The sequence below is a fragment of the Pseudomonas sp. HC1(2025) genome, assembly GCF_058742075.1.
Genome location: NZ_CP196017.1, coordinates 2,513,741 through 2,741,156, shown reverse-complemented (window position 1 = coordinate 2,741,156; position 227,416 = coordinate 2,513,741). Strand labels below are relative to the sequence as shown.

205 protein-coding genes, 1 pseudogene and 1 riboswitch (2 of these 207 cut by a window edge) are annotated in these 227,416 nt (G+C 62.4%); of the genes and pseudogenes, 116 read left to right on the top strand and 90 right to left on the bottom strand.

Annotated elements, in window-relative coordinates; all coding sequences use genetic code 11:
• Both ACSSVH_RS12470 and ACSSVH_RS12465 read left to right on the top strand, forming a co-directional pair.
• On the top strand, nt 1–587 hold the 3' portion of the coding sequence (locus tag ACSSVH_RS12470) for a FecR domain-containing protein (RefSeq protein WP_492634625.1). The gene continues 376 nt to the left of window position 1, outside the view; only the last 587 of its 963 coding nucleotides appear in the window; its start codon lies beyond the left edge, outside the window; its stop codon occupies nt 585–587.
• 97 nt (nt 588–684) lie between these two features.
• On the top strand, nt 685–3,150 hold the full coding sequence (locus ACSSVH_RS12465) for a TonB-dependent siderophore receptor (protein ID WP_492634624.1): 2,466 nt from the start codon (nt 685–687) through the stop codon (nt 3,148–3,150).
• A gap of 1,270 nt (nt 3,151–4,420) precedes the next feature.
• Here the strand turns inward: ACSSVH_RS12465 and ACSSVH_RS12460 are convergent.
• Genes ACSSVH_RS12460 through ACSSVH_RS12440 form a run of 5 tightly spaced genes read right to left on the bottom strand, consistent with a single transcriptional unit; the run spans nt 4,421 to nt 9,174 of the window.
• Nucleotides 4,421–6,448 (bottom strand): LTA synthase family protein, encoded by a 2,028-nt coding sequence (locus ACSSVH_RS12460; protein WP_492634623.1) that lies wholly within the window; start codon nt 6,446–6,448, stop codon nt 4,421–4,423.
• Nucleotides 6,448–7,026, bottom strand: coding sequence for a hypothetical protein (locus ACSSVH_RS12455; RefSeq protein ID WP_492634622.1), 579 nt, complete (start codon nt 7,024–7,026; stop codon nt 6,448–6,450). Before ACSSVH_RS12455 ends, ACSSVH_RS12460 begins: the two co-directional genes overlap by 1 nt.
• On the bottom strand, nt 7,026–8,312 hold the full coding sequence (locus ACSSVH_RS12450; protein ID WP_492634621.1) for a sialidase family protein: 1,287 nt from the start codon (nt 8,310–8,312) through the stop codon (nt 7,026–7,028). The genes ACSSVH_RS12455 and ACSSVH_RS12450 overlap by 1 nt, the downstream gene beginning before the upstream one ends.
• A 50-nt stretch (nt 8,313–8,362) precedes the next feature.
• A complete protein-coding gene (locus tag ACSSVH_RS12445; RefSeq protein WP_170057382.1) occupies nt 8,363–8,908 on the bottom strand; it encodes a cytochrome b/b6 domain-containing protein in 546 nt (181 codons plus the stop codon).
• Nucleotides 8,908–9,174, bottom strand: a complete 267-nt coding sequence (locus ACSSVH_RS12440; RefSeq protein WP_170057383.1) for a PepSY domain-containing protein — start codon at nt 9,172–9,174, stop codon at nt 8,908–8,910. The genes ACSSVH_RS12445 and ACSSVH_RS12440 overlap by 1 nt, the downstream gene beginning before the upstream one ends.
• Nucleotides 9,175–9,333: 159 nt before the next feature.
• Between ACSSVH_RS12440 and ACSSVH_RS12435 the strand changes: the two genes are divergently transcribed.
• The 10 genes from ACSSVH_RS12435 (at nt 9,334) to ACSSVH_RS12390 (ending at nt 20,714) form a co-directional block, all read left to right on the top strand.
• Nucleotides 9,334–9,996, top strand: a complete 663-nt coding sequence (locus ACSSVH_RS12435) for a response regulator (RefSeq protein WP_170057384.1) — start codon at nt 9,334–9,336, stop codon at nt 9,994–9,996.
• Nucleotides 9,993–11,378, top strand: a complete 1,386-nt coding sequence (locus ACSSVH_RS12430; RefSeq protein WP_432755702.1) for a sensor histidine kinase — start codon at nt 9,993–9,995, stop codon at nt 11,376–11,378. Before ACSSVH_RS12435 ends, ACSSVH_RS12430 begins: the two co-directional genes overlap by 4 nt.
• A 52-nt stretch (nt 11,379–11,430) precedes the next feature.
• Nucleotides 11,431–11,603, top strand: a riboswitch (yybP-ykoY riboswitch).
• A 4-nt stretch (nt 11,604–11,607) separates the two neighbouring features.
• Nucleotides 11,608–12,171, top strand: coding sequence for a manganese efflux pump MntP (gene mntP, locus ACSSVH_RS12425; RefSeq protein ID WP_170041471.1), 564 nt, complete (start codon nt 11,608–11,610; stop codon nt 12,169–12,171).
• Nucleotides 12,172–12,355: 184 nt separating this feature from the next.
• On the top strand, nt 12,356–12,763 hold the full coding sequence (locus tag ACSSVH_RS12420) for a GtrA family protein (RefSeq protein ID WP_172311201.1): 408 nt from the start codon (nt 12,356–12,358) through the stop codon (nt 12,761–12,763).
• Nucleotides 12,744–13,730 carry a glycosyltransferase family 2 protein gene (locus ACSSVH_RS12415; protein WP_262381004.1) on the top strand — a complete coding sequence of 329 codons (987 nt, stop codon included), beginning with the start codon at nt 12,744–12,746 and terminating at the stop codon, nt 13,728–13,730. Before ACSSVH_RS12420 ends, ACSSVH_RS12415 begins: the two co-directional genes overlap by 20 nt.
• Nucleotides 13,730–15,163, top strand: coding sequence for an ArnT family glycosyltransferase (locus ACSSVH_RS12410; RefSeq protein ID WP_492634620.1), 1,434 nt, complete (start codon nt 13,730–13,732; stop codon nt 15,161–15,163). The genes ACSSVH_RS12415 and ACSSVH_RS12410 overlap by 1 nt, the downstream gene beginning before the upstream one ends.
• A gap of 50 nt (nt 15,164–15,213) precedes the next feature.
• Entirely contained in the window at nt 15,214–17,619 is a 2,406-nt protein-coding gene (locus ACSSVH_RS12405) for a glucose/quinate/shikimate family membrane-bound PQQ-dependent dehydrogenase (RefSeq protein ID WP_492634619.1), read from the top strand.
• A gap of 92 nt (nt 17,620–17,711) precedes the next feature.
• Entirely contained in the window at nt 17,712–18,971 is a 1,260-nt protein-coding gene (locus ACSSVH_RS12400) for a carbohydrate porin (RefSeq protein WP_492634618.1), read from the top strand.
• Between the two features lie 95 nt (nt 18,972–19,066).
• A complete protein-coding gene (locus ACSSVH_RS12395; RefSeq protein WP_492634617.1) occupies nt 19,067–19,693 on the top strand; it encodes a LysE family translocator in 627 nt (208 codons plus the stop codon).
• Between the two features lie 58 nt (nt 19,694–19,751).
• On the top strand, nt 19,752–20,714 hold the full coding sequence (locus tag ACSSVH_RS12390; RefSeq protein WP_169951439.1) for an arsenic resistance protein: 963 nt from the start codon (nt 19,752–19,754) through the stop codon (nt 20,712–20,714).
• Here ACSSVH_RS12390 and yddG read toward each other — a convergent pair.
• Nucleotides 20,711–21,601: an aromatic amino acid DMT transporter YddG gene (gene yddG / locus ACSSVH_RS12385; RefSeq protein ID WP_169951437.1), complete on the bottom strand. Its 891-nt coding sequence runs from the start codon at nt 21,599–21,601 to the stop codon at nt 20,711–20,713. The two genes, ACSSVH_RS12390 and yddG, sit on opposite strands and share 4 nt — an antisense overlap.
• Nucleotides 21,602–22,333: 732 nt before the next feature.
• Here yddG and mexE point away from each other — a divergent pair.
• The 3 genes from mexE to ACSSVH_RS12370 are packed head-to-tail and all read left to right on the top strand — an operon-like array spanning nt 22,334 to nt 28,185.
• Nucleotides 22,334–23,578, top strand: a complete 1,245-nt coding sequence (gene mexE / locus ACSSVH_RS12380; protein WP_492634616.1) for a multidrug efflux RND transporter periplasmic adaptor subunit MexE — start codon at nt 22,334–22,336, stop codon at nt 23,576–23,578.
• A gap of 15 nt (nt 23,579–23,593) precedes the next feature.
• Nucleotides 23,594–26,773 carry an efflux RND transporter permease subunit gene (locus ACSSVH_RS12375; RefSeq protein WP_170041477.1) on the top strand — a complete coding sequence of 1,060 codons (3,180 nt, stop codon included), beginning with the start codon at nt 23,594–23,596 and terminating at the stop codon, nt 26,771–26,773.
• On the top strand, nt 26,770–28,185 hold the full coding sequence (locus ACSSVH_RS12370) for an efflux transporter outer membrane subunit (RefSeq protein WP_169951431.1): 1,416 nt from the start codon (nt 26,770–26,772) through the stop codon (nt 28,183–28,185). The genes ACSSVH_RS12375 and ACSSVH_RS12370 overlap by 4 nt, the downstream gene beginning before the upstream one ends.
• Before the next feature lie 257 nt (nt 28,186–28,442).
• Here the strand turns inward: ACSSVH_RS12370 and ACSSVH_RS12365 are convergent, their stop codons facing one another.
• Entirely contained in the window at nt 28,443–29,459 is a 1,017-nt protein-coding gene (locus ACSSVH_RS12365; RefSeq protein WP_170057390.1) for an AraC family transcriptional regulator, read from the bottom strand.
• Between the two features lie 190 nt (nt 29,460–29,649).
• Here ACSSVH_RS12365 and efeU point away from each other — a divergent pair, with 190 nt between their 5' ends.
• The 5 genes from efeU to ACSSVH_RS12340 all read left to right on the top strand — a co-directional run bounded on the left by efeU (nt 29,650) and on the right by ACSSVH_RS12340 (nt 35,325).
• Nucleotides 29,650–30,483, top strand: coding sequence for an iron uptake transporter permease EfeU (gene efeU / locus ACSSVH_RS12360; RefSeq protein ID WP_492634615.1), 834 nt, complete (start codon nt 29,650–29,652; stop codon nt 30,481–30,483).
• 9 nt (nt 30,484–30,492) lie between these two features.
• The gene (gene efeO / locus ACSSVH_RS12355) at nt 30,493–31,689 is read left to right on the top strand and encodes an iron uptake system protein EfeO (RefSeq protein ID WP_492634614.1); all 1,197 of its coding nucleotides are present in this window, start codon (nt 30,493–30,495) and stop codon (nt 31,687–31,689) included.
• Between the two features lie 14 nt (nt 31,690–31,703).
• Nucleotides 31,704–32,993 carry an iron uptake transporter deferrochelatase/peroxidase subunit gene (gene efeB, locus ACSSVH_RS12350; RefSeq protein ID WP_170041481.1) on the top strand — a complete coding sequence of 430 codons (1,290 nt, stop codon included), beginning with the start codon at nt 31,704–31,706 and terminating at the stop codon, nt 32,991–32,993.
• Between the two features lie 27 nt (nt 32,994–33,020).
• A complete protein-coding gene (efeO, locus tag ACSSVH_RS12345) occupies nt 33,021–33,833 on the top strand; it encodes an iron uptake system protein EfeO (RefSeq protein ID WP_169951419.1) in 813 nt (270 codons plus the stop codon).
• Nucleotides 33,834–34,122: 289 nt separating this feature from the next.
• A complete protein-coding gene (locus ACSSVH_RS12340) occupies nt 34,123–35,325 on the top strand; it encodes an MFS transporter (RefSeq protein ID WP_169957290.1) in 1,203 nt (400 codons plus the stop codon).
• Here the strand turns inward: ACSSVH_RS12340 and pssA are convergent.
• Entirely contained in the window at nt 35,322–36,665 is a 1,344-nt protein-coding gene (pssA, locus tag ACSSVH_RS12335; RefSeq protein ID WP_492634613.1) for a CDP-diacylglycerol--serine O-phosphatidyltransferase, read from the bottom strand. The genes ACSSVH_RS12340 and pssA overlap by 4 nt on opposite strands.
• A 124-nt stretch (nt 36,666–36,789) precedes the next feature.
• Between pssA and ACSSVH_RS12330 the strand changes: the two genes are divergently transcribed.
• Both ACSSVH_RS12330 and ACSSVH_RS12325 read left to right on the top strand, forming a co-directional pair.
• Entirely contained in the window at nt 36,790–37,353 is a 564-nt protein-coding gene (locus tag ACSSVH_RS12330; RefSeq protein ID WP_170041483.1) for a TetR/AcrR family transcriptional regulator, read from the top strand.
• Nucleotides 37,354–37,397: 44 nt separating this feature from the next.
• Nucleotides 37,398–37,877, top strand: coding sequence for a nuclear transport factor 2 family protein (locus ACSSVH_RS12325; protein ID WP_170041484.1), 480 nt, complete (start codon nt 37,398–37,400; stop codon nt 37,875–37,877).
• 7 nt (nt 37,878–37,884) lie between these two features.
• On the opposite strand, the gene ACSSVH_RS12320 is transcribed toward ACSSVH_RS12325, so the two are convergent.
• The 4 genes from ACSSVH_RS12320 to ACSSVH_RS12305 all read right to left on the bottom strand — a co-directional run bounded on the left by ACSSVH_RS12320 (nt 37,885) and on the right by ACSSVH_RS12305 (nt 42,111).
• Nucleotides 37,885–39,042 (bottom strand): PQQ-dependent sugar dehydrogenase, encoded by a 1,158-nt coding sequence (locus tag ACSSVH_RS12320; protein ID WP_492634612.1) that lies wholly within the window; start codon nt 39,040–39,042, stop codon nt 37,885–37,887.
• Between the two features lie 19 nt (nt 39,043–39,061).
• Complete coding sequence (locus ACSSVH_RS12315) at nt 39,062–39,379, bottom strand: hypothetical protein (protein WP_492634611.1); 318 nt, start codon at nt 39,377–39,379, stop codon at nt 39,062–39,064.
• A 210-nt stretch (nt 39,380–39,589) separates the two neighbouring features.
• Complete coding sequence (lpxO, locus tag ACSSVH_RS12310) at nt 39,590–40,489, bottom strand: lipid A hydroxylase LpxO (protein ID WP_169957305.1); 900 nt, start codon at nt 40,487–40,489, stop codon at nt 39,590–39,592.
• 278 nt (nt 40,490–40,767) lie between these two features.
• Entirely contained in the window at nt 40,768–42,111 is a 1,344-nt protein-coding gene (locus ACSSVH_RS12305; protein WP_492634610.1) for a Wzz/FepE/Etk N-terminal domain-containing protein, read from the bottom strand.
• A 390-nt stretch (nt 42,112–42,501) separates the two neighbouring features.
• Here ACSSVH_RS12305 and ACSSVH_RS12300 point away from each other — a divergent pair, with 390 nt between their 5' ends.
• On the top strand, nt 42,502–42,900 hold the full coding sequence (locus tag ACSSVH_RS12300; RefSeq protein ID WP_492634609.1) for a TIGR03067 domain-containing protein: 399 nt from the start codon (nt 42,502–42,504) through the stop codon (nt 42,898–42,900).
• A 117-nt stretch (nt 42,901–43,017) separates the two neighbouring features.
• Here the strand turns inward: ACSSVH_RS12300 and ACSSVH_RS12295 are convergent, their stop codons facing one another.
• Nucleotides 43,018–43,830, bottom strand: coding sequence for a class I SAM-dependent methyltransferase (locus ACSSVH_RS12295; RefSeq protein ID WP_169957310.1), 813 nt, complete (start codon nt 43,828–43,830; stop codon nt 43,018–43,020).
• A 467-nt stretch (nt 43,831–44,297) separates the two neighbouring features.
• Here ACSSVH_RS12295 and ACSSVH_RS12290 point away from each other — a divergent pair, with 467 nt between their 5' ends.
• Together ACSSVH_RS12290 and ACSSVH_RS12285 are read left to right on the top strand one after the other, a co-directional pair.
• The gene (locus ACSSVH_RS12290; RefSeq protein WP_082445592.1) at nt 44,298–45,884 is read left to right on the top strand and encodes an ABC-F family ATPase; all 1,587 of its coding nucleotides are present in this window, start codon (nt 44,298–44,300) and stop codon (nt 45,882–45,884) included.
• Between the two features lie 177 nt (nt 45,885–46,061).
• The gene (locus ACSSVH_RS12285) at nt 46,062–47,234 is read left to right on the top strand and encodes an MFS transporter (protein ID WP_170041489.1); all 1,173 of its coding nucleotides are present in this window, start codon (nt 46,062–46,064) and stop codon (nt 47,232–47,234) included.
• On the opposite strand, the gene ACSSVH_RS12280 is transcribed toward ACSSVH_RS12285, so the two are convergent.
• Together ACSSVH_RS12280 and ACSSVH_RS12275 are read right to left on the bottom strand one after the other, a co-directional pair.
• Nucleotides 47,228–48,265 carry an alpha/beta hydrolase family protein gene (locus ACSSVH_RS12280; protein ID WP_432755692.1) on the bottom strand — a complete coding sequence of 346 codons (1,038 nt, stop codon included), beginning with the start codon at nt 48,263–48,265 and terminating at the stop codon, nt 47,228–47,230. The two genes, ACSSVH_RS12285 and ACSSVH_RS12280, sit on opposite strands and share 7 nt — an antisense overlap.
• Before the next feature lie 181 nt (nt 48,266–48,446).
• Complete coding sequence (locus ACSSVH_RS12275) at nt 48,447–49,058, bottom strand: FMN-dependent NADH-azoreductase (protein WP_169952460.1); 612 nt, start codon at nt 49,056–49,058, stop codon at nt 48,447–48,449.
• A gap of 126 nt (nt 49,059–49,184) precedes the next feature.
• Here ACSSVH_RS12275 and ACSSVH_RS12270 point away from each other — a divergent pair, with 126 nt between their 5' ends.
• Both ACSSVH_RS12270 and ACSSVH_RS12265 read left to right on the top strand, forming a co-directional pair.
• Complete coding sequence (locus ACSSVH_RS12270) at nt 49,185–50,093, top strand: LysR substrate-binding domain-containing protein (protein WP_492634608.1); 909 nt, start codon at nt 49,185–49,187, stop codon at nt 50,091–50,093.
• A gap of 11 nt (nt 50,094–50,104) precedes the next feature.
• Entirely contained in the window at nt 50,105–50,455 is a 351-nt protein-coding gene (locus tag ACSSVH_RS12265) for an MmcQ/YjbR family DNA-binding protein (protein WP_057440098.1), read from the top strand.
• A gap of 90 nt (nt 50,456–50,545) precedes the next feature.
• Here ACSSVH_RS12265 and ACSSVH_RS12260 read toward each other — a convergent pair whose 3' ends face one another.
• Together ACSSVH_RS12260 and ACSSVH_RS12255 are read right to left on the bottom strand one after the other, a co-directional pair.
• Complete coding sequence (locus ACSSVH_RS12260; protein ID WP_169952859.1) at nt 50,546–50,929, bottom strand: DUF1294 domain-containing protein; 384 nt, start codon at nt 50,927–50,929, stop codon at nt 50,546–50,548.
• The gene (locus tag ACSSVH_RS12255; protein WP_169952464.1) at nt 50,929–51,759 is read right to left on the bottom strand and encodes an undecaprenyl-diphosphate phosphatase; all 831 of its coding nucleotides are present in this window, start codon (nt 51,757–51,759) and stop codon (nt 50,929–50,931) included. The genes ACSSVH_RS12260 and ACSSVH_RS12255 overlap by 1 nt, the downstream gene beginning before the upstream one ends.
• 250 nt (nt 51,760–52,009) lie before the next feature.
• Between ACSSVH_RS12255 and ACSSVH_RS12250 the strand changes: the two genes are divergently transcribed.
• The 3 genes from ACSSVH_RS12250 to ACSSVH_RS12240 all read left to right on the top strand — a co-directional run bounded on the left by ACSSVH_RS12250 (nt 52,010) and on the right by ACSSVH_RS12240 (nt 54,833).
• Nucleotides 52,010–53,644, top strand: coding sequence for a methyl-accepting chemotaxis protein (locus tag ACSSVH_RS12250; RefSeq protein ID WP_170041491.1), 1,635 nt, complete (start codon nt 52,010–52,012; stop codon nt 53,642–53,644).
• Between the two features lie 104 nt (nt 53,645–53,748).
• Nucleotides 53,749–54,312 (top strand): nicotinamide riboside transporter PnuC, encoded by a 564-nt coding sequence (gene pnuC, locus ACSSVH_RS12245; RefSeq protein WP_169952469.1) that lies wholly within the window; start codon nt 53,749–53,751, stop codon nt 54,310–54,312.
• Nucleotides 54,309–54,833 (top strand): AAA family ATPase, encoded by a 525-nt coding sequence (locus tag ACSSVH_RS12240; RefSeq protein WP_492634710.1) that lies wholly within the window; start codon nt 54,309–54,311, stop codon nt 54,831–54,833. Before pnuC ends, ACSSVH_RS12240 begins: the two co-directional genes overlap by 4 nt.
• A gap of 5 nt (nt 54,834–54,838) precedes the next feature.
• Here ACSSVH_RS12240 and pvdQ read toward each other — a convergent pair whose 3' ends face one another.
• Entirely contained in the window at nt 54,839–57,127 is a 2,289-nt protein-coding gene (gene pvdQ / locus ACSSVH_RS12235; protein WP_492634607.1) for a bifunctional acylase PvdQ, read from the bottom strand.
• A gap of 252 nt (nt 57,128–57,379) precedes the next feature.
• Here pvdQ and ACSSVH_RS12230 point away from each other — a divergent pair, with 252 nt between their 5' ends.
• Entirely contained in the window at nt 57,380–57,760 is a 381-nt protein-coding gene (locus ACSSVH_RS12230; protein ID WP_169952473.1) for a fe2+ zn2+ uptake regulation protein, read from the top strand.
• A gap of 1 nt (nt 57,761) precedes the next feature.
• On the opposite strand, the gene ACSSVH_RS12225 is transcribed toward ACSSVH_RS12230, so the two are convergent.
• Entirely contained in the window at nt 57,762–57,956 is a 195-nt protein-coding gene (locus ACSSVH_RS12225; protein ID WP_057440092.1) for a hypothetical protein, read from the bottom strand.
• Nucleotides 57,957–58,222: 266 nt separating this feature from the next.
• Between ACSSVH_RS12225 and ACSSVH_RS12220 the strand changes: the two genes are divergently transcribed.
• A complete protein-coding gene (locus ACSSVH_RS12220; protein WP_492634606.1) occupies nt 58,223–61,756 on the top strand; it encodes a membrane-targeted effector domain-containing toxin in 3,534 nt (1,177 codons plus the stop codon).
• Between the two features lie 66 nt (nt 61,757–61,822).
• Here the strand turns inward: ACSSVH_RS12220 and ACSSVH_RS12215 are convergent, their stop codons facing one another.
• Genes ACSSVH_RS12215 through ACSSVH_RS12195 form a run of 5 tightly spaced genes read right to left on the bottom strand, consistent with a single transcriptional unit; the run spans nt 61,823 to nt 67,395 of the window.
• Entirely contained in the window at nt 61,823–62,596 is a 774-nt protein-coding gene (locus ACSSVH_RS12215) for an enoyl-CoA hydratase (protein WP_169952477.1), read from the bottom strand.
• 14 nt (nt 62,597–62,610) lie between these two features.
• Nucleotides 62,611–63,738 (bottom strand): acyl-CoA dehydrogenase, encoded by a 1,128-nt coding sequence (locus ACSSVH_RS12210; protein WP_115128144.1) that lies wholly within the window; start codon nt 63,736–63,738, stop codon nt 62,611–62,613.
• 9 nt (nt 63,739–63,747) lie between these two features.
• The gene (locus tag ACSSVH_RS12205; RefSeq protein ID WP_492634605.1) at nt 63,748–64,941 is read right to left on the bottom strand and encodes an acetyl-CoA C-acyltransferase; all 1,194 of its coding nucleotides are present in this window, start codon (nt 64,939–64,941) and stop codon (nt 63,748–63,750) included.
• A gap of 12 nt (nt 64,942–64,953) precedes the next feature.
• Nucleotides 64,954–65,721, bottom strand: a complete 768-nt coding sequence (locus tag ACSSVH_RS12200) for an SDR family NAD(P)-dependent oxidoreductase (RefSeq protein WP_492634604.1) — start codon at nt 65,719–65,721, stop codon at nt 64,954–64,956.
• 21 nt (nt 65,722–65,742) lie between these two features.
• Nucleotides 65,743–67,395, bottom strand: a complete 1,653-nt coding sequence (locus tag ACSSVH_RS12195) for an AMP-binding protein (RefSeq protein WP_169952483.1) — start codon at nt 67,393–67,395, stop codon at nt 65,743–65,745.
• 255 nt (nt 67,396–67,650) lie between these two features.
• Between ACSSVH_RS12195 and ACSSVH_RS12190 the strand changes: the two genes are divergently transcribed.
• The 4 genes from ACSSVH_RS12190 (at nt 67,651) to ACSSVH_RS12175 (ending at nt 72,990) form a co-directional block, all read left to right on the top strand.
• Nucleotides 67,651–68,544 carry a bestrophin family protein gene (locus ACSSVH_RS12190; protein ID WP_170041497.1) on the top strand — a complete coding sequence of 298 codons (894 nt, stop codon included), beginning with the start codon at nt 67,651–67,653 and terminating at the stop codon, nt 68,542–68,544.
• 75 nt (nt 68,545–68,619) lie between these two features.
• Nucleotides 68,620–69,678 (top strand): tetratricopeptide repeat protein, encoded by a 1,059-nt coding sequence (locus tag ACSSVH_RS12185; RefSeq protein ID WP_169952487.1) that lies wholly within the window; start codon nt 68,620–68,622, stop codon nt 69,676–69,678.
• A gap of 142 nt (nt 69,679–69,820) precedes the next feature.
• Entirely contained in the window at nt 69,821–71,323 is a 1,503-nt protein-coding gene (locus ACSSVH_RS12180) for an ATPase domain-containing protein (RefSeq protein ID WP_169952490.1), read from the top strand.
• A complete protein-coding gene (locus tag ACSSVH_RS12175; protein WP_492634603.1) occupies nt 71,320–72,990 on the top strand; it encodes a response regulator in 1,671 nt (556 codons plus the stop codon). Before ACSSVH_RS12180 ends, ACSSVH_RS12175 begins: the two co-directional genes overlap by 4 nt.
• A gap of 73 nt (nt 72,991–73,063) precedes the next feature.
• Here ACSSVH_RS12175 and ACSSVH_RS12170 read toward each other — a convergent pair whose 3' ends face one another.
• From ACSSVH_RS12170 to ACSSVH_RS12150, 5 genes are all read right to left on the bottom strand, one after another.
• Nucleotides 73,064–73,441, bottom strand: coding sequence for a response regulator (locus ACSSVH_RS12170; protein WP_029290496.1), 378 nt, complete (start codon nt 73,439–73,441; stop codon nt 73,064–73,066).
• Between the two features lie 78 nt (nt 73,442–73,519).
• Nucleotides 73,520–74,713 (bottom strand): hybrid sensor histidine kinase/response regulator, encoded by a 1,194-nt coding sequence (locus tag ACSSVH_RS12165; RefSeq protein WP_169952496.1) that lies wholly within the window; start codon nt 74,711–74,713, stop codon nt 73,520–73,522.
• Nucleotides 74,707–75,312 carry a chemotaxis protein CheB gene (locus ACSSVH_RS12160; RefSeq protein ID WP_169952498.1) on the bottom strand — a complete coding sequence of 202 codons (606 nt, stop codon included), beginning with the start codon at nt 75,310–75,312 and terminating at the stop codon, nt 74,707–74,709. Before ACSSVH_RS12160 ends, ACSSVH_RS12165 begins: the two co-directional genes overlap by 7 nt.
• Nucleotides 75,309–76,124 (bottom strand): CheR family methyltransferase, encoded by an 816-nt coding sequence (locus ACSSVH_RS12155; RefSeq protein ID WP_169952500.1) that lies wholly within the window; start codon nt 76,122–76,124, stop codon nt 75,309–75,311. Before ACSSVH_RS12155 ends, ACSSVH_RS12160 begins: the two co-directional genes overlap by 4 nt.
• A gap of 15 nt (nt 76,125–76,139) precedes the next feature.
• Nucleotides 76,140–79,640 carry a response regulator gene (locus ACSSVH_RS12150; protein WP_492634602.1) on the bottom strand — a complete coding sequence of 1,167 codons (3,501 nt, stop codon included), beginning with the start codon at nt 79,638–79,640 and terminating at the stop codon, nt 76,140–76,142.
• A gap of 207 nt (nt 79,641–79,847) precedes the next feature.
• On the opposite strand from ACSSVH_RS12150, the gene ACSSVH_RS12145 reads away from it, so the two are divergent.
• From ACSSVH_RS12145 to ACSSVH_RS12070, 16 genes are all read left to right on the top strand, one after another.
• Complete coding sequence (locus tag ACSSVH_RS12145) at nt 79,848–80,204, top strand: response regulator (RefSeq protein ID WP_169952505.1); 357 nt, start codon at nt 79,848–79,850, stop codon at nt 80,202–80,204.
• 224 nt (nt 80,205–80,428) lie between these two features.
• Nucleotides 80,429–81,190: a hypothetical protein gene (locus ACSSVH_RS12140; protein ID WP_169952507.1), complete on the top strand. Its 762-nt coding sequence runs from the start codon at nt 80,429–80,431 to the stop codon at nt 81,188–81,190.
• Between the two features lie 9 nt (nt 81,191–81,199).
• On the top strand, nt 81,200–82,657 hold the full coding sequence (locus ACSSVH_RS12135) for a DUF1254 domain-containing protein (RefSeq protein WP_170041504.1): 1,458 nt from the start codon (nt 81,200–81,202) through the stop codon (nt 82,655–82,657).
• Between the two features lie 25 nt (nt 82,658–82,682).
• Nucleotides 82,683–84,083: a DUF1254 domain-containing protein gene (locus ACSSVH_RS12130; RefSeq protein ID WP_169952511.1), complete on the top strand. Its 1,401-nt coding sequence runs from the start codon at nt 82,683–82,685 to the stop codon at nt 84,081–84,083.
• A 45-nt stretch (nt 84,084–84,128) separates the two neighbouring features.
• Entirely contained in the window at nt 84,129–85,034 is a 906-nt protein-coding gene (locus tag ACSSVH_RS12125; protein WP_169952514.1) for a transporter, read from the top strand.
• A 20-nt stretch (nt 85,035–85,054) separates the two neighbouring features.
• Nucleotides 85,055–85,786 (top strand): DUF2092 domain-containing protein, encoded by a 732-nt coding sequence (locus ACSSVH_RS12120; protein ID WP_170057412.1) that lies wholly within the window; start codon nt 85,055–85,057, stop codon nt 85,784–85,786.
• The gene (locus ACSSVH_RS12115; RefSeq protein ID WP_492634601.1) at nt 85,783–86,322 is read left to right on the top strand and encodes a hypothetical protein; all 540 of its coding nucleotides are present in this window, start codon (nt 85,783–85,785) and stop codon (nt 86,320–86,322) included. Before ACSSVH_RS12120 ends, ACSSVH_RS12115 begins: the two co-directional genes overlap by 4 nt.
• Before the next feature lie 24 nt (nt 86,323–86,346).
• A complete protein-coding gene (locus tag ACSSVH_RS12110; protein ID WP_169952518.1) occupies nt 86,347–87,321 on the top strand; it encodes an AAA family ATPase in 975 nt (324 codons plus the stop codon).
• Complete coding sequence (locus ACSSVH_RS12105) at nt 87,318–88,241, top strand: DUF58 domain-containing protein (protein ID WP_170041507.1); 924 nt, start codon at nt 87,318–87,320, stop codon at nt 88,239–88,241. The genes ACSSVH_RS12110 and ACSSVH_RS12105 overlap by 4 nt, the downstream gene beginning before the upstream one ends.
• On the top strand, nt 88,238–88,708 hold the full coding sequence (locus tag ACSSVH_RS12100) for a DUF4381 domain-containing protein (RefSeq protein ID WP_169952520.1): 471 nt from the start codon (nt 88,238–88,240) through the stop codon (nt 88,706–88,708). Before ACSSVH_RS12105 ends, ACSSVH_RS12100 begins: the two co-directional genes overlap by 4 nt.
• Nucleotides 88,695–89,696 (top strand): vWA domain-containing protein, encoded by a 1,002-nt coding sequence (locus ACSSVH_RS12095; RefSeq protein ID WP_492634600.1) that lies wholly within the window; start codon nt 88,695–88,697, stop codon nt 89,694–89,696. The genes ACSSVH_RS12100 and ACSSVH_RS12095 overlap by 14 nt, the downstream gene beginning before the upstream one ends.
• Entirely contained in the window at nt 89,677–91,188 is a 1,512-nt protein-coding gene (locus tag ACSSVH_RS12090; protein WP_492634599.1) for a vWA domain-containing protein, read from the top strand. Before ACSSVH_RS12095 ends, ACSSVH_RS12090 begins: the two co-directional genes overlap by 20 nt.
• Nucleotides 91,181–92,236 (top strand): hypothetical protein, encoded by a 1,056-nt coding sequence (locus ACSSVH_RS12085; protein WP_492634598.1) that lies wholly within the window; start codon nt 91,181–91,183, stop codon nt 92,234–92,236. The genes ACSSVH_RS12090 and ACSSVH_RS12085 overlap by 8 nt, the downstream gene beginning before the upstream one ends.
• A complete protein-coding gene (locus ACSSVH_RS12080; protein WP_492634597.1) occupies nt 92,233–93,234 on the top strand; it encodes an HAD family hydrolase in 1,002 nt (333 codons plus the stop codon). Before ACSSVH_RS12085 ends, ACSSVH_RS12080 begins: the two co-directional genes overlap by 4 nt.
• A 75-nt stretch (nt 93,235–93,309) precedes the next feature.
• The gene (locus ACSSVH_RS12075; RefSeq protein WP_169952525.1) at nt 93,310–94,896 is read left to right on the top strand and encodes an arylsulfatase; all 1,587 of its coding nucleotides are present in this window, start codon (nt 93,310–93,312) and stop codon (nt 94,894–94,896) included.
• 180 nt (nt 94,897–95,076) lie between these two features.
• Complete coding sequence (locus ACSSVH_RS12070) at nt 95,077–97,566, top strand: spermidine synthase (protein WP_492634596.1); 2,490 nt, start codon at nt 95,077–95,079, stop codon at nt 97,564–97,566.
• Between the two features lie 205 nt (nt 97,567–97,771).
• Here ACSSVH_RS12070 and ACSSVH_RS12065 read toward each other — a convergent pair whose 3' ends face one another.
• On the bottom strand, nt 97,772–98,443 hold the full coding sequence (locus ACSSVH_RS12065) for a DUF3313 domain-containing protein (RefSeq protein ID WP_169952527.1): 672 nt from the start codon (nt 98,441–98,443) through the stop codon (nt 97,772–97,774).
• 193 nt (nt 98,444–98,636) lie between these two features.
• Between ACSSVH_RS12065 and ACSSVH_RS12060 the strand changes: the two genes are divergently transcribed.
• Nucleotides 98,637–100,937, top strand: a complete 2,301-nt coding sequence (locus ACSSVH_RS12060; protein ID WP_492634595.1) for a tetratricopeptide repeat protein — start codon at nt 98,637–98,639, stop codon at nt 100,935–100,937.
• On the opposite strand, the gene ACSSVH_RS12055 is transcribed toward ACSSVH_RS12060, so the two are convergent.
• Nucleotides 100,909–101,436 (bottom strand): DUF934 domain-containing protein, encoded by a 528-nt coding sequence (locus ACSSVH_RS12055; RefSeq protein ID WP_170057417.1) that lies wholly within the window; start codon nt 101,434–101,436, stop codon nt 100,909–100,911. The genes ACSSVH_RS12060 and ACSSVH_RS12055 overlap by 29 nt on opposite strands.
• On the bottom strand, nt 101,433–103,103 hold the full coding sequence (locus tag ACSSVH_RS12050; protein WP_170041512.1) for a nitrite/sulfite reductase: 1,671 nt from the start codon (nt 103,101–103,103) through the stop codon (nt 101,433–101,435). The genes ACSSVH_RS12055 and ACSSVH_RS12050 overlap by 4 nt, the downstream gene beginning before the upstream one ends.
• A 239-nt stretch (nt 103,104–103,342) precedes the next feature.
• Between ACSSVH_RS12050 and ccoN the strand changes: the two genes are divergently transcribed.
• Nucleotides 103,343–104,770 (top strand): cytochrome-c oxidase, cbb3-type subunit I, encoded by a 1,428-nt coding sequence (gene ccoN / locus ACSSVH_RS12045; protein ID WP_170041513.1) that lies wholly within the window; start codon nt 103,343–103,345, stop codon nt 104,768–104,770.
• Nucleotides 104,770–104,991, top strand: coding sequence for a cbb3-type cytochrome c oxidase subunit 3 (locus tag ACSSVH_RS12040; RefSeq protein WP_169952532.1), 222 nt, complete (start codon nt 104,770–104,772; stop codon nt 104,989–104,991). Before ccoN ends, ACSSVH_RS12040 begins: the two co-directional genes overlap by 1 nt.
• 763 nt (nt 104,992–105,754) lie before the next feature.
• Here ACSSVH_RS12040 and ACSSVH_RS12035 read toward each other — a convergent pair.
• Nucleotides 105,755–106,249: a hypothetical protein gene (locus ACSSVH_RS12035; protein WP_169955882.1), complete on the bottom strand. Its 495-nt coding sequence runs from the start codon at nt 106,247–106,249 to the stop codon at nt 105,755–105,757.
• Nucleotides 106,250–106,368: 119 nt separating this feature from the next.
• Here ACSSVH_RS12035 and ACSSVH_RS12030 point away from each other — a divergent pair, with 119 nt between their 5' ends.
• Nucleotides 106,369–107,070, top strand: coding sequence for an aspartate/glutamate racemase family protein (locus ACSSVH_RS12030; protein ID WP_169955880.1), 702 nt, complete (start codon nt 106,369–106,371; stop codon nt 107,068–107,070).
• Here ACSSVH_RS12030 and ACSSVH_RS12025 read toward each other — a convergent pair.
• The 3 genes from ACSSVH_RS12025 to ACSSVH_RS12015 all read right to left on the bottom strand — a co-directional run bounded on the left by ACSSVH_RS12025 (nt 107,058) and on the right by ACSSVH_RS12015 (nt 109,992).
• Nucleotides 107,058–107,570, bottom strand: coding sequence for a GNAT family N-acetyltransferase (locus tag ACSSVH_RS12025; protein WP_170041516.1), 513 nt, complete (start codon nt 107,568–107,570; stop codon nt 107,058–107,060). The two genes, ACSSVH_RS12030 and ACSSVH_RS12025, sit on opposite strands and share 13 nt — an antisense overlap.
• Before the next feature lie 60 nt (nt 107,571–107,630).
• Nucleotides 107,631–108,779, bottom strand: a complete 1,149-nt coding sequence (locus ACSSVH_RS12020) for a glycerate kinase (RefSeq protein WP_492634594.1) — start codon at nt 108,777–108,779, stop codon at nt 107,631–107,633.
• 112 nt (nt 108,780–108,891) lie between these two features.
• Nucleotides 108,892–109,992, bottom strand: a complete 1,101-nt coding sequence (locus ACSSVH_RS12015) for a sugar diacid recognition domain-containing protein (protein ID WP_169955874.1) — start codon at nt 109,990–109,992, stop codon at nt 108,892–108,894.
• 170 nt (nt 109,993–110,162) lie between these two features.
• Between ACSSVH_RS12015 and ACSSVH_RS12010 the strand changes: the two genes are divergently transcribed.
• Nucleotides 110,163–111,473: an MFS transporter gene (locus ACSSVH_RS12010; protein ID WP_032860575.1), complete on the top strand. Its 1,311-nt coding sequence runs from the start codon at nt 110,163–110,165 to the stop codon at nt 111,471–111,473.
• A 117-nt stretch (nt 111,474–111,590) separates the two neighbouring features.
• Here the strand turns inward: ACSSVH_RS12010 and ACSSVH_RS12005 are convergent, their stop codons facing one another.
• Nucleotides 111,591–112,295 (bottom strand): SDR family oxidoreductase, encoded by a 705-nt coding sequence (locus tag ACSSVH_RS12005; RefSeq protein ID WP_169955870.1) that lies wholly within the window; start codon nt 112,293–112,295, stop codon nt 111,591–111,593.
• Nucleotides 112,296–112,395: 100 nt separating this feature from the next.
• Between ACSSVH_RS12005 and ACSSVH_RS12000 the strand changes: the two genes are divergently transcribed.
• From ACSSVH_RS12000 to ACSSVH_RS11955, 10 genes are all read left to right on the top strand, one after another.
• Nucleotides 112,396–113,325 (top strand): LysR family transcriptional regulator, encoded by a 930-nt coding sequence (locus tag ACSSVH_RS12000; RefSeq protein WP_492634593.1) that lies wholly within the window; start codon nt 112,396–112,398, stop codon nt 113,323–113,325.
• Nucleotides 113,326–113,530: 205 nt separating this feature from the next.
• Nucleotides 113,531–115,660 carry a TonB-dependent receptor family protein gene (locus ACSSVH_RS11995; protein ID WP_262381006.1) on the top strand — a complete coding sequence of 710 codons (2,130 nt, stop codon included), beginning with the start codon at nt 113,531–113,533 and terminating at the stop codon, nt 115,658–115,660.
• 16 nt (nt 115,661–115,676) lie between these two features.
• A complete protein-coding gene (locus tag ACSSVH_RS11990; RefSeq protein ID WP_492634592.1) occupies nt 115,677–117,389 on the top strand; it encodes an ABC transporter substrate-binding protein in 1,713 nt (570 codons plus the stop codon).
• On the top strand, nt 117,386–118,309 hold the full coding sequence (locus tag ACSSVH_RS11985) for an ABC transporter permease (RefSeq protein WP_170060411.1): 924 nt from the start codon (nt 117,386–117,388) through the stop codon (nt 118,307–118,309). Before ACSSVH_RS11990 ends, ACSSVH_RS11985 begins: the two co-directional genes overlap by 4 nt.
• A 194-nt stretch (nt 118,310–118,503) precedes the next feature.
• Nucleotides 118,504–119,745, top strand: coding sequence for an acyl-CoA dehydrogenase family protein (locus tag ACSSVH_RS11980; RefSeq protein WP_170058072.1), 1,242 nt, complete (start codon nt 118,504–118,506; stop codon nt 119,743–119,745).
• 14 nt (nt 119,746–119,759) lie between these two features.
• The gene (locus ACSSVH_RS11975; RefSeq protein ID WP_492634591.1) at nt 119,760–121,088 is read left to right on the top strand and encodes an LLM class flavin-dependent oxidoreductase; all 1,329 of its coding nucleotides are present in this window, start codon (nt 119,760–119,762) and stop codon (nt 121,086–121,088) included.
• Complete coding sequence (locus ACSSVH_RS11970) at nt 121,085–121,936, top strand: ABC transporter permease (protein ID WP_492634590.1); 852 nt, start codon at nt 121,085–121,087, stop codon at nt 121,934–121,936. The genes ACSSVH_RS11975 and ACSSVH_RS11970 overlap by 4 nt, the downstream gene beginning before the upstream one ends.
• A complete protein-coding gene (locus tag ACSSVH_RS11965; protein WP_492634589.1) occupies nt 121,933–123,573 on the top strand; it encodes a dipeptide ABC transporter ATP-binding protein in 1,641 nt (546 codons plus the stop codon). Before ACSSVH_RS11970 ends, ACSSVH_RS11965 begins: the two co-directional genes overlap by 4 nt.
• A gap of 8 nt (nt 123,574–123,581) precedes the next feature.
• A complete protein-coding gene (locus ACSSVH_RS11960) occupies nt 123,582–124,754 on the top strand; it encodes an acyl-CoA dehydrogenase family protein (protein ID WP_492634588.1) in 1,173 nt (390 codons plus the stop codon).
• Between the two features lie 54 nt (nt 124,755–124,808).
• A complete protein-coding gene (locus ACSSVH_RS11955; RefSeq protein ID WP_170041526.1) occupies nt 124,809–125,819 on the top strand; it encodes an aldo/keto reductase in 1,011 nt (336 codons plus the stop codon).
• A gap of 33 nt (nt 125,820–125,852) precedes the next feature.
• On the opposite strand, the gene ACSSVH_RS11950 is transcribed toward ACSSVH_RS11955, so the two are convergent.
• Nucleotides 125,853–126,329, bottom strand: a complete 477-nt coding sequence (locus tag ACSSVH_RS11950) for an Lrp/AsnC family transcriptional regulator (protein ID WP_492634587.1) — start codon at nt 126,327–126,329, stop codon at nt 125,853–125,855.
• Nucleotides 126,330–126,462: 133 nt separating this feature from the next.
• Between ACSSVH_RS11950 and rarD the strand changes: the two genes are divergently transcribed.
• The gene (rarD, locus tag ACSSVH_RS11945) at nt 126,463–127,344 is read left to right on the top strand and encodes an EamA family transporter RarD (protein ID WP_169955848.1); all 882 of its coding nucleotides are present in this window, start codon (nt 126,463–126,465) and stop codon (nt 127,342–127,344) included.
• Between the two features lie 119 nt (nt 127,345–127,463).
• Here the strand turns inward: rarD and hppD are convergent, their stop codons facing one another.
• From hppD to ACSSVH_RS11915, 6 genes are all read right to left on the bottom strand, one after another.
• A complete protein-coding gene (gene hppD / locus ACSSVH_RS11940) occupies nt 127,464–128,540 on the bottom strand; it encodes a 4-hydroxyphenylpyruvate dioxygenase (RefSeq protein WP_057440066.1) in 1,077 nt (358 codons plus the stop codon).
• 295 nt (nt 128,541–128,835) lie between these two features.
• Nucleotides 128,836–129,555, bottom strand: a complete 720-nt coding sequence (locus ACSSVH_RS11935; RefSeq protein ID WP_492634586.1) for a fimbrial biogenesis chaperone — start codon at nt 129,553–129,555, stop codon at nt 128,836–128,838.
• On the bottom strand, nt 129,552–130,577 hold the full coding sequence (locus tag ACSSVH_RS11930; protein ID WP_492634585.1) for a fimbrial protein: 1,026 nt from the start codon (nt 130,575–130,577) through the stop codon (nt 129,552–129,554). Before ACSSVH_RS11930 ends, ACSSVH_RS11935 begins: the two co-directional genes overlap by 4 nt.
• Nucleotides 130,574–133,177: a fimbria/pilus outer membrane usher protein gene (locus ACSSVH_RS11925; RefSeq protein WP_492634584.1), complete on the bottom strand. Its 2,604-nt coding sequence runs from the start codon at nt 133,175–133,177 to the stop codon at nt 130,574–130,576. The genes ACSSVH_RS11930 and ACSSVH_RS11925 overlap by 4 nt, the downstream gene beginning before the upstream one ends.
• Nucleotides 133,178–133,195: 18 nt before the next feature.
• Nucleotides 133,196–133,945 (bottom strand): fimbrial biogenesis chaperone, encoded by a 750-nt coding sequence (locus ACSSVH_RS11920; protein ID WP_170041530.1) that lies wholly within the window; start codon nt 133,943–133,945, stop codon nt 133,196–133,198.
• 27 nt (nt 133,946–133,972) lie between these two features.
• Nucleotides 133,973–134,536, bottom strand: a complete 564-nt coding sequence (locus ACSSVH_RS11915) for a fimbrial protein (RefSeq protein ID WP_169955840.1) — start codon at nt 134,534–134,536, stop codon at nt 133,973–133,975.
• Between the two features lie 366 nt (nt 134,537–134,902).
• On the opposite strand from ACSSVH_RS11915, the gene ACSSVH_RS11910 reads away from it, so the two are divergent.
• Entirely contained in the window at nt 134,903–136,444 is a 1,542-nt protein-coding gene (locus ACSSVH_RS11910) for an EAL domain-containing protein (RefSeq protein ID WP_169955839.1), read from the top strand.
• Nucleotides 136,445–136,642: 198 nt separating this feature from the next.
• Nucleotides 136,643–137,008, top strand: coding sequence for a histone-like nucleoid-structuring protein, MvaT/MvaU family (locus tag ACSSVH_RS11905; protein WP_038441053.1), 366 nt, complete (start codon nt 136,643–136,645; stop codon nt 137,006–137,008).
• 202 nt (nt 137,009–137,210) lie between these two features.
• Here the strand turns inward: ACSSVH_RS11905 and ACSSVH_RS11900 are convergent, their stop codons facing one another.
• Nucleotides 137,211–137,747 carry a DUF4946 domain-containing protein gene (locus ACSSVH_RS11900; RefSeq protein ID WP_262376899.1) on the bottom strand — a complete coding sequence of 179 codons (537 nt, stop codon included), beginning with the start codon at nt 137,745–137,747 and terminating at the stop codon, nt 137,211–137,213.
• 199 nt (nt 137,748–137,946) lie between these two features.
• Here ACSSVH_RS11900 and gloA point away from each other — a divergent pair, with 199 nt between their 5' ends.
• Nucleotides 137,947–138,468, top strand: coding sequence for a lactoylglutathione lyase (gloA, locus tag ACSSVH_RS11895; protein WP_169955837.1), 522 nt, complete (start codon nt 137,947–137,949; stop codon nt 138,466–138,468).
• A gap of 127 nt (nt 138,469–138,595) precedes the next feature.
• Here gloA and ahpF read toward each other — a convergent pair whose 3' ends face one another.
• The 3 genes from ahpF to ACSSVH_RS11880 form a co-directional block, all read right to left on the bottom strand.
• Complete coding sequence (ahpF, locus tag ACSSVH_RS11890) at nt 138,596–140,149, bottom strand: alkyl hydroperoxide reductase subunit F (RefSeq protein WP_169955836.1); 1,554 nt, start codon at nt 140,147–140,149, stop codon at nt 138,596–138,598.
• A gap of 126 nt (nt 140,150–140,275) precedes the next feature.
• Nucleotides 140,276–140,839, bottom strand: coding sequence for an alkyl hydroperoxide reductase subunit C (gene ahpC / locus ACSSVH_RS11885; protein ID WP_010210361.1), 564 nt, complete (start codon nt 140,837–140,839; stop codon nt 140,276–140,278).
• Between the two features lie 132 nt (nt 140,840–140,971).
• A complete protein-coding gene (locus ACSSVH_RS11880) occupies nt 140,972–141,904 on the bottom strand; it encodes a site-specific integrase (RefSeq protein WP_492634583.1) in 933 nt (310 codons plus the stop codon).
• Nucleotides 141,905–142,100: 196 nt separating this feature from the next.
• On the opposite strand from ACSSVH_RS11880, the gene ACSSVH_RS11875 reads away from it, so the two are divergent.
• Nucleotides 142,101–143,108, top strand: a complete 1,008-nt coding sequence (locus ACSSVH_RS11875; protein ID WP_492634582.1) for a DNA-binding protein — start codon at nt 142,101–142,103, stop codon at nt 143,106–143,108.
• On the opposite strand, the gene gorA is transcribed toward ACSSVH_RS11875, so the two are convergent.
• Nucleotides 143,109–144,467, bottom strand: a complete 1,359-nt coding sequence (gorA, locus tag ACSSVH_RS11870; protein WP_169955833.1) for a glutathione-disulfide reductase — start codon at nt 144,465–144,467, stop codon at nt 143,109–143,111.
• Between the two features lie 100 nt (nt 144,468–144,567).
• The gene (gene galU / locus ACSSVH_RS11865) at nt 144,568–145,407 is read right to left on the bottom strand and encodes a UTP--glucose-1-phosphate uridylyltransferase GalU (protein WP_029294645.1); all 840 of its coding nucleotides are present in this window, start codon (nt 145,405–145,407) and stop codon (nt 144,568–144,570) included.
• A 311-nt stretch (nt 145,408–145,718) separates the two neighbouring features.
• Here galU and ACSSVH_RS11860 point away from each other — a divergent pair, with 311 nt between their 5' ends.
• Both ACSSVH_RS11860 and ACSSVH_RS11855 read left to right on the top strand, forming a co-directional pair.
• Nucleotides 145,719–145,904, top strand: coding sequence for a hypothetical protein (locus ACSSVH_RS11860; RefSeq protein ID WP_076960784.1), 186 nt, complete (start codon nt 145,719–145,721; stop codon nt 145,902–145,904).
• A gap of 144 nt (nt 145,905–146,048) precedes the next feature.
• On the top strand, nt 146,049–146,330 hold the full coding sequence (locus ACSSVH_RS11855) for a YgdI/YgdR family lipoprotein (RefSeq protein ID WP_169955832.1): 282 nt from the start codon (nt 146,049–146,051) through the stop codon (nt 146,328–146,330).
• A 9-nt stretch (nt 146,331–146,339) separates the two neighbouring features.
• On the opposite strand, the gene ACSSVH_RS11850 is transcribed toward ACSSVH_RS11855, so the two are convergent.
• From ACSSVH_RS11850 to ACSSVH_RS11835, 4 genes are all read right to left on the bottom strand, one after another.
• Entirely contained in the window at nt 146,340–146,570 is a 231-nt protein-coding gene (locus tag ACSSVH_RS11850; RefSeq protein ID WP_169955831.1) for a hypothetical protein, read from the bottom strand.
• A gap of 74 nt (nt 146,571–146,644) precedes the next feature.
• Nucleotides 146,645–147,568, bottom strand: a complete 924-nt coding sequence (locus tag ACSSVH_RS11845; protein ID WP_169955830.1) for a c-type cytochrome — start codon at nt 147,566–147,568, stop codon at nt 146,645–146,647.
• Nucleotides 147,565–148,215 carry a c-type cytochrome gene (locus ACSSVH_RS11840; RefSeq protein WP_172311133.1) on the bottom strand — a complete coding sequence of 217 codons (651 nt, stop codon included), beginning with the start codon at nt 148,213–148,215 and terminating at the stop codon, nt 147,565–147,567. Before ACSSVH_RS11840 ends, ACSSVH_RS11845 begins: the two co-directional genes overlap by 4 nt.
• Nucleotides 148,216–148,397: 182 nt before the next feature.
• Complete coding sequence (locus ACSSVH_RS11835; protein WP_029294633.1) at nt 148,398–148,748, bottom strand: hypothetical protein; 351 nt, start codon at nt 148,746–148,748, stop codon at nt 148,398–148,400.
• 214 nt (nt 148,749–148,962) lie between these two features.
• Between ACSSVH_RS11835 and ACSSVH_RS11830 the strand changes: the two genes are divergently transcribed.
• From ACSSVH_RS11830 to ACSSVH_RS11780, 11 genes are all read left to right on the top strand, one after another.
• On the top strand, nt 148,963–149,265 hold the full coding sequence (locus ACSSVH_RS11830) for a DUF1883 domain-containing protein (RefSeq protein WP_003173824.1): 303 nt from the start codon (nt 148,963–148,965) through the stop codon (nt 149,263–149,265).
• A gap of 26 nt (nt 149,266–149,291) precedes the next feature.
• Entirely contained in the window at nt 149,292–149,459 is a 168-nt protein-coding gene (locus tag ACSSVH_RS11825) for a hypothetical protein (RefSeq protein ID WP_169955827.1), read from the top strand.
• A 25-nt stretch (nt 149,460–149,484) separates the two neighbouring features.
• Nucleotides 149,485–150,153 carry a DNA oxidative demethylase AlkB gene (gene alkB, locus ACSSVH_RS11820; protein WP_432755662.1) on the top strand — a complete coding sequence of 223 codons (669 nt, stop codon included), beginning with the start codon at nt 149,485–149,487 and terminating at the stop codon, nt 150,151–150,153.
• An 87-nt stretch (nt 150,154–150,240) separates the two neighbouring features.
• Complete coding sequence (gene ada, locus ACSSVH_RS11815) at nt 150,241–151,317, top strand: bifunctional DNA-binding transcriptional regulator/O6-methylguanine-DNA methyltransferase Ada (RefSeq protein ID WP_170058060.1); 1,077 nt, start codon at nt 150,241–150,243, stop codon at nt 151,315–151,317.
• Nucleotides 151,318–151,400: 83 nt separating this feature from the next.
• On the top strand, nt 151,401–152,465 hold the full coding sequence (locus tag ACSSVH_RS11810; protein ID WP_432755661.1) for an NAD(P)H-dependent flavin oxidoreductase: 1,065 nt from the start codon (nt 151,401–151,403) through the stop codon (nt 152,463–152,465).
• A gap of 110 nt (nt 152,466–152,575) precedes the next feature.
• Nucleotides 152,576–153,343, top strand: coding sequence for a molybdate ABC transporter substrate-binding protein (gene modA, locus ACSSVH_RS11805; protein WP_432755660.1), 768 nt, complete (start codon nt 152,576–152,578; stop codon nt 153,341–153,343).
• Nucleotides 153,344–154,024, top strand: coding sequence for a molybdate ABC transporter permease subunit (modB, locus tag ACSSVH_RS11800; protein WP_169955822.1), 681 nt, complete (start codon nt 153,344–153,346; stop codon nt 154,022–154,024).
• Nucleotides 154,024–155,109: a molybdenum ABC transporter ATP-binding protein gene (modC, locus tag ACSSVH_RS11795; RefSeq protein ID WP_492634581.1), complete on the top strand. Its 1,086-nt coding sequence runs from the start codon at nt 154,024–154,026 to the stop codon at nt 155,107–155,109. Before modB ends, modC begins: the two co-directional genes overlap by 1 nt.
• A 64-nt stretch (nt 155,110–155,173) precedes the next feature.
• Nucleotides 155,174–156,190, top strand: a complete 1,017-nt coding sequence (locus ACSSVH_RS11790) for a DNA topoisomerase IB (RefSeq protein ID WP_169955820.1) — start codon at nt 155,174–155,176, stop codon at nt 156,188–156,190.
• 167 nt (nt 156,191–156,357) lie between these two features.
• Nucleotides 156,358–157,992 carry an ABC-F family ATP-binding cassette domain-containing protein gene (locus ACSSVH_RS11785; protein WP_432755658.1) on the top strand — a complete coding sequence of 545 codons (1,635 nt, stop codon included), beginning with the start codon at nt 156,358–156,360 and terminating at the stop codon, nt 157,990–157,992.
• An 80-nt stretch (nt 157,993–158,072) separates the two neighbouring features.
• Nucleotides 158,073–158,777, top strand: a complete 705-nt coding sequence (locus ACSSVH_RS11780) for a YoaK family protein (RefSeq protein ID WP_492634580.1) — start codon at nt 158,073–158,075, stop codon at nt 158,775–158,777.
• Nucleotides 158,778–158,914: 137 nt separating this feature from the next.
• Here ACSSVH_RS11780 and ACSSVH_RS11775 read toward each other — a convergent pair whose 3' ends face one another.
• From ACSSVH_RS11775 to ACSSVH_RS11755, 5 genes are all read right to left on the bottom strand, one after another.
• Entirely contained in the window at nt 158,915–159,268 is a 354-nt protein-coding gene (locus ACSSVH_RS11775) for a hypothetical protein (RefSeq protein ID WP_169955817.1), read from the bottom strand.
• A gap of 39 nt (nt 159,269–159,307) precedes the next feature.
• Nucleotides 159,308–159,619 carry an AzlD domain-containing protein gene (locus ACSSVH_RS11770; RefSeq protein WP_169955816.1) on the bottom strand — a complete coding sequence of 104 codons (312 nt, stop codon included), beginning with the start codon at nt 159,617–159,619 and terminating at the stop codon, nt 159,308–159,310.
• Complete coding sequence (locus tag ACSSVH_RS11765) at nt 159,616–160,311, bottom strand: AzlC family ABC transporter permease (protein ID WP_057440118.1); 696 nt, start codon at nt 160,309–160,311, stop codon at nt 159,616–159,618. Before ACSSVH_RS11765 ends, ACSSVH_RS11770 begins: the two co-directional genes overlap by 4 nt.
• Nucleotides 160,312–160,425: 114 nt before the next feature.
• Nucleotides 160,426–161,121: an alpha/beta hydrolase gene (locus tag ACSSVH_RS11760; RefSeq protein ID WP_169955815.1), complete on the bottom strand. Its 696-nt coding sequence runs from the start codon at nt 161,119–161,121 to the stop codon at nt 160,426–160,428.
• Nucleotides 161,122–161,237: 116 nt separating this feature from the next.
• Nucleotides 161,238–161,453, bottom strand: coding sequence for a hypothetical protein (locus ACSSVH_RS11755; protein WP_003212603.1), 216 nt, complete (start codon nt 161,451–161,453; stop codon nt 161,238–161,240).
• 139 nt (nt 161,454–161,592) lie between these two features.
• Between ACSSVH_RS11755 and ACSSVH_RS11750 the strand changes: the two genes are divergently transcribed.
• The 6 genes from ACSSVH_RS11750 (at nt 161,593) to ACSSVH_RS11725 (ending at nt 168,655) form a co-directional block, all read left to right on the top strand.
• Complete coding sequence (locus ACSSVH_RS11750) at nt 161,593–162,876, top strand: arsenic transporter (protein WP_432755656.1); 1,284 nt, start codon at nt 161,593–161,595, stop codon at nt 162,874–162,876.
• A 42-nt stretch (nt 162,877–162,918) separates the two neighbouring features.
• Nucleotides 162,919–163,746 (top strand): AraC family transcriptional regulator, encoded by an 828-nt coding sequence (locus tag ACSSVH_RS11745; protein ID WP_492634579.1) that lies wholly within the window; start codon nt 162,919–162,921, stop codon nt 163,744–163,746.
• A 38-nt stretch (nt 163,747–163,784) separates the two neighbouring features.
• The gene (locus ACSSVH_RS11740) at nt 163,785–164,396 is read left to right on the top strand and encodes a LysE family transporter (RefSeq protein ID WP_432755654.1); all 612 of its coding nucleotides are present in this window, start codon (nt 163,785–163,787) and stop codon (nt 164,394–164,396) included.
• 309 nt (nt 164,397–164,705) lie between these two features.
• Nucleotides 164,706–165,014, top strand: coding sequence for a hypothetical protein (locus ACSSVH_RS11735; protein ID WP_432755653.1), 309 nt, complete (start codon nt 164,706–164,708; stop codon nt 165,012–165,014).
• A 181-nt stretch (nt 165,015–165,195) separates the two neighbouring features.
• On the top strand, nt 165,196–167,910 hold the full coding sequence (mgtA, locus tag ACSSVH_RS11730; RefSeq protein ID WP_492634578.1) for a magnesium-translocating P-type ATPase: 2,715 nt from the start codon (nt 165,196–165,198) through the stop codon (nt 167,908–167,910).
• Between the two features lie 16 nt (nt 167,911–167,926).
• Entirely contained in the window at nt 167,927–168,655 is a 729-nt protein-coding gene (locus ACSSVH_RS11725) for a PA4824 family protein (RefSeq protein WP_432755651.1), read from the top strand.
• A 1,825-nt stretch (nt 168,656–170,480) separates the two neighbouring features.
• Here the strand turns inward: ACSSVH_RS11725 and gspK are convergent.
• Nucleotides 170,481–171,446 (bottom strand): type II secretion system minor pseudopilin GspK, encoded by a 966-nt coding sequence (gspK, locus tag ACSSVH_RS11720; RefSeq protein ID WP_492634577.1) that lies wholly within the window; start codon nt 171,444–171,446, stop codon nt 170,481–170,483.
• A gap of 161 nt (nt 171,447–171,607) precedes the next feature.
• On the opposite strand from gspK, the gene tatA reads away from it, so the two are divergent.
• From tatA to tatC, 3 genes are read left to right on the top strand one after another with little or no spacing between them, the layout of a single operon-like run.
• Entirely contained in the window at nt 171,608–171,823 is a 216-nt protein-coding gene (gene tatA, locus ACSSVH_RS11715) for a twin-arginine translocase TatA/TatE family subunit (protein ID WP_346266504.1), read from the top strand.
• Nucleotides 171,823–172,119 (top strand): Sec-independent protein translocase protein TatB, encoded by a 297-nt coding sequence (gene tatB / locus ACSSVH_RS11710; RefSeq protein WP_432755650.1) that lies wholly within the window; start codon nt 171,823–171,825, stop codon nt 172,117–172,119. The genes tatA and tatB overlap by 1 nt, the downstream gene beginning before the upstream one ends.
• Nucleotides 172,116–172,862: a twin-arginine translocase subunit TatC gene (gene tatC, locus ACSSVH_RS11705; protein ID WP_492634576.1), complete on the top strand. Its 747-nt coding sequence runs from the start codon at nt 172,116–172,118 to the stop codon at nt 172,860–172,862. Before tatB ends, tatC begins: the two co-directional genes overlap by 4 nt.
• A 50-nt stretch (nt 172,863–172,912) precedes the next feature.
• On the opposite strand, the gene ACSSVH_RS11700 is transcribed toward tatC, so the two are convergent.
• Complete coding sequence (locus ACSSVH_RS11700; protein ID WP_169955805.1) at nt 172,913–173,365, bottom strand: winged helix-turn-helix transcriptional regulator; 453 nt, start codon at nt 173,363–173,365, stop codon at nt 172,913–172,915.
• A gap of 106 nt (nt 173,366–173,471) precedes the next feature.
• On the opposite strand from ACSSVH_RS11700, the gene ACSSVH_RS11695 reads away from it, so the two are divergent.
• The 3 genes from ACSSVH_RS11695 (at nt 173,472) to ACSSVH_RS11685 (ending at nt 175,594) form a co-directional block, all read left to right on the top strand.
• The gene (locus ACSSVH_RS11695) at nt 173,472–174,089 is read left to right on the top strand and encodes a LysE family translocator (protein ID WP_170058049.1); all 618 of its coding nucleotides are present in this window, start codon (nt 173,472–173,474) and stop codon (nt 174,087–174,089) included.
• A 178-nt stretch (nt 174,090–174,267) separates the two neighbouring features.
• Nucleotides 174,268–174,804, top strand: coding sequence for a MarR family winged helix-turn-helix transcriptional regulator (locus ACSSVH_RS11690; RefSeq protein ID WP_170041551.1), 537 nt, complete (start codon nt 174,268–174,270; stop codon nt 174,802–174,804).
• Nucleotides 174,805–174,823: 19 nt separating this feature from the next.
• Nucleotides 174,824–175,594: a hypothetical protein gene (locus ACSSVH_RS11685; protein WP_170041552.1), complete on the top strand. Its 771-nt coding sequence runs from the start codon at nt 174,824–174,826 to the stop codon at nt 175,592–175,594.
• Between the two features lie 30 nt (nt 175,595–175,624).
• On the opposite strand, the gene ACSSVH_RS11680 is transcribed toward ACSSVH_RS11685, so the two are convergent.
• The 6 genes from ACSSVH_RS11680 to ACSSVH_RS11655 all read right to left on the bottom strand — a co-directional run bounded on the left by ACSSVH_RS11680 (nt 175,625) and on the right by ACSSVH_RS11655 (nt 180,931).
• The gene (locus ACSSVH_RS11680; protein WP_262376901.1) at nt 175,625–176,440 is read right to left on the bottom strand and encodes a hypothetical protein; all 816 of its coding nucleotides are present in this window, start codon (nt 176,438–176,440) and stop codon (nt 175,625–175,627) included.
• A 149-nt stretch (nt 176,441–176,589) separates the two neighbouring features.
• Nucleotides 176,590–176,973, bottom strand: a complete 384-nt coding sequence (locus tag ACSSVH_RS11675) for a nuclear transport factor 2 family protein (protein WP_170041554.1) — start codon at nt 176,971–176,973, stop codon at nt 176,590–176,592.
• Between the two features lie 15 nt (nt 176,974–176,988).
• On the bottom strand, nt 176,989–178,212 hold the full coding sequence (locus tag ACSSVH_RS11670; RefSeq protein WP_170041555.1) for an MFS transporter: 1,224 nt from the start codon (nt 178,210–178,212) through the stop codon (nt 176,989–176,991).
• A 99-nt stretch (nt 178,213–178,311) separates the two neighbouring features.
• Entirely contained in the window at nt 178,312–178,935 is a 624-nt protein-coding gene (locus ACSSVH_RS11665; RefSeq protein ID WP_170041556.1) for a malonic semialdehyde reductase, read from the bottom strand.
• A gap of 11 nt (nt 178,936–178,946) precedes the next feature.
• Nucleotides 178,947–179,942, bottom strand: coding sequence for a VOC family protein (locus tag ACSSVH_RS11660; RefSeq protein ID WP_492634575.1), 996 nt, complete (start codon nt 179,940–179,942; stop codon nt 178,947–178,949).
• 122 nt (nt 179,943–180,064) lie between these two features.
• Complete coding sequence (locus tag ACSSVH_RS11655) at nt 180,065–180,931, bottom strand: fumarylacetoacetate hydrolase family protein (RefSeq protein ID WP_432755648.1); 867 nt, start codon at nt 180,929–180,931, stop codon at nt 180,065–180,067.
• A gap of 184 nt (nt 180,932–181,115) precedes the next feature.
• Between ACSSVH_RS11655 and ACSSVH_RS11650 the strand changes: the two genes are divergently transcribed.
• Nucleotides 181,116–181,781: a TetR/AcrR family transcriptional regulator gene (locus ACSSVH_RS11650; protein ID WP_492634574.1), complete on the top strand. Its 666-nt coding sequence runs from the start codon at nt 181,116–181,118 to the stop codon at nt 181,779–181,781.
• A gap of 19 nt (nt 181,782–181,800) precedes the next feature.
• Here ACSSVH_RS11650 and ACSSVH_RS11645 read toward each other — a convergent pair whose 3' ends face one another.
• From ACSSVH_RS11645 to ACSSVH_RS11605, 9 genes are all read right to left on the bottom strand, one after another.
• Nucleotides 181,801–182,094: a hypothetical protein gene (locus ACSSVH_RS11645; protein WP_170041560.1), complete on the bottom strand. Its 294-nt coding sequence runs from the start codon at nt 182,092–182,094 to the stop codon at nt 181,801–181,803.
• Between the two features lie 54 nt (nt 182,095–182,148).
• Nucleotides 182,149–183,534, bottom strand: a complete 1,386-nt coding sequence (locus tag ACSSVH_RS11640) for an OprD family outer membrane porin (RefSeq protein ID WP_432755753.1) — start codon at nt 183,532–183,534, stop codon at nt 182,149–182,151.
• Nucleotides 183,535–183,569: 35 nt separating this feature from the next.
• Nucleotides 183,570–184,532 (bottom strand): HlyD family secretion protein, encoded by a 963-nt coding sequence (locus tag ACSSVH_RS11635; protein WP_432755646.1) that lies wholly within the window; start codon nt 184,530–184,532, stop codon nt 183,570–183,572.
• Nucleotides 184,529–184,732: a DUF1656 domain-containing protein gene (locus ACSSVH_RS11630; RefSeq protein ID WP_170041562.1), complete on the bottom strand. Its 204-nt coding sequence runs from the start codon at nt 184,730–184,732 to the stop codon at nt 184,529–184,531. The genes ACSSVH_RS11635 and ACSSVH_RS11630 overlap by 4 nt, the downstream gene beginning before the upstream one ends.
• Nucleotides 184,722–186,869 (bottom strand): FUSC family protein, encoded by a 2,148-nt coding sequence (locus ACSSVH_RS11625; RefSeq protein WP_170041563.1) that lies wholly within the window; start codon nt 186,867–186,869, stop codon nt 184,722–184,724. The genes ACSSVH_RS11630 and ACSSVH_RS11625 overlap by 11 nt, the downstream gene beginning before the upstream one ends.
• 7 nt (nt 186,870–186,876) lie before the next feature.
• Nucleotides 186,877–187,824 carry a pirin family protein gene (locus ACSSVH_RS11620; RefSeq protein WP_170041564.1) on the bottom strand — a complete coding sequence of 316 codons (948 nt, stop codon included), beginning with the start codon at nt 187,822–187,824 and terminating at the stop codon, nt 186,877–186,879.
• 180 nt (nt 187,825–188,004) lie between these two features.
• Nucleotides 188,005–188,658, bottom strand: coding sequence for a hydrolase (locus tag ACSSVH_RS11615; RefSeq protein WP_170041565.1), 654 nt, complete (start codon nt 188,656–188,658; stop codon nt 188,005–188,007).
• 66 nt (nt 188,659–188,724) lie between these two features.
• Entirely contained in the window at nt 188,725–189,351 is a 627-nt protein-coding gene (ycaC, locus tag ACSSVH_RS11610; RefSeq protein WP_492634573.1) for an isochorismate family cysteine hydrolase YcaC, read from the bottom strand.
• A gap of 64 nt (nt 189,352–189,415) precedes the next feature.
• A complete protein-coding gene (locus ACSSVH_RS11605; RefSeq protein WP_170058044.1) occupies nt 189,416–190,105 on the bottom strand; it encodes an isochorismatase family protein in 690 nt (229 codons plus the stop codon).
• Nucleotides 190,106–190,537: 432 nt separating this feature from the next.
• Between ACSSVH_RS11605 and ACSSVH_RS11600 the strand changes: the two genes are divergently transcribed.
• The 6 genes from ACSSVH_RS11600 to ACSSVH_RS11575 all read left to right on the top strand — a co-directional run bounded on the left by ACSSVH_RS11600 (nt 190,538) and on the right by ACSSVH_RS11575 (nt 197,084).
• Nucleotides 190,538–191,449 (top strand): LysR substrate-binding domain-containing protein, encoded by a 912-nt coding sequence (locus ACSSVH_RS11600; protein ID WP_492634572.1) that lies wholly within the window; start codon nt 190,538–190,540, stop codon nt 191,447–191,449.
• Nucleotides 191,450–191,789: 340 nt separating this feature from the next.
• Complete coding sequence (locus ACSSVH_RS11595; protein WP_492634571.1) at nt 191,790–192,464, top strand: class I SAM-dependent DNA methyltransferase; 675 nt, start codon at nt 191,790–191,792, stop codon at nt 192,462–192,464.
• Between the two features lie 13 nt (nt 192,465–192,477).
• Nucleotides 192,478–193,407 (top strand): isopenicillin N synthase family dioxygenase, encoded by a 930-nt coding sequence (locus ACSSVH_RS11590; RefSeq protein WP_169955269.1) that lies wholly within the window; start codon nt 192,478–192,480, stop codon nt 193,405–193,407.
• A 23-nt stretch (nt 193,408–193,430) separates the two neighbouring features.
• Nucleotides 193,431–194,801: an NAD(P)-dependent oxidoreductase gene (locus tag ACSSVH_RS11585; protein ID WP_492634570.1), complete on the top strand. Its 1,371-nt coding sequence runs from the start codon at nt 193,431–193,433 to the stop codon at nt 194,799–194,801.
• On the top strand, nt 194,798–195,901 hold the full coding sequence (locus ACSSVH_RS11580; RefSeq protein WP_492634569.1) for a mandelate racemase/muconate lactonizing enzyme family protein: 1,104 nt from the start codon (nt 194,798–194,800) through the stop codon (nt 195,899–195,901). The genes ACSSVH_RS11585 and ACSSVH_RS11580 overlap by 4 nt, the downstream gene beginning before the upstream one ends.
• Nucleotides 195,902–195,941: 40 nt before the next feature.
• Nucleotides 195,942–197,084, top strand: a complete 1,143-nt coding sequence (locus tag ACSSVH_RS11575; RefSeq protein ID WP_492634568.1) for an aromatic ring-hydroxylating oxygenase subunit alpha — start codon at nt 195,942–195,944, stop codon at nt 197,082–197,084.
• 92 nt (nt 197,085–197,176) lie between these two features.
• Here ACSSVH_RS11575 and ACSSVH_RS11570 read toward each other — a convergent pair whose 3' ends face one another.
• A complete protein-coding gene (locus ACSSVH_RS11570) occupies nt 197,177–198,082 on the bottom strand; it encodes a LysR substrate-binding domain-containing protein (protein WP_170041572.1) in 906 nt (301 codons plus the stop codon).
• Nucleotides 198,083–198,173: 91 nt separating this feature from the next.
• Here ACSSVH_RS11570 and ACSSVH_RS11565 point away from each other — a divergent pair, with 91 nt between their 5' ends.
• From ACSSVH_RS11565 to cysC, 4 genes are read left to right on the top strand one after another with little or no spacing between them, the layout of a single operon-like run.
• Complete coding sequence (locus ACSSVH_RS11565; RefSeq protein WP_169955274.1) at nt 198,174–199,109, top strand: DMT family transporter; 936 nt, start codon at nt 198,174–198,176, stop codon at nt 199,107–199,109.
• 37 nt (nt 199,110–199,146) lie between these two features.
• The gene (locus ACSSVH_RS11560; RefSeq protein WP_492634567.1) at nt 199,147–203,250 is read left to right on the top strand and encodes an SDR family oxidoreductase; all 4,104 of its coding nucleotides are present in this window, start codon (nt 199,147–199,149) and stop codon (nt 203,248–203,250) included.
• A 4-nt stretch (nt 203,251–203,254) separates the two neighbouring features.
• Nucleotides 203,255–204,262 (top strand): NAD(P)-dependent alcohol dehydrogenase, encoded by a 1,008-nt coding sequence (locus tag ACSSVH_RS11555; protein WP_169955276.1) that lies wholly within the window; start codon nt 203,255–203,257, stop codon nt 204,260–204,262.
• A gap of 31 nt (nt 204,263–204,293) precedes the next feature.
• The gene (gene cysC, locus ACSSVH_RS11550) at nt 204,294–204,914 is read left to right on the top strand and encodes an adenylyl-sulfate kinase (RefSeq protein ID WP_169955277.1); all 621 of its coding nucleotides are present in this window, start codon (nt 204,294–204,296) and stop codon (nt 204,912–204,914) included.
• A gap of 313 nt (nt 204,915–205,227) precedes the next feature.
• On the opposite strand, the gene ACSSVH_RS11545 is transcribed toward cysC, so the two are convergent.
• Complete coding sequence (locus ACSSVH_RS11545; protein WP_170041575.1) at nt 205,228–206,106, bottom strand: LysR family transcriptional regulator; 879 nt, start codon at nt 206,104–206,106, stop codon at nt 205,228–205,230.
• Between the two features lie 132 nt (nt 206,107–206,238).
• Between ACSSVH_RS11545 and ampC the strand changes: the two genes are divergently transcribed.
• The gene (ampC, locus tag ACSSVH_RS11540; RefSeq protein WP_169955279.1) at nt 206,239–207,381 is read left to right on the top strand and encodes a class C beta-lactamase; all 1,143 of its coding nucleotides are present in this window, start codon (nt 206,239–206,241) and stop codon (nt 207,379–207,381) included.
• Nucleotides 207,382–207,576: 195 nt separating this feature from the next.
• Here the strand turns inward: ampC and ubiT are convergent, their stop codons facing one another.
• The 7 genes from ubiT to norR form a co-directional block, all read right to left on the bottom strand.
• Complete coding sequence (gene ubiT, locus ACSSVH_RS11535) at nt 207,577–208,044, bottom strand: ubiquinone anaerobic biosynthesis accessory factor UbiT (protein WP_169955280.1); 468 nt, start codon at nt 208,042–208,044, stop codon at nt 207,577–207,579.
• Entirely contained in the window at nt 208,038–208,928 is an 891-nt protein-coding gene (locus tag ACSSVH_RS11530; protein WP_169955281.1) for a U32 family peptidase, read from the bottom strand. The genes ubiT and ACSSVH_RS11530 overlap by 7 nt, the downstream gene beginning before the upstream one ends.
• Before the next feature lie 10 nt (nt 208,929–208,938).
• Complete coding sequence (gene ubiU / locus ACSSVH_RS11525) at nt 208,939–209,934, bottom strand: ubiquinone anaerobic biosynthesis protein UbiU (protein ID WP_076960737.1); 996 nt, start codon at nt 209,932–209,934, stop codon at nt 208,939–208,941.
• 183 nt (nt 209,935–210,117) lie between these two features.
• A complete protein-coding gene (locus ACSSVH_RS11520; RefSeq protein ID WP_492634566.1) occupies nt 210,118–211,353 on the bottom strand; it encodes a molybdopterin molybdotransferase MoeA in 1,236 nt (411 codons plus the stop codon).
• Nucleotides 211,350–211,904, bottom strand: a complete 555-nt coding sequence (gene moaB, locus ACSSVH_RS11515; protein WP_169955283.1) for a molybdenum cofactor biosynthesis protein B — start codon at nt 211,902–211,904, stop codon at nt 211,350–211,352. The genes ACSSVH_RS11520 and moaB overlap by 4 nt, the downstream gene beginning before the upstream one ends.
• A gap of 92 nt (nt 211,905–211,996) precedes the next feature.
• On the bottom strand, nt 211,997–212,644 hold the full coding sequence (gene pdxH / locus ACSSVH_RS11510) for a pyridoxamine 5'-phosphate oxidase (protein ID WP_492634565.1): 648 nt from the start codon (nt 212,642–212,644) through the stop codon (nt 211,997–211,999).
• Nucleotides 212,645–212,744: 100 nt separating this feature from the next.
• A complete protein-coding gene (gene norR / locus ACSSVH_RS11505) occupies nt 212,745–214,262 on the bottom strand; it encodes a nitric oxide reductase transcriptional regulator NorR (protein WP_492634564.1) in 1,518 nt (505 codons plus the stop codon).
• Between the two features lie 178 nt (nt 214,263–214,440).
• Between norR and ACSSVH_RS11500 the strand changes: the two are divergent.
• Nucleotides 214,441–214,890, top strand: a pseudogene (locus ACSSVH_RS11500) (hemerythrin domain-containing protein); the annotation flags it as partial.
• Between the two features lie 40 nt (nt 214,891–214,930).
• On the opposite strand, the gene ACSSVH_RS11495 reads toward ACSSVH_RS11500, so the two are convergent.
• Nucleotides 214,931–215,362: a hypothetical protein gene (locus ACSSVH_RS11495; RefSeq protein ID WP_170041581.1), complete on the bottom strand. Its 432-nt coding sequence runs from the start codon at nt 215,360–215,362 to the stop codon at nt 214,931–214,933.
• A gap of 10 nt (nt 215,363–215,372) precedes the next feature.
• Nucleotides 215,373–216,560, bottom strand: coding sequence for an NnrS family protein (locus ACSSVH_RS11490; RefSeq protein ID WP_492634563.1), 1,188 nt, complete (start codon nt 216,558–216,560; stop codon nt 215,373–215,375).
• A gap of 512 nt (nt 216,561–217,072) precedes the next feature.
• Between ACSSVH_RS11490 and ACSSVH_RS11485 the strand changes: the two genes are divergently transcribed.
• Nucleotides 217,073–217,774, top strand: coding sequence for a Crp/Fnr family transcriptional regulator (locus ACSSVH_RS11485; protein ID WP_170041583.1), 702 nt, complete (start codon nt 217,073–217,075; stop codon nt 217,772–217,774).
• Complete coding sequence (locus tag ACSSVH_RS11480; RefSeq protein ID WP_170058035.1) at nt 217,771–217,971, top strand: protein DnrP; 201 nt, start codon at nt 217,771–217,773, stop codon at nt 217,969–217,971. Before ACSSVH_RS11485 ends, ACSSVH_RS11480 begins: the two co-directional genes overlap by 4 nt.
• Here the strand turns inward: ACSSVH_RS11480 and ACSSVH_RS11475 are convergent.
• The 3 genes from ACSSVH_RS11475 to ACSSVH_RS11465 form a co-directional block, all read right to left on the bottom strand.
• Complete coding sequence (locus ACSSVH_RS11475; protein WP_492634562.1) at nt 217,965–219,806, bottom strand: nitric oxide reductase activation protein NorD; 1,842 nt, start codon at nt 219,804–219,806, stop codon at nt 217,965–217,967. The genes ACSSVH_RS11480 and ACSSVH_RS11475 overlap by 7 nt on opposite strands.
• A gap of 72 nt (nt 219,807–219,878) precedes the next feature.
• Nucleotides 219,879–221,300: a cbb3-type cytochrome c oxidase subunit I gene (locus tag ACSSVH_RS11470; protein ID WP_172314830.1), complete on the bottom strand. Its 1,422-nt coding sequence runs from the start codon at nt 221,298–221,300 to the stop codon at nt 219,879–219,881.
• 3 nt (nt 221,301–221,303) lie between these two features.
• The gene (locus tag ACSSVH_RS11465; protein ID WP_154842703.1) at nt 221,304–221,744 is read right to left on the bottom strand and encodes a c-type cytochrome; all 441 of its coding nucleotides are present in this window, start codon (nt 221,742–221,744) and stop codon (nt 221,304–221,306) included.
• A 421-nt stretch (nt 221,745–222,165) separates the two neighbouring features.
• On the opposite strand from ACSSVH_RS11465, the gene ACSSVH_RS11460 reads away from it, so the two are divergent.
• The 4 genes from ACSSVH_RS11460 to ACSSVH_RS11445 form a co-directional block, all read left to right on the top strand.
• The gene (locus tag ACSSVH_RS11460; protein WP_172314832.1) at nt 222,166–223,317 is read left to right on the top strand and encodes an LLM class flavin-dependent oxidoreductase; all 1,152 of its coding nucleotides are present in this window, start codon (nt 222,166–222,168) and stop codon (nt 223,315–223,317) included.
• A 19-nt stretch (nt 223,318–223,336) separates the two neighbouring features.
• The gene (locus ACSSVH_RS11455; protein WP_172314834.1) at nt 223,337–224,368 is read left to right on the top strand and encodes an ABC transporter substrate-binding protein; all 1,032 of its coding nucleotides are present in this window, start codon (nt 223,337–223,339) and stop codon (nt 224,366–224,368) included.
• 53 nt (nt 224,369–224,421) lie between these two features.
• Nucleotides 224,422–225,480, top strand: a complete 1,059-nt coding sequence (locus ACSSVH_RS11450; RefSeq protein ID WP_169955294.1) for an ABC transporter substrate-binding protein — start codon at nt 224,422–224,424, stop codon at nt 225,478–225,480.
• 306 nt (nt 225,481–225,786) lie between these two features.
• Nucleotides 225,787–227,416, top strand: partial view of a TonB-dependent receptor gene (locus ACSSVH_RS11445; RefSeq protein ID WP_492634561.1) — the 5' portion only. The gene runs 608 nt beyond the window's last position; the window shows 1,630 of its 2,238 coding nt (coding positions 1–1,630); its start codon is at nt 225,787–225,789; its stop codon lies off the right edge, out of view.

The following is a 227,416-nucleotide window of genomic DNA, read 5'->3' as shown; positions in this document are numbered from 1 at the left end:
CTGACGGCACCCGCCTGCAACTGAACACCGCCAGTACGGTGGATGTGCAATTCAGCGCCCAGCGCCGGCTGATCACCCTGCGGCGTGGCGAGATTTTCATCGACACCGGCAAGGACAGTGCCGCACCCGGCGGGCGCCGCAGCTTCTGGGTCAGCAGCCGGCATGCACAGCTGCAAGCCATCGGCACCGCCTTTGCGGTGCGTGACGAGCCGCATGGCACGCGCCTGCGGGTCGAGGACGGAGTGGTGGCCATTCATGGAAAAGGCGAGCCGATCCAGGTCGCTGCCGGTGAGCAATACCTGATTGATGCCAGCGGCAGCCACCGTGTCGAAGCCAGCCCCCTCAACGCCAGCGCCTGGACCCGTGGGCAGTTGGTGGCCAAACGCATGCGCCTGCACGACCTGACCGCCGAACTGGCGCGTTATCGCCACGGCTGGTTGCACTGTGACCCGGCCGTCGCGCAGTTGGAGGTGTCGGGCGTGTTCCAGCTCGACGACATCGACCGTGCCTTGAGTGCCCTGGGTGATTCGCTGCCGGTGCGCATCGAGCGCTTCACCCCGCTTTGGACCCGTGTCCTCGCTCGTTAAGCCGGATGAGAAAAAATCGCAAAAACTTTTACGGGTTTTGCCAAGCCCTTCGACAGACAGGCAATACACCTCGTCATTCGAAAGGAGCTTACCGTTCATGTCCCACCCTTTGAATCCCCCCCGGCCCCTGCAACGCAGCGTTCTTGCGCTCACCCTCCAGAGCATTTTGCTGGGTGGCATGAGCAGCCTGGTGCTGGCCAGCTTTGCCGTGCAGGCCGAACAGGCCGATAGCCGCCACTACGACCTGGCCGCGGGGGCGCTGGAAGAGTCGCTCAACAGCTTCGCCCAGGTAGCCGGGATCACCCTGCCCTTTGACCCGGCCCTGGTGCAGGGCAAGCGCGCGCCGGCGCTGCGGGGTGACTTTGGGGTGCATGAGGGTCTGGACCGCCTGCTGGTTGACAGTGGTCTGGCCGTTACGCGCAATGCCAGCGGCAACTACCTGCTGATACCGCGCAGCCAAGCCACCGGCGCTGTTGAACTGGGCGCGACCACCGTCAGCGGCCTGGCCCTGGGCTCGACCACTGAAAACAGCGGTTCCTACACCACAGGGGCGATGCAGACTGCGACCAAGCTGCCGTTGTCCCTGCGCGAGACGCCGCAGTCGGTGACGGTGATCACCCGCCAGCGCATGGACGATCAGGGCATGCGCAGCCTTGACGATGTGGTCCAGGCCACGCCCGGGCTGCGCTTGTCGGCCTCGCGCCCGGCCAACAGCGAGTATTTCGCCCGTGGTTTCCCCATCACCAACCTGATGTTTGACGGCCTGCCCACCACTTACAACGCCGACTGGGTCGCCACTGCCGACCTGGCCCCCTACGACCGCGTCGAAGTGGTGCGCGGCGCCACCGGCATGATGCAGGGCGCCGGCAACCCGTCGGCCGCCATCAACATGGTACGTAAACGCCCCACCAAGGAATTCCAAGCCAGTATCAGTGGCAGTGCCGGCAGTTGGGACAACTACCGCAGCGAGCTGGATGTTTCCGGCCCGGTCAATGCCAGCGGCACGGTACGCGGGCGCTTTGTCGGCGCCTACAACGACAAGGACAGCTATCAGGATTACGCCGGGCGCGAACGCGGCGTGTTCTACGGCATCAGCGAGTTCGACCTGAGCGACAGCACGACCCTGACCGTGGGGGCGTCCGACCAGAACGACAATAACAACATCAACTGGGGCGGCTTGCCGGTGAACCCGGATGGCAGCCATATGGGCTTCTCGCGCTCCAAGACCTTCGGCTATAGCTGGTCGCACCAGGACGTCGACAATAAGACGGTGTTCGTCGAACTGGACCAGCGCTTCGACAACGACTGGCGCCTGCACCTGGGCGCCTCGAAGAACTGGTCGGAATTCAAGATGATGGGCGCCGTCCTCGAACGCAACAACGACGCCACCTACCGCCAGCGCGTCTTCAACCAGGGCCGTGATTTTGATCAGTCCACCTATGATTTTTTCGCCAGCGGACCTTTCTCGCTGCTAGGTCGCCAGCATGAATTGGTGGTGGGCGCCAGCAAGCGCCAGCTCAAGACCGAGGCCACCGGCGGCCACGTGTTCATCAGCGTGCCGGACATCAACGGCTTCAGCCCCAAGGGCCTGGCTAGACCGACCGTTCCGGACGTTTACTCCCTCAATGACAAAGTCGATCAGGAAGGTCTCTACCTGACCACCCGCTGGAACCTGGCCGACCCGCTGAAAGTCATTCTCGGCGCGCGCCTGGACTGGTACGACGCCACCTCGATCTATGACCAGACCAACGACCAGTACTACACCTCGGGCAAAACCCGGGAAGTGCGCCACGTCACCCGCTATGCCGGGGTTATCTATGACCTGGACGACAACCACTCGGTGTATGCCAGCTACACCGACATCTTCCAGCCCCAGACCGAGAAGAACGGCGAAGGTGCCGGGATCAAGCCGATCACCGGCGAAAACTACGAAGTGGGCATCAAGGGCGAGTACTTCGGCGGCGCGCTGAACGCCAGCGCTTCGCTGTTCCAGATCGACCAGCTCAACCGTGCAGCGGAAGTGGCCGACGCCAGTGTCTGCCGAGTGATCCCCGCCGGCAGCTACGGCTGCTATGAAGCCGCCGGCAAGGTGCGCAGCCAGGGATTGGAACTTGAGATCAACGGCGCCCTGACGCCCAACTGGCAAGTGGCTGCCGGCTATACCTTCGCCCAGGCCAAGTACGAAAAGGATGCGGACAAGAGCAAGGAAGGCAGCCTGTTCGACACCGACGTCCCGCGCCATATGTTCAAGGCCAATACCACCTACCATCTGCAAGGCGACATGAGCCAATGGCGCATCGGTGCCAACCTCTATAGCCAGAGCGCAACGTTCAACAAAGGCAGCAACGTGTTTGGCAAGTTCCATATCGAACAGGATGCCTACGCCTTGGTCGGACTGATGGCGGGTTACCAGGTGAATAAACATCTGGATACCCAACTGAACATCAATAACGTCTTCGACAAAAAGTACTACCAGGGCATCGCCAGCAACTCGACCTGGAGCCCGTACGACGTGTTTGGTGACCCGCGTAACTTCACGGTAACGGCCAAATACTCCTTCTAAGCACCAGCAGGAGAATTCGCACAGACCCCAAGCTGGATTGCCTGCAATGGCGGTCTACCACGAACCACCGCCATCGCGGGCAAGCCCGCTCCTACAGGGGGCGCGGCAGGGCTGAGAATCTGCGCCACATCACCAATCAAATGTAGGAGCCGGCTTGCCGGCGATTAGCGGTCTACCAGCCACCAGATGCAGCGGCTGAACCACCGCCATCGCCGGCAAGCCCGCTCCTACAGAGGGTGCGGCAGGGCTGAGAATCTGCGCCACATCACCAATCAAATGTAGGAGCCGGCTTGCCGGCGATAGCGGTCTACCAGCCACCAGATACTGCGGCTGAACCACCGCCATCGCGGGCAAGCCCGCTCCTACAGGGGGCGCGGCAGGGCTGAGAATCTGCGCCACATCACCAATCAAATGTAGGAGCCGGCTTGCCGGCGATAGCGGTCTACCAGCCACCAGATACAGCGGCTGAACCACTGCCATCGCCGGCAAGCCCGCTCCTACAGGGGGTGCGGCAGGGCTGAGAATCTGCGCCACATCACCAATCAAATGTAGGAGCTGGCTTGCCGGCGATTAGCGGTCTACCAGCCACCAGATACTGCGGCTGAACCACCGCCATCGCCGGCAAGCCGGCTCCTACAGGGGGCGCGGCAGGGTTGAAAATCTGCGCCACATCACCAATCAAATGTAGGAGCTGGCTTGCCGGCGATTAGCGGTCTACCAGCCACCAGATACAGCGGCTGAACCACCGCCATCGCGGGCAAGCCCGCTCCTACAGAGGGTGCGGCAGGGCTGAGAATCTGCGCCACATCACCAATCAAATGTAGGAGCCGGCTTGCCGGCGATAGCGGTCTACCAGCCACCAGATACTGCGGCTGAACCACTGCCATCGCCGGCAAGCCCGCTCCCACAGGGGGCGCGGCAGGGTTGAAAATCTGCGCCACATCACCAATCAAATGTAGGAGCTGGCTTGCCGGCGATAGCGGTCTACCAGCCACCGGATGCTGCGGCTGAACCACTGCCATCGCCGGCAAGCCGGCTCCTACAGGGGGTGCGCGGCAGGGTTGAGAATCTGCGCCACATCACCAATCAAATGTAGGAGCTGGCTTGCCGGCGATTAGCGGTCTACCAGCCACCAGATACTGCGGCTGAACCACCGCCATCGCCGGCAAGCCCGCTCCCACAGGGGGCGCGGCAGGGCTGAAAATCTGCGCCACATCACCAATCAAATGTAGGAGCTGGCTTGCCGGCGATAGCGGTCTACCAGCCGCCATCAGCGCACATTGCGGTACAGCATCAACCGCGCGCTTTCATGCAGGCCCCGGGTCAGGTCGACCAGGCGTTGGAATTGCTCGGGGTTTTGCGCCGCTACATTATCCAGCGGGGTCAGGGAGCGCAGGTCATGCAGGGTCGGCGCGCTGCCGTCATGCTGCATCTGCAACAGATAATCCTGGGTGACCCCGCCGATCAGCGGGAAGGTACCTTCGCGCAAGACCAGCGGCACCACGCGTTCACCCTCCGGGGCAGGTTGCTGGATATCGCGTCCCATCGCCCCATTGTTGAACGCCACACCCACCATCCCGGCGACCGTCGGCAGCAGGTCGGCCAGCCCCACGGCTTGCTCTATCACCCGGGGCTTGAGCAGGCCCGGGGCGTGAATCAGCATCGGCACATGGTTGCTTTCCAGGCCTAACTGTTCGAAAGCCGGCGGCATATGGGGGATCTGGCTGATACGGGTGTTGTGGTCGCCAAAGAACACGAAAATCGTATTGTCGTAATAACCGCCCGCCTTGGCCATCTCCATCAGCTTGCCGATATTGAAGTCCAGCAGGCGTACTGCGTTGTACTGCTCGACGCTGCGCGAGCCGGCGGCTTGCACCTGGTCCAGGGACAGGTTGCTGCGCTTGAAACCGTCATTGTCCGGGGGAATGGTGAACGGGCGATGATTGCCCGAGGTCTGGACATAGGCAAAAAACGGCCGGCCCTGGGGCAGATCGCGCAGGATCCGGTCGCTTTCCTTGAACAGGTCCAGATCGGAGATGCCCCACACATCCACTCGCGGCGATTGCCAATCGCGTTCTTCATACAAGCGCACGCCATCGATACTTTGCTGGATCAACGCATTGATATTGGCCCACCCGGCGTTACCGCCAATCATGTACAGCTTCTGGTAATCGGTGAAAGCGTTGATCAGCGTGTGCTGGCGAGTGATCAGAGGGTGGCGGGTCGCCGTCTCCTGACGCGTGACATCCGGTACGCCCGTGATGCTCGCCCACACAGTCTTTGCGGTGCCGGTGACCGGCACATAGAAATGCCTGAAGAACCAGCTCTGGCTCGCCAGCCGGTCGAGGTTTGGCGTCGGGTCCAGAGGGTTGCCATAGGCGCCGACCGCACTGGTGCCAAGGGATTCAAGCATCACAAACATCACGTTCGGCGTGGTGCCAAGCCGGTACGGCTGCGCCTTTTGCTCACGCTCGAACGTCAGGCTTTGCGGGTCTGGGCGGTCCACGCCCAGGTAATGGGCAACCACCGGATAATGCTCGCGCACCTGCGGCTCATCGAACTGCGCCTGCCCGGCCTTGAGCGTGTCGTAGAAAAACAGCACCGGGTTCAAACCCAGTGCCGCGATCTTGCCGTTGCCGGAGAAAAACGCATCGCTCCAGCGCAGCGGCACCGGGTTTTGCAAGTTGAGGTTTTCGACTCGACCCAGCAGCGCCAACAGCACGGCGATCAAGCCCAGGCCGCTGCCGAACGCCAGTGAAGTGCGTCGAATGGCTCGCGGCGTACGCCCCAGTGTCCGGCGTTCGAGCCCCACGAACGCGCAGAACCACACACCCAGCACCAGCAGCCAGCCGAGGGCGATCCATAGTACCGGGTAGGTTTGCCACACCATCTGCTGCGAGATCTGTGCATCGTCCAGGTAACGCAGCACGCTGGCGTTAAGCCGCACCCCAAGGTAGGCGTAATGGCCAAAGTCGATGATGTACAGCCAACCGACGATACCCAGTGCCAGCAGCCAATAGCCCCGCGCCACTGCGCGCAACCCTGCGACGCGCACCAGGTTCCAGCGCGGTATCCATGCCAGCACCGCCAACGGCAACGCCAGCAGCACCGCCAGGCGCAGGTCGAAACGCAAGCCGATGCCCAGGGTGTCGAGCGCTTGTCGGTTGTCTGCTAACTGCGCAGGATCGAAGCCGGAAAACCCCAGCACAAACACCAGCCGCAGCCCTGCAAACAGCAAGAACGCCAGGCCTATCGCCACTACGCCATAGCGCAGGCGCCGCGATTGCAACCACCCCATCATTGACCTCTATGTAATTTGACGCTCTTCAGGCAGAGCACGCCGCCCGCCACCAGGCAATAGCCCACCAGCAGCGGATCGATCAGGTAGTCCCAGTAGTTTTCCGACGCCTTCAGGCGTAATGCAAAGGCCAGTGTGCCGAGCGCCAGCATCCACACCGCCAACCCATTGCGTAGCCACAACAGCCCCAAGGCGAGCAGCGCGACAAGCACAATCATCGGCCTTGGGTTAAAGCCCCAGCGATAAGGGTCGAAGTACGTCAGGCCCATGGTGGCCGGGTACAACAGCGCCGCCAGCAGTCCAAACAGCAGCAGCACCTGGGCGTGCGCCCGAGGCGCTTGCGGCTCGACCAGCCCCAGCCGCACCAGGCTTGCCCCGCCCAACAGCACCAGGGTGCTGATTGCCAAATCGTCGGTAAAGCTGCGCACGTAGGCCGCCAGCGGCAGGTCATTGAGGGGGATGAAGCTGACCAACGCCAACCCGGGCAACAGCCACGGGCGCCAGGACTGCAGGCAACGCAGCGACCCGAGCAAGACAAAACCCAGGAGGATGAAGGTTAAATGGGCCTGCCACAGCATCACAGGCGCTCCGCCAGCCAGGCTTCATTGAAGCTGACATGCTTGATGAAGGTGTTATTCCATGAGTAAACCAGGTGATACACGCCGTCCTGGCCACGGCTGAAATACGGGTATTCGTACTCGAAATCACAGCCCCGAGGCTTGCACACCCGGTAATCGAGGCTGCTCAGGAAACGTTGCTCCAACGGCAGGCGCCGCGCACCGCTGGAGGCTCGGAAACCGGCGCCGATGATCGCCTTGTAGGCCTCGGGGGCGAAGGGTTGGCCGAGCGGATCCGGTGACTGGTCCAACTCGATCACATTGCGCCAGTCATTGAGGTCTGCGTCGGTGCCATACAGGCTGAGTTTGAAGCGCCCGTCACGCAGATCGTTGAGCGCCACCAGCAGGCCGTTGCCGGCAGTACCGACTGCCGCCAGGGACGAGTTGGGGTTGGCCGGTTCCAGTGGGTACGGCTCACTCCAGGTCTGCCCGGCATCATCGGTGCGGCTGGCCAGCACGCGGTGATGGGTGTCGCCGGCATAACGCAGCATCGCCACGGCGCGCCTTTCATCCAAGGGCACAATGGTCGGCTGTAGCGAATGTTTGCCCCGGCTGATGCGAAATTTATCAATCACCGCGCCGTCCGCGCTCAGGTACAGGTACTCGGAAAACTTACCCATGAGTTCGTGATAGACCGGCAAGCCAATCGAGCCATCGGCATGAAACACCGGCGCGGCGCGGACCAGCGTGCTGACATTGAAAAACGGCGAGGTGATCAGTTGCCGCGGCGCCGACCAGTTGCGCCCCAGGTCCTCGGAAACCATCACATTGATCGCACTGGTGGCCCAGCCTCCGACAGACACCGACACATAGAACATCCACAGGCGCTGATCCGGCGCGAGGGCGATCACCGGGTTGCCCAGCTTGCGGATGTAGCGCCCGGTGCCATCACGGGTCGACTCGCGGGTCGCCAACACCTGCTCGGCGCCCCACTCCGTGGTCTTGGCGTCGAACCGTGCGGTGCGGATCTGCACATCGGCGGCGCCTTCGCGCGAGCCGGCAAACCACACGGCCATCAAGTCGCCGCCCGGCAGTGCGGTGACCGACGACGAATGCACAAAGTCATCCAACTGCGAGGACACGAACCGGCTGTTGTAGACCGGCTCGGCGCTGGCGGCCACAGGCACGGCAGGCCGTGCGAAAGGCGCCAGGACATGGGCCGGATGACTGCGCCAGGCCGCCCAGAAGACCAGGCATAGCGCCAGGCTGGCAACAATCAATTTCAAGCGAAAAGACAGCATGCGCATAGTGGACTCATGGCAAATGCAGGGTGGGGAGTAAACACAGGACAGCGGCTTCAGTGCGCAGCATCATCCGGCAACCGACGCCGGCGACCGGTCAGCATCGATAACGGCAAGTTGTCGCGTACCTGGACACTTTCAACTACCGCCGCTGCGATATGCAGGCAGACCAGCACCAGCAGGCCATCGACCGCGGTTTCATGCACCTGCAACGGCCAATCGGCGCCCCACAAGGCATCGACCTCCTCCATGGCCCAGCCGCTCAGGCCCGCCGTCAGCATCGCCAGCAGCATCAACAGCATTACCAGTGCGCCCAACGGCGAGTGCCCGAGGCGATGCTCCGGGCGCCTGGCGCGCAGGGCACGCACATGGGCGGCGAGCCTTGCCGGGGTCGGCCAGAAGTCCGCCCAGCGCGCACTGCGTGGCCCGACAAAACCCCACAGCAGCCGTACCAGCAGCCAGCCCATGGCGTAGTAGCCAAGCCAGACATGCCAGTCGTCACCGGCTTCAGTAAAGAAGTAGTTGGCGACAAAGACCCCGGCGATGGACAGGTGAAACAGCCTCACCAGCGGGTCCCACAGTGCTATGGAGTTGCCCGGCATCAGCCCTTGATCTCGGTCTTGACCGCTTTGCCGCTGACCGGATCGTGGTAGATCTCGACCTTGCGCTTGTCCTTGTCGAACCCGTAGATCTCGTAGCAGTTACCATCGGTGACCTTGAACTTGCTGATCTGGTAGCCCTGGGCCTTCAACTGCTCCTGGAACGCCTGCGGGTCTTGCCATTGCGAGCGTTCGGCAGTGGTGCATTGCGGGCCGGCAAGGGCCAGGGGGCTGGCGACAATCAGCGACAACAACAGAATTTTGCCCATGGAAACACTCTCGCTCGGTGAGGAAGGCCCCACTGTGCAAAACCAATCTTAACCAAGTCTTAGTTGGACATGAGTGGTTACATGTTTCTCGTCACCCGGGCTGCCACCACCGCCTCGCCAGCGGCATGATGCCGCCGATATCACACCCGGGAACACACCATGCGCCTATTGTTGGTCGAAGATGATCGGGCCCTCGGCCAAGGCATCCGCGTCGCCCTGAGCAGCGAGGGCTATACCCTGGACTGGTTGCAGGACGGCGCCAGCGCGTTGCATGCGTTATGCAGCGAAAGCTTCGATCTGTTGCTGCTCGACCTCGGCCTGCCACGCCTCGACGGCCTGGCCCTGTTGCGCCAACTGCGCGACAAGCCACTGAACCTGCCGGTCTTGATCCTCACTGCCCGTGACGGCACCGCCGAACGGATTGCCGGTTTGGATGCCGGGGCTGACGACTACCTGGTCAAACCCTTCGATGTCGACGAACTCAAGGCACGCATCCGTGCCTTGCTGCGGCGCAGCCACGGGCGCGCGCAGCCACTGCTGGAGCATGCGGGCGTGTGCCTGGACCCGGTTGGCCAACAGGTCACCTGGCATGGCAACCCGGTGGTGGTGACGCCGATGGAGTACCAACTGCTCCACCAACTGTTGGCGCGCCCCGGCAACGTGGTGACCCGCGAGCGCCTGTCCCGCGCCTTGTATGGCTGGCAGGAAAAAGTCGAGAGCAACACCCTGGAAGTGCTGATCCATAACCTGCGCAAAAAACTTTCGACCGAGTTGATCCGCACGGTGCGCGGCGTCGGGTATGTGATGGAACTCAAGCCATGACCTCGATACGCACACGCATCCTGGTGCCGGTGCTGATCCTCGTCCTGTTGGGCGATGTGCTGATCAGTTGGCTGGTGCTGCGCGACAGCCACCACGAGATCGAAGAAGTGTATGACGCCCAGCTCGCGCAAAGTGCGCGCCTGCTGCAAGGCGTGCTGGCACAGCGCGCGCCGGGTGACAACGACTGGAACCGGCTCTACCAGGCCTTCGACGCCGCCATGAGCCGCGTGGGCGAAGATGGCGCGGCGCACCCTTACGAGACCCGCCTGACGTTCCAGGTATGGCGCAGTGACGGCCAGTTGCTGGTGCGCTCGGCAGAAGCCCCGGAACTGAAGGCACCACCCGCGACCCTCGGTTCCCACGACTTGGTGGAGAACGGTCATGACTGGTGCGCCTTCCTGCTCAAGGATCCGCAGCAAGGGCTGCTGATCTGGGTGGGCGAGCGGGATGACATCCGCCAGGACCTGATCCAGCGCATCGTCGGCCATACGCTGTGGCCCAGTGTGATTGGCGTGCCGCTGTTGGCCGCCTTGATCTGGCTGACCATCGGTTGGGGGTTGCAGCCGTTACGCGCAATGGCCCACACCATCCGTGGACGCAATACCGAAACCCTCAAGCCGCTCAACCTGCGCCCCCTGCCCCACGACCTGGAGCCCATGCAGACCGCGCTCAATCGCCTGTTGCAACAGATCGACAACCTGCTGGCGCGGGAGCGCCGTTTTATCGCCGATGCGGCCCACGAATTGCGCACGCCCCTGGCGATCCTGCGGATCCATGCGCAGAACGCCCAGTTGGCCAGCACCCCACAACAACGGGAGGAAGCTCTCGAGTTCCTGGTCAGCGCCGTCGACCGCGCCACACGCATTGCCAGCCAGTTGCTGACCATGGCGCGTATCGAGCCGCGCCTGGCCAACCCCGATCGATGCGATGTGGAACTGACCGCGCTGGTGCGTGAGGAACTGGCCGAACTGACGCCCCTGGCGCTGGCAAAGGGTATCGAGTTGATCCTCGACAGCGACCACCACTGCCTGGTCAAGACCGACCCCGTCGCCCTGGCGATCGCCCTGCAGAATCTGGTGACCAATGCGCTGAACTTCGCCCCACCCGGCAGCGAGGTTCGCGTGCAGGTGCAACCGCAGGCGTCGGGGGCGGTGTACATCAGTGTCGAGGACGCCGGCCCGGGTATCGACGAAGGTCAATATGCGCGCCTGTTCGAGCGGTTCTACAGCCAGGGGCATGCCAATGGCGCCGGGCTGGGCCTGGCGATTGTGCAGATGATCGTCAGCAAGATCGGCAGCACCTTGCAGCTGTACAACCTGCCCCAGGGCGGGCTGTGCGCTGAACTGCGGATCAACGAGGGCGCGCCGCTTCCTAAAGGTTGAGCAGCCCGCGGGGCGGTTTTGACGTTTTTTTCATGTTTGCCCGCATAAGATCCCGCACCTCGTTGGGGAGTAGCCTGCTTGCGAGTCTTTCGCAAGCGTTCGTATCAACATTCTCGGCAACCTGCCGTGGTACGAACACCTTTTGGTTGGTGAGACCAGCGACACATCCATGCCTAAAGTCGGGCGTGTGGTTGTGTCGTTGACTCATAGCCCGACTGGAAGAGCGCCCGTGAATCCTGTTTCCCTCATTCTCCTGGCCCTGGCCATGTCCACCGACGCCTTTGCCGCCGCGATCGGCAAAGGCTCCAGCCTGCACAAACCACGCCTGTCGGAAGCGCTGCGTACCGGTTTGATTTTCGGCGTCATCGAAGCGATCACCCCGATTATCGGCTGGCTGATCGGCCAGGCCGCCACGCGCTGGGTGGCAGACTGGGACCACTGGATCGCCTTCACCTTGCTGGTGGTACTGGGCCTGCACATGATTTACAACGGCCTCAAGCACGAAGACGAGGCCGAAGAGAAAAGCGCCCAGCACTCCTTCCTGGTCCTTGCCGTCACCGCATTTGCCACCAGCATCGATGCCCTCGCTGTGGGCGTCGGCCTGGCGTTTGTCGATGTGAACATCTGGGTGGCCGCTGCCGCCATCGGCCTGGCGACCATGACCATGGTCACCATTGGTGTGATGCTCGGCCGGGTCCTCGGCACGATGTTCGGCAAACGTGCAGAGATCGTGGGCGGGGTCGTGCTGATGATTGTGGGTGCAACGATTTTGTATGAGCACCTGTCGGTCTAATCCTCCATCTTTCCTATAGAAAGGGACCGACTGCCCCTTTCTATAGGTGACTTATAACAACTAGCCAACACTAAAATTACACTTTGGCAATATGAGCCACTTCAAACATCTTTTTCACATTTGCACATTCATGAGTCGTTAAAGTCAGCACCATACAGACTCTTGAATACGTGTAACTCTCTCGATGACAGCCCCTGCGTCCCACAACACCTGCGCGCGACTACCTTGTTATTTAACAGTTGGAGTACTTGCCACCGGCGCTCACTACCTAACACTTTTGTTATTGTCGTTGGCGCTACCGGCATTAATAGCGACTTTACTGGGCGGACTAATCGGCACCGCCGTAAGTTACCAAGGCAACAAACGCTGGACGTTCACACCCCCCCGCCCACCCGATACTTATCAATGGTTGCGCTTTTGCATCACGGCCCTCGCCTATAACGCGGCAAACCTGGGGCTGATGGCCTTGCTGCTGGCGCTCTGGCCCCAGCACCTATGGCTGATGCAAGGGCTGACCACCCTCGCCCTGACGTTGCTCACATACCGAATCAATCAGCACTGGAGCTTTCGCCATGAACCCATCAAGACCTGAGCGCCCTCTGCGCCCGCTGCTCAGTGTGGTTGTCTGCTGTTATAACGAAGCCAAGGTACTGCCACTCTTTCATAAACGATTAATGGCTGTGCTGGACACATTAACCATTCGCCATGAAGTGTTGTATGTAAACGACGGCAGTCGCGATGAAACACTGGCGCTGCTGGCGGGTTATTGCCGGGTACCGGGGGTTCGCTGCCTAAACCTGAGCCGCAACTTCGGCAAGGAAGCGGCGATGGTCGCCGGTATTGATTATGCCGGTGGCAATGGGTTGTTATTTATTGACGCAGACCTGCAAGACCCACCCGAACTTATTCCATTAATGGTTCATCATTGGCTGACTGGCAGCGATATCGTCAATATGCAGCGCCGCACTCGACTGTCTGATACGTCAAGCAAACGGATCAGTGCCCATCTCTACTACAAACTGATGAACTTCCTGGCCGACAAGTTTGATGTGCCTGCCGACGTCAGCGACTTCCGTCTGATTGGCCCTGCGCCCCTGGCAGCGCTGCGATGCATGCCCGAGCGCACACGGTTCATGAAGGGCCTGATCAGTTGGCTGGGGTTCAATACTATCGAGCTGCCCTACGACCGTGAACCACGCAGCGCCGGCCTCAGCAAATGGGGGCCGCTGGCGCTGATCGACCTGGGTATCGAAGGTGTATTGGCCCTCTCGCGCAAGCCGTTGCGCTGGTTCAGCCTGCTCAGCCTGGTGATTTTCATCGCGACCCTGGTCCTGATCATCTATCAGGTCAGCGTCAATACCTTCAGTTCCCATCACGTGATCATGGGCATCGCCGCGTTCATCGCCCTGGGCATCGCGATGATCGGCGAATACCTGGGCGCGACGTTGAGCGAGGTCAGGCAGCGTCCCATCTACCTGCTCGACAGGCTGCTCGGCGAAACCCCCGAACGCCCGGAACACACCTGCCCCACACACCCTCGCGAACAAGAAAACCGCTGATGACTATGACGACCCGTACGCTATGGCTGCTATTGATCGCCATTTTGGGCCTGCGCCTGGCAAGCCTGGGGCTCTACCCGCTGATGGACACCTCAGAGGCCCGCTATGCAGAAATGGCGCGCAAGATGCTGGTACTCGGTAACTGGGTAACCCCGCTGTTCGAGGTGGATGTGCCGTTTTGGGGCAAGCCGCCGCTGTCGTTCTGGAGCCAGGCGCTGGCCATGCAGTGGCTGGGCATCAATGAATTCGCGATTCGTGTTCCGGCGTGGCTGTTTCATGTGGCCAGTTGCCTGATCATCATTCGTTTTGCCCGTGAGCAAGCGGATGAAAAAACCGCCGTGCTGGCGGCGATTATCTTTTCCAGCTCGACCCTCGGCCTGCTGTCAGCGGGGGTGGTGCTGACTGATCCGGCACTGAGTTTCTCGGTCCTGCTGGCCACCTACGGCTTTTGGCGCGGCGTGGCACAAGGCGACCGGCGGTGGGCGCTGGCAGGATTCGCCGGCCTGGGTCTTGGCCTGTTGGCGAAGGGGCCATTGGCAGTGGTCTTGGTCGCCATTCCCGCGTTCGCCTGGACCGTTGGTTATCGCCAGTGGCGCGCTTTTTTGCGCTTGCCCTGGCTCACCGGCGTTTTGCTGATGCTGCTGATCGCCGTGCCCTGGTACCTGCTTGCCGAACAACGCACCCCCGGCTTTCTTGATTACTTCCTCGTGGGCGAGCATTGGAAGCGCTATGTCGTCAGCGATTGGGCCGGCGACTTGTACGGCAGCGCCCATGCCCGGCCAATCGGTGCCATCTGGCTGGATCTGCTGCTGGCGTTTTTCCCGTGGACCCTGCTGCTACCCGCGCTCTACATTGGCTTTCGCCGCTCGGTGCTGTCGGGACGCTACTACGCGTTCATCACCCTGTGGGCCCTGGCAACCCCGGCCTTTTTCACGTTCTCCGGCAATATCCTGTGGACTTACCTGTTGCCGGCCCTACCGGCCTGGAGCCTGTTACTGGCAGGGGCGCTCAATCAGGCGCGCTGGAGCACCGGGAAAATAGTCACTGGACTGATGCTGGCACTGCTCTTGCCCGTGTGGCTGCCGATTGCCGCAATCGATGGCCGTGCCTTTGATCGGCCCAACAACCAGCGCGACCTCGCCTACGCCTGGCAGCAACTGCAAGCCAGCGCGCCGGGAAGCCTTTACTACTGGGGCCGCCGCTCCTATTCGGGAGAGTTCTACACAAAGGGCCAGGCGCGCCAGATCGACGACTTGAGCAGCCTGCCCGATGACCGGACGTTCTACATCGCCCGCCGCGAACGTGACCTCAAGCGCGGTCTCCAGGGGTTGCTGCCGTTGAACTGCGTCGAACAATTGCGGGCCAGCCAGAGTGTGTTGTTTAAGTGCGGTACAGGATCTGTAAATGCCATACAAAATGTACCAAGCAGTTAATTAGCTTGCTATCATTACTCCCCTGGACCATCACCCTCGGGTTTTTCGACATGAAACACACACCCCGCGCCGCTGGCGCCTCTCGATTCCTGTTGCTGGGCTTGGGCGTAATCATCGCCCTGCTCGGCGTGGCGTTGGCCGTCGGCGGCGCAAAACTGCTGAGCCTGGGCGGCTCCGGCTACTTCCTGATCGGCGGCGTGGCCATGGCCATTTCCGGCCTGTTGATTGCCAAGCGCAAACGAGCAGGTGCCTGGTTGTTCGCCGCATTTTTGCTTGGCACTGCCGTGTGGGCTGTGGTGGATGTAGGCCTGGTGTTCTGGCCACTGTTTTCGCGGTTGTTCATGTTCGCCGCCATTGGTCTTGCGGTGGCGCTGGCCTATCCGTTGCTGGCACCGGGCACCCGCCGTGGCGCCTTCAGCGTGGCGGGCGTGCTGGCGCTGGCATTGGCCGTGGCGGCGGGCAATATGTTTGTCGCCCACCCCAGTGTCGCGCCCAACGGTAAAGGCCCGGGCTTGACCCCCGTGGCCCCGGCAGAGGCGCAGAAGGACTGGGCGCACTACGGCAACACCGAAGGCGGCAGCCGTTTTGCAGCGCTGGACCAGATCAATCGCACCAACGTCGACAAGCTTAAAGTGGCCTGGACCTATCACACCGGTGATGTGGCCATCAGCGACGGCAATGGCGCCGAAGATCAACTCACACCCTTGCAGATCGGCAACAAGGTGTTTATCTGCACGCCCCATAACAACCTGATCGCGCTGGATGCCGACACCGGCAAAGAGCTGTGGAAGAACACCATCAACGCCCAGTCGGCGGTGTGGCAGCGCTGCCGTGGCATGGCCTATTTCGATGCCACCGCACCCATCGCCCAGCCAACCCAGGCCAACAGCTCGCCGATCATTGCCGCCAGCGTGCCGGCCGGTGCGCAGTGCCAGCAGCGCCTGCTGACCAATACCATCGATGCTCGATTGATTGCAGTGGATGCCGATACCGGCGAGTTCTGCGAGGACTTTGGCAACCACGGCCAAGTGGATTTGAAAGCCGGCCTGGGCAATGTGCCGGACAGCTATTACCAGTTGTCCTCCGCGCCATTGATCGCCGGCACCACCGTAGTAGTTGGCGGGCGCGTCGCCGATAACGTCCAGACCGATATGCCGGGCGGCGTGATCCGTGGTTTTGATGTGATCAGCGGGCAGATGCGCTGGGCATTCGACCCGGGCAACCCTGAAGACAAGCAGGCCCCCGCTGCCGGCAGCACCTATGTGCGCAGCACCCCCAACAGCTGGGCGCCGATGTCCTATGACCCGCTGATGAACACGGTATTCCTGCCGATGGGCAGTTCGTCCACCGATATCTATGGTGTGGAGCGCACCCAGCTCAATCACAAGTACGGCGCCTCGGTGCTGGCACTGGACGCTTCCACCGGTGCCGAAAAGTGGGTGTACCAGACCGTCCACAATGACCTCTGGGACTTCGACTTGCCGATGCAACCGAGCCTGATCGACTTCCCCCAGGCCGACGGCAAGACCGTACCCGCCGTGGTGATCGGCACCAAGGCCGGGCAGATCTATGTACTCGACCGCGCTACCGGCAAGCCGTTGACCGAGGTACAAGAGGTACCGGTCAAGGCTGCGGACATTCCCAATGAACCGTACTCGCCCACCCAGCCAAGGTCCGTGGGCATGCCACAGATCGGCGCGCAGACCCTGGGCGAAGCGGACATGTGGGGCGCAACCCCCTATGACCAGCTGCTGTGCCGCATCGACTTCAAGAGCATGCGCTACGACGGCCTGTACACCGCACCGGGCACCGATAAATCACTGAGCTTCCCCGGCTCCCTGGGCGGAATGAACTGGGGCAGTATTTCCACCGATCCGGTGCATGGCTTTATCTTCGTCAACGACATGCGCCTGGGCCTATGGATCCAGATGATCCCCTCGCAAAACAAGGCCCAGGCCTCCTCCGGTGGCGAGGCGTTGAACACCGGCATGGGCGCGGTGCCGCTCAAGGGCACGCCTTACGCGGTGAACAAAAACCGCTTCCTGTCGGTGGCCGGCATTCCGTGCCAGGCGCCACCGTTCGGCACCCTCACCGCCATCGACATGAAGACCCGGCAGATTGCCTGGCAAGTACCGGTCGGCACCGTTGAAGACACCGGCCCGCTGGGTATACGCATGCACCTGCCGATCAAGGTTGGCCTGCCGACCCTGGGCGGCACTCTGTCGACCCAAGGCGGCCTGGTGTTTATCGCCGGCACCCAGGACTTCTACCTGCGCGCCTTCAACAGCGCCAATGGCGAAGAAGCCTGGAAAGCCCGCCTGCCCGTGGGTAGCCAGGGTGGGCCGATGACCTATGTGTCGCCAAAAACCGGCAAACAGTATGTGGTCATCACTGCGGGCGGCGCGCGCCAATCCACCGACCGTGGCGACTACGTGATCGCCTACGCCCTGCCTTGAGCCCCGCGCGGCGCTGATGCGCCGCCATTTGAATGTGGGAGCCGGGCTGCACGGCTCCCACAGGTATCGTGATTTTTCCAGGAAGACCCCGCATGTCCCCCGCGTTTAATACTCTGTCTCTGCGCCTGCTCGCCAGCCTGCTGCTGGGCGCCACGCTGCCCGCCTACGGCAGCCCCCTCACCGTTGACTGGGGTGGCCTGCGCCATCAGCTCGACGAGCAAGGTATCAAGTTCACCGGCGACTACAGCGGCGAAACCGCCTATAACGCCAATGGCGGCCAGCATCGTTCGGCGCGCTACTCGCAAAACATCAAGCTTGGCGTGCAACTGGACCTGGGCAAATTGTATGGCCTGCACAACGGCGACAAGATCCAACTGACGATCAACGACCGGCGTGGCAACAGCGCCTCCGAAGACCTGGTGGGCAACCGCCTGCCGATCCAGGAAAACTACGGCGGGCTCTACACCCGTCTGACCGAACTGAGTTATGAGCGCACCCTGTTCACGCCCGCCCTGAACCTCAAGCTCGGCTACATGGCCATGGGCAACGACCTGGGCGGCCTCGACAGCGGGATCCTGTGCAACTTCATGAACGCCGGTTTCTGCGGGCACCCCCTGAACATGTCCGGCGGCAGCGGTTGGACCAACTACCCCAACGCTCACCTGGGCGCACGGGTGAAGTATGACTTCTCGCCGGCCTGGCAATTACGCGTGGCGGCGTTCAATGTCGACCCGCAAAGCAACGGCAACTCCAGCCGCGCCTGGCACCTGGGGCCCAAGCACACGACCGGCACCGTGGTGCCCATCGAGCTGGTCTACAAGCACGCCAGCGATCTGCCCGGCGAATACAAGCTTGGCTACTACTACGACAGCTCCAACGTGCAGCGCATCGGCAGCGCCAAGTACGTCAGCGGGCGCGGCGGCCATTATCTGCTGGTCGACCAGGCCCTGTGGAACTCCCAGGCCTCAGAGGGCCGGACCTTGCATGCGTTCGGCCAATACTCGGCCGCCAGCAAGGCGGCCTCGCCGTTCAGTCGCTGGTATGGCGCCGGCCTGGTGCTGTACAAGCCGTTCGCCAGCCGACCATGGGACACCGTAGCCCTGGGGTACGGCCGCGCCGTACCCAACCCGCGCAGCCGCGATGTGCTGCAGCAGGCCGCCCAAGCCCAAGACAGTGCCTTGCCAAACCTTGACAGTGCCGAACAGTTGCTCGAACTGAGCTACGGCTACCAGGCCACGCCCTGGCTGACCCTGCGCCCGGATGTGCAATACATCATTGAGCCAGGGGCGTTCGCCGCAAAGAAGATCGACAACGCGCTGATACTGGGATTGCAGGTGAAGGCGACGTTCTGAAGTGCTGACTTCCAGGCAGTTGGATCGAGCTTGATCTGGGTTGCCAGGTTGGCACACGATGGCGGACCTCAATCGTTGACGAAAGGACTGCCGTTATGTTCCCCCTGGATATCTGGCTGACCTATACCGCTGCCTGCCTGTTACTGGTGCTCTCCCCCGGCCCGGACAACCTACTGGCCATCGCTAGGGGGCTGAGCCAGGGACGCCTGGCGGCGGCCGTTTCCGGAGTTGCGTCGGGCACCGGCATTCTGTTTCACGTGGCGACGGCATCGCTGGGCCTGACTCTGCTGATGCAGACCTCCGCCGTGGCCTTCTGGGTGGTCAAAGTCATCGGCGCCAGCTACCTGCTGTGTCTGGGCATCAAGGTCTTGCGCTCGCGCAGCCTGATCAACTTCAAGCCGGCGGCGCGCCAACCGCTCAAAAGCATCTTCCTCACCGGCTTCCTGTCAGCGGCGCTGAACCCCAAGCCGGGGCTGTTTGTGCTGGCGTTCATTCCGCAGTTCGTCAACCCGTCATTGGGCTCGGTCACCTTGCAAATGATGGTCTATGGCGCCTGGTTCGCCGCATTGACCGCCCTGGGTTTTGCGCTCATGGGGATTTTTGCGACGCGCCTGTCGACATGGCTGCAGCGCAAGCCCAAAGTCGTCAATGGCCTGAATGTGGGTGCCGGACTGACCTTCGTCGCGTCCGGGCTTTCGGTGGCGGCACTCAGTCAAAAATGAGTGCCTGGTTTCGGTTACCCTGCACGGCGCGCACAGCCCCCCGTGACAAGGACACCCCGTGACCCGAGAACAACTTGAGCAGAACCAGATCCCCGTCTACCTTGTCGCCGTTATCGGCGCCGCGCTCGGTGGCCTGCTCGCCCCGCAGGCCGCAGCGGGGCTTGGCGCCCTGGTAACCCCGGCAATCGCCGTGCTGATGTACGCCATGTTCCTGCAGATCCCGTTTCTGCAACTGCGCCAGGGGCTGGCCAATAAACGCTTTATGGCGGCGCTGCTGATCGCCAACTTCGTGTTGATCCCGCTGCTGGTCTGGGGCTTGACCCGTGGTTTGAACGAGCGCCCGGCCATCCTGATCGGCGCGTTGCTGGTGCTGCTGACGCCGTGCATCGACTACGTGGTGGTGTTTACCCACATTGGCAAAGGCGACGCGCGGCTGACGCTGGCCGCCACCCCGGTGTTGCTGTTGCTGCAACTGGCCCTGCTGCCGTTGTACCTGGCGCTGATACCTTCCGGTGACGCCGCGGTGGCGATCTCAATCGGCCCGTTTGTCGAGGCCTTTTTGCTGCTGATCGTGGCGCCACTGCTGCTGGCGGTGCTGACCTGCGCGGGCGCCCGGCACTCGCGCCTGCTCGAGCGCTGGAACGATGGCTGGGCATGGATGCCGGTGCCGGCCATGGCGGCGGTGCTGATCGTGGTGATTGGCTCGCAGATCGCGTTTGTCGCGCAGCAGATCGAGCAGTTGTTGCCGGTGGTGCCGGTTTACTTAGGCTTTATGCTGTTGGCGCCAGTGGTCGGGGCACTCACGGCGTGGGCCTTTCGCTTGCCGGCAAGCACCGCGCGCGCGGTCACGTTCAGCAGCGCGACCCGCAACTCACTGGTGGTCTTGCCGCTGGCGCTGGCCCTGCCGGAAGATATCCGCGCCCTGGCCGCCGCCGCCGTCATCACCCAGACCTTGATCGAGTTGGTGTTCGAGCTGGTCTATATCCGGGTGATCCCGGCCCTGGTCTGGCGCAGCCGCTAGGGTTGCGCCCGTGTCGCGTGCCAGCACACCAGCGAGCCCGCGGTCACCAGCACCGCACCCTGCCAGAACTGCGGGGTGAGGTGAGCGCCCAGCCATAGCGCTGCAAAGGCCGACGACAGCACCGGCGCGCCATAGGACGCGGTCGCCAGCAAGGTCAGGTTGCCGCGCAGGATACCGATATTCCACAGTGCATAGCCGCCCGCCATGGCGATGCCCGTGGCGAGCAATTCCAGGCTACTCCCCAAGGTAAAAGCCGGCAGCACTTGGGCACTGAAGGCGAATTTTGCCCATAGCAGCGCCGCCGTCAGGATGAAAAACAACACCACCAGGTTCTGCCCGCCGGCGTAGCGCCGCGTGACGTTGCAATACAAGGCAAAGGTGATCGCACAGCCCAGGGCCAGGCTGTAGCTCAGGGGGTTGGATTGCACATTGGCGACGATGGTTGCCAATGCCAGGCCATCGCCACTGACCACCCACAGGATGCCAAACAGCGCCAGCGCCGAGCCTGGCACGATAATCCAGCGCGCTCGCTGGCCATTCATGACGATTGCCAACAACACCGTCAGGCACGGCCAGAGGTAGTTCACCACCCCCAGCTCAATCGCCTGGTTGCGGTTGCTGGCAAAACCCAGGGCCAGGGACAGGCAGACCTCGTAGGCCACGAACAACCCGCTGCCCATGATCAGGTAGCGCCAGGACGTGGCGCGCAGGCGCGGCCGTCCCAGCCAGGCCAGCAGCAGTATCGCGCCTACCGTATAGATCAGCGCCGCGCCCCCCAAGGGCCCGAACAGTTCACTGACACTGCGGATCAAACCGGCGGCGGTGCTCCATAAAACAATCGCGACCAAACCACACACCGTCGCGGCCCGCTCCCCCCTGATCTGCATGGATGCCTCTCTGAGAATGTCCACAGCCACAGCACCTGCGGCACAAAGGCCGCAACGGTACACGCTGGGGTATTGCTTGTCTCCTTGTGGGAACCACAACCAAGCAATCTCATTGAGAGCAGAAATCATGACCACGCCACACATCAACTGTAGGAGCGGGCTTGCCTGCGATGGCGGTGGGTCAGCCGCCACATCCTTACTTGACCTACCGCCATCGCGGGCAAGCCCGCTCCCACAGTGGGAACTCAGCGAGTAGAAAATTGTGGCCATACCACAATTCAAATGTAGGAGCGGGCTTGCCCGCGATGGTGGTGGGTCAATCGCCAAAAATAGTGACTGAACAGCCGCCATCGCGGGCAAGCCCGCTCCCACAGGGGGAACTCAGCGAGCAGAAAAATGTGGCCATACCACAATTCAAATGTAGGAGCGGGCTTGCCTGCGATGGCGGTGGGTCAGCCGCCAAAAATAGTGACTGAACAGCCGCCATCGCGGGCAAGCCCGCTCCCACAGTGGGATCACTTTAGGGCAAGGCTGTTTGGTTGGTTGCAGTTCGCGCAACAGTGTCTTGTCATTAACGGGATTGATAGCACCCTAACGAAAGCCCCATGCTAGAGGGCTTGGCTGGCGCTTATATCATTCCGAATGATAGTTACCTTTGTTTCATTCGATTCGTGAGATAGCACACTGCCGAGCATGATCCGCCCATCTCAAATACATTGGCGGATGCACCTCATGGAACAGTCACTCAAACATTTGCGCTATCCCCTGGCCCTTTTGGCCGTGCTGGTGATGAGCGCATGCGGCAAGGCCCCCGAGCAAGCGGCCGCCATGCCCGCCAGCAAAGTCAGCGTTGCCAAGGTCCTGGAACAACCGGTCAATGAATGGGACGAGTTCACCGGCCGCCTCGAAGCCCCGGAAACCGTACAGATCCGCCCGCGTGTATCAGGCCAGATCGACCAGGTCGCCTTCACCGAAGGCGCGCTGGTAAAAAAAGGCGACCTGCTGTTCCAGATCGACCCGCGTCCATTCCAGGCTGAAGTGCGCCGCCTGGAAGCCCAGCTTCAACAGACCAAAGCCGCTGCTTCGCGCAGTGACAATGAAGCCCAGCGTGGCGAGCGCCTGCGCCAGAGCAATGCGATTTCTGCCGAGTTGGCCGACTCGCGTACCACCGCCGCCCAGGAAGCCCGTGCTGCCGTGGCCGGAATCCAGGCGCAACTGGACCTGGCCCGCCTGAACCTGAGTTTCACCCGTGTCACCTCGCCCATCAGTGGCCGTGTCAGCCGCGCCGCGATCACCGCCGGCAACCTGGTCACCGCCGATGTCACCGAGCTGACTAGCGTGGTCTCCACCGACAAGGTCTACGCCTACTTCGACGCTGACGAACGCGTGTACCTCAAGTACACCGAGCTGGCGCGCCAAGGCCGTCGCGGCGCCACCACCCCGGTGTACCTGGGCCTGTCCAATGAAGACGGCAACCCGCACCTGGGCCAGATGAACTTTGTCGACAACCAGGTCAACCCCGCCACCGGCACCATCCGTGGGCGCGCGGTGTTCGACAACAGCGACGGGCGTTTCACCCCTGGCCTGTATGCGCGCCTCAAGTTGGTCGGCAGCGGCACCTACTCCGCCGTGCTGATCACCGACGAAGCCGTGGGCACCGACCTTGGCAAGAAGTTTGTGCTGGTGATGGACGCCGACAACAAGTCCGCCTACCGCGCCGTGGAACTGGGGCCGAAGATCGAAGGCTTGCGCATCGTGCGCAGCGGCCTGAGCAAGGACGACACCATTATCGTCAAGGGCTTGCAGCGGGTGCGCCCGGGTTCGCCGGTTGCCCCAGAAACCATCCCGATGGCCAGCCAGGCAATCCTCGCCGCCCTGGCCCAACAACGACAAGCGCTTGAAGCCAGCAACCTGGAGCAAGTGGCACCGGATAAAACCGCGCCCAAGCTCGCCAGTGTCGCGACTCCACGCGGTTAAGGGACTACACACCAGATGAATTTTTCCAAGTTCTTCATATCGCGGCCGATCTTCGCAGCGGTGCTATCGCTGCTGATCCTGATCGCCGGCGCAATCTCGCTGTTCCAACTGCCGATCAGCGAATACCCGGAAGTGGTACCGCCGACCGTAGTGGTGCGCGCCAACTTCCCCGGCGCCAACCCCAAGGTCATCGGTGAAACCGTGGCCTCGCCGCTGGAACAGGCGATCACCGGCGTCGAGAACATGCTCTATATGTCCTCGCAGTCGACCGCCGACGGCAAGCTCACCCTGACCATCACCTTCGCCCTGGGCACCGACCTGGATAACGCGCAGGTGCAGGTGCAAAACCGTGTGACGCGCACTCAGCCCAAACTGCCTGAGGAAGTGACACGCATTGGTATCACCGTGGACAAGGCCTCCCCCGACCTGACCATGGTCGTGCACTTGACCTCCCCGGACCAACGCTACGACATGCTGTACCTGTCCAACTACGCGATCCTCAATATCAAGGATGAGCTGGCGCGGCTGGGCGGCGTGGGTGATGTGCAGTTGTTCGGCATGGGCGATTACTCGCTGCGGGTGTGGCTGGATCCGAACAAGACCGCCTCGCGCAACCTGACCGCCACCGATGTGGTAACCGCGATTCGTGAACAGAACCGCCAGGTGGCCGCCGGTGCCCTGGGCGCGCAACCTGCGCCCAACGACACCAGCTTCCAGTTGTCGGTCAATACCCAGGGCCGCCTGGTCACCGAGGAAGAGTTCGAAAACATCGTGATTCGCGCCGGCGACAACGGTGAGATCACGCGCCTCAAGGACATCGCCCGCGTTGAGCTGGGCTCCAGCCAATATGCCCTGCGCTCGCTGATCGACAATCAGCCGGCGGTGGCGATTCCGATCTTCCAGCGCCCGGGCTCCAATGCCATCGACATCTCCAATGATGTGCGCAGCAAAATGGCCGAGCTGAAAAAGAGCTTCCCCGAAGGCATGGATTACCGCATCGCCTACGACCCGACCGTGTTTGTGCGCGGCTCGATCGAGGCGGTGGTGCACACCTTGTTCGAGGCGTTGATCCTGGTAGTGCTGGTGGTGATCCTGTTCCTGCAGACCTGGCGTGCGTCGATCATCCCCCTGGTCGCAGTGCCGGTGTCGCTGATCGGCACCTTTGCGGTGATGCACTTGTTCGGCTTTTCCCTCAATGCGCTGTCGCTGTTCGGCCTGGTGTTGGCCATCGGGATCGTGGTGGACGACGCCATCGTGGTGGTGGAGAACGTCGAACGTAATATCGAGCTGGGCCTGGAGCCCTTCCCGGCCACGGAAAAAGCCATGAGCGAAGTGACCGGGCCGATCATTGCCACGGCGCTGGTGCTGTGTGCGGTGTTTATCCCGGCCGCCTTTATCAGCGGCTTGACCGGGCAGTTCTATAAGCAGTTTGCCTTGACCATCGCCATCTCGACCGTGATCTCGGCATTCAACTCCCTGACCCTGTCGCCGGCCCTTGCCGCAGTCTTGCTGCGCAGCCATGACGCGCCAAAAGACCGGTTCTCCAGGTTCCTCGACAAGCTCTTCGGTGGCTGGCTGTTCCGCCCGTTCAACCGCTTCTTTGAAAAGGCCAGCCATGGCTATGTCGGCACCGTGCGCCGGGTGATCCGTGGCACCGGTATCGCGCTGTTCGTGTATGGCGGCCTGATGGTGCTGACCTTCTTCGGGTTTGCCCACACGCCCACCGGTTTCGTACCGGCCCAGGACAAGCAATACCTGGTGGCCTTCGCCCAACTGCCGGACGCCGCGAGCCTAGACCGCACCGAAAACGTGATCAAGCGCATGTCTGACATCGCCTTGAAACAGCCCGGCGTCGAAAGCGCCATCGCTTTCCCGGGCCTGTCGATCAACGGGTTCACCAACAGCCCCAACAGCGGCATTGTGTTCGTGACCTTGAAACCGTTCGGCGAGCGCAAGGACCCCAGCATGTCCGCCGGGGCGATTGCCGGGGCGCTGAACGGCAAGTACGCCGACATCCAGGAAGCCTACATGGCGATCTTCCCACCGCCGCCGGTACAGGGCCTGGGCACCATCGGTGGGTTCCGCCTGCAAGTCGAAGACCGCGGCAACCTGGGCTATGAAGAACTGTACAAAGAAGTGCAGAACGTCATCGCCAAGAGCCACAACGTGCCGGAACTGTTTGGCCTGTTCACCAGCTACACGGTCAACGTGCCCCAGGTCGATGCTGCTATCGACCGGGAAAAGGCCAAGACCCACGGCGTGGCGATCAGCGACATCTTCGACACCCTGCAAATCTACCTGGGCTCGTTGTATGCCAACGACTTCAACCGCTTTGGCCGTACCTACCAGGTCAACGTGCAGGCTGAACAGCAGTTCCGCCTGGACCAGGACCAGATCGGCCAGTTGAAAGTGCGCAACAACAAGGGCGAGATGATCCCGCTGGCGACCTTCATCAAGGTCAGCGACACCTCGGGGCCGGACCGTGTGATGCACTACAACGGCTTTATCACCGCCGAGATCAACGGCAACGCCGCCCCCGGCTACAGCTCGGGCCAGGCGGAGGCGGCGATCGAGAAACTGCTCAAAGAGGAACTGCCCAACGGCATGACCTACGAGTGGACTGACCTGACGTATCAGCAAATCCTCTCGGGCAATACCGCGCTGTTCGTGTTCCCACTCTGCGTACTGCTGGCGTTCCTGGTACTGGCCGCTCAGTACGAAAGCTGGAGCTTGCCACTGGCGGTGATCCTGATCGTACCGATGACCCTGCTGTCGGCCATCACCGGGGTGATTCTGTCCGGTGGCGACAACAACATCTTTACCCAGATCGGCTTGATCGTACTGGTGGGCCTGGCCTGTAAGAACGCGATCCTGATCGTCGAATTCGCCAAGGATAAACAGGAAGAAGGCCTCGACCCGCTGGCTGCGGTGCTGGAAGCCTGCCGCCTGCGTTTGCGGCCGATCCTGATGACCTCGTTCGCTTTCATCATGGGCGTGGTGCCCCTGGTGTTCTCCAGCGGCGCCGGTGCCGAGATGCGTCATGCCATGGGTGTGGCGGTGTTCTCCGGGATGATCGGTGTGACCTTCTTCGGCCTGTTGCTGACGCCGGTGTTCTACGTGTTGATCCGCCGCTATGTGGAGCGCAGCCAAGCGCGCAAAGCGGCCAAGGCCTTGCAGCTGGAGACACAGCAATGAATGTGAAAGTGTTCCTGCCGAGCCTGTTGGTATTGGCGCTCGCCGCCTGTGCCGTGGGCCCGGACTATAAAACCCAGCAACTGGAGGCGGCCAACATCACGGCCGCCGCCGATGCCAAGCAATACGACCACGCCAAGTTCGAAGGCATCTGGTGGCAGCAATTCGAAGACCCGATCCTCAACCAACTGGTCAGCCAATCGTTGAGCGGCAACCGGGACCTGCGGGTCGCGTTTGCCCGCCTGCGGGCCGCCCGGGCGATTCGCGATGACGCCAGCAATGACGCGATGCCGACCATCACCAGCCGCGCTAGCAGCGACTTGGCCAAGGGCCAGATCCCTGGCCAGACCACACGCCGGGTCAATAGCGAGCGCTATGACCTGGGCCTGGACATGGCCTGGGAGCTGGACCTGTTTGGCCGCATCCAGCGCAATCTCGAAGCCAGCGACGCAGACCAGCAGGCCGCCGAAGCCGACCTCTACCAACTGCAAGTCAGCCTGATTGCCGAACTGGTAGACGCCTACGGCCAACTGCGCGGTGCGCAACTGCGGGAAAAAATCGCCCTGGCCAACCTGAAGAACCAGCAGGACTCGCGCACCATCACCGAAAGCCTGCGCGATGCCGGCGTCGGCGACCAACTGGACGTGGTACGTGCCGATGCGCGCCTGGCAGCGGTCGAAGCCAGCGTGCCGCAATTGCAGGCCGAGCAAGTGCGCGAGCGCAATCGCATCGCCACCCTCCTCGGCCAGCGCCCGGACAAACTCAGCGTGGACCTGAGCCCAGCCAACCTGCCGGCAATTGCCAAGGCCTTGCCGATTGGCGACCCGGGGCAACTGCTGCAACGGCGCCCGGACATTCTCAGTGCCGAACGCAAACTGGCAGCGGCTACCGCACGTATCGGCGTGGCCAAGGCCGACTTGTTTCCACGGGTCAGCCTCAGTGGCTTCCTTGGGTTTACCGCTGGCCGTGGCTCGCAGATCGGTTCCTCCGCCGCCAACGCCTGGGCCCTGGGCCCGAGCATCACCTGGGCGGCCTTTGACCTGGGCAGCGTACGCGCCCGCCTGCGCGGCGCCGATGCCGAAGCCGACGGCGCCCTGGCCACCTACGAGCAGCAAGTATTGCTAGCGTTGGAAGAGTCAGAGAATGCCTTCAGCGACTACGGCAAGCGCCAGCAGCGCCTGGTCTCGCTGATCCGCCAGAGCGAATCCAGCCGTGCCGCGGCCGACCTGGCCGAAATCCGCTACCGCGAAGGCACTGCCGACTTCCTCGTACTGCTCGACGCCCAACGTGAACGCCTGCTGGCCGAAGACGCCCAGGCCCTGGCCGAAGTAGACCTGTATCGCGGCATCGTGGCGATCTACAAGGCATTGGGGGGTGGCTGGCAGCCGGAGACGGTGGTCGCCAGCGCAAAGTGATGTAAAGAGCTCCTTTGGTTGGTCGCATCCAGCCAATTTTTAGCCCCGTGGTCCATTCGGTCACGGGGCTTTTTTTTGCCTGTTAGGGCCCCGCCAGACACGTCGCTCAAGGTCGCTAAGATCAAAGGTGGGAGCTGTCTCGCTCTGCGAGGCTGCGATAGCGGTGGGTCAGGCGATACAAAGACTGGCTGTGCCACCAGTATCGCAGCCTCGCAGAGCGAGACAGCTCCTACAAGGTTCAGTTTCGCCGATCTGACTCAGTTGGCTTCAGTGAGAATCAAGCTGCGGTAATGCCCGGGATTGGAGCCCGACCATTTGCGAAAGGCCTTGTAGAACGAACTCACATCGGCGAAACCCAGGCGGCTGGCGATCTCGGCGAAGCTGATATCGGCCTCGGCCAGCCACACAACCGCCAGTTCCTTGCGCACGCTGTCCTTCAGGCCCTGGTAGGTCTGCCCTTCTTCCGCCAGGCGCCGGCGCAGGGTCGAGGCGGACATGCACAACTCCTGAGCCAGGCTTTCGGTTTCCGGCCACTGTTGGGCCGGGCGTCGGCGCAGGTCATGCTTGATGCGCATCGCCAGGCTGTCGGGGTCGCGGTATTTGACCAGGATGTTAGCCGGCGCCTGGGCCAGGAAGCGCTTGAGTTCCTCGGGGCTGCGCTTGACCGGCAGGTCGAGGCAGTCGGCAGAAAAGATCATGCGTGTACGCGTGCGATCAAAGCGCAGGTTGTCGGAGAACATCACCTGGTAGTCGTCGCAGAAGTCCGGTTGCGGGCAGCGCAATTCAATGGCCAGGATCGGGATGCGTCGCCCGGCCAGCCAGCAGGCGACGCCGTGGACGATCATCCAGTAGCAAAAATAGGTGAACGCCCGTCGCGGTTCGGGTTCGGGCTCCAGCAAGACGATTTCCGCCAGGCTTTGCTGGCGCACCAATTGCGCGGGCAGGTGCTCGAGCATCAACGACAGGAAGCCCAGGCCGGTTTCCAGGGCCTCGCCCAGGGTAGGCTGGGCCATGGACGCGCGACACAGGAACCCCAGGCTGCCGGACTTGAGCTTGCGCGGGTCCATGCCAAAAAACTCATCATCCCGACGCCGCGCCAGCAAGCGCCAGAGCCGCGCGTACGCCAGCGCCGGGACGCGGGCGGCAGGCTGCTCCAGCAAGGCAGGCTCGATCCCGACCTTGTTCAGGGCCTCCCGCGTCGCCGCACCGGGGGCGCAACTCTGCAACAGGGCTTCACGAACCAGGTGGATGGAGATTGTGTCTTTTTCCGACATGGGCCAGGGCTCAATCTTGTAGGTCGGCCATTGTAGGAGCGTGTTGGCTTGATAAGGAACACATACCCAACGCTGCAACGACTTAGGCGGCTGTTCAGGCCGTGTTCAGAAAACGTCAAGATCCGCTGTTTAGTAATGAGTATCATTATGTTACAACTTAGCACCCTAACTAATTACGTTGCGGTGCCCGATGCTCGTCCCCTTTCTCATCATGCTGCGCGAAGGCATTGAAGCCGCATTGATCGTTGGCATCATCGCCAGCTACCTGCAACAGACCGGCCGTGGCCAATGGATGCCGGCGGTGTGGATCGGCGTATTTCTGGCAGCCGCCCTGGCCCTGCTGGTCGGCGGTGGGCTGGAGTTGGTCAGCGCCGAGTTCCCGCAAAAGCAGCAAGAACTGTTCGAAGGCATTGTCGGCCTGGTGGCCGTGGGCATTCTCAGTTCCATGGTGTTCTGGATGCGCAAGGTCGCGCGCTCGATCAAGCATTCCCTGCACCAATCCCTGGATCATGCCCTGGCCGGCTCACGCAACCAGGTAATTGCGCTGATTGCCATGGTGTTTTTCGCCGTAGCCCGCGAAGGCCTGGAAACGGTGTTCTTCCTGCTGGCAGTGTTCCAGCAGAGCGAAGGCCCGGCCGCGCCCATCGGCGCCCTGCTCGGCCTGGTGCTGGCGATTGTCGTGGGATTCTTGATCTACAGCGGCAGCATGCGCCTGAACCTCGGTGCGTTCTTTCGCTGGACCGGGCTGTTCATCCTGGTGGTAGCCGCCGGCATCCTCGCCAACTCGGTGCAGGCCCTGCATGAAGCCGGGGTGTGGAACCACTTGCAGACTGTACTGTTCGATTTCAGCGCGACGCTACCGATGGATGGCCCGCTGGGCTCGGTGCTGGCCGGCATGTTCGGCTATCAGGACGCGCCGACCGCCAGCACCCTGGGCGCCTACCTGATTTACCTGGTGCTGGCGCTTGTGATGTTCTTCATGCCCGCCGCGCCGGGCACCCCCACTTCCGTTTCCAGCCAGTAAGGTCGTCCCTTGCCAAACCAAGCCCCTGCCTCGCCACCCCGCGCCTTGCGTTGGGCGGTCGCCGGTTCGGTGATCGTGATGATCGCCGCCGGCGGCCTGTTCTACTACGCCTCGCAATTGGCCGCAGCCAAGCGCCAGGTCAATCACAACGAAATCGCCGTGATCATCCATGCCCACGCCTGCGAGCCCAACGCCCTGACGGTGCCGGCAGGCCGTGCGAGTTTTCGCATCATCAATCGCTCGGATCGCGCGGTGGAGTGGGAAATCCTCGACGGCGTGCTGGTGGTCGAAGAGCGCGAAAACATTGCGCCGGGCTTGAGCCAGGTGATCAACGCCAACCTGCTGCCGGGCGACTACGCCATCACCTGCGGCCTGTTGAGCAACCCGCGCGGCACCCTGCACGTAACGCCGACCGCCGAGTCCGACGCCCAGGCCAAAGCCAAGCCGTCGATGGTGGCCTTTGTCGGCCCGCTCTCGGAGTTTCGCGTGTATCTGAACACCCAGGGTGGCGCCTTGATCAAGACCGTCAGCGCCCTCCAACAGGCGATTGCCGCAGGCGACCTGAGCCAAGCCCAGGCCCTGTACCTGCCGGCTCGCGAGGCTTACCAACGACTGGCCCCGGCCGCCCAGCGCCTGGCCGAGTTGGACAACGCGATCAATGCCCGCGCCGATTACTTCGAAAAACGCGAACAGGACCCGGCCTTCAGCGGCTTCCATCGCCTGGAGTACGGCCTGTTCGCGCAACACAACCTCGACGGCCTGGCACCGATTGCCCAGCGCCTGCTGGCCGATGTCACCACCCTCAAGCAACAGCTGCTCGCGCAGTCGCTGCCGCCCGAGCAACTGGTGAGCATCCTGGTGCGCAACCTCAACAGCCTGGCCGACGTGCGCGCCGCCAGTGGCGAAGAGGAGCGCTACAGCCACCTCGACCTCAATGGCTTTGCCGCCAACCTTACGGTGACGCGCAAAGTGGTGGACCTGATGCGGCCGCTGCTGGGCAAGTCCGCCGCCGACCTGTTGCCGGGGATCGATAGCGCGATCAACGCTTTCGCCGCGCAACTCGACGGCCTGCAGGTCGATGGCCACTACCCCACCTATGACAGCGTTACCGCCGATCAGCGCCAGCAGATCGCCGACAAGGCCAAGGCTCTGGCCGCCGCACTCGATGGAATCGACCCAGCCCTTGGCCTCTCCGGCCTTAAGTGAAGACGACCAAATAGATGAGTGATTCAGAACAGTTCAACGCCCAGCGCCGCCGTGTGTTGCTGGGAATGGCCGCCACCGGCGCGGCAATTGCCGGCAGTAGCCTCAGTTGCCCGGCGATGGCGGCCGGCGCGGCCCAGGTCACCGCTGCCCCCAGCAGCGAAAAAACCCAGGACCACCATGCCTTCCACGGCAAGCACCAGAGCGGTATCGTCACCCCGCGCCCGGCCTGCGGCATGCTGGTGGCGTTCGATGTATTGGCCAGCGACCGCGAGGACCTGGAGCGGCTGTTTCGCACGCTCAACGAGCGCATCAGCTTTTTGATGACCGGTGGCAGCGTGCCGCAAGTCGACCCGAAACTGCCGCCCACCGACTCCGGGATCCTCGGCCCGGTGGTCACCCCGGATAACCTGACGATTACCGTGTCCGTGGGCGCGTCGTTGTTCGACGAGCGTTTCGGCCTGGCCGACGCCAAGCCCAAGCGCCTGACCCGCATGGTCGGCTTCCCCAACGATGCCCTGGAACCGGCGCAGTGCCACGGCGACCTGAGCCTGCAGTTGAGTTCCAACACCCCCGATACCAATATCCACGCCCTGCGCGATATCGTGAAAAACCTGCCGGACCTGCTGCTGGTGCGCTGGAAACAGGAAGGCAGCGTACCGCCCCAGGCCCCTGCCCGCGCCGGGCAGCCGGCACAGAGTGCGCGCAACTTCCTGGGCTTTCGCGATGGCTCGGCCAACCCGGACTCCAACGACGCCAAGGCCATGGACCAACTGGTCTGGGTCCAGCCCGGCAGTGACGAGCCCGCCTGGGCCGCCCATGGCAGCTACCAGGCGGTGCGGATTATCCGCAACTTCGTCGAACGCTGGGACCGCACGCCCTTGCAGGAACAGCAGAGCATCATCGGCAGGATCAAGACCAGCGGCGCGCCCATGGACGGTCACAGCGAAGCCCAGGTGCCCGACTACAGCAAGGACCCAGAAGGCAAACTGACCAAGCTCGATGCGCATATCCGCCTGGCCAACCCGCGCACAGCGTCGACCCAGGCCAACCTGATCCTGCGCCGGCCGTTCAACTACTCCAATGGCGTCAACAAGAACGGCCAGCTGGACATGGGCCTGTTGTTTATCTGCTACCAGGCAGACCTGGAGAAAGGCTTCATTACTGTGCAAACCCGGCTCAATGGCGAGCCTCTGGAGGAGTACCTCAAGCCTGTGGGCGGCGGCTACTTCTTCACGCTGCCGGGGGTCACCGGGCCCAAGGACTTTATCGGCCGCACCTTGCTGCACACCACTGCCAACACCTAACCCCCTCCCCACAGCGGAAACCGTCCCATGAAAAAGTCGTCTCTTGCGTTGTTGTTGACCCTTTCTCCGCTCGCAGCCTTTGCCGCGACGGCGCCCCTGGACCTGGTGGGCCCGGTGTCGGACTACAAGATTTATGTCACCGACAAGATCGATGAACTGGTGACCCAGACCCAGGCCTTTACCGACGCGGTGAAAAAAGGCGACCTGGCCACCGCGAAAAAACTCTATGCGCCGACCCGTGTGCACTATGAGTCCATCGAGCCGATCGCCGAGCTGTTCAGCGACCTCGATGCCTCGATCGACTCACGGGTCGACGATCACGAAAAAGGCGTGAAGGCCGAGGATTTCACCGGTTTCCACCGTATTGAATACAGCCTGTTCGCCGAGAACAGCACCCAGGGCCTGGGCGCCCTTGCCGATGGCTTGAACAAGGACGTCAAAGACCTGCAAACCCGCGTTGCCGGCCTGACTTTCCCGCCGGAAAAAGTCGTCGGCGGCGCTGCCGCGTTGCTCGAAGAAGTGGCGGCCACCAAGATCTCCGGCGAAGAGGACCGCTACAGCCACACCGACCTGTATGACTTCCAGGGCAACATTGACGGGGCGAAGAAGATCGTCGACCTGTTCCGTGGGCAGATCGAACAGCAGGACAAGGCGTTTTTGGCCAAGGTCGACAAGAACTTCGCCACGGTGGACACCATCCTGGCCAAATACAAGACGGCCGATGGCGGTTTTGAAACCTATGACAAGGTCAAGGAAAACGACCGCAAGGCCCTGGTCGGCCCGGTCAATACCCTGGCCGAAGACCTGTCGACCCTGCGGGGCAAGCTGGGGTTGAACTGATACCTCGACGGTAGCGGCTCTGAGCCTGACACACCGCCATCGCGGGCAAGCCCGCTCCCACAGGGGGGCTCAGCGAGCAGAAAATATTCGCCACACCGCCAATCAAATGTGGGAGCTGGCTTGCCTGCGATGGCGGTGTGTCAGTTACCGAAGAGGGTGACTGAACCACCGCCATCACAAGCAACCCCACTCCCAAAGCTGTAGATCCCTATCATCTAGGTTAATCGCGCTGTGCGTTTAACCGTCTTACCTATAACGTTCCATTGATCCCACTCACGGAAGATTCCCCATGCCCGATTCAGCCACTAGCATTGATGCCGCCTTGCCCACCTCTGTGTCGTTCAACCTGCGTCCCCTGCTGATCGCCAACATGGCCTGCACCATGGCGATGATGGCGTTTGTCTCGCTGATTGGCCCCATCGCCCGGGTGCTGGGGCTGGCGACGTGGCAGGCGGGTGCGGCGGTGACGGTGTCCGGGGTGATCTGGATGTTGCTGGCGCGGCCTTGGGGCCAGGCCAGTGATCGCCTGGGGCGCCGGCGCGTGCTGCTGCTGGGCACGGGCGGTTTCACCCTGGCGTACTGGGCGCTGTGCGTGTTTATCGACGCTTCCCTGCAATTACTGCCCTCGGCCATGCTGGCGTTTATCGGGCTGGTGCTCGGGCGCGGGTTGATCGGGGTGTTCTACGCCGCAATCCCGGTGGGCGGCTATGCGTTGATCGCCGACAATATCGAGCCGGCCCACCGCGCCAAGGCCATGGCCTCGCTGGGGGCGGCCAACGCCTGCGGCCTGGTGCTGGGGCCGGCGGTTGCCGCGCTGCTGGCCCGCTACAGCCTGAGCCTGCCGTTCTATGCCATGGCGCTGTTGCCGATGCTCGGCTTCCTGGTGTTGCTGGTGAAACTGCCGCGCCAGGAACTGCACCTCAAGCAACCACCCAAGGCCGTCAACCTCTCTGACCCACGCCTGCGCCGGCCCCTGGTGGTGGCCTTTGCCGCCATGCTCTGTGTGTCTATCGCCCAGATCACCGTGGGCTTTTTCGCCCTCGACCGCCTGAAAATGAACCCGGCCGATGCCGCACAAACCGCCGGGATTGCCCTGACGATGGTCGGCCTGGCCTTGATCTGCTCGCAATTGCTGGTGCGCAAGCTCGAATGGCCGCCATTGCGGATGATCCGCGTCGGCGCCACTGTTTCCGCCCTGGGCTTTGCCGGCAGTATGTTCGCCGATACCGCGTGGATCCTCTGGCTGTGTTTCTTCGTCTCGGCGGCCGGCATGGGCTGGATCTTCCCATCGTTCGCCGCCCTGGCGGCCAACGCAGTGGAAGCCTCGGAACAAGGCGCTACTGCCGGGTCGGTGGGTGCCGCACAAGGCTTGGGCGTGGTGGTCGGGCCCCTGGCCGGGACCCTGATCTATGCCGTCGAGCCGCGGCTACCGTACCTGGTGGCCGCTGCCCTGCTGCTGCTCATAGCGATCTGGCCGGCACCACGCCACTAGAGAATCCGATACAACAACCGCTCGACCCGTACCCGGCTGACCCGGCGCAAAAACTTGCCGACGGCCTCGGGGTAATCCACCAGCGTCTGCAACTGCTGGTAGCCCTGGATCCGCGTGGTGTGCTGGAAAATCTGCGCAAGCTCGTCACGCCGTGGTGCCAGCCACTGGCCCTGGGGATCGTCGATCAGCAAGGCGTTTTCCAGGTCCAGGCGGAAAGCCCGGGGGTTGAGGTTGTTGCCGGTGAGCAAGGTATAGCGTTCGTCGACCCACATGCCCTTGAGGTGATAGGTGTTATCCCCGTCGCGCCACAGATGCAGGTTGAGCTGGCCGCTGTCGATCATGCGCTGGTGGCGCTTGGCAAAGCGGCGCAGGCTGATCTCGTAGAGATAGGGCAGCGCGGCGATGATCCTGAAGGGTTCGCTGGGCGGGATGTAGAAGTCGTTGGCGGTCTTGTCGCCGACGATGATGTCGATCTTCACCCCCCGGGCCAGCGCGCGGTTGATTTCCCGGGTGACTGGCAGCGGCAGGTTGAAATACGGGGTGCAGATGGTCAACTGCTGCTGGGCGCTGGCGATCAGCTCGCAGATCACCCGGCTCAGCGGGTTGTTCTTGCCCACCCCCAGCAGCGGGCTGACCGACAACCCGCCAATGCCCGCCTGGCCGGCCGTGGTGTCATAGGTCGCGTGCTTGAGACGGCTGCGCAGGTCGCCGATGTCATTGCGCAGGCTGCGGGTACTGGGCAGGTTGGGCAGGTCCAGGCGGTGCACCGCCTTGGACGCCACCAGGCCGTGTTCCACCAGGTGTTGCAGGGAGTCGGCCAGGGGCTTGCTGTGGATCAAGTGATAACGGTCGAAGCGGTATTTGTCGAACTTGTGCAGGTACACATTGTTCAAGCTGGCGCCGCTGTACAGCACACTGTCGTCGATCACAAAACCCTTGAGGTGCAGCACGCCGAACAGCTCGCGGGTCTGCACCGGCACGCCGTACACCGGCACTTGCGTCGGGTGTGACTGGGTCATCGCTTGGTACCAGGCGCTGTTGCCCGGCTGCTTGCCCGCGCCGATCAGCCCGCGCTGGGCGCGCAGCCAGTCGACCATCACCACGATATCCAGCCCGGGCCGTGCGGCCTTGGCGGCATGCAGCGCGTCAAACACCTCCTGGCCCGCTTCGTCCTGTTGCAGGTACAGGGCAACGATGTAGATACGGTGCTGGGCCTGGGCGATTTTCTCCAACAGGCAGCGGCGAAACTCGGCAGCGCCAGACAGCACCTCGATCGCATCGGTGCTCAGGGGAAAACCGCGCAATTTGGGCAACAGGGAACGTTTGAATAACGACGGCATAGGGCTCGCAATGATCGAATCCGAAGAGCCCGAGAGCTTACACCATGGGGGTCCCCAGGTCTGCCCACGGGCGGCTGAAAATAAACGATTGACCAAGAAGAACGATCGTTCTACTGTTCGCAGCATGAACGATATGACCAACAATGAAACCCGCGACATTATCCTGGACGTCACCGAAAAGTTGATCTACCGGCATGGCATTGCAGCCACCGGCATGGATCTGCTGGTGAAAACCGCCGGTGTCTCCAGGAAGAGTATCTATCGCTACTTTGCCAATAAGGACGAACTGGTGATCGCCGCCCTGCAGCGGCGCGACGCGCGTTGGCTGCTGTGGCTGCGCAGCGAGGTCGAGCAATACGCCGGCAGCGGCGCCCGTTTGCTCGGCGTGTTCAGCGCCCTCAAGGCCTGGTTCGGCTCTGCGGACTTTCGCGGTTGCGCCTTTATCAATACCAGCGGCGAGACCGGCAACCCGCAAGACCCGGTTCGCTTACTGGCCAAGGCGCACAAACAGAAACTGTTCGAGTACCTGCTTGAACTGTGCAAGGCCCATGGCACCCCGGCCCCGGAGAAGCAGGCCGCGCAACTGCTGATCCTGGTCGATGGCGCCATTACCATCGCCCTGATCATGGGCGATGTCACCGCCGCTGATAATGCGCAATGCATGGCGCAGGACTTATTGGCACTTTGAAAGTTGTCTGGGTTTAACAACTAACGATCCAAAGGAGCAGTCAAATGACCGCCAATGTACACGTGCGTCCGCCCTTGCCGCCCTTTACCGAGCAATCGGCCATTGAAAAGATCCGTCTCGCCGAAGACGGCTGGAACTCCCGCGATCCGCAGCGCGTGTCGCTGGCCTACACCCTGGACACAAAGTGGCGCAATCGCGCCGAGTTCGCTCATAACCGCGAGCAGGCCAAGGATTTTCTCACCCGCAAATGGGCCAGGGAACTGGACTACCGCTTGATCAAGGAGCTATGGGCGTTTACCGGCAACCGCATCGCGGTGCGTTATGCCTATGAATGGCACGACGATTCCGGTAACTGGTTCCGCTCCTACGGCAACGAGAATTGGGAGTTTGACCAGGACGGCCTGATGTCCAATCGGCATGCGTGCATCAATGACATGCCGATCAAGGAAAGCGAACGCAAATTCCACTGGCCCCTGGGACGGCGCCCGGATGATCATCCGGGGCTGTCCGAACTGGGGCTGTAGGAGCCGGTCAATCCTGCTTCAAGCCCACCTGATACAACACGCCATCATCCTCATCCGTGAGTACGTACAGGAAGCCATCCGGGCCCTGGCGTACATCGCGGATGCGCGCCTTCAACTCGCCCAGCAGGCGCTCTTCGTGGACCACCTTGTCGCCGTCGAACTGCAGGCGGATCAGCTCCTGGCTGGCCAGGGCGCCGATAAACAGGTTGTGCTGCCAGGCCTTGAAGCGGTCGGCGTCGTAGAACGCCATGCCGCTGATGGCCGGTGACTTTTCCCACACATGATGGGGCCCGACCGTGCCTTCGGCAGTCTTGCCCTTGGCCTCGGGAATCGGCAGCAAGGAATAGTTGATGCCATGGGTCGCCAAGGGCCAGCCGTAGTTCTTGCCACGTTCGATGATATTGATCTCATCACCGCCGCGTGGGCCATGTTCGTTTTCCCAAAGAGTGCCGGTCCACGGGTTCAGCGCAGCGCCCTGGGGGTTGCGCTGGCCATAGGACCAGATTTCCGGCCGCGCTCCTGGCTGGCCGACAAACGGGTTGTCATCCGGTACGCGGCCGTCGGGGTAGATCCGCACTACCTTGCCCTGCAACTTGTCCAGGTCCTGGGCCGTCGGGCGATCATTGTTCTCGCCCAGGGTCACAAACAGGTAGCCATCGCGATCAAACACCAGGCGCGAGCCAAAATGGTTGCCGGTGGAGAGCTTGGGCTCCTGGCGCAGGATCACCTGGAAGTCCTTGAGGCCGCTCAGGTCGTCGCTCAAGCGGCCACGTCCTACCGCCGTGCCGGCCGTACCGCCCTTGCCACCCCCTTCGGCGTAGGACAGGTAGACCAAGCGGTCCTCCTTGAAATCCGGTGACAACACCACATCCAGCAAACCGCCCTGCCCCTTGGCCCAGGCTTGCGGCACGCCACTCAGCGGCGCGGACAATTTGCCATCACTGCTCACAAAACGCAGCGCGCCCGGCCGTTCGGTGACCAAAAAGCCCTGTTTGTCGGGTAAAAACGCCACCGCCCATGGGTGGTCCAGGCCTTTGACAATCGGGGTCGCGGTGATGCTGCCTTGCTCGCTGGGGAACTGCCGGGTCTCGGCGGCCAACGCGGGCAACGCGCTTGCCAGGGCGCTGGCGCAGCAGGTCGCTAAAAGAGTTGTGCGTAGAAACATACCGTGGGGTTCCTTGCGTTCAGGGCCGGCGATTGCCATTGGCATCTTGCGTCGGGGCTGAAGGTTGGGTGGCGGGACGTGCAGGTGCTGCATCACGTTGCGGATAGCGGTTGCCGATACCGCCATTTTCCAGGGTCGGCGGCCGAGGCACCGGCGCGGTGTAGGTACCGTGGGTGGCGGGCGTATTGGGCTGGGTGCCCTGCATGCTGTTGGGATTGGCCCGTTTGATCGGGCTGTTATACGGGTTGTTGTTGCCAGGCAGGTTCTGCGCCTGCACCCCGCCACTCAAGGCAAGGCCCAGAGCCAGCACTACAAGGCTGCGCGTACGGCTGTTCATGACAAAACCTCTGTAGGGTGAGGAATACCTGCATTCGATAACACGCTACGCCCTGGGTTCGGATTTGGTAACCAAATACTTTCCATGCAGGTGTAACACGGCTTTTCGAATGCCCCTACGCCAACCGGCAGCGGCTCAGCAAGAAGATAGGGCAGAAACTGGGGACCCAGCCGCCTGAGTAGCCCCTGCCAGTGGCAAGGGGCCTTACTCTCAGATCAATATGAAAATCACTGCCAAACCAGCAAAGATCGCCCACTTCTCCAGGTAATACCGGGTGCGGTTACGCTTTTTCAGCTCCTTGCCGCGCAGGCGGATCTTGTACAGGCGGGTAAAGGCGCGGTTCAAGCCGCCGGTCTTGTCCCCGGCATCATTGGGCGAGCCGGCGGCGGCCATGACATTGCGGCTGAACCAGCGATTGAACGCCGCAGCCCAACGGTATTTCATCGGTCGCTCAATATCGCAGAACAAGATGATGCGGTTTTGCTGGGTGGTGTTTTCGGCGTAGTGAATGTAAGTCTCGTCAAACATCACCGCCTCGCCGTCGCGCCAGTGATAGTTTTCACCGTCCACGTTGATATAGCAGCCTGGATCGTTGGGTGTATCCAACCCCAGGTGGTAACGGTAGGAGCCAGCATAAGGATCGCGATGGCGCACCAATTTCGAGCCTGGAGGCAGTTCGGCAAACATCGCGGCCTTGATCGAACCGATGCTTTGCACAAGCTCCGTAGTACGCGGGCACAGCTTCATGGCCGAGGGATGGCTGTCGCCGTACCACTTGAGGTAGAAGCGTTTCCAGCCCGATTTGAAAAACGAGTTGAAACCCACGTCGTTGTATTGGTCCGAGCGCTTGATCTCGCCGGCGCGCATCAGGTTCTGGCCCTCCTCGCGAATCTCCTGCCAGTGCTCCTGGAGCGGGCTCAGGTCGGGGAAATCGCTGGGCGAGAGATACGGGCGGCCGGGCAGTTTGGAGAATAGGTAAAGGAAGCAATTGACCGGGGCGAGGAAGGTCGAGTGGTCGCTTAATTGACGGCCCAGCTTATGTCGCACCCGGCCACGCAGATGGACATACGCGATGGAGACAACGTAGAGAGCAACAATGATGAGTTTCACGGGAATTCGTCACATGTCAGAAGAGTACAGGCTGCTCCTCCAGGCCGGGCCAGGGAGGGAAAATGCAGCACCTGAAATCACAATTCGTTAACAGCCCACGAGTGCCTTGGAGACAGTTCGGATAGTGGCCAATGGCAGTTATTTTAGCCATAGATTGTAACCAAAGGTTAACTAAGAATTGTGAAAAGGTGTCTTCCAACTGTATAGCCGCGCCACCTCGGACGCGGGGTGGCGGGTCTTGCGGGCTGCGACGCAGCCCGGCAAAGGAGCGGCGTGACTCAGCCCAGTGGCTGGTCATCCTTGCGTTCGCGCTTGGTAAAGCGGTCGTCGTCCAGGGGCGAATAGGCCACTGGCTTGCCGCGTGCCAGCACCAGATGGCGAACCAGCGCGATCAATATCCCCAGCAGCAAACCGCCCAGCAGGCTCAACGCAACCACCAGGATTTTCTTCGGCTTGACCGGGCTCAGGGGCTCCTGGGCGCGCCGGTCAATGGTCACCAGTTTCAAGGCGCTCATATCGATATTCAGGCTGCGCAGGCGCGCCACTTCAGCGCGCAAGGGCTCGACATCCTGCAGGAAAATATCTTCATTGCCCCGACGCTTCATCACCTCGACCTGGCGATTGACCTCCAGCAACTGCAGTTCCTTGCCGATTTCGGCGACACGGTTGTTGGTGAAGTCATCACTGGTACGCTGCTGCAGGGCCGTGCGCTCGGCTTCCAGGGCGTCGGTGCCGAGGAAGTACAGGGGAATCTGCTGGTTGTTGACCTCGGTGCGCATCACCTGGCTCGTGCCACTACGCCCGGCATCGGCCATGGACGACGGCGTGGTCGGGTTCTTGATGCCCATGGATTTGGCAATCGAGATGGCCTCGTTCAACTCTGCCAGGCGGTTGGAACGCTGCATTTTCATCTGTAGGCGCAGGGCGCTGAGTTCGTCTTCAAGCTGTGCGCGCTTGAGCTTGTCGCCTTCCAGCAGCTTGGCGATCTTCGATTCCTTGTCGGTTTCATAATTGGCGCGCGCCGCGTCAATCTTGCCCTTGAGCTCGGTAAGGCGGTTGTTGACGATCACCTTGAGATCGGCGCCCACTTGCTCGCGCTCGGCTGCAATGGCGTAGTCGACAAAACCGTTGAGAATCGCGACCCCGTCTATATCAGTGGGGTATTGCAGCTCAAGACGGATATAGCTACTGAGGGAATCTGCTTTCTTCGGATCGGGCAGGATCAGCTTGATCGAGTTGCGGTTGAACGCTTCGAAACTCTGCTCAAGGCTGCGGCCCGGCTCCTGAAACGCCTGGAACAACGCCGGGTTGGCTTTGAAGAAGCTCAGTCGCGCGTCGTACGAATCCAACTGCGCGCCCACTTTGGCCAGCGCGTCCGCCGGTGGCAACTTGTAGACCTCGGAACGATTGAGTGCGTCCAGTTCATTGATAGCTGCCGGCCTCAGCACGCTGCTGACCTGGTACTCACGGGGAGCGAGCAGCGCGTAGCCAACACCAAGCAGGCCGGCAAAGAAGGTACAGCCGATGACCAGTTTCTTCTGCCGCCAAATCGAGTGAAACAGCTCAAATAAATCAATTTCGTCAGACACCACGGGGGCGTGCACCTGGGGAGTTCTATTCAAAATGGGGACACCCTTCAAAAAGTGGACGCTGGCTGTCCACTACACGATAGATCTGAATAACCAACTGAAAATGCAGGGACAACGCCCTGTATATGGCTCGTACGACACGAGACAACGGTCATCCGACCATTTAGTCACTGAAAAAATCCCTATCGCATGGAGTTTGTTTTCCTTCACAAAAATCAATGTCATCCATGACATTGATCAGCGTAGACGACATATCGAGCAGCATCGTTCTTACGATATGTCAAAATCGCTGCTTGCAAGGGGGAGAACTCAACTACTTGGCTTTTTTGAGACATTTCTTGCAGAAAGCTCCATGCCAGTTTTTAAAAAAATTGGCTGGTAGACAAACCGCCCTGCCCGGCCCATCAATAAAAGGAGCTTTTGATGCCATCACCCCTATCGAGCCCAACGCAACTGGATAGACAGGCCCTGCAAGGCACCTGGGAACAAATTGCCCTGGAAGACAGCGGTGTCAGCAATCCACCGGACGAGCACAGTGCGCCAGGTGCGCTGACCACGATTGACGGTGATCGATTCCGGGTCGAGACCGTCGACGGCAACGTACTGCTAGAGGGGTGTTTTAGCCTGGACGCCAGCACCACGCCCAAAAGCATCACTTGGATAGATTCCATAGGGGCCGACGCCGGCAAATGCCTGCCGGCCAGCTACACCTTGGATGACAGGCACTTCGTGTTCATCGCGGCGGATGAAGGCATGCCCCGGCCAACGCGTTTCAGTACGACGCCAGGGCAAACCATGCGCACCTTTGTGCGCAGGTCTTGAGCAGGCAGGTTTTTGCGACAGGATTTTCACAAAGTGTTCACCTTTGACGCGTTAGGTTAAACCCAACTCCTCAGATGAATCCCTTGGCCCGCCGCCCCAGCGGGCCTTTTTTTGCCTTCAGGCCGAGCGTTTTACCGCAGTCAGCGTGTAGCACATGGGCAATTGCGCGGCCTGGTTTTCGTACCGGTCGTACAGTTCTTCGCGATTGGAGTGCGGGTATTCCTGCAAATGACTGATCTGCAGCCCTGCCGCGATGGCCGCGCTGACAGTCTCCCCCAGGGTATGCACAAACCAGTAGGACGTGGCGGCGGCACTTTTGCTGGTGCCTTCATAGACGATTGCCTCGTTCTGCACAAAAGGCTCGCGGCGAAAGTAGGAGGTGGCCGGCAGCATCGGGTTGGCCGCTTCGGGGTCGAACACTTCCAGGAATGGATGGGTCTCGTAGATCACCAGCGTGCCCCCCTCTTTCAGGGTGCTGGCAACATGCCGCATAAACAGCCCGATATCTGGCATCCAACCCAGCACGCCGATGGTGATCAGGGCGATATCAAACCGCCCCAACACACGCTCGGGCAAATGATGAACATCGGCTTCGATAAATTCAGGTGCATGCGGCGAGCGGCTCGCCAGTTCCGCCGCCTGCGCCAGAAACGCATCGGACTGGTCGACCCCGACCACACTGCGGGCGCCAAGCCCATACAGCGACAGGCTCTCACGGCCGTTGTTGCAGCCCAGTTGCACGGCGTCCCGACCCTGTATGCCCACCTGCAACAACACTGAGGTCAGGGTGGGATCCAGGCAGCTGAAGTCGGGCTCGCCGACGCCGGCGAGCAGGCCTTGCCAGTGCTCGGTGGTTTTATGGTGTTCGGCGGATTCGTTCCAGGCGGCCTTGTTACTGGCGATCGCCTGTTGAGCAGACAGCGTGTCCATTGCGTCTCCAAACCATTGAGCGTGCGCAACAGGATGGCAATGAGCGCCGTCAAAAAAAGAAGGTGGTTCGCCCCGCACCGACAGCCTCGCCATCCTTGAACCGGTAAAGAGCCATCACTGCAGGGCGAACGGTGGAAACTTAATCCACGGCCATTGGATGTTCAACTGTTATCAACCACAAACCTGACAATCGATACAATTTCGATACAACTCGATGAATTTTGTAGAATTTCCCGCCAGAAAAGACCCGCGCCGCACTTCTTGGCGCCGGACAAGCCTGCCTGTCATATAACTCGCGCCTCACATATGCGACAATGCGCGCCAAATTCCAACATGCACCCCATATTTTCTGCTCGGCGACTGGGCTTCACGCCTTGATGTCGCTGTTGACGCATGCCCGTTGGCCCGGGCTCCGAATGGGTCCCGGCCCAAATAAGCGCACCCCAAGCTATTGATAGGTAAAGTAATTGATCTCCACAGCTAACATCACCATGCAGTTCGGCGCCAAGCCGCTGTTTGAGAACGTCTCGGTCAAGTTCGGCGCCGGTAACCGTTATGGTTTGATCGGTGCCAACGGTTGCGGCAAGTCGACCTTCATGAAAATCCTCGGTGGCGACCTCGACCCGTCCGGCGGCCAGGTCATGCTGGAACCGAACGTGCGCCTGGGTAAGCTGCGCCAGGATCAGTTCGCCTACGAAGAATTCAACGTGATCGACACCGTGATCATGGGTCACGAAGAGCTGTGGAAGGTCAAGGCCGAGCGCGATCGCATCTACTCGCTGCCGGAAATGAGCGAAGAAGACGGCATGGCCGTGGCCGAGCTGGAAACCGAATTCGCCGAAATGGACGGCTACACCGCCGAATCCCGTGCCGGTGAACTGCTGCTGGGCCTGGGTATCGGCATCGAGCAGCACTTCGGCCCGATGAGCGAAGTGTCCCCAGGCTGGAAGCTGCGCGTACTGCTGGCCCAGGCGTTGTTCTCGGATCCGGAAGTGCTGCTGCTCGACGAACCGACGAACCACCTGGACATCAACACCATCCGCTGGCTGGAAAACGTCCTGACCCAGCGTAACAGCCTGATGATCATCATCTCTCACGACCGTCACTTCCTGAACAGCGTGTGCACGCACATGGCTGACCTGGACTACGGCGAGCTGCGCCTGTTCCCGGGCAACTACGATGAGTACATGACCGTGGCCACCCAGTCCCGCGAGCAGTTGCTGTCGGACAACGCCAAGAAGAAAGCGCAGATCTCCGAACTGCAATCGTTCGTCAGCCGTTTCTCGGCCAACGCCTCGAAAGCCAAGCAGGCCACTTCCCGCGCCAAGGCGATCGACAAGATCCAGCTGGCCGAGGTCAAGCCTTCGAGCCGTGTGAGCCCGTTCATCCGCTTCGAGCAGACCAAGAAGCTGCATCGCCAGGCGGTCATCGTCGAGCGCATGGCCAAGGGCTTTGACGGCAAGACCCTGTTCAAGGACTTCAGCTTCCAGGTTGAAGCGGGCGAGCGCGTGGCGATCATCGGCCCGAACGGTATCGGCAAGACCACCCTGCTGCGCACCCTGGTCAACGAACTGACCCCGGACGCCGGCAGCGTGAAGTGGACCGACGCGGCTGAGCTGGGCTACTACGCCCAGGACCATGCCCACGACTTCGAAGACGACGTCACCTTGTTCGACTGGATGGGCCAGTGGGCCCAGGGCGAACAAGTGATCCGCGGCACCCTCGGCCGCATGCTGTTCTCCAACGACGAGATCCTCAAGTCGGTCAAGGTCATCTCCGGTGGTGAGCAAGGTCGCATGCTGTTCGGCAAGCTGATCCTGCAAAAGCCCAACGTGCTGGTCATGGATGAACCGACCAACCACTTGGACATGGAATCCATCGAGGCGCTGAACCTGGCGCTGGAGAACTACCCGGGCACGCTGATCTTCGTCAGCCACGACCGTGAGTTCGTATCGTCCCTGGCCACCCGTATCATCGAGCTGAGCCCAAGCGGCGTGATCGACTTCAGCGGCACCTATGACGACTACCTGCGTAGCCAGGGCGTGGTGTTTTAAGGGCAGCCAATAGCGGCTGGCTACACGCTGCAAGTAAAAGCCCCGTCAGCAGTGACGGGGCTTTTTGCATTTCCAGGCTCGACCAACGGAGCGTCAAGCCGATGATTGTTAGCCTGCTTCCTTTTCTCCCCAGCCCTTGCCATGATGCGCTCACCGCCCTGCCGCGAATGAGCCTCCATGCCTGCCGCCCCCAGCTCCCTGTCGATCACCCTGCAGATCGTCTCCATCGTCTTCTATACCTTTATCGCGTTTATCTGCATCGGCCTGCCGATTGCGGTGATTCCCGGCTACGTCCATGAACAACTGGGCTTCAGTGCGGTAGTGGCGGGCATCACCATCGGTTCGCAGTACCTGGCCACCCTCCTCAGCCGGCCCATGGCCGGGCGCATGTCGGACAACGTCGGCACCAAGCGCGCGATTGTGCTCGGCTTGAGCGGCATCCTGCTCAGCGGCGTCTTGACCCTGCTCGCCACTGCGCTGCAAAGCCTGCCCAATCTGAGCCTGGGAATTCTGATTGTCGGCCGCGTGCTGCTGGGCGTGGCCCAGGGCCTGATCGGTGTCGGCACTATCAGTTGGTGCATGGGCCAGGTCGGCGCCGAACACACCGCCCGCTCGATCTCCTGGAACGGCATCGCGTCCTACGGCGCCATCGCCATTGGTGCGCCGCTGGGTGTGGTGATGGTTGCGCAATATGGCTACAACAGCCTCGGTATCGCGCTGGCGGTGCTGGCCGGGCTGGGCCTGGTGCTGATCCGCAAAAAGCCCTCGGTGCCGGTGGTGCGCGGCGAGCGCCTGCCGTTCTGGGCGGTGTTCGGGCGGATTGCACCGTTTGGTGCCAGCCTGTGCCTGGCATCCATTGGCTACGGCACCCTGACCACCTTCATTACCCTGTTCTACCTGAGCCGCGGCTGGACCGGCGCCGCCTGGTGCCTGACGGTGTTTGGCATCTGCTTTATCCTCTCGCGCCTGCTGTTTATCTCCAGCATCAACCGCTTTGGCGGGTTTCGCGCAGCGATTGCCTGCATGACCCTGGAAACCCTCGGCCTGGCCCTGCTATGGCTCGCACCCTCTCCCGCCATCGCCCTGGTCGGCGCCGGCCTCACCGGCTTTGGCCTGTCCCTGGTGTACCCGGCATTGGGCGTCGAAGCCATCAAACAGGTGCCCAACAGCAGCCGGGGCGCGGGGCTGAGTGCCTATGCGGTGTTTTTTGACCTGGCGCTGGCGATTGCCGGGCCGTTGATGGGCGCGGTGGCGTTGAACCTGGGCTACTCGTGGATTTTCTTTGGCGCGGCGCTACTGTCCGTCACCGGCCTGGGCCTGACCCTGCTGCTGATGCGCCGGGCCTATTGATCGGCGGTCTGTAGGCCGGCCCGCGAGTGCTGGCCAAGGGTGCGCCCGAAAAAACGCCCGGCCTCGGAAATCAGGTCACGGTGAATGCCCTCGCGGTCCACCCCATCGGCATCCGTACACAGCGCCGGCATCAGCGCCAACTGCTCATCATCGCAAGGGGCCATGAAGATAAAGTGCCCGGCCCCGGCCAACAGCTTGAAATCCGGCGGCTGCGGCAGCTTGCGCGCCAGGGCGGCGGCGTTTTTATCCACGGCTACCAGCTTGTCACCGTCGCCGCTATACAGCAGCACCGGCACATGCACGTCGCCCAGGGTGTGCCGACCAAACATCAGGCTCAGCGGGGCCATGAGCATCAACGCATGGATCCGGGAGTCGGCCTGGGGTTGCAGGTCATCGCGGTCGACCACCAGCTCGCCCTTGGTCGTGCAAGCGTCACGGTCTTCGGGGCGTTCCATGCAATAGCGGCGCAAACGCTCGAAATCCGGCTTGGCCCCGGCCAGGATCAGCGCCGTCTCGCCGCCTGCCGAATAGCCGATCACGCCCACCTGGTCGACATTGACGAACGGCGACAGCATTGGGTCGCCCAAGGTGGCGCTAATCGCTGCCGAAATCTGGATCGGGCGGCCATACAGGTTGCTCAAGGTGCCCAGGCGGCTGTGGTCCTTGTAGTTGTCGCCAGGATGCAGCACCGCCACCACCACAAACCCCTTGCGCGCCAGCGACGTCGCCAAATCGTGCAAGGCCAGGGGCGTGCCGGTGTTGCCATGGGACAACATCAACAGCGGGAAGCGGCCAATGGCGACCTTGGCATCCTCGGTGGCGGCGACGCGATAGGCGCCCACCTGGCTGATATATTCGCGGCCGGTGGACGGATAAAAGGCGATGGCTTTCATCGGCTGCGAATCCAGCGGGTCGAGAAAGCTCATGCGGTGATAGCCCACGCTCCAATGGGGGTGCGGGGCCACGGCAGCGTGCACTGGAACGAGGCCGCCGAACAGGGAAACCAGCAAGACTGCACAAAGACGCATCATGGGGATGTCCACCTGTGCTGCGTGACGCCTGCGAGTGGGCGGTATGGCCCTGTGTTGCATAACCTGCGCCAGATTCGCCCACCCAAAACAAAAAACTCCGTAATCCGCTGGTTTTCAGGCCAGCAGAATACAGAGTTTAGGCGCCTCGAATCAGATTGATAGCGAGCCGCGGTGAAATCTCTTACGCAGCGACGAACAGTTGCTCGCTGATCTGCGCATTGGCGTCGTTCAGCGCCTTGCTGCGTGCTTCGTCACCATAGGCCAGGCCGTGGGCACGTACGAACTCAACGTCGGTAATGCCGAAGAAGCCCAGCAGCACCTTCAAGTAGTCCTCGTGCGCCACACCGGTCGGCTGACCCACATGCAGGCCACCGGCGGTGGAGACCACGATGACTTTCTTGTTGCCGCACAGGCCTTGCGGGCCGGCTTCGGTGTAGCGGAACGTCTGGCCGGCAACAGCAATGCGGTCGATCCAGGCCTTGAGTTGGGTGGGGATGGTGAAGTTGTACATCGGCGCGGCGATGACCACCGCGTCGGCCGCCAGGAACTCGGCCAGGGTCGAGGCGCTCAGGTCGGCTTCGTGCTTCTGCACCGCATCACGCAGTTCGGCAGCGGTGCCCAGGGCGCCCAGGGTGATCCCGGAAAAATGGTTGATCCCTTCGCTGGCCAAGTCGCGGTAGGTGACTTCCACACCCGGCTCGGCCGCTTGCCAGGCCTTGACCACTTCGCGGCTCAACTGACGGGATACCGAGTTGTCGCCGAGGATGCTGGAATCGATATGCAAGAGTTTCATGTGGGATCTCCAAGTGAGGACCGCCACCGGGCGATCTGATGGAGAGAATCCTACAGATCAATCCAATAGCCGATTAGCCGGTTAAAATGCGATAGTTCGTCCCACTGACAGGACAATAGGCCCAACATGCAAGACCTCAATGACCTCTACTATTTCGCCAAGGTGGTGGAAGCCGGTGGCTTCGCGGCCGCTGGCCGGCTGCTGGGGATCCCCAAGTCGCGGCTGTCACGGCGCATTGCCGAACTGGAGGAACGCCTCGGCGCCCGCCTGTTGCAGCGCACCACCCGGCAACTGACCCTGACCGCCGTCGGCGAACGCTACCTGGGGCATTGCCAGGCGATGCTGCTGGAAGCGGAAATGGCCGACGAAGCCGTGGCCAACATGTCCAGCGAGCCCCGTGGCCGCCTGCGCGTCAGTTGCCCGGTGGGCCTGGCCCACGAAATCCTGCCGACGGTGGTGGCGCAATTTCTCGCAGCCCACCCGCTGGTGCAATTGGAGATGATGCTGATCAATCGCCGCGTCGACCTGGTAGCCGAGGGCGTGGACGTGGCCCTGCGCGTGCGCGAACTGGGGGACGAAGACCCGCTGCTGGTGACCCGCCGCCTGCGTCAGGCGCAGACGGCCATGGTCGCCAGCCCCGAGTTTGTACGTGGCCATCAGATCAACACCCCGGCCGACCTCAAGCACCTGCCGGTATTGGGCGCCCTGGAAGCCGACCGCATGGTCCACCTGCGCATGCTCGACCCTGCCGGCAATGCCACCGACCTGGCCATGGAGGCACGCCTGGGCATCGACGACTTCCTGGTGCGCAAGGCCAGCGCCCTCGCCGGCCTGGGTTTCACCGTGCTGCCGATGATGTACTGCGAGCAGGAGTTGGAAACCGGCCAGCTGGTGCAATTGCTACCCGAATGGTCACTGCCTGGCGGCTGGCTGCAAGCGGTGTACCCGCACCGACGCGGCGTATCCCCAGCGGTGCGCGCCTGGATCGACTTTTTGGCCCACGCCTTCAACAATTGCGGAGATCGCCAGCTATGAACACCCGGATCATGACCGAAGACGACGTCGCCCAGTTCTGCCTGGGCCTGCCCGGTGCGCGCGAGGATTACAAATGGGGTGGAGTGCGGGTGTTCTCGATTGCCGGCAACAAGATGTTCGCGTTGCAGAACCTGCGGGGTGACTCCCTGGCGTTCAAGGTCGACAAGGAGCTGTTCCTCGGCCACGTGGACCGCCCGGGCATCCACCCGGCGCCGTACCTGGCACGCGCGCAGTGGATCATCATGCAACTGCCCTACCCGCTGGGCGGCGAGGAGTTGCGCGGTTTGCTGCAGCGCTCCCACCAGTTGGTGGTGAGCAAACTGCCCAAGCGTACGCAGATCGGCCTGAGGCTGGACGAGTAAGCCAGTCCAGGTCGTCTTGCACACAGCTTGATCATCGAGACATGCACATACCCCTGTGGGAGCGCAGCTTCGCTCCCAAGCCCCACACAGCTAGAAGACCGCCAGCAGCGTGCCACCCAGAAACAACTGATCGATCCAGAACACCTGGTGCAGCACCACGATCAACCAGAACACCACCTGATACGACACCTTGCGCGTCTTGTGGCGAAACACCTGCTGTGCGACCAACGCACCGGGCCAACCACCGGCCAGCTCCATCGCGTGCAGGATCTTTTCCGGGGTGCGCCAGCTGTCGCTCTGGGCCTTGCGCTTGTCGCTCCAGTACAAGCAAAACGTCACCACACTGACCAGCCCATAGGCCGCCAGCGGGATCAGCGACACCCCGCGATACGCCAGCAGTGCCGCGCCAAACAACGGCACGGCACACAACAGCACAAACACCAGGGCCTTGAAGCGCGGATGCTGGATGGTCATCACGCCTTGGCCGCCGCCCAGTCAATCCAGCCGAACTGCCAGGTGGCCAGGATCAGCAAGCCGAACGCAATGCGGTACCAGGCAAACACTGCGTAGCTGTGGCTGGCGATGAACTTGAGCAGACCGCGCACCGCAATCATTGCGAAGATGAACGAGACCACAAAGCCGAGGGCGAACACCGGCAGGTCCGCAGGCTGGAACAGCTCACGGTACTTGTAGCCCGAATACACCGCCGCGCCGACCATGGTTGGCATTGCCAGGAAGAACGAGAACTCGGTCGCCGTCTTGCGCGACAGGCCGAACAGCAGGCCGCCGATGATGGTCGAACCGGAACGCGACGTGCCCGGAATCATCGCCAGGCACTGGGCAAAGCCGACTTTCAAGGCGTCTTTCCAGGTGATGTCATCGACGGTTTCGGCATGGATGACATGCTCGCGGCGCTCGGCCCACAACATGATCACCCCACCGATCACCAGCGCAGTGGCCACGGTGATCGGGTTGAACAGGTATTCGTGGATCAGGTCGGCAAAAATCACCCCCAGCACCACCGCCGGCAGGAAGGCGATCAGCAGGTTGATGGTAAAGCGCTGGGCGTTGCGCTGGGTCGGCAGGCCGGTCACCACGTCAAGGATCTTGCGCCGGAACTCCCAGACCACCGCCAGGATGGCGCCCAGTTGAATGATGATGTTGAACGCCATGGCGCGTTCGCCACCGAAGTCGAGCAAATCGGCGACGATAATCTGGTGCCCGGTACTGGAGATCGGCAAGAACTCCGTCAGCCCTTCGACAATGCCAAGTATCAGTGCCTGAAAGGCGGTCCAAAGATCCATTATTCCCCCAAAAGGTCATGCGACGGCATGCCTCGTTGATATTTTCTAGGTGTTCACTAACGATGAGCACGCTGCAAGGCCGCGCGCAGGATCAAGGCTGAACTGCAAAAATTCTGTGAAAAATCAGGCAGCACTCAGGTTTTTTGATTCCGGGCCGAAAGCCTATCAGACAAGCCCGGATTTCGCTTCGCGTTATCACTGGCTGATCAACGCAGCACCGAAAATTATAAGAACGCGGAGTGACAAGACTATGAATAGTTTGCGCAATATGTCGATCAGCCGGCGCCTCTGGATGATCCTGATAGTCGCCGTGTTGATGTTGCTGACCCTGGGTTTGCTGATGCTCAAGCAGATCCACGACGACCTCTACCAGGCCAAGAGCCAGCAGACCCAGCATGTGGTACAGACCGCCAGCGGGATTCTGAATTTTTATCACAGCCTCGAAACCACCGGCGTACTGACCCGCGAAGCCGCGCAGAAGCAAGCCCTGAGCGTGGTGCGTGGGCTGCGCTATGACCAGGATGACTATTTCTGGATCAATGACCTGACGCCGGTGATGATCATGCACCCGGCCAACCCCAAGCTTGACGGCCAGAACCTCTCGGCCATCCGTGATCCGGACGGCTTTGCGGTGTTCAACGAATTCGTCACCCTGGCCAAGGCCAAGGGCGCCGGCATGGTCGATTACCGTTGGCCGAAACCTGGCGCGGCTGAGCCCGTGGCCAAGACCTCTTATATCCAGTTGTTCGAACCCTGGGGCTGGATCATCGGCTCCGGCGTCTATGTAGATGATGTGCAGGCACAGTTCCGTGGCCAGGTGTGGGAAGCCTCGCTGATCGGCCTGGGCATTGCGCTGATCATGGCCCTGCTGGTGGTGCTGATTGCCCGCAGCATCGTGCGCCCGCTGCAAGAAGCGGTGCATGCCATGGCCAACATCGCCAGCGGTGAAAGCGACCTGACCCGCAGCCTCGACACCCATGGCCAGGACGAGGTCACGCAACTGTCGCGGCACTTCAACACCTTCACTGCCAAGCTGCGCCAGGTGGTCAGCCAGTTGCAGGTGTGCGCCAATGCCCTGGGCCAGTCGTCCGCCGAACTGGGCAGCAACGCCAGCCAGGCCCATGACCGCAGCCAGCAGCAGTCCCAGCAGATGGAGTTGGTGGCCACCGCTATTAACGAAGTGACCTACGGCGTGCAGGACGTGGCCAAGAATGCCGAACACGCCGCCAGCGAAATGCGCGATGCCCAGACCCAGGCCGAACAGGGCCAGGTCAATATCGACGGCAGCCTGCAACAGATCGACGCGCTGTCCGGCACCATCAGCCAGGCGGTGGAAGTGATCCGCACCCTGTCCACCGAAAGCACGCAGATTGGCGGGGTGCTGGAGGTGATTCGCTCGATTGCCGACCAGACCAACCTGCTGGCCCTCAACGCCGCCATCGAAGCCGCCCGCGCTGGCGAACAGGGCCGTGGTTTTGCCGTGGTTGCCGATGAGGTGCGCCTGCTGGCCCAGCGTACGCAAAAGTCCACCGCCGAAATCCAGAGCATGATCGAACGCCTGCAAGGGCATTCCGAAGCGGCAGTCAAGGTGATCAGCGACAGCCACCAGGCCTCGCAACTGACCATCGAACAAGCCGGCCAGGCGGGCGCCAGCCTGAATGCCATCGGCCAGGCCCTGCGCAACCTCAACGGCCTCAACGCCTCGATTGCCAGCGCAACCCTGCAACAGGCCCATGTGGTGGAAGACATCAACCAGAACGTGACCCAGGCTGCCGGCCTGTCCCACAGCACTGCGCTGGCGGCCCAGCAGTCGAGTGTGGCCAGCGTGCACCTGAAGGACTTGAGCGAAGAGCTCAACGGCCTGCTGCGCCAGTTCAAGGTCTAACGCCCACTGTGTAGGGGCTGGCTTGCCAGCGCCTACAGGGGTTCTGCATTTGCCTGGGAGGTTGGGTACAATCGCCCTCCTCTTCGACTCTTCCAAGGAATCCCATGTCCGGGCTTGAACTGTTTGCCGCCGCGCTGGGGGTGATTGCCGTCTGGCTGACGGTCAAGCAGAACCCATGGTGCTGGCCGATCGGCCTGGTCATGGTGCTGCTGTACACCTGGGTATTCTTCGAAGTGAAGCTGTATTCGGACATGCTGCTGCAAGTGGTCTACGCCGGCCTGCAAGTCTACGGTTGGTGGCAGTGGACCCGCGCCGGCGAGGTCAAGCAAGGGCGCCAGGTCACCCGTCTTGGCGGCCAGGCCATCCTCCTGAGCCTGACCATTGGCGCCGTGGGCAGCCTGCTGCTGGGCGCCGCCATGGCCCACTGGACCGATGCCGCGCAACCCTGGCTGGATGCCGCCCTGACCGGTTTCAGCCTGGTGGCGCAGATGTGGATGGCGCAAAAACGCGTGCAATGCTGGGCGCTGTGGATTGTGGTCGATGTGATTTTTGTCGGCCTGTTTGTCTACAAAGGGCTGTACCTGACAGCCGCGCTCTACGCCTTGTTCACCGTGATTGCCGTGCAAGGCTGGCGCGAATGGCGCGCCGACCCGGCGTTGCGCACATGAAGGTGCTGGTGATGGCAGGCCCCGAGTCCAGCGGTAAGAGCTGGCTGGCCGAGCAGCTGCAAGCGCATTTCGGCGCGGTGCTGGTGGGCGAATATGTGCGCTATTTCATCGACCATTACCAGCGTGACACGACCCTGGCCGACATCCCGGACATCGCCCGTGGCCAACTGGCCTGGGAAGATGCCGGCCGCGCCCGGCAGCCGCAACTGTTGATCCTCGACACCCACTTGCTGACCAACAAGCTGTGGAGCCTGACCCTGTTTGGCGATGCCCCGGCATGGCTCGATGAGGCGCTGCTGGCACGCCACTACGACCTGCACCTGCTGCTGTCGCCCGAAGGCATTGGCTGGACCGCCGATGGCCAGCGCTGCCAGCCGGACCTGGCAAACCGCCAGGCCTTCTTCCAGGCCAGCCGCGACTGGCTGGAGCAGCATCACCAGCCCTTCAAGGTGATTGGCGGCGATTGGCAGGCGCGGCATGACCAGGCCTTTGCCGCCGTGACGCGCCTGCTCGCCGACTAAATCCCCTACTCGTGGATCACCTGCCGTTGATACTGCGGATCAGCCTTGATCTGCTGCTCGGTAAACGGCAACGGGCTGAGCTTTTTCGCGGAGAACGCCTGGGTCTGGTCCTTGAAGTGGGGCGACGCCGGATCGCTGGACAGCGAGAACGCCAACACGCCTTCGGCCTTGGGCCCCTGGTCGTCGAAAGTGACAATCTGCAAGTAACTGCTGCCGCTGACCACCTCGCGCTTGCCATCTGCCCTCGGCACGCTTTGCATGGCGTTGTAGATGCCCAGCTCCTGCGGCCCGCCATGCATCGGCGTGCTGCCCGAGACCTGGATATCGCCCCAGCGCGCGCCCTCCTGCAAGCCCGACTCGCTCACTTGGGCGATTGACGCCATCATCGCCTCACGCAATGCCTTGGCCACCTGCGGCTGTTCGAGGAGCAAGCCGCGTGGGGTGGTTTGCGCGTGATCCGGGTCGAACGCAACGCGCCACACATCCGGCACTTGCTGCATGTGCTCCATGACCTGGATGAAATGCACCAGGCCCAGGCCGCTGTCGAGGTTGGCTTTCTGGTCCCAGTCCTTGAGACGGGTGCACAGAGGTTTCAGGGGTTCATCCGTCTGTTGCGCGCAGAACTTGAGCAAATCCGGCATCACCTGGCCGGCCAGGTACACCTGGTTGTCCAGCACCATATGTTGCAGGTCAGCGATGGTGATCGGCTGTTTGTCCAGGTCCTGCAAGCGCTGCAAGGCAAAACGCGAACGGGCGCCCAGGGCTATGTGATCCTGGCTGATCACCGGCGAGAAGCCGGCCAGCGGCGCCTTGGGGTTGGCCATCCAGGCCGAATCATTGGAGTGCTGTACGTAATCCCGGCGTTCCAGCTGCGGCAGTTGATCAGCGGCGAAGGTCCCCGGCTGCGCCGCGCGCGGGTCGATATCCCAGGCGCAGGCACTGTGGGCACCGTCGAGCATGATCATCTGCAGGCCTGCACGCGGGTCGCTGCATTGCTCGAGTTTTTTTGCACTGACGTTCGGTACCACCGACAGGTTCATGTACAGGCTCTGCCCCTGATCGTCCGCTGCCAGGGTGTTGACCCAGGGAATGCCTTGCAGGCGGTGTACCGAGGCTTGCAAGTCCTTGAGGCTGCGGGCCTGGTTCATCGCGTACCACTGTTGCAGTACGCGGTCATTACCCAGGTTGGCATCACGCAGGCTGAAAGCGTATTGCCCGTTCCAGTCGAGCTTGCCCGGCCATTGCACCACCGGCCCGAACTGCGAACTGTAGACCGTCTGGGTGTGGGGCTCGGCACCCTTGACCTGCACGGTCACCTGGGTTTTCTGCAGGGGGATCGACTTGCCGTCAAGCAAGTAGCGGGTCGGGTCCTTCGGGTCCAGGGTCAGGCGATACAGGGTGAAATGTTTGGATGTGTCCACCGTATGGGTCCAGGCCACATGCTGGTTGAAGCCGATATTGACCACCGGCAGGCCCGGCAAGGCGGCGCCCATTACATCCAACTGGCCAGGGATGGTCAGGTGCATCTGATAAAAGCGCATGCCGCCGATCCATGGGAAATGCGGATTGGCCAATAACATGCCGCGCCCATTGAACGAGCGCTCGCTGCCCACCGCCACGGCGTTGCTGCCGCGATCCAGGGCAAAGCGCTGCTGCTTCAAGGTGGCGACCTCAAACGCTCGCGCATTGCCCTGCACCGCCACGCCTGGCTGGGGCGGTGTCGCCCCCGCCAAGGCCTCGGCAAATTGCCCCACCCCACCTTCCACCAACAACCTGCGGGTCAGCTTGACCAGGTCATTGGTAGTGATTGGCCGCACCCAGGCGCCCTGGCACTGCATCGGCCGGTCCTTTGTCCCGCGTTCTTGCAGGTAACGGTTGTACCCCGCCACATAACCTGCAAGACGCTGCTGCATCTGCGGGGTCTGAGCCTTCCAGAATGCCGTCACTGCTTCGGGCGTATTGAGCCAAGTAAAGAACACATCGCTGGTCAGGTTGTTGCGCTCTTCCAGGGTCGCCTGCTCGGCACCGAAGTAGCGAGCGCGCTGGCCATTGACCGTCACCACTTCGTTGGCCAACAGGCACAGGTTGTCCTGCGCGTAGGCATAGCCGATGCCATACCCCAGGCCTCGCTCATCGTTGGCGCGGATATGCGGGATACCAAACCCGGTGCGGCGGATATCGGCGCTCAGCGCACCCGCCTGCACGTCGCTCACCTGGCGGGCCGTCGCACACAGGCTCACCCCCAGCAACACACCCGCCACGCAAACCCTGGACAACCCGTTGGAAATAATCACGCAGACCCCATCATCAAGCCAAATTGAACGCCCAAGGCGGGGCCGACTCGCCAATGCCAGCCCATGGATAGAGACGTAGAAATCCGCAGAAATTTAGGCCGCGCGCGGCTTATTTACCGGCGCCAGGAATGTGACAGACGTGATACTGACAAAATTTATACAGGTTGGACTTCATGATTTGCGCGACTCATACGTCTTATTAACTAAGAGCACCATCATTTTCCTGATCAGGCTCTGATAAGGAGTTTTTGCATGTACAACCCGCAACTGCCCACGGACGGACATTTTATGGCACACGACGCCGCTTTCGGCGCGGATACCCAAGCCTTCGCCAAGGCAACCGAGCATCAAGGCAACCAACGCATCCGGCATCTGCTCAAGTGTTTTGGGTTGCGCACCAGCCTGATCCGGCTGAAAGTCATCGACGCCCTGCTCACGGCAGCCGACAACGGCCGCTCGCTGGGGGTACGGGGCGTGCACAGCCATTTGCTGGAACTGGGCATCCCGTTATCGTTTCTCAGTGTGCGCGAGGTGCTCAAGCGCCTGTGCAGCGAGGGCTTGATCACCCTCAACAGCGATAAAAGCTACAGCCTCCATGAAGAGGCTGTGAAGGTCCTGGATTCCGGTGCCTGACTTACAGGTTGGGCTTGACCTTGCGGCGCATGATGCCGTTGATCACCACCACAATCACTGCCACGGCAATGGCGATGTACTGGAACGTCTTCTCACTGATGGCGCCGATGTTCTGCAAATAGGACAGGCCAAACATCGTGCCGAGGACGACCAGGGAAATTAGAATCGAGTAAATCAAGCGTTGCTTCTGGGTCATGACGGGTTCCTGAAACCTGAAAGTTGTATCCACTGTTTATCGCAAGCCATGCCAAGGGCATACCCTATTTCGGGGATGACTCAGGGTGGGCGTGAATTCATGTTACAGGCGATCAGCCACTTTGGCTTGTCTTGCACCCGATCACCTGCCAGTTATCTCTGTTGACAATTCACCGTGGGATAAATCGGACCAGCTTCGCCACTTAGCCTGGGAAAACTGAAGGCCTGAATGCTTTCAGAAGTGTCGTCCCACACAGGTGAACCGCGATGCCCCCAATTGCAGTAATACCTTTCACTCCAGGTTTTGCGACAAACGGAATATCCCCTTCCCCCAGGGCGCTCCAGGCAGCGGTTGAGCCATCAACCGTCGTGCACAACACGCCACCTACCCAGGCAGAAACCCGCAGCCCCGACCTGAAGCGGGCCCTTGGGGACCAGCGTAACTGGCAATCCCTGACGCAGCTTCTTGACCAGGCGGCCCAAGGCCTGGCACCCGAAGCCGACGCGCAAGCCGTGGCGTCAGCGTTGGCCGGGGTGACGTTTACCCCTGACGTCGACTCTTCGTATGTTCAGCAACAACCTTCCCGGGATACAACCACCGTCGACCTTGAACGGTTCTTGATAAAGAGCGAGGTCAGACTGCCGCGTACCCGAACCGAATTGTTGGACCTGGCTAAAGCTATGACAATTCAGGCGTTGCAGCCGCCATACGGCAATTACGGTGGTGGACTGTCCTGGCCTTTACCCCTGAGCGTTTCGCAACAGCAGTCTATCCTCACGCTCTTCACGACCAACTCGGCAGGCTTATCAGACCTCCCCTTGATAGACCATCGCGCCGGGCCGCTGGGTTATCTTGCCGACGCCGTGCCGTTGTCCGGGGCCGAACTCCAGGACCCCGGCCAGGCGCTGGAAAAACTTATCCAGTCACCCCGCGGGCAAGCGCTGGGGCAGGCAATCCAAACTCATCTTAACGGTGTCCAGACACCAAGCAGCACCCGCGACTACGTGTTGACAGCAATCAACCTGGGGCTCGATTCAGAATCCATCAGCCACCCCCAGAGAAATACAGTCGCAGGCTTTGACCTCGCCCAGGAGCAACATTGGGGCAAGTCGCCCTCCTCTATTGTCAACGCCCTGCGCAACCATCTGGTCACGACCGGCAAGGCCACCATGGCGACCGCTCAACTGGGAGCGCATCTGTTGCTGGCGCGTCTTGCACCTCAGTTCCTGGTCAAGGATATCCCTGACAAAGTGACCTATGGCAGCCAGTCCTGGGCCAGCTTTCACCTGGCGGTGGCAAAGATAGAAGCCAGCACACCAGGCGTTACGCCACAGATGAGTTACGCCCAGGTCATGAGCATCGCCGATGCCAGCGATGCATCTGTTTACGATGCAACCCAAACGGCTGTGTTAATTGACTGGGCGGTTGCCAACGGCGTTCTCGATAAAAAAGATGACAGCCTTTACAGCAGCGCTGAAATCGAACGCGCCCGCAGCGACTTCAACCAGCAACTGGATGAGCGGGCAACTGCTTCGAGCCAGCTGCGCACGCCCATACCCGACCTGAAGCAAATCGCGCTGGCCAAGCTTGAGCAACAATTTGGCAAAGGCATTCCCTTCGAAGAAAAATGCATCAAGGCTGATTATTACTTTCGCAGCGCCAAGATTCATCAGGGCACCTACTCGATGCTGGACATCGCGATGATGGACCATCACGACGTTCCCAAATGGAAAACGACGGACAGTCGTATCCCGATCGACAGCCTTAACGCGCGCGAGAAAGTCAACGTATTCGACAGTTTCAAAACAGCATTCGACGACACTATCAGAATACAAAAACAAGGCATTAAAACCGCGATAAAACACATGATTGCCCAGTTACCGTTAGCCGATCGTAAAAACCTTGAGTCGGGGGAGATCCACTTCTATCAAGAAAGGACGTATACCATCGCGACGGATTTTTTTTCGCCGCCCGCCCTCACTTCAAAAAGCAAAAAAATGCTGATCAAAGTCGGACGCGATAACCCTCCAATCGTGTATGAAGTTGATCTGGCAAAAGGTGCTATCGCCCGGGGAAAACTGTCGCTGACAGAGTTCCGTAACGCCAACAGGCTCCATAGAACAGAGGAGTTCAACATCGGCGATGCCGAACGCCCAGCGCGGTTGGACGCAACTCCCGGCAGTGCGTTGCCGCCACAGAGTTTTTCCAGCGTCAGGACGCAGGATATCGCTGATGCGTTTGTCGAGGCCTTTGACCTGGATAACGCAGACGTGCTCAAACAGGCGCGGGGGGTCACCACCTTTGACGAGGAGCAAGCTTCGCGAGACAAGGTCAATGAATTGCTGTTGAACCTGATTCCGCTGAGATCGGCCATTGTCAACTTTCAACAGGGCAACTACGCCGACGGCGTGATGGATTTGGGGCTGGACCTGCTGGGTTTTCTGACCGCAGGCGCGGCAACGTCTGCCAGGGCAGGGAAAGTGGTATCGACGGCAACGTCCAGCACGGCCAAGGCACTGGGACTGGCAAGAGCGATTGGCGTTAGCGCTATCGAGGCCCTGAACCCTCTGAGCGGCGTAGGAGACTTGCTGATGGGCACAGCGCGACTCGCCAAAACGGGCGCCAAGGGAGCAGCCCATAAGATACAAGCGCTGCGGGGCAGCGCAGACAGCTATGACTTGGTGGCCGCCAGCCAAAAATACGACGCTGCAGCAACAGGCACATTCAAGTACGCCGACCAATCCGGCGACACGCTCGCGGTGCAGCAACAGGGCAAATGGTACGCCTACGATGACGGTACCCAACAGGCCTATGGCAGCCCTCTTGAAGATTTCACCCCCTTGAACACGTTGATGCCAGTCAATCGTGATTGGCTCACCCTGCATCATCCACACTCTCGGCGCTACAACCCGCTGCAACGAATCTGGCGCAAGGTCTACCCAGCGGCCCCACCACCGCCGCCAAAAGCACTACCCACTGGGGATTACGCACTCAGCATGAAGGGAAAATGGCAGGGTAAGCACTTCTCAAGCCAAAATGCGTTAGTTGATACCGCGTTGAAATTTGAGAGCGATATGCATGCCTACTTCAACTCGGCAAATGCAGGCAACATCCCACCACGGCCTGCGATTCCATCTATCCCCACCCCCGTTCCATCATCAGAGGTAATCACCAAAGGATTACAGGCATCCGATGGCCTGGTGTTTGGAGAGAACCATGGAGAAAGGGCCAGCTTCCAACTCCTCTACGACAACATGGATTTATTCGTTCGGCAAAAAGTAAAAAGGGTCTATATCGAAGGCGTGGCGGATTACCCTTCAGGCATCAGGGACGACGGTATCGGCTGGCTTGGGGACACAAACCAGAAACGCACCCAACCGAACTTTGAAGAACTTAAACGCAAGTTCGAAGAAAATGGCATAGAGGTGCTTCCTCTGGACCATGTCTATTTAACACAACGATATAACCCAACACTCTCCACAAAAGAATACAGCGTTGCTGATGCCAAGGAGCGGCTCGAACGATTCAACTATTACGCCGCACAAACCATCAAGGCAACCAGCGGCGGTGAGAAGTGGATCGCCTTGGTCGGCCGGTTCCATACAAATACCCAGTTGGGGGTGCCCGGCATGGCTGAATTGACTGGAGGCCTGAGCATCGGCATTTTTCCAAAAAAAATGACCGGTCCCAGCGATGGATTGACCAATACGTTTGTTGTGCCACCGGGCCACGTACCGGGTCCGACGACTCCGATGGGGGACCTGACAATCTCGTTTCAGGTCAGGCACCCCCAGCCTTGATCAGCATATAGATATGAAACACAGGTCCTACGCCGGACCTGTATTTCAGATGATTCTACCCGCGCATTACTTGTCCTTGAACTCTGGAGTGCGCTTGGCCACGAACGCGGCCATGCCTTCCTTCTGATCCTGAGTGGCAAAGGCTGCGTGGAACACCCGGCGCTCAAAACGCACACCTTCCGAAAGGCTGACTTCAAAAGCGCGGTTCACGCTTTCCTTGACCATCATGCTGATCGGTACCGATTTGCTGGCGATCAGCGCCGCAACCTTGAGCGCCTCGTCCAGCAGTTCGTCCGCCGGCACAATCCGCGCGACGATGCCGCAACGCTCGGCCTCCACCGCATCGATAAAACGCCCGGTCAGGCACATTTCCATGGCCTTGGCCTTGCCCACCGCACGGGTCAGGCGCTGGGTGCCGCCCATGCCCGGCAGGACGCCGAGGTTGACTTCCGGCTGGCCGAACTTGGCCGTATCGCCGGCCAGGATAAAGTCGCACATCAACGCCAGTTCGCAGCCGCCACCCAGGGCAAAACCGTTGACCGCCGCGATGATCGGCTTGCGGCGGTTGGCCACACGGTCGCTGTCGCTGAACAGGTCGTCGAGGTAGATCTGCGGGTAGGTCAGCTCGGCCATTTCCTTGATATCGGCGCCAGCGGCAAAGGCTTTCTTGGAGCCGGTCAACACGATGCAGCCGATCTCGGGATTGGCTTCCAGGCTGTCCAGGGCCTGGTTCACTTCGCTGACCAATTGCGCGTTCAAGGCATTCAGCGCTTGCGGGCGATTGAGGGTAATCAGCCCGACACGGCCTTGAACGTCGAGCAAAATGGTTTCGTAACTCATCGATCCGTTCCTCTTCAAAGATTGCGCGAAATGACCATGCGCTGAATATCACTGGTGCCTTCATAAATCTGGCAGACCCGCACATCACGGTAGATCCGCTCCAGCGGGAAGTCGCTCAGGTAACCGTATCCGCCCAGGGTTTGCAAGGCGGCAGAACAGACTTTCTCAGCCATTTCCGAGGCAAACAGCTTGGCCATGGACGCCTCCACCAGCGCAGGCTTGCCGCTGTCGCGCAGGGCGGCGGCGTAGTGCACCATCTGCCGGGCCACGGCGATCTGGGTGGCCATGTCCGCCAGGCGAAACGCCACGGCCTGGTGCTCGATCAGCGGCTTGCCGAAGCTTTCCCGCTCGCGGGCGTAATCACGGGCCGCTTCAAACGCGGCGCGGGCCATGCCCACCGATTGCGAGGCAATGCCCACGCGACCGCCCTCAAGGTTAGCCAGGGCGATTTTGTAGCCTTCGCCCTCCTCGCCCAGGCGGTTGGCGACCGGCACCTTCACATCCTCAAACAGAATCTGGCAGGTGTCGGATGCATGCTGGCCAAGCTTGTCCTCGACCCGCGCGACGGTGTAGCCAGGCGAGTCGGTGGGCACGATAAACGCGCTGATCCCACGCTTGCCGGCCGCAGGATCGGTCACGGCAAACACAATCACCACCCCGGCGTTCTGCCCGGAGGTGATGAACTGTTTGCAGCCATTGAGCACGTAGTGATCGCCCTCCAGGCGCGCGCGGGTCTTCAGGCTGCTGGCATCGGACCCGGCCTGGGGCTCGGTCAGGGCAAACGCACCGAGCATCGCGCCGCTGGCCAGGGGCTTGAGGAATTGTTCTTTCTGCTGGTCATTGCCGAACTTGAGGATGGGCACGCAGCCCACCGAATTGTGCACGCTCATGATGGTCGAGCAGGCGCCATCACCGGCCGCAACCTCTTCCAGGGCCATGGCATACGCCAGGTACCCAGTGTCGCAGCCGCCCCACTGTTCCGGCACGAGCATGCCGAAAAAGCCCAGCTCGGCCATCTCAGCGATAGCCTCCCTGGGGAAGCGATGCTCGCGGTCCCACTCGGCAGCGAACGGTTTGAGCCGCTCCTGGGCGAATTGCCGGGCCGCATCGCTGATTTGCAGTTGTTCGTCATTGGGCAACATATAGCTTCCTTAATCCAGGCACTCGATAGCCATGGCCGTGGCTTCACCGCCGCCGATGCAGATGGCGGCAACGCCGCGCTTGAGGCCCCGCTGGCGCAGCGCCGAAAGCAGGGTCACGAGGATACGCGCACCGGATGCGCCAATCGGATGCCCCAGGGCGCACGCGCCACCGTGGACGTTGACCTTGTCGTGGGGGATTTCCAGCTTGCTCATGGTCACCAGGCTGACCACGGCAAAGGCCTCGTTGATCTCGAACAGGTCGACGTCACCCAGGCTCCAGCCGGTCTTGCTCATCAGCTTGCGAATCGCCCCCACCGGTGCCACCGGAAACAGCCCCGGCTCATCGGCAAAGGCCGCGTGGCCGTGGATCACTGCCAGGGGCTTGAGCCCGCGCTTTTGCGCTTCGGACTGGCGCATCAAAAGCAAAGCCGCCGCACCGTCGGAGATCGAGCTGGAGTTGGCCGCCGTCACCGTGCCGCCTTCGCGGAACGCCGGCTTCAAAGTGGCGATCTTGTCCAGGCGCGCCTTGGGCGGCTGCTCGTCGTCAGTGATGGTCTTTTGTTCCTTGCCCACGGTGACCTGCACCGGGACGATCTCGGCGCTGAAGCGCCCGGCACTGATTGCCTGCTGCGCGCGGGTCAGCGAGGCAATGGCAAAGGCATCCTGGGCTTCGCGAGTAAAGCCATTGGCTTCGGCACAATCCTCGGCAAAGGTGCCCATCAGGCGGCCCTTGTCATAAGCGTCTTCGAGGCCATCGAGGAACATATGGTCCAGGACCCGGCCATGGCCCATGCGGTAGCCGCTGCGCGCACGGTCCAGCAGGTAAGGTGCGTTGGACATGCTCTCCATGCCGCCTGCAATCACCACCTGCACGCTGCCGGCCAGCAGCGAGTCATGGGCGAGAATCGTCGCTTGCATGCCCGAACCGCACATCTTGTTGAGGGTGGTACAACGTGTCGATTTATCCAGGCCGGCCCCCAGCGCTGCCTGGCGTGCCGGCGCCTGACCGAGACCTGCGGGCAGCACGCAACCGAACAGCACTTCATCCACGGCGTCGTGGGCGATACCAGCGCGCTCGACGGCAGCGCGAATCGCGGCGGCGCCCAGTTGCGGCGCGGTCAGGCCCTTGAGTTCGCCCTGGAAGCCGCCCATGGGTGTGCGTACGGCGCTGACAATAACAATCGGGTCGTGGAGCTGAGTCATGACAAATCCTCCTTACTTGGCCGCCATGCGCAAGGCACCGTCAAGACGGATCACCTCGCCATTGAGCATGCTGTTTTCAATGATGTGCCGGACCAGCGCGGCGTACTCGGCCGGCTTGCCCAGGCGTGGCGGGAACGGCACACCGGCCGCCAGGGAATCGCGAACTTCCGGGGTCATGCCGGCCATCATCGGCGTTTCAAAGATGCCCGGGGCGATGGTCATCACGCGGATGCCGAAGCGCGCCAGTTCACGGGCGGCCGGCAGGGTCAGGCTGGCAATCGCGCCCTTGGACGCCGCATACGCAGCCTGGCCGATCTGCCCGTCGAAGGCCGCCACCGAAGCGGTGTTGATGATCACGCCGCGCTCACCGTCGGCATCGGCCGGGGTTTCGGCAATCGCCGCCGCCGCCAGGCGCAGCAGGTTGAAACTGCCGACCAGGTTGACGTTGATCACCTGGGCAAAGCTGGCCAACCCATGCGGGCCGTTCTTGCCGAGGATTTTCTCGCCACGCACCACGCCTGCGCAGTTGATCAGCCCATGCAGGCCGCCAAACGCTGCAACCGTTGCTTGTACTGCCCCTTCGGCGGCGGCTTCCTGGCTGATATCCGCCACCACGCTGCGCGCCTGCGCGCCCAGCTTTGCAGCCTGGGCCGCCACGGCGTCGGCGTTCAGGTCCACCAGCATCACCTTGGCGCCCGCCGCCACCAGCATCTGGGCAGTGGCCGCGCCGAGGCCCGAAGCGCCACCGCTGACCATAAATACCTTGTTCTCAATCTGCATCATTGTTTCCTTGAAGAGGGATCAAGCCGTGGTCGCTGCCTGGACCTTGGCGATTTCCTGGTTACGCAAAATAAACCGTTGCAGCTTGCCGCTCGGGGTCTTGGGCAAGTCGCTGACAAATTCGATTTCCCGTGGGTAGGCGTGGGCCGCCAGGCGCTTGCGCACATGCTGGCGCAGTTCTTCGGCCAACTCGGCATCGGCGCGGTACTGGCTGTTGATCACCACGAAGGCCTTGACCAACTCGGTACGCTCGGCGTCCGGCTTGCCGACCACCGCGGCTTCGATCACCGCCGGGTGCTCGACCAAGGCGCTTTCCACATCGAACGGCCCCACGCGGTAGCCGGAAGTGGTGATCACATCGTCACTGCGCCCGACAAAACTGATGCTGCCATCGGGGTTCAACTCCACGGTGTCGCCGCTCAAGTAGTACTTGCCGACGAAGGCCTTGGTCTTGACCCCGTCGTAGCCTTCGAACCAGCACATGGGTGACTGCTCGCGGTCGATCGCCAGGATGCCCGGCTGGCCGGCGGGCAATTCCTGGTGGTTGTCGTCCAGCACCACGATGCGGTGCCCCGGCGAGGCAAAGCCGGCCGAGCCGACATGCACCGGGTGTTCCAGGCCGTGGTGGTTGCACAGGACCATGCCCAGTTCGGTCTGGCCGTAGTGGTCGTGGATAGTCACACCCAGGTTATCGGCAAACCAGCGGATCACTTCCGGGTTCAACGGCTCGCCAGCGCTGCTGACGATGCGCAACCGGCCCTTGATCGAGCGCGCGAACTGCTCGCCACCGGCGATCAGCAGGCGGTAGGCCGTGGGCGAGCCGGTCAGGTTGGTGATCCCGTATTTGTTGATGACCCGGCAGGTGCTTTCCAGGGTGAACGGGCCATCGTAGAAGGTGATCGGATGCCCCATGGACAGCGGCCCGGTCACGCCGAAGTAGATGCCATAGGCCCAGCCCGGATCGGCGACGTTCCAGAACGCATCTTCGGGGCGCAGGTCCACGGCGTCACGGGTGTAGCTCTGGAACGCGACCAGGGCCTTGAGCGGCACGGCCAGGGCCTTCGACGGGCCGGTGGTGCCAGAGGTGAACATCAGCAGGAACGGATCGTCTGCGCCCAGCAACACCGGTTCGCACACATTCGAATAGTTGGGCAACTCGGCCCAGAAACTGAAATCGCCGCGCACAATGCCTTCGCCCTTGGCGCCGGCCACGGTGACGATGGTCGGGCAGTCGGTGACTTCGGCCAGCTTGCTGCGGTTGACCGCGTCGGTCACCACCAGCGCCGCGCCGGAGCTGTTCAAACGGTGTTCGATGGCCTTGGGGCCGAACGCGGTGAACAGCGGCTGGTAGACCGCGCCGATGCGCCAGGTGGCAAGCACCGTCACCAGCAATTCAGCAGTGCGCGGCAACAGGCCGGCCACCTTGTCGCCACGCTTGACGCCCTGGGCCAGGAGGAAGTTGGCCAAACGCGCGGCCTGATCCTGCAACTCGCTGAAGGTGACGGTGGCGCTGCGACCATCCTTGCCCTCCCAGAACAAGGCAATGCGCCCCGGCAGCACGTGCCGGTCACAGCATTCGACGCAGGCATTGAGCCCTTGCAGGTGGCCGGCCAGTGCGGCCTCGACGGTTTGCTGGTAGTTGAACTGGGTGGTCGCAGCCAAATAATCGCGCATCGTGGCAAATCCCTGTGTCTTTTGTTGTTTTGGGGGGCGTGCTTTTGCGGGGTGAAGCTGCGCAAATAGTGGCGCCAGAGCGGCGCATGGACAATGGTCAAAGCTTTCAATGTGGCTGACTGGTTTGGCCAATGGCGCCGTGGAACAAACCGTTGCGTCATAGAGGCCAACAATCAGCCGGTCAACCCAAGCGATTGGACGCCCCGCCCACCAGCTTCTAATCTGAGGGCCTGCGCCACCGAAGAAGCCCCCTCGATGATTGTTCGCCCCAAACCCAACCTGTTCGGCATCCTGTTCTCCCTCAAGGGCTCGATTGCCAAGCGCATTGCCCTGCGCAGCCTGCTGGTCACGCTGCTGGCCTCGGTGATCGTGTTGGTGGAAACCCTGCACCCAGCCTATTTCTCCAAGGTCAACGCCACGCCGTTCACCCTGCTGGGGCTGTCGCTGTCGATCTTCATGAGTTTTCGCAACAACGCCTGCTACGACCGCTGGTGGGAAGGCCGCAAGCAATTGGGGCAGATGGTCATTGAAATCCGCTCGCTGATCCGTGAGAGCCAGGTTTTTACCCTGCCCGGCGAGCGCGAAGGCCTGTTGCGCGGCCTGTGCGGCTTTGCCCACGGCCTGGTGGCGCGCCTGCGCCTGGAAGACGAAGCCAGTGCCATCAAGCCGTGGATCAACGTGGAACCCCGCCACCCGAACCCGCCCGACCGCATCCTGCAAACCCTCGGGGCCCACTGCTCGGACGCCGCGCAACAGGGGCGGATCAGCGACTGGCGCTACACCCAGCTGGAAACCCGCCTGGTCGGCCTGAGCCAGGTACAGGCTGCCTGCGAGCGGATCAAGAGCACGCCGCTGCCCTTCCCCTACACCTTGCTGCTGCACCGCACCATCTATCTGTTCTGCATCCTCCTGCCGTTTGCCATGGCCGAGCCCCTGGGCTGGCTAACGCCGATTTTCACCGCCATTGTCAGCTACACCTTCTTTGGCCTGGATGAGATCGGCGACGATCTCGAAGACCCTTTTGGCTTCGATGAAAACGACCTGCCGTGCAATGCCATCGTGCGTACCCTGGAGCGGGAGATCCTCGCGGCTCTCGGCGAAACCACCCTGCCGGCGCCCCTGGAGCCCGTGGACTACGTGCTGACGTGACACAGGTTTGACACTCGTCGGTGTCTGACCGAAGCTGACCACTTTGCACTAGCTGCCCAGCTTTCGGACGCCTGCATGTCAAAGTCACGCCGTTACGCGATCATCGGCCTGAGCGCCCTGTTGTTTGTCGCACTGATCTTTTGGTATTTCTCCCGCACCCCCAGCGTGTCCGTCCCGCCGGCTGTTGCCCACGGTTACTCCAAGGCCCTGAAACAGGCACATAACGGCGAGCCTGGCGCCGCGCGCGTGTTGTATCAGCAACTGGGCCGGCCGGACCTCTCCGACATCCGCCGCGCCGCCCTGCACGGAGAATTGCACAACTACCCAAGCCCCCAGGCCTTGAAGCTGGCGGACAAGGACCTGAGCCACGAATCCCCCCTGGTGCGCCAGGCGGCCATCGCCAGCATCGTCGGCCTGGTGCCCAGCGGCCAGCGCACCCTGTTGCTCGGCCCATTGCTCGATGATGACGAACAAAGCGTACGGTTTGCCGCCGCCAATGCCCTGCTGGGCCTGTCGCCCGACACCCTGGGCCTGTACTTCGGCCCCTTGCAGCTGGTGCTGGATGAATATGTGAAGTACCTCAAGACCCAGCCTGAAAGCCCCGAAGGCTGGATCCAGCTGGCACGCCTGTACATTCACAGCGCCCTGCTGCCCGAGGCGCAACATGCGCTGGAACAGGCATTGCGCCTGGATCCGCAGAACCTGCCGGCAGTGGTCGCGCGCATCGAGCTGCTGGACAGACAGGGCAAGGTCGATGACTCGCGCCAGGTGCTCGCCACCCAGTTGCAAGCCCACCCCGAGTCAGCCTACCTGCAACATGCCCTGGGCATGTGGCTGCTGCACCATGGCGAGCGCGAGTACGCGCTGCTGGGCCTGTCCAAGGCGGTGGAGCTGGAACCCGACAACCAGGATTACCGCTACGACCTGGCCACCACCCTGCACGACCAGGAGGAACTGGAAGCCGCCCAGCGCCAGTTGGAAGAAATCGTCCAGCGCCACCCGGCCAACCGCAAGGCGCGGGTGCTGTTGATCAACTATTGGAAAGAAAGCGGCCAGTTGCAGAACGTGCAGGTGCTGCTGGCCCAGCTGGAGCAGCAAAACCCGGACGATCCGGCCCTGCAACAAGGCCTGTGACGCGCGCCAGGCATTGAAATCTGTGGACTGCCTTGCACAAAAACAAGAAAACGTTGAACCGCCCCACAGCCCAACGGTCAAGTGAATATGGCGCGCCTTGACCGGCGCGCCCCTCAACTTATACGTGACCCGAGGGCACTTCTTGTCTACATCCAAAGAGCTGTTCACAGCAAAGGCGGCCACCGGCATCGAAGGTCTTGATGACATTCTTGCCGGGGGGCTATCGCGTAGCCATCTGTTCCTGCTCGAAGGTGAGCCCGGCACCGGCAAGACCACCGTGGCCCTGCAGTTTCTCCAGGCCGGCGCCAAGGCCGGGGAACGATCGCTGTATATCACCCTGTCGGAAACCGAGCGCGAGCTGCGCCAGGGCGCCAAGTCCCACGGCTGGGACCTGGATGAGCACATCCATATCTTTGAACTGACCCCACCTGAAAGCCTGCTCAATGCCGAGCATCAGCAAAGCCTGCTGTACTCCTCCGACCTTGAGCTGGGCGAGGCCACCCGGCAGATCTTCGAGGTGGTAGAACGGGTCAAGCCCACCCGCGTGGTGATCGACAGCCTCTCGGAAATCCGCCTGTTGGCCCAAAGCTCGTTGCGCTATCGAAGGCAGATCCTGGCGATCAAGCACTACTTCGTGCGTTACGAAGCGACCGTGCTGCTGCTGGACGACCTGACCACCGAATCCCTGGATAAAACCGTACACAGCGTGGCCCACGGGGTAATCCGCCTGGAAGAACTGACCCCCAACTACGGCGCGGAACGACGCCGGGTACGGGTGGTGAAGTACCGTGGCCAGAAGTACCGGGGGGGCTTTCACGACTTCACCATTATGGAAGATGGCGTGCATGTGTTCCCCCGCCTGGTGGCGGCCGAGCACCGCAGCGGTTACAGCCGCCAGACCCTGACCAGCGGCATTCGCGAGATGGATGCGCTGCTCGGCGGCGGGATCGAGACCGGCTCCAGCACCCTGATCCTCGGCCCTGCCGGTACCGGCAAATCCTTGATCTCGATGATCTTCGCCGCAGCAGCAGTGGCCCGTGGCGAAAAGGCCGCGCTGTTTATCTTCGATGAAGAGCTGGGCCTGCTGTTCGACCGCATGAAAAACATGGGCATTGACCTGGCCGCCCTGCAAGCCACCGGCAACCTGCTGATCGAGCAGGTGGATGCCGCCGAGCTGTCGCCCGGCGAGTTTTCCCACCGGGTGCGGCGTTGCGTGGATGAGCGCCAGATCAAGACCGTGGTCATCGACAGCATCAACGGTTACCAGGCAGCGATGCCTGAGGAAAACGCCCTGGTGCTGCACATGCACGAGCTGTTGCTGTACCTCAACCGCCGTGGCGCAGCGACCTTCATGACCGTGGCCCAGCACGGCCTGGTCGGCGACATGCAAGCGCCGGTGGATATCACCTACCTGGCAGACACGGTGATCCTATTGCGCTACTTCGAAGCACTGGGCAAGGTACGACGGGCAATTTCCATCATCAAGAAACGCACCGGCAGCCATGAATCGACCATCCGCGAATACCGCATCGCCAGCCGTGGCATGACCATCGGCGAACCCCTCGAAGCCTTCCAGGGCGTGCTGCGCGGAGTGCCCACCTACATGGGTGCCGGCAAGCCGCTGCTCAAGGATGAGAGCTTGTGAGTAGCCTGCCGGCCGTTTCCGAGCGCGCGATCATTCTCGCGCCCTTGGGACGGGACAGCTCGCTGGCGCTGATGATGCTCAACGAGGCAGGTTTCAGCGGTATCGCCGCCCCCAACCTGCCCATGCTCTGCGACGAACTGGAACAGGGCGCGGGCCTGCTGATCATCGCCGCCGAAGCCTTGCACGGGGTCGGGCTGGAACCGCTGCTGGACTATCTGCACCAGCAGCCAGCCTGGTCGGACCTGCCCATCGTCCTGATGACCCACCATGGCGGCACCGAACAGAACGCCTCATCCCACTTGAGCGCCAGCCTGGGCAACATCACCTTACTGGAGCGGCCGTTTCACCCGGTGACGCTGATCAGCCTGGTGACCACCGCCCTGCGCGGGCGCCGACGGCAATACGAAGCCCGCGACCGCCTGATCGACCTGAGCCAGAGCGAACTGCGCCTGCAACGCACTCTCGAAACCCTCGAACAGCAAGTCGAAGAACGCACTGCGCAACTGCGCAGTAACGAAGAAGCCTTGCGCCAGTCACAAAAAATGGAAGCCGTGGGCCAGTTGACCGGCGGTATCGCCCACGACTTCAACAACATGCTTACCGGGATTATCGGCAGCCTCGAACTGCTGCGCCGGCGCCTGGCCCGGGGCCGCCTGGACGACCTCGACAGCCTGATCGACCTGGGCGTGACCTCGGCCAACCGCGCCGCCGGCCTGACCCACCGCCTGCTGGCGTTTTCCCGCCGCCAGTCGCTGGACTCCAAGCCGGTGGAAATCAACCAGTTGGTGACGTCCATGGGCGAATTGCTGCAACGCAGCCTCAATGAAAGCATCGTGCTGGAGATGCAATTGAGCGGGCAGCTGTGGACCGCCGAAGCCGACCCCAATCAGCTGGAAAGCGCCCTGCTCAACCTGGCGCTGAATGCCCGCGACGCCATGCCTGACGGCGGTCGACTGGTGGTCGAAACGCGCAATCGCCACCTCGATAACGTGTTCACCGCCGCCTACGGCACCCTGACCCCGGGCGACTACGTGGAGCTGAACGTCAGCGACACCGGCTGCGGCATGCCGGAAAACGTGATCAGCCGCGCCTTCGACCCGTTCTTCACCACCAAACCCATCGGCCAGGGCACCGGCCTGGGCCTGTCGATGATCTACGGGTTCGCCCGCCAGTCCCGTGGCCATGTGATCATCCACAGTGAGGTCGGCAAAGGCACCACGGTGAGCCTGTTCCTGCCCAGGTTTGTCGGTGAAGTCACTGCCGATTCCCCGCAGGACCCGGCATTGCTGCCGTTTGCCAACGCCGGCGAGTGTGTGCTGATTGTCGAGGATGACCCGGCGGTACGGGTGTTGGTGAGCCAGGTACTGAGTGAGCTGGGCTATGCCTTTGTCGAGGCGGGAGATGCCGACAGTGCGCTACCGATTATCGAATCCAGCCAGCGCATTGACCTGATGATCAGCGATGTGGGCTTGCCGGGCATGAACGGCCGCCAATTGGCGGAGATCGGCCGGCAGATCCGTCCGGACCTGAGGGTGTTGTTCATTACCGGCTATGCCGAGCACGCGGCGGTGCGCGGCGGGTTCCTGGACCCGGGCATGCAGTTGATCACCAAGCCCTTTACCTTCGACCTGTTGACGGCGAAGGTGCGGGAGATGATTCAGGCCTGACATGCGGGGGCATTTGCAAAAAACGCTCCCGCGTCGCTGCACGGTCAGGACCTGCCAGCACGCGCCTGAAGCTTCAGGCCAGCAGCCGCTGGATATGCTCATGCAGCGTATCCAGATCAAACGGCTTGGCCAGGATCGGCGCGTTACGGGTGATCGGGCTGTTGCAGTCGAGGATCTCCTGCGGGTAACCGCTGATAAAGATCACCTTCAATTCCGGCCGCAGCTTGATCGCAGGCTCAGCGATCTGCACCCCGGAAATCCCGCCAGGCAGTCGATAGTCAGTCACCATCAGGTCCAGGTGCGGCTTGGAAGCGAGGATTTCGAAAGCCTGCTCGCCGTCGATGGCCTTGAGAACCCGGTACCCAAGGCCCGCGAGGTACTCGCCCAGCACGAACATGATCGACTCGTCATCCTCGACGATCAGTACAACATCTTGCGCATCTTCACTCATGGGAAGCCTTTGTCCGGTCAATTGCTGCTGATACGACCATAGGGTCACGCAGAGGTTGCGTCGGGGTGACGATTGATTTCACGCCCCGGCCCCCAGGGGCAGGCACACACGGAACAATGCGCCCTCTCCTATCTGGCTCTCGACTTCAATCGTGCCGCCGTGGGCCGCAACGATCTGTTCGGAGATAAACAGCCCAAGGCCAAGCCCGGCCACCGCATGGTTGGCCGATACGCGCTCGAACTGCTGGAAAATCCGCTTCTGGTTGTCTTCGCTGATACCGATCCCGCGGTCCCGGACTTCCACCCTGGCCTCGCCATGTTCGGCATACACCCGTACCGCCACCGGGCTCTTGGCGCCGTAGCGCAGGGCGTTGGTCAACAGGTTGGACACCACCTGCTCGATGCGAAACTCATCCCACTTGCCCTCCACCGGCTGCGGCGCATCCAGTTGCACCGACGACTCGGCCGCCGCCACTTGCGGGGCAAAGTTCTCCAGCAGGTTACGCACCAACTGCGCCAGGTCGAACTGCCCCGGGCGGATCGACAGCTTGCCGGTGCGGATCCGCGACACATCGAGCATGTCTTCGATCAAGCGGATCAGGCTCTGGATCTGCCGTTCATCGCGATCGACCATGGCGTGCATCTTGTCCAGGGTAAAGGCAGCGGCGTTGTCCCGAGCCAGGTGCATCTTGCGCAACTGGGTCTCCAGGATCAGGCCGTTGAGGGGCGTACGCACCTCATGGGCGACGATGGACATGAAGTCATCGCGCATGCGCACCGCCTGCTCCAGCTCGGCCTGGGTCGCCTGCAGGCGGTTGAGCAACAACTCCTGCTCGCGCCGGCTTTGCTCCAGGGCTTCGACCTGCTGCTTCATGGCCTTGCTCTGGCGGTGCAGGTCGACGAATACATTGACCTTGCTCTTGACCGCGTGGATGTCCAGGGGCTTGTGCAGGAAATCCACCGCGCCACTCTCGTAGCCCTTGAAGGCGTAATTGAGCTCACGACCGGCGGCACTTACAAACACGATAGGAATGTTCTTGGTCTTTTCGGTGCCACGCATCATCTCGGCCAGTTCGAAGCCGTTCATGCCGGGCATCTGCACGTCGAGAATAGCCATGGCGAACTCATGCTCGAGCAGCAGCGACAAGGCTTCGTCCGCGCTCAATGCCTTGTAGACCTGGCGGTCCTCGCGCTTGATCAGTGCCTCAAGGGCCAGCAGGTTTTCCGGCAGATCGTCGACGATCAGCAGTTTGGCCTGGATAGTACTTAACATGGGGAAGATTCCAGGGAAGCCAGCAAAGCGCCAATCCGGCTCAAGGTAAGAATTTGGTCAGGTGCATGCAATGCCAGTGCCGCCTTGGGCATCACCGCCACCCGGGCCTCGGCAGGGTCCTGGACCACGGTGGTGCCGCCACGCAGCTTGACGTGGGCCAGGCCACGCGCGCCGTCCTGGTTGGCGCCGGTCAAAAGGATCGCCAGCAGATGCGGGCCATAGGCATCGGCGGCCGACTCGAACAGATAGTCAATGGCCGGGCGCGAGTGATGCACGCGCTCTTCCTGGCTCAAGGACAGGCTGCGGTCCTGCTCCACCGACAGGTGGTAGCCGGGGCCGGCAAAATACAGGGTGCCGGGCTGGATCATCTCCTTGTCCCGCGCCTCCACCACATGCATTGCCACGCGCCGGTCAAACACCTCGGCCAACTGGCTGCGCCGCTCATCCGGCAGGTGCAGTACGGCAATGATCGGCAGGTCGAACCCAGGCGCCAAGGCCCCGAAAATACTCAGCAACGCCTCGACCCCACCGGCGGATGCGCCAACGACAATGGCTTGGACACCCGACACACGGGCCGGGCTGGCAGTTGCTTGGTTCATGATTTGCGGTAGATCCGTTCTTGCTTGACCAAGGGTTCGAATTGCTTGCTGTAGGCGGAGAAATCCAGGGTTTCCTTACTGCCCAGCACCAGGAAGCCGCGATGACACAGCGACTCATGAAACAACCCAAACGCCCGATCCTGCAATTTTTTATTGAAATAAATCAGTACGTTACGACATGAAATTAATTGAGTTTCCGAAAATACGCTATCGGTCGCCAGGCTGTGGTCGGCGAACGTTACGTTCTCGCGCAGGGTCTTGTCGAAGATCGCGTAATCGTAGGCTGCCGTGTAGTAGTCGGCAAACGAACGCTGCCCTCCGGCCTGCTGGTAGTTGTGGGTGTAGGCACGCACGTTTTCCAGGGAAAAGATCCCCTGCTTGGCCTTCTCCAGGGAATTGGGGTTGATATCGGTGGCGTAAATGATAGTGCGTTCCAGCAAGCCTTCCTCGCGCAGCAGGATGGCCATCGAATACACCTCCTCCCCGGTGCTGCAGCCGGCGATCCAGATCTTGATCGACGGGTAGGTCTTGAGCAGCGGCACCACTTCCTGGCGAATCGCCAAAAAGTGCGATGGGTCGCGAAACATCTCGCTGACCGGGATGGTCAGGAACTGCAGCAACTGCATGAACGCCGTGGGATCGTGTAGCACCCGCTCCTGCAAGGCCGAGATGGTCTTGCAGTCGAACTGGCGCAAGGCGTGGGCCACACGGCGCTTGACCGAAGCCCCGGAATAGTCGCGAAAGTCATAGCTGTACTTGAGGTAAATCGCCTCGATCAGCAAGCGCAGTTCAATATCATTACTTCGATCCACTTAGTGTATTTCCACTTAAATGCGTTCCATCTTGGGCAACCACACCCGGATCAGCGAAAACAGCCGGTCCAGGTCAATCGGCTTGGCCAGGTAGTCGTTGGAGCCCGCCGCGAGGCAGCGCTCCTGATCGTCCTTCATGGCCTTGGCCGTCACCGCGATGATCGGCAGCTTGCGCCAGCGCGGGTCCTGGCGGATCAAGGCGGTGGCCTCGTAGCCATCCATCTCCGGCATCATCACGTCCATCAATACCAGGTCGATGTCCTCGACCTCATTGAGCCTCTCGATCGCCTCACGGCCGTTGCGGCCAATGACCACAATCGCGCCCTTGTGCTCCAGGGCGCTGGTGAGGGCGAAGATATTGCGCACATCGTCGTCCACCAGCAGCACCTTGCGCCCCTCGAAGACCTTGTCGCGGCTGCGGGCGGTCTTGAGCATCTTCTGTCGTTCCTGGGACAGCTGGGATTCGACTTTGTGCAGAAAGAGTGTCACTTCATCCAGCAACCGTTCCGGCGAACGGGCGCCCTTGATGATGATCGAGCGTGAATACTTGCGCAGTTCTGCCTCTTCGTCGCGGGTCAGGTTGCGCCCGGTGTAGACAATCACCGGCGGGAACGAGCAGATATCCTCGGTGGCCATGCGCTTGAGCAACTCGTTGCCGAGCATGTCCGGCAGCTTGAGGTCGATGATCATGCAGTCGTACACCGTGCTGCGCAGCAGGTCCAAGGCCTCCTGGGCGAAGCCAACGGCGGTGATTTCGATGTCGTCATCACCGATCAGGCGCGCGATGCTGTCGCGCTGCAAATCATCGTCTTCCACCAGCAGGATGCGCTTGACCTTCTGCGTCAGCTTGGCCTCCAGGCGCGCAAATACGTCCTTGAGCTCTTCGCGGGTGGTGGGCTTGACCGCATAGCCGATGGCGCCCATGTGCATGGCGGCTTCCACGCGATCCTCCACGGAAATCACATGCACCGGGATATGCCGGGTCTCGGCGTGTTCCTTGAGGCGTTGCAGCACGGTAAGCCCGGAGTGGTCGGGCAGGCGCATGTCCAAGAGGATCGCGTCGGGCAGGTACTGTTCGGCGAGGCTATAGCCCTCGTCCGCACCATGGGCCACCAGGCAGTGGTAACCCAGCTCATGGGCCAGGTCGAAGAGGATGCGCGCAAAGTTCGGCTCATCTTCCACCACCAGGATGCAACGGGTAACGAACGGTGCCTGCTCGCGGTCGTCGGCAAAGCGCGGGATCAACGCTTCATCCGCCACCGGCAACGGTGAAACCCGTACCGGCGCCACAGGGGCCGGGGCGGCCACCATGGCCCGCGGCTGCTCGATCGGCGGCGCGTCTTCGTCGCGCTCCACGTACTGCTCTGGCAGCACCAAGGTAAAAATGCTGCCCTGGCCCGGCTCGCTGGTGACGTTGATGTAGCCGCCGAGCAAGGTCGCCAGGTCGCGGGAAATCGACAGCCCCAGGCCGGTGCCGCCATAGCGGCGGTTGGTGGTGCCGTCGGCCTGGCGGAAGGCTTCGAAGATGCTTTGCTGCTGGTCGGGCGCGATGCCAATGCCGGAATCGCGCACGGTAAAGGCAATGCCCTCCCCCGGCTGGCGGGAAATGGTCAGGCTGACCTGGCCCTTCTCGGTGAACTTGACCGCGTTGGACAGCAGGTTCTTGAGGATCTGTTCCAGGCGCTGGCGGTCGGTGAACAGCATCAGCGGCGCGCCGGCCTGCACTTCCACCTGGAAACCCAGCTTGCGGTCGCGGGCCAAAGGCTCGAACATCCCGCGCAGGCCCTCGACCAGGCGTGCCACGCTGGTGTTCTCGGGACGCATATCGAGCTTGCCGGCCTCGACCTTGGCAATGTCCAGGATGTCATTGATCAGGTTAAGCAGGTCGTTGCCCGCCGAGTAAATCGACTCGGCAAACTTGACCTGTTCGGCACTGAGGTTTTCCTCGGAGTTTTCCGCCAGCAGCTTGGCCAGGATCAGCGAACTGTTGAGCGGCGTGCGCAGTTCATGGGACATGTTGGCGAGGAACTCGGACTTGTACTTGCTGGAGCGCTGCAACTCGTCGGCGCGGTCCTCCAGCTCGACCTGCACGCGATTGAGCTCGACGTTCTTGCGGTCCATGGCGTCGCGCTGGTCGGCAAGGATCTGGGTCTGCTCGGCCAATTGCTCGTTGGTCTGCTCCAGCTCCGCCTGCTGGGTTTCCAGGTGCGCCTGGGATTCCTTGAGAATGCGCGACTGCTCTTCGAGTTCCTCGTTGGCGGTCTTGAGCTCTTCTTGCTGCACTTGCAACTCTTCGTTGAGCTGCTGGGTCTCGGCCAGCACTTCCTGCAAGCGCTGACGATAGCGCGCCGCCTCGATGGAGGTGCCGATATTGCCCGCGATCAGCTCCAGCAGCTCCACATCGCGGTCGTCCAGGGGGCGCAAGAAGCCCAGCTCGATCACCCCATTGACCCGGTCATCATCACTGGTCGGCACCACCAGCACGCTACGCGGCGCGCCATCACCCAGGCCCGAGCTGACCTTGAAGTAATCCACCGGCACATCGTCCAGGCGAATCAAACGGTGCTGCTGTGCCGCCTGGCCGACGATCCCCTCATCGCGGTAGATCGCCTGCTCCTGCTGCTCCTGCTCCCGGGAAAAGCCATACGCGGCCACACGCTTGAGGCCGCCATGTTCTTCGCGCACATACAGCGCAGCCACCACCGAGCCCATGTACTGGGCACAGAATTGCAAAATATTGCGCCCCAGCAGGTTCAGGGTCAGTTGGCCAAGCACCTGTTCGGCCAGCCCGGTCTGCCCGTTGCGCAGCCAGGCCTGCTGTTCCAGGCGCTTGGCGATCTTCATCTGCGAGGCCAAGTTGGCGCTGTAACTGTCGGAAAGCACCAGCAGATTCTTTCTGCCGACGTAGGCCAGGAAACCACTCAGGCCCAGCACAAACAGCAGGTAGAAGGTCACGCTCAGGACTGTGGTGCGAGTCACGTCCTCATTGCGGTCGATGCGAAACTGCTGCTCCATGGCAACCGCGGCGTCGTATTCCTTGCGAATTTCGTCGGTCAGGCGCTTACCCCTCCCGGCTTTCACCGCGCCACGGTAATCACCGTTCTGCCGTTGCAGGTCAATCATCGTCTGGGCGTAGTTGTTCCACTCCAGTTGCAGCGATTCCAGGCGCTTGAGTCGGTCCACTTGCTGGGGGTTATCCGCCACCAGCGCCTGCAAATTGCGCAGGTCGGAAATGATCCGTGGCTTGGCCACTTCGTAGGGGTCGAGAAAATGCTCATCCCCGGTAATCAGGAAACCGCGCATGCCGGTTTCCTGGTCGACGGTCAGTTTCGCGGTTTCATTGAGGTTATTGATCACCCGATCGGTGTGCTCCACCCACTGGATCACCGATAGCAGGTAGGTGATCAGGCACACGAAAAACACCGCGCTGAGCACACCCACGCCCAATGGCAAGGCCACGTTACGGCTCAGGAGTTTGCGGAAACTGTTTTCATCGACGGACGATGCGGGAGTCATGGGCGTGCCTTGGCCAAGAGCGGAAAAACCGGGAGTTTGCCCCAAAATCGTCGGTAAGGGCTACGTTTATGACGTATTTCAACGACACACTCAGGACATTGCGCCGGATTATCGGCACAATACCCACCCCGCTTGGGGAACTTGCCGGGATCGACGCAACTCACTAGAGGATGGTCTCGTTAACACCATCATCTGGGAACCCTCATTATGTCCGCTGCCTCCACCATCCTTGTCGTCGAAGACGATGCCATCGTGCGCATGTTGATCGTCGATGTGCTCGAAGAACTGGAGTTCAAGGTGCTCGAGGCTGAACACGCCGAAGCCGCCCTGGTATTCATAGAAGACAACATCCATGTGATCGACCTGATGATGACCGACTGGGGCCTGCCGGGCATGAATGGCAAGGAGCTGGCGCAGCGAACACGCACATTGCGCCCAAGCCTGCCCATCCTGCTTGCCAGTGGCTATGCCGAAAACATTGAGCTGCCCGCAGGTGTGCAGATGATTGCCAAGCCATTCTCCATCGATCAACTGCGCGATAAAGTCAAAAGCATGCTGGGTTGACTCCCCCCCCCTGTATCCCCGCAAACAAACCGTGATTGCCCCCACACAAAGTCATTAATTCGTTCGAGTGACTAGCGAGTCTGAATTTAACTGCTAGCTTCAAACGACATGTCCTACCAGGTTTTCGAATAAGGACTACCGGCAGCCCTACGAAAGCGCTATCGGGTCAGTGACCAAGGAACTGGGGAATCATCATGTTCACAGCACCGCGACTTCCAGCATGTATGTTGGCCGCTTTACTGTTGCCCGCGTGTTCTGCCCAGGCCGATAACGCCGAAACCGCCAACAAGAGCAACAACCCGCTCAACATGGCACCCGGCGCCAACTTGCAGGACTACTACACCCCCAGGCTGTACGACACCAATGCCCATACCAATGACGTGTTGCTGCGCGGCACCCTGCCCATTGCCCCCTCGGACTTTATCGGCGTGCCCCAGCTGCTGCGCGCCACCCTGCCCCTGAGCACTCGCCCCGATCCCCATAGCGGCTACAGCACCGGCATCGGTGACCTGAACCTGTTCGATATCTTCCTGCTCAAGACCGAAGGTGTGCAGTTGGGCATCGGCCCGCAGCTCACCGCGCCGACTGCCGAGCACGATGAACTGGGCACCGGCAAATGGCAGGCCGGCCTGGCAGCCGTGGCCATCGACGCCTCGCCCCGTGGCCTGCTGGGCGCGCTGGTGCAGTACCAGAGCTCGTTCGCCGGCGACCGCGACCGGGCCCACGTGGAAAGCGCGACCTTCCAGCCCTTCATCATCCATAACCTGCCCAAGGGCTGGTACCTGCGCTCCACGGGCACCTGGACCTTCGACCTGAAGAACGACACCCACTACATCCCCATCGGCTTTGGTGCGGGCAAGGCCTGGAAAGCCGGCAGCAATATTCTCAACGCCTACGTCGAGCCGCAGTGGACGGTGGCGCGCAAGGGCGATGGCCTGCCGCAGTTCACCCTGTTCGCCGGGATCAACGTGACTTTCGGGAAATAAGGACGATTTATGCAGGCCCTGATGCGCAATGCCGGCTTCACCCTCCTGGCTCTGTCCGCCAGTTGTGGAGTGGGCGTGCATGCCCAGACCCTCGACACCCGCATCGGCCCGATCACCATGGAGGGCGAATTGCCCGCCCACAGTGAAATCGCCAAGCTGTACGGCGAGCTGGATTTCCAACAGGCCACCCAGAGTTTTCTCTGGGCTCTGCCGCTGGTGTCCTACGCCCAATGGCAGGACGAATTCAGTACCAAGCTCGGCGCGCGCAGTGGCGACCTGATGGTGCTCACCACCTACGAAGACAAGCTCGGGGTGATCACGGCCAATGCCACCACCCCGTATATCCTGGGGTTTGTCGACCTCAACGAGACCGGCCCGCTGGTGATCGAGTTGCCACCGGGGCCTACCGCCGGCGGCATTGGCGACTTCTGGCAGCGCGCAATCATCGATATGGGCCAGACCGGCCCGGACCAAGGCAAGGGCGGCAAGTACCTGGTGCTGCCACCGGGCCACGAACCGCCCGCCGATGCGGGCAAGTATTACCTGGCCAAGTCGCAAACGATGAACGTGCTGGTGGGCTTTCGCGTGCTCGACCCCGACCCGGCCAAGGGCAAGGCCCTGGTCGAGCAATTTCGCATGTACCCCTACGCCCAGCGCGCCAACCCTGGCAAAACGCGCTTGCTGTCACCCGCTGGCAAGCCGTGGTCCGGCACCCAGCCGCGCGGCATGGCGTACTGGGAGCGCCTGCACGGGATCATCCAGAAGGAGCCAGTCAACGAGCGCGACCGTTTCTACATGGCCATGCTCGCCAGCCTGGGCATTGAGAAAGACCGGCCGTTCAACCCCAACGAGCACCAGCGCCAGGCCCTGGAGCAAGGTGCGCAGATGGGCGAGTTGATCGCCAAGGCCAACGCCTTCGCCAAGCGCTTCCCCCAGGCCCAGTACTGGCCGGACCGCCAGTGGGATACGGTGCTGAACATCGCCGACCCCTCCCAGCGCGTGACCTTCTACGACCAATTATGGGAGCGCAGCGCCTGGTTCTATGAAGCGGTGACCAACACCAAGGGCATGGTCTCCAAGACTCCGGGCCTGGGCCAGACCTACCTCGGCGCCTACACCGACCAGAAGGGCCAATGGCTCGATGGCGCCAAGCACTACAAACTGCACGTGGGCGCCAACCCACCGGCCAAGCAGTTCTGGTCGATGACGGTGTACGACATCGACAGCCGCTGCCTGATCGACAACCCACAACGCAAGGCCGACCTGTCTTCTCGCCAGGACCTGAAGAAAAATCCCGACGGTTCGGTGGATTTGTACTTTGGCCCCACCGCGCCAAAAGACTTCGAGAACAACTGGGTGCAAACTCTGCCGGGCAAACACTGGTTCAGCTACTTCCGCTTGTATGCCCCTACCGAGGCCTACTTCGACAAGCGCTGGAAGCTCGACGACATCACCCCTGTTCCCTGACGGTTTGAAGGAAGGACGCACCAACATGATTGGAAAACCGACGCGCCTGCTGCTGGCGAGCCTCTCGATACTGCTGAGTACCGGCGCCTGGGCGGACTTTACCGCCTCCCCCGGCGAAGCCCGGGCCATTGCCAAGGAAGCGTACCTGTATGGTTTCCCGGTAGTGGAAATGTACAAGACCCTCTACACCCAGGCGGTGGACAAGGGCGGCGCCAACTTCAAGGCGCCGTTCAACCACATCGGCAACACCGCCAAGGTTTTCACCCCCAAGGACACGGCCTTCGTCACCCCCAATTCGGACACCCCTTACTCCTTTGTCTGGCTGGACCTGCGCCGCGAGCCGATGGTGCTGACCCTGCCGAAAATCGAGGACAACCGCTATTACTCCGTGCAGTTGATCGACCTCTATACGCAGAACTTCGCCTACCTGGGCACCCGCAGCACCGGCAACAATGGCGGGCACTACATGGTCGCCGGGCCCGACTGGAAGGGCCAGCAACCGGTGGATGTGGACCGTGTGGTCTACAGCGAAAGCAATATCGCCTACGCCCTGTATCGCACCCAGTTGTTCGATGACAAGGACCTGGCCAAGGTCAAGCAGATCCAGGCCGGCTACAAGGTCCAGCCCCTGAGCGGCTACGTCAAACAGGCAGCGCCGGCCAAGGTGGCGAAGATCGAGTGGCCCAAACCGGTCGCCGAGATGAGCGACAGCCCGCAGTTGTTCCGCTACCTGAACTTCATGCTGGCCTTCGCCGCGCCCCAGGACAGTGAAAAAGAGCTGCTGGCGCGTTTTGCCAAGATCGGGATCGCCCCTGGCGCGCCGTTCAAGGTTGCCCAGTTGAGCGCCGAACAACGCAAGGCCCTGGAAGACGGGATCGCCGATGGCAAGGCCGAGTTCGCCACCTTCAAGAAAGACAAGGTCGACACCCATCAAGTGGCCAGCGGTGACCTGTTCGGCAGCCGCGACCACCTGCAAAACAATTACCTGTACCGCTACGCCGGTGCCGACATGGGGATTTTCGGCAACTCCACCGATGAGGCCGCCTACATGGGCTACTTCGTCGACAGCGAGGGCAAGCCGGCCAACGGCGCCAAGCACAGCTACACCCTGCACTTTGCCAAGGGTCAACTGCCGCCCGCCGACGCGTTCTGGTCACTGACCATGTACAACGGCAAAAACAAGCTGTTGGTGGCAAACCACAAGAAACGCTACCTGATCAACTCGCGGATGTTGCCCCAGCTCAAGCTCGATGCCGATGGCGGCCTGACGCTCAAGGTCCAGCATCACGAACCGCCCAAAGCAGAACAAAGCAACTGGCTGCCAGCACCACCCGGTCCGTTCTACGCCGTACTGCGCATTTACCTGCCCAAGCCTGAGGTGGGTAACGGCCAGTGGAAACTACCGGCGCTGACCCCGGTGAAATAACCGCCCCGACACCCCTGACATCAGGCCCAGACAAGGAGTAGCGCCATGGTTTCACGCAGTCGACTGAGTGCATTCGCCGCCGCCACGCTGGCGCTGGTGCCAGGGATAAGTGTTGCGGACAATGCCAGGGATTGGCAGAACACCCCTACCGATCTGAATATGCTGTTCGGCTACTACAACCGGGTGGACACCAACACCCCCATCGACACCACGCTGCCCATCGATGGCCTGTCGCTCAACGCCGATGTGTATCTGTTGCGCTACGCGCGCTCGTTTGGCATCGACGGGCGTAACAGTGCCATCCAGTTTATCCAGCCCTATGCCGATGTTTCGGCGTCCTTCGATAACGCGCGCTTCTTCGATGGCACCAAGCACAACGGCGGCATGGGCGATGCCCAGGTGGTGTTCGCCCATAACATCTTCGGCGGCCCGGCCCTCACGGCGGCGGAGTTCGCCAGCTGGAAACCCGAGACCTTCCTGACCGGTGCCCTGTGGGTCACCGTGCCCACCGGTGACTATGACAAGGACCGCGTGATCAACATCGGCGCCAACCGCTGGGTGGTCAAGCCAGAACTGGGCTTCGGCACGCCGTTGGGCCCCACTTGGCTTGAGATCAATACCTGGGTCTCGCTGTTTGGCGACAACGACGAGTACCACGGCGACAGCAAGCTGGAGCAAAAGCCGCTGTACGCCATCGAGGGTCACTACAGCTACACCATCAATCGCGCGCTCTGGGCCTCGCTGGATGCCACCTACAGCCGGGGTGGTGAAAGCAAGATCGACGGCATCTGGCAGGACAACAAGCAGGAAAACGGCCTGTTGGGGGCAAGCCTGGGCTTTATGCTCACGCCGCAATTCGGCGGGTTGCTGGCCTATTCCGACACCATTGCCGAGCGACGCGGCTCGCCCGACGTGAACACCTGGACCTTGCGCATGCAATACGTCTGGTAATCGCATTCGTGAGGTACGCCATGTCGCGCTTTCATCGTATGTTGCTGGGCCTGCTGCTCGTCAGCGGCGGTGCGGTGGCCGGCGAACTGGAGCCCAAGGCCCTGGCCGCCCTGGAGCAGATGGGCAGCTATCTGCGCAGCGTGCAGCAGTTACGGCTCGATACCGACAGCCGCACCGACCAGGTCCTGGAGGACGGCCAGGTCATCGAGTTCAATCACCAGACTCACCTGCAGGCCAGGCAGCCCGACAAGCTGCGGGTGCAGGTGGAACGCAATGGCGAGCGCCGCAGCCTGTTCTATAACGGCCAGCGCTTCACCCTCTACGACAGCCGCAGCGGCTACTTCACCGAGCAGGCCGCTCCCACGGATATCGCCAGCCTGCTCGCCCAATTAAGTGAACGGTACGGCATCGAACTGCCCCTGGCCGACCTGTTCCGTTGGGACGCCACTACCGCCAAGGCCGCCGGTCTGAGCGACGCACTATGGATCGACAGCCAGACCCTCAATGGCCAGGTATGCGATCACTACGCCTACCGCCAACCGGACATCGACTGGCAACTGTGGGTGCGCCAGGGCCCGCAGCCGCTGCCGTGCCGCCTGGTGATCAGCCGTCGCGACAGCGCCGGGCAGCCGCGCCACAGCGTCGATTATCGCTGGCAGCTGGACGCCCCGAGCAACGACCGCGACTTTGAATTCACCCCGCCAGCCGGTGCCCGGGCAATCCCCCTGGCCCCCGCAGGAGCACAACCATGAAGCCCGTGGCGGCGGTGCTCACTGCCAGTTTGCTGCTGACCCTGTTCGACCCGCTGACCGCCCACGCCTGGCAGATGCGCGGCGGCGGTGGCGCACGGACCTTCGTCGTGCCCCATGGCGGTGGCGGTTTCCATCCACCGCCGCCGCACCCGATGCCGGCGCCCCGGCCCATGCCGCCTCATCCCGAGCCACACCCGCAGCCGGGGCCGCATCCGTATCCAGGGCCGCCGCCCGGCCCGCATCCGCCGCCGTATCCCGGGCCGGGACCAGGGCCTGGGCCGCATCCTTACCCGATGCCGCCACCGCCGCCACCACCGCCGCCGGATGATTGGTATCACCCCTGGGCCACGGCCGCCGTGATCGGCGCCACCACCGCGACGATCCTGGCCATCGGCACGCGGGTCAACACGGTGCCGGTCGATTGCGTGTCGGTCATCGCCAATGGCGTGGCCTACCAGCATTGCGGGCCGACCTGGTACCAACCGCAGTACGTCGGCAGTTCCGTGCAGTACATCGTGGTCGCCGCACCCTGGTGACCCAATGCTTCAAGGATGATTGTGATGACAGCGCTCAACGATCTTAACGCCCTGCAAGCCAGCATCGCCGAAAGCGTGCTGGGCCAGGACCAGGTTATCCGGCAGATCCTCCTGGGCCTGCTGGCCAACGGTCACCTGCTGCTGGAAAGCCTGCCGGGGCTGGCCAAGACCCGCACGGTCAAGGCCCTGGCCAGGCACCTCGACGCGCAGATGAGCCGGATCCAGTTCACCCCCGACCTGCTGCCTTCGGACATCACCGGCGCCGAGGTGCTGCACCAGGTGGACGGGCAGAACCAGATCCGTTTCCAGCCCGGCCCCTTGTTCGGCAACCTGATCCTGGCTGATGAAATCAACCGCGCCCCGGCCAAGGTCCAGGCCGCCCTGCTCGAAGCCATGGAAGAGCGGCAAATCACCGTGGCCGGCGCCAGCCACGCGCTGCCCGAACTGTTTATCGTGGTCGCCACCCAGAACCCCATCGAACAGGAAGGCACCTACCCACTGCCGGAAGCGCAGATGGACCGCTTCTTGCTGAAAATCCTCCTCGACTACCCCAGCGCCGACGATGAGAGCCAGGTGCTGCGCTTGCTGCGGGCCGAAGAACAGGCAGGCGACGCCCCTGTCACTCAGGGCTTCAACCTGGCACAAGAGGTGATCTTCGCCGCCCGCCGGGAAGTCAGCGCCGTGCAGGTCGCGCCGGCCATCGACCGCTACCTGATCGACCTGATCAACGCCACCCGCCATCCCGGCGACTACGACCCGGACCTGGCACGCTGGATCAGCCTCGGCGCCAGCCCCCGTGGCGGCATCGGCCTGGACCGCTGCGCACGCGCCGATGCCTGGTTGCAGGGCCAGGCATTCGTCACCCCGGCCAACGTGCAAGCGGTGGTGCATCCAGTACTGCGCCATCGCCTGCAACTGAGCTACGACGCGGTGGCCGATGGAGTCAGTGCCGATCAGGTGCTCGACCGCCTGCTGGCCAAAGTGGCGATCCCGGCATGAACGCCGACGGTCAGGTCTACGTGTCCCTCGGGCAGTTGATGGCCCTGCAGTTCCAGGCACGAGGCTTGAGTTTTGTGGCACGCCAGCCCCAGGGCAGCATCCTGGCGGGCAACCATGCGTCACGCCTGCGCGGGCGCGGCCTGAACTTCGATGAACTGCGGCGCTACCAGCCCGGTGACGACCTGCGCCACCTCGACTGGCGCGCCTCGCTGCGCACCGGCAAGCCGGTGGTGCGCGCCTTTACCGAAGAGCGCGACCGCCCGGCCTTGATCGTGGTCGACCAGCGCATGTCGATGTTCTTTGGCTCGGTGCGCAGCTTCAAATCAGCCGTCGCCGCCGAACTGGCGGCGCTCGCCGCGTGGATGGTATTCAACGCAGGCGACCGGGTCGGCGGCGTGGTGTTCAACGATGAGCGCATCGACGCCGTGGCCCCGTTGCGCAGCCGCAAGCGGGTCGAGGCCCTGTGCAGCCGTATCGTGCAGCACAACCAGGCGCTCAATGCGCGCAATCCGGACCATGAGGGCGACGGGCAACTGGACAAGGTCTTGCAGCATTGCCTGGCGCTGGCCGGGCATGACCATTTGATCTGCATCGTCAGCGACTTTGCCGGCGCCGGGCCGCGCACCCTGCAACTGCTGCGCCAGCTGTCGGCCCATAACGATGTGCTCGCCTTGCAGGTCTACGATCCCCTGGCCCTCAACGTGCCCAAAAGTGGCCAACTGCGCGTGACCCAGGGCCAGTTGCAGGTGGAGTTGGCCGTGCAAAAACAGCAGGTGCGCCAACCCCTGGGGGATTTTCTCGGCGGCCGCCTCAAGGATGTCGCCAACCTGTTGCGGCGCAGCCAGGTGCCCGTGCTGATGTTCAGCAGCGCCCTGCCCGCCGCCGAGCAATTGCGCGACGAACTGGGCAGGCGCCGTTGAACGCCCAGGTGCCGAGCATCGAACAGCTGCAAGAGCTGGGCTTGCCCGCGCCCGTCAGCTACTGGCCGCAGACCTGGGGGTGGTGGCTGCTGCTCGGCCTGCTGATCCTCGGCCTGCTGGTGTGGGCCGCCAGGGCCTGGCTTGCGTGGCGCCGCAATGCCTATCGCCGTGAGGCCCTGGCACGCCTGGATGCGCTGGAGGATCTACGGGAGCTGCCGGTGTTACTCAAGCGCGTGGCGCTGTCGATGCCCCTGGCCCCCGAAGAGCTGCAACGCGTGCCGACCTTGAGTGGCGCCGACTGGCAAGCCTTCCTGCAACGCCATGGCGCTGGGCAGGTGCCGGCAGACCTCAGCCGGCAACTGGCCGAACTGGCTTACGCGCCGCCCGAGGCGCTGGGCGCCGAACAGCGTGCACGCCTGCTGGCCCAGTGCCGAACCTGGGTGGAGGGGCATCATGTGGCAGCTTGATTACCCTTGGTTGTTGCTCCTGCTGCCAGCGCCCTGGCTGGCCTGGCGTTACCTGCCCGCCTACCACGAGGCGCGCAGCGCGGTGCGGGTGCCGTTTTTCGCCGGGATGAGCCGCGCGGTGGGGCAAGCCCCGGCAGCCAGCGGCAGCCGCAGCAATCGCGGGCAATTGCTGCTCAACCTGCTGGTCTGGGCCCTTTTGGTGCTGGCCGTGGCGCGCCCGGTCTGGGTAGAAAAACCTATCGAACGCCAACAGCCGGTGCGCGACCTGATGCTGGCCATCGATATTTCCCAGTCCATGCAGACCCAGGACTTCACCGACGCCAGCGGCCAAAAGATTGACCGCCTGGCCGCAGTCAAACAGGTGGTGCAGGGGTTTATCCAGCGGCGCAAGGATGACCGCCTGGGCCTGATCCTGTTTGGCAGCGGCGCCTACCCCCAGGCACCGCTGACCCTGGACCATGCCAGCCTGGCGCTGCTGCTCGATGACAGCGGCATCGGCATGGCCGGGCCCAACACGGCCATTGGCGATGCCATCGGCCTGAGCCTGAAGCTGCTGGACGCGGCCCACGAGCAGGAGAAAGTGCTGATCCTGCTCACCGACGGCAACGACACCAGCAGCGCAATCACCCCGGACCACGCCGCCAGCATGGCTGCGGCCAAAGGCGTGGTAATCCATACCATCGGCATTGGCGACCCCGGCGCGTCGGGCGAGGCCAAGGTCAACCTGGGCGCCTTGCAACAGATTGCCGACGCCACCGGCGGGCGCTATTTCCGTGCAGAAAACCGCGACACCCTGGACCAGATCTACAGCACCCTCGACCAGCTCACCCCCCATCAGGTCCAGACCCTCAGCCACCAACCCAAGCGCGATCTGTTCTGGCTGCCCCTGGGCGCAGCCTTGAGTGTGTTCGCCGTATACCACCTGATCGCTGCAGCATGGCCGTACCGCACCAGACGGGAGGTGCCGGATGGCATTCAACCTCAGTGACTTGCACTTCCTGCGCCCCGCCTGGCTGCTACTGGCCTTGATCGGCGTGCTGCTGCCCCTGCTCTGGCGGCGTAACCGCGACCTGCAACGCCGCCTGCGCGGCAATATCGCCCCGCACCTGTTGCCGCACCTGTTGCTCACGCCCAGCGATACCCATCGCCTGCGCCCGGTGCACCTGGCCAGTGCGTTGCTGGTGCTCGGCGCCCTCGCCGCTGCCGGGCCGACCTGGGAGCAGGACCGACCGGCTTTCCTGGAGAATCGCGCACCGTTGATCATTGCCCTCGACCTGTCCCCGTCCATGGACAACATCGACGTGCCGCCCACCCGCCTGGAAGCGGCCAAACACAAGGTGCATGACCTGGTTGCGCGGCGCAAAGGCGCAAGAACCGCACTGATCGTCTACGCCGGCAGCGCGCACCTGGTGTTGCCGCCCACCGATGACCCGGCGCTGCTGGACAGCTTTATCCAGGCCCTCGCCAGCGACCTGATCACACGGCCGGGCAAGGACGTGGCTGCGGTCATCGAGCAAGCCAGGCGCCTGCTCGACGCAGAAAAGTCCCCCGGCACCCTGCTGCTGCTCAGCGACGGGGCCGACGTCACCCAACTGCCCCGGCTCAAGCCCCTGTTGGCCGACAGCCCGCTGCAAGTGTTGGTCCTGGCGGTGGGCAGCAACCCCGGCAGTTTCGACGCCCCGGCCTTGAAGCAACTGGCCGCCGCCACCGATGCGCCGCTGGGCAGCTTGACCCTCAATGACGACGACCTGGACTGGGTGGAGCTGCACGCGCAGCAGCACTTCCAGGCGGCCGATGAACAACAGCGCGCCCTGCAATGGAAAGACGAAGGCTACTGGCTGTGTTGGGCGCTGTTGCTGGTGGCACTGTTCGGCGTGCGCCGGGGCTGGAGCCTGAATTGGGCCGCCGTGGTGATGCTGGGCCTGTTCCTGCAACCCGCGCCGGCCCAGGCCAACGGGCTGGCCGATGCTTTTCTGACAGCCGATCAACAAGGGCGCTGGGCCTTCGAGCACCACCACTACCCCGCCGCCGCCCGCCTGTTTGTCGACCCCTACTGGAAAGGCATCGCGGCCTATAACGCCGCCGACTACGATCTGGCCCAGGCCACCTTCGCCCAACTCGACAGCGCGCAGGCGGCGTTCTACCTGGGCAATATCCATGTGCGCCGCTTCAAGTTCGACCAGGCCATCAGCGCCTACCAGCAAGCCTTGCAGCGCCAGCCACAGTTCCCCGAGGCCAGTGCCAACCTGGCATTGGCCATGGCCCTGAAAAAAGACACCGAAAGCGCCGCCGACAACGCCCCCGAGGTCAAGCCCGACGCGATCAAGTTCGACAAGACGCCCGGCAAGGGCCAAACCAAGGCGGTGCAGACCGAACAAGCCAGCAGTGACGCCCTGTGGTTGCAGAACCTGACCACCTCGCCGGCCAACTTCCTGCGGCGCAAATTCAGCCTGCAAGACCAGGGCGGCGCCCATGAATAAGCCCGCCCTGCTCGGCCTGCTGTTCTGCACACAGCTCATGGCCGGCGAGCCGCAACTCAAGGTGCACGTGCAACTGCTGCCCGGCCCGGCAGTGATGGTGGGCGAGCAAGCGCAGTTGCAGGTGGACGTGCTGACCGACACCTGGTTCACCGCCGCCGCCAGCCTGCCCGCCCTGCAATTGCCGGGCGCCCGGGTCGAGGCACCGGGGGGCGAGGCCGAGCACCTGACCCAGGTGATCGACGGCCAGAACTTCTATGGCATGCGCTATCGCTACCGCATCACTCCCAACGTGGCACAGCAGTTCAACGTGCCGTCCCTGGCCGTCAGCGCCCAACCCGGTCAGGCCAGCGCCCCTCTGACTGCGCACAGCGCGCCACTGGCGTTCAAGGCCACGCTGCCACCCGGATTCAACCCCGGCGAGAACCTGCTGGTGGCCGAAGGGGTGCGCCTGAGCCAACACCTCAGCACCTCGGCCACACCGCTAAAGGTGGGCGACAGCCTGACCCGTACCCTCACCCTGCAAGCCGACAACACCCCGGCGCTGTCCTTGCCGGCGCCGCCTCAAGCCTCGATCGAAGGCCTGCGCGCTTACCCGCAGGCGCCGTTGATCAGCAATCTGGACGACGGGCGCGGTACTGTCAGCGGCGGCCAACGCGTGGACCGTTGGGTATACCGGGTCGAACAGGGCGGCCATTACCAGTTACCGGCCATCAGCGTGAAATGGTGGGACAGCCGCAACCATCGCCTGCAAGTGGCGCAGTTGCCCGCCATCAGCGTCGAAGCCCTGGCTGGCAGCGACTACCGCCCGACCTTTTCGATCGCCCAGGACCTCAAGGACCTGGGCCAACACACGCGCTGGCAACTGTCGCGCCACGGCCTGGCCTGGAGCGCGGCGCTGGTGCTGCTGCTATTGGCCGGCTACCTCGGCCACTCGCTCTGGCCACGGCTGCCAGCACTGTGGCGCCGCGCCTGGGCGACATTGCGCCGGGTCTGCCGTCGACTACGCTTGCTACCACTGAACCCCCGTCGCGAAAAGGATTTCCCATGACGTCTCTGCGCCGCTCCCTGCCCCTGCTGCTGTGCCTGAGCTTTCCCGCATTGGCCAGCGACCCGCTGCCATCATGGAGTGAAGGACCGAGCAAACAGCACATCATCGAATTCGTCCAGGCCGTGACCGCCGAAGGTTCGACGGACTACGTCAAGCCCGCCGAGCGCATCGCCGTGTTCGACAACGACGGTACCCTGTGGACCGAGCAGCCGGCGTACTTCCAGGTGCTGTTCGCGTTCGATGAAATCAAGCGCCTGGCGCCCCAGCACCCGGACTGGAAAACCACCCAACCGTTCAAGGCCGTGCTGGAAAACGACCACCAGGCCCTGGCCCAGAGCGGCATGGACGGCCTGCTGAAAATCATCGGTGCGACCCATACCGGGATCAGCACCGAGACCTTTATCGCCAATGCCAAGGCCTGGCTGACCCAGGCCCGCCATCCGAAAACCGGCAAGCCCTACACCGAGATGATCTACCAGCCGATGCTGGAAATGCTCGACTACCTGCGCAGCCAGCAATTTAAGACCTACATCGTGTCCGGCGGCGACACCGCCTTCATGCGCGCCTTTGCCGACGTGGTCTATGGCGTACCGCCGGAACAGGTGATCGGCAGCAGCTTCGTCACGCAGTTCCAGATCAACGACGGCAAGCCGCAGATCCTGCGTACCGCCAAGCTGGCCCATAACGACGATGGCCCGGGTAAGCCGGAAAGCATCGATGCGGTGATTGGCCGGCGACCGATCCTCGCCTTCGGCAACTCCGACGGCGACTTGCAGATGCTGCAATGGACGGCGGCAGGCGCGGGGAAACGTTTCATGGGGCTGGTGCACCACACCGACGCTGCGCGGGAGTGGGCGTATGACCGCAACTCTTCGGTGGGGCGCCTGGACAAGGCCCTGGACGAGGCCAATACAAAGGGTTGGACCGTGGTCGATATGGCCGCCGACTGGCGGCGTATCTACCCGTTCGAACCGGTTGTGCAAAAGCAGGTGCAATAAGCAAAGACGTCGCGATGGACTGTAGTAAACGTTGGTCGCAGCAGTGCGACTCAAGCCGATAAAGGAGCAGGTCTCATGACTCGCATATGCAAGTGGCTACCGAAACTGGCCCTGGTGGCGGTTTCAGTGATGGGGGTCGGGGCGACAGCCCTGGCCGCCGAAAAGCCGAATATCCTGGTGATATTCGGCGATGACATCGGGCAAACCAATATCAGCGCCTATTCCATGGGCGTCGTGGGCTACAAGACCCCGAACATCGACCGTATCGCCAAGGAAGGCATGATGTTCACCGACTATTACGCGGAGAACAGTTGCACCGCCGGGCGCTCGTCCTTTATTACCGGCCAGACGCCGTTGCGCACTGGCTTGTCCAAGGTCGGCATTCCCGGTGCACCGGTAGGCCTGCAAAAGCGCGACATCACCATCGCCCAGGCGCTCAAGTCCCAGGGCTACGCCACCGGGCAATTCGGCAAGAACCACTTGGGCGACCGCGATGAGTACCTGCCCACCAACCATGGTTTCGATGAGTTCTTCGGCAACCTGTACCACCTCAATGCCGAAGAAGAGCCGGAACGTCCTTACTGGCCCAAGGACGACGCGGCCTTCGTCAAGGCCAACACCCCACGTGGGGTGATCCACAGCTTTGCCGACGGCAAGATCGAAGACACCGGCGCCTTGACCACCAAGCGCATGGAAACCATCGACGACGAAACCACCGCCGCCGCCCAGGCGTTCATCAAGAAACAGGCCGAGGCCGACAAGCCGTTCTTTGTCTGGATGAACACCACGCGCATGCACGTGTTCACCCACGTGCGCGACTCGATGAAGGGCCAGAGCGGCATGCCCGGCAACGAGTACGCCGATGGCATGCTGGAGCACGACGGTGACGTCGGCAAACTCCTGCAGACCCTCGACGACCTGAAAATCGCCGACAACACCATCGTGGTCTACACCACCGATAACGGGCCCAACCAGTTCTCCTGGCCGGACGCGGCAACCACGCCGTTTCGCAACGAGAAGAACTCCAACTGGGAAGGCGCCTACCGGGTGCCGGCGATCATTCGCTGGCCGGGCAAGATCAAGGGCGGCGAAGTCTCCAACGAAATGCTCTCGGGCATGGACTGGTTCCCGACCCTGCTCGCGGCGGCCGGCGATACCGAGGTCAAGGACAAGCTGCTCAAAGGCTGGGCCCCGGTCGCGGGCGGCGCCAACTTCAAAGTGCACCTGGACGGCTTCAATCAACTGCCGTACCTGACCGGCCAGCAACCTAAAGGCGCACGCAACGAGTTCTACTACTTCAACGACGACGGGGTGCTGGTATCGATGCGCTTCGACAACTGGAAAGTGGTGTTCTGCGAACAACGCCAGCCTGGCGGTTTCCGGGTCTGGAGCGAGCCGTTCGTGTGCCTGCGGGTGCCGAAGATCCTCAACTTGCGCATGGACCCGTACGAGCGGGCGGACGTGGTGTCTGACCAGTATTACGACTGGAGCACCAAGAACGTGTACCTGGCGGGCGTCGCGGTGACCAAATCGGCGGCCTTCCTCGAAACCTTCATCGAGTACCCACCCAGCCAGAAACCGGCGAGCTTCAGCATCGACCAGATTCGCGCGGCGGTGGATGCGAAAATTGCCGAGAAAATGAAGGCAGCGCCGGCGCAGTAAAAGGTCGGAGCAGGCTTGTGTGGGAGCGGGCTTGCCCGCGATAGCGGTGGATCAGTCACCTAATGCATTGATTGACACTGCACTATCGCGGGCAAGCCCGCTCCCACACTAAACCCGGTTTTCACCGGGCATCTTCGCCAGTTTTGAAATATTTGTTCCCTTTGAACAAGGCAATCTGCAATGTCTTCACGCACTGCCAGCCAACCCCTGGCCCGTCTCCAGACCTCCACCCTGCTGATCCCCGCCCTGCTGCTGTTCATCTCCGGCAGCGCCGCTCTGGTGTACCAGGTGCTCTGGATCAAGCAGCTGTCACTGGTGGTTGGGGTCGAGGTCTATGCCATCACCACCGGGATCAGTGCCTTCTTTGCCGGGCTGGCCCTGGGTAGCTGGCTGTTTGGCCGCTGGGCCGATCGGCTCGCACGGCCGCTGGTGCTTTACGCCGCTCTGGAAATTCTCGTCGCCGTGCTCGGAGTCAGCGCCACGCTGGCCCTGGGCATGGCCGCCAGCCCGTTTGCCTGGCTGGAACAGCGCATCGGCCTGTTGGCCTGGGTCCTGCCTTTCGCCCTGGTGGGCCTGCCTGCGCTGTTGATGGGCGGCACGCTGCCGGTGCTGGTGCGCGCCCTCAACGTCGATGCCAAGGACCTGGGCCAGGCCGGTGGCCGGCTGTATGCGGCCAACACCGCCGGGGCCATCGTTGGCACCTTGCTCACGGCCTTTGTGCTGATCGCCACCTTTGGCGTGCGCGGCAGTGCCCTGGTGGCCGCCTTGCTCAACCTGCTCGCCGCCGTCGGCGCCTTGTTGTACGTGCGCCATCGCGCAACGTCGGTCAATGCCCCGTCCAAGACCCAACCGGCGCGCCTGGCGCTGGTGCTGTATGCCATCGCCGGCGGCGTGGCCCTGGGTTATGAAGTGGTCTGGTCGCAGTCCATCGTGCAATTCATGAGTACCCGCACCTATGCCTTTGCCGTGGTGCTGGCCACCTACCTGGCCGGGCTGTTTATCGGCAGCCAACTGATGGCGCGCCGGGTCGCACGCATTCGCGATCCGTGGGGCGTCTTCGGTCTGCTGATTGCCGGTGCCGGGTTGGTGGCCCTGCTGGAAATCGCCTTGCTGGGCCGTTGGCTGGTGCTCCTGCAAACCCAGGCTGAAGCGCTGGTACTGAGCTTCGGTGGCAGCGAATTGCCAGGCATGAGCGCACGCTTTGCAATGGCCGCCTTGTGCATTGTGTTTGTGCCCACCTTGTTGCTCGGCGCGGCGTTTCCCCTGGCGCTGCGCCTGAGTGTGGGCGGCGCGCAGGTAGGCCGGGACGTGGGCGCGGTGGTGGCGTTCAACACCCTGGGCGGGATTGTCGGGGTGATGCTCTGCGGCTTTGTGCTGATCCCCTGGCTCGGCCTGGTGCGCACCCTGGGCCTGCTGGCGGTGATTGCCGGCGTGGTGGGCTACATCGCGGTGCGCCGTGGCCATGGGGTGAAAAAAGGTCGCCGCCAGGCCGTGGGGGCCATCGGCCTGTTGTCATTGGCCGTGGCCCTGCTGACCCCGGTGGACCGCCTGGCCAACCTGCTGCCCGGCGCACGCAATGCCAGCCTGGCGTTTTACCAGGAAGGCCGTGGCGCGACCGTCGCGGTGGTCACCCAGGGCAAGGGCACGCGGGCCTTTCAGCGCCTGTACATCCAGGGCGTGTCCAACACCGGCGACGCCATGCCGTCCCTGCGCTATATGCGCATCCAGGCCCTACTGCCGTTGCTGATCCATAACGCCGAGCCCCGTGCGGCGCTGGTGATCGGCTTTGGCACCGGCATCACTGCCGGCGCACTGTTGCGTTATCCGGGGCTGGAGCAACGGGTCGTCGCAGAACTGCTGCCTGCTGTGGTGCAAGCGGCGCCGCTGTTCAAGGGCAACTACAACGCTGCCAGCGATTCCGGCGTGCAGGTGCGCTTGCGCGACGGTCGCCAGGAACTGCTGCGCAGCCCCCAAGCCTATGACTTGATCACCCTGGAACCACCACCGCCCTCCGCCGCCGGCGTGGTCAACCTGTACTCGCGCGACTTCTACCAACTGGCCGCGCGGCGCCTGGAAAAACACGGCCTGCTGGCCCAGTGGCTACCGCTGCCGACGCAGAACATCGAAGACTCGCAATCATTGGTGCGCAGCTTCCTCGACGTGTTCCCCTACGCCACGCTGTGGACCAGCGAGTTCCACGAGATGCTGTTGGTGGGCTCCATGGAACCGATCGAGCTGGACGCCGCGCGTATTCGCCAGCGCTTCGAGCAAGCCCCGGTGCGCAGCGCCCTGGCCGAGGTTGGCATTGATTCGGCCGCGACCCTGCTGGCGACCTGGGTTACCGATCGCAACGGGCTGGAGCGCTTTGCCGGGCAGGCCCTGGCCGTCACCGATGACCAGCCGCGTATCGAATATGCCCCGTGGGTGCGCAGCCAGGAGATCAAGCGGGTGTTGCCGGCCTTGCTCGACTTGCGCGTGCCTGCGCCCTTGCAGAATGCCGATGGGGCATTGCTGCGCACCCTGGATGCCGAGCAACAACGCCTGATGCAGTTCTACCGCGCCAGCCTGCACGCCTATAACGGTGATCGTGCGGCCTGGGGCCGGGATATCCGCCAGGTGTTGCAGGAGGATGGGGCCAATCCGTATTACCGGTGGTTTGTCGGGGATTGATGGGGGGGCTGGCTTGCCGCCCATGAGCATGAGTATCTACACAACTGTGTAGTGGTTCTTGGGCTTGTGCACATATCCATTGCTGCGATAACGGCCACTCATGGCCGTGTCGCGGCTACCCCGGTATCCATGCCGGGGCGCCCAAGATCAGGATCAAAAGCAGAGCTGGAGCGCGAAGCCCCATTCCCTGTAGGCGTTGGGTGGGTTACTTGGCCTTGAGCTTGAGGTAGGACTGGTGCAGATCCGCCGCCCAGCCATCCATCACCGCCTTCACATCCGCCGCTTTCATCACCTGGGTATCGTTGTCCAAAGGCTTGCCCGTGCCTTTGCGCACGACCTGGGCGATCACCCGGCCACTGTCGCCATCGAGAAACTGCGCCTCGGTGCCCAGGGTGGTTTCCTGGTCACGAATCCCGGTGCCGGTGCTCACCGCTGCTGCCACCAGGGCGACCGGAATGTACTCGTACGGCTTGAGGCTTTCGGTCTTGCGGCTGACCGCTGTGATCGCCGCCCGCACCACAATCACCCCAGGTCCCGGGGCGTTGGCCAATGGCAGGGACTTGACCAGCTCACGCTTGAGCGCCTGGTTGTAGTACTCGTTGATGCTGCGCAAGGTGTCTTCGGGGATTTGCGCGGTGGCCTGGGGCTTGGGGAAAAATTGAGTCGGCTCGATATACACCGAGGTGTAGCGGTTCAGATTGAGCTTGGGATCGACCCAGCGCATCACCTCTGCGCCCGACGGCGACTTGGCTTCGCGCAACTGGCTGTAGTCGGACAGAAATCCCGAATACTCATCCGGCTGCGGGACTTTACTTGCACACCCGGTCACCCCGAGTGAGGCAATACACAGCGTACTGATCATGAGCCCTAGCTTCATGGCGCAACTCCTTGGCGTTTATCGTCGAAACGTGAAGTAACAGGTATAGCCAACTCTGGAAAAATATCCTACTACTGGCACATAAGTGCGGCTTATTTCACACCCCTGATTTGACAGGGCCCTGACCTGCGTCAAAGCTGCACACAGCTTAAGCACGCCATAGAGCGTCAATGCATCGGACATCGGAAGTCGCATGCCCAAGGTCAGCCACCGTGATTCATCCCGTCGTTATCTCTACCCACTGTTGATTGCCGTTTTGCTACTGGCGATGGCCGCGATCTGGCTGTTCCTCCAGGCCAGTACGCCCAAGCTGCCGCTGCCGGCGCCCACACCGGTGGCTGTTGTGGCTAAACCGCCGACGCCGCCTGCGCACATGGTGGACGAGCAGCAATGCCAGGGCTGCCATCAACCCCAGGCCAAGGACTGGCAAGGTTCTCACCATCAACTGGCAATGCAGCAGGCAACCCCCCAGACGGTACCGGCCGATTTCAACAATGCCTCGTTCCAGGGCGAAGGCGAAACCACTCGCTTCCTGCGCCGGGGCGATGAGTTCTGGGTCAACACCCCGGGGGTCGATGGCAAGCCTGCCGACTTCAAGGTCGCCTACACCTTCGGCATCGCCCCTTTGCAGCAGTACCTGATCGAGGTCGGCGACGGACGCTTGCAGGCCTTGAGCGTAGCCTGGGATACCGAAAAAAACCGCTGGTTCCACCTCTATCCCGGCCAGGGCGTGAACTTCAAGAACCCGTTGCACTGGAGCAAGCCGAGTCAAAACGCCAACTTCATGTGCGTGGAATGCCACACCACCGGCTACCAGCGCAATTTCGATGCGCCCAACAACCGCTTCGACAGCCAGTGGAACAGCCTCGGAGTCGGCTGCCAGGCCTGCCATGGCCCGGCCTCGAACCATGTGCAATGGGCAGCGAAGAAAGGCGACCTGTTGCATGCAGGCTTTGCCGTGGACTTGAAGGACAAGGACGCCACCGTCGAGCTTGAAACCTGCGCCCGCTGCCATGCACGCCGCGCCCCACTGGGTGACGGCTATACCGTGGGCAAGCGCCTGATGGATGATTACCTGCCCAGCGTGCTGACCCGCGAGTTGTATGCCCTGGACGGCAAGATCAAGGACGAAGTGTTTGAGCACGGCTCCTTCGCCCAGAGCAAGATGGCCGACAAGGGCGTGCGCTGCACCGACTGCCATAACCCCCATAGCAACCAGTTGAAAGCCCCCGGCAACGGTGTGTGCCTGCAATGTCACAACACGGCGGGCAAGACTGCGGTTGCCTCGGTAGATGGTCGCGGGTTGCAGGCCAGGAATTACGAAGCGCCGGAACACACGCGCCATGTCGCCGGGCAGCCTGGCTCGTTTTGCGTCGATTGTCATATGCCCGGCAAGTTCTACATGGGCAACGACTTTCGCCATGACCACAGCTTCAGCATCCCCAACCCCGAGCGCGCCGCCAGGCTCGGCACCCCGGACGCCTGCCTGAGCTGCCACCAGGGCAAGGCCGGCGACAAGATCAGCGCACAATTCAAACTGTGGGACCACAGCCAGACACTCCAGGCCCCACGCTACGACGAAAGCCTGGCGCTGATTCGCGGCGGCCAGCCGGGTGCGGCCCACGCGTTGTATGAGCAATTGGCGCGCAGCAACCTGCCGGCGATCCAACGCGCCACGCTGCTGGCCGAGTTGCCCAACTACCCCAGTGAGCAGGCGTTGAAGCTGGCGACCAAAGACCTGGGCCACCCTGCCCCACAAGTGCGCGAGAGTGCGCTTCGGGCGGCCAGCGCCTTGCTGCCGCCTGCCGAGCGCGTGGCGCTGTATCGCCCCTTGCTCAAGGACCCGGTGCGGGCGGTGCGCATTCTCGCCGCGCGGGATCTGCTCAGCGTCGCAGCTCAAGGCCTGGGCCCGGCCTGGGAACAGGCCATCGGTGAATACGAGAACGTGCAACGGAGCCTGCAAGAGCGCGCCGAAGCCAACCTCAACCTGGCCATGCTGTACCAGGCCAGCGGGCGCGCCGGCCTGGTCGAAGCCCAACTGCGCACGGCGCTGCTGCGCGACCCGGACTTCTACCCGGCGCTGGTGACCCTCGCACAGTGGCTGGAGGCCAATGGCCGGGGCGAAGAAGCCCGCCGCCTGGTTGCCGAAAACCTCAAGCAACATCCCGAGGCCGCGCTGCTGCAACATACCCAAGGGTTGATGCTGATTCGCCAGGGCCATACGCCGTCGGCGCTGACGCACTTGCGCGAAGCCGCCCGCCTGGAACCGGGCAATGGGCAGTACAGCTTTGTGCTGGCGGTGGCGTTGCACGACGGTGGTCAGGTCGACAAGGCCTGCCAGCAGTTGGAAGCACTGCTCCAGCGCCAACCGTATAACCGTAACGCGCGGCTGTCGCTGATCCAGTACTACCTGGAGAACAATCAGGAACCCAAGGCGCAAGTGGTGATGCAGGGCTGGAAAAAACTCAATCCTGGCGACCCGGCATTGAAGTAAGCACCTGCCGCCGCCGAAACAGCGGCCGCGGCTCAATCACCGAGCGACCATAGCTCACGCTCATGCCCGCCAGGCCCTTGAGTGCGTCGACGGCCGACTTGTCCTCGCGCACGGCGAACCCGTCGAAACCACACTGGCGCATATGGCTCAGTTGGTCGCGCAGCACATCCCCCACCGCCCGCAACTCGCCCTGCCAGCCCATGCGCGTGCGCAGCAGATAGGCCTGGCTGTAGGCCCGGCCATCGCGAAAGCTGGGGAAGTCCAGGGCAATCAGCGGCAACACCTCCAGCCACGGCTGCAGGTGTTCGACTTCATCGTCCGGGCCGAGCCACACCGCGTCCTGCGGCGGCTCTGGCACAATACGCCGGCTCAGCCACAGGGCCAGCGGCAGGATCAACGGGCCAGCGGGCAGCGGTACGGCGGCGTCGCGCACCAGGGTCCAGGGGTCATCCTGCTTGATACGGGCCACGCCCTGTTCCAGGCTCAACAGATTGTTCATACCGGTTGCACCACGCTGCCATACACCCGCTCCTTGAACGGCTCCAGGCCGATGCGTTGCACGGTGTCGATAAAGGGTTCGTCGCTCTCCCGGTAGCGGACGTAGGTGGCGATCAGGCGTGAGATCACATCCGGGATCTGTGCGGCGCTGAACGAAGGGCCAATCACCTTGCCCAGCGCACTGGCCTTGCCCTGGGCGCCGCCCAGGGTGATCTGGTACCACTCGCTGCCATTTTTATCGACGCCCAGGATGCCGATATTGCCGATGTGGTGATGCCCACAGGCATTGATGCAGCCGGAGATATTCAGGCTGATATCGCCCAGGTCATGCAGGTAGTCGAGGTTGTCGAAACGCTGCTGGATCGCCTGGGCGATGGGGATCGACTTGGCGTTGGCCAGGGCACAGAAGTCGCCGCCGGGGCAGGCGATGATGTCGGTCAGCAAGCCGACATTGGCGCTGCCCAGGCCCTGCTCACAGGCCAGGGACCACAACGCATGCAGCCGCGCCTTGGGCACATCCGGCAGTACGATGTTCTGTTCATGGGCGATGCGGATTTCGCCAAAGCCGAACTGCTCGGCCCACTGCGCCACGGCGTCCATCTGCTCGGCCGTCACGTCGCCCGGCGGCGCGGCAATCCCCGGCTTGGTGGACAGCACCACACTGCTGTAGCCCGGCACTTTGTGGGGCTGCACGTTGCGTGTCACCCAGCGCGCGAACGCCGGGCTGTCAGCCATGTGTGTGCCAAAGTCCAGGTCGGTGTCGGGCAGCGCCTGATAATGCGGTGGTACAAAGGCCGAGGCCACGCGCTGGTACTCATCCTCGGTCAATTGCGCCGGGCCGTCGCGCAGGTGCTGCCACTCCTCCTCCACCTCCCGGGAAAACGCCTCGATGCCCAGGGCCTTGACCAGGATCTTGATCCGCGCCTTGTACTTGTTATCGCGCCGGCCATGGCGGTTGTACACGCGCAGCACCGCCTCGACGTACGACAGCAGGTGCTGCCAGGGCAAGCCGTCGCGAATCTGCAAGCCGAGGATCGGCGTGCGCCCAAGGCCGCCGCCTACCAGCACGCGCAACAGCATGTGGCCGCCGGCGTCCTGGTAAAGATAGAGGCCGATGTCATGCATCATGATCGCCGCCCGATCCTGGCGCGCCGAGCAGATGGCGATCTTGAACTTGCGCGGCAAGAACAGGAATTCGGGGTTGATGGTCGACCATTGCCGCAGGATTTCCGCGAGCGGGCGCGGGTCCAGCAACTCGTCGGCGGCCACCCCGGCAAAGGCTTCGGTGGTGATGTTGCGCACGCAGTTGCCGGAGGTCTGGATCGCATGCATGTCGACTTCGGCCAGGCGCTGGAGGATGTCAGGCACCTGCTGCAACTCGATCCAGTTGAACTGCATGTTCTGGCGCGTGGTGAAGTGGCCGTAGCCGCGATCGTAGTCCCGGGCAATGCTCGCCAGGGTGCGCAACTGCTGCGCACCGAGGGTGCCGTAGGGGATCGCCACCCGCAGCATATAGGCATGTTTTTGCAGGTACAGGCCGTTTTGCAGGCGCAGCGGCAGGAATTCTTCTTCGCTCAGGTCGCCAGCGACAAACCGTTCGACCTGATCACGAAACTGCGCCACACGCTCGAAGACCAGGGCCCGGTCGTACTCATCGTACCGATACATCTCGCTACCTCATCATGGCTGACCGCGCTCGACGGCAGCGGTTTCTATGGGAGCGACTATGCACTTACAGCTCAATGCGTCACAGATTCAGCTAAAAACTAAAAAACCATATCAGCCGTGCAATACCCCATGTTTTAAGGGATAAATTCTGATCCGTATTAATGTAGTTTTTCTGAGCCTGTTTTGTTTTTCATGGATTTCCTACAGTGCCCGGGACTTGAAACCGTGGAAGACTGACCATGAGCACAGCATCAACCGGGCAGGCCTATAACTATAAGGTTGTCCGTCAATTCGTCATCGCCACCGTGGTATGGGGCGTTATCGGCATGGCCATGGGCGTATGGATCGCCTCCCAACTGGTGTGGCCGGACATGAACCTGGACCTGCCCTGGACCACCTTTGGCCGCTTGCGGCCACTGCACACCAGCCTGGTGATTTTCGGCTTTGCCGGCAGCGCGCAATTTGCCGCCAGCTACTACGCGGTGCAACGTACCTGCCAGGTGCGCCTGTATAGCGACTGGCTCGCAGCCTTTACGTTCTGGGGTTGGCAGTCGGTGATTGTGATCATGCTGATCACCCTGCCCCTGGGCTACACCACCACCAAGGAATACGCCGAGATCGAATTCTCCGGCGCGGTGTGGATGACCGTGGTGTGGGTGGCCTACGCCATTGTGTTCTTCACCACCGTGGTGCAGCGCAAGACCCAGCACATCTACGTCGGCAACTGGTTCTTCGGCGCGTTTATCGTGGTGATCGCCATGCTGCATGTGGTCAACCACCTGTCGATCCCGGTGGACTGGTTCAAGTCCTACCCGGTGTATTCCGGCGCCACCGACGCCATGGTGCAGTGGTGGTACGGGCACAACGCGGTGGGGTTCTTCCTGACCACCGGGTTCCTGGGAATGATGTATTACTTCGTGCCCAAGCAGGTCGGGCGGCCGGTGTATTCCTATCGCCTGTCCATCGTGCACTTCTGGGCGCTGATCACCCTGTATATCTGGGCGGGGCCCCACCACCTGCACTACACCGCGCTGCCGGACTGGGCGCAGTCGTTGGGCATGGCCATGTCGCTGATCCTGCTGGCACCCAGCTGGGGCGGCATGATCAACGGCATGATGACCCTGTCGGGCGCCTGGCATAAATTGCGCACCGACCCGATCCTGCGCTTTCTGGTGTTGTCGTTGGCGTTCTACGGCATGTCGACCTTTGAGGGGCCGATGATGGCGATCAAGACGGTCAACGCCCTGTCCCACTACACCGACTGGACCATCGGCCACGTCCACGCGGGTGCCCTGGGCTGGGTGGCGATGATCACCTTTGGCTCGCTGTACCACATGATCCCGAAAATCTTCGGTCGCGAGCAGATGTACAGCGTGCCGCTGATCAACCTGCACTTCTGGCTGGCAACCATCGGCACGGTGCTGTACATCGCCTCGATGTGGGTCAACGGCATCACCCAGGGCCTGATGTGGCGGGCGGTCAACGACGACGGCACCCTCACCTACTCGTTCGTAGAGGCCTTGCAGGCCAGCCACCCGGGGTTTGTGGTGCGATTTGCCGGTGGGGTGTTCTTCCTGGGCGGCATGTTGCTGATGGCCTACAACACCTGGCGCACCGTACGGGTCGCGGACCTGAAGGTGGCGCACAATGATGCGCAGATCGCCTGATGTGGGAGGTCATTTTCAACCTGGCGGCGGTGATCTGCCTGTATGGCGCCGTGGAGTACTGCTTGCGCGGGCAATCGGGGGAAACCTTGGATGAGGCGAGCTTGATTCCGTTTGCCGACGACCCGGAAGTGGCGCGGCGGGTGGAGCTGGCGACGGGCAAACAGGTCAAGGCGGTGGCGCCTGAGGAGGCCAAGCCGGGCTGGGGTAATGTCGAGCTCTAAAGCTCGGTGTTGGGCTTTTTGTGGGAGCGGGCTTGTGTGGGAGCGGGCTTGCCCGCGATGGCCATAGGTGTCTACACAACTCGCTCTTTTTTTGTAGTTGGGTGTGAGTACATATCCGTTGCTGCGGTCATGGCCGTGTCGCGGCTACCCCGGCATCCATGCCGGGGTGCCCACTGCGCAATACCTGCCTGCGGCCATCGTGGTTTGACGGGGCACCTAAGATCAAAAGCCAGATCAAAAGCAGAGCAACAGCAGAACCAGAGCGCGAAGCTGCATTCCCCTGTAGGAGCTGGCTTGCCTGCGATGACGCCCGAAAGAACACATCAGAGTATCTGGTATTCATTCGTCATCGTTAACGACCATCGCAGGCAAGCCAGCTCCTACAGGGGTACGCGCACGCCTTGACGATCAGGTCGGCTGTCAGGCCGCCTCGCTTTGCTTGTGATTTTGATCTTAGGCGCCCCGTTAAACCACGCTGCCCGTCATCCGATATTGATTTGGGGGGCAGGAGCCCTTTTGGTTACTTTTGGCTGGGCCGGCACTCCGGGCTCTTTTCCAAAAGTGACCCGCCGTAAGGGCAGAACCAATAGCCGCCGTGACCGCAGCAACGGATATGTACACAAACCCAGAAAAGAGTGGTGTAAATACTCATGCCGCGATGGCGGTATATCAGGTCAGGAATACTTGCCTGACACACCGCTATCGCGGGCAAGCCCGCTCCCACACAAGCCCACACAAGCCTGCTCCCACATTTGCCTGGGGATCAGCCGCGCTCGCGCGGAATCAGGCTCTGCAACTGCAAGGCCAGGAAGTTGGCATCGAAGGCAAAGGTGTCCGGGTCTTTCAAGCCATTGGTTTTCTTCCACAACCAATCATTGGACCCCGGCAGCAGCACGAGGGATATGCTGCCGTAACGGGCCGCGGTCAGCCCCATGACCGACAACGAAATCAACCCACCCGCCCCCATCACATCCGGCACAAATTCCACCGGTTTGCCCGCGATATGAATGGTCAGTTTCTCGGTCTTGAAGGTCGAAGTCTCCACCGGCACGCTTGGGCCAGACGCCACATAAGCCTCACGCTGCACCTCCAGCAAACCATCACTCTTGACCGGCGCCAACCACTGCTCGATCTCGCCGTACAGCTCAGTGATTTTCTGGGTCCAGCGGGCTGACTGCACCTCGAACTGCTGGCGCTTGTGCGCTTCGCTGTCGGCGTAATGACGAAGCATCTCGCCCAATTGCTGTACATCGTCCATTGCGGTGTTCCTCGGGGGCTGCAAACAACGATCATGGCAGATGCTGCACCGGCGCGTATGACTAACGCTCGCGTGTTGGGTAAGGTGTAGCTTTCGCCCAACAGCTTGAGGAGCTTTGCATGCGCACCATCGGCCTTATCGGCGGCATGAGCTGGGAGTCCAGCGCCGAGTATTACCGGATCATCAACCAGCAGGTACGCGACCGGTTGGGGCCGCTGCGCTCGGCACAAATCCTGCTGTACAGCGTCGACTTCGGCCCGGTGGAACAAGCCCAGCACGCCGGGCGCTGGGATGACGCGGCGCTGATCCTGCAAGACGCCGCACGCCGCCTGCAGGCCGGTGGCGCGGACTGCATCGTGCTGTGTACCAACACCATGCATCTGGTGGCGCCGCAGATCGAAGCTGGCGTGTCGGTGCCGTTCCTGCACATTGCCGATGCGGCGGGCGCGGCAGCGGTCAAGGCCCAGACCCTGACCGTTGGCCTGCTGGGCACGGCGTTTACCATGGAACAGGATTTTCTCAAGGCGCGCCTGGCAGCCCAGGGCTTGCACGTGCTGGTGCCCGACGCAGCAGAACGCCACGCCGTGCACCGGATCATTTATGAAGAGTTGTGCGTCGGAGTGATCAACGAAGCCTCACGCCAGGTTTACCAGCAGGCCATCGCCAACCTCGCGGCCCGTGGCGCCCAGGCGATTATCCTGGGGTGTACCGAGATCGGCCTGCTGATCAAGCCTGAGCACAGCGAGCTGCCACTGCTGGACACCACCTTGCTGCATGCGCAGGCTGCGGTGGCGTTTGCCCTGGGCGATCAGGCGGTCTGACGCAGGCGGGCCATGCTCAGGGCATCGACAAATACGCCGTCGCGCACGGCGTAATCGCGCAGCCGGCCTTCAGTCTCGAAACCGAACTTGCGGTACAACGCCTGGGCCGGCTCGTTGTCGACATACACCGTCAGTTCCACCCGGTGCAGGTTCATCCAGTTGTCGGCCACCTCCAGCGCCGCGCCCAGCAACTGGGTGCCCACCCCCTTGCCCTGCCAGGCCACCGCCACACCCATGCCGATGCTGCCGACATGGCTTTGCCGACTGCGCGCGTACTGCTCCAGGGTGCAACTGCCAAGCACCTCACCCGCCTGCACCGCCACCAGCCTGAGCAGTCGCTCATTGGTATCGGCCAGGCGCTTGCGCCACACCTCCAGCGACTGGAACGGCATCTGCAGCACCTGACGGCACACGGCCGGATCGTTGTAGAGCGCATGCATGCCTTGAAGATGGCTTTCGGCAAAGCGCTGGATCACGATATTGGTGTCAGGTGTAGGCATTGTGTTTCATCCTTTGAAAGACAAGTGGCCGATCAGTATAGGCGGCGATAACAAGCGCTGTCATCCGCCACTGCGCTGCGCGCCCAAGCGCCACACTCGCGCAATGTCCGCCGCCCGCTCACGCAGCAACCGCGGCGCTTCGCTGCAGGCCTGCTCCAGGCTCATCGGCCCGCCAGGCAAGGCAAACGCGGCGTCGACGCCATGGGCATACATCTGCTCGTAGCCCTCGCCCAGCGTGCCGGCGATAACGATCACCGCAACACCGTGCTGCTTGGCCACCCGCGCCACGCCAAACGGGGTTTTACCACGCAGGGTCTGGGCGTCGAAGCGGCCTTCGCCGGTGATCACCAGGTCGGCGCCGCGCATGGCGTGTTCCAGGCCTACCAAGTCGGCGACCACCTCCACGCCCGCACGAAACCTAGCGCCGAGGAAGGCCTTGGCGGCAAAGCCCAGGCCACCGGCCGCGCCGCTGCCCGGCTCGTCGCGCACGTCCCGGGGCAAGACTTCGGCGCAGTGGTCGGCGAAGTGTCCGAGGGCCTGGTCCAGCTGCTCGACTTGCTGGGGGTTGGCGCCTTTTTGCGGGCCGAAAATCGCCGAGGCACCGTGGGGGCCGCACAGGGGGTTGTTGACGTCGGCGGCGATATCGAAACGCACCTGGGCCAGGCGCGGGTCCAACTGCTCAAGATTGATCCGTGCCAGGTGCGCCAGGGCCAGGCCGCCACGCGCCAGGCTGTGGCCTTGGGCGTCGAGCAGTTGCACGCCAAGGGCCTGCATGGCACCGGCGCCGCCGTCATTGGTGGCACTGCCGCCAATCGCCAGGATGATCCGTTGGGCCCCGGCATCCAGGGCGGCGCGGATCAGCTCACCGGTGCCAAAGGTGCTGCTGGAACAGGCATCGCGCTGCTCCCGTGGGACCAGTTGCAGGCCGCTGGCTTCAGCCATTTCGATGATTGCCGTGGCACTTTCGGCCAACCAGCCCCAGCGCGCCTCAACGGCGCCGCCCAACGGGCCTTGCACGGTGCAACTGCGCAACTGGCCATGGCAGGCCGCGAGCACCGACTCCACCGTGCCTTCACCGCCGTCCGCCATCGGGCACTGGATCAATTCGGCCTGCGGCCAAACCTCAGCCAGGCCTTCGGCAATGGCCTGGGCCACGCCTTCGGCACTCAGGCTGTCCTTGAACGAGTCGGGGGCGATGATGACTTTCATGGGCTTTCTCCGGTTTTTATGACGCCCATGCTGCCAGTTGGCACCGGCAATGACGCCTGTCCGATGCACAAGCGCGGCTGGGGTTTGTTGTTCATTTCTACAAAAGCGCCTCCTAAGGGGTTTGGGGCAGCAGTTGCACGCCCAGGTACAGCGCGAGCATGCCATCTAAGGTCAACGGGTCGACACCGCTCAATTCGGCGATGCGCTCCATGCGGTAGCGCAGGCTGTTGCGGTGGATGCCCAATGCATCGGCACAGGCCTGGCTTTGCCCGTCGTGCTCACACCAACTGCGCAGCGTCGCCTGCAGTTGGCCGTTGGCGTCCTTAGCCAGGACCTTGCGCAATGGGTTAAGCAGTTCGTCGAGGGCATCGTCGTTGCGATGGCGCCAGAGCATCACCGGCAACCGGTAGCGATTGAGGGTCAGCAGGCGCGACTGCGGCAGCACGTCACGGCCATAGGCGAGCAAGTCCGCCACCCGCCGATAACAGCGGCGCAAGCCGGCCAACCCGTCGGCCTGGCCACCGACGGCCACCCGCAAGATGTTCCAGCCCGAGGCCTCGAGTTTTTCCAGCAGGCGCGGGTTGTCCATCGGCACCGCCGCCGGGCGACACCACAGCAACGAAAACTGTGCGCTGCTGACGCACCAGCTGTCCGGATAACGCGAAGCCAGCCAGGCAGCCAGGGCTTCGGCAGTCTGGCCCGGGCCCAGCTCAAACAGATAGGGGGTTCGCGGCAACTGCGGCTTGAGCCCCAGTTGCTGGGCCTCGTCCACCAGGCGCGGCGACTCGCCGCTGTCGGCCAGCAGCAACGCCAGCAGATCATCACAGCGTTGGCGCCGCCACTGCTGCTCCGCCTGCTGATGGCGCTGGCTGACCAGCATCTCGGCAGTCATGCGCACCAGTTCGGCATAAGTGCGCAGCAACTGCGGTTCACCGCTGATGCCCAGCACCCCGATCAGGCGCTGGTCATGCAGCAGCGGCAGGTTGATCCCCGGCGCCACGCCCTTGAGGTGCTTGGCGGTCTGGCTGTCGATTTCCACCACGCGACCGTTGGCCAACACCAATTGCGCGCCTTCATGACGGGTATTGATGCGCTCCGGCTCGCCGCTGCCGAGGATCAGGCCCTGGCTGTCCATGACGTTGACGTTGTAGGGCAAAATGGCCATCGTGCGATTGACGATATCCTGCGCCAGGTCATGATCGAGTTCGAACATGGGGCTAAATTCCTTGAAAGCGCTGCATTAAGCGATTGTTCAAAGGCACAGCGCAATGGATGGATCGCTGTGCGGGGGCACAAAGACACGACACCGTCCCGTGACCGAGACTCTTGGGGCGATCAACGTTACCCTCGCATCGCGAAAAATCATAATAAAGAGAGAACGCCATGTCACAGAGCGCCGCCGCTACCCTGGCCAACGATGACGACAAAAACGCCGTCTACAAGCGCATCACCCTGCGCCTGATCCCCTTCATTTTCATCTGCTACCTGTTCAACTACCTGGACCGCGTCAACGTCGGCTTTGCCAAGCTGCAGATGCTCGACGCCTTGAAGTTCAGCGAGACCGTGTACGGCCTCGGCGCCGGGATTTTCTTTATCGGCTACGTGCTGTGTGGCGTGCCGAGCAACCTGGCGCTGACCAAGTTCGGTCCCAGGCGCTGGATTGCGCTGATGATGATCACCTGGGGCACCCTGTCTACCTGCCTGCTGTTTGTGACCACACCGACGCACTTCTACACCTTGCGCCTGTTTACCGGTGCCGCTGAAGCGGGCTTCTTCCCGGGCGTGGTGCTGTACCTCTCGCAGTGGTTCCCGACCTTCCGCCGTGGGCGGATCATGGCGCTGTTCATGTCCGCGATCCCGGTGTCGGGCCTGCTCGGCAGCCCGTTCTCCGGCTGGATCCTCAACCACTTCGCGGCGGGCCAGGGCGGTCTCGCGGGCTGGCAGTGGATGTTCCTGCTGCAAGGTGTGCCGACGGTGATCCTCGGTGCCCTCGCCTACTTCCTGCTCAGCGACAGCTTCGCCAACGCCAAGTGGCTGACCGCCCATGAGCGCGCAGTGCTCGAGGCCGACCAGGCCACCGACCTGGCCAACAAGCCCAAGACCACCACTGATTCGCTGCTGGAAGTGTTCAAGAACCCGGCAATCTGGGCGTTCGGCCTGATCTACTTCTGCATCCAGAGCGGCGTGTACGCCATCAACTTCTGGCTGCCGTCGATCATCAAGAACATGGGCTTTAGCGATAACCTGGTGATCGGCTGGCTCAGTGCGATCCCCTATTTGCTGGCGGCGGTATTCATGCTGCTGGTGGGCCGCTCTGCCGACCTGCGCAAAGAGCGCCGCTGGCACCTGGTGGTGCCGATGCTGATGGGCGCTGTCGGCCTGATCATCGCGGTGAACTTCGCCACCACCCCGGCCATTGCCATCCTTGGCCTGACCATCGCCACCATGGGCGCCCTCACCGGCCTGCCGATGTTCTGGCCGGTGCCTACCGCCATGCTCAGCGCCGGCGCGGCCGCGGGGGGCCTGGCATTGATCAACTCCATGGGCCAGATGGCGGGCTTTTTAAGCCCGTATGTGGTGGGGTTTGTGAAGGATGCGACCGGCTCCACCGACCTGGCGCTGTACCTGCTGGCGGCGGTGATCGTCGCGGGTAGTGTGCTGGCGCTGCGCATGACCCGTACCCTGAAGGCCTGACACTGCACAAAAAATGTGGGAGCGGGCTTGCCCGCGATAGCGGTGGATCAGTCAGCCTATGTATTGACTGACACGCCGCCATCGCGGGCAAGCCCGCTCCCACATTGGGTTCGGTGTTTACAGCAATCCACCGCCGTCGATATCGATCACGCTGCCAGTGATAAAGCCATTCTCCATGGCCATCAAATAACCCGCCGCCACTTCCTCCGCCTGCCCCACCCGCCCTACCGGCAACGCCCCGCCCACCTTGGCGAACATGCCCTGACGCTGTTCCTCAGGCATCCCCGCGTATGCCGGCGTGTCGATCACCCCAGGGCTGACCACGTTGACCCGCCGTGGCGCCAGTTCCTTGGCCAACTGCTTGCCCAACGCTTCGGTCGCGGCATTGATGCCGACCTTGATAAATTGCCCCGGCACCAGCTTGCGCCCCAACTGCCCCGAGGTCAGGACGATGCTGCCGCGCTCGTCGAGAAAAGGCAGCGCCTGCTGGATTGCGCGCAAGGCGCCCCAGAGCTTCACATTGAAGTTGTCCTGGGCAAGTGGCAGGTCGGTGTCCTGCAGGTGTTTGGCCTGGACCGCAGGGCCCGAGGTGAACACCAGGTGGTCAAAACGCCCCACCGCTTCGAACAGACGTTGCAGGGAGGCGCTGTCGGTGACGTCTACCGGCTCGCTGCGCACGCCGTTGTCGACCGTCGACGTAAGGCGTCGCCCGGCCAGTACCACCTGCGCGCCACGGGATGCCGCCTGTTGGGCGACTTCGGCGCCAATGCCGCTGCTACCGCCAATCACCACCACGGTTTTGCCCTTGAGGGGAGATGTCATGGGAACTGCCTCGTGCGGAAAAATGAGCGTTCATCTTCCCAGCTTGGCAATCGCGGAAAAATCCCGGTAAAACGACAGGATCTTTAAGGGATTTTTACAAATGAGCTCAATCCTCGACCTGGAAGTGTTTGTACGCACCGCCGACAGTGGCAGCCTCTCGGCGGCCGCCCGCAGCCTTAGCCTGACCCCGGCCGCCGCCAGTATTGCCCTCAAACGCCTGGAAACCCGCCTGGGCATGCGCCTGCTGGCCCGCTCCACACGCAGCATGCGCCTCACCGAAGAAGGCCGGCGCTACCTGGACAGCGTGCGGGTGGCCCTGGAAGCCCTGGCGGAAGGCGAACAGGCGATCAAGCAACACGGCCAGAGCCTCAGCGGCTTGCTGCAACTGTCCGCGCCCTCGGATTTCGGGCGCAATGTACTGCTCGGTTGGCTGGATCAGTTCAAGCGCGAGCACCCGAATATCCGCCTGCAATTGCTGCTTAACGACAGCAACGCCGACCTGTTCCGCGAAACCGTGGACATCGCCCTGCGCTTTGGCGTGCCAAGGGATTCAAGCCTGGTGGCGCTGCCGGTGGTCGGCGATCACCGCCGTATCGCCTGCGCCAGCCCCGCGTACCTGGCGCGCCACGGCACACCCCAGGTGCCGGCCGAGCTGGCGCAGCACAGCACCCTGCGCTACATGCGCCAGGGCCGGCCCAACAGCACCTGGTATTTTCGCCAGGGCACGCTGCTTGAGGAGGTCGAAGTGGGCGGCGATTACCTCAGTGATGACGGGGAAATCGTGCGGCGCTGGGCCCTGGCCGGCCACGGTATTGCCTACAAGGCGAACCTGGACGTGGCCGGCGATATCAAGGCCGGGCGCCTGGTGCCGTTGTTCGGCGAATGGCAAGGCGAACCCACGCCCTTCAACCTGATGTGCCCCCATCGCCTGCAAGTGTCGGAGCGGGTCAAAGTCCTGCATCGCTTCTTGCAGGCGCGCGCTGGCGAATTGCTCGCCGAATCAGCGCAACACAGGGCAAAAACGCTCTAGTGCGGGCCCCTCGGCACTGTTCAAAATCCAACAGCAGTTCAACACAGGTGTGGTTTTTTGGCATAAGAGACCCGCTGATTAAAACCAAATACCCCGCAAAAACCCGCTTTGGCGCTTGGCATGCTTTCTGCTCTATCCCTGCCAGAGATTGACTATACGAATAGAAACTCGCCTCCACTCGTAGCCAATCACAGGGAATGCACAATTGAAGTTGATCTCAAGGCCTCTGCCGCCACTCGCCTCCAGTTCGTTTAAAACCGTCAGCGCCCTGACATTGATCCTCGCCGCCCAATGGGCCCACGCCGAAGATTCGCGCCTGCAGACCGTAACGGTGCAGGCCAGCAAGGTCACCGCCAGCGAAGAAGCCCAGCTCAAGCTCGACGAGGTGGCCGGCGGCGTCAGCCTGGTCAAGGCCGCTGACGTCGAACGCGGCCGCTCGGCAACACTGGAAGACACCCTCGCCTATCAGCCCGGCGTGTATGCGCAGTCGGCGGGTGGCAACGATGCAATCAAGATTTCCATCCGTGGCTCCGGGGCCAATACCTCGCCGGGGTATTTTCGCGAAGGCACCAAGTTCCTGTTCGACGGCCTGGCCCTGACCGGCTCCGGCGGCACGCCGTATGAGCTGCTGGAAACCCAGGGCCTGGACTACACCGAAGTGCTGCGCGGGGCCAATGCCTTCCAGTACGGCGCGCTGTCGTTGGGTGGCGCGATCAATATGGTGACCAACTCCGGCCTGACTGCGCCGGGCAATCACGTGCGCTTGGAGGCCGGCAGTTTTGGCTGGCGCAAGCAACAACTGAGCACCGGCGGCGTGGTGGACAACGGCGACTACTACGTCAGCCTGAGCAACTCCGAACGCGACGGTTACCAGGACTGGACCTTCACCAAGGCCAAAGGCGTGGTCACCAACTTCGGCTACCGCTTCAACCCCAAGCTGGAAACCCGCCTGTTCGTACGCTACCGCGAGGAGTATCACGAAAGCTCCGGCACCCTGACCAAGGCCCAGCTCAAGCACGACTCGTCGCAAACCAACCCGGTGGCCCTGGCCAGCCGCGATGATTCGACCAAGCGTGGTTCGACCTGGGTCGGCAGCAAGACCACCTATACCTTCGACGATGACGCCACCCTGGATTTTGGCCTGGTCTATCACAACTATCCCCAGGTGCTGTACCGCAAGAGCACGGTCAACCCCAACTACTGGGACTGGCGCGACCTGAACCTGTCGCTGACCTATAACCGCAGCGACCAGATCCAGGGGCACACCAGCAACACCTCCCTGAGCCTGACCAGCACCCAGCACCTGCAGGCCGGGGTCAAGACCTACAACGGCAACCCGGCCTCCAGCACCTACGGTGCCTTGCAGAAACAGGCACGCTACACCGGCTCGTTCGACCGCGTGTTTGCCGCCGGCAATGACCTGCAACTGACCGACCGCCTGTGGCTGTCCACCGGCCTGTCGTTGAGCCAGATCAAGCGCGATATCGAGGTGCGCTACTCGGACCGCGCCAATACCTCGCCCTACCCGGACCACTACGACTACGACAGCTGGAACGTCGCGCCGCGCCTGGGCCTGCGCTACGAGATCACGCCGGACTTCCAGGTGTTCGGCAACGTCAGCCGCTCCATCGACCCGCCCAGCAGTTGGTCGTCGTCGGGCTCCGGGGTGGCCAGCAACTACGCCAAGACCCTCACCGAGCAGAAGGCCAATACCGTTGAGTTCGGCGTGCGCGGCAAAGCCGGGATTTTCGATGGCAGCCTGGCGGTGTACCGCTCGTGGATCAAGGATGAACTGCTCACCGTCGAAGTGATTCCGGCCACCCGTACCACGGCGGCGGTCAACTCCACGTCCAACGCCAGCCCGACCATCCACCAGGGCATCGAAGCCGGCCTGGATACCGCGCTGTGGCAAAGCGCGCGCGGCGAAACCGTCAGCCTGCGCCAGGCCTACACCCTCAACGACTTCTACTACCGCAACGACGCGCGCTTTGGCTCCAACGAGCTGCCGGGGCTGCCCAAGCACGTGTACCAGGCCGAGCTGCAATACCGCCATCCGGACGGGTTCTACGCCGGGGTCAATGTGCGCTCGGTATCGAGTACCGCCGTGGACTACGCCAACACCCTGTATGCGCCCTCCTACACGATTTTCGGCGCCAAGCTGGGGTATGAAGCCCCGAGCAAGAAATGGCAGGTGTACCTGGACGTGAAAAACCTCACCGACCAGAACTACGTCACCGCCATCCAGCCGATCTACGACGCCCAGGGCAAGGACGTTGCCGCGCTGTATCCGGGGGACGGCTTTGGCGCATTCACCGGCGTGGCGTTCAACTTCTAAGGTGGGAGCCTTCACGATGCCGATCAATCACTGGAGCAGGTACGCCCTGCTCCTGGGGTTGCTGCTGGTGGGCGCCTGCTCGCCGGACGCCCCACCGCCCAGCTCGGTGCAGCGGGTGGACGGCCACCTGGACGCCCAGGGCCTGCTCAGCTACGACCCCAGCGACTACCACGAAACCCGCCAGGGCACGTCGGGCGGCACCTTGCGCGTGTCGGCCGCGCTGGATACCGGCACCTTCGATGTGCATTCCAGCTACCACGGCAACGTGCAATGGCTGGCGCGCATCGTCTACGACTGCCTGTTGTACCAGGACGAAAACGGCAAGCTCTCGCCCTGGCTGGCCAAGTCCTGGGACGTCTCAGAGGATGGCAAGACCTACACCTTCCATTTGCGCGACGACGTGACCTTCAGCGACGGCGAAAAATTCAACGCCCAGGCGCTGCGGGCCAACCTGGAACATATGCGCGACCCGGCTACCAAATCACCGCTGGCGGCGGCGTACATCGCGCCCTACGTCGATGGCCGGATCATCGACGACTACACCTTTGAGGCGCACCTGCGCGAGCCTTACTCGCCGTTTTTGTATGTGCTGGCGCAGTCGTGGCTGAGCATGGTCTCGCCCAAACAGATCCGCGAAGCGCCCAAGAGCATCGCCGAGCACCCCATCGGATCCGGGCCGTTCGTACTGCAAAGCTATACCCGCGAACAAGGCGCGACCTTTATCAAGCGCGCCGATTACCACTGGGCACCGCCGGTGACCCGGCACATCGGCCCGGCCTACCTGGACCGTATCGAGCTGAGCATCGTCCCCGAGGCCATGACCCGCTACAGCACCCTGCAATCCAAACGCTCGGACTTCACCCTGGATGCACCGGCGCAAAATACCGCGGCGATGCGTGCTTCGCAGAACCTGGTGGTGCGCAACCGGATCCGCATGGCCAGCCCTTACCGCAGCCTCACGTTCAATACCCTGCGCTTTCCATTCGACGATGTACGGGTGCGCAAGGCCATCGCCCAGGCCATCGACCGTGACGGCCTGGCCTGGATTGCCGGGTTCGGTGAGTTCTTGCCCAAGAGCGATTACCTGGCGGTGAACACGCCGTTCTATGACCCGGCCTACCGCGACGTATTGAAATACGACGTCGACGCCGCCAACCGCCAACTGGACGAAGCCGGCTGGACCCAACGCGATGCCCAGGGCTATCGGGTCAAGGACGGCCGGCGCCTGTCGGCGCACTTGCTGGGTTTTGAAAGCCCGCCGTTCCCCAGCAGCGTCGCGGTGGCGGTGCAGGCGGATGCAAAGAAAGTCGGCATGCAGTTCATTATCGAAATGATGCCCCTGGCCCAGCTCACCGACCGCCGCACGGCGGGCAACTACGACGCCATCGGCGGCGGCTATTGGCACACCAACACCCCCGACGGCCTGTACATCCTGTACCACAGCGACTCGCGCGCCTCGCCAAGCAAAAGCGGCAACAACCTCAGCAACCTCAGCGACCCGCGCCTGGACCAGTTGCTCAGCGACGCCCGCCGCTCCCATGACCCGGTGCAACTGCAAGCCCTGTACAGCGCCGCGCAACAACGCCTGACCGAAGTGGTGCCGGCGGTGCCGGACTTCGAGAGCCAGGTGCTGATTGCCTATCGCACGGCGGTCAAGGGCTTGATTTTCGACACCGTGCACAACACCCCATTCTTTACCAGCGTCTGGCTGGACCAGGAGGCACCATGAAACGGCTTGCCGCTCGACTACTGGCCGGTGTGGGCGTGCTGTGGGGCGCGGCCACCCTGACCTTCGTTGCCATCCATTTCAGTGCCGGCGACCCGGTGCTGGCGATTCTCGGCGGGCCGGACGCCATCCCCACCCCGCAGCAACTGGCCCAGGTCCGTGAGGAATACGGCTTTGACCAACCGTTGTGGGTGCAGTACGGGCGCTATGTGGGGCGGATCGCCCACGGTGATTTCGGCGAGTCGTACCGCTTGCGCATTCCCGTCACCGAGGCCATCGGCAAGCAGATTGGCGCGACGCTGCAACTGGCCCTGAGTGCCGCACTGCTGGCTATCGGCCTGGCGCTGGCCAGCGCCGTGCTTACCGCCAAGCGCAACCCCTGGGTGCGTCGCGTGGCTTCGGCCAGCGAGCTGGTGCTGTCGTCATCGCCGTCATTCGTGCTGGGGATTTTGCTGTTGCTGGTGTTTTCGTTCCAGTGGCCGGTGTTGCCGCCAGCCGGCTCCAACGGCTGGCAAACCCTGATCCTGCCGACCCTGGCCCTGGCCCTGCCGATTGCCGGGATGCTCAGCCAGGTACTGCGCCAGGAACTGGAAGACATCCTCGAACAACCCTTTATCGCCATGGCCCGTGCCCGCGGCCTGTCGCAGACCGCCGTGCGCCTGCGCCACGCATTGCGCCATGCGCTGGTGCCGCTGGTGACCTTGTCCGGGTTCATCTTCGCCAGCCTGCTGGGGGGTGCGGTGGTCACGGAAATGCTGTTCGCCCGCCAGGGTATCGGGCGAATGATGCTTGATGCAGCCGTGGCCAAGGATGCGCCGGTGGTGCTGGGGATCACCTTGTTGGCGGCACTGGTTTATGTGGTGGTGAACCTGTTGGTGGATGTACTCAACGGGTTGATTGATCCACGGGTTAAACCGCGATGACGGCTGATTCACACAGGCTGCTTTATGTGGGAGCGGGCTTGTGTAGGAGCGGGCTTGCCCGCGATAGCGGAGGGTCAGTTGATAAATAGTTGACTGATACACCGTCATCGCGGGCAAGCCCGCTCCTACACAAGGCTGCTCCTACAGTGGATCACCGACAGCTTCAGATACTGTATTCAAGTAAGGAATCGAACATGAGCGACACCCCACTGCACGAACGCTTCGCCCCGGTTTTCCAGCGTATTGCCCAGGGCGCGGTGCAACGCGAGCAAGAACGCACCCTGGCCTTCGACGCCGTCGATTGGCTGAAAACCGCAGGTTTCGGTGCCCTGCGCGTGCCCCGCAGCCAGGGCGGCCTGGGCGCCAGCCTGCCGGAGCTGTTCGCCCTGCTGATCGAGTTGGGCAGCGCCGACTCGAACCTGCCACAAATCGTGCGCGCGCATTTTGGCTTCGTCGAGGGCCGGCTGGTGAGCCAGGACCCCGAGTCCCAGGCGTACTGGTTCCCCAAGGTGGTCGCCGGGCAATTGTGGGGCGCAGCCATGGCCGAGCGCAGTGACACCACCACCAACTCGGTGACGCTCAAACCCACCGCCGAAGGCTGGCAACTGGACGGCCAGAAGTACTACTGCACCGGCACCTTGTATGCCGACTGGATCGCCGTGGCCGCCGCCGACGGGCCCGACTTTATCAGCGTGGTGGTGCCCACCGATGCGCCCGGCGTGACCCGCGTGGATGACTGGGACGGTTTTGGCCAGCGCCTGAGCGGTAGCGGCACCACGCGCTTTGAGCAGGTGGCGGTGCCCGAGCATCAGGTACTGCGGCGCTTCAAGCCCGGCGAGCTGCGTGCCGAGTCGTATATCTCGGCGTTTTACCAGCTGTTCCACCTCGCGACCCTGGCCGGGATCGCCCGCGCCGCGTTGCGCGACGCCGTCGATTTTGTCCAGGGCCGCACCCGCGCCTTCGGCATCCCCGGGCAATCCAGCCCGCGCCTGGACCCGCTGGTGCAGCGGGTGATCGGCAAGCTGTCGAGCCTGTCCTATGCCGCCGACAGCCTGGTACAGGCCACCGCGCAGGTCCTGCAAAGCACCCATGAGGCGGTGCTCGACGGCTCCATCAGCGAGGCGCAATACGTCGATGCGGATGTGCGCACCTACCAGGCACAGCAAGTGATCCTGCCGCTGGTGCTGGAGGCCACCAGCCTGCTGTTCGAAGTCGGCGGCGCCTCGGCCACCAGCCAGGTGCGCCGCCTTGACCGGCATTGGCGCAATGCCCGCACCCTGGCCTCGCACAACCCGGCGATCTACCGCGAGCGGGCCCTGGGCGACTTCTACCTCAACGATGTCAGCCCCGCTGCCGCCTGGCGCGCCGCCCAGGAACAGGCCGTGGCCGACCACCCCGAGCATGCCAGCGCCCGCGATGAAGCCAGCGCCGTCTAACCCCAGGAACCTGCATGAAAAAGCACATGAGCATTGGCATGAACATCCTCGGTTTCGGCGCCCACGCGGCGGCCTGGCGCGTCGGCGAAGTGCCGGCCGATGCCTACCTGGATGTGGAGTACTACCGCACTATCGCGCGCATCTCGGAACGTGGCTGCCTGGATGCGATCTTCCTCGCCGACGGCCCGGCCCTGGCGGGCGATGTGGCCACGCAACCGGTAGGCCGCCTGGAACCGACCCTCCTGCTGACCGCCGTGGCCCTGGCCACGCAGCACATCGGGGTGATCGCCACCGCCTCCAGCACCTACAACGACCCCTACAACCTGGCGCGGCGCTTCGCCTCCCTGGACCATATCAGCGGCGGCCGCGCAGCCTGGAACGTGGTGACCAACGCCACTGACGCCGCCGCGCAGAATTTCGGCCTGGCCAACCAGTTGCAACACGGGGAGCGCTACGCCCGCGCCGAAGAATTCATCGACATCGCGTGCAAGCTCTGGGACAGCTGGGAAGACGACGCGATCATCGGCGATGCCGGCAACGGCCGCTACGCACATCCCGACAAAATCCACAGCCAGGACTTTGTCGGCCGGCATTTTTCCATCAAGGGCCCGCTGAACCTGCCCCGCTCGCCCCAGGGCCGGCCGGTGCTGGTGCAGGCGGGCTCATCGGAGGGTGGCAAGGCCCTGGGTTCGCGGTATGCCGATGCGATTTTCACCACCCAGACCAGCCTGGAAGATGGCCAGCACTTCTACCGCGACATGAAGCAGCGCGCGCGCCAATGGGGGCGCAACCCCGAGCACCTGAAAATCATGCCGGGCCTGTCCACGGTGATCGGCAGCAGCGAGGCCGAAGCCCATGCACGCTTTGATCAACTCAATGCCTACCACGGCGAACATGGCCTGATTCAGCAAGTGGCCGCGCGGATCGGCATCCCCGCCGAGGAACTGCAGTTGGATGCGCCGCTGCCGTGGGCGCGGATCGGTGAAGTGGGCACCTATGAGAAAGGCTCCCAGGGGTTTCTCGAAGCCCAACTCAACCTGGCCCGCCGCGAAGGCCTGACGGTGCGTGAACTGTCGCGGCGCATCCTGGTCGGCCATCGCCTGCTGGTGGGCACCCCGGAACAGGTGGCCGACACCCTCGAACACTGGTTCCTCGCGGGCGCCGCCGATGGCTTCAACATCATGCCGGACATGTTTCCCTCGGGGGTCGAGGTGTTTGTCGATGAAGTGGTGCCGCTGCTGCGCAAGCGCGGGGTATTTCGCCATGAGTACAGTGGCAGCACGCTGCGTGAGCACTTGGGGTTGCCGTACCCACAGAGTCAGTATGCGAGGAGCCTGGCATGAGCACCTATAACCTGCCCTGGCGCTTGCCCTTGGCGCTGCCGAGCACCTTTCGCCCCGGCCTGTCACTGGCCTGGCTGTTTGTGATCGGCTTGTTGATCGCGGCGCTCGTGCCGCACTGGCTGACCGGCGTCGACCCCCTGGCCGCCGCCGCCCGCAACGCCTACCTGCCACCCAGCGCCAGCCACTGGCTGGGCACCGATGAAAACGGGCGCGATGTACTTGCCCGCTTGATCCACGGGGTGCGCCCTTCACTGTTGATGGGCCTGGTGTCCACGGCCATCGGCCTGGGCGCCGGGATCATCCTCGGCTTGGCGGCCGGCCTCGGCCCGCGCCTGATGGATGGCGCGATCATGCGCCTGATCGACGTTTTGCTGGCCTTTCCCGACCTGCTGTTGGCCCTGGTGATCATCACGTTCTGGGGCCAGGGCCTGTGGATCACCCTGATTGCAGTGGGCGTGGCGAGCATCCCGCGCTTTGCGCGGATGGTGCGCGCGCAGACCCTGGTGGTGCGCGATGCACCCTACGTCGAAGCCGCTACCACCCTCGGCCGGCATCGCGCAGCCGTGGTGTTGCGGCATGTGCTACCCAATGCGATCAAGCCGATCCTGATCCTCGCTACCATTGGCATCGGCCACAACATCATCACCGGCGCGGCGCTGAGCTTCCTCGGCTTTGGCGCCTCGCCGCCCGCGCCGGAATGGGGTTCGATGCTCGCCATGGGCCGCAACTACCTGGCCAATGCCTGGTGGCTGGTGGCCTGGCCGAGTGTGGCGATCATCCTGACGGTGGTGTCGATCACCGCCCTTGGCCGGGACTGGCTGGCGCGCAGCGAGGGTAAATCACGATGAGTACGTTAGTGGAGGTACAAGACCTGCGGGTACAGTTTGGCCACACGCCGATTATCAAGGGCATATCGTTCAGCCTGGCCGCCGGTGAATGCCTGGCGCTGGTGGGCGAGTCCGGCTCGGGCAAGACTGTCACCTCGCGCACCCTCAGCGGCCTGAGCGGCGCCGGCTCGCGCGTACAGGCCGCGCGCCTGGCGTTTGCCGGCACCGACCTGCGCCAGTTGGACGACCGCGCCTGGCAAACCCTGCGCGGTGCGCAGATCGGCTTTGTGATGCAGGACGCCCTCGGCTCCCTCGACCCGCTGCGCCCGGTAGGCAAGGAAATAGCCGAACCGCTGCGCCTGCACACGCCACTGGGTCGCGATGAGCGCCAGGCACGGGTCATCGAACTGCTGCGCGCGGTCGGCGTGCCGCAGCCCGAGTTGCGCGCCTTGCAGTACCCCCATCAACTGTCGGGCGGCCTGCGCCAACGGGCGCTGATCGCTTCGGCGATTGCCGCCGGCCCGCGCCTGTTGATTGCCGATGAACCGACCACGGCGCTGGACGCCACGGTGCAGGCCCAGGTCCTGGCGCTGTTGGAGTCCCTGCGTTCCCAGGCCATGGCGATGCTGGTGGTCAGCCACGACCTGGCGGTGGTGTCGCGCCTGGCGGACCGGGTGGCGGTGATGCATCACGGGGTGATTGTCGAGCAAGGCCCGGTGGAGGCGATCCTGCATGACCCGCAGCATCCCTACACCCAGTCGCTACTGCGGGCCGGGCGTGCGGTGCATTTCCAGCGCCCGGCCCTGGCGGCGCCGAAAGTGGCCAGCGTCGAGCGCTTCGACCTGCCGTTGATCGAGGCGCGCAACCTGCAAAAAACCTTTATCGGCCCCGACGGCCAGCCCCATGTTGCAGTGCACAACGCCAGCTTCAGCCTGCGCGCCGGGGAAACCCTGGGAATTGTCGGCGAGTCCGGCAGCGGCAAGACCACCCTCACCCGCATGCTGTTGGGCCTGGAGCGCCCGGACGCCGGCGATGTATGGCTCAACGGCCGGCCCTGGAGCGCCCTGAACGATCAACAACGGCGCCAACTGCGCCAACGCATCCAGGTGGTGTTCCAGGACCCGCAAAGCTCGTTCGACCCGCGCTACACCGTGGCCCGCGTGCTTAACGAGGCGTTGCAGGTGGCCGGCCTGCCCCGCAGGGAATGGCCGGCGCGCACCCTGGAGCTGCTGCAACTGGTGCGCCTGGACGCCAGCGTGCTCGAGCGCCGCCCCCTGGAGCTTTCCGGCGGCCAGCGCCAACGTATCGCCATTGCCCGCGCCTTGGCGCCCAACCCCCAGGTGCTGGTATGCGACGAGCCGGTGTCGGCCCTGGATGTGTCGGTGCAGGCGCAGATCCTCGCGTTGCTGGCCGACCTCAAGTCACGCCTGAAACTGGCCTGCCTGTTCATCTCCCACGACCTGGGGGTGATCAACCAGGTCAGCGAACGGGTGCTGGTGATGAAGGACGGCGAGGTGGTCGAAAGCGGCCCTGTGCGCGATGTGTTTGACCACCCGCAGCATGCCTACACCCGCGCCCTGCTCGATGCCATCCCGCAGATCGACCGGCCCGCCCCGGTGCCCGAGCACCACTTCATTACCTACGCCATTGCCATATAAGGATTGTCATGAGCTTTTTGTCCGTGCCAGAGCTGTTGCAGCGTGCCGCTGTGTTATTGCCGCAGATCGCCGAGGGCGCCGCCGAACGCGAGCGCACCCGGCAACTGCCCCATGAGCAGATCCGCCAACTGGCCGCAGCGCGCCTGCTGACCCTGCGCATTCCCCAGCGCTACGGCGGCAGCGAGTCCAGCGTGCGCGAGGTGGTGCAGTTCGTCATCGACCTGGCGGCGGTGGACTCCAATATCGCCCAGTCCCTGCGCCCCAGCTTTGCCTTTATCGAAAGCCTGCTGGTGCAGCAGTCCGAAGCCGAGCGCCAGCTGTGGTTTGCCCACTACTTGCAGGGCGAGGTGTTCGGCAACGCCGGCTGGGAAATCGGTGGCGCCAACGGCCAGGTCAGCGCGCGGATTGTGCCCCAGGGCGAGCACTTTCGCGCCAATGGCAGCAAGTACTACAGCACGGGCGCGTTGTATGCCGACTGGGTCAGTGCGGTGGCACTGGATGAAAACGAGGAGCCAGTGTCGTTCGTGGTGCCCCGCGACCGCGAAGGCCTGGAGCTGGTGGATGATTTCGACGCCATGGGCCAGCGCCTGACCGCCAGCGGCACCACGCGCCTGAACAACGTGCTGGTGCGCCGCGAGGAAATCCGCACGCGGGTGGTGGAGGAAGGCCAGCGTTCGATCATCACGCCGTTCCTGCAACTGTTCCTCGGCGCGGTGCAGGCCGGCATCGCGCGCAATGCCTTGAACGATGCGGTGGCCTTTGCAAGGGACCATGCGCGGCCGATCAAGCACAGCAGCGCCAGCCGCTCGGTGGACGACCCCTTTGTGGAGTTTTCCGTGGGTGAGATCTCGGCCCGTGCGTTTGCCGCCGAAGCGGTGGTGTTGCGCGCCGCCGACACCCTCGACGCGGCCTGGGCCGAGGAGTTGAGCCATGAGGCCGTGACCCGCGCAGCCATCGATGTGGCCCAGGCCCAATACATCGCCGCCGAGTCGGCACTCAAGGCTGGCGAGCTGCTGTTCGACGTCGGCGGCGCCTCCACCACCGGGCGCAGCCATAACCTCGACCGGCACTGGCGCAATGCGCGCACCGTGGCCAACCACAATCCCCGGCACTGGAAAGCCGCGGTGGTCGGCGCCTATCGGCTCAAGGGCACCGAGCCACCGACGTCGGGCTTGTTCTAGAGCCTTGCTCTCTGGTATTGCATAGCAACTGTCTGCGCTTTTGAGGAGTTCACCATGATTTACCGCACACTGGGCCAGTCCGGGCTCAAGGTCAGCGCACTGACCCTGGGCACCATGATGTTTGGCGAACAGACCAACACCGAAGACTCGCTGCGTATCATCGACAAGGCCTGGGACCAGGGCATCAACTTCATCGATACCGCCGACGTCTACACCGGCGGGCGCTCCGAGGAAATCGTCGGTGAAGCCATCAGCCGCCATCGCGCCGACTGGGTCGTCGCCTCCAAAGTCGGCTTTGGCCCGCCGGACGGCCTGCCCAACCGCAGCGGCCTGAACCGCAAGCGCATTTTCAACGCGCTGGAAGCCAGCCTCACCCGGCTCGACACCGATTACCTGGACATCTACTACCTGCACCGCGAAGACCACGACACCCCACTGGAAGTCACCATTTCGGCGATCGGCGACCTGATCCGCCAGGGCAAGATCCGTTACTGGGGGCTGTCCAACTATCGCGGCTGGCGCATCGCCGAAGTGGTGCGCGTGGCCGAGCGCCTGGGGGTCGACCGGCCGATCATCAGCCAGCCGCTGTACAACATCGTCAACCGCCAGGCCGAGGTGGAGCAGATCACCGCGGCGGCGGCCTATGGCCTGGGCGTGGTGCCCTACAGCCCACTGGCCCGTGGCGTGCTCAGTGGCAAGTACGCACCGGATATCAGCCCCGAAGCCGGCAGCCGCGCCGCACGCCAGGACAAACGCATCCTGGAAACCGAATGGCGCGTGGAGTCACTGCGCATTGCCCAACAGATCCAGCAATACACCCAGGGCCGTGGCGTGGGGATTGTCGAGTTTGCGATTGCCTGGGTCTTGAACAACCAGGCGGTCAGCTCGGCGATTGTCGGGCCGCGCACCGAGGCGCAGTGGGATGCCTATACCGGGGCGCTCGATGTGAAGATCAGTGCGGAGGATGAGGCGTTTATTGACTCACTGGTGACGCCGGGGCATGCGTCGACACCGGGGTTCAATGATGTGGGGCACTTTGTCTCGGGGCGCATTCACCGCCCCTGACCCCCTGTGGGAGCTGGCTTGCCTGCTCCCACATCAACCCAGCGGCACATCCAGGCTGACCTTGACCCGGTCCATCACCACGATGCTGCGAAACCATTTGATATTGCGGTTCTCGTAGAACAGCGTGCGGGCCAGGGTTTCGTAGGCCTTCATGGTTTCCACCACGATCACCAGCATGAAGTCGGCATCGCCGGTGACGTAATAGCACTGCTGCACCTCGGGGATCGACATCTGCACCTTGAGCACATCGAGGTCTTCGATATGGGTGCGCTCGGCGTGCACCTCCACCAGGATCGTGATCGGCTTGCCCACTGCATCCTGATTGACCACCGCCGTATTCGCGATGATCGCCCCGCTCTGCTCCATGCGTTTGATGCGCCGCTGTACCGCTGCGGTCGACAGATTGACCTGCTCGCCAATCACCCGCAGTGCGGTGGTGTTGTCGCGTTGCAGGTGCTTGAGAATCGCGCGGTCGAAATCATCCAGGGGCGGCTGGTGGCTGACGGGCATGCTGGCGAACCTTGGGCGTGAGAAAATTTCCCATAAGATGCCGCAAAACAGAGCAAACGTCTCACCTCAAAAGCAATATATTCCCACCTGAAATTCCCCCCTCTTTTGTTTGAATCGGTTTGGCGAGGACTGCGTGTCTAAAGGCGTTGTTTTATCGGTAGCGGCCTCGGTGTTGTTTGCCGTGATGTATTACTTCACATCACTGCTCACGCCATTGAGTGGCCTGGAGATTTTCGGTTGGCGCATGTTGCTGACCGTGCCGTGCATGACCGTGTTCATGGTGGTCAGCGGTGAGTGGCGCCAAGTGTGGGAACTGCTGCGATTGCTCGCGGGCAAGCCACGACTGATCGGTGGGATTGTGCTGTCGTCGGTGCTACTGGGCGTGCAACTGTGGCTGTTTATGTGGGCGCCGCTTAACGGCCGCAGCCTGGATGTGTCCCTGGGCTACTTCCTGCTGCCGCTGACCATGGTCCTGACCGGGCGCCTGGTGTATGGCGAAAAGCTCTCGCGGCTGCAACTGATCGCGGTGGTGTTCGCGGCGATTGGCGTGCTCAACGAGCTGTACCAGGTGGGCGGTTTTTCCTGGGCCACGCTGCTGGTGATCATCGGTTACCCCATCTACTTCGTGCTGCGCAAACGCCTGGCGACCGATCACCTGGGCGGCCTGTGGCTGGACATGGCGCTGATGCTGCCGGTGGCGCTGTGGTTTGTCCAAAGTGGCGAACAGGGCTTCGCCGTGCTGGATGCACACAAAGGGCTATATGGGTTGATCCCGATGCTCGGGCTGATCAGTGCTTCGGCGTTGGTGTGCTACATCATCGCCAGCCGCTTGTTGGCGTTCAGCCTGTTTGGCCTGCTCAGCTATGTGGAGCCGGTGCTGTTGCTGGGGGTGGCGTTGCTGCTGGGGGAAAGCATCGGGCCGGGTGAATGGCTGACCTACATCCCGATCTGGCTGGCGGTGATGGTGCTGGTGTTCGAGGGTTTCAAGCACCTGATGCGCCAGCGTAGAGCCTGACCCGATAACTGCAGGAGCGAGCTTGCTCGCGAAGGACTCAAAGACACCGCGCCACCTCAGGCAGTACGCGTTATCGTTGACGTCCATCGCGAGCAAGCTCGCTCCTACAAAAAGCCATGTCAGTCGGTGGTCAGTACGCCACGACGAACCTGGTCACGCTCGATGGATTCGAACAGGGCCTTGAAGTTGCCTTCGCCGAAGCCGTCGTCACCCTTGCGCTGGATGAACTCGAAGAACACCGGGCCCATCAGGGTTTCCGAGAAGATCTGCAGCAGCAGGCGCTTGTCGCCGGCCACGGACGAGCCGTCCAGCAAGATACCCCGCGACTGCAACTGCTCCACCGGTTCGCCGTGGTTTGGCAGGCGGCCTTCGAGCATTTCGTAGTAGGTGTCCGGCGGCGCAGTCATAAAGCGCATGCCGATCTTCTTCAACGCGTCCCAGGTCTTGATCAGGTCGTCGGTGAGGAACGCCACGTGCTGGATGCCTTCGCCGTTGAACTGCATCAGGAACTCTTCGATCTGGCCTGCGCCCTTGGACGACTCCTCGTTCAACGGGATGCGGATCATGCCATCCGGGGCGCTCATGGCCTTGGAGGTCAGGCCGGTGTATTCGCCCTTGATGTCGAAGTAGCGCGCTTCACGGAAGTTGAACAGCTTCTCGTAGAAGTTGGCCCAGTAGACCATGCGCCCGCGATAGACGTTGTGGGTCAGGTGGTCGATGACCTTGAGGCCGGCGCCCACCGGGTTGCGGTCCACGCCTTCGATAAACACGAAGTCGATATCGTAGATCGAGTTGCCTTCACCGAAACGGTCGATCAGGTACAGCGGCGAGCCGCCGATGCCCTTGATGGCCGGCAGGTTCAGTTCCATCGGGCCGGTTTCGATATGGATCGGCTGGGCGCCGAGTTCCAGGGCGCGGGTGTAGGCCTGTTGCGAATCCTTGACGCGAAACGCCATGCCGCACACCGACGGACCGTGCTCGGCGGCAAAGTACGAAGCGATGCTGTGGGGTTCGTTGTTGAGGATCAGGTTGATCGCGCCCTGGCGATACAGGTGCACGTTTTTCGAGCGGTGGGTTGCCACCTTGGTGAAGCCCATGATCTCGAAGATCGGCTCCAGGGTGCCCGGGGTCGGCGATGCGAATTCGATAAATTCAAAGCCCATCAGGCCCATTGGGTTTTCGTATAGATCTGCCATGATTTGGCGCCTCATCATCTTTTTTAGAATTAAGTAAATTAATTGCCAGCAAGGATGAGGTGGGCAGGTGGCGCACAGGAAATGCCCCGCACGCTGCGGGCGAGGAAGTCACCGTAGATGAGTTGGAACCCGAGTAGCTTCATGGTTGAGTCATTCTCTTACGGGCGTCTCTGACGGACGAGGCCTGCATGGAAACAGGCGCTTATTCTTGTATGCGTAAACGGATTCTACACAGCGTAAACAGCTTTGTCCGTATTCCTTATCAAATCCTTATGCCCGTACGGACGCAAGGGGTTTATTGCACAGTGCGCGCTACATGAGTGCGGCTGTTGCCATGGTCGTCCAGGGTGGTGAAGTGCACCAGCGCCGCGCCCGACGCCTGCCCCGGCGCGCCATGCAGGGTAACGATTGCACTGGATCGGGGAGCAAGCATCGGCGGGTCATCGTTGCGGTACTGGCGCCCCTCGCTCCCCAGCACAATGCTGGTCAAGCTCACATGGTAGGCACTGGCGTTGTGCACATGCAGGGTGCCCGCCTTGGGCAAGCGCCACTCCAGGCCTTCGGCGGCCTCCTCCGCTCGCCCTGGCATCAGTGGCGGGCGCAGGAACAGTTTGATACGGCTGCGCAAGGCGAACTGCACGCTGTGGGACGCATCCGTCTGCGGCGGGATACCCAGTACGTTGAGCCAATACACCTGCTCCACGCCCCCCTGCGCCGGCTCGCCATCATAGGCCACGCGCAACGCCTGGGCCTGGCCGGCGTCCATGCGCAGAATCGGCGGGGTCACGGTGAACGGTACGTCACTGTATTCAGGGCGCACCAGGGGGTCGCCTGCGTCAATCCAGACCTGTACCAGCCGTGGGTTATCCGCCTCATTGCTCAGGTTGAGCGTGACCTGGCCCACGGCTGCGGGGTAAATCAGGCGGGTGCGGTCAAGCACGATTTCCCCATGGGCACTCCAGGCCAGCAGCCAACCCAGTACGCCCGCTGCCAGACGTGCCCAGGCCCCGCTCATCGGTAGCTCAAGGTAAAGGTGGCCAGTCCCTTGGCCGTGCCGGGATGCACGGTAGGCTCGGTTTGCAGGTACCGCGCCGTCAGCGGTATGCGAACCGTGCCATTGCCCGTACTGCCGGCCGACCATTGGTTGGGGTTGCCAATACCACTGGCGTCCGGCCCGTAGCTGACGACGGCGTTGCCGTGCAGCAGTTGCAGGGCGAGGCCACGGGCGGTGGAATCTTGCGTCAGCGTCAGGCGCTCGCCACGGTTGGCCGGTTGAGTTTGGTCGGTGAGTGTCACCCACACATCCAGCCTGCCCCCTGTGCCGCCCGCGCACTGCAACTCAATCTCGCGGCTAGCACCACCGGCGACGCTGCCCACGCCGGTGAACGCGGTGGCTGCCACGCTGCCCAGATCGATCGGCACCGAGGGTGTGGATACCGAACAGGTAGGTTTCAACGGCGGCCCCACCACCACGGTGGCGAAGGTGAACAAATGGACCGCGTGAAAATCAGGATGGACCCTGAACTCTGCAAAGGGCTGCGCGAATACCACCCCACCCTGGATCGTACCGGTGACAAAAAACACCACGCGCACGCGCACGCCCCAGGAGGCCAGGCCGGGACGTAGCGGCCCGCGCAGGATCGACACGCCTTGATTGATGCTTTTCCATTCACCGCCATCGCGGTCCTGTGCCATCAAGCCATAGCCCACACCTTGCAGGCCGGTGGTAAAGATCGGCAGCGATAACCCGGAGTGGCCAAAATACTTGCCGGTAAAGCGCATGTTCCTTGCCACGCTGATATACGACCAATGATCCACGCTCACGCCCACGCCATAGGTGCAATCCTGCGCGTCTGGGGATTGCAGCGCATAGCCCTGGGGGTCGCCCAGCACTTGGCCCACCCGGGGGTTAGCCGGCACGCTGATGGAGGCAATCGAAAGCGCCACGGGGGGCGCGGGCGTGCAACTGGCATTGGCGTGCACCTCGGCGGCGGCCAGCAGCGCGAGCAGGCCAAGAAGGCATGCCTTGGCGCTCATCGTGCGGTCACCTCGCGCCCGGCCGCCACGCCTACGCATTGCCCTTGCAACAGGTCGGCGTGGGCTTGGCGCCGCGTTGCCTGGGGTTGCAGGCGATAGTGGATGTAGCAACGGTCAGCGGCGGTCTCGCTCCACTTCACAGTGAGCGTGCCCTGCTCGGCAATGCCCCTGACAAAGGCCTTGCTGGTCTGGCCAATCACCCCGACTTCGCTGCCGTGCTCATCAAACACCTGGGCGGCGAATGGCAACGGTTTGCCGTTCTCGCGCAGGGCCTTGACCACCACTGCCCGCCCGACCACCGTGGCAAAGCTCAAGCGGGCGATGGCCCCGGCGGTGGGCACGATGCGTTGGCTGGTCTCTTGCAGTTCCACGTCATAGGCGCTGCCCTCGGGGTCGATACCCACGGTATTGGCCTGGAACGCCCGCAGCGACGGCACCACGGCGTAGCCGTTGCGGTCGACCCGCAGGTGATTGCCATTGCTCAACCGTGCACCCTGGGCAGCGGGCACATGGACCAGGGCGGCCGCCTCGCCGAGGTAGTGCGAGAACGTCAGGCCGTCTGCATGGGCCACCAGGCCGCCGTCGGCGCTCAATGAAAGCTGGCTGCTGTCGCGGTTCTGCCCATACCCCAGCCGCAGGGCGGCCGTGCTGGCGTTGTACCCGGCATAGGCATTGAAACTGCCCTGGCTCGCCCCCTCGGCCGAGGCGCGGGTGCCGGCGATGCCGTAGTTGAGCGTGGCGTCATCATCGAGCATGCCGTTGATGCCCAGTTGTTGCTGGCTGCCGCGACTGCCTCCGGTACTGCGAATCAAGGTGCTGGTCAGGCTCGGTGCGCGCGGGCTGCTGCCCAGGGGCAGGGACACTGTCAGCATCACGCGATTATCGACGTGGCCGGCGTTATCCGAACGGGCCAGCAATACCGGCGCGTGTTCGTCTTGATGATTGCTCCGGTCTGGGGCTTGGACCCGCGAACGCTGGGCGCTGAGGTTCCAGTTGAGGCGGCGCCAACTGGCGCCATAACTCAGGTGATACGCGGTTTCGCGCCCCAGGCGCGGGCCCCAGTATTGGGTCGAACTGGCATAGAACCCCAGGGTGCCCGCCCCCGCCTGCTGGCTGATGGTCAGGTCCAGGCGCGTCTTTTGCCGGGCGTAGCTGCCAATATCCTGGCCCCGGCGCCCCAGCTCCCGCACATTGACTGCGTCGGTGAGGTTCAGGTAGCCCTCGGTGGAAAAACGATAGGCGCCCAATACCAGGTGCGTACCGGTTTGCGACAGTTGCCGGTCGAAGCCCAGGCCGACGTTCTGCCCCGACACCCCCCCCTGCCCAGGGACATGCGTGCGCGAATCGGTGGCGTCCAGCGAAAATGCACCCAGGGTGGTGTTCAGTGCCACACCCGCTTTGCCCTGGGCGTAACCTTCAGAAAAACTGCTGCCGCCATACAGCGTCAGGTCGTCCAGCAGACCATGCTGGAGTGTCCCTTCAAACGCCAGGGGGGCCCGGCCCTCGACGCCATTCTGGCGGACCTGGCCCAGGGTCATGCCGTACCGGCTGGCGCTGCGCCGCAGCAGGTGCGGTGCCACGGAAAACGGCACGCTGTAACTGTATTGGCGACCGTCGACTTCCTTGACGCTGACGCTCAGGTCGCCGCCACCTGTGGGGTACAGGTCGTTGATCACAAACGGACCGGGGGCCACGGTGGTTTCGTAGAGCGTATAGCCGTTCTGACTGACGGTGACGGTGGCGTTGCTGTCGGCCATTCCTCGCACCACTGGCGCATAACCCTGTTGCGAAGGCGCCAGCATTTGCTCGTCGGTGCCCAGGCTGAGGCCACGCATGCGGGTACTCTCCAGGATCTGCCCGCTGCTGAAGCTGTCGCCCAGGGTCAGGCGCGATTGCCAGGCCGCGAGGCTGCGTTGCACATAGATCGCGCTGCTCTGGTAGCGCTCGGCACCGCTTCGCGAGTCCCAGGCCTGCGCGCCCTGGTGGCGCAAACGCCAACTGCCGAGGTTGAGGCCGGTGTTGAGCCCCAGGTAGGCCCGGTCTTCGCCACTGCCGGCGGTCATGGTCGAGGCGCTGAAGTTGTAGCTGAGCAAGCCGGCATTGATGCCTTCGTCCCATTGGCGGGGGTCGATGGCATCACGGGCCGTCGGGGTCAGGTAGAGCTGGGGCACGCTTAGGGCCAGCTGCAGCGCACCGCTATCGACGCTGCTGGAGGCCATGGGGATCCATTGGCCAAGATCCCCGCACAATGGGCCTGGGGAGACGGGCTGGTTTGGCACCACGCCCAGTCGGGTCAACAGCGGCCAGTCCAGGCACGGCACGACGTCGTCCTGCACCGCAATAAAGTCCAACGCATGGCGCCCAGCAGGCGCGCCGTTGAGCGTTACATCGACCCGGTACTTGCCGGGCGCCAGGGTGTCGTGGCGGTTGAAGCGGGAAATATCCACGCCCGCTGCAAGGCCACTGGAAAACGCCTCAAGGTCGAAGGTGACCGAAGCTGCCAGGACCTCGGGGCAGATCAAGGCCACCACCATTGCGGGAAAGTACAGGGCACGCAGGGCAATCCCCCCCCGCGCCCACAGTTGCAGGTAAAAAAACATAAGTCAGGCTTCGCGTTACTAAAGAGGCGCCCAGCGCGGCACGGAGAAACCACCGAAATCGTCGATGTACTGGAATTGCACCCGGGCGTCGGCGGGCACCGTCTGCACCAGAGGAGGCAGGGCAAGGTCGAGGCTGGCATAGGGCGCGACCATGCCTTGCTGTTCGGTGGGCACCGCTTGGCCACCCATCACCAGCGCGACCTCATGGAATGTCACATGGAAGGGCGACGGGTTGGTTACCCGCAGCACCGCCGGCTTGCCGGTATGCAAGGTCCAGGTCAGTTGCCCCGGCGCATCATGGGCGTTGCCCGCCAGGCCCCGGGGCCGGAAAAACACCTTGGTGCGAATGCGAAAGGCAAACCGCAGCTGGTTCTGGCGCTCCTCCTCGGCCTCGGTTTGCGCCGGTCGGGTCTGGGGCGGCACCTCCAGCACGTTGAGCCAGAACAGCGACTCCCTGTCCCCGGCCAGCGGCTCCCGGGTATAGGCCAGGCGTATGGACTGGCTCTTGCCCGGGTCCAGGCGAAACACCGGCGGGCTGATACTGAACGGTACCTCACTGTGTTCCGCCAACTGCCGTGCATCACCGTCGTCCATCCACACCTGCACCAGGCGTGCGGCCTGTTGATCATCGTTGCGCACCTGTACGGTGATTTCCCTGCGCACCTCGGCGTAGACCTGGCGTGTACCACTTAGGATCACCCCGGCCTGTGCCTGCGCGAAGGCCAGGCACAGGCACAGCGCAACCTTTAGGCGTGATAGGCAACCCATGCTGCGTACCCTCGGTTTTTCAGGCGATCAGGGAAAGATCACCGAGTACTGCACCGCCGTAGTCACCAGCCCGACTCCCGCCGCGCCGCCGGTGGCGATATAACGTGCCGCAAAGGGCATGGTCGCCAGCCCGCCGGTGACCGTGGCCGTGGTCGAGGCGTGGCCGCTGCGCAAATCCATGGGCCTTTGGGTTGCACCGTCGACAATTTGCACTTCCACTTTGGCCGCCGCAGTCTTGGGCGCGGTATTGCGCAAATTGCCCGTGGCCGGGTTGATGGCCGGGCTGGTGCTCTCATACAGCACCGCCACTTTGGTCGCATCTGCGCAACTGGCGCCGCCGCCCACGTAGATAAAGAACGGTTTGGAGCTGGCGGTTGCCCCCGCCGTGGACAGGGCGCTGGCCTGGACCTTGTCGAGGACTACCGGGAAGTTCGCCCCGGAGCCTGGGGCACCGCCGGTTCCACCGCTGATGGTGCAGGTGGTGCCGGTGATTTCGCCGGTCAGGGTGATGGTGCCGTCGGCAGCAGAGGCCGTAGGTATGACGAAACCACAAGCAAGCAGCAGGGCAATGGCCAGGACATTGTTTTTCATTACGCACGTGTTCCTATGTGTTAGATCGAGCCCCGCTCAAACGCCACGCAGGCATAAGCCCGCCCGCGAAATTTGGGCTTGATGACGCGAAAGAGTTGGTTTTTGAATGCAGCGTCTATATGGGGCTGCAGTTTTTTTGACAAGCATTGATCCAGGCAATAACGCAATAGACCAATCAGCTTTTCCTCGTCAAAATATGTTGCAAAGTTTGGCAAGGTTGAAAAACACGCACAACTGGCCAAGTAGCTAGGTCAACGCGTTTAAAGTGCTTATTTCCATAGGGCAACTATCATTTCATTCGTGTATCTGACGCCTCGCCTGTAGCCGTTGCCAGGCCCCTCCCTCATTCTGCTACAGGCCGCGTAAATGCCACTCACCATCAAAGGCCCGCGCAAGCGCGCCGCCCGCTACTTGATCACGGTCCTGTGCGGCATGCTGCCGATTCTGCTAGGGGTGGTGATCCTGTACCTGCAGGCCCAGCGCACCCTGGAAAACAGCACCGCGCAGACGGCTATCGAGGCCGTGCGCCAATTCGACCTGATGCTCGACAACACCGCCCTCGCCGCCCAGGACCTACTGCCGCTGGCGGGCCAGGACTGTGACAATGCGGCAAAACTGGCGCTGCGCGAGCAAGTCACCCGGCGCCCCTTTGTCCGCGCAACCACCCTGTCGTTTAAAAAGTCCATTTATTGCAGCTCTTTGTTTGGCGGCGACTATGTGTCACCGGTCAACCCGGACGATTACGTCAATGGTCGCCTGTGGCTGATGAAGGGCAACCCCGTCACCCCCGATACCGCCTTGTTGGTTTATCGGCTGGTGGACGGCGACAAAGCGGCGTTTGCCTCGATTGACGGTTACCACCTGACAAACGCCCTGCGCCTGATCAGCCGTTATGCCGACCTGGTATTGCAGGTCGGGCCCAATTGGCTGGGTAGCGACGGCAAAGTGCGCGACACTGCGCTACCGGTGTTTGCCGTGGCCCATCACCACCTCGACTCCCAGCGTTACGCCTACAGCGTGGAGGCCGGCATGCCCGAAGGGGAAGTCTGGCGTTACATGCAAGCCCGCTACCCGCCACTGTTCAGCCTGCTGGTGTTTTTCGGCGTATTGGCCGGCGTGCTCGCGCACTGGCTGCAAAAGCGCTCCAGCGCACCGACCCATGAACTGCAGCGGGCGCTGGGCGCCAATGAATTCGTGCCCTATTACCAACCGGTGGTGCGCGGTGACAACCTGCAATGGGCCGGCTGTGAAGTGCTGATGCGCTGGAAGCATCCAAAAGAAGGCCTGGTTCGCCCGGACCTGTTTATTCCCCTGGCCGAGCATTCAGGGCTGATTGTGCCCATGACCCGGGCATTGATGCGCCAGGTGGCCACACAGCTTGCACCCCATGCCGATCGCCTGGGCGGTAATTTCCATGTGGGGATCAATATCACCGCCCGGCACTGCCAGGACCTGGAGTTGGTGCAGGACTGTCGGGAATTTCTCGCGGCCTTCCAGCCCGGGCAAGTCCTGTTGACCCTGGAGCTGACCGAACGCGAACTGATCGAGCCCACCGACGTGACCCGCCAGCTGTTCCAGGCCCTGCATGAACTGGGGGTGATGATCGCCATTGATGACTTCGGCACCGGCCACTCCAGCCTGGGTTATTTGCGCAACTTCAATGTTGACTACTTGAAGATTGATCAAAGCTTTGTGGCAATGATCGGGGCCGATGCTTTATCGCGGCATATACTCGATAGCATCATCGAGTTATCGGGCAAGCTTGACTTGGGCATCGTCGCCGAAGGCGTGGAAACCCAAGAGCAATGCGATTATCTGGCAGCGCAAGGCGTGGACTTTTTGCAAGGTTACCTGTTTGGCCGCCCAGTGCCTTTTGACGCATTCATTAAGTCTTTGCGTGGTGCTTGAATATCGATCTAGCATCATCATGAAATATTGTTATTTATACAAAGGACATGATTTACTCGTGGCTCATTAACTACTACAATTTTTCCTGCCTGTGCTGAATCGGCAGGAGAGCCACTTTTACCGAGTCATGCTGAGGCTCTTGGCTTATAGCTTTGTTTACAGTTGGTATCAGCCAAATACACTATTGGAGTAAATATTTTGTCCAGACTCGCCGAATTTCGTGCCGCAGAAAAAGCCCTTCAAGAGCAGCTCGCCCAGCTGGAATCCCTGAAGAACGATGCTGGCTTGAAGAAAGAAATCGAATTTGAAGAAAAGCTTCAAGGGCTGATGAAAACCTACGGCAAGAGCCTGCGTGACATCATCTCCATCCTTGATCCAAACCCGGGCAAATCGGGAATCCAAGCGGCAGCCGCACCTAAAACCCGCCGCGCACGCGTGGTCAAGGTGTATCACAACCCACACACTGGCGAACTGATTGAAACCAAGGGCGGCAACCACCGCGGCCTGAAGGCCTGGAAAGAACAGTATGGCGCAGCCACTGTAGATTCCTGGTTGCGCGGCTAATACCGGCGCACTAATAAAAAGCCTCGCAGATGCGGGGCTTTTTTGTTTGTGCACTGCGATTTCGCGGCCCGTGGCTTTGGAACGTGGACTTCTAAACACATTCCACTTGGTACAAATTCACCGACCAGTGGCTGTACGCTGCGCCCTTATAGTTATGTGTTTTTTTGTAACTGCGCCATGTCAGGCATCTAGCCATCGCCCATCAAAGTTTCAGGCTTGCACGTACCTCACTGACTTCTTCCTTGCTCGACTCATAGGCTTGAGCTTGCCCGGCGTATGAAAAAACATAGGCCTTATTCGCATCAACAGCGCCTATCAGTGTTTGCGAGAGCACATGCCGACCATTCTCGGTAATCACGCAGGTAGTTTCCAGGGCCTCAAGATGACTCAAGGTAGTCGGGTGCATCTTGTTGCAGACACTTTGATAACCACTGCGGGCAAAGTCCTTCTGGATGGACTTGCGCATTTCCAGCAGCACACCTTGCAGATTGACCACATGCCCAGGCTCGATCGGGGTGCCCGTCAGCTCCATGACCATCTGTGTCTCGCCGTTTTCGTTGTTCTTTATCGCACGTTGGCGAGATACCGGCGACGGCGTGGCCGGTGCATCGGCATCCGCCACCACTTCCTCCACCTGCCAGCCGCTGGGCCAGTGAATCTCGGGATCTGCCGCCAATACAGCAGTGCTGGCCAAGATCAGGCACACGGTGCTCAACAGCGGTTTGTTCAGTCGGCTCATTGCAAAAAACACTCGGAGTTCAAGCCGCAAAGTTTGAGCCTGCACGTAGGATAGTCGCAAGGCCCGTGTCAGCTTTTTCATTTGGCGTGGCTGGCGCGGCTTGCGTATCATGGCCCGGCTGCACGGATGCCTGTCAGCCGCAAGCCAAAGGACCGCTCAAGTCACGAGCCGCGTCTGCCCCATTTTTTCTGGAGGGCCCATGAGCCTGCACGAATTGAACACCTTCCCGGGCGTCACCGCCCAACCCGACACCGCCACTGCGAACTTCGTGTTCAACCACACCATGCTGCGGGTCAAGGACATCACCAAGTCGTTGGACTTCTACACCCGCGTCCTGGGCTTTTCCCTGGTTGAAAAGCGCGACTTCCCGGAAGCCGAATTCAGCCTGTACTTCCTCGCCCTGGTCGACAAGGCGCAGATCCCAGCCGATGCCGCCGCACGTACCCAGTGGATGAAGTCGATCCCGGGCATCCTGGAACTGACCCACAACCACGGCACCGAGAACGATGCCGACTTTGCCTACCACAATGGCAACACCGACCCGCGCGGGTTTGGCCATATCTGCATTTCGGTGCCGGATATCGTGGCGGCGTGCGAGCGGTTTGAAGCGTTGGGCTGTGACTTCCAGAAGCGCCTGACGGATGGGCGCATGAAAAGCCTGGCGTTTATCAAGGACCCGGACGCGTACTGGGTTGAGATCATCCAGCCAGCACCGCTGTAAAACGGCTTGATGCCCCAGCAGGAGGGTATCACCGTGGTGTTTGCCTGCACCGCAGGCAAACCAGCGCCCACAAAAGCAACGGCCACAAAAAACCCATGATCTCTCATGGGTTTTTTAGTTTCAGGCCTTACGCTCGGATCAGGTGATCAAAAGCACTCAAGGAAGCCTTGGCGCCCTCGCCCACCGCAATCACGATCTGCTTGTACGGCACCGTAGTCACGTCACCGGCGGCAAACACGCCTGGCAGTGACGTCTCGCCACGGGCATCGACAATGATCTCGCCACGGGGCGACAACTCCACCGTGCCCTTGAGCCAATCGGTGTTGGGCAGCAAACCGATCTGCACAAAGATGCCTTCCAGGTCGATGGTCTTGAACTCGCCGGTATCGCGGTCCTTGTAGGCCAGGCCGGTGACTTTCTGGCCATCACCCTTGACCTCGCTGGTCAGCGCACTGGTGATCACGTCAACGTTCGGCAGGCTGTAGAGCTTGCGCTGCAATACCGCGTCGGCGCGCAACTTGCTGTCGAACTCGAGCAACGTGACATGGCTGACAATACCGGCCAGGTCGATGGCCGCTTCAACGCCGGAGTTACCGCCGCCGATCACCGCCACGCGCTTACCCTTGAACAGCGGGCCATCGCAGTGTGGGCAGAAACACACACCCTTGGCCTTGTACTCCTGCTCACCCGGCACGCCCATTTCGCGCCAGCGCGCACCGGTGGCCAGGATCACGGTCTTGGACTTGAGGGTCGCCCCGCTCTCGAAGCGAATTTCGTGCAGCTCACCGGGATTTTTCGCCGGGATCAGGCTGCTGGCGCGCTGTAGGTTCATGATGTCCACGTCGTACTGACGCACGTGGGCTTCCAGGGCGCTGGCCAGTTTCGGGCCTTCGGTTTCCTGTACCGAGATAAAGTTCTCGATGGACATGGTGTCCAGCACTTGCCCACCAAAACGCTCGGCGGCCACCCCCGTGCGGATACCTTTACGCGCGGCGTAGATAGCCGCGGCAGAACCTGCCGGGCCACCACCGACGACGAGTACATCAAAGGCGTCCTTGGCGCTGATTTTCTCGGCCGCTTTTTCGATACCGCTGGTGTCGAGCTTGGCGAGAATTTCTTCCAGGCCCATGCGGCCCTGGCCGAAGTTCACACCGTTGAGGTAGACGCTGGGCACTGCCATGACCTGGCGCTCGTCGACTTCAGCCTGGAACAGTGCGCCGTCGATAGCGACGTGGCGGATGTTCGGGTTGAGCACAGCCATCAGGTTCAGCGCCTGGACCACGTCCGGGCAGTTCTGGCAGGACAGCGAGAAGTAAGTCTCGAAGCTGAACTCGCCTTTCAGGCTGCGAATCTGCTCAATCACTTCGACACTGGCCTTCGACGGGTGGCCACCGACTTGCAGCAGGGCCAGCACCAACGAAGTGAATTCATGACCCATGGGGATGCCGGCAAAACGCAGGCTGATATCGGCACCCGGGCGGTTGATGGAGAACGATGGCTTGCGCGCGTCATTGCCATCGGTTTTCAGGCTAATCAACGTGGTGAGGCTGGTTACGTCCTGCAAAAGGGCAAGCATTTCCTGGGATTTCGCACCGTCATCGAGGGAGGCGACGATCTCGATCGGCTGGGTGACCCGTTCCAGGTATGACTTCAACTGAGCTTTAAGATTGGCGTCCAACATACGGGCGATTTCCTATTTCAAATCAATTCGGTAAAAAAAAACGCCCGAGCGAATCTCGCCCGGGCGTTTTTGAGGGCGGTGCGGCTTACTTAAGGTGCGGCAATCCGCCCTTGATACTTCACAGACTTAGATCTTGCCGACCAGGTCCAGGGACGGAGCCAGGGTAGCCTCGCCTTCTTTCCACTTGGCTGGGCACACTTCGCCTGGGTGGGCAGCAACGTACTGGGCCGCCTTGATTTTGCGCAGCAGTTCGGAAGCGTCACGACCAACACCGCCGTCGTTCAGCTCAACGATCTTGATCTGGCCTTCAGGGTTGATCACGAAGGTGCCACGGTCTGCCAGGCCAGCTTCTTCGATCAGCACGTCGAAGTTGCGGGAGATGGTCAGGGTCGGGTCGCCAATCATGGTGTACTGGATCTTGCCGATGGCTGGCGAGGTGTTGTGCCAGGCAGCGTGGGCAAAGTGGGTGTCGGTGGACACGCTGTAGATCTCGACGCCCAGTTTCTGGAATTCGGCGTAGTTGTCAGCCAGGTCTTCCAGTTCGGTTGGGCAGACGAAAGTGAAGTCGGCTGGGTAGAAGAACACGACAGACCACTTGCCTTTCAGGTCAGCGTCCGACACGTCTACGAAGTTGCCGTTTTTGTAAGCGGTGGCTTTGAACGGTTTTACTTGGCTGTTGATGATAGGCATCGTTGACTCTCCGTCAGGGGTTAGTAAGTTGATGGGTGAATCCTACCCAGTCTCATCGCCGATGGCTCATTGGCAAACCTGATGCTTGCGATTGGTTTTGGCTATCAACCAGCTGTATTAATAGAAGAAATCTTAAAGCAGCGGTTCGCGGGCCTGAGTCATGCCAAGAAAGGGCGTCGCTTCAACATAGCGCATGGCTGACTTCATGTCCTTCCAGCCGACATACGTCATCAGCGACTTCAAATCCCAGCCGCTGCGATGGGCCCAGGTGGCAAAGCCACGGCGCAGGGAGTGGCTGGTGTATTGCTCGGCGGCAATGCCGGCCCGCCCGAGGGCCTGGCGCAGCAGCGGGATCACGCTGTTGGCATGCAACCCCTCCTCACGCAGGTTGCCCCAGCGATCGATCCCGCGAAACAGCGGGCCGCGCACCAGGGCCGAGGCACTCAGCCATTCGCTATAGGCCTGTACCGGGCACAGGCGCAGCAGCGCCGGGGTTTGATAGGTCTGGCCGAGGTTCTCGCGGTCGCTCTTGCTGCGCGGCAGGTACAGGGTGATGCCCGCGCCTGGTACCGCCTGGACATGCTCGATCTGCAAACGGCACAGCTCATCACTGCGAAAGCCGCGCCAAAAGCCCAGCAGGATCAAGGCCGTGTCGCGCTTGGCACGCAGCCAGCGCGGTCGATCGCCCTCTGCCCGCGCCTGCTCGGCATCGCGCTCAAGCCAGCCGACCACCTGCTCCAGATGCTGGAGCTGCAAGGGTTCGGCCTGTTTTTCCTGGGCCGGGTGCAAGGCGCGAATGCCCTTGAGCACCTTGCGCACCACCGGCGCCTTGGTCGGATCGGGAAAACCCTGGCTGGTGTGCCATTGCGCCAGCGCCGAGAGCCGCAGTTTCAGCGTATTGACCGCTAGCATCCCGGCATAGGCCACCAGGTATCGCGCCACGCTGTCGCTGGTGGCGGGCAGGAAGCCGCCCCAACTCACCTCAAAGTGCTCGATGGCAGCGCGATAGCTGCGACGGGTGTTATCGCGGGTGGCGGCGTTCAGGTATCGATCTAGTTCACTCATGCCGCGATCGCCGGCAAGCCGGCTCCTACAGAGGTTGGTGTACGGGAACTGCGCCCGGAGAGGGTCCGGCAAGTCATGACACGGGATAATACGCCAATATCCCATCTGTTAAATGGTGAATTTCAACGTGTTTTAATTCGTGATATAGTATGTATATACATAATACATACCACAGTATCAAATCGACGGAGACCCTATGGCTCGCGGCGGCATCAACAAAGCAGTAGTTCAGACGGCACGCCTGGCAATTCTCGCCCGCGGCGAAAACCCCAGCATTGATGCGGTGCGCATCGAAATGGGTAATACCGGCTCGAAAACCACCATTCACCGCTATTTAAAAGAGCTCGACGAGAGCGAAACCCGCCTCACCATCACCGAAGCCCCCATCGACGACGAGCTCGGCGAACTGGTGACACGCCTGGCCCAGCGCCTGAAAGAGAAAGCCCAGGAGCCCATCGACCTGGCCCTGGCCCAGTTCGAACAGCAAAAAAGCGCCCTGCTCGCCCAGGTAGAAGCGCTTGAAGCCGCACACAGCCAACTCCAGCAGCAATTTGATATCCAGGGCACCGCCCTCGCCGAAGAAAGCGCCGCGCTGCAAACCGCCAGCACCAGCCTGCAGACCGAGCAAACCCGTAACGCCGGGCTTAGCCAGGCGTGCAGCGACTACGAGCTACGGCTCTCGGACAAGGACGAACAGATTCGGTCGCTGGAAGAAAAGCACCTGCACGCCCGCGATGCCCTTGAGCACTACCGCAATGCCATCAAGGACCAGCGCGAACAGGAGCAGCGCCGCCACGAAGGCCAGCTGCAACAACTGCAGGCTGAATTGCGCCAGGCACAGCAGAGCGCCCTGGTGCGCCAGGACGAGATCACCCAACTGCATCGCGACAATGAGCGGCTATTGATTGAACACCGGGTTACGGCGAAGGAATTGGCTGCCCAGCAGGAGCAAAGCCGCAAGGCTCAGGCCCAGCAACTCAAGCTGAGCGAACAGGTGAGCGTGATCGACAGCGAACGCACCCTGCTCCAGGAGCGCCTGCGGGTAGCGGTGCTGGACAGCCAGTCACGCCAGGAGGCACTGGCCGAGCAACAGCACAGCTACAAAGCCGTGGAACTGGACCTGATCAAGGCCCAGGCCACCATCGAGGCGCTGCGCCTGGCTGCCGTCGTTGCAACGACGCCAGAGGCAGCGGCCCAGGCCTGATCAGCCAGCCACTGGCGTGCGCATGGTGACGAATTCTTCCGCCGCCGTAGGATGCACGCCGATGGTCTCGTCGAAATGCTGCTTGGTCGCCCCCGCCTTGAGGGCGATCGCCAGGCCCTGGACGATCTCGCCCGCCTCCGGCCCGACCATGTGGCAACCCAACACCTTATCGGTGTCGGCATCGACCACCAGCTTCATCAGGGTGCGCTCCTGGCACTCGGTCAGGGTCAACTTCATCGGCCGGAAGCGGCTTTCGAAGATCTGCACGTTATGCCCATCGGCCCTAGCCTGCTCTTCGCTCAAGCCTACGGTGCCGATGTTCGGCAGGCTGAACACCGCCGTCGGGATCATCGCGTAGTCTACCGGGCGGTATTGCTCAGGCTTGAACAGGCGACGCGCCACGGCCATGCCTTCGGCCAATGCCACAGGCGTCAACTGCACGCGACCGATCACGTCGCCAATGGCCAGGATCGAAGGCTCGGCGGTCTGGTACAGGTCGTCGACCGCGACAAAACCACGCTCGTCCAGCTTGACCCCGGTGTGCTCCAGGCCCAGGTTATCCAACATCGGGCGCCGCCCAGTGGCGTAGAACACGCAATCGGCCTCCAACACACGACCGTCCTTCAGGGTGGCCTTGAGGCTGCCATCGGCCTGTTTGTCGATACGCGCGATATCGGCGTTGAATTGCAGGTCCAGGCCGCGCTTGGTCAGTTCTTCCTGCAAATGCTTGCGCACCGCACCATCGAAGCCACGCAGGAACAGATCGCCGCGATACAGCAGCGATGTCTGTGCGCCCAGGCCATGGAAAATCCCGGCAAACTCCACCGCAATATAACCACCGCCCACCACCAGCACACGCTTGGGCAGCTCTTTAAGGAAGAACGCCTCATTGGAGCCAATAGCGTGCTCGTGCCCCGGAATCTCGGGAATCTGCGGCCAGCCGCCAGTGGCGATCAAGATATTCTTGGCGGTGAAGCGCTCTCCATTGATCTCGACCTCGTGCGCCCCGGTCAGGCGCGCGTGGCCTTCGTGAAGGGTCACGCCACTGTTGACCAGCAGGTTGCGGTAGATGCCATTGAGGCGATTGATCTCGCGGTCCTTGTTGGCGATCAGCGTCGCCCAATCAAAGTCCGCCTCGCCCAGGGACCAGCCAAAACCGCTGGCCTGCTCGAAGTCTTCGGCAAAGTGCGCGCCATAGACCAGCAGCTTTTTCGGCACACAGCCCACATTCACACACGTCCCGCCCAGGTAGCGGCTTTCCGCCACGGCGACCTTCGCGCCAAACCCTGCGGCAAAGCGTGCCGCCCGAACGCCACCGGAACCGGCGCCAATTACATAAAGATCAAAATCGTAGGCCATTTCACTCTCCTCGGCAGGGCATCAGGATACCCGCTTGTACCCAAAAAACCAGAAAGCCACCCGAAGGTGGCTTTCTTGAGACTCAACAGGCCATGCTTAATCAGTAAGCCTTGCCAGTCTTGTAGAAGTGCTCGTAGCAGAAGTTGGTCGCCTCGATGTAGCCTTCGGCGCCACCGCAGTCAAAACGACGACCCTTGAACTTGTAGGCAATGACGCAACCGTCCTTGGCCTGCTTCAACAATGCGTCGGTGATCTGGATTTCGCCGCCCTTGCCTGGCTCGGTTTCTTCGATCAGCTTGAAGATATCCGGGGTCAGGATGTAGCGACCGATGATCGCCAGGTTCGACGGGGCATCTTCCGGCGCTGGCTTCTCGACCATGTCGCGCACACGGATCAGGCCATCGCCAATATCGTCGCCAGCGATCACGCCGTACTTGTTGGTTTCCGAAGGATCGACTTCCTGCACTGCAACGATGGTGCAGCGGTATTTCTGGTACAGCTTGACCATCTGGGTCAAGACGCCGTCGCCTTCCAGGTTCACGCACAGGTCGTCCGCCAGGACCACGGCAAACGGTTCGTCACCGATCAGCGGGCGACCGGTGAGGATGGCATGACCAAGACCTTTCATCTGGGTTTGACGGGTGTAGGAAAACGAGCACTCGTCGAGCAGCTTGCGGATACCGACCAGGTATTTTTCCTTGTCGGTGCCCTTGATCTGGTTTTCCAGTTCATAGCTGATGTCAAAGTGGTCTTCCAGGGCGCGCTTGCCACGACCGGTGACGATGGAGATTTCGTTCAGGCCGGCATCCAGTGCCTCTTCGACGCCGTACTGGATCAGTGGCTTGTTTACCACCGGCAGCATTTCTTTAGGCATGGCCTTGGTCGCTGGCAGGAAGCGAGTGCCGTAACCGGCTGCTGGGAACAAGCATTTCTTGATCATATAAGTCCTTAATAAGGGCTGTGCGTACGAAATTCGGCGCAGTCTAATCAGGCCGCAGCCACCTTACAATGGGCGCTGCTGGCGTTGCGATGTCAACATAGAGAAAAAATGTCGGCGTTAGTTCCGCCCATGTTCAAACAAGCGGCCCCAACGGCACCGGAGAAAACCCAGCATCCCCTGATTTCAAAGGGCCATATCCTTTTTAGCACGCTTTATGGGGTTCGGCACTGACCTGCAACAACTTACGCGCCCCCATGGCATTTGGCGCTATCATTGCCAGCTTGAACACCAGACCACGAGATTGTTAATAGATGTCAGAACCCAAAGGCGTAAACGGCTACCTGATCACCAAGCGAGCAGACGGCTGGCACCTGATCAACTTTCACGGCGACAGCGTTGCCGGCGTATTCGCCACCGAAAGCCAGGCGATTGCAGTAGCCGAAGTATTTGTGGATGAAGCCGGCCACGCGTCGAGCAAGCGACCAAAGGGCAAGTAAGCCTCTGCGGTTGCGCATGAAGCCCCGGTGAACGGGGCTTTTTTGTGATTGTCTGTACCTTGATGGCCGTTCGCTATAATCTCGCTGAAACGCCCCACAACAGTGTCAGCGCGCCCCTTAACACTTCTCAACGACGAACTTTACATGAACAAGATCCTGGCACTGACCTCGGTACTGGCGCTCGCCGGCTGCACCACCACTTCCGACATTTACCTGAAAAACGGCGAACAAGGCCTGACCATTGACTGTTCGGGCGAGGCCAATTCCTGGGCCAGTTGCTACGAAAAGGCCGATGCCTCCTGCGCCGGCACCGGTTACCGCATCGTCGGCACCGAAGGCACGCCAGCCTTGAAGGAAAGCGACAAGACCCTGGGCGCCGATGTGGGCAACTTCAAGGGTCGCAGTGTAGTGGTGGTCTGCAAGTAAGCTGGGCGGCTACATGTGAATCTCGGCGAACTTGATGCCGAGGCTGCGAATGGTGTCGATCAGGTCATCGAGTTTTTCAAAGGATTCGACCTCGTCCTGGTCATCCACCAGGAAAAAGCTGCGCCCGCCGCTTTTCTTGAAAAACACGATCCACTCCCCCGAATTGGCCGGATTTTGAATCACATGGGTCGCAGAGATATGACCCTCTGCATGCCGCTCTTTGACGCGCTCACGTTTCATAATTGCTTTTCCAGAATGACAATGCCGCTCAAACCCCGGGGTTTGAGCGGCATTTTTTGTGTTCAGACAACAGTTTAACGGATGCCTTGGCCAATCAGCACGCCGTCTACCGTTTGCCCGTACAGGTTCACCCCATCATTGGCATGAAACTTCACGCGGGTTTTCTCCACCGAGCCATCTACCAGGCGCGGATCCTGCGGGCGCTCATGGCGATTGACATAGGCCGCTACGTCCCAGGCCTGCTGGTCGCTCAAGCTGCCGCCCTTGCCCAGCGGCATGTTGTGCTTGATGAAGGACGCTGCGGTGTTGACCCGATGCATACCGGCGCCCCAGTTGTAGGAATCCTTACCCCACAACGGTGGCATCACGTAGCTGTCGCCCACCTTCTGCCCCTGCCCTTCGGCGCCATGGCACACCGCACATTGCGCCTTGTACACCTCGGCACCCTGCGCGAGGTTGTAGCCTTTGGCCGGTTGTGGCACCTCCGGGTAACCACGCCCCGGCAACTCCACGCCCAAGGGTGCCTTGCTCGCCAGCCAGTAGGCATAGGTCGACAGCGCGGCAATCTCATGGCTGTCCGCTGCCGGTGGCGTGCCGCCATCCATGCTGAACTGGAAACAGCCCTGCAGGCGCTCGGCAAAGGAGTTGACCTTGTCATTCTTCTTACGATACGCCGGGTACATAGGGTACGCCCCCCACAGGGGCGTGGAATTGGCCAGGCGCCCCTGATCCAGGTGACAGTTGCTGCAATTGAGGCCGTTGCCGACAAACTGCGGCGCCAGGCGCTTGGTATCGACGAACAACGCATAGCCCTGCATCACCAGCTTGCCGTAGGCGTTGTCAGGCAGTTCGCTTTCCTGGGGCGGCTGGAACGCCTTGGCGGCGGGCACCGCAGCCGGCACCTGCAGTTGCGACTGATCTTCCATGGCAATCGGTGCGGCCAACGCCGGCACACTGATCAACGCGGCCAACACGGGTGCAAATGACAGATTCTTCATGGCTTGACCTCCTGGCCAGGCAAGGAGGCGAAGTAATTGGCGATACCCTGCACTTCGTCATCCGTCAGGGATTTGGCCACGTGCCCCATCAGGTCATTGGGGTCGTTGTGCCGAGTGCCACCGCGCCAGGCATTGAGCTGGGCAGCCAGGTAGGCCGCGGACTGTCCGGACAGCGGCGGGAACGCCTCGCCAACCCCCACGCCCGAGGGGCCATGACAGCTGACGCACGCCGGAATCTGCCGTTCCCAGGCGCCTTGCAGCGCCAGTTTTGCAGCGGGACTGTTCGGCGTAGCACTACGATGGCCGACGGCCACGGCAGGTGCCGGCATCGCCGCCAGTGTCTGGGTCACCGCCGCGATTTCTTCCTCGGTAAGCGCCTTGGCCAGCGACGTCATCACCGGGTTGCTGCGCGTGCCACTCTTGAAATCATGCAGTTGCTTGCTCAAATAAGCCGCCGGCAACCCCGCAAGCCTCGGAAAACCCGCAGCAGCCAACCCCAGGCCATCCGCCCCGTGGCATGCCATGCACGCCGCCGCGCCAGGCTGCGCGCCACCTTCACTGAATATCTTGTTGCCCTCCAGCGCCTGCGCGCTGCCGAGCATGAGTAGCAAGGCGCCACCCATCAACACTCTCTCCACAGACATCATCACGACTCCATTTTTATAGTTATATGCTTAGACCTACAATGCATAAGCCTACAAATGGTAGGGTAATGAGCCGACAGTCACAACCGCCATGTAAGAAATTGCCGACAATAAAAAGCCCGGCACTGCAACCGCAGGCCGGGCTTTTTGATCGGAGTTGATCGCGTATGAGCGGCGTCGTGGACTCAGCCGGAAATACAGTCTTCCGCAGCTTTTTTCACGTCACCCGGACGAATCGGCACATTGGACATGCTCTCGTAGAGCTTGATGCTGCTTCCGCTGGAGCGGTCTTCAATCTCGAAAATGGCCGACGGGTCAGCCGAAAACTTCTGCGGCACAATCACCCGAACACCTTCCTTATGAGGCTCGATCTGCGACGGACGACGGGTCGACGACAGTTTCTGCACCACACACGCCGCGTATTCCTGCGGTTTTTTCCCGGAGATAACCGCCAGGGTTGGCGGTGTCTGCTTGATGTCTGAAACCGAAGCACATCCACCTATTGCCAGGGCCAGAACCAATACACTCCACTTCATACAAAACCTCCGATAAAGACCCTACGACAGCGGAGATGGTATTTTTCTCCCGCCCACGTAGGATTTATCCCTGATATATCGGTAAATAACTGTTTTAAATTGTCGAAGACGTCGACGACGACCCGATAATAAACGTGCTGGGGCTGATAAACTCCATCTTAACCTACGTATCGTTCTGATTTTTCAGAAAAAGCCCTTCTGGAGACACCCCCCCATGAAATTCATCCACCAGCGCGAACACTTGAACGAAGGGGATATTGTCGTCATTGAATGCTCTCAGACCTGCAATATCCGCCTGATGAGCGATGCGAATTTTCGCAGCTTCAAAAATGGCGGTCGCCACACTTATCACGGTGGCGCCTTCGACAAGTTCCCGGCCAAGATCACCGCGCCAAGCACCGGGTTCTGGAACATCACCCTGGATGTGGTGACGCGCCGTGCCATCAGCGTTACCCGCAAGCCAGCGTTGTCCCATAAGATCCGCATTGTTCGCCGCACCAGCACCAAACTCAGCTGATTGCCACCCAAGCCACAGGAATCACCGTGACTCAAACCACCAAATACGTCATCAAGTACAAACTCAACGGCGAACGCCGCTTCGAATTTGCCCAACTGCACGCGGCGAGCATCGAAGAGGCCCAAGAGGCCTTGGCGAAAATTCACGATGCCAGTGACGAAATCACTGAGATCACCGTGAGCAAGGCCCTGTAAAACCACGACCAGCAGCGGAGTGATTGTGCAACCTGATTCCACGGGTGACCTGTTCAGCGACGAGGCCTTGCAACAACCGGCCCGTCGCGAGCAAATCGGCGAACAATCCTACGTCCTCAGGGGCTATGCCCTGCCCTGGCTTGAGCGTGTATTGCCCGAGCTTCGTGCCGTCCTCGCCCAGTCACCGTTCCGGCAGATGGTCACCCCCGGTGGCTTTACCATGTCGGCAGCCCTGAGCAGTTGCGGCGAACTGGGCTGGACCACCGACCGCCAGGGCTATCGCTACAGCCCTCTGGACCCCGAGCGCCAACAACCCTGGCCGAGCATGCCGGCCGTGCTGCGCGAACTGGCGATCGACGCGGCCAGGGCTGCCGGCTTCGACGGCTTTGCACCCGACGCCTGCCTGATCAACCGCTATGTACCCGGCGCCAGAATGTCCCTGCACCAAGACAAGAACGAGCGCGACTACAGCGCCCCGGTGGTCTCGTTGTCCCTGGGGCTGGCGGCGGTGTTTCTGTTTGGCGGCCATGTGCGCAGTGACAAGACACAGAAGATCTCGCTGTTCCATGGCGACGTGGCGGTCTGGGGCGGCGTCGATCGCCTGCGCTTTCATGGCGTGTTGCCGATCAAGGAAGGCGTGCACCCGCGCATGGGGCCGCAACGGATCAACCTGACGTTTCGCAGGGCCGGCTGACCCCGGTGAATTCCACCGCAAGCAACGGAGTGCCCGGGCGCCCGCGGTTTATTATCCTGGCCACTGATCCATTGCCGAGCTATTGCCATGAGCACTGAAGATGATCTGCGCTGGGCAGCCATTGTCGCCCGCGACGCCACGGCCGACCTGACCTTCGTCTACGGGGTCAAGACCACCGGCGTGTATTGCCGCCCCAGCAGCAGCGCACGTCAGCCACTGCGCAAGAATGTCGAGTTTTTCGACACACCGCAGCAAGCCGAAGCCGCCGGGTACCGCCCCAACAAACGTACCTCGGCCGACCAGACCCAGGTTGCGCAACGCCATGCGCACCTGGTTGCCGCCGCTTGCCGTCATATCGAACAGGCCCAGACCCTGCCCGCCCTGGAAGACCTGGCCAACGGCGCCGGCTTGAGCCCGTTCCACTTCCACCGCGTGTTCAAGACCCTGACCGGGCTGACACCCCGGGGCTATGCCCGCGCCCATCGCTCACGCAAGGTCAGGGCGCACCTGCAGGACAGCCAGTCGGTGACCGATGCGCTGTACGACGCGGGTTTCAACTCCAACAGCCGCTTCTACGCGTCAGCCGACCAGTTGCTCGGCATGAAGCCCAGCGACTACAAAGCCGGTGGCATCCATAACGATATTCACTTTGCCGTCGGCGAGTGTTCCCTGGGGGCGATTCTGGTGGCGCAGAGCAATCGCGGGGTCTGCGCAATCCTCCTGGGTGACGACCCGGACCAACTGGCGCGCGACCTGCAAGACCAGTTCCCGCAGGCCAATGTGATCGGTGCCGACCCCGGCTTTGAACAGTTGATTGCCCAGGTGGTGGGGTTTATCGAGGCGCCTGCCCTGGGCCTGAACCTGCCCCTGGACCTGCGCGGCACCGCCTTCCAGGAGCGGGTCTGGCAGGCACTGCGGGAAATCCCGGTGGGCAGCACCGCCAGCTACGCCGAGATTGCCAAGCGCATCGGCGCACCCAGCGCCTTTCGTGCCGTTGCCCAGGCGTGCGGCGCCAACAGCCTGGCCGTGGCGATTCCCTGCCACCGCGTGGTACGCAGCGATGGCCATCTATCGGGTTACCGTTGGGGCGTGGAGCGCAAACAGCTGTTGCTCCAGCGCGAACGCCACACCCCGCATGAACCACAGCCGGCGTCCAGTGAATAATACAGACTGGCCTTGCCCCGGCCGGCCCTGTTAAAAGGGCCGGGCAGCCCTTCCTGAGCGTTCCATCATTGGAGAAGCGATCCATGAGCACCTGGCCAGACACCCGCATTCTCGACCTGCTGGGCATTGAATTGCCGATCATCCAGGCGCCCATGGCCGGCAGCACCAGCCCCGAGATGGTGATCGCCGCGAGCCAGGCCGGGGCGCTGGGCTCGATGCCCACGGCCACACTCAGCATCGAGCAATTGCGCCAGGCGTTGACCACCATTGCCCAGGCCAGCGCCCGCCCCTTGAACGTCAACTTCTTCTGCCACCGGCCACCGGCCCCCAACCCCGAGCGGGATCGCCAGTGGAAGGATTTGCTGGAGCCCTACTACCGTGAGCTGGGCGCAGATTTTGACGCGCCCACCCCGCTCTCCAACCGCGCACCGTTCGACAATGCCAGCTGCGAGGTGGTGGAAGAATTCCGCCCGGAAGTCGTCAGCTTCCACTTTGGCCTGCCGGAAAAAACGCTGCTGGACCGGGTCAAGGCCACAGGGGCGAAAGTGCTGTCGTCCGCCACCACCGTCGAGGAGGCGATCTGGCTGGAGCAGCACGGCTGCGATGCAATCATCGCCATGGGGTATGAGGCCGGGGGGCATCGCGGGATGTTTCTCAGCGACCGCCTCACCAGCCAGATCGGCACAATGGCCCTGGTGCCGCAGATCGTCGATGCAGTCAGCGTGCCGGTAATCGCCGCCGGCGGGATTGGCGATGCGCGGGGTATGGTTGCCGCGTTCGCCCTCGGCGCCTCGGCGGTGCAGATCGGCACGGCCTATCTGTTCACGCCCGAAGCCACTATCACCCCCGCCCACCATCAGGCATTGCACAGCGCCCAGGCCAGCGAAACGGCACTGACCAACCTGTTCACCGGCCGCCCGGCGCGGGGGATCATCAATCGCGTGATGCGCGAACTTGGGCCAATCAATCCCACCGCCCCGGCGTTTCCCTTGGCCGGTGGTGCATTGCTGCCGTTGCGCGCCCTGGATGCAGCCGACTTCAGCAGCCTGTGGGCCGGCCAGGCGCTGCGCCTGGGGCAAGACCTGTCCACCCGCGAGCTGACCCTGACCCTGGCCCGCCAGGCGCTGGCGCAACTCAACAAGGGCTAGACCCCTGAGACAACTTTGCACTGTACCGACGATGGCGAACCGCTATATATTCCCATACATAGCGATTAACTATAACAAGCCGCCACGTCGGCACCCCAAGGAGCTGCTTCATGATGATTCGCGCCCAACGCCTGGCCCCCACCGGCCTGGCCACCCTGATCGCCCTCTTTACCTTGGGCACAGCCCACGCCGATGAAGTACAAGTGGCCGTCGCCGCCAACTTCACCGCGCCGATCCAGGCGATCGCCGCCGACTTCGAAAAAGACACCGGGCACAAACTGGTCGCCGCCTACGGGGCCACCGGGCAGTTCTATACCCAGATCAAGAACGGCGCGCCGTTTGAAGTGTTCCTCAGCGCCGACGACACCACCCCGCAAAAGCTCGAAAGCGAAGGCGACACCCTCAAGGGCTCGCGCTTCACCTATGCCGTGGGCACCCTGGCGCTGTGGTCGGCCAAGGAAGGTTATGTGGATGCCAAGGGCGCGGTGCTGCAAAAAAATGAATACCAGCACCTGTCCATCGCCAACCCGAAAGCCGCACCCTACGGCCTCGCGGCTACCCAGGTCCTGGCCAAGCTGGGCCTGACCGACAAGGTCAAGAGCAAGCTGGTCGAAGGCCAGAACATCACCCAGGCCTATCAGTTTGTGTCCACCGGCAATGCCGAGTTGGGCTTTGTCGCCTTGTCGCAAATCTATAAAGACGGCAAAGTCAGCAGCGGCTCGGCGTGGATTGTGCCGGGCGAGATGCATGACCCAATCAAACAGGACGCGGTGATCCTCAACAAAGGCAAGGACAACCCGGCCGCCAAGGCACTGGTTGACTACCTCAAGGGGCCGAAAGCCGCTGCCGTTATCAAATCCTACGGTTATCAACTGTAAATGCCACTATCGAGTGCCGATTTTTCCGCGATCTGGCTGACCCTGAAACTGGCGTCGCTGACCACCGTGATTCTGCTGATTATCGGCACTCCCATCGCCCTGTGGCTGTCGCACACCCGTTCCTGGTGGCGCGGGCCGATTGGCGCGGTGGTCGCCCTGCCCCTGGTGCTGCCGCCGACGGTGATTGGCTTCTACCTGCTGCTGACCATGGGTCCCCATGGCTACCTCGGGCAGTTCACCCAATGGCTGGGCCTGGGCACCCTGACCTTCAGCTTCGCCGGCCTGGTGATTGGCTCGGTGATCTATTCCATGCCGTTTGTGGTGCAACCGTTGCAAAACGCGTTCTCGGCCATCGGCAGCCGTCCCCTGGAAGTTGCCGCGACGTTGCGGGCCAATCCCTGGGATACATTTTTCACGGTGATCCTGCCGCTGGCCCGCCCCGGCTTTATCACCGCGTCGATCCTCGGCTTCGCCCATACCGTGGGCGAGTTTGGCGTGGTGCTGATGATTGGCGGCAATATCCCCGACAAGACCCGCGTGGTCTCGGTGCAGATCTACGACCACGTCGAAGCCATGGAATACGCCCAAGCCCACTGGCTGGCCGGGGCCATGGTGGTGTTTTCTTTCCTGGTGTTGCTGGCGCTCTACTCCAGCCGTAAAACCAAAGCGGGTTGGAGCTGATGTCGATGATCGAGGTGCGCCTGCAACTGCACTACTCCGGATTTGCCCTGGACGTGGACCTCAAGCTGCCAGGGCGCGGCGTCACCGCGCTCTACGGGCATTCGGGTTCGGGCAAGACCACGTGCCTGCGCTGCATTGCCGGGCTGGAACGGGCCGGCGATGGATTTGTGCAAATCAACGATCAGGTCTGGCAAGACAGCCGCAACGGCGTGTTTGTGCCGCCGCACAAGCGCGCCCTGGGTTATGTGTTTCAAGAAGCCAGCCTGTTTCCCCACCTGTCGGTGCTGGCCAACCTGGAGTTCGGCCTCAAGCGGATCCCCAAGGCCCAGCGTCGCGTGGACATGGCCCACGCCACGCAATTGCTGGGGATCGGCCACCTGTTGGATCGCCACCCCCAGCATTTGTCCGGCGGTGAGCGCCAACGCGCAGGCATCGCCCGCGCCCTGCTCACCAGCCCGCAGCTATTGCTGATGGACGAACCCCTGGCCGCCCTCGACAGCCAGCGCAAAGGCGAGATCCTGCCCTACCTGGAACGCCTGCACGATCAACTGGAAATCCCGGTGCTGTACGTCAGCCATGCCCAGGATGAAGTGGCGCGCCTGGCCGATCACATTGTCCTGCTCAGTGAGGGCAAGGCCCTGGCCAGCGGGCCGATTGGCGAGACCCTGGCGCGGCTCGACCTGCCGCTGGCCCTGGGCGACGATGCCGGCGTGGTGATCAACGGCACGGTCAGCGAGCATGACGCCCATTACCAACTGCTGACCCTGCAATTGCCCGATGGCCCACTGCAAATGCGCGTGGCCCACGCGCCGCTGGAGCTGGGCAAACACTTGCGGTTCAAGGTGCAGGCCCGGGACGTGAGCCTCAGCCTGCAACCTGGGGAGCACAGCAGTATCCTCAATTGCTTGCCCGTGACCGTGACCCAGGAGATCCCTGCCGATAACAGTGCGCATGTGCTGGTACGGCTCGACGCGGCGGGTACGCCGCTGCTGGCGCGCATCACCCGTTATTCCCGGGACCAGTTGCAAGTGCATCCCGGCCAGGCGTTATGGGCACAGATCAAGGCGGTCGCCGTACTGGCTTGAACGCACGGCCCGGTGCTGCGGTCAATCAGGCATACCGGCCTGATTTGTTGCCAAGGACTCTGCCATGCCCGACTCCACCCTGCCCGTCGACCTGCCCCGTGACCTGCACTACGTTGACGACAGTCAGCCGGGCCTGAGCCGCCGTAAACTGCGGGGCAAGTTCCAGTACTTCCAGAGCGACGGCCAACGCATCAGCGACGCCGACGAAATCCAGCGCATCAACGCCCTGGCCATCCCGCCGGCCTATACCGATGTGTGGATCTGCGCCGACCCCAAGGGCCATCTACAGGCCACCGGCCGCGATGCCCGCGGCCGCAAGCAATACCGTTATCACCCACGCTGGCGTGAAGTGCGCGACAGCGACAAGTATTCGCGCCTGCAGCAGTTCGGCAACGCGCTGCCCAAATTGCGCAAGCAGCTACAAGCGCAAATCGATGCGCCGGGTTTCAACCGCGAGAAGGTCCTGGCCACCGTCGTGCTGTTGCTCGATGCCACGCTGATCCGCGTCGGCAACAGCCAATACGCCCGCGATAACCGCTCCTATGGCCTGACCACCCTGCGTACCCGCCACGTGGATATCAAGGGCAGCGAAATCCAGTTCCAGTTCCGTGGCAAGAGCGGCGTCGAGCACCAGGTCAGTATCAAGGACCGGCGCCTGGCCACCGTGCTCAAGCGCTGCCTGGAGTTGCCGGGGCAGAACCTGTTCCAGTACCTGGACGAGAACGGCGAGCGGCATACCGTCAGCTCCACCGACGTCAACGCCTACCTGCACAGCCTCACCGGCGCCGACTTTACCGCCAAGGACTACCGCACTTGGGCCGGCAGTGCCCTGGCCCTGGCCGTGTTGCGCGAACTGGCATGGCAACCGGAGTCGGATGCAAAACGGCATGTGGTGGAGATGGTCAAGAATGTCGCCCGGCAACTGGGCAATACCCCGGCGGTGTGCCGCAAATGCTACATCCACCCGGCCGTGCTGGAGCACTTCAGCCTGGGCGGCCTGGCGAAACTGCCCCGGCCCAGGGTGCGCAAGGGCTTGAAAGCCGAAGAAGTGGGGTTGGCGATGTTTCTTGAGCAACTGTAGGCACTGACGCCACCGATGTAGGAAAAATGACTGAACTGCGCTAGGCTACCAATCCCTCCCGACTGCAGGACGACCGCCGACGTGAACAACTAAGCCTTCCAACATGTAAACGCAACGAGCCGCCTGGCGCGCTTGTTGGCTTGTGCCACATTGTTCTGGAGGTGCTGATGACTGACGTCAACCGGCTGCCTGTACTTGTTTCCTTGCATCACCTGGGTTTTCAGTTCGCCGATGGCGAGACTTTGCTGGAAGACCTCAACCTGTCCATCGATTGCACCCCGACCGGGATTGTCGGCCGGAATGGCATGGGCAAGAGTGTGTTGGCGCGCCTGCTGGCCGGCGTGCTTGAGCCATCCCATGGGGTTATCAAATCCTCGGCGCGTATCGCCTATGTCCCACAAAGCATTGAGCTGTTACCGGGGCAGACTGTGGCCCAGGTCTGCGGTTGCGCGCCTATTCTGGCGGCACTTGAGCGCCTGGCCGCGGGCCGCGCGCAGGCCGACGACCTGGAACTGATCGATGATCGCTGGGACCTGGCCGAACGCCTGCGCCAGGCCCTGGACGGCGCCGGTCTGGCCGAGATCGACCCCGATCAGCCCGCCGGCCAACTCAGCGGTGGGCAACTGGCCAGGATCGCCCTGATTGGTGGCCTGCTGGGCGCGCCGCAGTTGCTGATTCTCGACGAACCCACCAACCACCTCGACAGTGCCGGCCGCGATTGGCTGCTGGCGACCCTTGGCGCCTGGCGCGGCGGCCTGGTGGTGGTCAGCCACGACCGACGCCTGCTCAATACCCTGGGGCGGATCATCGAACTGTCGCCCCTCGGGGCCCGGCTCTATGGCGGCAACTACGATGACTATCGGGCGCAGCGTGATGCCGAGCAACAGGCCGCTCAGGCCGCCCTGGAACATGCCCGGCTGGATCGGCGGCGCGAGCACCAGCGCCTGAAAAAGGCTATCGACAGTTTCCAGCGCCACGCCGCCAGTGCCCGTAAACATGCAGAGACCGCCAATGTCGATGCCTTCACCAAATCCCGCTGGAAAGGCGCCGCCAATGAAATCGTCAGCAACGTGCGCAGCGCCCATGTGCAGCACAAGCAGGCCTTGAACGAACGCGTGCGCACGGCCCACGAACGGGTGGTGGACGAAACGCCGACCTTCCTTGCCTTGCCCGGCACACCCCTGCCGGCTGGCCGCCAAGTGCTAACCCTGATCGACTGCCAGTTGCCCTGGCTCGATCCCCGCGCGCCGAGCACCCTGATCAACGCGAGCCTGTGCGGGCCGGTCCGGGTTGCGGTCCACGGGCCCAATGGCTGCGGCAAGTCCACCCTGCTCAAGCTGCTGGCGGGGCATTGGCAACCTGTCAGCGGCGCATGCACGGTTCATGTACCCAGCGCCTATCTCGACCAGCACTTGACCCTGCTCGATGACCAGCAGTCGATCGTCGAGCAACTGAAATTGATGGACACGCCACTGGCCGAAGCCGAACTGCGCACCCGTCTGGCGCTGTTGCAACTGGATGCATGGCGCGTCACCCAGCCCATCGGCCAGCTCAGCGGTGGCGAGCGCTTGAAGGCTGCCATGGCGATTGCCTTGTGGCGCAAGGTTCCCGCGCAATTGCTGCTCCTGGATGAGCCGACCAACCATCTGGACCTGGAGTCGGTGATGGCCTTCGAACAGGCTTTACAGGGATTTACCGGGGCGCTGATTGCGGTCTCCCATGACGCAGCGTTTCTCAAGGCACTGGCGCCGACTCACGTTCTGAGCTGGGACGTCATGGGCTGGCGCTTGGAAGTGAACTGAAGGATGTGCCAAGTCATTGCAGTCAACCGGAAAGCGCCCTACGGTAGTGGCCGGATAATCTCATAGAGGAACCTCTCGCCGTGCTGCCCTCTTCCCCTAAGCCCATGGTCAATACTGCCTTGCAGCACCAGCACAAATGGCGGGGGCGCATCGGCCTGACGCTGGTGGCCAGCCTTTCGGTGCTGGCCGGCATGACCGACGCCATCGGTTTCATGGCCAGTGGCGATTTTGTCTCGTTCATGAGCGGCAATACCACGCGGCTGGCGGTGGCAATCAGTGAGGGTGACCTGGGGCTGACCGGGCGCCTCACCCTGTTGGTGGCAACGTTTATCCTGGGCAACGCGCTGGGGGTGATCATCAGCCGCGTGAGCAAGCGCCATGCGCTGCCGTTGTTGCTGTGTATTGCCACACTGTTGTGCGGCGCCGCGGCGTGGCCGATGGCGGAGCAGTTGCCGGCAGTACTGGCTGCGATCATTGCCATGGGCATGCTCAATGCGGCGGTGGAACAGGTCAATGGCTTGCCCGTGGGGCTGACTTACGTGACCGGCGCGTTGTCGCGTTTCGGTCGCGGCCTGGGGCGCTGGATGCTGGGGGAGCGCCGCAATGGCTGGCGCGTGCAGTTGATTCCCTGGGCCGGAATGTTTGTCGGCGCGGTGATCGGTGCTCTGCTGGAGCACCAGATGGGGATCCGGGCACTGTTGGTCAGCGGCCTGCTGTCGGCGCTGCTGGGCCTGGTGTCGCTGAAGATTCCGCGGCGCTGGCACCTGGGCTATATGCCACGTTGAAAAGGTGCTTGCCCGACATTTAGGCCTCGACATCCATGTACTGGTAAAGAGCCATCATGTCGGGCAAGCGCTGGCATTTTAAGACAAAGCCGGCGCAGTGTCCGCTGGGCATTTCTGAAGATTTCTAAAGAAACAACCTACAGGCAGGTCGCCAAGGCGGCCAGACGGCGCTTGGCGGCCCAATTGTCCTGCACTGCGTAGTAACTGACCGTGGTGCTGGTACCGGCGCTGCGCACATCGACAAAGTAGTCACCGCCCGTGGTGTACACCGTATGGCCACCGCCTTGCGCAGGCTCCATGAAGCCGCCGGCGTCGACGCCGAATACCGCCTCGTCCTGCCAGCCAAACTGGATGCATTGGGCTACGACCAGGGCCGCCTTATCAGACGCCAGGGTTTTATAGGGCGCGCCAGCGCGTGCGTCTTTCATCTTCGAACCTGCGCAACCGGCCAGCGCCGCCACGACCAACGCACCTATCACCACCTTCCGCATGCCATCGCTTCCTTGAAAAAAACGCGACTGTACCACTGCCTACAACAACCAGCGAAACAGATAGAACAGCGCCATGCTCAACAGCACCGTGGTCAACACGCTGCGGGTCCAGAACATCAGGGCCACCGCACAGATCCCGGCCAGCAGGTAGGGGTTGGTGGGGCTCAGGTTGAGCTTGTGCTCGGCGAGGAAAATGATCGGCCCGCAAATCGCCGTCAACATGCCGGGTACCGCAAACCCGAGAAACTCCCGGGCGCCGCGGTTCAGGCGCACCGGCAAGCGCGGTTCAAGAAACAGATAACGGTTGAAAAACACCGCCAGACCCATGCCGATAATCATCACAAAAATCATCGCTGCCCCACTCCCAAGCGTTTGCAGGCATACCCTGCGCTCATCCCCAACAACCCCGACACCACCACCGCCGACTCCCAGTGCCAGTAGCTGAGCAGCACCGAAAACAGCAGGGCCACTGCCACGCACACCACCGTCGGCACATCACGCACAACCGGGGTGATCAAGGCGATGAAGGTCGCGGCGATGGAGAACTCCAGGCCCAGTTGATCGAGGTTGGGGATGCTCTTGCCGAGCACGATGCCGGCCAGGGTGAACAGGTTCCAGGCCACGTAGAACGTCAGGCCCACGCCCAGGGCATACCAGCGGTTGAAGGTCTGGCGGTCGTATTGGCTGACCAGGGCGAAGAATTCGTCGGTCAGCAAAAAGCCCAGGCTCATGCGCCAGCGCGCCGGCAAGGGCGACAGGGTGCTACGCATATGCATGCCATACAGCAAGTGCTGGGAGGTCAGCAGCAAGGTGGTGAGCAAAATGGCGATCAGGCTCGCGCCGCTCTTGACCATGCCAATCGCCACCAACTGTGCGGCACCGGCAAACACAATGGCCGACAGGCCCTGGCTTTCCAGCGGGGTGAATTGGGCGTCAATCGCCAGGGAACCGGCGAGCAGGCCCCACGGGGCGCAGGCCAACGACAGGGGAATAATCGCAATCGCGCCACGGGCGAAGGCGTAATGCGGCAAGGCAGTAGGCATGGACAACAGGCTCATCGACAGACAGTCGGCAAGCATGGCAGCGCCAAACAGGATTGTCTTGAACGATCTTGCAGGCAACACCCCGACGCCAGGAAGGAATGTTGCCTGCCTGATTTATGGCTGCAGGGCCGTGGCGGCCTTGTCGATAAATGCCGCCACTTCGCCAGCCCTGGAGGCCAGCGAGGCGTGACTGGCGTCCAGCGTGAGAATCTCCCGGGGCTTGATGCGCTCGGCCATGCGTACCTGGTTATCGGGGTGAATCATGTGGTCCTGGGTGGACACCTGATACCACGACGGCTTGTTCTTCCAGGCCGGATTGCTCACTTCATCGCCAAAGGTACTGGCCAGGGGCGCCTTCTGCGTAATTCCCAGCACGTCGCCCTCTGACTGCGGCAAGTCCTGGCAGAAGCTCTCATGGAACAACTCGGGCTTGACCCACAGGTAGCCATCGCTGTCCGGCACCAGGTTGGCGGCGGCCTCGGGCAGGTGTTGCTGGGTGATTGCGCCCGGACTTTCCCCCGCATCCGGGGCAAACGCGGCAATAAACACCAGGCCCTGGACGTTGGGCTCGTTGCCTGCCTGGGAAATGACCGCGCCCCCATAGGAATGCCCGACCAACAACACCGGCCCCTTGACCTGGGCCACCATCTTGCGTGTGCGTTCGGCGTCGTCGGCCAATGAAGTCAGGGGAATTTCCACCGCGTGCAAGTCGCGATAGCCCTTTTTCTGCAGTTCGACGATCACTCGGCTCCAATGGGCTGCGCCGCCCCAAAAGCCGTGTACCAGGACAATTGCCGGTTTTTCACTCATTCGATGACTTCCTGTGGATTGAGCATGGGATCTTGCGGACAACCGCGACCATGCCCAGTGTCAGCGCAGCCGGCTCGATCGTCACCCCCCAATCGCCGAACGGCTACGTGCCATTATCAGGCCAGCTTGACCGACACCCGCTCTACCGCATCCCGGGCCTCACGCAGTTCATGGGCATCCTGGTTAAGGCGGTGAATGGTGTTGAGCAGGCGCTGACGCAGCACTTCATCGCTGAGTTTTTCGACGGCGCGCATCAAGTCAAAAGCCGCGGTTTCGTTGTTGTCCGCGACAGAATCGAGGGTCTTGCGCAGGTTGCGAGTGGCACGGGTCACACCGTTACTTCCTTTATCACCAATGGCGGGCACTTTAGGACAGTTGTGTTTCATTTTAATTTCAACCACTTGGCACAGAACCTCGGTACCTTGTCACAGGTCAATCAAACCTCGAATCCCCCCCACAGAGAATGCCTTGATGCTTGCTGCCCTCGCCATCTTCCTGTTCACCATTGTCCTGGTCATCTGGCAACCCAAGGGTCTTGGCGTAGGCTGGAGTGCAACCATGGGCGCGATCCTCGCCCTGGCCTGTGGCGTGATCAGCCTGGCGGATATCCCGGTGGTGTGGCAGATCATCTGGAACGCCACCGGCACTTTCGTCGCCCTGATCATCATCAGCCTGATCCTCGACGAGGCCGGCTTTTTTGCCTGGGCCGCGTTGCATGTGGCGCGCTGGGGGCGGGGCCGGGGCCGCCGGCTGTTTGCTTATATGGTGTTGCTGGGGGCGCTGGTCTCGGCGCTGTTCGCCAATGACGGGGCGGCCCTGATCCTCACGCCGATTGTCATGTCGATGCTCCTGGCCCTGCGCTTCTCACCCGCTGCTACCCTGGCCTTCGTGATGGGTGCAGGGTTTATCGCCGACACCGCCAGCCTGCCGCTGGTCGTCTCCAACCTGGTGAATATCGTTTCGGCAGACTATTTCAACATCGGCTTCAACCAGTACGCAGCGGTGATGGTGCCGGTCAACCTGGTCAGCGTCGCCGCGACCCTGGCGGTGCTGCTGTGGTTCTTCCGGCGCGATATCCCGCACAGTTATGACCCCGCCGACCTGCCCGAGCCGGCCAGCGCGATTCATGACCCGGCAACCTTCCACGCCGCCTGGTGGGTGCTGGGCATTCTGCTGGTCGGCTGCTTTGCCCTCGAGCCCCTGGGCATACCCATCAGTGCCATCTCGGCCGCCTGCGCCCTGCTCCTGCTGGTGATCGCCGCCAAAGGCCACAAGATCTCCACGCGCAAGGTACTCAAGGAAGCGCCCTGGCAGATCGTGATTTTTTCCCTGGGCATGTACCTGGTGGTGTACGGCCTGCGCAACGCCGGGCTGACCACGTACCTGGCCACCTGGCTCGACGCCTTCGCCAATTACGGCGTGTGGGGCGCCGCCCTGGGCACCGGCTTGCTGACGGCGCTGCTGTCTTCGGTGATGAACAATCTGCCGACGGTGCTGCTCGGTGCGCTGTCGATCGAGGCCAGCCATGCCGTGGGCGTGGTCAAGGAGGCAATGATTTACGCCAATGTGATCGGCAGCGACCTGGGGCCTAAAATCACGCCCATTGGGAGCCTGGCAACCTTGCTCTGGCTGCATATCCTGGCGCGCAAGGGCATCCGGATCACCTGGGGCTATTACTTCAAGGTCGGCATCGTGCTGACGCTGCCGGTGCTGCTGGTCACCCTGGCCGCGCTGGCCCTGCGCCTGACTATCTAAACAGGTATGCTTGGCCGCACCCGCCGCCACTGAGCCCACCCCATGAGTTCCCTGCACCACGCCTGGCTGGGCCATTACGAAATCAGCAGCACCACCTGCAGCGGCCTGACGTTTGCCCGCCATAGCCACGACGAATGCGTGATTGGCGTCAACCTGGTGGGCACCGAACAGGTGTGGCTGGACCGCCGCACTTTCGAGGCCGGGCCCGGCAGTATCACCCTGTACAACCCTGGCCAGATCCAGGGCGGCGGTGCGGCCGAGGGGGCGCCCTGGCACTTTGTCAGCCTGTACGCCGGTGCCGATTGCCTGGCCGACGACCTGGGGCTGGCGCACCTGGAGTTTGATCGCGCGCTGTGTTTTGCCCCTGCCCTGGCGGCGCAACTGGCGCACGCCGCCAAGGGCGCGCTGAGCGCCGACCCGCTGCTGCGGGGGCTGAACGAAGATGCCCTGGTGGTGCTGCTGGGCGAGGTGGTCAAGCTCAGTGGTGTGCGCCTGCCGGGTGGCGCCAGCGCCGGGTCACGGCTCGTCGCCCAGGCCCAGGAGTTGCTCGCCGCGCAGTTGCATCAGGGTGTGGCACTGGACGCCCTGGGTGACGAGTTGGGCCTGTCGAAATTCCACGTATTGCGCACCTTCCAGAAAGAAACCGGCCTGAGCCCCCGCCAGTGGGCCATGCAACTGCGTACCCGCCGCGCGAAAGGCTTACTGCGCAGCGGCCTGAGCGCCGCCGAGGTTGCCCATGACCTGGGCTTTGCCGACCAGAGCCATCTCAACCGGCACTTCCGTGCGGCGTACGGAATTACCCCTGGCCGCTATCAGAGCGCAATCTGGTCCAAGACCCCTGCGTGCCCCCAGCCTCAGACTGACCTGTAGGAGCCGGCTTGCCGGCGATGGCATTTATGGGGATGGCGATGTTGACGATCTTTTTTTGCGCACTGGTATTCGGCTTTGTGTTTTGCCTGTCCCCTGGCGCGGTGCTGGCGGAAACCCTGCGCCGCGGCCTGTTGCATGGGTTCACCCCAGCGCTGCTGGTGCAAATAGGCTCGCTGGTAGGCGATGCGACCTGGGCGGTAATCGGCCTGACCGGCATGGCCCTGCTGATCCAGCACGAAGCGGTACGTGTGCCGCTGACCGCCGTTTGCGCGCTGTACCTGGCCTGGCTCGGCCTGCGCAGCCTGCAAGATGCCTGGCAGTTGCCGCAACCCGCCAGCGCACCCCCCAGCACCGGGCGCAATGCGCTGATGGTGGGGGCCGCCATCTCGTTGGCCAACCCCAAGAACATCGTGTATTGGGGCGCCCTGGGCAGTGCCTTGTCAGGCATCGTCGGCACCACGCCGAGTCATGGCCAGACCCTGGTGTTCTTCGCCGGTTTTATGCTGGCCTCGCTCCTGTCGTGTTTTTTGATTGCAGGCTTGGTCAATGTCTTGCGAAAGAACGCCTCGGCAACTTGGCAGCGAGTCAGTCATGGTGCCTGCGGCTTAGTATTGATTTATCTCGCACTATTGGCCGCATACAGTCTATGAACTTATATAGCCAATCAGGCCAATCTGAATAAAGTCTGAACGAACAACAAACAAGTTCATTACAGATTGACATCCCCTGCCTGCCTGAGTAAATTGCCCGTGCCTGCAACTAGGGCCTTTTTTTCAACCTCACAAAAGAAGCCAATGGACACAGTATCTAGTCGCTGTCCGCTCCCCGTGAATACAGGGGTCGGGCGCCAAACCCAGAGTAATGACGGGACTCGCCTTCCAGGCCGGGTAAGCTGCGCTAGAGCTTGATGCTCCAACGTAACTGCCTTGAGCCGGCGCAGTCCGGTCCCGAGGTGTGTTATGAATTTCCAGACCCTTGTTCTACCTGATGTACGCACGCTGGCCTCAGCCCTGCGTGCCAAGCTGTGCCGTGCTTCCATGGGCGTTGCCCCGGTGCGCCTGGCCTTGGCTTCCCCCTCCCCGCGTATCAATGTGCAACACCTGCAGGCGCACTGGCGCCTGTGCCCCACCACCGGCCATCTGGTCCAGCATTGGGACCATGCCGACCCTCAAGATCCGCAGAGACGGAACGTTTCCAGCCTGCTTGCCCAAGTGCGCCTGAGCCTGAGCGCGCGCGGCATAAGCCGACTGGAAACAGCAACTTCCTGATTATTGGTCAATTAATTAACTGGCGTTCCTTGCGAACTAAGCCAGCCGTAGTTTTCTGCGCGCCCGTTAATTAACTCGCCTCGTTAAAGTTATTAGACCCGATCGCAAAAACTGCGACTCGGCGTACCTGTGTTCGCCTGCCTGACGGCAAGTAACGGGTATGTCGACAGGAGTAAAAATCATGAGCGCCGTAAAAACCACGCAACTTGCAAACAAAAACAGCACCGCCCACGACAGCAAACTGTCGATGCGTGCCGCCCGCGAAGCGCAAAACGGCCTGGCAGCGACCCTGGCCAACGTCCGGGCGACCAAGGACGGCCTGACCGAACTGGATGCCAGCGCCCGCCTGCAACGCGAAGGCTATAACGAGGTGGCCCACGACAAGCCGCCCCACGCGGTGGTGCAGTTCCTCCAGGCCCTGAACAACCCGTTTATCTACGTACTGCTGACCCTTGCAGTGATCAGCTTTGTCACCGACTACTGGCTGCCGCTGCGCGCCGGTGAAGAAGTGGACCTGACCAAGGTCATTATCATCATGACCATGGTCGCCCTGAGCAGCCTGCTGCGCTTCTGGCAGGAACACCGCTCGGCAAAATCCGCCGAAGCCCTCAAGGCCATGGTACGCACCACCGCCACCGTGCTGCGCCGCGAGCAGGTCGGCGCCAAGCCCACCCTGCGTGAAGTGCCGATGCGTGAACTGGTGGCCGGCGATATCGTGCAACTGTCGGCCGGCGACATGATCCCGGCCGACATCCGCCTGATCGAGTCCCGCGACCTGTTTATCAGCCAGGCCGTGCTGACCGGCGAAGCCTTGCCGGTAGAAAAGTACGACACCCTGGGCGACGTCACGCAAAAATCCGCCACGCTTCAAGCGCCAGACCAGAGCAACCTGCTGGACCTGCCCAACATCTGCTTCATGGGTACCAACGTGGTCAGCGGCCGCGCCCAGGCGGTGGTCGTGGCGACCGGGCCGCGTACCTATTTCGGTTCGCTGGCCAAGGCCATCGTCGGCTCCCGGGTGCAAACCGCCTTTGACCGTGGGGTGAACAGCGTCAGCTGGCTGCTGATCCGCTTCATGCTGGTGATGGTGCCCATCGTGTTTTTCCTCAACGGCTTTACCAAGGGCGATTGGGGCGACGCGTTCCTGTTTGCCCTGGCGGTGGCCGTGGGGCTGACCCCGGAAATGCTGCCGATGATCGTCAGCGCCAACCTGGCCAAGGGTGCGAATGCCATGGCCAAGCGCAAAGTGGTGGTCAAGCGCCTCAACGCGATCCAGAACTTCGGTTCGATGGACGTGTTGTGCACCGACAAGACCGGCACCCTGACCCAGGACAAAATCATCCTCGAGCACCACGTCAACGCCTTCGGCCAGCGGGACGACCAGGTGCTGTCCCTGGCCTGGCTCAACAGCCATCACCAAAGCGGCATGAAGAACCTGATGGATCAGGCGGTGCTCGCGTTCTCCCAGCACAACCCCAAGTTCCAGGTGCCGTTTGCCTACAGCAAGGTCGATGAACTGCCCTTCGACTTTGTGCGCCGGCGCCTGTCGATTGTGGTCAAGGACAGCCACGGCGATCACCTGCTGGTGTGCAAGGGCGCCGTGGAAGAAATGCTCGGCATTGCCACCCATGTGATGGAAGGCGCTAGCGCCCTGGCCCTGGACGAGGGTCGTCGCCAGGAATTGCTGCGCACCGCCAACGAGTTCAACGAGGACGGTTTCCGCGTGCTGGTGGTGGCCACCCGCAATATTCCCAAGGCCCTGGCGCGCCAGCAGTACACTCCCGCCGACGAACGCAACCTGGTGATCCACGGTTTCCTGACCTTCCTCGATCCGCCGAAGGAAACCGCCGGCCCGGCGATTGCCGCGCTGCAAGAGATCGGGGTCGCGGTCAAAGTGCTGACCGGCGATAACGCCGTGGTCACCCGCACCATCTGCCGCCAGGTCGGCCTGGAACCCGGCGAGCCACTGCTGGGTGTGGACATCGAAGCCATGGACGATGCCACCCTCAAGCAGCAGGTCGAACAACGCACGGTGTTCGCCAAGCTGACCCCGCTGCAAAAGTCCCGGGTGCTCAAGGCCTTGCAGTCCAATGGTCACACCGTGGGCTTCCTCGGCGACGGCATCAACGATGCACCCGCCCTGCGCGATGCCGACGTCGGCATCTCGGTGGACAGCGCGACTGATATTGCCAAGGAATCGGCCGACATCATCCTCCTGGAAAAGAGCCTGATGGTCCTCGAAGAAGGTGTGCTTAAAGGTCGCGAGACCTTCGGCAATATCATGAAGTACCTGAACATGACGGCCAGCTCCAACTTCGGCAACGTGTTCTCGGTGCTGGTGGCCAGTGCGTTCATTCCTTTCATGCCGATGCTGGCGATCCACCTGCTCCTGCAAAACCTGATGTACGACATCTCCCAACTGGCCCTGCCGTGGGACAAGATGGACAAGGAATACCTGGCCAAGCCACGCAAGTGGGACGCGCAGAACATCGGGCGCTTCATGATCTGGATCGGGCCGACCTCGTCGATCTTCGACATCACCACCTTTGCCCTGATGTGGTACGTGTTCTCGGCCAATAGTGTGGAAATGCAGACCCTGTTCCAGTCCGGTTGGTTCGTCGAAGGGCTGCTCTCCCAGACCCTGGTGGTGCATATGCTGCGCACCCGCAAGATCCCGTTCTTCCAGAGCACCGCCGCCTGGCCGGTGTTGCTGATGACCAGCCTGGTCATCGCCCTGGGGATCTATGTGCCCTTCTCGCCCCTGGGCACGATCGTGGGCTTGCAGCCGTTGCCGTGGGCGTACTTCCCTTGGCTGGTCGGCACCTTGCTCGCCTACTGCTGCGTGGCACAACTGATGAAGACGATCTACATCCGCCGCTTCAAGCAGTGGTACTGAGCCGGAGCATAATCCCATGCACAAACACACCTTCCTGGCTGCCTTCGAGTGGCTGCCGGCGTCGCGGCAACGAGCGCTGCGCCGCAACCTGGTCTTTATCGGCGTGACCCTGGCCGTTGGCCTGGTGTCCAAGGCGATCGCCGCAGGCGGTTCCTACGTGGTCGATGATGGCGCCATCAACGCACCCGGCGAATGCAATGTCGACGCCGGCTACACCCGTTCAACACAGCGCACCACGCTCTCTACAGCCTGTACGTCGAGGGCATTGCCCAACCTGCAATGGGGCACGGCCCTCGAGGATGACCCTGAGCAGACCCAGCTCAGCCCGCAACTCAAGGGTTCATTGTGGGCCTGGCAGGATGCGGGCGTGGAGATCGCCTGGGCGGCGGCGGCGCATATCGCGCTGGATCGCCGGCACCCGTTCGACGGCGCCGACCTGGGACTGCCGCTGACCTGGCAAGCGTTCGAGACACTGAGCTTGAACCTCAATGCCGGCTGGGCCCATGCCTATGACAATGGCGAACAAAACCACCGACTGACCTGGGGCACAGGCCTGGAATACCGCTTGGCGGACTCATTGACGCTATTGGCAGAACGCTATGGCCAGCAAGGCGGCGACCAGGCCTGGCAAGCCGGGCCGCGAGTGCATCTGGGTCAGCAAGTGGATGTGGACCTGGTGGTCGGGCACAACCTGACCGGGGATCGCGACCGCTGGCTGACGACGGGGGCTACCCTGCGGTTCTGAAACATGGGAGGGAAATCAATGTAGGAGCTGTCTCGCCCAGCGAGGCTGCGATAGCGGCGGCATGGCTGGCATTGATGTTGGCTGAGCCACCGCTATCGCAGCCTCGCTAAAGCTCGACAGCTCCTACAGGGTTCATCGGGGTTTGCGGGATCTGCGGACCCTTGACGCTGGCGGCCTACAGCGACCACGCCATGCCAGCCGAGCAAAAATAATGTAGGAGCTGTCGAGCCCCGGCGAGGCTGCGATGGCGGCGGTATGGCTGGCATTGATGTTGGCTGAGCCACCGCTATCGCAGCCTCGCTGGGGCTCGACAGCTCCTACAGGGTTCATCGGGATTTGCGGGATCTGCGGATCCTTGACGCTGGCGGCCTACAGCGAACACGTCATGCCTGCTGGGCAAAAATAATGTAGGAGCTGTCGAGCCCCAGCGAGGCTGCGATGGCGGCGGTATGGCTGGCATTGATGTTGGCTGAGCCACCGCTATCGCAGCCTCGCCGGGGCTCGACAGCTCCTACAGGGTTCATCGAGGTTTGCGGGTTCTGCGGATCCTCGACGCTGGCGACCTACAGCGAACACGTCATGCCAGCCGGGCAAAAATAATGTAGGAGCTGTCGAGCCCCGGCGAGGCGGCGATGGCGGCGGCATGGCTGGCATTGATGTTGGCTGGGCCACCGCTATCGCCGCCTCGCTAAAGCTCGACAGCTCCTACAGGGTTCATTGGGGGTTGCGGGATCTGCGGATCCTTGACGCTGGCGACCTACAGCGAACACGTCATGCCAGCCGGGCAAAAATAATGTAGGAGCTGTCGAGCCCCAGCGAGGCGGCGATGGCGGCGGCATGGCTGGCATTGATGTTGGCTGAGCCACCGCTATCGCAGCCTCGCTGGGGCTCGACAGCTCCTACAGGGTTCATCGGGGTTTGCGGGATCTGCGGATCCTTGACGCTGGCGGCCTACAGCGACCACGCCATGCCAGTTGGGCAAAAATAATGTAGGAGCTGTCGAGCCCCAGCGAGGCGGCGATGGCGGCGGTATGGCTGGCATTGATGTTGGCTGAGCCACCGCTATCGCAGCCTCGCGAAGGCTCGACAGCTCCTACAGGGTTCATCGGGATTTGCGGGATCTGCGGATCCTTGACGCTGGCGGCCTACAGCGAACACGTCATGCCAGCTGGGCAAAAATAATGTAGGAGCTGTCGAGCCCCGGCGAGGCGGCGATGGCGGCGGTATGGCTGGCATTGATGTTGGCTGAGCCACCGCTATCGCCGCCTCGCTAAAGCTCGACAGCTCCTACAGGGTTCATCGGGGTTTGCGGGATCTGCGGATCCTTGACGCTGGCGGCCTACAGCGACCACGCCATGCCAGCTGGGCAAAAATAATGTAGGAGCTGTCGAGCCCCGGCGAGGCGGCGATGGCGGCGGTATGGCTGGCATTGATGTTGGCTGGGCCACCGCTATCGCAGCCTCGCTAAAGCTCGACAGCTCCTACAGGGTTCATCGGGATTTGCGGGATCTGCGGACCCTTGACGCTGGCGACCTACAGCGAACACGTCATGCCAGCCGGGCAAAAAATAATGTAGGAGCTGTCGAGCCCCAGCGAGGCTGCGATGGCGACGGTATGGCTGGCATTGATGTTGGCTAAGCCACCGCTTTCGCAGCCTCGCTAAAGCTCGACAGCTCCTACAGGGTTCATGCTGCACTCAAAATCTACAACCGGGCAGATCCATGGGGGAGCTTGCCTGCGACAGCGGTCAACCAGCCGGCAAAAATGGTAACTGCACCACCGTCATCGCGGGCAAGCCAACGCTTACACTGCCTGGGCTATCGCGCTATAACGGCAAAGGCTCCCGCGAGCGCAGTAACATGCCCTGCGCCGGCACTCGCGCATGCCATTTCACCACGCCCTGCGCTTCGACACGGTACTGGCTGCGAAACCGCTGGCCATCCAGGTCGATGTCCAGTTGCAGCAGGAAGTGGTCACCATTGAGCTGCAGACCTTCGCTCAAACGCTCAAACATCGCGTCATCCATCGCCCCCAGCGCCTGGCGCAGTTCGCCTGCATCGCGATAGCCCCCCGCCGGGCGGGCGCTGACCAGGCGGGTCAGCACCGAACGCGACACTTCGCCCTCGTACAACGCATCCAGCAGCGGCAGCATTTCCAGGTTCAGCGCATTGGCGTTCAGGCGCCAGCCGGCGGTCTCGTCCAGGCTGCATAGCTGCGGGTAGCGCAACGCCCGCAGTGGGTCGGGCAGCGCCAGCAGGTTCAGCTCGCTGATATCGCGCATGCGTTGATTGGCCGCCAGGCGCGGTGGCGACTGGCGCAGGTATTCGTTGCTTTCGGCACCTTGCAGGCGGGTCTGCTGGTCGGCGTCGAGCCAGTCGGCCAGGGTCTGGGCCAGGCGTTCGGCAGCCATGTCCGCCCCCAGCAAATGCACCAACTGACGCTGGGCACGCTCGGCTTCAGGGCCGATCAGCGCGTTGACGTTGAAGCAGGTGTGCAGGTCGCGAATCTGAATGCTCGCCTTGCCCCCCTTGAAGTCATAAGCCAGCGGCTGCCCGCGTATGGCCTGCCAGAACAACGGGCTGGCGCGCCACAACGGGTCTTGCAGGGCCTGCTCGGTAAAGGCCAGCGCCGCCCGCTCGATCGCCCGCGCCTGCACGCGCTGCTGCACCAGACGCACGCTGTCGACCTGCTGGCGCCCCTGCTCGACCATCCAGGCCATGCCGCCCGCCAGCATCGCCAGGGCCACCAGCACCATCAACAACGCCGCCCCCTGCTGCCGATTTCTGTCCATTGCCCAGCCACCTTTTATGTAGATCCTGGCGACAGTCAACACAGTGGATGTTTCAACCAGGTGGCAGGCTCACACAATTCCCGCAAAAACGTCACCGCGCCGTCATAAAGCCTCGGCAAACTGCGCCTTCATATTTCAAATCAATGGCTTGGAGTGGCGTTATGGGTGGTATAGGGATTTGGCAACTGGTCATCGTGCTGCTGATCGTGGTGATGCTGTTCGGCACCCGGCGCCTCAAGGGCCTGGGCAGTGATGTGGGTGAGGCCATCAAGGGCTTTCGCTCCTCCATGGGCAACGAGCCCGGCGCCCAGGCGGCGCAAAAGACCAGCCTTGAGGTGCAAGGCGAACCTCAGCGACCTGCAGACAGCAAACACTGATGTTCGATATCGGGTTTAGCGAACTGCTGCTGGTGGGCCTGGTGGCTCTGCTGGTGCTGGGCCCCGAACGCCTGCCGATTGCCGCGCGCAATGCCGGGCTGTGGCTGGGCCGGGCCAAGCGGGCGATGAATACGCTCAAGGCCCAGGTCACCCAGGAACTGGACCACGAGCACCTGTTGCAAAGCATCGACCAGCAACCCTTGCGGCAACTGGAGCAGCAACTGCGCGACGGTATCCGCCTGGAGGCCCCGCCGCCGCCAGCCACCACCACCTCCCCAGGACAACCTGCCCCATGAGCGACCTGCCCTTGTCTGCCCCGCGCCTGTCGGTGACCGGCCACCTGACCCGGCTGCGCTCGCGCCTGGTGCGCTGCGTCCTGGCGATCCTCCTGGTGTTTTGCGCGTTGTTCCCCTTTGCGCAGCAGCTCTACAGTTTCGTCTCGCAGCCGTTGCGCGATTTCCTGCCCAGCGGCGCAACCATGATTGCCACCGGGGTGACCTCGCCGTTTCTGGCGCCGCTCAAGCTGACCATGATGATCGCCCTGTTCATCAGCATGCCGCTGTTGCTGCACCAGGCCTGGGGCATGATCGCGCCAGCGGTGTACCGCCAGGAACGCCGCACCGCCGCCTGGCTGCTGGCCGCCAGCGTAGTGCTGTTTTACGCGGGCATGGCGTTTGCGTTTTTCCTGGTGTTCCCGATGATGTTCGGCTTCTTTACCAGCGTGACCCCGGACGGCGTGGCGATGATGACCGATATCGCCCTGTACCTGGACTTCATCCTCGCGCTGTTGCTGGCGTTCGGCTTGGCCTTTGAAATCCCGGTGGCCACCTTCCTGGTGATCTGGGCCGGGATTACCGATGTCCAGACCCTGCAAAAGAGCCGGCCCTATGTGATCGTCGGCTGCTTTGTGGTGGGCATGCTGCTGACCCCGCCCGATGTGTTTTCGCAAACCATGCTGGCGGTGCCGATGTGGATTCTGTTCGAGCTGGGGCTGCTGGCCAGCCGGTCGGTGAGCAAGCCGCGCACCGAGGTGACGTAGGGGCCTCACGGCGCATGGGAGCGCCGCACCAATGAGGCGCTACGCCATGATCACAACGGTAGCGGACGGTCCTGGATCACCCGTTTCATCACCAGGGTCGAAGTCAGGCGCTGCACGTTGGGCAGTGTCGACAGGCTCTCATCGTAGAGCCGTTGAAAGGCCGGCAGATCCTGGGTGATCACATGCAGCAGGTAATCCGGCTCGCCGAACAGGCGCTGGGCATCCACTACCTGGGCAATTTCCAGCAGCGCCGCTTCAAAGGCCGCCACTGCGGGCCGGTCGCCTTCGCGCAGGGTGACAAAGACCATTGCCGAGAAGTTCAGGCCGACTGCGCCGGGGTCCAGCAAGGCGCGGTAGCCGAGCAGTACCCCGGACTCCTCCAGGGCCTTGACCCGTCGATGGCACGGGGAAAGGCTCAGCCCCACACGGTCGGCAAGCTCGGTGACCGACAGGCGCCCGTCTTTTTGCAGCTCGCAGAGAATCTTTCGATCAATTCGGTCCACTTAGAAGATTCTCCCAATTCAAGGCCTTGTGCCAGGTATCTTTGAAAGCAAATTCTAACTGCATTTCATTATTCTTCCTGCACATTCCTACAGGGAGAACGAAACAATGACGTGGACCGCTGTGCTTGCCTTTTGGGCAGTGTCGATTCTGTTTGTGCTGACGCCCGGCGCCGATTGGGCCTACGCGATTGCGGCGGGCTTGAAGGGGCGCAGGGTCATCCCCGCAGTGGCTGGGCTGCTGTGCGGCCACTTACTTGCCACCCTGGTCGTGGCGGGCGGCGTGGGTAGCCTGGTGACCCGTCACCCTGCTGCGCTGTCAGTGCTGACGGTTGCCGGGGCCGGCTACTTGCTGTGGCTCGGCATCAATATGCTGGCCCACCCTGCCACACCCCATGCGCACGCCAGCCGGGAGGCCAATAGCTGGCAGCGCTGGATGCTCAAGGGGTTGTGCATCAGTGGGCTGAACCCCAAGGTTTTCCTGCTGTTCCTCGCGCTGTTGCCCCAGTTCACCGAGCCTGGCGCCACCTGGCCGGTGTCGCTGCAGATGGTGCTGCTAGGGCTGATTCATACCCTCAGCTGTGCGGTGGTCTACCTGCTAGTGGGGTTTGGCGCGCAGGCCGTGTTGCAGGCACGTCCGGTTGCCGCGCGCTATGTCAGCGGCGTTTCGGGCGCGGCAATGATCGTGATTGCCGGGGTGCTGCTCGGCGAAGAACTCCTCGGTTGAGCGCGGTCAGTAGTTGCCGGCCACTGACAATGCTCGCCCAAAAACTGGCATCCGCCTCAAACATACTCACTGTGGTTTTGCACCACAAACCTTGCCGATCGAAGCGCCCTGCCCCGTGCTTGCAACGAAGAATAAACAAAATGTTGACTTAGTAAGGCACCAAGATAAACTGCGCCTTATGAATATTTTAGAGAACAAACACCACATCATGCTGCGCGAGCTTGACGGGGTGCCAGCCGAGGTCAGGGACAGCGTCAAGCTGTGCTTCGAGCTGCTGTCGGCTGCGGCCGCGATCAATCGTGTGTGTGCCATCCGCCTGGCCCGCTACAACCTGTCGGAGGGCCGCTTCGTAATCATGCTCACCCTCAAGAGCGCCGGCGGGAAACTGTCGCCACTGGAATTGGCGACGCGCCTGTCGATCACCACCGGCACCGTGACCGGCTTGCTCGATGGCCTGCAGGGCGACGGCTTTATCAAGCGCAAGACCGACCCTACCGACCGGCGCAAGCTGATCATCAGCCTGACCGCCGACGGTAAGCGCGTGGTCGATGAAGTGTTTGCCGAACACACCGATTGGATCAGCGGCATCATCCAGGGCCTGAGCCCTGAGCAGCGCCAGGGGTTGTCCGAGTCGCTCTATTGCCTTTCCACCAGTCGTGCACTGTCCCCGTCACTGCCGGATGGGAAGAGGCCTTGCCCGGGGAGCAGCCCATGAACACAGCGGTGGGATCTATATGAGTGAAGAACGCAAAGCCCTGATCGACCAGGGCCGCCTGCCAACCCGCAATCTGGGCGAGTGTCTGGCAGTCGACCAGGTGGCGCTGGCGCAGGCGCTTGCCTCGCAGCTGGAGACTTCCCTGGCCCAGGCACTGCTGAGCGCGGCCCAGGCCGGCCAGGCACTGGGCATTTCGAAGAAAGTAGCGGGGCTGGGCCTTGCGCTGGGCCAGTGGCTTGAAAGCGGCGCCCTGCCCCTGCGCGAACAGAGCTGGCAGTTGCTGCTGGAGCATCCTTCGGACACCGTGCGTAGTTGGGCGGCCTTCGCCAATGCCTTCTGCGCACGCGACACGCCCCTGGAACAGGCGTTGCTGAGCCAGTTCCGGTTCGCCACCGACAGTCACTTTGGCGTGCGCGAATGGGCCTGGATTGCCTTGCGCCCCTTACTGGCCCAGGACCTGACGGCGTCGCTGGAGCTGTTGCGCGGTCATGCCCGCAACGACGACCCGCTGATCCGCCGCTTCTGCGTTGAAATCCTGCGGCCGCGCGGGGTCTGGTGCGAACACATCGCCCCACTCAAGGCCGAGCCGCAAATCGCCGAACCCTTGCTGATTGCCATGCTCGATGAAACCGACAAATACGCCCAGGACTCGGTGGCCAACTGGATCAACGATGCCAGCAAGACCCGGCCGGACTGGGTGCAGGATTTGTTCGAGCGCTACCCACCCAGCGGCAAGGCCGCCACCAGGATTTTTACCCGGGCGACCCGCAACCTTTCTCAAAAAAAGTGAACAGCCGCTGGTGCGGCTCACCCAAGGGCCTTAGAAGTGCCACTCAAGGTGCACGGTGGGGGCGTAGGTTTCGGTGCCGGGTTTATGGATCGCGCCGTACTTGTGCTTCCAGTACTCATACCCCGGACCGATCAGCATGGTGTTTTTGCGGGCAAACGCCAGTTGCCCGACATCGACCATCAATGAGGCGCGAACCAGGCTTTCCTCGGCCGTGTCCTGCTTGAAGTAATCCTTGCCCTTCGCGGTCTTGTAGCTAGCAAAGCCCTGGAACTTGAGGGGCACGCTGCCCACCTGGAACGGAATGCCCCAGACCATGTGCAACACGTAGTACGGGTCGAACTGGATGTTCTCGGTGTGGCACGCGCTCAAGCCGCAATGGTTCCACTCCATGGCATACAGCAGGCTGATATCCAGGTAGCCGGGCACGTCGAACTTGAGCGTCGGGCCGGCCACCAGCATGCGCTTGCGGGTGGCAAACCCGGTGTTCTTGTAGTTGAGTTCAACCCCACTGCTCAGTGCCACTTCCTTGACCGGGCCGAACGCCATCGAGCGCTCGAACACCTGGCTGAGGAACAGTTGATGGCGATAGACCAGGTAGGCCTCGGTCGCGCCTGAGTCGCTGTCTTTCTTCGGGTCGTTGCTGTCGGACTTGAGTACGTCCAGGTTGAAGAAATTGGACCCCGCCTGATTGCCGCTGGCGTGGCCCAGTTGGTAGATCTCCTTCTGCACCTTGCCGCGGATACCGGGTTCGGTGAAGTCGGAGCCGTAGCGAAAACCGATGAAGGTATCGCGCAAGGCCTCGGCCTGCACCGGGCTTGAAGCCAGGCTCATTGCGCCTGCGGTCATCAGAAGGGCCTTGCAATACGTTTTTTGTAATTGTTGTACGTACATATTCAGGATTCCATCAAGTCAAAGTGCCGGCCACGCGCACGCCCTGCCCGGTCAACCACCAGGGCCGGGGTCCAGTTGCCGGTTGTTGAGGGGCTTACCGGGATTCAGCTGTGGGTGTAACGCGTCGATTGCCAGGCAATCATTTGCCAGCCGTTATTGCCGGCCTTCCACACGCTGATGTAGCGCGAGTTGAGGAGCATGGGCTCGCCACGGATCACCACATCCATATCGATCAGCCCGGTGACGAGCACACAGTCCCCGGCCCTGCGCATCTGCTCGTCGCGGCTGGCGAAACTGCGGTAGCGCCAGACCCCCTCTCGCATGCCTTGCAGGTAACTGCGCTTGCTGTCGCTCTTGCCGTCCGAGTGGCTGTAGGTCAAGTCGCGGGGATAGAGGCTTTCCAGGAAGTCCAAGTCGCCGTCGACCATGGCCTGGCGGCGGCGCATTTCCAGGGCCTGGATCTGTTGTTCTACGGTTTGCTGTGACATGTCTTAGAACCTCGATTATCGGGAATCCATGGTTTTCAACGGCATGCCCGCCATACCGGGCAGGTCTGACTCGACCTGGGGCATGAACCACAGGGTGATGGTGGACAGGGCAAAGAACCCGGCGCACACCAACAAGCCCCACGCCAGGCTGTAGTGGGTGGCAATCCCGCTTAACAGCAGCGGCGCAAAGGCCGCCAGGCCGCGACCAAAGTTGAAACAGAACCCCGCGCCGATGGTGCGCACCCGAGTGGGGTACAGCGCACTGAAGTAGGAGGCAAACAGGCTGGCAAAGGCATAAAAGAACGCATAGATCGGCCCCAGCCAGAACAGGATGGCGTTCTGCGTCGTCAGTGCATAAATCGACAACATCACCGCACTGCCGAGCAATGACAGGAGCGTGGCGTTGCGCTTGCCGATACGGTCGGCAATCAAGCCAAAGGCGTTGATACCGATAAAGGCACCGACGTTGAGGATCGCCATGAAGTTGGCCATCGCGCCGATACCCAGGCCACGCTCCTGGATCAAGTAGGTGGGCAACCAGGTGCTCGCGCCCCAGAAGCCAATCACCGCAAAACTTGCCGCCAGGGTGCCCAGCAGGGTCAGGCGCAGCAGTTCGGGGGAAAAGATTTCGCGCACCGAGACGTACTTGCGTACGCCGGGGCGGGCTCTCTGCGCGCTCCACTCCGGCGACTCGGGCATAAACAAAAACACATACGCCAGCGGAATCAGGGTGGAGATCCCGGCCACCATGAACAAGGTCTGCCAGTCCGGCAGATAGTTGGCCGCCACCATGGCCGCGATGGCGGCGCCAATCGGGAATGAACTCAGCACGAATCCGATCGCCCGCGCCCGCTGGTGGGCAGGCCAGGTCTCCGTCACATAGGCCGAGACAATCCCCCACACCCCGCCCAGGCCCAAGCCGGACAGAAACCGCAGGAGCAGGAGCAAGGCCCAGTTGTGTGTGGTGGCGACCAGCGTGGTCAACACGCCAAATACGATCAACGAGATCAGCAGGGCTTTGCGTCGACCGTAGTTGTCGCAGTACCAGCCCGTGGTGATACCGCTCAACCCGATACCCAGCAGGGTCGCCGAGGCGAGCATGCCCGCTTCATTGAAGGTCAGACCCAGGTCCTGGCGGATCACCGGAAGTGCGATGGTGAGCAAGATGATTTCCATCGCGTCAAACAGGTACGCGAGGAAACCGCCGACAAGCACATGCCATTTGGAAAGAGGTCTCATTGCAGGATTTTCCTTATTGTTGTTGTTTTGCCAGGCCGATCGACAGGCGTGACGCGTCGCAGCACGCTCGATCGGTCTGGAGGATTTACAGGTCGTCAGTTACAGCAGCGCGCAGGCTTCGTCGAAATCCAGGCGCGGACTACGGGCAAAGAGTTTCTCGGGGTCGCCATAGCCGAGGTTGCACAGGAAGTTCGACTTGATCTGCATACCGCCAAACGCCTGCATGCCATCGGCGCCGGGGGCGAAAAACGCCTGGTCGACCTGTGCGTGGTCAAACCCGGACATCGGGCCGCAGTCAAGGCCCAGGGCACGGGCCGCGAGGATGAAGTAGCCGCCCTGCAGCGAGCTGTTGCGAAAGGCGGTGGATTCGAGCAGCTCCGGCTGGCCGGCAAACCAGTCGCGGACCGTGGGGTTGTGTGCAAACAACCTGGGCAACTGGGTGTGGAACTGCGTGTCGTAGCCGATGATCGCCGTCACCGGGGCGCTCAGGGTTTTCTCGACATTGCCTGCGCTCAGGGCCGGCAGCAGGCGTTGCCGGGCTTGGGTACTGCGCAAGAACACAATACGCGCCGGGCAGCCGTTGGCGCTGGTCGGGCCCCAGCGCACCAGATCGTATAGTTCCCTCAAGGTGTGATCATCCACCGGTTTGTCCAGCCAGCCATTCTGGCTGCGGGCCTGGCGGAACAACCTATCGAGTACCTGCTCGCTGATTACTTGACTCATGGCATCGGTCCTCAACTGCGTCGCTGACGGTCTGAAATCGACCGGGGTACGGTCTGTTCGGCGGCACACTCCCCGCCCAGGAAAAACTCCACCGACATCGGCGGGCCCCATTGGTAGAGGCTGGCGTCGCACGCCTGGGTGTAGCCCGAGGGCGAGTCCTGGTTGAACAGGTCGCCATCGGTGAAGTGCTCGATCAGGTTGCCGGACGGGTCGCGCCAGTAGTCGAAGATCTGGCTGCCCAGCATGTGCCGGCCAACCCCCCAGAACGGCGACCAGCCTTGCAGGGTCATCCACTCGTGACCCAGGCACTGCGCATCAAAATCCTGGACTTCAAAGGACACGTGGTGGACGAAGTCCCGTGGCGCCTGGAACAGCGCGATGGTGTGATGGTCGGTCCAGGCGCTGCCACGGTTCAAGCGCAGGAAGGCCGCGCTCGGGCGGTCGCGATGCGGCTCCTCGACCACCAGGTCCGAAGGCAGCATGCCGAGCATCTGCTGGTACCAGGCCAGGTGCAGGGGCATGTCCTGCACGCCAATCGCCGCATGGCCCAGGCGCAGGACCTGGGCTGCGCCCTTGGCGGGGCGCTGCACGTCGCCAAAGCGCTGCTTGTGTTGGGCCGAGTTGAGGGTCAGCGCGGCGCGATGGGGCAGCGCGCCAACGGTTTCGATACCGTATACCAGCTCGATGCGGCGCCCCGAGGGATCCTGCAAGGCGACGTACTGCCCGCCTCCCGGGCCTTGCAGCGCCTGGATCGGCGAGGCGCCCGGCAATTGGGCGGCCTGGTGCAGGTCATCAAGGCTTTCGACGGCAAACGCGATGGCACCAAAGCTGGCGGCTGCGGCCTTCTCGGCGATGTACACATAGGGCAGCGAACAGGTACCGCGAAAATACAGGCGCTGTTCAGTCCGGTGCATGACCACCAGGCCGAAATCGGTCAGGAAACGCTCGACCACCCCAAGGTCGGGATGACGGTAGAGCACGTGGTTGATGTCTTTGATCTGCAGCACGGTAGTTGCTCCTGGGCATTCAATGGGCCGCACAACCGCGGGTCAAAACCAGGGCAGCCGGGATCGCTGCCCACCGTGGTGACGGTCGGTTGTTCGACGCTGGTGAAACCTGACGCGTGGACTCAGGCCGCTGGCGGCTCGTCGGCGATCAGGTTGCTCAAGGTGCCAAGGCCTTCGATCTCCACGGTGCAGAGATCGCCGGGCTTCATGAACAGGGGTGGGCGTCGCGCCCAGCCAATCCCGGCGGGGGTACCGGTGACGATCACGTCACCGGGCTCCAGGGTCACCGCTTCACTGAGCGCCGCAATCAGTTCGGCGACGCCAAAGATCATGTCGGCGGTGTTGCCCTGCTGCACCACCGTGCCGTTGAGGCGTGTCACCAGGCTCAGGCCCACCGCGCCCGGTGGCAACTCATCGGCACTGACAAAGGTCGGGCCAAATGCGCCGGTGGCGTCGAAGTTCTTGCCAATGGTCCATTGCGGCGACTTGAATTGGTAATCGCGCACCGACGCCTCATTGAAGATCGCGTAGCCCGCGACATGCGCCAGGGCCTGCTCGCGGCCGATATGCCGGCCACCGGTGCCGATCACCACCGCCAACTCCCCCTCGTAATCCAGTTGTTCGGAGACCCGTGGACGCAGGATGGGTTCGCCATGGCCGATCAGGCTGGTGCAAAAGCGCGGGAAAAAGGTTGGGTAAGTCGGCTGTTCGTACGGGCTCTCCTTGGTGTGATCGGCGTAGTTCAAGCCGACACATACAATCTTGCCCGGACGCTCCAGCGGTGGCAGGTAACGCAGCTTCGAGGTATCCAGCAAGCGCGCGTCGCTCAAGCGCCGATGGGCCGCTTGCAACGCCTCGGGGCCGGCGTTGAGCAGGTCTTCCAGGGTGCCTGGGTAACCGCTTTCCTGTTCGCTCAAGCCCCGCAGGACGCCCGCTTGCTCAATCGCCAGCCCTTTGTGGGAGCCTTCCAGAAAATGCACGAAACGCATGATCAGTACCTCTGTTGTTTTTATGGAATGGTACGGTACGTTACCGTACCCTTTCGCCAAAAATGCGCCCAAAACAAACACGCGTCAAGGGTGATGCGCGGGCTTTTTACAAAAAATATCGCAGGATGACTGGGTGATTCTTCCCGCCGTGTGGCTGGAAGGCTTATGCAGAGCGGCGTAGGCTATGGCTTCTTTCACCGTGTTCTTTCAGGAATATCCGATTCACATGCAAACCCCTACCCCGAGGCAAGCAGCAAAACGTCAAAGTATTCTCCAGGTTGCGACTGAGATGTTTCTCGCAGAAGGCTATTCCGGGGTCAGCGTCGACGGGATCATCGCCAGCATTGGCGGCTCCAAGCGCACGCTGTACGCCTATTTCGGTGGCAAGGAGGGGCTGTTCGCGGCGATTATCGAGCAGCTGTGCGCAGAGAACGTCAGCCCGCTTACCCACATGAATCTGGCCCAGAAGCCGCTACAGGAAGCGTTGACCACCATTGCCCGGGTCTTTCTCGACGTGGTGTTATCACCCCGCACCCTTGCCCTGCATCGCCTGATCGTGTCCGAAGCCCTGCGCGCGCCGGAGGCTGCAAAGTCGTTTTTCGAAGCGGCGCCCGCCACGGCCTACACCTGCCTGGCCGAGTACTTCACCTGGGCCGAGGAAGCCGGCCTGATTATCCCGGGCGACCCGCAGACCCGCGCCAAGATCTTCCTCGATGCACTGACTGGCGACATGCAGTTGCGTTGCCTGCTGGGGCTTTGCAAAAGCCCCGGAAAACCGGCACGCGAACAACTGATCAAAGAGACCATATCTATATTTATCAATGGCTTGTCAGCTGATAAGGCCCAGTAAGACGCCTATGGGGGCGCCTTCATTTGTGGCAGATCAGCGCCGCACCCGTAATCTCGGCACCGTCGGGAGTTTCCTTACCGTCAGCCACCGCCATGCTGTCGGCCCCCAAAGCGCCAGCTTCGTTAAAGGCCATGCGCAACGTTTCATCAGCACTCGCCCCCCTGACGGTGAACACCCTGACCAGGTTGCATTGATTGGATGATGTTGCGGTGACCAGATTAACGTTGAGACCTTGCTCAGTCAGTTGGGTAGAGCACGCGCAGAGCGTGGCCATCGCCAAAAAGGTCAGAAACGCTTTGGACGGAGTCTTCATAACGGATGCTTCCCTGGGTTTGCGCGACTGATTCAACCGGCGTTTGCAAAGCCGCTAAAAAACGCTGAACGGATAATCGACAATCACCCGGTATTCATCAGCGTTGGAATTGCCACGGGTATTGCCCGGTGCGGTATACCCCTGCCCCGTGCGGTGGGCCGCCCAGCGCAGTGTGACGTTCAAGCCCTTGGCCTTGCCGCCCGGCACGGCGTAGCGCAGGGCAATGTCCCGCTCCCAGTGATGGGCATCCTTGCCGGCGGCGTTGTAGATGTAGCCGTAGCCTTTGCTGTCGGGATCGACCCGGGTCAGGTCCGCTTCGCCACGGGTATAGGAGGTACTGAGCTGGAAGTCGGGCGCGTCGATGAACGCCAGGCTGGTCTGGTACTGGATCTTCCAGGAGCGTTCCCCTGGCGCGTTGAAGTCTGCGTACTGCTGGGAGTTGTTCAGGTAGAGGAAGGTCCGGTCGTCCTGCACCACGTAGTCGAACGGCGTGTCGCCATCAACCTTCTGCAGCCCCAGGGTCAGGCTCTGGCCGGCGCCGGACAGGGTCAGGCCGCCGGTGTAGGTGTGGTTGTCAATACGCCCCAACTGGCGCTGGCCCTGGTCGCGGGTGTTGAAGTAATGCACATACGGCGTCAGCGTGACCCCTTGAGCCAGGATGAACGGTTGGCTCACACCGGCGTAGTACTGATTCCAGATATCGCTGAGTTGCCCGCCATACACCGTCAGTGTCATCCCGCCCGGCGCACTGTAGACACCCCCCAGCCAGGCCATGTGCGGGCTTTCACGATCGGCGGCCAGCCCGGCCTTGTTGCCGTTGCCATAACTGGTACCCAGGTGGCTCTGGCCACTCTGGTTGCGCAGCCGCGTGGAGTCGACCCAACCGCCGTCCAGGGTCAGGTTCTGCAGGCTGTAGTTCTTCAGCGTCACCCCGCGAAAGGTCTGTGGGAACACCCGGCTCACACCGCTGGCCACCAGCGGGTTCTCCAGGTACTGGTCACCGGCCTGCACCAGGCTGTCAAAGGCGCGCAGCTTGAGGGCCGCGCCCGCCGCCGAGAAGTCGGCCTGCGGGGCCATCTGCGAATCCAGCGGCAGCAACCCCGCCCCGCCACTGCCCCCGCCGCCGTCGAGCTTGAGTCCATAGAACCCATGCACATCCACCCCGACCCCAATCGGCGTGTCGGTGTACCCCGAACGAAAGGACAGGTACACCCCCTGCACCCATTCGCGCTGGTCCAGCCGTGACGGCGTGTTGTGGTTATCGCGGCCCAGGTAGTAATTGCGCAGCAAGCCATTGAGGGACGAACCGCTGACAAACCCCGGCGCGACCGCCAGCTCAGCCTTCTGCCGCTCATTGATGCCCGTGCTGAGGTTGTCCCGTTGGCCCAGGGAGTTATCGGCGTACACGCTCGCTGCCGACAGGGACACCGTCAGCGACATCGAAACCCGCACCAGCCGCCCCATGGCAAACCCCATCAGCGTTGCTCCTGTTGTTGCAGTACAGTCACCGTCGCCGTGGTGCCCGCCCGCAAGCGGCCCTGGCTGGCGTATTCAGGATCGATGCCGATTCTGACCGGCACCCGCTGTGCCAGCTTGACCCAGGTGTAGCTGGGGTTGATGTTGGCCAGCAGGCGACTGCCCGGAGAGTTCTCGCGGTCGGTGATGGCGAAGGCGATGCTCTGCACCGTGCCGCCAAAGGTTTCGCCGCTCATCAACTGAATCCGTACGCGGTCGCCCTCGGCGATCCGGGGCAGCTTGGTTTCCTCGAAATAGCCACTGACATAGAACGAGTCGCTGTCCACCAGCGCCAGCAAGGCACCACCGGCCGTGGCGTAGTCGCCCTGGCGCGTCAACAGGTTGGTGACATAGCCACTGACCGGCGCGATCACCCGGGTACGCTGCAAATCGAGCTCTGCCTGGGTCAATGCGGCCTTGGCCAACTGCACGTTGGCCTCGGCCAGCCCGAGATTGGCCTGGTTGCTCAACAGTTGCGCCTGGGCGACCGCCACGTCGGTACTGGACTTCTCCCACTCTTCGCCGGAGATCGCGAACCCCTGCTTGAGGGTGCGCCGCCGCCGCTCCTCGCTCTGGCGCTGCTTGAGCTGGGCTTGGCTGGCAATGATCGCTGCCTGGGACTGGCCCAGGGTGGCCTTGGCCACGTCCACCGAGCGCCGTGCATGCTCGACCGCCAGGGCGTAGCGCGCAGGGTCGATTTCCAGCAGCACGTCGCCCTTTGTCACATGCTGGTTATCCTGCACCCGCAGGCTGACGATCAGCCCGGAGACATCCGCCGGCAGCGTCACCACGTCGGCACGCACGCGCGCATCACGGGTCCAGGGCGAGCGGGTGTAGTGTTCCCAGGCGAACCAGCCCAGCACCACGGCCAGCAAGACCACCACCAGGGTAATCACTTGGGGAATGAATTTTTTCAAGATCATGGGGTTCCCATCACTAAAATCACCACCGCACATACGCAGACATACAGGGCGCCCTCAAACAGCGCCTCATGCCAGACCAGCCGCAACACGCCGAGGCGGCGCAAACCCCAGTCCAGCAGCATGAACACTGGCAGCGCCAACAACAGGACCTGGGCAATCGGCGGCAGGTACACGCCGCCCACCTCGAAATCAATCGGCAAGGGCCGGCACTCCTTCTTCCACGGGTTCAAGAAATTCGCGATAGCGCTCAAGGAACGACGCCACGATCAGCAACGCCACCCGAATGCGAAACACCGACCACAGCTGCCCATGCCCTGAAGGCAACGCGCTGGCATGCAGCTGGTCCAACTCGTCGCCCAACTGGCGCAGGCTCGTGGTCAGAGCTTGCACGTCGACACCCGGCCGGCCGGCCACATAACGCCCGGACTGCTCCAGGACCGACTGCAAGCGAGCCTTGGTTGCAGGCGCGAGCAGCGTATTGTCCTGGCCTTGTTGCTTGAGCTGGTTCAGGGCGATCCCCAGGGCCATGCACGCCAGGCTGACCTCGAACAGCGCGTTGGAACGCCGGTCGTTGGCCGCCGGCAACAGCCCCAGCATCATGGTCAGGCGGTCCATCATCCGGCTTTCAAAGGCAAACTGGTGGGAGTCCGCCGTCGAGGCCCGGAGCAGCGCGTAGACCTGGCCACGGCTCTCGTCGTACAGGCGCTGGATACGCCGCGCAGGGTTAAACGCAAACACCCACGAATACACTAGCAACGACAGCGCGCACGCCCCTATATAGGCGCCAGCGAATTCGAACCACTGGCTCGCGCTGTTCTGCCAGGCCCCGATATTCTGCGGCCCTACCATCAGGAAGGTCGACAGGCCCAAGCCCATGCCGATCCCGGCGGTCATCGGGCTGGCCAGGCCTACCGCAATTACATACAGCAGCGGCGCGAGGATCAGAAACAGCATTTCCACATCGCCAATGGCCGGCACCAGCATGAACTGATAGACCGCCGAGACCACCAGGGACAGGCCAAACCCGCGCGCATAGTTCTGGCTCGCGGCCAGGGGCCGGGGAAAGGTCGCCATCAACGAACAGAGAATGCCCACCAGGATCATCCCGGCCCGGGCGCCGTCCCACGCGGTCTCGATCCAGATCAGGCCGCTGACGAACAAGGCAATGAAGGCCCGCGCCGCGTTCATCCCGGCCAGGCGCCAGTCCAGGTACAGCGGATTGCTCTGGCCCTGGCGGTGCGCACAGCTGGCCTGGCGACCGTCCTGGATGGCATCGCTGAGTTCGAGGATTTCCTCCAGTTGCTGCAACAGGCGCGCCTGCTCCCACCGCAAGGCCCACGCCAGTGCGCGCAAGGTGCCGGTCATGGGCCCGGCGCGCTGCTCGGCGTTTTTTGCCTGTTGGTCAAACCGCTGCTGGAGCGCGGTAAAGCCCTGGCGCGCTTCGGCCGACAGCGAACGACCGGCCACCGCCAACTGGTCGAGAAACGCCAGCTCGTCAGCCCGCAACTGCTGGATATCCTCCGGCAGATCGCCTTCCCAGCGCTCACCGATCAGCATGCGCTGGCGCCGCAGCACGGTCAGCCGCGAGGCCAGCAACACCAATTGGTTGCCGAGCAGTTGCACCAACCCATTGGCGCTGCGCAGCCGTGGCGCATCGAAATACAGATGCCGGCGCAGGCCTTCCAGGGCGCTGATTTCCCCCAGCAACTGCATCTGGCGCTTATGAAAGTCCGCCTCGCTCTCTTCGGTGCGGATCACCGCTGCGGCGTGAGCGGCCATCAATTTCAACACCTGGTCGACCTTGGCGAAATAGCCCCGTGCAACCGCTTCCGGGCGCGCTGTGAGCAGGCTCACCAGGCATACACAGGCCACCGCCAGCAGCGTCTCGGTCAGCCGGGTGATCGCCAGCATCAAGGTGTTGTCCTGCTCCGGCACCGCCAGCAGCCCCACCACCACGGCGGTAAAACCACTGAGCACAAACGCATGGGAACTGGTGTAGCGCAACAACGTGCCGCCAGCGGTGCAGAACGCCAGCCACAACGACAGGGTGATAACAAAGGGCAGCGGCGCCTGGGGGAAAATCCCCATGATTACCACTGCCACGGCGGCACCGACCAGGGTGCCGATGATCTGCGAGAAACTGCGCTGCAACGCCATGCCGCCCAGGGGCTGGCTGACGATAATCACGGCCATCACCGACCATTTGGGTTGATCCAGGTCGAAGATAAAGGCCAGGTACAACGTCAACAGCCCGGCCGCGACGGTGCGCAGGGCAAACAGCAACACCCCGAGGCCGGGGTTGAACACAACTTTGAAATAGTTGATCAGCGGCTGCATGGGCGGCTCATGCGTGCGGCCAAGGCAGCTCAGGGGCTAGCAGACGATCGCCGTCAAACCCCTCGACATCACCAAACCGTTGCAGGTCACGGTTGTTCCACGCCAGTAAAGCCTCGACGATATCGGCCTTGTCGTGCGCAACAAAATTCCACCACAGATAAATCTCCTCGGTTAGAGGCACGCCCCCCAAGAGCAATGCACGCGAGGCTGCAAAAGACTGCAAGCTCAGCTCGCTCAAGCCACGCCCCAGATAAGCCAGCTCGTTACTGGCAAAGGTTTGACCATTGATGCTGAAGGCGCCTTCCAGCGGCAAAATGCCGTACTCGAACTGCGGATCAAGGCTCAAGTGCACACTCGCGGCGGCGTCACACCGCAGGTCGATACCCACCAGTGGCGAATAGAATCGACCCGGTGCGGTTCGGCCTGCAAAACCTCCGGCCAATAACGTGAGCTGCAAGCCTCCTTCAGCCCAGGTCGGCAAATCGGGGTAGTGGTCAAATGCCGGTGCGCAGTCTTTATCGGCCTGCGGCAAGGCGATCCATAGTTGCGCCGCATGCAGGTGATGCTCCTGCGCCAATGACTCTTCGGTGTGGGTAATGCCCCGCCCGGCCGTCATCAGGTTGACCTGGCCCGGACGAACAACCTGCTCATTGCCCAGGCTGTCTCGGTGCAGGACTTCGCCTTTGATCATCCAGGTAAAAGTCTGCAGGCCGATATGCGGATGCGGGCCGACACGCAACCCCGCATTGCTCTCAAACACCGTAGGGCCGGCATGATCGAGAAAACACCAGGCGCCAATAGTGCGCCGCTGCCTGGAGGGCATCAGCCGATTGATCGCAATCCCACCGCCCACCTGTGCAGTGCGCGCCGTAATACGCTGAATCTCGCGAACACCCTCAGCCCTCGGGCAATCAGATGACGTGGACAACTGATTGAATGGCTCCTGATTACTCATAGCTGCTCCTTTACCGCCAATTGACTTCGGATGCTGACACTGGCGCTCAGCAATTTATAAATCGGGCAAGTATTGGGGACCGCCAACAAGACTGATAAAGCTCTGCGTGCAATTCGATGCGGCGCAGGATTTGCGCAGCGCGCGGCTCCTGCACAACACGCCACTCGACATTAACTCTTTCTATCGAGTGCCTTCTTTCAGGCCCAACAGTTGCCACTCCCAGCGCAACCCTTGACCAAAGGCACCGCCCAGCTCAGCAAAGAGCTTGGCCACCTCACCTGCCGTTTCTTCATGGGACCAGTCGCGTTGCAACTCACTGATGTAGACCGCCGCCGTCAGCGGCCGGGCACCGGCTTGTACCATGCGTTGTACACCCCGCTCATGGCCTTCGGTGCTGCCCCCGCCCGCGGCATCGGTGACGATATACACCTCATACCCCGCCGCCAGTGTGCTCAACACCGCGAAGCTCAGGCAGACCTCAGTCCACAAGCCCGCAATCACCAGCTTTTTCTTGCCGGTGTCCTCGACCCACTTGCGCACCCGCGGGTCATCCCAAGAGTTGAGGCCAGTACGGTCGATCGGTTGCTGTTCGGGAAACACCGCCTGCAGCTCCTGGAAAATCTCCTGGCGCTCGGCGTAGGCCGTGGTCAATAGCGTGGGAACATTGAAGATCTTCGCGCCCTTGGCCAACAAGGTGGTATTGGTGACGACCGTATCCGCCGAGTGAGAACGCACTGCCAACAGCTGAAGGTACTGATGGTCAATCAACAGCAATGCGTGATTGTCAGCGTTCAATAGCGGGTCATTGGCTGGAATTTGGTGGTGTTTTTGCATCTGGACGCTCCTCGTCTCGGGCTGAAGTGGAGGCCGCCTCTCGCAGCGCAGCCCCCACGCCTGGGCTTACTTGCGCTCGGTCAACGCGTTGTAGCTGGTGAACAGGTTGCGATAGTCCGGGATGTGGTTGGAGAACAAGGTCCCCAGGCCTTCGATATCGTTGCGCCAGTCGCGGTGCAGCTCGCACGCCAGGCCGAACCAGGTCATCAGTTGGGCGCCGTTGGCGGTCATGCGGGCCCAGGCCGATTGCTGGGTCAGTTCGTTGAAAGTGCCGGAGGCATCGGTCACCACAAACACGTCATAGCCTTCGGCCAGGGCCGACAGTGCCGGGAACGCCACGCACACCTCGGTCACCACGCCAGCGATGATCAGTTGCTTCTTGCCGGTGGCCTTGATGGCCTTGACGAAGTCTTCGTTGTCCCAGGCGTTGATCTGCCCAGGGCGGGCAATGTACGGCGCGTCCGGGAACAGGGCCTTGAGCTCGGGCACCAGCGGGCCGTTGGGGCCGGTTTCGAAGCTGGTGGTGAGGATGGTCGGCAGCTTGAAGTATTTGGCCAGGTCAGCCAGGGCCAGGACGTTGTTCTTGAACTTGTCGGGCTCGATATCGCGGACCAGTGACAGCAAGCCAGCCTGGTGGTCAACCAGCAGGACAGCTGCATTGTCTTTGTCCAGGCGAACGTAAGGTTTAGACATCATGATGCTCCTGATAAAAAAGGTGCTTGCCCAAATGGACTGCACCGGGGAAGGTCAGCCGTATTTACTTGCGCTGGGAGTCTAGCTCTTCGTGATTGTTTGCCACTTGCTGGGCCTTGATGTAGCTCTCGATCAGCAGTTGGTAGTGCGGCATGGCCTGGGTGTAGACGTTCGCCCACTCCTGGGCATCCGGACGGTTCCACGAGCCTTGCAGTTCCGACAGGGTGCCCATGATGTCGATCGGCACCACGCCGGCCTGGGCCAGGCGCGCGACGGTCAGGTCGGTGGCCAGTTTCGAGTGGTTGCCCGACGCGTCGACTACGGCGAACACCTTGTAGCCTTCATGCACCGCCGCGATGGACGGAAACGCCAGGCACACGCTAGTCAGGGTGCCGGCAATCACCAGGGTCTTCTTGCCGGTGGCCTTGACCGCCGCGTGGAACTCGGGGTTATCCCAGGCATTGATCTCGCCGCGCCGGGCCACGTACTGGGCATGGGGCGCCGCCTCGTGGATCTCCGGGATCAACGGGCCGTTCGGCCCCTGGGGCACTGAAGCGGTGGTGATGACCGGGATTTTCAGCAGGGTCGCGGCCTTGGCCAAGGCAATGGCATTGGCGCGCAATTGAGGAACATCAATGTCCTTGACGATCTGGAACAGGCCACTCTGGTGGTCGATCAGCAACATGGCGGTGTCGGTGGGGTCAATCGTCGGCTTCTGACCATTAAAGTTTGCAGCGTTACCTGAAGCGCTCATTTGCATTTCCTCTTGCGTGGATGAACCTCCCTGGCATGACTGCCTGCCAAATGCCCGGCAGGCTCTGCACGTCCTGTGCAGATATGAATGGGTTACGACTCGCCAGGTTCGTTCGCTTTCGGACCTCAGGCCTCGAAGCGCCTGGCAACAGCTGACAATTCCAACAATGGAACGCCTGCGCACAGCAATTTTTGTTAGCGCAAGGCGATCATTTTTTGCATTCCTGCAGATTTACCCTGAACGGAGCCAACGCTAATGGCCCACCCGAGCCAGTCCAGCCCACCGAGTGCCAGCCCATATGCCCCCTGCCGCTACCGTGATTCACTGCGCGTGTGTGGCCTGAAACAAACAGCGGCTCCACCTTAGTCATCACTCTAGGTGTTCGGTAGTGGTTGAATTAGACTTCACCATCTCAAAATTGGAACGATGCGCATGTTCGACCTGAATGAACTCTTCCTCTACGCCAAGGTGGTGGAGCATGGTGGCTTCGCGGCGGCCGGTCGGGCACTCAACATGCCCAAGTCGACCTTGAGCCGCCGGGTCAGCCAGTTGGAGGCGCGGCTGGGGGCACGCCTGATACAGCGCTCGACCCGGCAGTTCCAGGTCACCGACATTGGCCTGGCCTATTACCGCCACTGCGTGGCGATGACCGCCGAGGCGGAGTCGGCCGAGGACCTGATCGCCTTCAACAAGGCCGAGCCCCGTGGGGTGATTCGCCTGAGTTGCACCACCGCCCTGCTCAATTACTGGGTGGCGCCGATGCTGGGCCAGTTCATGGCGCAGTGCCCCAGCGTCGAGCTCAACGTGAAGAGTTTCAACCGTAAGGTCGATGTGATCAGCGAGGGCTATGACATTGCGCTGAACCTGTGCTTCCCACCGTTGGAAAGCAGCGACCTGGTGATGAAGCTGCTCGCCAGGAGCACCCAGGTGCTGGTAGCGAGCCCGGGTTTTTTACAGGAGCATCCACGGCCCCAGGTCCCTGCCGATTTGTCAGGACTGCCGACCATCTGCTGGGGCAACCCGACAGCGCAGTACGTCTGGGGCCTGACCGGGCCAGCAGGCGAGACGGCCGAGATCTGCCACGCACCACGGCTGATCAGCGATGACATGCCCACCCTGAAAAGCGCGGTGCTCCAGGGCGTGGGCGTCGCCAACCTGCCGCTGGCGGTGGTCGAGGATGAGATCAGACACGGGCGCCTGATCAGCCTGCTCCCCGATTGGCGCCCCACCGAAGGCGTGATCACCGCCGTCTTCCCTTCAAGGAGGGGACTGTTGCCGTCGGTGCGCACGTTGATCGACTTTCTGGCGCAGGCGTTTGCCGCGCAGCAACAGCAGCACAGCTGAGGCCGCGCCCAAGGTGACGAAGTGTGACCGCGACCACCAACCGTGTTTCCAGGCCCCCTGCTCGGCCCACATCCTGCGTACCTCCCACGGCGTGAAAAGCACTGCACCCCGGGCAACCTCCCTTGATCGCCCCCGGCGTCTGTGACTGGACGCCAGTGGGGGGAATTACATCAGCGCAATAAACGTTATGTATAACGACCAGTTAACCATGTCGCGCATTTTGTAGGATAAGTCGTCTATCCCCCGCTTTACACCATCGTAGTTACCGAACAAGAATGAACACCCCACGCAGTACCATTAACTAATTCAACCAGAAAAACATTTTTCCGGAGAATACAGAATGGCCAGCGAAAACTATGCAAGCAATGGCGTCGCAACTGCACCATTAACTTCCGTGAATCAGGCACTCAACTTTGGTCGTGACTATTCGCGTCTAAAGAACTACTACGAGACCTGGTCAGCCGATTATGACAATGATGTCTCTGAAGAAAATTACTGCGGCCCCAGCATGCTCGCAGATCTCTTCGACTCATTGCGCCGAGCCCCGCGGGAGCGCCAGTCGCTGCGTATCATGGATGCCTGCTGCGGCACTGGCCTGGTGGGTAAAGAGCTGATGCTACGGGGGTTTTCGCCGGTAGACGGGTGTGACCTGTCGCCGGCCATGACCCACCTGGCGCACAAGACCCAGGCCTACGCCAGACTGTATGGCGGGGTGGATCTTACGGAACACAATCCATTGATTGCAGATAACCAGTATGACGCGACCTTTTGTTGCGGTGCGTTTATCCAGGGCCACTTACCCATCGAGGCGATCCATGAACTTATGCGCATTACCACGCAGGGTGGAGTGATTCTGTTCAGTACTCGCTGTAGTTTTTATCAAGACGAACACTTTGATAAATTCCTGGACAAGTTAACCGCCTCTGCACAACTTTGTGCACTGCCCTCCTTTATGAACGCTGCTTACTTAAACGATGTGCAAGCCCACTACTTGGCGTTCGCCGTCAACAAATAATCAGGAGTCGAACATGGATGTGCTCAAAAGTATCTCCCTTGAGCGCCTTGCATCGACCCAAGCAGATTATGAAGTCAGCCGTTTGCGCGATTGTTGCGTCAATGATGGATTCTTCTACCTGGCCGATCATGGTATCCGGCTCTCGTTGATAGAGGATGCCTTGGCCACGGCGCGCCAGTTCTTTGCGCTGCCACTGTCGATCAAAAAGCAGTTTGGCCAGGACCGCCAAGTAGTCAGCCCCAAGACGTGCCGTGGGTATGTCGATACGTTTGGCGAGACCCTGCATGCGCCCACCGGCCCCGACCGCAAGCAGCATTTCGACATGGGCCGGGAAGCACCGGCCTGCGACTTGCCTTTTACCGGGCCGAACCTGCTGCCCAGCGACGACCAGGCGCCCGGATTTGCCATGGCCATGCTGGCTCTGCAACACGAAGTTATGAGCCGCGTAGTGCCCGCGCTGCTGCGCGGCCTGGCCCGGTCCCTGGGGCTGGATGGCGAATTTTTCCAGGGCTTTTTTTCCGACCCGGTGTTGATCCAGCGCGCCCTGTATTACCCGCCGTCGGGCAGCGGCGCGGGCAAGCACACCGATAACGGCATGTTCACCTTGCTGTTCCAGGACCCGCGAGATGCCTGCGCCCTCAGTGCGTTTTCCCAGGGGCGCTGGATCGACGTGCCGTGCCGCAAACACGAGGTGGTGGTCAATCTCGGCGATATGTTGATGAAGTGGAGCAACGGCCTGTTCACCAGTACACCGCACCAGGTCATCCACCGCGCCAGCACCGCCAGAGTGTCGTTGCCGTTTTTTGTGTACCCGAACATCGATGCGGTGTTCACGCCCCTGGGCGGCGACGCAACGGTCGCCTGCCAACAGGTGATGCTCGACAACTTTAATTCCATCTGGGTGTCCGGCCAGGGCGCCGGCAGGGCGCGCGAGTTCGCTTGAAGCAGCCCCACAGGAGAAGCGATATGGACAGCGCAACGCCAAGCAAAATCGCCTTCATCGGCGTCGGAAATATGGGCCGCCCCCTGGTGGAGCGCCTGCTGCACGCCGGCTACGCCGTGCAGGTGTATGACATCGACGCGGCACACGCACGCTCGGTGATCGCCGCCGGTGCCTGCTGGAAGGCCACCCCGGCACTGTGCGCCAGTGGCTGTGAGGTGGTCGTGACCTGCCTGCCTCTGCCCCATCATGTACTGGAAAACATGACCGGGCCGCACGGCGCGCTGGCCGGGATGGCGGCGCATTCGGTGTGGATCGACACCTCCACCACCGACTACCACAACACCCGCTACATCGCCGGGCTGGCCCGGCAAAAATCCATCTACAGCCTGGAAGCCCCTGTCAGCAACCTGTCGCACATGGGGGTGGATTTCGCCAACGTGTGCTTTTACATCGGGGGCGATGAACGCGGTTATCAATTGAGCCACAACGTGTTGGAGACCATGGGCCGCAAGGCATTTTACGTGGGCGAGATCGGCGCCGGGCAGTCCGTCAAGCTGCTGACCAACCTGCTGTTCTACGCTGCGACCGCCGTGTGGGCCGAGTTACTGGTATTGGCCAGGGCCCATGAGATCCCGCTGCATTGGCTGTGGGATTTCGTCAAGACCTCCCGTGGCAACTGCTTTGTCAGCAACCAGTTGACCCCCTTTATGCTCGACGCCAGCTATGACCATTCCTGCACCCTGGAGATCACGGTCAAGGACATGAACCTCACCGAGGCGCTGGCCGATGAGCTGGGAGTGGCGATGCCGTTGGGGCGCATCGTCGCTGAGCGTTATCGACAGGCAGGCGCACAGTTCGACAGCCAGGACAATCACGTCAAGATCGCCGCCTTGAGCGAACAGGAAAATCGCATTGCCCTTGCCCTGCCGGGCTTCCAGGCGCCCTCGCCCTACGGAGCCAATCGCGCCTACCGCCATAGCGGCGCCTTTACCGAGGATGCCTTCGGTCGCATCACCCCCACCCTGCCGCACGCGTTCCATTGCGGCATCACCTTTACCGACAATCAGAAGATCAAGCTGGCGGCGCACCTGGTGGAGTTTCTCGCTTGCATCAACCGGGTCATCCTTGGCGAAGCGGCTGAGATCGGCAGCGCCATGGGCCTGTCACCGACGCTGATCACCCAGGTGGTCAACTGGAGCTGTGGCCCCAGCTGGGTGGCCGAACACCTGGACAGCTACGAGCCGTGTTTCGACAGCATCGCGGTGGTCGAGCAAAAACGCCACGCGCTGCAACTGAGCGTGATCAACCGGATCTTCCAACAATCGATCCTGGATGCGGCCATCCCACGCCGGATACCGGGCCTGGCCCTCGCCGAGGGGGTATGTGCGCCATGAAAATAACGTCGATCAAGGTCTATCAGTTCGATGTGCCGCTCAAGGAAAAATACAGCCTCAGCGGCGGGCGCCTGCACTATGCCGCGCTGGACTCCACCGTGGTGGTGATCGGCACCGACAGCGGCTTGCAGGGGGTGGGAGAAAGCTGCCCATGGGGCGCCACCTACCTGCCGGCCTATGCCAAAGGCGTACGGGCGGGGATCGCGGAACTGGCGCCGCACCTGCTGGGGGAGAACCCGCTGTACCTGGAGCAGATCAACGAGCGGATGGACGTCATGCTGCCCGGGCACCCCTATGTAAAAGCGGCCATTGACCTGGCCTGCTGGGACATTCTGGGCAAGCACTGCCAGTTGCCGGTGTATGCCTTGCTGGGAGGCAAATTCCAGGCCTCGATTGCCTTGCAGAGCAGCATCCCCACAGGTGATCCCGAGCACATGGCAACGCACCTGCAAGCCGCCCGCCAGCAGGGTTATCGTACCCATTCGTGCAAGGTGGGTACCGGTGTCGTGGAGGATGTCGCGCGGATCAACAGCCTGATCGAGCAACGCCTGCCGGGCGAGGTGATCACCTTCGATGTCAATCGCGCCTGGACGGTGGCCGATGCCGTCGCGGTGATGAACAGCGTGCAGGATCCCACGGTATGTTTCGAACAGCCCTGTGAGTCCATGGACCAATGCCGCGCCGTGCGCGAGCTGACCCGCAACCCGATCATCCTGGATGAGTCCATCGTGACCCTGGCCGACCTGGTGTACGCCCAGCGCCATAACATCACCCAGGTCATCGGGCTGAAAATCGGCCGGGTCGGCGGCTTGACCAAGGCCCGGCAACTGCGCGACTTCTGCCTCCATCACGGGATCCAGATGAACATCGAGGACGTCGGCGGCACGCTGGTGTCCGACAGCGCCGTCATGCACCTGGCCACCGCGACGCCGGCGCGTTTTCATCGTGCGAGCTGGAACTGTTGCCGCCACCACGATGTGCAACTGGCCACGGGCGGGTTCGATATTCGCCAGGGCCGCGCCTATGTGCAGGACAGGCCGGGGCTGGGGCTTGACCTTGACCCCCGGTGTTTCGAATCGGCGCTCGCCCAGTACAACTGAGCCCCCCACCCCTTTATCCCCGTTGATCCATGGAGGTTCCATGTCCAGCGCCCCATCGTCCCCGCACCTGGCTCGAGGCTTTGCCGCCGACCCCTTTGCATCCTTCACCTTGCCCAGCGAACACTATGTGGACAGCGGGCTGTTCGAGCAGGAAATGCAGCTGATTTTCTGCAAGACCTGGCAGTACGTATGCCACGTGTCAGCCCTGGCCCAGGTCGGCGACTATTACGTACGCGACCTGGGCCGCCAGAGTGCCCTGGTGGTAAAGGACCAGGATGGCGCCTTCAAGGCCTTCCACAATGTGTGCCAGCACCGTGCACATCGGCTCGTGGAGGGCCGCGGGCATGTGCCCGGGCTGCTGACCTGCCCTTACCATGCCTGGGCCTACAACACCCAGGGCCAACTGATCAGTGCGCGCAAGTCCGAACACGTCAAGAACTTCAGCACCGCGCAGGTGCAACTCGCACCCATCCGCCTTGAGGTATTTTGCGGGTTTATCTTTATCAACTTCGACAGCCACTGCGCCTCCATGCAAACCCTGCTGCCTGGCCTGGAGGACTCCATCCGCGCGTTCGCCCCCGCACCGGAACGCTTGGTCCATGCCTACTCCAAGGACTACAGCGTGCAGTCGAACTGGAAGGTCTCGGTGGAGAACTATTCGGAGTGTTATCACTGCCCGATGTGCCACCCGACGCTGTCCATGGCCACCCTGGACCTGAAGAGCTACCACTTGGCGATCCATGAGCATTACCACGCCCATGTCAGCCACGACAGCGGTGAGAACCAGGGTTATACGATGAAGCAGACCTCCGCCCAGTCCCGCCAGTTTGGCGCCTGGTACCTATGGCCGAATTTTTGCCTGGAGGTTTACCCAGGAGGCTATATGAATGTGCTGCATCACATCCCGCTCGCGGTGGATCACACCGTGCAGGTGGTCGAATGGTTCTGCGAGGCGGCCACCCCCACGCGCGAAGAACAGGAAGTCATCGACTTTGTGGCGGTGATTCGTGAAGAAGATGTGCCGCTGTGCGCCAGCGTGCAGCGCGGCTTGAGCAGTGATGGCTACCAGCAGGGGCGCTTTATCGTCGACCCAGGCCTGGGCGCCAACAGCGAACACGCCGTGCATGACATCCAGAAAAAAACCCTGGCAGCGCTCGGCCTGCTGCTCGCCGAAGATCGCTAAGGCCCGTGTAGGCCGATGCCCCCTGACTGAGCCGGCTTGCCGGTTCAGCCAGGGCACAAACGCTCCCCCCATGTGCTGGGCAGCGCTTAGCCTCAGTCGGCGAACGACGACTTCAACCATTCCAGCAACTGCCGGGCTGCCGGGCCCAGGTTGGCGTCTCGCCACTTGTAGACGCTCAGGGCTTGCGGCAAGTGGGTCGATTGCGCAAAGGGCCGCACCAGCTCACCGCTGGCCAGCATTCTTTCAGTGGTCCTGCGCCACCCCAGGGCAAAACCGAAGCCCGCGACGCAGGCCTGCATCATCACCGGATAGCTGTCGAAGAACTTGCCCTTGGGGTCGCCCAGCTTGATGCCGTACTCCAGCAACCAATCGTTCCAGGTGCTCCAGTCCTGCGGCACCGCGACATGGTGCAGCAGCGGCAGGTTGGCCAGGTCTGCCAGGGCCAGCGATGTACTGCCAAAGGACGCGAGATAACGGGGGCTGCACACCGGGTAGATTTCGTCGCTCAAGGTAAACAACCGCGTGTGGTCACCAGATGCCCGGCCCGAGGTCTGGATGGCGATATCAAATTTTTCCGCGGTTTCGGTAATGGGCTGGGTCGATGCGTTAAGCCGCACTTCGATCTCGGGGTGCTTGTTGTGCAACGCGGGAATATTGGGAGTCAGCCAATAAAAGGCTTCGCACAGTTGCGCCACCAGCACCACTTCGCTGTTGTCCCGGCCTTTTTTCAGGTCTTCGGCTTGCGACGCAATGCCCAGGAAGGCGGTGCGCACGGTATCGCGAAATTCGACCCCCGCCGCCGTGAGGAACACCGCGCGGTTTCTACGGGTAAATAAAGCAACACCGAGAAATTCTTCGAGGGCACGGACCTGTTTGCTGATGGCTGCCTGGGTCAGGTGCAACTCTTCTGAGGCTTTGGAAAAGCTCTCAAGTCGCGCCGCCGCTTCAAAAGGCACAAGGCTGGACAGTGGAGGCAGTGAGCGTTTGAAATTATCCATAATTTTCAGTCCTTCTGCGTAACCATAAGTCACTTTAAATACAACCAGTGCTCACCCAGAATCCTTACTGCAGGCCAATCAAGGAAAACTCATGTCTGGAAGCACTACGATAACCGCCACCGATAACCGACAAAGCATTCTTATCGTGGTGGGTTCGGTATTTTTGCTGTCGGTGTCAGACGCCATCATCAAGGCGACCAGTCCCGATACGTCAATGTGGCAATTGTATGTGATCCGCTCCGTCCTGGCCTGCGCCATTCTGCTGGCGTTAGTGGTGCACATGCGCGGCGCCGCGCAGTTGCGCCCACTGTCCCCGCTGTGGGTGGTGATAAGAAGCCTGCTGCTGTCGTTGATGTGGATCGCCTTTTACGGCGCCCTGCCCTTTATCAGCCTGACCATCGCTGCCCTGGCAATCTACACCACGCCCCTGTTCATTGCGTTGTTCGCGGCCCTTTCACTGAAGGAAGACGTGACCCTGCGCAAATGGCTGGCGATCGGCCTGGGGTTTGTCGGGGTCTTGATCACCCTGGCGCCGAGCACCGAAGAATTCAATACCTATGCCCTGCTGCCGGTACTCGCCGCCATCCTGTACGCCCTCGCCGTGGTGGTGACCAAGGGCAAATGTGCCGATGAGGACCCCATGCTGCTGGCACTGGCCATGAATGCCGCGCTGCTGGTGATCGGTGTGCTCGGCAGCCTGGTGGTGATGCAGACCGGCCCGCATTTCCCGAGCAATGAAGGTTGGCGCTTCCTGATCGGCGGCTGGTCGGCCATGGGCCAGGCCGACTGGTGGATCATGATCGTATTGGCGGTGTTGATGGTGCTGGTCAGCATCGGGATCGCCAAGGCCTATCAAATTGGCGAGACCTCGATCATCGGCGCGTTTGACTACACCTACCTGATTTTCGCCATCGCCTGGGGCGCCCTGCTGTTCAACGAAATGCTCAACGGCCGAACCGCCACCGGCCTGGTCCTCATTCTGCTCTCGGGTTTCCTTGCGCTGAAAAAACCCGCTGGCGAGCTGTAGATACCTCACGTGCACAGGCCCTGCCCAGGAGCTGTTTATGCTGACGTCATCTCATCTGCCCAATGTGATTGTGTGGGCCGTTTCCAGGAGCCGCTCAACCGCCTTCGAGCGCGCCGTGATGCAACACCCGGGCGTGAAGGTGCTGCATGAACAACTGTCGGAGCCGTTCCTGGCCCGACACTTCCCGGCAAAGCATGCGCTGATCGAGCGCAACCGCCAGGCCGCGCAAGGCCCTGCGGGCATCACCCACTACAGCCAGGCGCTGGCCCTGCTGAGCCAACGTCCGGCCGAACCCCAGCACCTGCAATGTGCCAAGGAGATCGCCTATTTCTTCGACTTCCAGGCCATCGATGGCGCCTGGTTGACCGCATTCAAGCATGTGTTCCTGGTGCGCCAGCCGCTGGCGGTCATGCAGTCGCTGTATCGCGTCAGCCAGGGCGGCGGCACCACCTATTTCGATGCCGACGAGTCGGGTTTCGATGAACTGGCACGCATTCATGGCCTGGTGCTGGAGCATTGCCCCAGCGATCACGTGCTGTACCTGGACAGTGACGCCGACTTGATGGCAGACCCCCAGGGCACCCTGCTGCGCTTCTGCGATTTTGCCGGCATCGAGTATTCCCCAAGGCTGTTGGCGTGGCAGCCGGAACAGGTCGCGCAATGGCAGTTTTTCAAGGGCTGGCATGATGACGCCGAGCGCTCGTGCGGGTTCGCCCAGGTGACGCACCCGGCCATGGATTTCCCGCCTATCGTCGAACAGACGGCCCGGGACAAACAGGTGATTTATCGGTTTTTCCAGCTGTGCGCCACCTGGCAACGCCAGGCTGATACAGCCGATCACCTCAAGTGCCTGCATGAACCCGCCACCACGCGGCTCCAGGTGCTGTTACTGGCCCACACCGACGAGCAGCGCCAGCGCGCCCTGCAACTGGCGGCGCATTTGCCCGACGACTATGCCCTTTGGCTGCTGGACAGCGCCAGCCACACCCTGAGCGACCAGACCCTGCGTGAACTGGCGCTGTTGCAGGACGGGCCGCTGGTGCTGCTGACGGCCAACGAGCACTTGACCTATTGCTCTCCCGAGCAGGCGCGCCAGCGGTTCCTGTGCCTGGTGGCCCCGGATACGGCCTCGGCCAGGGCCCTTGGCCTGCCACTGATTACCCTCGAGCCAAACACCCCTGCTGCACAGGGGCCGCGAATCAGTGCTCAGTTGGCCACCCTTGCGCGCAACGCAAGCCTGCACAGCCGCGCACGCCAAATCGCCAGCAACCGCTACGCCAGCGCGGCCATCGCACCGGGCCTGTCGTGGCAGCAACATTTCTTGCGCCTGCTGGAGCAGGCTCCCGAAAGCCTGGTCGCGATGACGCCCCACAGGCAGCTAAATGCGCGGCAGCTACACGCCCATGCCGTGACGCTGGCCGAGCGCCTGTCGAGCCAGTGTGCCCACGGCGGCTGGGTGGCGATCCGCCTGGACAAGGACCTGCGCAGCCTGATCAGCATGACCGCGTGCAGCCTGCTGGGCTGGCCCTACCTCGACATCCCCCATTGGTATGGGTTGGAGGCCACTGCCAAGGCCCTGGCCAATCTGCGGCCGGTGGTGGTGATCGGCGACAGCAGCAGCCTCAATGACCTGCCGCCCGGCTACCCCAGCCTGGTGTTCGATGAACTGCCCGCCACGCCCGCCCGGCCCGCCACCTTGCCCCACCGGGTACCGGGGACAAATGACCTGGCCTACGGCCTGCTCACGTCCGGCACCACCGGCACGGCGAAGATCGTCACCATCGGCGAGCACGGCCGCCTGGACTCCCTGGCGTTGTGGCAACAGCACATCCGCCCGGGTGATCGGGTGGGCCTCAACGCCTGGATGGCCGGGTATGTGTATTACCCGATTTTCAGCGGCGCCACCGTGTGCCTGATGCCCGACGCCATGGTGCTCGACCCCCAGGCCCTGCGGGCATTCGTCGAGCATGGCCAGCTTAGCCAATTGATGATCACCCCCAGCCTGGCCGCAGGCCTGATGCACGATGAGCCCGCGTTCAAACAGGCCTTTGCCGGCGTGCGGTGCCTGTGGCTAAGCGGCGAACAACTGCCGCCGTCCACGCGGCAGAACCTGGTGCGCTGCCTGCCCAATTGCCGGGTGATCGACCTGTATGGCTCCAATGAAGCGGGCGACGTCGCGTTAGTCGCCCCCGACGGCCATCTGCAATGGACCCCTGGCACCCAGGCCTACGTGCTCGACCCGGCCCTCGATTGCACCCCACTGGGTGGCCACGGCGAACTGTACGTGCAGACCCCGGGGCTCAGCGTCGGCTACCTGGAGGACGATGCGGCCAACCGCAGCGCATTCGTGGCCAACCCACTGGCCCAGGAGTGCCCAGCGCTGGCCCCGCGGCTGCTGCGCACCGGCGACAGAGTCCGCCTGGACGAGGCCGGCGAGGTCTACCTGATCGGGCGCGCGACCACCCACCTCAAGGTGCGCGGCTTCAAGATCTTCAGCGCCGACGTCGAGCGCGTGTTGATGGCCCATCCCGAGGTGCGCAGCGCCCTGGTCACCACCCGTGGCGAAGGCCCGGACTTGCAGCTGGTAGCGTTTATCTGCGCCGTGGACTCCGGCAAGCCCCCCACTGCCGGCGCCCTGCGCCAGTGGGCGGGCCAGCACCTGCCCGCCTTCAGCGTGCCGCTGGGGTATTTTTTGGCCGCCTCGATTCCGGCAGGTGCCAGCCAGAAGCGCCTGGGCGCCCAGGCCCTGCTGCAACAGCCACTGACACCGCTGGCCGACGAGCAACCGCCGTTGACGCCGCTGCAAACCCGCCTGGCCCGGTTATGGGCGCGCTGCATGAACCTGCAAGGCGTCACCCTGGGGCCGGACAGCGACTTTATCGAGATTGGCGGCAGCCTGTTGCTGCTGGACTTGATCAATCGCATCAACCGCGCGTTCGACACCGACCTGACGATTGCCGACATCACCCGTGACTCGACATTGGCCGGGATCAGCCGGCAGTTGGCCCATCGGCTGCAAGGCGCGCCGCTTTTGGAAGTGGCCTTTTCGGTCACGGCACACGCCGAGCGTTATCTGGCGCACTTGAACACGGCCGTGGCGAACCTGCCCCAGGTGCCACCCCGCCTGGCCCGACGCACACTGCTGGTCACCGGCGCCACCGGGTATCTGGGGCGCAGGGTGGTTGCCGAGCTGCAACACAGCGCCGGGGTGCAGACGGTGTTGTGCCTGGTGCGTGCCGATGATCCGGCCCTGGCCCAGCGGCGCATCGCCGAACTGGGCCTGACACCTGGCAGCACACGGGTCGTGGGCCTGGCCGGGGACCTGGCGCAACCACGGTTGGGCATGTCGAGCGCGGCCTATCAAAGCCTGTGCCAGGAGGTGGACTGCATCATTCACTGCGCCGCCGACGTCAACTGGCTAAAAAGTTATGAACGCCTGGCCCAGACCAACGTCGGTGGCGTAGTCGAGGTATTGGGCCTGGCCGCCGCCAGCGGTGCGGCCGTGGTGTTCGCCTCGACCCTGCCAGAGCCGGTCCCCTCCACCGGCTATAACCGCGCCAAGCTGGTGGCCGAACAACTCGCGCTGGGTTTTTGCCAAAGCCGTGGGCTGTGCCTGAACATCCTGCGCTGCGGTGACATCAGCGCCCCCGCCAACCCGGGCAGTGGTTCATCGATCAACCAGGAAGACTATGTGGGGCTGCTGATTCGCAGCTGCCTGGCGCTCAAGGCCTGGCCTGACGAAGCCCATTGGTCGCTGAACCTGACCCCCGTGGATTATGTCGCACAGGTGTTCACCCACACCGCCCTCCACGGCCAGGCCCTGGGTTTGCCGCCGCTCCAGCACCTGTACAACCCCGCACCGAACCTGCCCTGGACGCAGCTATGCGCCTGGATGCAAACGCTGCTGGGCCACGCGCAGTTCGCGCCCCTACCCCTGGCGCAATGGCAAGCCCGACTCAAGGCGCAGGCCCCGGGCCAGGCCGTGCTGCAACGCACGCTGCTGATCCTGGCAATGATCATCGACGACTTCAGCCACTTCCACCCGCCACCGCCGCTGCTGCTCGATCACCTCAAGTGCCCGGCAATCGACGCCGAATGGACCCAGCACTATCTCGCGGCCTTAACCCTTACACAGGAGTGACCCCATGACACGCACCACCCACGGCTGGGCCGCCTATGGCCCGGGCTCGCCACTGGAACCTTTCACCTACCCGCGCCCGGACCCGGGGGCCAACGACGTGGAAATCCAAGTGACCCATTGCGGCGCCTGCACCAGTGACCTGCACCTGATTGAAGGCCATTGGGGCGAAGCCTCCCAATACCCTCAAGTGTGCGGCCACGAGGTCGTGGGGCGGGTGGTGCGTTGCGGCTCGGCGGTCACCCACCTGGCTGCCGGCCAGCGCGTTGGCGTGGGCTGGTACAAGGGCGCCTGCCTGGCGTGCGAATGGTGCCTCAAGGGCGAGGAGCAACACTGTGCGGCGGTGGTGGCGACCTGCGCCGATGGGCAAAAAGGCGGGTTTGCCGACTTCATGACCTGCGACAGCCGGTTCGTGTTCCCGATCCCCGACAACCTGCCCTCCCATGTCGCCGCTCCGTTGTTCTGCGCCGGGCAGACCGTGTTCACCGCGCTGCTGCGCGGCACCCGCCCGGGCATGCGCGTGGGGGTGCTGGGCATCGGTGGGCTCGGCCACCTGGCCATCCAGTTTGCGGCCAAGTTCGGCTGCACCGTCACCGCACTGTCGAGTTCCACCAGCAAAAAAACCCAGGCCTTGCAGTTGGGGGCCCGTCATTTCCACGGCCTGGACCCGGCCACCTTGCAGGCCCAGGAAAACACCCTGGACTTCCTGCTGGTCACCGCCTCCAACGACCAGGACTGGGAGCGCGCCATCGCCCTGCTGCGCCCCCACGGCACCCTGTGCTTTGCCGGGATGCCCGGCCCGGTCACGCTGGATATTGCGGCCATGACCTACAAGACCCTGACCGTCAGCACTGCCAACGTCGGCGGGCGCCACGACATGCTCAAGATGCTGGAATTTGCCAGCGAACATCATGTGTGGCCCCTGGTGGATATTTTTCCCACGGCGCAGATCAACCAGGCCCTCGACGCCCTACGCAACAACACTGTGCGCTACCGCGCGGTGATCGAGTTTTGACTGGCGTGCGCGCCCCCAGGAGATGCCCCTGATGCCTCCCTTCGCTCGCCCCCAGGAAACCCCGGACCTGGTGCCCCACCCGTTCGATGTCGAGCGCCAGGCCCAATGCAACCTTAAAGGGCATCGCTCATTGCTGTTGTGGTTCACCGGGATGTCGGGCGCCGGCAAGTCCTGTATTGCCAATTGCGTGCAGGCCAGCCTGCACGCGAAACAGCTGCACACCTGCCTGCTCGACGGCGACCGCCTGCGCCAGGGCTTGACCGCCGACCTGGGCTTTGCCGACAGCGACCGCAAGGAAAACATCCGACGCACCGCCGAGGTCGGCAGGTTGATGGTGGATGCCGGGGTCATCACCCTGGTGTGCCTGATCTCGCCCTTCGAACAGGAAAGACGCATGGCCAGGGCGCTGTTCGCCCCTGGCGACTTTATTGAAATCTTCATCGACGCACCGCTGCCGGTCCTCGAACAGCGCGACCCCAAGGGCCTTTATGCCAAGGCCCGCAAAGGCCTGATCAAGCACTTCACCGGCATTGACTCACCTTACGAGCGCCCGGTAGCCCCCGACATCGTGATTGACAGCGCCAACACCTCGATCGAACACGCCGCCCACACCATCGAGACGTTTGTCCTGCGCCAACGGCTGTGGACTTGACCCACCAATGGCCACCCCTGCCAACTGAGGCGTATTGACCCTCGCCTGGTGTTTGAGACCGGTCTTATGGTCGCCGTGGCCATGGTCACGATGAACCGCGCCAACTGGCGTAATTCACGAAAGAAAACCACCACCATGACACTTTACGCACCGCAAGTAGAGGTCAGTTGATGGGGGGCGCAATAGGAGTTAGAAGGGTCGGGGCAACCCCTAGGACTTGTCTCAGTCCGGCCCAAGGGCCGGCTTGAATCGACGAACGGCCCCCCAGTGCAGGAGCTGGCTTGCCAGCGATGGCGTCCGGCAAGCCAGGTACCTACAGGCCCGTCACCTGCTCCAACAACCATTGCTTGAACGCCTGCATCGCCGGGGTTTCGGCGCGTGATTGCAGGCGCGTCAGCCAGTAGCTACCCGTGGTGATGCCCACGTCGAACGGCTGGCGGATCACGTCCTGGGCCAGTTGGCGGGAGAACATCAGTGCCGGCGCCAGGGCCACGCCATTGCCCTGCAAGGCCGCTTCCATCATCGCCAGGGACGAGTCGAACACGATGCTGCGCGGCACCAGGGTGTCGGCGGGCAAGCCCGCGGCCTGGAACCACAGGCTCCATTCATCCGCCCGGTAAGAGCGCAACAGCGTGTGCTTCAACACATCGCCCGGGCCTTGCAATTGGCGGGCAATCGCCGGTACGCACAGTACGGTCAGCGGCGCCGCCAGCAACTCACAGGCGTGGGTGCCATGCCACGCGCCGGCGCCGAAGCGGATCGCATAATCCAGGCCTTCAGCCGCCACATCCACGCGGTTGTTGTGGGTCGACAAACGCAGGTCGATAAACGGGTAGCGCGCCTGGAAATCCGCCAGGCGCGGCAGCAGCCAGCCCACCGCAAACGTGCCCACCGCGCCCACCGTCAGCACCTCGCGGTAATGCCCGGCCTGGAACTGGCCCAGGGTCTGGGCGATGCGATCGAAGGACTCGCGCAATACCGGCAACAGCGTCTCCCCTTCGCGGGTGAGCATCAGGCCACGGGGCAGGCGCTTGAACAGGGTGACGTTGAGTTGGGCCTCCAGGCTCTTGACCTGGTGACTGACCGCCGCCTGGGTCACGCACAACTCGATGGCCGCCCGGGTAAAGCTCAAATGCCTGGCAGACGCTTCGAACGCGCGCAGTGCGTTAAGGGGTAAATGGGAACGCAACATGGTCTTAACCCAAATTTTTCTAATGACTGGTGCGAGATATCATCGGTTGTCCGGGACCGGCAAACTGCCTATCTTGGCGGCGCCTGCGCAGGCCGTGATTCCCCCGACAATCCTCAAGGAAGCGACCTCATCATGTACCAACACGTGCGCAACGTCACGATTCTCAGCCTCTTGCTCGGCGCCGGCAACTGCCTGGCCGCCACCGACCTGCGCCAGGTGGTGGACGCCACCGTCAAGCCGCTGATGCAGCAGCAGGCAATCCCAGGCCTGGCTGTCGCCATCGTGCAGGACGGCAAGGCCCGATACTTTAACTACGGTGTCGCCGCGCAGGACAGCCAGCAGCCCGTCAGCGAAAACACCCTGTTCGAGATCGGCTCGGTCAGCAAGACCTTCACCGCGACCCTGGCCGGCTATGCCCAGGCCACCGGTAAGTTGAAGCTCTCTGCCCCGGCCAGCGACTACTTGCCAGCCTTGCGCGCCAGCCAGTTCGAGCACATCAGCGTACTTGACCTGGGCACCTACACCGCAGGCGGGCTGCCGTTGCAGTTCCCCGGCGAGGCGGACAATGCGCAGCAGATGATCGGCTACTTCCAGCACTGGAAAGCCACTTTCGCCCCCGGCACCCACCGCCAGTACTCCAACCCCAGCCTGGGCCTGTTCGGCTATCTGGCGGCGCAGAGCCTGCAGCAACCGTTCGACGTGGCGATGGAACAGACCCTGCTGCCCAAGCTCGGCCTCAAGCACACCTATCTCAAGGTGCCCAAGCCCCAGATGGGCTTGTATGCCCAGGGCTACGACAAGGCCGGCAAGCCGGTGCGCGTCAGCCCCGGAGCGTTGGACAGCGAAGCCTATGGGGTGAAGACCAGCCCGGCAGACCTGGCCCGCTACATGGCGCTGAACATGGACCCGACATCGCTGGAGCAGCCGCTACAACAGGCCATCGCTACCACGCATACCGGTTACTACACCGTGGGCACTACCACCCAGGGCCTTGGTTGGGAGATGTACGCCTACCCGCTGAGTGTTGACGCCTTGGTCGACGGCAATTCCACACCCATGGCCATGGAGCCGCATCCGGTCCACTGGCTGACCCCGGCACAGCCGTTGCGCGCCAATACCCTGGTGAACAAGACCGGCTCGACCGGCGGTTTTGGCGCCTATATCGCTTATGTACCGAGCAGAGGCATCGGCGTGGTGATCCTGGCGAACAAGAACTACCCCAATGCCGAGCGGGTGAAAGCCGCCCACGCGATCCTGCAGGCCATGGAGCAATAGCCCAGCTTTTTTGAACCCGTCATCTTCCCAATGTGGGAGCGGGCTTGCTCGCGAAGACGTCGGCCCAGCAAACATTGATGTTGACTGACACACTGCTTTCGCGAGCAAGCCCGCTCCCACAGGGGATCTGCGCTTGACTGACTGGCATTAGGGCTTGCCCGCTCCCACAGGGGCGCAGCTACGCGGGCTTGATCTTCAGGCCGCCAGGCCCTTGCCGGCTCGTTCCAGGTTGCGCCACAACCAGGGCGGCAACACGTCTGGGTCGAGGCTGTCGATCAGATTCTTCAGGCTCAACCCCAGCTCCGTGTCACCCTCGATCACCAACCGCCGGCGGAAGAACAAGGTATCCGGATCCTCCTGGCGGCTGGCCAATAACAGGAACTCGCGCCAGTTGCCGCTGATGGTCACCTGGGCCTGGGCCTGTTCGGCGATGCGCAGTCCGTCGCGGCCCAGGGTCAAGTACCAGCGCAAGCCCAGGTCGGGAATGCGCAGGCACATCCAGCGCCCGCGCAGCAGTTCAAAACCACCATCGCGCAAAGGTTCGGCCAGGCAGCGGTTCAGCGCCTGTTGCAAGGCCAGGCGCTGCACCACGAACGGCACCTTGCGCATCAACGGCAGTAAGCGGTCGGCGCCCTTGAGCAGCCATTGCTTGCGATTCAGCACAGTCCCACCTCCTCGACCCGCAACATCCCGGCCTGGCCATGCCAGTAGCCATTGCAGCCTTCGACAAACACCGGCGGCGTGGCGCCCTGGCGGACCCGGTCAAAGGCTTCGACGATGCCCACCATGCCTTGCGCCCGTGGGCTCAGGCGCAGCAGGTCGGCGCCGCAGCTGATCAGTCCCGGGTAATCGGCCAGCAGATTAGTGACCTCCGCCGACAGGGTCTGGATACCATTCAAGGTAAACAGCGCCTGCCCTTCCTGGCTGGTCAAGGCCATGCCATCGGGGTAGTTGAGGCAGCAGAACTGGCAGTCATCCTTGGGCCGGTTTTCCGCCCGCGCCGTAAAGCAGCGCGCCGAATAGGCCAGGGGCAGATGCCCATAGGCGAAGACTTCGACTTGCGGCAACGGCCGGCCCAGTTCACGCACCTGCTCCAGCACATCGCCAATCAGCGCCGCCGAGCACTCCACCGGCGGCACCCAGCGCATCATCCCGGCATCCAGCAGTTGCACCAGGGCGTGGCCGTTATACAGATTCAACGCTGGCCCACCGACAAAGGGCAGCTTGCGCTCGGCGAGCAGCTGCACGGCGCCCATGTCATTGGCCTCGACCAACACCTCGCCGTTGTCACACAGGCGACGCAGGCTCGACAGCTCCGAGGCGGCCTCGATCAGGGTCAGGCTCGACAGCACAATTTGCGCATGGCCCGCCGACTGCAATTCGCGGCCCAGGCCCAACCACTGGTCGAGGTTGAACGCGCGGCGCTTGGAGCACACGGTTTCCCCCAGGTAGATCACATCCAGCGGCAGGCTGGCCATCTCGCTGTAGAACTGCCCCAGTTGTTGCTTATCCCAATAAAACAGCACCGGTCCCAGGCTGAGTTTCATGTGCGGTTCCTCATTGCCACGAACGATGGTAGGCGCCCAGGGTGGTCTGGCTGCCTTCGGATAGACCGGCCAGCACGCTGCGCCACTGGTCCTTGACCACAAAGCGTTGCGGCGCGCTGCGGTGCGCGTCCAGTGCCGCACGCCAGACCCCGGTGACTTGCTCGACATACGCCGGGCTGCGCTGGCGGCCTTCGATTTTTACCGCTTCGACGCCCATGGCGATCAACTCGGGGATCAAGTCCAGGGTGTCGAGGCTGGTGGGTTCTTCGAGGGCATGGAAGCGCTTGCCATCGACCATGAAACGGCCCTTGCACAGGGTCGGGTAGCCCGCCGGTTCGTCCGGTGTGTAGCGGTCGATCAGCACTTCGCTCAGGCGCGCGCTCAGGCCGTCGGCATCTTCGCTCCAGCGCACCGCCTTGGCCGGCGAGCACACGCCGCACAGGTTCGGTGACTCACCGGTGATATACGAAGACAGGTGGCAACGGCCCTCGGCCATGATGCACAGGCTGCCGAAACCGAAGACTTCGATGGGCACCGAACTGCTGGCGGCTACGTGTTTGACCTGGGCCAGCGACAGCACCCGGGGCAACACCGCGCGGCGGATGCCATAGCGCTCGGCGTAGAACTGCAACGCCGCCGCATGGGTCGCCGAACCCTGCACCGACAGATGCAAGGCCATCTGCGGATGGCGGCTGCTGGCGTACTGCAGCACCCCCGGATCGCCGGCAATCAGGGCATCCACGCCATGGTCGGCAGCACGGTCCACCGCCCGTTGCCAGCGCTCCCAGCCCTTGGGCTGCGGGTAGGTGTTGACCGCCACATACAGCTTGCGCTGGTGCTGGCGGATGTGGGCGACGGCGCCGTCGAACTGCTTGTCGTCCATGTTCAGCCCGGCAAAATGCCGGGCGTTGGTGTCATCGCGAAAACCCACATACACCGCATCGGCACCTTGGCGCACGGCGGCTTTAAGCGCAGGCAGATTGCCTGCCGGGCAGACCAGTTGCATGGTTGATCCTCATCAGAAAATTCATCATCAACACCGCATATCCCTTGTGGGAGCGGGCTTGTGTGGGAGCGGGCTTGCTCGCGATTACGGTGTGTCAGGCAATTTAAATGTTGACTGATCCACCGCTATCGCGAGCAAGCCCGCTCCCACATTGACCATCACCACCATCGGCACCGCCGGCAGTTATTGCATCAGTTCGGCAAAAGACACGAACCGCACCAGCCCGCCCTTCTCCACCAACTGCTCACGCTCCACAATCGCCAGGCCATCGGCCCAGCACGCGGCGCTGAGCATCGCCGAGCTTTGCCGGGGGTGCAGCGTGACCCGCGCCTGGCCGTCGATGCCCGGGGTCAGGCGTGCGCGCAGGTATTGGCGGCGGCGGTTGCGCTGGGCCCAGGTAAAGTCGGCGGGCAGCAGCATCGGCACCGGGGTGACGTCAGTCACACCCTGGGCGCGCAACAAGAACGGGCGCACCACCACCAACGCGGTAATCAGCGCCGCCGAAGGGTTGCCGGGCAAGCCGATCCACGGTTTGCCGGCCACATCGCCAAAGGCCAGGGGTTTGCCCGGCTGGATTGCCAGGCGCCAGAAATCCACGCGCCCCAGCTCCTTGATCGCCTGCTTGAGGTGATCTTCCTCGCCCACCGACACCCCGCCAGACGTCAGCAGCAAGTCGCATTCCGAGGACGCCAGGGTCAACGCATCGCGGCTGACGGCCAGTTCGTCGGCCATCACCCCATAGTCATGTACCTCCACGCCCCAGCCTTGCAGCAGCGCAGCCAGGCAATGGCGATTGCTGTTGTAGATTTGCCCCGGTGCCAGGTGATCGCCCGGCTCGCGCAGTTCATCACCGCTGCTCAACAGGCACACCCGCAACGGCCGATAGACCTTGACCTGGGCCAGCCCGGCCGCCGCCAGCAGGCCCAGCTCCTGGGCGCGCAGGCGCTTGCCGGCCGGCAGCAGCAAGGCGCCCTGGGTCACTTCTTCACCCTGCTTGCGCACATGCTCGCCAGTGCGCATCGGCGGGCACCAGATGCGTTGGCCGTAGACCCGGCAACGCTCCTGGGGCACCACGGTGTCAGCCCCGGCCGGCAAGGGTGCGCCGGTAAAAATGCGCATGGTTTGCCCACTGCTCAACGCTGTGGCTGCGCCCTCGCCAGCGGCGATGCGCCCGGCCAGGCGCAGGTAGCCGCCCTCGGCCGGCAGGTTGGCGGCGCACAGCGCGTAGCCGTCCATGGCACTGTTGTCCCAGGCCGGCAGGTTGACCGGGGAAAAGATATCGCTGGCCAGCACCCGGCCCAGGGCCTGGGCGGTTTTCACTTGCTGGGTGGACGGTGGAGGGGGTGCCTGGGCCAACAGTCGTTCGATGGCCTCGTCCACCGGGATCAGTTCGCCGCTTTCACACACCGAGGTGCTCATGACCGCGCCTCGCAGGGTTCCAGCGCTTGCGCGGCCTGGGCCTTGAGGTGCGGGGCGAAGTTGCACGGCCCGGTGCGGCTGTCCAGCTGCCCCAAGAGGATCTTGTCCCAGCCCGTGCGGCAGGCCCCGGGCGAGCCGGGCATGCAGCACACCAGCACGCCGTTGCTCATGCCGGCCAGGGCACGCGATTGCAGGGTCGACATGCCGATCTCTTGCAGGGACACCTGGCGAAACAGCTCGCCAAAACCTTCCACATGCTTATCCAGCAATGGCAGCACCGCTTGCGGGGTGTTATCGCGCGCGGTAAAGCCGGTGCCGCCGGTGGTGAGGATCACCTGCACCTGGGGGTCGGCAATCCATTGCGAAATCCGCGCGCGGATCTGGTAGATGTCGTCCACCACCAGGGCCCGGTCGATCAGCGCGTGCCCGGCCCCTTGCACGCGGTCGCACAGGGTTTGCCCGGAGGTGTCGTTGTCAAAGTTGCGGGTATCGCTGATGGTCAATACGGCGATGTTCAGTGAGACAAAATTGCGTTGAGTCAGATGTGCCATGGTGAAAATCCCGGGATAAATGAGCAATGGCCCCAGCCTGCACCGCAAAGGCCGGCGGGCCTATTCCTCCGAGGAGGTACCTCTAGGCGGATTCAGGGCGCCAGGCGGCTGCGCTGCCAGGTGCCGTCGTGCCGGTGATAGTCGAGGCGGTCGTGCAGGCGGTCGGGGCGGCCTTGCCAGAACTCCACGCGCTCGGGTTGCAGGCAGTAACCGCCCCACTCTGCCGGGCGCGGCGGTGGTTGCCCGGCAAAGCGCTGGGTGACATCACGCAGGTGCCCCTCCAGCTCGGCGCGATGGGCCAGGGGCTGGCTTTGCGGCGACGCCCAGGCGCCGATCTGGCTGGCCAGCGGCCGCGAGTGGAAATACTCGTCGGACAGCTGTGGCGCCAGGCGTGCGACCGTGCCTTCGATGCGTACCTGGCGCTCCAGGCCGGGCCAGAAAAAGGTCATGGCCGCGCTGGGGTTGCTCGCCAGTTCCTGGCCCTTGGCGCTCTGGTAGTGGCCGAAAAAGGTAAAGCCCTCGGCACCAAAGCCCTTGAGCAAGAGGATCCGGCAATGGGCACGGCCCTGGGCATCGACCGTGGCCAGGGCCATGCTGTTGGCCTCCACCGGCGCCACTTCGGTCTTGCGCGCCTGCTCCAGCCACTGGCCGAACAACACGAGGGGATCGTCCTGTACCAGGTCATCCCGCAAACCGTACAGGGTGTAGTTGCGGCGCATCTGCGCCAGGGAAAGGGGCATGGGGCAAACCTCCGGTCAATTCGCCACAGTCTGATCAGCCGACGCCCTGCGCACCTTGATCGCGATCAACTGCGCGCCGCGGCATGGGGTCGCAGCCCGGCTACTTGAGCCCCAGGCGCCGCGCCAGTTTGTGCAGGTTGCTGGAGTCCAGGCCCAGCATGCGCGCAGCGCTGGCCCAGTTTTCGCCGGACAGGCTCAACGCCTGGCGCACCTTCTGGCGCTGGCAGTCGTCCACCGCATCGCTCAAGCTCTGGAATGCTGGCGCCGGCACTTCAGGCACAGGGGCCTGGGCCAAGGTGGCGCTGTCGAGATCCAGCAGCTCGGCTTCCAGGGTCATGATCTGGTTGCGATTGCCGCCACGGCTCAACTGCTTGAGGGCAGCGCGGCTGATCACGTGTTCCAGCTCGCGCACATTGCCCGGCCAGGCATAACGAAGCAGGCTCTGCTCGGCTGCCGGTGACAGGCGCAAGCCGCGCAGGCCCAGGCGCGCGCGGTTGAGCTCCAGGAAGTGCCCGGCCAGCAGCAGCACATCGTGGCCGCGCTCGCGCAATGCCGGGATCGGCACCGGGTACACCGACAGCCGGTGGTACAGGTCGGCGCGAAACAGCCCTTGGCGAATGCTCTCGGGCAGGTGGCGGTTGGTGGCGGCGATAATCCGCACATCCACATGCAACGGCTTGTCGGCGCCCAGGCGCTGGATCTCACCGTTCTGCAAGGTGCGCAGCAGTTTGGCCTGCACACTCAACGGCAACTCGCCCACTTCATCGAGGAACAGCGTGCCGCCGTTGGCCGCGTCAAAACGCCCGGCACGGTCGCTGGTGGCGCCGGAGAACGCGCCTTTGACATGCCCGAACAACTCGCTCTCGGCCAACGACTCCGGCAGCGCCGCGCAGTTGACCTGGATCAGCGGCTTTTTACTGCGCCGCGACAGGCGATGCAGGCGCCGCGCGAACAGCTCCTTGCCGACCCCGGTTTCACCAAGCAGCAACACCGGCAGGTCCGAATCGGCGAGCACATCCAGCTCGTTGAGCAACTGGTGCAGGACCGGGCTCTGGCCGAGGATTTCGCCATCTTCGACCCTGGGCAAACCCGCCAACGGTTCATGGCGTGACAGGCGCAGGCTGCGGTTCTCCTGCTCCAGCCGCGTGACCCGCACCGCAGCCTCGATCTGCAACGTACAGCGCTTGAGCTGCTCGCGGGCATTGGCGTCAAAGGTCCCGGCGTGCAGGGCATCCAGGGTAATCGCGCCCCAGGGCCGGCCTTCGACGAACAGGCTCACGCCCATGCAGTCATGCACCGGCAGCGGTTCGCCGACCTGGGTGTCCAGCAGCCCGTCGTACGGGTCCGGCAGGCGGCTGTCGGGCTCGAACCAGGTCGGCTCGCGGGACGCCATGATCGCCGCCAGCCGTGGATGCTGGGCAATCACAAAACGCCGGCCGAGGGCCTCATGCACCAGCCCCACCGTGGCCACCGGACGCAGGCTGTCGTCGCCATCCAGGCGCAACAGGCCCACGGCGCCGCTATGGAAATATTCGCGCAGGGTCTGCACCAGGCGTTGCAGGCGCACCGCGTTGGGCAATTCGACAATCAGGTCGGCCGACAGACTTTCACGCAACATGGTCATTACTACCCTTGTATGGTCGGTTCTACCGTGCAGCATCAGGGTGATCCTGACCACTACAAAAAATTAAATGCGGTTTTTCAATGGGTTGGCAATGGCACACGGCATGCAATCAGCGGTGTATCTGTTCACTTGATGAGGAAAGCCGATGAACACCATCGCCCCGGACAGCCTGCCCCAGGCGCAACTGATCGAACATTTGCTGGAGCGCTACCACGCTCGCCACCGCGAGCAACTGCCGGAACTGATCCGCCTGGCCAGCCGTGTGGAGCAGGTCCACGGCCATCACCTGGCGTGCCCCAATGGCCTGGCCGACCTGCTGCGGGATATCGAACAGGAACTGGAGGGCCATATGCTCAAGGAGGAACAGGTGCTGTTCCCGATGCTGCAAATGGGCATGGGTCCCCAGGCCGCGCCGCCGATCCAGGTCATGCGCTATGAACATGAACAACACGGCCAGGCCCTGGAGCAGTTGCTGGCGCTGACCCATCGCATCCAGCCGCCCGCTGACGCCTGCAATACCTGGCGTGCCCTGTATCACGGGCTGGAGGTGTTTCATGGGGATTTGCTGGAGCATATTCATCTGGAAAATGACGTGTTGTTTGTTCGTGCGCTGACAGCCTGACCCCTGCCTGTAGGCGCGAGCTTGTTCGCGCCTACAGGACTCAGCGCAGCATCAGCTTGGCCAGGATCACGATCAGCACCATATGCCCAAGGATGCTGCGGCGGATCCACACCGCCCGCAGCGGGCTCAGGCGTTTTTGCGCCAGCCAGTACGCGAGCAACAGGTAATGCCCGATGATGCTCAGCGCCAACACGATCTTCAGGCTCAACATCGCCGAAAACTGGCTGGCCCAGGGCGCGCCCAGCACGCCGCGGTAGTGCCAGGCCAGGCCGATGCCCGCGCCATACAACAGCACCACCACGCCATGCAGCACCTGCCGCGAACGCCGGGCAATCGCCTGGTCGCTGGTGAACTGAGCCGACCACGCCAGCTCATCACGGGCGCGGTGCCAGATAACCACCTCAAAGAACAGCGTGCCGATAAAGGCGATGGCCGCCAGCAGATGCACGATCAATAACCACGAATAGAGCATTCCCGTTCTCCTAGCCCGGATGGCCGTCAACCCGCGCACGCCACAGCATTGGGGCATAGCGCCATAGATACACACCCAGGCCCAGGGTCCAGCACAGGCCCGCCAGCCACAACGCGGCATACGGCCAGATCAGCACCAGCAGCACCCGGCTCAGGCAGGCCAGGTTCAATAGGCTGAAGGCCAGGGTCATGCCCTTGGGTGGCGTCAGTGGGCGGCCGGTATGGCCCAGGCTGACCCGCGCGATCATCGCCAGGATCAACCCGCCCATCGCCCCCACCGTCAGCGCATGCACCGCCAGGCTCGGGTTCAGCGGCACGCCGAAATGCCACAGCGCCATGCCCAGGCAAGCCACGGCCAGCCAGGCATAGGCCAGGTGCAGCGACCACAGCAGCGGCACGCGCCACAGGCCTGGGTCGTGCCAGCGCACCAGGCGCAGCAGATGACCGAGCCCCAGCAGGGCAAACACCAGGCCAACCCAAAGGCTGGGCATCAGCGCCACACCGCTGGCATACAGCAGCGCCACCAACGCCGAGCCTGCCAACAGCAGGTAATCCAGCCACGGCCAGGGCTTCACTGCTTCAGTACGCCCCAGGCCGCGCTGGGTGAAGAACGGAATCACCCGCCCGCCGATCAAGCCCATCATCGCCGCCACCAGCCACAACCCGGTCAACACCGCCTGGCGCTGCCAGCCTTCGTCACCGCGCAGCAGGCCATACAGGGACAGGCCATCGGCCAGGGTCAACAGCAGCAGCACCAGCACAATCGGGTAGTTGCGTTGTTGCCGCACTTTCCACAGGGTCCAGCCCATCAGCCCGGCGACCGCCAGGGGAAAGCTCAGTTCCAGCACAGCCAGCAACGGCCATGGCAGGTTGAACAGCCACGCCAGGCGTGCGCCCAGCCATAACCCGGCCAGCGCCGCGAGGGGCGCGCCACTGATGCCGGGGCGGCCGGTCCAGGTCTGCACCGCCGTCAGCAGGAACCCGCCGATGATTGCCAGGGCGAAACCGAACAGCAGTTCATGTCGATGCCACGCCAGCCAGCCACCCGCCGGCTGCCAGCCCGCATCGCCGGCCAGGGCCAGCAGCCACAAGGGAATCGCCAGCAGCGCCAACAGGCAGCCACCGAGGAAAAATGGCCGGAAAGCCAGGCGAAACAACGGGGTTATCGACATGGCCTTGCGTCGATCCAGCACGTGCATACCACCACTCCTCAAGTCATTGCCGGCCCGATCATCCGGGATTGCCCGCCCCTGGCCCTTGTCGCAGATCAAGCAGGGCTCCTGGGCGGCCCACTATCCTTGGGGCCGTCGCGCAATCAGTGTTGCAAAGGCCGGGCCGAATTCCCCAGTGCGCCGCCCTACACCTGTAGGAGCTGGCTTGCCTGCGATGCAAACACCTCGGTCTGGTGGTTACACCGTAGCGATGCCATCGCTGGCAAGCCAGCTCCTACAGGGGTTAGCGTTGTCCAGGAGGGTTTAAATGACCATTAGAGGGTTATTTAAACCCACAAAGGCAGGGTCATTTTGACCATGTAGGCGCTACAGCCCAGGTTTTACAGGGCCCGTGCCTTGGCCCAGCTCTTGCTCTAGCCGGTTATCCCTTATTACTGCCCCCACGGAGTCCCCATGAAAAAAGTCATCCAGCCCCTGGCCTGGTTCGTGATTCTCGGTTCGATGATGGCGGCGGCCAGTGGCCTGTCGTTGTGGCTTGTATGATCAGCGACACGCCGAGGGTCCTGCACCGCGTGCATCATCAGATCCTGCGCAGCCATCACCTGTTCGAGCCGCTCAACGAAGAGCAGATGGACGAGCTGATGGCCAGCAGTCAGTTGCTCAGTGTCGACAAGGGCGAGCCGCTGTTCCGCCAGGGCGAACCGGCCGATGGCTTTTACTTTGTGATTGCCGGCGCGGTGAAGATCTACCGCCTGACCCCGGACGGCCAGGAAAAGGTCTTTGAAGTGATCGGCGAGCGGCAGACCTTCGCCGAGGCGATGATGCTGATGGACACGCCCAACTACGTGGCCTGCGCCGAGGCGGTGTGCCCCACGCAGTTGTATCGCCTGTCCAACGCCACCTATATGCGCCTGCTCCACAGCAACAGCCGCCTGACCTTCGCCCTGCTGGGCAAGTTGTGTGTGCGCCTGCACCAGCGGGTCAACGAGATCGAGACCCTGTCCCTGAAAAACGCCACCCACCGCGTGGTGCGCTACCTGCTGACGCAACTGGTGCGCCTGCACAGTGTCGACAGTTCGTTCGAACTGCCCATGGCCAAGCAGTTGATCGCCGGGCACTTGTCGATCCAGCCGGAGACGTTCTCGCGGATCATTCGCCGGCTGATCGATGAAAAAATCATCACCCAGGACGGTCGGCAGATCGCCATTCTTGATCGCCTGCGCCTGGAGCAATTTGAATGAGCGCAGCGCGAGTCTGCCTGTATTGCCAGCATGCCAACCCGCCACCCCACGCGGCCTGCGAACGCTGCGCCATGCCCCTGCCCGCCTCCACCGCCAGCCTTGAGGCGCGGCGGCTCAAGCGCTTCCAATGGTTCTGCCTGGGGCTGGCGGTGTTCTGCATCACGATGTTCTTCTGGCTGCCCCGGGACTTTTACTGATCTTCGGTCAACTGCCGGTAGAGCTGCGGCAAGCGCAGCGGCAGTTGTTCCGGCTGGCGGATCAGGGTGTAGCCGTGGGCGCCGAACATGTACGGCAGGTACTCCCCGGCCTGTTTATCGATCGTGATGCAGAACGGCACCAGGCCCTGGCGCCGCGCTTCTAGCACGGCCTGGCGGGTGTCCTCCACGCCATAGCGGCCCTCGTACAGGTCCAAGTCATTGGGCTTGCCATCGGTCACAATCAGCAGCAGTTTGCGCCGTTGTCTACAGGCGCCCAAGGTCTGGGTGGCCTGGCGGATGGCGGCGCCCATCCGTGTGTAGTAACCCGGTTTCAGGCCCTGGATGCAGCCGCGGGTGTGGTCGTCGTAGGGCTGCTGGAATGACTTGAGCTGTTGCAGGCGCACCTGCTGGCGACGCAAGGACGAAAAGCCATACAAGGCAAACGCATCGCCCAGGCCCGCCAGGCTTTCGCCAAACAGCAGCAGGCTGTCGCGGATCACGTCGATGACCTTTTGCGTATCGTTCAAATGGGCGTCGGTGGACATCGACAAATCGGCCAGCAGCAAACAGGCCAAGTCGCGCCGGGTGCGGCGCTGCTCCTTAAACAGGCCACGCTCGGCGCATGCGCCGTGCTGGCGCTCGACATAAAAATCCAGCCACGCCTGCAGGTCCAGTTCCGCGCCCTGGGGCTGTTGGCGCAACCATTGGCGGTCGGTACGCAGTTGCTGGAACTGGCGGCGCAAACGCGCGGCCTGGGGCAGCAGGCGAGCCGGCAGCGGCTGGGGCGCGCTGTCGCGGGGTTGCAGCAGTTGCAGGTTGACGAAGTTGGCTTGCAGGCGCTGCTGACGGTAGTCCCACTCTGGCAGCTTGATGCCTGCGCCCAGGGGGATGTCATCGACATCGGCCGGCGGCAAATCCAGGTGCAGCTTGAGCCCGCCGCTCCTGCGCACGCGCTGGCGTGACAGGCTCAACTGGTCGAGGTCTTCGGCGACCCGCGCGGCATCTTCGTCTTCGGAATCGTCGGCCCAGCGGTCCAGATCGACGTGCTCGGTCCAACTGAACAGGTTTTCCAGGCGCACCACCAACAGGCCACCGTCGCGGCTGTTGTCGTCGACCCGGTTGGCCTGCTTGGGCGCGCCCTGTTGTTCGCCAGGCCGCGTCGTCAGGTCGTCGCCCTCGTCGTCCTGATCTGCGGCCTGTGGGCTGTGCAGGTGCAAGGGTGGATACAGCCACAGCGGCAACGGCCAGGCGGCGCGCTCGCTGCGGGGTAGCTGGCGCACGCTGCCGGGTTCACGCAGGGCCTTGCGCAAGGCCTTTTCCACGGCGGCTTCGGCGGGGTTGAGGGTGGCGGGATCGGGGCGCAATTGCAGGTGGGCGTCCACCAGGCGCTGATAGCTGGGGAGCATGGCCGGGTAACGCTGCAACAGCAGCCAGGTCCAGCGCTGGTTATCCCGGGCCCAGTGGGTCATCGGCCCGGCATGTGCGGCCAGCAGCGCCAGCCAGCGGTACAGCTCCAGGTTCAGGGCCACCGAGGGAAACACCGCCAGGCTTGCCGGCAGGCGCAGGCGATGGCCGTCGCACGAGGCCAGGGGCGCCTGCCGGCAGGTGCCGGCGATGCGCATCAACAGGTTGCGGCGCAGCAGCAGGTCGCGCTCGCTGGCGGCTTCCACGGCTATCCCATGGGCACCGCCCAGGGCGCGGAACAACAGGGCCAGGCTGCGCTGGCGGTCGACCAGATCGACCCGCGCCTCGGGGAAGTCGGCACTGGCGCGACGGGTGATAAAGCGGTGCCAGACACTGCCGACCCACTCTTCCAACTCAAGGGTAAAGGCCATGTGAAGTGCTCCAGACGTAAAACGGCCCGCAGTACCTGCCGGGCCGCCCTCTTGGGGATTAACGTTGACCGCTCAAGCAGTCACGGGGGTGGCAGAGTCCAAGCCTTTGCCCCGCTGCCGGAAGCTCCACAGGTAGCAGAGCAGGCCCAGCAGGAACACCACGCCACTGGCCAGCCGTGCCCAGAACAGCACCGACAGGTGGTCCATGGTGGCCATGAACGGCAGCGCCACACCGTCCACTTGCCAGCGTTGCAACCAGACCTGCACGGCACCGGCAGCGGTGAGGAACAAGGTGATCATCACCATCGACAGGACCATCATCCAGAAGCCCCAGATCTCCAGGGTCTGGGAGCGTGCATCCGGTGCTTCACCGATACCGCGCAGGCGGGGCATGGCGTAGCTGATCAAGGTCATGACGATCATGGCGTAGGCGCCGAAGAACGCCAGGTGGCCGTGGGCGGCAGTCAATTGGGTGCCGTGGGTGTAGAAGTTGACCGGTGCCAGGGTGTGCAGGAAGCCCCAGACCCCGGCGCCGAAGAACGCGGTGACCGTGGTGCCCTTGGCCCACAACGTGGCCGCCCGGTTCGGGTGCTGGCGCCGACGCTGTTTGACCATGGTGAAGGCGAACATCACCATCGCCAGGAACGGCAGCGGCTCCAGGGCCGAGAAGATCGAGCCGACCCACAACCACACCTCGGGCGCACCGATCCAGAAGAAGTGGTGACCGGTGCCGATGATCCCGGTGATCAGGGCCATGGCGATGATCACGTACAGCCATTTTTCCACGACCTCGCGGTCGACGCCGGTGACCTTGATCAACACAAAGGCGAGCATCGAACCCATGATCAGCTCCCACACGCCTTCAACCCAAAGATGCACCACCCACCACCAGTAGAACTTGTCCCGCGCCAGGTTGCCGGGGTTGTAGAACGAGAACAGGAAGAACACCGCCAGGCCGATCAGCCCGGTCATCATCACCATGCTCACCGTGGTCTTGCGGCCCTTGAGCAGGGTCATGCCGATGTTGTAGAGAAAGCCCAGGCACACGACCACGATGCCCATCTTGGTGATGGTCGGCTGCTCCAGGAACTCCCGGCCCATGGTTGGCAGCAACTCGTTGTGGGTCAGCTTGGCCAGGGCCGCATAGGGCACCAGCAAGTAGCCGAGGATGGTCAACACGCCGGCGACGGCGAACACCCAGAACAGCAGGATTGCCAGCTTGGGGCTGTGCAACTCGCGGTCGGCCTCTTCCGGCACCAGGTAATAGGCGGCGCCCATGAACCCGAACAGCAGCCAGACGATCAACAGGTTGGTGTGGACCATGCGGGCCACGTTGAAGGGGATCAACGGGAACAGAAAGTCGCCGACCACGTATTGCAGGCCCATGATCAAACCGAACAGCACCTGGCCCAGGAACAGGATCAGGGCGAATACAAAGTAGGGTTTGGCCACGGCCTGGGATTGGAATTTCAGATATGGATTGACGGTACGCATCCCTTAGCCCTCCTTGTTTGGCGGCCAGCCATTGGTGTTGATCTTCGAGCTCCATTTGAGGAACTCGGCCATATCGTCCACCTCCTGGTCGCTGAGGTTGAATTGCGGCATCGCACGCCGGCCGGGAACGCCCAAGGGTTGCATCTTCATCCAGGCGTGCAGGAATGGCTTGAACGCTTCCTCGCCGCCGCGGCGGTTGAACACATTGCCCAACTCCGGCGCAAAGTACGCACCCTCGCCCAGCAGGGTGTGGCAGCCGACGCAGTTGTTGCGCTCCCAGACGCCCTTGCCGCGTACCACCGATTCGGTGAGTTGGTCCTGGTTACTGCGCGAGGGAAAGGTTTGTTCGGTGTGGTAGGTCAGGGCCAGGAATATCAGGAAGAAGAACACGCTTCCTCCGAAGTAGATATTCCTGGCCATGCCCTTGGTGAAGGTCTCTGACATGGTCGCTTCCTCATTGCTTGGCAGGGGCCATGATAGAAAGCTGGGGGGTAAAAGCTGCTTGATGGCGATCAAGAAATGCCGATGGTTTTGGTCGGGTATTGATTGTCGAGACGTACGCGCCCCTGTAGGAGCCGGCTTGCCGGCGATGCCGGCGATGGCCGCGATGACGGCGGCCCAGTCAATACCTGTGTCGACTGATACACCGCCATCGCTGGCAAGCCAGCGCCGACAAAAGTTTTGTGCTGCCCGCTGAACAGCCACTGCTGCTCAGGTGTTGCTACAGACGCAATCCCCACATGGCTCCTGCCCCCCATCCGCAGGCATCCCCCCGCCCGCAGGGGCCGCAGCCGCCATGGCATGGCCGTTGCACTCGCTGCTGCAACAGGTCCTCGCACCTTGCATGACTGAATCAGGAGCACCCATGAGCACTGAATTTTTCTGGCGCCTGCCGCTGGGCACCGATGGTCCGCAGTTGACCACTGACAAACACAACCGGGGCAATGCGCAATACCGCCCCGGCCATATCGCCCCGGGGCGCTTGCCCAATGGCGAGCCGGACGGTTTCACCTACATCGACTACATCGCCCAGGTGGCCAAGGCCGCCGAGTTGGCCGGCTTCGAAGGGGCATTGCTGCCCACCGGGCCCGAGCCATGGATCGTCGCGGCCGCGCTGGCCCGGGAAACCCGGCGTATCAAGTTCCTGATTGCCTTCCAGGCCACCTGGACCCTGCCCGCCTACGCCGCGCAGCAAGCAGCGATCCTGCAGAACCTGAGCCGGGGCCGCCTGGACTGGAACATCATCACCGGTGGCAACCCGGCCAGTCAGCGGGCCAATGGGGATTTCCTCGAACACGACCTGCGCTACAAACGTACCGGGGAGTTCCTCGACATCATCCAGGGCCTGTGGGAGCAGGAAAAGTTCTCCTATGACGGTGATATCTACCAGTTGGAAAACGGCGCCCTGCCCCCTGGCCTGCACCATGAGCGCAAACCGGGGGTGTACTTTTCCGGGTTCTCCGATGCCGCTCTGGACGTGGCCGCCAGGCATGCCGATGTGTACCTCAATTGGGCCGAGCCCATCGACAAGCTCAAGCCGCATATCGAGCGGGTGCGCGAGTTGGCCGACAAACAGGGGCGCAGCGTGCGCTTCGGCCTGCGGGTCGACCTGTTTGCCCGGGAGACCGAAGAGCTGGCCTGGAAAGACCTGCGCCGCCAGTTCGACAAACTCGAAGGCCAGGGCAGCGCGCTCGCCAAAGGTTTCACCAACGGTTCGGATTCGGTGGGTGCGGCGCGCCAGACGGCCTATCACCAGAATGTCGACCGCTTCGACGACCTGATCATCGGCCCCAACCTCTGGGCCGGGTTTGCCAAGGCCAAGCCGGGGCCCACCGTGGGCCTGGTGGGCAGTCACGAGAACATTGCCGAGCGCCTGGTGGAGTACCGCGACGCCGGGTTCTCGACCTTTATCCTCGCCGGCAACCCGCACCTGGAAGAGGCCCTGCGCATTGGCCAGGAAGTCTTGCCGCTGGTGCATCGACAGGCGGCCACCCAACCTTTGCGCGCCAGCGCCTGACTGCTGCGGGAGACCCTGAATGAGCCAACACCTCGATACCCTCTGGTACACCCGCTGCCCGGTGCCCACCGGGCTGGGGATTGCCGTGCAAAAAGGCTGGCTGCAAGAGACCGTCGGCGCCCTGGGCGCCGAGGTGCAGTCGCTGCGCGAGTCCAACGACCAGGCCGTGCGCGAGTCGCACTTTGATCACAGCTTGCGCAACTCGGTGCGCCACGGCGGCAATATCCCGGCGATCTGGGCCCGTGCCCAGGGCCGCGAGACCCGGGTGATCGGCTTGTCCTGGGCCGATGAAGTGCAATTGATCCTGACCCGCCGGGGCAGCGGCATCCAAACGGTCAAGGACCTCAAGGGCCGCACTTTCGGCCTGCCCGACTGGTCCGGCGCGCAGATCGATTTCACCCGCGCCCAGGCCTTGCGCGGCCTGGAAAATGCCCTGTCGCTGGAAGGCTTGCAGGTCGGCGATGTGAAGCTGGTGAACTTCCGGTATGGCGGCACCTTCAGCGACAGCCCGGTGCGCAACATCGCCGGCACGCAGGTCTCTGCGCCGCTGGCCGAACGCAACCTGGAGTTGATCGGCCTGCTGCGCGGCGAGGTGGATGCGATCTTTCTCAAGGGCGCCAGCGCCGCCCAGCACGCCCATGACTTTGGCCTGCACACGGTGATCGACACCGGTTCGCACCCGGACCCGCTGATCCGCAGCAACAACGGCACGCCGCGCACCCTGGCGGTGGACCTGAACCTGTTGGACAACCACCTGGATGTGGCCACCGGTATCCTCGATTCGGTATTGCGCGCCGAGCAATGGGCCCACACCCACCCGCAAGAAACACGGCGCTACCTGGCCCGGGAAACCAACAGCAGCGAATACTGGGTCACCGCCGCCTATGGCGAGGATGCCCACCTGCGGCTGCATACGGCCCTGGATGAACAGGCGATTGCCGCGCTGCAGGACTTTGTGCAGTTCCTGCACCGCTGGCGCTTTATCCCCAACAGCTTTGATGTGCGCGCCTGGATCGATGCGCGGCCCCTCAACCACCTGACATCGTTGTAGGAGCCCGGCTTGCCGGGTTCCTACAGGGCATAGGGATTTGAACGAAGACCTTTATGAGCAAACCACTCGATACTCTCTGGTACACCCACAGCCCGGTGCCCACCGGGCTTGGCATTGCGGTGCAGTCCGGGCGACTGGCCGAAGCCTTCCAGCCATTTGGCACCAATATCCAATCCCTGCGCGAGTCCACCGAGCGCGAAGTACGCGAAGCCCACTACGACCATCACCTGAAGAACTCGGTGCGCCACGGCGGCAATATCCCGGCGATCTGGGCCTACTCCAGCGGGGTCCAGACCCGTGTGCTGGGGCTGTCGTGGAGCGATGAGGTGCAGTTGATCCTGACCACCGCCGAAAGCGGCGTGAGAAGCGTGCGCGACTTGAAAAACCGGCGCTTCGGCCTGCCCAAGTGGGCCAACGTGCAGATCGACTTCACCCGCGCCCAGGCCCTGCGCGGCCTGGAAAACGCGCTCAAGCTCGAAGGCCTGAACGTGGCGGATGTGGAGTTGGTGGACTATCCCTACGGCGGCACCTACAGCGACAACCAGACCCAGTACGTGTACGGCACCCCGGCCAGCCTCGGGGTGAGCCGCTTCAGCCGGCGCAACAACGAGTTGATCGGCCTGCTGCGCGGCGATATCGATGCGATTTTCCTCAAGGGCGCCCACGCCGTACACCTGGCCAATGAGTTCGGCTTGCATGTGGTGGTCGATACCGGCTCCCACCCGGACCCGTTGATCCGCAGCAACAACGGCACGCCGCGTACGCTGACGGTAGATACCCACCTGCTGCACGAGCATTTCGATGCCAGCGTGAAGATTGTCGATACGGTATTGCGCACCGAGCAATGGGCCTGGGCCAATCCCGACGAGACCCGGCGCTTTCTCGCCCAGGAGCTGAACACCAGCGAGTACTGGGTGACGGCGGCCTATGGCGAGGATGCCCATCGGCGGCTGCGCACCACCCTGGACTCCCGCTCGATCGAGGCCTTGCAGGACTTCACCGATTTCCTGCATCGCTGGCACTTCATCCCACGGCATTTCGATGTGCGCGACTGGATCGACTTCAGCGTGCTGGAAAAAGTCATCGGCTCCACCTCCCGCGTCGCAGTCTGACCCCCTCAACCCCTGTAGGAGCCGGCTTGCCGGCGATGACGTCCCTGAGTGATGCAGTGCTTGCAAGGGCGCCATCGCCGGCAAGCCGGCTCCTACAGTGTTGGCCACGCAGCACTTTCTGTGCTGCTCCAGCAGCACTGGCCACGCAGTTTTTGCTGGATCCCCCACAGCCCTGGCCCAAAGCGATTTGTTACGCGCAAAAACAAACATTTTTTCCTTTTATATCAACAATATAAATACTCGTATCGGGATTGGCACGATCTCTGCTCTAACCCCTTCAAGGACACTTTTCCGGGGGAGATTTACATGCACAAACTTAATCCAATCACCAAGGGCCTGTGGCTCGCATTGCTGTTCACTGGCAGCGATCACGTGCTGGCAGCCGACACTGAAAACGAGCCGGCACTCAAGACCGTCACCGTCACCGCGCAACACCGGGAGCAGACCTTGCAAGAGGTGCCGGTGGCCGTGTCGGCGGTCCAGGGCACCAGCATCGTGGCCGACGGCGTGCGCTCGATGGGCGACATCACCACTTTCATTCCCAACGCCTCGGCGAAGAACCCCGACGGCGACGGCCGCCCACGCTGGTACATCCGCGGCCTGGGCACCGGCGACACCGGGGCGGCCACGGTGTACCCAGTGGGCATTTATGCCGATGACGTTTACCTCAACGCACCGATTGCCGGCGGCGGCCCGCTGTTTGACCTGGAGCGCATCGAGATCCTGCGCGGGCCCCAGGGCACCCTGTATGGCAAGAACACCACGGCGGGCGCGGTGAATATCATTTCGAAAAAACCCGCGTTCGACACTGACGGTTTCGGCACCATCGGCTTTGGCAGCAAGAATGAAAGGATCCTCAGCGGCGCCCTTGGCGGCGCGCTGGTGGACGAAAAACTCGCCGCGCGGATCTCGCTGTACTCCGAGGAGCGCGACGGCTTCCAGAAAAACCTGGTGGACGATCACACCTACGGCGACGTCAACAAAAAGGCCGTGCGCCTGCAGTTCCTTGCCCAGCTCAACCCGGACCTGGACGCGCTGCTGAAGATCCACAGCCGCGAGTTCAAGGGCGACGGTTCCAACGGGGCACTGACCCTGGGCCGCTACTACAACGTCGGCTACCAGCGCCCCGAAGGCCGTAATATCGCGCTCAACGTCAAGGACGATTCCAAGCTCAACCATGACGGCACGTCCCTGACCCTCAATTGGCACCTGGGCGACTACACCCTCACCTCCATCAGCGCCTATGACTACATTCGCGGCCAGTCCAGCAGCGATGCCGACTACACGCCTTATGAGGTCAACGGCACGTCCACCAGCGATAACAAATACACCCAGTATTCCCAGGAAATCCGCCTGGCCTCGCCGCAGCAGGAAACCTTGCGCTGGCTGGCCGGTGCGCACTACTTCCACGAAGACCTGGACAGCAGCGGCGGACGTTTCATTGCCCCCGGCCCGACGCCCAATGGCACCGGTTCCAACCAGATCAATGGCGCGACCGACCTGCGGGATCTCAATTACGACCACAAGACCAACAGCTACGCGCTGTTTGGCAACCTGACCTACGACTTCACCGACAACTTCACCGTGACCGGCGGCCTGCGCTGGACCCAGGAAAAGAAAGACATCGACCTGAACCTCACCCAACTGACCCGCAATACCGCCAACGGCCCGCTGGTGCCCCTGGCCGGCAGCGGCACCAATGGCAGCCGCCAGGAGAACAAGACCTGGGAAGCCTGGACCTACGATGTCACGCCCGAATACCGGATCAATGACAACGTACGAGTGTTCTTTCGCTATGCCCACGGCTTCCGTTCCGGTGGTTTCAACACCGGGCTGTCCACCAGCCTGGCGCAGTTGACCACGGTGGACCCGGAACAACTCGACGCCTATGAGTTCGGGGTCAAGTCCGAGTGGTTCAACCGCCGCCTGACCGCCA

Bases quoted from the DNA above. Each gene is read 5' to 3' on its own strand.
- ACSSVH_RS12465 (WP_492634624.1), top strand. From the start codon at position 685: ATGTCCCACCCTTTGAATCCCCCCCGGCCCCTGCAACGCAGCGTTCTT.
- ACSSVH_RS12460 (WP_492634623.1), bottom strand. From the start codon at position 6,448: ATGGGGTGGTTGCAATCGCGGCGCCTGCGCTATGGCGTAGTGGCGATA.
- ACSSVH_RS12455 (WP_492634622.1), bottom strand. From the start codon at position 7,026: ATGCTGTGGCAGGCCCATTTAACCTTCATCCTCCTGGGTTTTGTCTTG.
- ACSSVH_RS12450 (WP_492634621.1), bottom strand. From the start codon at position 8,312: ATGCGCATGCTGTCTTTTCGCTTGAAATTGATTGTTGCCAGCCTGGCG.
- ACSSVH_RS12445 (WP_170057382.1), bottom strand. From the start codon at position 8,908: ATGCCGGGCAACTCCATAGCACTGTGGGACCCGCTGGTGAGGCTGTTT.
- ACSSVH_RS12440 (WP_170057383.1), bottom strand. From the start codon at position 9,174: ATGGGCAAAATTCTGTTGTTGTCGCTGATTGTCGCCAGCCCCCTGGCC.
- ACSSVH_RS12435 (WP_170057384.1), top strand. From the start codon at position 9,334: ATGCGCCTATTGTTGGTCGAAGATGATCGGGCCCTCGGCCAAGGCATC.
- ACSSVH_RS12430 (WP_432755702.1), top strand. From the start codon at position 9,993: ATGACCTCGATACGCACACGCATCCTGGTGCCGGTGCTGATCCTCGTC.
- ACSSVH_RS12420 (WP_172311201.1), top strand. From the start codon at position 12,356: ATGACAGCCCCTGCGTCCCACAACACCTGCGCGCGACTACCTTGTTAT.
- ACSSVH_RS12415 (WP_262381004.1), top strand. From the start codon at position 12,744: ATGAACCCATCAAGACCTGAGCGCCCTCTGCGCCCGCTGCTCAGTGTG.
- ACSSVH_RS12410 (WP_492634620.1), top strand. From the start codon at position 13,730: ATGACTATGACGACCCGTACGCTATGGCTGCTATTGATCGCCATTTTG.
- ACSSVH_RS12405 (WP_492634619.1), top strand. From the start codon at position 15,214: ATGAAACACACACCCCGCGCCGCTGGCGCCTCTCGATTCCTGTTGCTG.
- ACSSVH_RS12400 (WP_492634618.1), top strand. From the start codon at position 17,712: ATGTCCCCCGCGTTTAATACTCTGTCTCTGCGCCTGCTCGCCAGCCTG.
- ACSSVH_RS12395 (WP_492634617.1), top strand. From the start codon at position 19,067: ATGTTCCCCCTGGATATCTGGCTGACCTATACCGCTGCCTGCCTGTTA.
- yddG (WP_169951437.1), bottom strand. From the start codon at position 21,601: ATGCAGATCAGGGGGGAGCGGGCCGCGACGGTGTGTGGTTTGGTCGCG.
- mexE (WP_492634616.1), top strand. From the start codon at position 22,334: ATGGAACAGTCACTCAAACATTTGCGCTATCCCCTGGCCCTTTTGGCC.
- ACSSVH_RS12375 (WP_170041477.1), top strand. From the start codon at position 23,594: ATGAATTTTTCCAAGTTCTTCATATCGCGGCCGATCTTCGCAGCGGTG.
- ACSSVH_RS12370 (WP_169951431.1), top strand. From the start codon at position 26,770: ATGAATGTGAAAGTGTTCCTGCCGAGCCTGTTGGTATTGGCGCTCGCC.
- ACSSVH_RS12365 (WP_170057390.1), bottom strand. From the start codon at position 29,459: ATGTCGGAAAAAGACACAATCTCCATCCACCTGGTTCGTGAAGCCCTG.
- efeU (WP_492634615.1), top strand. From the start codon at position 29,650: ATGCTCGTCCCCTTTCTCATCATGCTGCGCGAAGGCATTGAAGCCGCA.
- efeB (WP_170041481.1), top strand. From the start codon at position 31,704: ATGAGTGATTCAGAACAGTTCAACGCCCAGCGCCGCCGTGTGTTGCTG.
- efeO (WP_169951419.1), top strand. From the start codon at position 33,021: ATGAAAAAGTCGTCTCTTGCGTTGTTGTTGACCCTTTCTCCGCTCGCA.
- ACSSVH_RS12340 (WP_169957290.1), top strand. From the start codon at position 34,123: ATGCCCGATTCAGCCACTAGCATTGATGCCGCCTTGCCCACCTCTGTG.
- pssA (WP_492634613.1), bottom strand. From the start codon at position 36,665: ATGCCGTCGTTATTCAAACGTTCCCTGTTGCCCAAATTGCGCGGTTTT.
- ACSSVH_RS12330 (WP_170041483.1), top strand. From the start codon at position 36,790: ATGAACGATATGACCAACAATGAAACCCGCGACATTATCCTGGACGTC.
- ACSSVH_RS12325 (WP_170041484.1), top strand. From the start codon at position 37,398: ATGACCGCCAATGTACACGTGCGTCCGCCCTTGCCGCCCTTTACCGAG.
- ACSSVH_RS12320 (WP_492634612.1), bottom strand. From the start codon at position 39,042: ATGTTTCTACGCACAACTCTTTTAGCGACCTGCTGCGCCAGCGCCCTG.
- ACSSVH_RS12315 (WP_492634611.1), bottom strand. From the start codon at position 39,379: ATGAACAGCCGTACGCGCAGCCTTGTAGTGCTGGCTCTGGGCCTTGCC.
- ACSSVH_RS12300 (WP_492634609.1), top strand. From the start codon at position 42,502: ATGCCATCACCCCTATCGAGCCCAACGCAACTGGATAGACAGGCCCTG.
- ACSSVH_RS12295 (WP_169957310.1), bottom strand. From the start codon at position 43,830: ATGGACACGCTGTCTGCTCAACAGGCGATCGCCAGTAACAAGGCCGCC.
- ACSSVH_RS12285 (WP_170041489.1), top strand. From the start codon at position 46,062: ATGCCTGCCGCCCCCAGCTCCCTGTCGATCACCCTGCAGATCGTCTCC.
- ACSSVH_RS12280 (WP_432755692.1), bottom strand. From the start codon at position 48,265: ATGATGCGTCTTTGTGCAGTCTTGCTGGTTTCCCTGTTCGGCGGCCTC.
- ACSSVH_RS12275 (WP_169952460.1), bottom strand. From the start codon at position 49,058: ATGAAACTCTTGCATATCGATTCCAGCATCCTCGGCGACAACTCGGTA.
- ACSSVH_RS12270 (WP_492634608.1), top strand. From the start codon at position 49,185: ATGCAAGACCTCAATGACCTCTACTATTTCGCCAAGGTGGTGGAAGCC.
- ACSSVH_RS12265 (WP_057440098.1), top strand. From the start codon at position 50,105: ATGACCGAAGACGACGTCGCCCAGTTCTGCCTGGGCCTGCCCGGTGCG.
- ACSSVH_RS12260 (WP_169952859.1), bottom strand. From the start codon at position 50,929: ATGACCATCCAGCATCCGCGCTTCAAGGCCCTGGTGTTTGTGCTGTTG.
- ACSSVH_RS12255 (WP_169952464.1), bottom strand. From the start codon at position 51,759: ATGGATCTTTGGACCGCCTTTCAGGCACTGATACTTGGCATTGTCGAA.
- ACSSVH_RS12250 (WP_170041491.1), top strand. From the start codon at position 52,010: ATGAATAGTTTGCGCAATATGTCGATCAGCCGGCGCCTCTGGATGATC.
- pnuC (WP_169952469.1), top strand. From the start codon at position 53,749: ATGTCCGGGCTTGAACTGTTTGCCGCCGCGCTGGGGGTGATTGCCGTC.
- ACSSVH_RS12240 (WP_492634710.1), top strand. From the start codon at position 54,309: ATGAAGGTGCTGGTGATGGCAGGCCCCGAGTCCAGCGGTAAGAGCTGG.
- ACSSVH_RS12230 (WP_169952473.1), top strand. From the start codon at position 57,380: ATGTACAACCCGCAACTGCCCACGGACGGACATTTTATGGCACACGAC.
- ACSSVH_RS12225 (WP_057440092.1), bottom strand. From the start codon at position 57,956: ATGACCCAGAAGCAACGCTTGATTTACTCGATTCTAATTTCCCTGGTC.
- ACSSVH_RS12220 (WP_492634606.1), top strand. From the start codon at position 58,223: ATGCCCCCAATTGCAGTAATACCTTTCACTCCAGGTTTTGCGACAAAC.
- ACSSVH_RS12215 (WP_169952477.1), bottom strand. From the start codon at position 62,596: ATGAGTTACGAAACCATTTTGCTCGACGTTCAAGGCCGTGTCGGGCTG.
- ACSSVH_RS12210 (WP_115128144.1), bottom strand. From the start codon at position 63,738: ATGTTGCCCAATGACGAACAACTGCAAATCAGCGATGCGGCCCGGCAA.
- ACSSVH_RS12205 (WP_492634605.1), bottom strand. From the start codon at position 64,941: ATGACTCAGCTCCACGACCCGATTGTTATTGTCAGCGCCGTACGCACA.
- ACSSVH_RS12200 (WP_492634604.1), bottom strand. From the start codon at position 65,721: ATGCAGATTGAGAACAAGGTATTTATGGTCAGCGGTGGCGCTTCGGGC.
- ACSSVH_RS12195 (WP_169952483.1), bottom strand. From the start codon at position 67,395: ATGCGCGATTATTTGGCTGCGACCACCCAGTTCAACTACCAGCAAACC.
- ACSSVH_RS12190 (WP_170041497.1), top strand. From the start codon at position 67,651: ATGATTGTTCGCCCCAAACCCAACCTGTTCGGCATCCTGTTCTCCCTC.
- ACSSVH_RS12185 (WP_169952487.1), top strand. From the start codon at position 68,620: ATGTCAAAGTCACGCCGTTACGCGATCATCGGCCTGAGCGCCCTGTTG.
- ACSSVH_RS12170 (WP_029290496.1), bottom strand. From the start codon at position 73,441: ATGAGTGAAGATGCGCAAGATGTTGTACTGATCGTCGAGGATGACGAG.
- ACSSVH_RS12165 (WP_169952496.1), bottom strand. From the start codon at position 74,713: ATGTTAAGTACTATCCAGGCCAAACTGCTGATCGTCGACGATCTGCCG.
- ACSSVH_RS12160 (WP_169952498.1), bottom strand. From the start codon at position 75,312: ATGAACCAAGCAACTGCCAGCCCGGCCCGTGTGTCGGGTGTCCAAGCC.
- ACSSVH_RS12150 (WP_492634602.1), bottom strand. From the start codon at position 79,640: ATGACTCCCGCATCGTCCGTCGATGAAAACAGTTTCCGCAAACTCCTG.
- ACSSVH_RS12145 (WP_169952505.1), top strand. From the start codon at position 79,848: ATGTCCGCTGCCTCCACCATCCTTGTCGTCGAAGACGATGCCATCGTG.
- ACSSVH_RS12140 (WP_169952507.1), top strand. From the start codon at position 80,429: ATGTTGGCCGCTTTACTGTTGCCCGCGTGTTCTGCCCAGGCCGATAAC.
- ACSSVH_RS12135 (WP_170041504.1), top strand. From the start codon at position 81,200: ATGCAGGCCCTGATGCGCAATGCCGGCTTCACCCTCCTGGCTCTGTCC.
- ACSSVH_RS12130 (WP_169952511.1), top strand. From the start codon at position 82,683: ATGATTGGAAAACCGACGCGCCTGCTGCTGGCGAGCCTCTCGATACTG.
- ACSSVH_RS12125 (WP_169952514.1), top strand. From the start codon at position 84,129: ATGGTTTCACGCAGTCGACTGAGTGCATTCGCCGCCGCCACGCTGGCG.
- ACSSVH_RS12120 (WP_170057412.1), top strand. From the start codon at position 85,055: ATGTCGCGCTTTCATCGTATGTTGCTGGGCCTGCTGCTCGTCAGCGGC.
- ACSSVH_RS12115 (WP_492634601.1), top strand. From the start codon at position 85,783: ATGAAGCCCGTGGCGGCGGTGCTCACTGCCAGTTTGCTGCTGACCCTG.
- ACSSVH_RS12110 (WP_169952518.1), top strand. From the start codon at position 86,347: ATGACAGCGCTCAACGATCTTAACGCCCTGCAAGCCAGCATCGCCGAA.
- ACSSVH_RS12105 (WP_170041507.1), top strand. From the start codon at position 87,318: ATGAACGCCGACGGTCAGGTCTACGTGTCCCTCGGGCAGTTGATGGCC.
- ACSSVH_RS12095 (WP_492634600.1), top strand. From the start codon at position 88,695: ATGTGGCAGCTTGATTACCCTTGGTTGTTGCTCCTGCTGCCAGCGCCC.
- ACSSVH_RS12090 (WP_492634599.1), top strand. From the start codon at position 89,677: ATGGCATTCAACCTCAGTGACTTGCACTTCCTGCGCCCCGCCTGGCTG.
- ACSSVH_RS12085 (WP_492634598.1), top strand. From the start codon at position 91,181: ATGAATAAGCCCGCCCTGCTCGGCCTGCTGTTCTGCACACAGCTCATG.
- ACSSVH_RS12080 (WP_492634597.1), top strand. From the start codon at position 92,233: ATGACGTCTCTGCGCCGCTCCCTGCCCCTGCTGCTGTGCCTGAGCTTT.
- ACSSVH_RS12075 (WP_169952525.1), top strand. From the start codon at position 93,310: ATGACTCGCATATGCAAGTGGCTACCGAAACTGGCCCTGGTGGCGGTT.
- ACSSVH_RS12070 (WP_492634596.1), top strand. From the start codon at position 95,077: ATGTCTTCACGCACTGCCAGCCAACCCCTGGCCCGTCTCCAGACCTCC.
- ACSSVH_RS12065 (WP_169952527.1), bottom strand. From the start codon at position 98,443: ATGAAGCTAGGGCTCATGATCAGTACGCTGTGTATTGCCTCACTCGGG.
- ACSSVH_RS12060 (WP_492634595.1), top strand. From the start codon at position 98,637: ATGCCCAAGGTCAGCCACCGTGATTCATCCCGTCGTTATCTCTACCCA.
- ACSSVH_RS12055 (WP_170057417.1), bottom strand. From the start codon at position 101,436: ATGAACAATCTGTTGAGCCTGGAACAGGGCGTGGCCCGTATCAAGCAG.
- ACSSVH_RS12050 (WP_170041512.1), bottom strand. From the start codon at position 103,103: ATGTATCGGTACGATGAGTACGACCGGGCCCTGGTCTTCGAGCGTGTG.
- ccoN (WP_170041513.1), top strand. From the start codon at position 103,343: ATGAGCACAGCATCAACCGGGCAGGCCTATAACTATAAGGTTGTCCGT.
- ACSSVH_RS12040 (WP_169952532.1), top strand. From the start codon at position 104,770: ATGTGGGAGGTCATTTTCAACCTGGCGGCGGTGATCTGCCTGTATGGC.
- ACSSVH_RS12035 (WP_169955882.1), bottom strand. From the start codon at position 106,249: ATGGACGATGTACAGCAATTGGGCGAGATGCTTCGTCATTACGCCGAC.
- ACSSVH_RS12030 (WP_169955880.1), top strand. From the start codon at position 106,369: ATGCGCACCATCGGCCTTATCGGCGGCATGAGCTGGGAGTCCAGCGCC.
- ACSSVH_RS12025 (WP_170041516.1), bottom strand. From the start codon at position 107,570: ATGCCTACACCTGACACCAATATCGTGATCCAGCGCTTTGCCGAAAGC.
- ACSSVH_RS12020 (WP_492634594.1), bottom strand. From the start codon at position 108,779: ATGAAAGTCATCATCGCCCCCGACTCGTTCAAGGACAGCCTGAGTGCC.
- ACSSVH_RS12015 (WP_169955874.1), bottom strand. From the start codon at position 109,992: ATGTTCGAACTCGATCATGACCTGGCGCAGGATATCGTCAATCGCACG.
- ACSSVH_RS12010 (WP_032860575.1), top strand. From the start codon at position 110,163: ATGTCACAGAGCGCCGCCGCTACCCTGGCCAACGATGACGACAAAAAC.
- ACSSVH_RS12005 (WP_169955870.1), bottom strand. From the start codon at position 112,295: ATGACATCTCCCCTCAAGGGCAAAACCGTGGTGGTGATTGGCGGTAGC.
- ACSSVH_RS12000 (WP_492634593.1), top strand. From the start codon at position 112,396: ATGAGCTCAATCCTCGACCTGGAAGTGTTTGTACGCACCGCCGACAGT.
- ACSSVH_RS11990 (WP_492634592.1), top strand. From the start codon at position 115,677: ATGCCGATCAATCACTGGAGCAGGTACGCCCTGCTCCTGGGGTTGCTG.
- ACSSVH_RS11985 (WP_170060411.1), top strand. From the start codon at position 117,386: ATGAAACGGCTTGCCGCTCGACTACTGGCCGGTGTGGGCGTGCTGTGG.
- ACSSVH_RS11980 (WP_170058072.1), top strand. From the start codon at position 118,504: ATGAGCGACACCCCACTGCACGAACGCTTCGCCCCGGTTTTCCAGCGT.
- ACSSVH_RS11975 (WP_492634591.1), top strand. From the start codon at position 119,760: ATGAAAAAGCACATGAGCATTGGCATGAACATCCTCGGTTTCGGCGCC.
- ACSSVH_RS11970 (WP_492634590.1), top strand. From the start codon at position 121,085: ATGAGCACCTATAACCTGCCCTGGCGCTTGCCCTTGGCGCTGCCGAGC.
- ACSSVH_RS11965 (WP_492634589.1), top strand. From the start codon at position 121,933: ATGAGTACGTTAGTGGAGGTACAAGACCTGCGGGTACAGTTTGGCCAC.
- ACSSVH_RS11960 (WP_492634588.1), top strand. From the start codon at position 123,582: ATGAGCTTTTTGTCCGTGCCAGAGCTGTTGCAGCGTGCCGCTGTGTTA.
- ACSSVH_RS11955 (WP_170041526.1), top strand. From the start codon at position 124,809: ATGATTTACCGCACACTGGGCCAGTCCGGGCTCAAGGTCAGCGCACTG.
- ACSSVH_RS11950 (WP_492634587.1), bottom strand. From the start codon at position 126,329: ATGCCCGTCAGCCACCAGCCGCCCCTGGATGATTTCGACCGCGCGATT.
- hppD (WP_057440066.1), bottom strand. From the start codon at position 128,540: ATGGCAGATCTATACGAAAACCCAATGGGCCTGATGGGCTTTGAATTT.
- ACSSVH_RS11935 (WP_492634586.1), bottom strand. From the start codon at position 129,555: ATGAGCGGGGCCTGGGCACGTCTGGCAGCGGGCGTACTGGGTTGGCTG.
- ACSSVH_RS11930 (WP_492634585.1), bottom strand. From the start codon at position 130,577: ATGAGCGCCAAGGCATGCCTTCTTGGCCTGCTCGCGCTGCTGGCCGCC.
- ACSSVH_RS11925 (WP_492634584.1), bottom strand. From the start codon at position 133,177: ATGTTTTTTTACCTGCAACTGTGGGCGCGGGGGGGGATTGCCCTGCGT.
- ACSSVH_RS11920 (WP_170041530.1), bottom strand. From the start codon at position 133,945: ATGGGTTGCCTATCACGCCTAAAGGTTGCGCTGTGCCTGTGCCTGGCC.
- ACSSVH_RS11915 (WP_169955840.1), bottom strand. From the start codon at position 134,536: ATGAAAAACAATGTCCTGGCCATTGCCCTGCTGCTTGCTTGTGGTTTC.
- ACSSVH_RS11910 (WP_169955839.1), top strand. From the start codon at position 134,903: ATGCCACTCACCATCAAAGGCCCGCGCAAGCGCGCCGCCCGCTACTTG.
- ACSSVH_RS11900 (WP_262376899.1), bottom strand. From the start codon at position 137,747: ATGAGCCGACTGAACAAACCGCTGTTGAGCACCGTGTGCCTGATCTTG.
- gloA (WP_169955837.1), top strand. From the start codon at position 137,947: ATGAGCCTGCACGAATTGAACACCTTCCCGGGCGTCACCGCCCAACCC.
- ahpF (WP_169955836.1), bottom strand. From the start codon at position 140,149: ATGTTGGACGCCAATCTTAAAGCTCAGTTGAAGTCATACCTGGAACGG.
- ahpC (WP_010210361.1), bottom strand. From the start codon at position 140,839: ATGCCTATCATCAACAGCCAAGTAAAACCGTTCAAAGCCACCGCTTAC.
- ACSSVH_RS11880 (WP_492634583.1), bottom strand. From the start codon at position 141,904: ATGAGTGAACTAGATCGATACCTGAACGCCGCCACCCGCGATAACACC.
- ACSSVH_RS11875 (WP_492634582.1), top strand. From the start codon at position 142,101: ATGGCTCGCGGCGGCATCAACAAAGCAGTAGTTCAGACGGCACGCCTG.
- gorA (WP_169955833.1), bottom strand. From the start codon at position 144,467: ATGGCCTACGATTTTGATCTTTATGTAATTGGCGCCGGTTCCGGTGGC.
- galU (WP_029294645.1), bottom strand. From the start codon at position 145,407: ATGATCAAGAAATGCTTGTTCCCAGCAGCCGGTTACGGCACTCGCTTC.
- ACSSVH_RS11860 (WP_076960784.1), top strand. From the start codon at position 145,719: ATGTCAGAACCCAAAGGCGTAAACGGCTACCTGATCACCAAGCGAGCA.
- ACSSVH_RS11855 (WP_169955832.1), top strand. From the start codon at position 146,049: ATGAACAAGATCCTGGCACTGACCTCGGTACTGGCGCTCGCCGGCTGC.
- ACSSVH_RS11850 (WP_169955831.1), bottom strand. From the start codon at position 146,570: ATGAAACGTGAGCGCGTCAAAGAGCGGCATGCAGAGGGTCATATCTCT.
- ACSSVH_RS11845 (WP_169955830.1), bottom strand. From the start codon at position 147,568: ATGAAGAATCTGTCATTTGCACCCGTGTTGGCCGCGTTGATCAGTGTG.
- ACSSVH_RS11840 (WP_172311133.1), bottom strand. From the start codon at position 148,215: ATGATGTCTGTGGAGAGAGTGTTGATGGGTGGCGCCTTGCTACTCATG.
- ACSSVH_RS11835 (WP_029294633.1), bottom strand. From the start codon at position 148,748: ATGAAGTGGAGTGTATTGGTTCTGGCCCTGGCAATAGGTGGATGTGCT.
- ACSSVH_RS11830 (WP_003173824.1), top strand. From the start codon at position 148,963: ATGAAATTCATCCACCAGCGCGAACACTTGAACGAAGGGGATATTGTC.
- ada (WP_170058060.1), top strand. From the start codon at position 150,241: ATGAGCACTGAAGATGATCTGCGCTGGGCAGCCATTGTCGCCCGCGAC.
- ACSSVH_RS11810 (WP_432755661.1), top strand. From the start codon at position 151,401: ATGAGCACCTGGCCAGACACCCGCATTCTCGACCTGCTGGGCATTGAA.
- modA (WP_432755660.1), top strand. From the start codon at position 152,576: ATGATGATTCGCGCCCAACGCCTGGCCCCCACCGGCCTGGCCACCCTG.
- modB (WP_169955822.1), top strand. From the start codon at position 153,344: ATGCCACTATCGAGTGCCGATTTTTCCGCGATCTGGCTGACCCTGAAA.
- modC (WP_492634581.1), top strand. From the start codon at position 154,024: ATGTCGATGATCGAGGTGCGCCTGCAACTGCACTACTCCGGATTTGCC.
- ACSSVH_RS11790 (WP_169955820.1), top strand. From the start codon at position 155,174: ATGCCCGACTCCACCCTGCCCGTCGACCTGCCCCGTGACCTGCACTAC.
- ACSSVH_RS11785 (WP_432755658.1), top strand. From the start codon at position 156,358: ATGACTGACGTCAACCGGCTGCCTGTACTTGTTTCCTTGCATCACCTG.
- ACSSVH_RS11775 (WP_169955817.1), bottom strand. From the start codon at position 159,268: ATGCGGAAGGTGGTGATAGGTGCGTTGGTCGTGGCGGCGCTGGCCGGT.
- ACSSVH_RS11770 (WP_169955816.1), bottom strand. From the start codon at position 159,619: ATGATTTTTGTGATGATTATCGGCATGGGTCTGGCGGTGTTTTTCAAC.
- ACSSVH_RS11765 (WP_057440118.1), bottom strand. From the start codon at position 160,311: ATGCCTACTGCCTTGCCGCATTACGCCTTCGCCCGTGGCGCGATTGCG.
- ACSSVH_RS11760 (WP_169955815.1), bottom strand. From the start codon at position 161,121: ATGAGTGAAAAACCGGCAATTGTCCTGGTACACGGCTTTTGGGGCGGC.
- ACSSVH_RS11750 (WP_432755656.1), top strand. From the start codon at position 161,593: ATGCTTGCTGCCCTCGCCATCTTCCTGTTCACCATTGTCCTGGTCATC.
- ACSSVH_RS11745 (WP_492634579.1), top strand. From the start codon at position 162,919: ATGAGTTCCCTGCACCACGCCTGGCTGGGCCATTACGAAATCAGCAGC.
- ACSSVH_RS11740 (WP_432755654.1), top strand. From the start codon at position 163,785: ATGTTGACGATCTTTTTTTGCGCACTGGTATTCGGCTTTGTGTTTTGC.
- ACSSVH_RS11735 (WP_432755653.1), top strand. From the start codon at position 164,706: ATGAATTTCCAGACCCTTGTTCTACCTGATGTACGCACGCTGGCCTCA.
- mgtA (WP_492634578.1), top strand. From the start codon at position 165,196: ATGAGCGCCGTAAAAACCACGCAACTTGCAAACAAAAACAGCACCGCC.
- ACSSVH_RS11725 (WP_432755651.1), top strand. From the start codon at position 167,927: ATGCACAAACACACCTTCCTGGCTGCCTTCGAGTGGCTGCCGGCGTCG.
- gspK (WP_492634577.1), bottom strand. From the start codon at position 171,446: ATGGACAGAAATCGGCAGCAGGGGGCGGCGTTGTTGATGGTGCTGGTG.
- tatA (WP_346266504.1), top strand. From the start codon at position 171,608: ATGGGTGGTATAGGGATTTGGCAACTGGTCATCGTGCTGCTGATCGTG.
- tatB (WP_432755650.1), top strand. From the start codon at position 171,823: ATGTTCGATATCGGGTTTAGCGAACTGCTGCTGGTGGGCCTGGTGGCT.
- tatC (WP_492634576.1), top strand. From the start codon at position 172,116: ATGAGCGACCTGCCCTTGTCTGCCCCGCGCCTGTCGGTGACCGGCCAC.
- ACSSVH_RS11695 (WP_170058049.1), top strand. From the start codon at position 173,472: ATGACGTGGACCGCTGTGCTTGCCTTTTGGGCAGTGTCGATTCTGTTT.
- ACSSVH_RS11690 (WP_170041551.1), top strand. From the start codon at position 174,268: ATGAATATTTTAGAGAACAAACACCACATCATGCTGCGCGAGCTTGAC.
- ACSSVH_RS11685 (WP_170041552.1), top strand. From the start codon at position 174,824: ATGAGTGAAGAACGCAAAGCCCTGATCGACCAGGGCCGCCTGCCAACC.
- ACSSVH_RS11680 (WP_262376901.1), bottom strand. From the start codon at position 176,440: ATGACCGCAGGCGCAATGAGCCTGGCTTCAAGCCCGGTGCAGGCCGAG.
- ACSSVH_RS11675 (WP_170041554.1), bottom strand. From the start codon at position 176,973: ATGTCACAGCAAACCGTAGAACAACAGATCCAGGCCCTGGAAATGCGC.
- ACSSVH_RS11670 (WP_170041555.1), bottom strand. From the start codon at position 178,212: ATGAGACCTCTTTCCAAATGGCATGTGCTTGTCGGCGGTTTCCTCGCG.
- ACSSVH_RS11665 (WP_170041556.1), bottom strand. From the start codon at position 178,935: ATGAGTCAAGTAATCAGCGAGCAGGTACTCGATAGGTTGTTCCGCCAG.
- ACSSVH_RS11655 (WP_432755648.1), bottom strand. From the start codon at position 180,931: ATGCGTTTCGTGCATTTTCTGGAAGGCTCCCACAAAGGGCTGGCGATT.
- ACSSVH_RS11650 (WP_492634574.1), top strand. From the start codon at position 181,116: ATGGCTTCTTTCACCGTGTTCTTTCAGGAATATCCGATTCACATGCAA.
- ACSSVH_RS11645 (WP_170041560.1), bottom strand. From the start codon at position 182,094: ATGAAGACTCCGTCCAAAGCGTTTCTGACCTTTTTGGCGATGGCCACG.
- ACSSVH_RS11640 (WP_432755753.1), bottom strand. From the start codon at position 183,534: ATGTCGCTGACGGTGTCCCTGTCGGCAGCGAGCGTGTACGCCGATAAC.
- ACSSVH_RS11635 (WP_432755646.1), bottom strand. From the start codon at position 184,532: ATGATCTTGAAAAAATTCATTCCCCAAGTGATTACCCTGGTGGTGGTC.
- ACSSVH_RS11625 (WP_170041563.1), bottom strand. From the start codon at position 186,869: ATGCAGCCGCTGATCAACTATTTCAAAGTTGTGTTCAACCCCGGCCTC.
- ACSSVH_RS11620 (WP_170041564.1), bottom strand. From the start codon at position 187,824: ATGAGTAATCAGGAGCCATTCAATCAGTTGTCCACGTCATCTGATTGC.
- ACSSVH_RS11615 (WP_170041565.1), bottom strand. From the start codon at position 188,658: ATGCAAAAACACCACCAAATTCCAGCCAATGACCCGCTATTGAACGCT.
- ycaC (WP_492634573.1), bottom strand. From the start codon at position 189,351: ATGTCTAAACCTTACGTTCGCCTGGACAAAGACAATGCAGCTGTCCTG.
- ACSSVH_RS11605 (WP_170058044.1), bottom strand. From the start codon at position 190,105: ATGAGCGCTTCAGGTAACGCTGCAAACTTTAATGGTCAGAAGCCGACG.
- ACSSVH_RS11600 (WP_492634572.1), top strand. From the start codon at position 190,538: ATGTTCGACCTGAATGAACTCTTCCTCTACGCCAAGGTGGTGGAGCAT.
- ACSSVH_RS11595 (WP_492634571.1), top strand. From the start codon at position 191,790: ATGGCCAGCGAAAACTATGCAAGCAATGGCGTCGCAACTGCACCATTA.
- ACSSVH_RS11590 (WP_169955269.1), top strand. From the start codon at position 192,478: ATGGATGTGCTCAAAAGTATCTCCCTTGAGCGCCTTGCATCGACCCAA.
- ACSSVH_RS11585 (WP_492634570.1), top strand. From the start codon at position 193,431: ATGGACAGCGCAACGCCAAGCAAAATCGCCTTCATCGGCGTCGGAAAT.
- ACSSVH_RS11580 (WP_492634569.1), top strand. From the start codon at position 194,798: ATGAAAATAACGTCGATCAAGGTCTATCAGTTCGATGTGCCGCTCAAG.
- ACSSVH_RS11575 (WP_492634568.1), top strand. From the start codon at position 195,942: ATGTCCAGCGCCCCATCGTCCCCGCACCTGGCTCGAGGCTTTGCCGCC.
- ACSSVH_RS11570 (WP_170041572.1), bottom strand. From the start codon at position 198,082: ATGGATAATTTCAAACGCTCACTGCCTCCACTGTCCAGCCTTGTGCCT.
- ACSSVH_RS11565 (WP_169955274.1), top strand. From the start codon at position 198,174: ATGTCTGGAAGCACTACGATAACCGCCACCGATAACCGACAAAGCATT.
- ACSSVH_RS11560 (WP_492634567.1), top strand. From the start codon at position 199,147: ATGCTGACGTCATCTCATCTGCCCAATGTGATTGTGTGGGCCGTTTCC.
- ACSSVH_RS11555 (WP_169955276.1), top strand. From the start codon at position 203,255: ATGACACGCACCACCCACGGCTGGGCCGCCTATGGCCCGGGCTCGCCA.
- cysC (WP_169955277.1), top strand. From the start codon at position 204,294: ATGCCTCCCTTCGCTCGCCCCCAGGAAACCCCGGACCTGGTGCCCCAC.
- ACSSVH_RS11545 (WP_170041575.1), bottom strand. From the start codon at position 206,106: ATGTTGCGTTCCCATTTACCCCTTAACGCACTGCGCGCGTTCGAAGCG.
- ampC (WP_169955279.1), top strand. From the start codon at position 206,239: ATGTACCAACACGTGCGCAACGTCACGATTCTCAGCCTCTTGCTCGGC.
- ACSSVH_RS11530 (WP_169955281.1), bottom strand. From the start codon at position 208,928: ATGAAACTCAGCCTGGGACCGGTGCTGTTTTATTGGGATAAGCAACAA.
- ubiU (WP_076960737.1), bottom strand. From the start codon at position 209,934: ATGCAACTGGTCTGCCCGGCAGGCAATCTGCCTGCGCTTAAAGCCGCC.
- ACSSVH_RS11520 (WP_492634566.1), bottom strand. From the start codon at position 211,353: ATGAGCACCTCGGTGTGTGAAAGCGGCGAACTGATCCCGGTGGACGAG.
- moaB (WP_169955283.1), bottom strand. From the start codon at position 211,904: ATGGCACATCTGACTCAACGCAATTTTGTCTCACTGAACATCGCCGTA.
- pdxH (WP_492634565.1), bottom strand. From the start codon at position 212,644: ATGCCCCTTTCCCTGGCGCAGATGCGCCGCAACTACACCCTGTACGGT.
- norR (WP_492634564.1), bottom strand. From the start codon at position 214,262: ATGTTGCGTGAAAGTCTGTCGGCCGACCTGATTGTCGAATTGCCCAAC.
- ACSSVH_RS11495 (WP_170041581.1), bottom strand. From the start codon at position 215,362: ATGCTCTATTCGTGGTTATTGATCGTGCATCTGCTGGCGGCCATCGCC.
- ACSSVH_RS11490 (WP_492634563.1), bottom strand. From the start codon at position 216,560: ATGCACGTGCTGGATCGACGCAAGGCCATGTCGATAACCCCGTTGTTT.
- ACSSVH_RS11485 (WP_170041583.1), top strand. From the start codon at position 217,073: ATGATCAGCGACACGCCGAGGGTCCTGCACCGCGTGCATCATCAGATC.
- ACSSVH_RS11480 (WP_170058035.1), top strand. From the start codon at position 217,771: ATGAGCGCAGCGCGAGTCTGCCTGTATTGCCAGCATGCCAACCCGCCA.
- ACSSVH_RS11475 (WP_492634562.1), bottom strand. From the start codon at position 219,806: ATGGCCTTTACCCTTGAGTTGGAAGAGTGGGTCGGCAGTGTCTGGCAC.
- ACSSVH_RS11470 (WP_172314830.1), bottom strand. From the start codon at position 221,300: ATGCGTACCGTCAATCCATATCTGAAATTCCAATCCCAGGCCGTGGCC.
- ACSSVH_RS11465 (WP_154842703.1), bottom strand. From the start codon at position 221,744: ATGTCAGAGACCTTCACCAAGGGCATGGCCAGGAATATCTACTTCGGA.
- ACSSVH_RS11460 (WP_172314832.1), top strand. From the start codon at position 222,166: ATGAGCACTGAATTTTTCTGGCGCCTGCCGCTGGGCACCGATGGTCCG.
- ACSSVH_RS11455 (WP_172314834.1), top strand. From the start codon at position 223,337: ATGAGCCAACACCTCGATACCCTCTGGTACACCCGCTGCCCGGTGCCC.
- ACSSVH_RS11450 (WP_169955294.1), top strand. From the start codon at position 224,422: ATGAGCAAACCACTCGATACTCTCTGGTACACCCACAGCCCGGTGCCC.